Annotated in this window: 134 protein-coding genes and 4 pseudogenes; 70 read left to right on the forward strand and 68 right to left on the reverse strand. The window is 47.1% G+C overall.

Going from position 1 to position 166,623, the window contains the following annotated elements; all coding sequences use genetic code 11:
• Positions 1 to 268: hypothetical protein (locus ACQY6I_RS06275; RefSeq protein ID WP_428240619.1), on the forward strand; the 268-nt coding region annotated here is incomplete at its 5' end.
• Between the two features lie 25 nt (positions 269 to 293).
• On the opposite strand, the pseudogene ACQY6I_RS06280 reads toward ACQY6I_RS06275, so the two are convergent.
• A pseudogene (locus ACQY6I_RS06280) lies at positions 294 to 479 on the reverse strand (transposase); the annotation flags it as partial.
• 101 nt (positions 480 to 580) lie between these two features.
• Between ACQY6I_RS06280 and ACQY6I_RS06285 the strand changes: the two are divergent.
• Positions 581 to 1,267 carry a hypothetical protein gene (locus tag ACQY6I_RS06285; RefSeq protein WP_428240620.1) on the forward strand — a complete coding sequence of 229 codons (687 nt, stop codon included), beginning with the start codon at positions 581 to 583 and terminating at the stop codon, positions 1,265 to 1,267.
• 106 nt (positions 1,268 to 1,373) lie between these two features.
• Here the strand turns inward: ACQY6I_RS06285 and ACQY6I_RS06290 are convergent.
• A pseudogene (locus ACQY6I_RS06290) lies at positions 1,374 to 1,814 on the reverse strand (transposase); the annotation flags it as partial.
• Complete coding sequence (locus tag ACQY6I_RS06295) at positions 1,757 to 1,894, reverse strand: hypothetical protein (protein WP_428240621.1); 138 nt, start codon at positions 1,892 to 1,894, stop codon at positions 1,757 to 1,759. The pseudogene ACQY6I_RS06290 and the gene ACQY6I_RS06295, both read right to left, overlap by 58 nt.
• A 509-nt stretch (positions 1,895 to 2,403) precedes the next feature.
• On the opposite strand from ACQY6I_RS06295, the gene ACQY6I_RS06300 reads away from it, so the two are divergent.
• From ACQY6I_RS06300 to ACQY6I_RS06350, 11 genes and pseudogenes are all read left to right on the forward strand, one after another.
• Positions 2,404 to 2,703 carry a hypothetical protein gene (locus ACQY6I_RS06300; protein WP_428240622.1) on the forward strand — a complete coding sequence of 100 codons (300 nt, stop codon included), beginning with the start codon at positions 2,404 to 2,406 and terminating at the stop codon, positions 2,701 to 2,703.
• Complete coding sequence (locus ACQY6I_RS06305; RefSeq protein WP_428240623.1) at positions 2,700 to 3,209, forward strand: hypothetical protein; 510 nt, start codon at positions 2,700 to 2,702, stop codon at positions 3,207 to 3,209. The genes ACQY6I_RS06300 and ACQY6I_RS06305 overlap by 4 nt, the downstream gene beginning before the upstream one ends.
• A 336-nt stretch (positions 3,210 to 3,545) precedes the next feature.
• Positions 3,546 to 4,702, forward strand: a pseudogene (locus ACQY6I_RS06310) (IS3 family transposase).
• A 102-nt stretch (positions 4,703 to 4,804) separates the two neighbouring features.
• Complete coding sequence (locus ACQY6I_RS06315) at positions 4,805 to 5,059, forward strand: hypothetical protein (RefSeq protein ID WP_428240624.1); 255 nt, start codon at positions 4,805 to 4,807, stop codon at positions 5,057 to 5,059.
• A gap of 96 nt (positions 5,060 to 5,155) precedes the next feature.
• Positions 5,156 to 6,379, forward strand: coding sequence for an MFS transporter (locus ACQY6I_RS06320; RefSeq protein WP_428240625.1), 1,224 nt, complete (start codon positions 5,156 to 5,158; stop codon positions 6,377 to 6,379).
• Positions 6,376 to 6,630 carry a hypothetical protein gene (locus ACQY6I_RS06325; RefSeq protein WP_428240626.1) on the forward strand — a complete coding sequence of 85 codons (255 nt, stop codon included), beginning with the start codon at positions 6,376 to 6,378 and terminating at the stop codon, positions 6,628 to 6,630. The genes ACQY6I_RS06320 and ACQY6I_RS06325 overlap by 4 nt, the downstream gene beginning before the upstream one ends.
• Positions 6,599 to 6,958 carry a hypothetical protein gene (locus tag ACQY6I_RS06330; RefSeq protein WP_428240627.1) on the forward strand — a complete coding sequence of 120 codons (360 nt, stop codon included), beginning with the start codon at positions 6,599 to 6,601 and terminating at the stop codon, positions 6,956 to 6,958. Before ACQY6I_RS06325 ends, ACQY6I_RS06330 begins: the two co-directional genes overlap by 32 nt.
• Positions 6,959 to 7,153: 195 nt before the next feature.
• The gene (locus ACQY6I_RS06335; protein WP_428240628.1) at positions 7,154 to 7,555 is read left to right on the forward strand and encodes a hypothetical protein; all 402 of its coding nucleotides are present in this window, start codon (positions 7,154 to 7,156) and stop codon (positions 7,553 to 7,555) included.
• 28 nt (positions 7,556 to 7,583) lie between these two features.
• Positions 7,584 to 9,086, forward strand: a complete 1,503-nt coding sequence (locus tag ACQY6I_RS06340; protein WP_428240629.1) for an NAD(P)-binding domain-containing protein — start codon at positions 7,584 to 7,586, stop codon at positions 9,084 to 9,086.
• Positions 9,087 to 9,629: 543 nt separating this feature from the next.
• Positions 9,630 to 10,097 (forward strand): hypothetical protein, encoded by a 468-nt coding sequence (locus ACQY6I_RS06345; protein ID WP_428240630.1) that lies wholly within the window; start codon positions 9,630 to 9,632, stop codon positions 10,095 to 10,097.
• 787 nt (positions 10,098 to 10,884) lie between these two features.
• Positions 10,885 to 11,754: a hypothetical protein gene (locus ACQY6I_RS06350; RefSeq protein ID WP_428240631.1), complete on the forward strand. Its 870-nt coding sequence runs from the start codon at positions 10,885 to 10,887 to the stop codon at positions 11,752 to 11,754.
• A gap of 243 nt (positions 11,755 to 11,997) precedes the next feature.
• On the opposite strand, the gene ACQY6I_RS06355 is transcribed toward ACQY6I_RS06350, so the two are convergent.
• The 4 genes from ACQY6I_RS06355 to ACQY6I_RS06370 all read right to left on the reverse strand — a co-directional run bounded on the left by ACQY6I_RS06355 (position 11,998) and on the right by ACQY6I_RS06370 (position 16,423).
• Entirely contained in the window at positions 11,998 to 12,645 is a 648-nt protein-coding gene (locus tag ACQY6I_RS06355) for a DUF4291 domain-containing protein (protein ID WP_428240632.1), read from the reverse strand.
• A 90-nt stretch (positions 12,646 to 12,735) separates the two neighbouring features.
• Positions 12,736 to 13,473 carry a helix-turn-helix domain-containing protein gene (locus ACQY6I_RS06360; RefSeq protein WP_428240633.1) on the reverse strand — a complete coding sequence of 246 codons (738 nt, stop codon included), beginning with the start codon at positions 13,471 to 13,473 and terminating at the stop codon, positions 12,736 to 12,738.
• Position 13,474: 1 nt separating this feature from the next.
• Entirely contained in the window at positions 13,475 to 13,984 is a 510-nt protein-coding gene (locus ACQY6I_RS06365) for a DUF6622 family protein (RefSeq protein ID WP_428240634.1), read from the reverse strand.
• 501 nt (positions 13,985 to 14,485) lie between these two features.
• Positions 14,486 to 16,423 (reverse strand): acyltransferase family protein, encoded by a 1,938-nt coding sequence (locus ACQY6I_RS06370; RefSeq protein ID WP_428240635.1) that lies wholly within the window; start codon positions 16,421 to 16,423, stop codon positions 14,486 to 14,488.
• An 890-nt stretch (positions 16,424 to 17,313) separates the two neighbouring features.
• Between ACQY6I_RS06370 and ACQY6I_RS06375 the strand changes: the two genes are divergently transcribed.
• From ACQY6I_RS06375 to ACQY6I_RS06395, 5 genes and pseudogenes are all read left to right on the forward strand, one after another.
• The gene (locus tag ACQY6I_RS06375) at positions 17,314 to 18,213 is read left to right on the forward strand and encodes a LysR family transcriptional regulator (protein ID WP_428240636.1); all 900 of its coding nucleotides are present in this window, start codon (positions 17,314 to 17,316) and stop codon (positions 18,211 to 18,213) included.
• Between the two features lie 343 nt (positions 18,214 to 18,556).
• Positions 18,557 to 19,888, forward strand: a complete 1,332-nt coding sequence (locus ACQY6I_RS06380) for an aspartate aminotransferase family protein (protein WP_428240637.1) — start codon at positions 18,557 to 18,559, stop codon at positions 19,886 to 19,888.
• A 68-nt stretch (positions 19,889 to 19,956) separates the two neighbouring features.
• Entirely contained in the window at positions 19,957 to 21,447 is a 1,491-nt protein-coding gene (locus ACQY6I_RS06385; protein WP_428240638.1) for a CoA-acylating methylmalonate-semialdehyde dehydrogenase, read from the forward strand.
• A gap of 228 nt (positions 21,448 to 21,675) precedes the next feature.
• Positions 21,676 to 23,388: pseudogene (locus tag ACQY6I_RS06390) on the forward strand (Hsp70 family protein).
• A 4-nt stretch (positions 23,389 to 23,392) separates the two neighbouring features.
• Positions 23,393 to 25,276 (forward strand): hypothetical protein, encoded by a 1,884-nt coding sequence (locus ACQY6I_RS06395; RefSeq protein ID WP_428240639.1) that lies wholly within the window; start codon positions 23,393 to 23,395, stop codon positions 25,274 to 25,276.
• 7 nt (positions 25,277 to 25,283) lie between these two features.
• Here ACQY6I_RS06395 and ACQY6I_RS06400 read toward each other — a convergent pair whose 3' ends face one another.
• From ACQY6I_RS06400 to def, 20 genes are all read right to left on the reverse strand, one after another.
• Positions 25,284 to 26,276 carry a LacI family DNA-binding transcriptional regulator gene (locus tag ACQY6I_RS06400; protein ID WP_428240640.1) on the reverse strand — a complete coding sequence of 331 codons (993 nt, stop codon included), beginning with the start codon at positions 26,274 to 26,276 and terminating at the stop codon, positions 25,284 to 25,286.
• Complete coding sequence (locus ACQY6I_RS06405) at positions 26,273 to 27,751, reverse strand: glycerophosphodiester phosphodiesterase (RefSeq protein ID WP_428240641.1); 1,479 nt, start codon at positions 27,749 to 27,751, stop codon at positions 26,273 to 26,275. The genes ACQY6I_RS06400 and ACQY6I_RS06405 overlap by 4 nt, the downstream gene beginning before the upstream one ends.
• Positions 27,741 to 28,802, reverse strand: coding sequence for an ABC transporter ATP-binding protein (locus ACQY6I_RS06410; RefSeq protein ID WP_428240642.1), 1,062 nt, complete (start codon positions 28,800 to 28,802; stop codon positions 27,741 to 27,743). The genes ACQY6I_RS06405 and ACQY6I_RS06410 overlap by 11 nt, the downstream gene beginning before the upstream one ends.
• On the reverse strand, positions 28,802 to 29,617 hold the full coding sequence (locus ACQY6I_RS06415) for a carbohydrate ABC transporter permease (protein WP_428240643.1): 816 nt from the start codon (positions 29,615 to 29,617) through the stop codon (positions 28,802 to 28,804). The genes ACQY6I_RS06410 and ACQY6I_RS06415 overlap by 1 nt, the downstream gene beginning before the upstream one ends.
• 14 nt (positions 29,618 to 29,631) lie before the next feature.
• A complete protein-coding gene (locus ACQY6I_RS06420; RefSeq protein ID WP_428240644.1) occupies positions 29,632 to 30,942 on the reverse strand; it encodes a carbohydrate ABC transporter permease in 1,311 nt (436 codons plus the stop codon).
• Positions 30,943 to 30,981: 39 nt separating this feature from the next.
• Positions 30,982 to 32,322, reverse strand: a complete 1,341-nt coding sequence (locus tag ACQY6I_RS06425) for an extracellular solute-binding protein (protein ID WP_428240749.1) — start codon at positions 32,320 to 32,322, stop codon at positions 30,982 to 30,984.
• A 158-nt stretch (positions 32,323 to 32,480) separates the two neighbouring features.
• Positions 32,481 to 34,619, reverse strand: a complete 2,139-nt coding sequence (locus ACQY6I_RS06430; protein ID WP_428240645.1) for a sensor domain-containing diguanylate cyclase — start codon at positions 34,617 to 34,619, stop codon at positions 32,481 to 32,483.
• 673 nt (positions 34,620 to 35,292) lie between these two features.
• Positions 35,293 to 36,600 carry an ATP-binding protein gene (locus ACQY6I_RS06435; RefSeq protein ID WP_428240646.1) on the reverse strand — a complete coding sequence of 436 codons (1,308 nt, stop codon included), beginning with the start codon at positions 36,598 to 36,600 and terminating at the stop codon, positions 35,293 to 35,295.
• Positions 36,591 to 37,271 carry a response regulator transcription factor gene (locus tag ACQY6I_RS06440; protein WP_428240647.1) on the reverse strand — a complete coding sequence of 227 codons (681 nt, stop codon included), beginning with the start codon at positions 37,269 to 37,271 and terminating at the stop codon, positions 36,591 to 36,593. Before ACQY6I_RS06440 ends, ACQY6I_RS06435 begins: the two co-directional genes overlap by 10 nt.
• 366 nt (positions 37,272 to 37,637) lie before the next feature.
• Entirely contained in the window at positions 37,638 to 38,159 is a 522-nt protein-coding gene (locus ACQY6I_RS06445; protein ID WP_428240648.1) for a glycine zipper 2TM domain-containing protein, read from the reverse strand.
• Between the two features lie 88 nt (positions 38,160 to 38,247).
• Positions 38,248 to 38,670 (reverse strand): helix-turn-helix domain-containing protein, encoded by a 423-nt coding sequence (locus ACQY6I_RS06450; protein ID WP_428240649.1) that lies wholly within the window; start codon positions 38,668 to 38,670, stop codon positions 38,248 to 38,250.
• Entirely contained in the window at positions 38,667 to 39,401 is a 735-nt protein-coding gene (locus ACQY6I_RS06455) for a lysophospholipid acyltransferase family protein (protein WP_428240650.1), read from the reverse strand. Before ACQY6I_RS06455 ends, ACQY6I_RS06450 begins: the two co-directional genes overlap by 4 nt.
• Before the next feature lie 277 nt (positions 39,402 to 39,678).
• Positions 39,679 to 41,751 (reverse strand): glycine--tRNA ligase subunit beta, encoded by a 2,073-nt coding sequence (glyS, locus tag ACQY6I_RS06460; protein ID WP_428240651.1) that lies wholly within the window; start codon positions 41,749 to 41,751, stop codon positions 39,679 to 39,681.
• Positions 41,748 to 42,680, reverse strand: coding sequence for a glycine--tRNA ligase subunit alpha (gene glyQ, locus ACQY6I_RS06465; protein ID WP_428240750.1), 933 nt, complete (start codon positions 42,678 to 42,680; stop codon positions 41,748 to 41,750). The genes glyS and glyQ overlap by 4 nt, the downstream gene beginning before the upstream one ends.
• Before the next feature lie 70 nt (positions 42,681 to 42,750).
• The gene (locus ACQY6I_RS06470; RefSeq protein ID WP_428240652.1) at positions 42,751 to 43,980 is read right to left on the reverse strand and encodes an LPS O-antigen chain length determinant protein WzzB; all 1,230 of its coding nucleotides are present in this window, start codon (positions 43,978 to 43,980) and stop codon (positions 42,751 to 42,753) included.
• Between the two features lie 51 nt (positions 43,981 to 44,031).
• A complete protein-coding gene (locus tag ACQY6I_RS06475; RefSeq protein ID WP_428240653.1) occupies positions 44,032 to 45,480 on the reverse strand; it encodes a TrkH family potassium uptake protein in 1,449 nt (482 codons plus the stop codon).
• Between the two features lie 10 nt (positions 45,481 to 45,490).
• On the reverse strand, positions 45,491 to 46,867 hold the full coding sequence (gene trkA / locus ACQY6I_RS06480; protein ID WP_428240654.1) for a Trk system potassium transporter TrkA: 1,377 nt from the start codon (positions 46,865 to 46,867) through the stop codon (positions 45,491 to 45,493).
• Positions 46,864 to 48,156, reverse strand: a complete 1,293-nt coding sequence (gene rsmB, locus ACQY6I_RS06485) for a 16S rRNA (cytosine(967)-C(5))-methyltransferase RsmB (protein ID WP_428240655.1) — start codon at positions 48,154 to 48,156, stop codon at positions 46,864 to 46,866. Before rsmB ends, trkA begins: the two co-directional genes overlap by 4 nt.
• A complete protein-coding gene (fmt, locus tag ACQY6I_RS06490; RefSeq protein ID WP_428240656.1) occupies positions 48,153 to 49,091 on the reverse strand; it encodes a methionyl-tRNA formyltransferase in 939 nt (312 codons plus the stop codon). Before fmt ends, rsmB begins: the two co-directional genes overlap by 4 nt.
• Positions 49,092 to 49,113: 22 nt before the next feature.
• On the reverse strand, positions 49,114 to 49,635 hold the full coding sequence (gene def, locus ACQY6I_RS06495; protein ID WP_428240657.1) for a peptide deformylase: 522 nt from the start codon (positions 49,633 to 49,635) through the stop codon (positions 49,114 to 49,116).
• Positions 49,636 to 49,841: 206 nt separating this feature from the next.
• Between def and ACQY6I_RS06500 the strand changes: the two genes are divergently transcribed.
• From ACQY6I_RS06500 to aroE, 4 genes are read left to right on the forward strand one after another with little or no spacing between them, the layout of a single operon-like run.
• A complete protein-coding gene (locus ACQY6I_RS06500; protein WP_428240658.1) occupies positions 49,842 to 50,921 on the forward strand; it encodes a LysM peptidoglycan-binding domain-containing protein in 1,080 nt (359 codons plus the stop codon).
• Between the two features lie 60 nt (positions 50,922 to 50,981).
• The gene (gene dprA, locus ACQY6I_RS06505) at positions 50,982 to 52,070 is read left to right on the forward strand and encodes a DNA-processing protein DprA (RefSeq protein WP_428240659.1); all 1,089 of its coding nucleotides are present in this window, start codon (positions 50,982 to 50,984) and stop codon (positions 52,068 to 52,070) included.
• 33 nt (positions 52,071 to 52,103) lie between these two features.
• The gene (locus ACQY6I_RS06510; RefSeq protein ID WP_428240660.1) at positions 52,104 to 52,652 is read left to right on the forward strand and encodes an L-threonylcarbamoyladenylate synthase; all 549 of its coding nucleotides are present in this window, start codon (positions 52,104 to 52,106) and stop codon (positions 52,650 to 52,652) included.
• A 46-nt stretch (positions 52,653 to 52,698) separates the two neighbouring features.
• Positions 52,699 to 53,520, forward strand: coding sequence for a shikimate dehydrogenase (gene aroE / locus ACQY6I_RS06515; RefSeq protein ID WP_428240661.1), 822 nt, complete (start codon positions 52,699 to 52,701; stop codon positions 53,518 to 53,520).
• On the opposite strand, the gene ACQY6I_RS06520 is transcribed toward aroE, so the two are convergent.
• Entirely contained in the window at positions 53,517 to 53,996 is a 480-nt protein-coding gene (locus ACQY6I_RS06520; protein ID WP_428240662.1) for a peroxiredoxin, read from the reverse strand. The genes aroE and ACQY6I_RS06520 overlap by 4 nt on opposite strands.
• 122 nt (positions 53,997 to 54,118) lie before the next feature.
• Between ACQY6I_RS06520 and ACQY6I_RS06525 the strand changes: the two genes are divergently transcribed.
• A complete protein-coding gene (locus ACQY6I_RS06525) occupies positions 54,119 to 54,715 on the forward strand; it encodes an HAD family hydrolase (protein ID WP_428240663.1) in 597 nt (198 codons plus the stop codon).
• A 95-nt stretch (positions 54,716 to 54,810) separates the two neighbouring features.
• Here ACQY6I_RS06525 and ACQY6I_RS06530 read toward each other — a convergent pair whose 3' ends face one another.
• The 5 genes from ACQY6I_RS06530 to dnaA form a co-directional block, all read right to left on the reverse strand.
• Positions 54,811 to 56,613 carry a sulfatase-like hydrolase/transferase gene (locus ACQY6I_RS06530; RefSeq protein ID WP_428240664.1) on the reverse strand — a complete coding sequence of 601 codons (1,803 nt, stop codon included), beginning with the start codon at positions 56,611 to 56,613 and terminating at the stop codon, positions 54,811 to 54,813.
• Positions 56,614 to 56,834: 221 nt separating this feature from the next.
• On the reverse strand, positions 56,835 to 59,249 hold the full coding sequence (gene gyrB, locus ACQY6I_RS06535; RefSeq protein WP_428240665.1) for a DNA topoisomerase (ATP-hydrolyzing) subunit B: 2,415 nt from the start codon (positions 59,247 to 59,249) through the stop codon (positions 56,835 to 56,837).
• A complete protein-coding gene (gene recF, locus ACQY6I_RS06540) occupies positions 59,242 to 60,342 on the reverse strand; it encodes a DNA replication/repair protein RecF (protein ID WP_428240666.1) in 1,101 nt (366 codons plus the stop codon). The genes gyrB and recF overlap by 8 nt, the downstream gene beginning before the upstream one ends.
• Before the next feature lie 16 nt (positions 60,343 to 60,358).
• Positions 60,359 to 61,462 carry a DNA polymerase III subunit beta gene (dnaN, locus tag ACQY6I_RS06545; protein ID WP_428240751.1) on the reverse strand — a complete coding sequence of 368 codons (1,104 nt, stop codon included), beginning with the start codon at positions 61,460 to 61,462 and terminating at the stop codon, positions 60,359 to 60,361.
• Positions 61,463 to 61,532: 70 nt separating this feature from the next.
• Positions 61,533 to 62,999: a chromosomal replication initiator protein DnaA gene (gene dnaA, locus ACQY6I_RS06550; RefSeq protein WP_428240667.1), complete on the reverse strand. Its 1,467-nt coding sequence runs from the start codon at positions 62,997 to 62,999 to the stop codon at positions 61,533 to 61,535.
• 636 nt (positions 63,000 to 63,635) lie between these two features.
• Between dnaA and rpmH the strand changes: the two genes are divergently transcribed.
• The 10 genes from rpmH to sigJ all read left to right on the forward strand — a co-directional run bounded on the left by rpmH (position 63,636) and on the right by sigJ (position 72,990).
• Complete coding sequence (rpmH, locus tag ACQY6I_RS06555; protein WP_428240668.1) at positions 63,636 to 63,770, forward strand: 50S ribosomal protein L34; 135 nt, start codon at positions 63,636 to 63,638, stop codon at positions 63,768 to 63,770.
• 21 nt (positions 63,771 to 63,791) lie between these two features.
• Complete coding sequence (gene rnpA / locus ACQY6I_RS06560; RefSeq protein WP_428240669.1) at positions 63,792 to 64,160, forward strand: ribonuclease P protein component; 369 nt, start codon at positions 63,792 to 63,794, stop codon at positions 64,158 to 64,160.
• Positions 64,161 to 64,246: 86 nt separating this feature from the next.
• Positions 64,247 to 65,926: a membrane protein insertase YidC gene (gene yidC / locus ACQY6I_RS06565; protein WP_428240670.1), complete on the forward strand. Its 1,680-nt coding sequence runs from the start codon at positions 64,247 to 64,249 to the stop codon at positions 65,924 to 65,926.
• 62 nt (positions 65,927 to 65,988) lie between these two features.
• The gene (gene mnmE / locus ACQY6I_RS06570; RefSeq protein WP_428240671.1) at positions 65,989 to 67,350 is read left to right on the forward strand and encodes a tRNA uridine-5-carboxymethylaminomethyl(34) synthesis GTPase MnmE; all 1,362 of its coding nucleotides are present in this window, start codon (positions 65,989 to 65,991) and stop codon (positions 67,348 to 67,350) included.
• 547 nt (positions 67,351 to 67,897) lie between these two features.
• Entirely contained in the window at positions 67,898 to 68,530 is a 633-nt protein-coding gene (locus ACQY6I_RS06575; protein WP_428240672.1) for an NAD(P)H-dependent oxidoreductase, read from the forward strand.
• 296 nt (positions 68,531 to 68,826) lie between these two features.
• Complete coding sequence (locus ACQY6I_RS06580; RefSeq protein ID WP_428240673.1) at positions 68,827 to 70,281, forward strand: ATP-binding protein; 1,455 nt, start codon at positions 68,827 to 68,829, stop codon at positions 70,279 to 70,281.
• On the forward strand, positions 70,278 to 70,952 hold the full coding sequence (locus tag ACQY6I_RS06585; RefSeq protein WP_428240674.1) for a response regulator: 675 nt from the start codon (positions 70,278 to 70,280) through the stop codon (positions 70,950 to 70,952). Before ACQY6I_RS06580 ends, ACQY6I_RS06585 begins: the two co-directional genes overlap by 4 nt.
• Before the next feature lie 78 nt (positions 70,953 to 71,030).
• Positions 71,031 to 71,543, forward strand: a complete 513-nt coding sequence (locus ACQY6I_RS06590) for a rhomboid family intramembrane serine protease (RefSeq protein WP_428240675.1) — start codon at positions 71,031 to 71,033, stop codon at positions 71,541 to 71,543.
• Positions 71,544 to 71,660: 117 nt separating this feature from the next.
• Positions 71,661 to 72,104 carry a carboxymuconolactone decarboxylase family protein gene (locus ACQY6I_RS06595; protein ID WP_428240676.1) on the forward strand — a complete coding sequence of 148 codons (444 nt, stop codon included), beginning with the start codon at positions 71,661 to 71,663 and terminating at the stop codon, positions 72,102 to 72,104.
• A 1-nt stretch (position 72,105) separates the two neighbouring features.
• The gene (sigJ, locus tag ACQY6I_RS06600; protein WP_428240677.1) at positions 72,106 to 72,990 is read left to right on the forward strand and encodes an RNA polymerase sigma factor SigJ; all 885 of its coding nucleotides are present in this window, start codon (positions 72,106 to 72,108) and stop codon (positions 72,988 to 72,990) included.
• An 82-nt stretch (positions 72,991 to 73,072) separates the two neighbouring features.
• Here sigJ and map read toward each other — a convergent pair whose 3' ends face one another.
• Together map and ACQY6I_RS06610 are read right to left on the reverse strand one after the other, a co-directional pair.
• Positions 73,073 to 73,873: a type I methionyl aminopeptidase gene (gene map / locus ACQY6I_RS06605; protein ID WP_428240678.1), complete on the reverse strand. Its 801-nt coding sequence runs from the start codon at positions 73,871 to 73,873 to the stop codon at positions 73,073 to 73,075.
• Positions 73,870 to 74,088, reverse strand: a complete 219-nt coding sequence (locus ACQY6I_RS06610) for a ParD-like family protein (RefSeq protein WP_428240679.1) — start codon at positions 74,086 to 74,088, stop codon at positions 73,870 to 73,872. Before ACQY6I_RS06610 ends, map begins: the two co-directional genes overlap by 4 nt.
• A gap of 186 nt (positions 74,089 to 74,274) precedes the next feature.
• Here ACQY6I_RS06610 and ACQY6I_RS06615 point away from each other — a divergent pair, with 186 nt between their 5' ends.
• Entirely contained in the window at positions 74,275 to 74,484 is a 210-nt protein-coding gene (locus tag ACQY6I_RS06615; RefSeq protein WP_428240680.1) for a DUF2061 domain-containing protein, read from the forward strand.
• A gap of 15 nt (positions 74,485 to 74,499) precedes the next feature.
• Positions 74,500 to 74,700 carry a DUF4250 domain-containing protein gene (locus tag ACQY6I_RS06620; RefSeq protein WP_428240681.1) on the forward strand — a complete coding sequence of 67 codons (201 nt, stop codon included), beginning with the start codon at positions 74,500 to 74,502 and terminating at the stop codon, positions 74,698 to 74,700.
• Positions 74,701 to 74,710: 10 nt separating this feature from the next.
• Here the strand turns inward: ACQY6I_RS06620 and ACQY6I_RS06625 are convergent, their stop codons facing one another.
• Entirely contained in the window at positions 74,711 to 75,817 is a 1,107-nt protein-coding gene (locus ACQY6I_RS06625; RefSeq protein ID WP_428240682.1) for a GGDEF domain-containing protein, read from the reverse strand.
• A 216-nt stretch (positions 75,818 to 76,033) separates the two neighbouring features.
• On the opposite strand from ACQY6I_RS06625, the gene ACQY6I_RS06630 reads away from it, so the two are divergent.
• Entirely contained in the window at positions 76,034 to 76,522 is a 489-nt protein-coding gene (locus ACQY6I_RS06630; protein WP_428240683.1) for a hypothetical protein, read from the forward strand.
• A gap of 193 nt (positions 76,523 to 76,715) precedes the next feature.
• Here the strand turns inward: ACQY6I_RS06630 and ACQY6I_RS06635 are convergent, their stop codons facing one another.
• Entirely contained in the window at positions 76,716 to 79,757 is a 3,042-nt protein-coding gene (locus ACQY6I_RS06635) for a hypothetical protein (protein WP_428240684.1), read from the reverse strand.
• Between the two features lie 687 nt (positions 79,758 to 80,444).
• Here ACQY6I_RS06635 and ACQY6I_RS06640 point away from each other — a divergent pair.
• A complete protein-coding gene (locus ACQY6I_RS06640; RefSeq protein WP_428240685.1) occupies positions 80,445 to 82,868 on the forward strand; it encodes an ATP-binding protein in 2,424 nt (807 codons plus the stop codon).
• A complete protein-coding gene (locus tag ACQY6I_RS06645; protein ID WP_428240686.1) occupies positions 82,865 to 83,470 on the forward strand; it encodes a response regulator transcription factor in 606 nt (201 codons plus the stop codon). The genes ACQY6I_RS06640 and ACQY6I_RS06645 overlap by 4 nt, the downstream gene beginning before the upstream one ends.
• A gap of 10 nt (positions 83,471 to 83,480) precedes the next feature.
• On the opposite strand, the gene ACQY6I_RS06650 is transcribed toward ACQY6I_RS06645, so the two are convergent.
• From ACQY6I_RS06650 to ACQY6I_RS06665, 4 genes are all read right to left on the reverse strand, one after another.
• On the reverse strand, positions 83,481 to 83,894 hold the full coding sequence (locus tag ACQY6I_RS06650; RefSeq protein ID WP_428240687.1) for a GNAT family N-acetyltransferase: 414 nt from the start codon (positions 83,892 to 83,894) through the stop codon (positions 83,481 to 83,483).
• Between the two features lie 61 nt (positions 83,895 to 83,955).
• Positions 83,956 to 84,297 (reverse strand): DUF2007 domain-containing protein, encoded by a 342-nt coding sequence (locus tag ACQY6I_RS06655; RefSeq protein WP_428240688.1) that lies wholly within the window; start codon positions 84,295 to 84,297, stop codon positions 83,956 to 83,958.
• A gap of 68 nt (positions 84,298 to 84,365) precedes the next feature.
• Complete coding sequence (locus ACQY6I_RS06660) at positions 84,366 to 86,558, reverse strand: PepSY-associated TM helix domain-containing protein (RefSeq protein ID WP_428240689.1); 2,193 nt, start codon at positions 86,556 to 86,558, stop codon at positions 84,366 to 84,368.
• Between the two features lie 16 nt (positions 86,559 to 86,574).
• The gene (locus ACQY6I_RS06665) at positions 86,575 to 87,048 is read right to left on the reverse strand and encodes a DUF2271 domain-containing protein (protein WP_428240690.1); all 474 of its coding nucleotides are present in this window, start codon (positions 87,046 to 87,048) and stop codon (positions 86,575 to 86,577) included.
• 325 nt (positions 87,049 to 87,373) lie between these two features.
• Between ACQY6I_RS06665 and ACQY6I_RS06670 the strand changes: the two genes are divergently transcribed.
• The 3 genes from ACQY6I_RS06670 to ACQY6I_RS06680 all read left to right on the forward strand — a co-directional run bounded on the left by ACQY6I_RS06670 (position 87,374) and on the right by ACQY6I_RS06680 (position 90,826).
• Entirely contained in the window at positions 87,374 to 88,327 is a 954-nt protein-coding gene (locus tag ACQY6I_RS06670; protein WP_428240691.1) for a carbohydrate kinase family protein, read from the forward strand.
• A 139-nt stretch (positions 88,328 to 88,466) separates the two neighbouring features.
• Positions 88,467 to 89,699, forward strand: coding sequence for an AGE family epimerase/isomerase (locus ACQY6I_RS06675; protein ID WP_428240692.1), 1,233 nt, complete (start codon positions 88,467 to 88,469; stop codon positions 89,697 to 89,699).
• A 128-nt stretch (positions 89,700 to 89,827) separates the two neighbouring features.
• The gene (locus tag ACQY6I_RS06680; protein WP_428240693.1) at positions 89,828 to 90,826 is read left to right on the forward strand and encodes an NADP-dependent oxidoreductase; all 999 of its coding nucleotides are present in this window, start codon (positions 89,828 to 89,830) and stop codon (positions 90,824 to 90,826) included.
• A 352-nt stretch (positions 90,827 to 91,178) separates the two neighbouring features.
• Here the strand turns inward: ACQY6I_RS06680 and ACQY6I_RS06685 are convergent, their stop codons facing one another.
• A complete protein-coding gene (locus ACQY6I_RS06685; RefSeq protein ID WP_428240694.1) occupies positions 91,179 to 91,649 on the reverse strand; it encodes a GNAT family N-acetyltransferase in 471 nt (156 codons plus the stop codon).
• Between the two features lie 129 nt (positions 91,650 to 91,778).
• Positions 91,779 to 93,770, reverse strand: coding sequence for a glycosyl hydrolase 53 family protein (locus tag ACQY6I_RS06690; protein ID WP_428240695.1), 1,992 nt, complete (start codon positions 93,768 to 93,770; stop codon positions 91,779 to 91,781).
• A gap of 227 nt (positions 93,771 to 93,997) precedes the next feature.
• Between ACQY6I_RS06690 and ACQY6I_RS06695 the strand changes: the two genes are divergently transcribed.
• From ACQY6I_RS06695 to ACQY6I_RS06705, 3 genes are all read left to right on the forward strand, one after another.
• Positions 93,998 to 95,023 (forward strand): LacI family DNA-binding transcriptional regulator, encoded by a 1,026-nt coding sequence (locus ACQY6I_RS06695; protein WP_428240696.1) that lies wholly within the window; start codon positions 93,998 to 94,000, stop codon positions 95,021 to 95,023.
• A gap of 117 nt (positions 95,024 to 95,140) precedes the next feature.
• Positions 95,141 to 95,764: a class I SAM-dependent methyltransferase gene (locus tag ACQY6I_RS06700; protein WP_428240697.1), complete on the forward strand. Its 624-nt coding sequence runs from the start codon at positions 95,141 to 95,143 to the stop codon at positions 95,762 to 95,764.
• A gap of 254 nt (positions 95,765 to 96,018) precedes the next feature.
• Positions 96,019 to 96,945, forward strand: coding sequence for a hypothetical protein (locus ACQY6I_RS06705; RefSeq protein WP_428240698.1), 927 nt, complete (start codon positions 96,019 to 96,021; stop codon positions 96,943 to 96,945).
• A 98-nt stretch (positions 96,946 to 97,043) separates the two neighbouring features.
• Here the strand turns inward: ACQY6I_RS06705 and pspF are convergent, their stop codons facing one another.
• The gene (gene pspF, locus ACQY6I_RS06710; protein ID WP_428240699.1) at positions 97,044 to 98,030 is read right to left on the reverse strand and encodes a phage shock protein operon transcriptional activator; all 987 of its coding nucleotides are present in this window, start codon (positions 98,028 to 98,030) and stop codon (positions 97,044 to 97,046) included.
• Positions 98,031 to 98,201: 171 nt separating this feature from the next.
• On the opposite strand from pspF, the gene ACQY6I_RS06715 reads away from it, so the two are divergent.
• The 5 genes from ACQY6I_RS06715 (at position 98,202) to ACQY6I_RS06735 (ending at position 100,646) form a co-directional block, all read left to right on the forward strand.
• Positions 98,202 to 98,360, forward strand: a complete 159-nt coding sequence (locus ACQY6I_RS06715) for a hypothetical protein (protein ID WP_169748918.1) — start codon at positions 98,202 to 98,204, stop codon at positions 98,358 to 98,360.
• Positions 98,361 to 98,408: 48 nt separating this feature from the next.
• Positions 98,409 to 99,095: a phage shock protein PspA gene (gene pspA / locus ACQY6I_RS06720; RefSeq protein ID WP_428240700.1), complete on the forward strand. Its 687-nt coding sequence runs from the start codon at positions 98,409 to 98,411 to the stop codon at positions 99,093 to 99,095.
• Positions 99,096 to 99,130: 35 nt separating this feature from the next.
• The gene (gene pspB, locus ACQY6I_RS06725; RefSeq protein ID WP_428240701.1) at positions 99,131 to 99,379 is read left to right on the forward strand and encodes an envelope stress response membrane protein PspB; all 249 of its coding nucleotides are present in this window, start codon (positions 99,131 to 99,133) and stop codon (positions 99,377 to 99,379) included.
• Between the two features lie 34 nt (positions 99,380 to 99,413).
• A complete protein-coding gene (locus tag ACQY6I_RS06730) occupies positions 99,414 to 99,857 on the forward strand; it encodes a PspC domain-containing protein (protein WP_428240702.1) in 444 nt (147 codons plus the stop codon).
• 126 nt (positions 99,858 to 99,983) lie between these two features.
• Positions 99,984 to 100,646: a hypothetical protein gene (locus ACQY6I_RS06735; RefSeq protein WP_428240703.1), complete on the forward strand. Its 663-nt coding sequence runs from the start codon at positions 99,984 to 99,986 to the stop codon at positions 100,644 to 100,646.
• 37 nt (positions 100,647 to 100,683) lie between these two features.
• On the opposite strand, the gene trxC is transcribed toward ACQY6I_RS06735, so the two are convergent.
• Entirely contained in the window at positions 100,684 to 101,109 is a 426-nt protein-coding gene (trxC, locus tag ACQY6I_RS06740) for a thioredoxin TrxC (RefSeq protein WP_428240704.1), read from the reverse strand.
• Between the two features lie 177 nt (positions 101,110 to 101,286).
• Here trxC and ACQY6I_RS06745 point away from each other — a divergent pair, with 177 nt between their 5' ends.
• A complete protein-coding gene (locus ACQY6I_RS06745) occupies positions 101,287 to 103,035 on the forward strand; it encodes a protein-disulfide reductase DsbD family protein (RefSeq protein WP_428240705.1) in 1,749 nt (582 codons plus the stop codon).
• 35 nt (positions 103,036 to 103,070) lie between these two features.
• On the opposite strand, the gene ACQY6I_RS06750 is transcribed toward ACQY6I_RS06745, so the two are convergent.
• Together ACQY6I_RS06750 and ACQY6I_RS06755 are read right to left on the reverse strand one after the other, a co-directional pair.
• Positions 103,071 to 103,532, reverse strand: a complete 462-nt coding sequence (locus ACQY6I_RS06750) for an N-acetyltransferase family protein (RefSeq protein ID WP_428240706.1) — start codon at positions 103,530 to 103,532, stop codon at positions 103,071 to 103,073.
• The gene (locus tag ACQY6I_RS06755) at positions 103,529 to 104,089 is read right to left on the reverse strand and encodes a phosphoribosyltransferase (protein ID WP_428240707.1); all 561 of its coding nucleotides are present in this window, start codon (positions 104,087 to 104,089) and stop codon (positions 103,529 to 103,531) included. The genes ACQY6I_RS06750 and ACQY6I_RS06755 overlap by 4 nt, the downstream gene beginning before the upstream one ends.
• Positions 104,090 to 104,159: 70 nt before the next feature.
• Here ACQY6I_RS06755 and ACQY6I_RS06760 point away from each other — a divergent pair, with 70 nt between their 5' ends.
• Entirely contained in the window at positions 104,160 to 104,732 is a 573-nt protein-coding gene (locus tag ACQY6I_RS06760; protein ID WP_428240708.1) for a phosphoribosyltransferase, read from the forward strand.
• Here ACQY6I_RS06760 and ACQY6I_RS06765 read toward each other — a convergent pair.
• Positions 104,680 to 107,439, reverse strand: coding sequence for an EAL domain-containing protein (locus ACQY6I_RS06765; RefSeq protein WP_428240709.1), 2,760 nt, complete (start codon positions 107,437 to 107,439; stop codon positions 104,680 to 104,682). The genes ACQY6I_RS06760 and ACQY6I_RS06765 overlap by 53 nt on opposite strands.
• Before the next feature lie 7 nt (positions 107,440 to 107,446).
• On the reverse strand, positions 107,447 to 107,941 hold the full coding sequence (locus tag ACQY6I_RS06770) for a prepilin-type N-terminal cleavage/methylation domain-containing protein (RefSeq protein ID WP_428240710.1): 495 nt from the start codon (positions 107,939 to 107,941) through the stop codon (positions 107,447 to 107,449).
• A 150-nt stretch (positions 107,942 to 108,091) separates the two neighbouring features.
• Between ACQY6I_RS06770 and aguB the strand changes: the two genes are divergently transcribed.
• Entirely contained in the window at positions 108,092 to 108,964 is an 873-nt protein-coding gene (aguB, locus tag ACQY6I_RS06775) for an N-carbamoylputrescine amidase (protein WP_428240711.1), read from the forward strand.
• A gap of 174 nt (positions 108,965 to 109,138) precedes the next feature.
• Complete coding sequence (locus ACQY6I_RS06780) at positions 109,139 to 109,798, forward strand: YitT family protein (RefSeq protein ID WP_428240712.1); 660 nt, start codon at positions 109,139 to 109,141, stop codon at positions 109,796 to 109,798.
• Between the two features lie 818 nt (positions 109,799 to 110,616).
• Here the strand turns inward: ACQY6I_RS06780 and ACQY6I_RS06785 are convergent.
• From ACQY6I_RS06785 to ACQY6I_RS06795, 3 genes are all read right to left on the reverse strand, one after another.
• The gene (locus ACQY6I_RS06785; protein ID WP_428240713.1) at positions 110,617 to 118,842 is read right to left on the reverse strand and encodes a calcium-binding protein; all 8,226 of its coding nucleotides are present in this window, start codon (positions 118,840 to 118,842) and stop codon (positions 110,617 to 110,619) included.
• Positions 118,843 to 119,208: 366 nt separating this feature from the next.
• The gene (locus ACQY6I_RS06790; protein WP_428240714.1) at positions 119,209 to 120,621 is read right to left on the reverse strand and encodes an HlyD family type I secretion periplasmic adaptor subunit; all 1,413 of its coding nucleotides are present in this window, start codon (positions 120,619 to 120,621) and stop codon (positions 119,209 to 119,211) included.
• A complete protein-coding gene (locus tag ACQY6I_RS06795; protein ID WP_428240715.1) occupies positions 120,618 to 122,852 on the reverse strand; it encodes a type I secretion system permease/ATPase in 2,235 nt (744 codons plus the stop codon). The genes ACQY6I_RS06790 and ACQY6I_RS06795 overlap by 4 nt, the downstream gene beginning before the upstream one ends.
• A gap of 563 nt (positions 122,853 to 123,415) precedes the next feature.
• Here ACQY6I_RS06795 and ACQY6I_RS06800 point away from each other — a divergent pair.
• The gene (locus ACQY6I_RS06800) at positions 123,416 to 125,002 is read left to right on the forward strand and encodes a hypothetical protein (RefSeq protein ID WP_428240716.1); all 1,587 of its coding nucleotides are present in this window, start codon (positions 123,416 to 123,418) and stop codon (positions 125,000 to 125,002) included.
• A 10-nt stretch (positions 125,003 to 125,012) separates the two neighbouring features.
• Positions 125,013 to 125,663 (forward strand): VWA domain-containing protein, encoded by a 651-nt coding sequence (locus tag ACQY6I_RS06805; protein WP_428240717.1) that lies wholly within the window; start codon positions 125,013 to 125,015, stop codon positions 125,661 to 125,663.
• A 108-nt stretch (positions 125,664 to 125,771) separates the two neighbouring features.
• Here ACQY6I_RS06805 and ACQY6I_RS06810 read toward each other — a convergent pair whose 3' ends face one another.
• Positions 125,772 to 126,650 carry an outer membrane beta-barrel protein gene (locus ACQY6I_RS06810; protein WP_428240718.1) on the reverse strand — a complete coding sequence of 293 codons (879 nt, stop codon included), beginning with the start codon at positions 126,648 to 126,650 and terminating at the stop codon, positions 125,772 to 125,774.
• Positions 126,651 to 126,922: 272 nt separating this feature from the next.
• Between ACQY6I_RS06810 and ACQY6I_RS06815 the strand changes: the two genes are divergently transcribed.
• Positions 126,923 to 127,402: an acyl-CoA thioesterase gene (locus ACQY6I_RS06815; protein WP_428240719.1), complete on the forward strand. Its 480-nt coding sequence runs from the start codon at positions 126,923 to 126,925 to the stop codon at positions 127,400 to 127,402.
• Positions 127,403 to 127,451: 49 nt separating this feature from the next.
• On the opposite strand, the gene ACQY6I_RS06820 is transcribed toward ACQY6I_RS06815, so the two are convergent.
• Together ACQY6I_RS06820 and ACQY6I_RS06825 are read right to left on the reverse strand one after the other, a co-directional pair.
• On the reverse strand, positions 127,452 to 129,446 hold the full coding sequence (locus ACQY6I_RS06820) for a methyl-accepting chemotaxis protein (RefSeq protein ID WP_428240720.1): 1,995 nt from the start codon (positions 129,444 to 129,446) through the stop codon (positions 127,452 to 127,454).
• Between the two features lie 360 nt (positions 129,447 to 129,806).
• The gene (locus ACQY6I_RS06825; protein ID WP_428240721.1) at positions 129,807 to 131,648 is read right to left on the reverse strand and encodes a methyl-accepting chemotaxis protein; all 1,842 of its coding nucleotides are present in this window, start codon (positions 131,646 to 131,648) and stop codon (positions 129,807 to 129,809) included.
• A 671-nt stretch (positions 131,649 to 132,319) separates the two neighbouring features.
• Between ACQY6I_RS06825 and ACQY6I_RS06830 the strand changes: the two genes are divergently transcribed.
• The gene (locus tag ACQY6I_RS06830) at positions 132,320 to 133,999 is read left to right on the forward strand and encodes a rhamnogalacturonan lyase B N-terminal domain-containing protein (protein WP_428240722.1); all 1,680 of its coding nucleotides are present in this window, start codon (positions 132,320 to 132,322) and stop codon (positions 133,997 to 133,999) included.
• A gap of 92 nt (positions 134,000 to 134,091) precedes the next feature.
• On the opposite strand, the gene ACQY6I_RS06835 is transcribed toward ACQY6I_RS06830, so the two are convergent.
• The 5 genes from ACQY6I_RS06835 to ACQY6I_RS06855 all read right to left on the reverse strand — a co-directional run bounded on the left by ACQY6I_RS06835 (position 134,092) and on the right by ACQY6I_RS06855 (position 138,869).
• On the reverse strand, positions 134,092 to 134,604 hold the full coding sequence (locus ACQY6I_RS06835) for a GFA family protein (RefSeq protein WP_428240723.1): 513 nt from the start codon (positions 134,602 to 134,604) through the stop codon (positions 134,092 to 134,094).
• A 48-nt stretch (positions 134,605 to 134,652) separates the two neighbouring features.
• A complete protein-coding gene (locus ACQY6I_RS06840; RefSeq protein WP_428240724.1) occupies positions 134,653 to 134,901 on the reverse strand; it encodes a GFA family protein in 249 nt (82 codons plus the stop codon).
• 160 nt (positions 134,902 to 135,061) lie between these two features.
• The gene (locus tag ACQY6I_RS06845; protein ID WP_428240725.1) at positions 135,062 to 135,517 is read right to left on the reverse strand and encodes a hypothetical protein; all 456 of its coding nucleotides are present in this window, start codon (positions 135,515 to 135,517) and stop codon (positions 135,062 to 135,064) included.
• A 165-nt stretch (positions 135,518 to 135,682) separates the two neighbouring features.
• Positions 135,683 to 137,374 carry a jacalin-like lectin gene (locus tag ACQY6I_RS06850; RefSeq protein ID WP_428240726.1) on the reverse strand — a complete coding sequence of 564 codons (1,692 nt, stop codon included), beginning with the start codon at positions 137,372 to 137,374 and terminating at the stop codon, positions 135,683 to 135,685.
• Between the two features lie 313 nt (positions 137,375 to 137,687).
• Positions 137,688 to 138,869 carry an aminotransferase class V-fold PLP-dependent enzyme gene (locus ACQY6I_RS06855; protein ID WP_428240727.1) on the reverse strand — a complete coding sequence of 394 codons (1,182 nt, stop codon included), beginning with the start codon at positions 138,867 to 138,869 and terminating at the stop codon, positions 137,688 to 137,690.
• A 210-nt stretch (positions 138,870 to 139,079) separates the two neighbouring features.
• Between ACQY6I_RS06855 and ACQY6I_RS06860 the strand changes: the two genes are divergently transcribed.
• The 7 genes from ACQY6I_RS06860 to ACQY6I_RS06890 all read left to right on the forward strand — a co-directional run bounded on the left by ACQY6I_RS06860 (position 139,080) and on the right by ACQY6I_RS06890 (position 145,307).
• Positions 139,080 to 139,367: a DUF2218 domain-containing protein gene (locus ACQY6I_RS06860; RefSeq protein ID WP_428240728.1), complete on the forward strand. Its 288-nt coding sequence runs from the start codon at positions 139,080 to 139,082 to the stop codon at positions 139,365 to 139,367.
• A gap of 283 nt (positions 139,368 to 139,650) precedes the next feature.
• Complete coding sequence (locus tag ACQY6I_RS06865; protein WP_428240729.1) at positions 139,651 to 140,532, forward strand: BadF/BadG/BcrA/BcrD ATPase family protein; 882 nt, start codon at positions 139,651 to 139,653, stop codon at positions 140,530 to 140,532.
• The gene (locus ACQY6I_RS06870) at positions 140,529 to 141,302 is read left to right on the forward strand and encodes a GntR family transcriptional regulator (RefSeq protein ID WP_428240730.1); all 774 of its coding nucleotides are present in this window, start codon (positions 140,529 to 140,531) and stop codon (positions 141,300 to 141,302) included. The genes ACQY6I_RS06865 and ACQY6I_RS06870 overlap by 4 nt, the downstream gene beginning before the upstream one ends.
• Before the next feature lie 3 nt (positions 141,303 to 141,305).
• Positions 141,306 to 142,466 (forward strand): N-acetylglucosamine-6-phosphate deacetylase, encoded by a 1,161-nt coding sequence (gene nagA, locus ACQY6I_RS06875; RefSeq protein WP_428240731.1) that lies wholly within the window; start codon positions 141,306 to 141,308, stop codon positions 142,464 to 142,466.
• On the forward strand, positions 142,457 to 143,239 hold the full coding sequence (gene nagB / locus ACQY6I_RS06880; RefSeq protein WP_428240732.1) for a glucosamine-6-phosphate deaminase: 783 nt from the start codon (positions 142,457 to 142,459) through the stop codon (positions 143,237 to 143,239). Before nagA ends, nagB begins: the two co-directional genes overlap by 10 nt.
• A 214-nt stretch (positions 143,240 to 143,453) precedes the next feature.
• Entirely contained in the window at positions 143,454 to 144,479 is a 1,026-nt protein-coding gene (gene ilvA / locus ACQY6I_RS06885) for a threonine ammonia-lyase IlvA (protein WP_428240733.1), read from the forward strand.
• Between the two features lie 75 nt (positions 144,480 to 144,554).
• Positions 144,555 to 145,307 carry a hypothetical protein gene (locus ACQY6I_RS06890; RefSeq protein ID WP_428240734.1) on the forward strand — a complete coding sequence of 251 codons (753 nt, stop codon included), beginning with the start codon at positions 144,555 to 144,557 and terminating at the stop codon, positions 145,305 to 145,307.
• Positions 145,308 to 145,470: 163 nt separating this feature from the next.
• Here the strand turns inward: ACQY6I_RS06890 and metF are convergent, their stop codons facing one another.
• The 4 genes from metF to ACQY6I_RS06910 are packed head-to-tail and all read right to left on the reverse strand — an operon-like array spanning position 145,471 to position 149,951.
• Positions 145,471 to 146,304 carry a methylenetetrahydrofolate reductase [NAD(P)H] gene (gene metF, locus ACQY6I_RS06895; RefSeq protein ID WP_428240735.1) on the reverse strand — a complete coding sequence of 278 codons (834 nt, stop codon included), beginning with the start codon at positions 146,302 to 146,304 and terminating at the stop codon, positions 145,471 to 145,473.
• A 49-nt stretch (positions 146,305 to 146,353) separates the two neighbouring features.
• Positions 146,354 to 147,751 carry an adenosylhomocysteinase gene (gene ahcY / locus ACQY6I_RS06900; RefSeq protein WP_428240736.1) on the reverse strand — a complete coding sequence of 466 codons (1,398 nt, stop codon included), beginning with the start codon at positions 147,749 to 147,751 and terminating at the stop codon, positions 146,354 to 146,356.
• Positions 147,752 to 147,803: 52 nt separating this feature from the next.
• Entirely contained in the window at positions 147,804 to 148,964 is a 1,161-nt protein-coding gene (gene metK / locus ACQY6I_RS06905) for a methionine adenosyltransferase (RefSeq protein ID WP_428240737.1), read from the reverse strand.
• Between the two features lie 24 nt (positions 148,965 to 148,988).
• Positions 148,989 to 149,951, reverse strand: coding sequence for a metalloregulator ArsR/SmtB family transcription factor (locus ACQY6I_RS06910; RefSeq protein WP_428240738.1), 963 nt, complete (start codon positions 149,949 to 149,951; stop codon positions 148,989 to 148,991).
• A 240-nt stretch (positions 149,952 to 150,191) separates the two neighbouring features.
• Between ACQY6I_RS06910 and tkt the strand changes: the two genes are divergently transcribed.
• Positions 150,192 to 152,186: a transketolase gene (gene tkt / locus ACQY6I_RS06915; protein WP_428240739.1), complete on the forward strand. Its 1,995-nt coding sequence runs from the start codon at positions 150,192 to 150,194 to the stop codon at positions 152,184 to 152,186.
• A 152-nt stretch (positions 152,187 to 152,338) separates the two neighbouring features.
• Complete coding sequence (locus ACQY6I_RS06920; RefSeq protein WP_428240740.1) at positions 152,339 to 152,719, forward strand: gamma-butyrobetaine hydroxylase-like domain-containing protein; 381 nt, start codon at positions 152,339 to 152,341, stop codon at positions 152,717 to 152,719.
• Positions 152,720 to 153,039: 320 nt separating this feature from the next.
• Here ACQY6I_RS06920 and ACQY6I_RS06925 read toward each other — a convergent pair whose 3' ends face one another.
• The 4 genes from ACQY6I_RS06925 to ACQY6I_RS06940 form a co-directional block, all read right to left on the reverse strand.
• Positions 153,040 to 153,831 (reverse strand): ABC transporter permease, encoded by a 792-nt coding sequence (locus ACQY6I_RS06925; RefSeq protein ID WP_428240741.1) that lies wholly within the window; start codon positions 153,829 to 153,831, stop codon positions 153,040 to 153,042.
• The gene (locus tag ACQY6I_RS06930) at positions 153,828 to 154,715 is read right to left on the reverse strand and encodes an ABC transporter permease (RefSeq protein WP_428240742.1); all 888 of its coding nucleotides are present in this window, start codon (positions 154,713 to 154,715) and stop codon (positions 153,828 to 153,830) included. Before ACQY6I_RS06930 ends, ACQY6I_RS06925 begins: the two co-directional genes overlap by 4 nt.
• Positions 154,708 to 155,790, reverse strand: a complete 1,083-nt coding sequence (locus ACQY6I_RS06935) for an ABC transporter ATP-binding protein (protein WP_428240743.1) — start codon at positions 155,788 to 155,790, stop codon at positions 154,708 to 154,710. Before ACQY6I_RS06935 ends, ACQY6I_RS06930 begins: the two co-directional genes overlap by 8 nt.
• Before the next feature lie 83 nt (positions 155,791 to 155,873).
• Positions 155,874 to 156,986 (reverse strand): substrate-binding domain-containing protein, encoded by a 1,113-nt coding sequence (locus ACQY6I_RS06940; RefSeq protein ID WP_428240744.1) that lies wholly within the window; start codon positions 156,984 to 156,986, stop codon positions 155,874 to 155,876.
• A gap of 617 nt (positions 156,987 to 157,603) precedes the next feature.
• On the opposite strand from ACQY6I_RS06940, the gene ACQY6I_RS06945 reads away from it, so the two are divergent.
• From ACQY6I_RS06945 to ACQY6I_RS06960, 4 genes are all read left to right on the forward strand, one after another.
• Positions 157,604 to 158,707, forward strand: a complete 1,104-nt coding sequence (locus ACQY6I_RS06945; RefSeq protein WP_428240745.1) for a hypothetical protein — start codon at positions 157,604 to 157,606, stop codon at positions 158,705 to 158,707.
• Positions 158,708 to 158,713: 6 nt separating this feature from the next.
• Positions 158,714 to 160,321: a tetrathionate reductase family octaheme c-type cytochrome gene (locus ACQY6I_RS06950; RefSeq protein ID WP_428240746.1), complete on the forward strand. Its 1,608-nt coding sequence runs from the start codon at positions 158,714 to 158,716 to the stop codon at positions 160,319 to 160,321.
• On the forward strand, positions 160,305 to 160,955 hold the full coding sequence (locus ACQY6I_RS06955; protein ID WP_428240747.1) for a cytochrome b/b6 domain-containing protein: 651 nt from the start codon (positions 160,305 to 160,307) through the stop codon (positions 160,953 to 160,955). The genes ACQY6I_RS06950 and ACQY6I_RS06955 overlap by 17 nt, the downstream gene beginning before the upstream one ends.
• 380 nt (positions 160,956 to 161,335) lie before the next feature.
• Positions 161,336 to 166,623, forward strand: a 5,288-nt coding sequence (locus ACQY6I_RS06960) for an FG-GAP-like repeat-containing protein (RefSeq protein ID WP_428240748.1), incomplete at its 3' end; no start/stop codon positions are given.

Genomic DNA, 166,623 nt, shown 5'->3' on the forward strand with positions numbered 1-166,623 from the left:
CCCGATTGAGCGGCCATCGCACTACAACAGCCAGATTCAACTGGCGCTGGACAGCCTGCTGACCAGTGACATGGATGCTACCGGACTACAGCTTTACTGGCGCGAAGCCGGCAGCGGCCTGAGCTTTGAGCATCAGATCGCACTGACCGCTGATGCCGACGGCAACTATCAATACAGCCTCGATGAACTGCCGTATCTAAATACTAAGCCCCCTTTAAAAGAGAGGGTTCAAAATTCTATACCAGCTCAACATCCCAGAACTATGTGATTATTCAGCCGCTCTAAAGACTATGGGCGGTGACCCGATAAACGCACATGGCGATCCAGATCTGAGTAAGCACCGCATTTTTACTCGTACCAACAAACGATTTGATTTTCAGATTCTGCTTGATCCATTTAAAGAACAGCTCCACCTGCCATCAAGACTTATAAATATCGGCTATCGTTTTGGCTGACAACTTCCTGTTGTTGGTTAGAAAGTTAGCGTTCATTCCAAACCGTCATTGCCAAGCTAAAGCAATTGGTTGATTCTAGCGTTTATCCATCGCCGTTTGGCTATTTTGATTAATCAGGAACACAAATGGGTTATATAGAATTTTTATCTAAATATAGCTATTCACAAGAATTGGTAAATATTGCTAAAGGGTTAGTTGAGGTGCCGGACTACACAGTTCAAGCGCCACCGGATCCAAGCTTTGGATTTCCTCCGGTACTAATACCTTTGTGGAGTAGTGCGAGTTGGCCTGGTTATATTGGTATCGCTAAACATTGGTTTGGCCGTCGGCAAGATACCTTTATTCAATTTTATGCAGATGAATTTTCTTTTGTTGAAATAGCACGGAATTTGGAGCAGTTAAAAGCATGGATGGTTTTTGACTTTTTATGTAATGTTCCTACACCTGAAGAGGTTTGTCATTTTGCTGAATCAATTGGTTTTTGTGCTGTTGATGAAGTGGAAAGTATTTTTGCTGACTGTGAAGATGTATCGGATTTGGCCAATCTAAGTATTTTTAAAAATGACTTGCCTTCAGTTATTGGAAAGGGAAGCGAATCTGGTGATCCAGAGTGGTTGAAGAAAACCGAAGGAGTAAACGAAGTTAAAGGATTAATGTCTGCTGACCGATATGAAGATGCATGGTATCAATTAAACAGCACTGTAATTAGTAAGCCTGAGGTAGTGGATATACTAAATGCTTTATCTCTTCGCGTAACTAACAAGGAGGCATTCAAGGATTTGATTAGTTGTTGGTTGGCTAGCAATCTGTAATTAAGCTAAGAACTAATAGAACAGCCCCCTCTCTTTGTCCCGTCCAGAACAAATAAAAAGGACATCCATAAACTGAGGGCGTTCAAAATTCTGTGTCAACTAAAAATCACAATGCCATGTGATCATCCAGTCGACCTTCAAAGTGGATCGCCAGTTGTGACAGCGTGAGGTTCCAGTTTTGGACCGGATGCGTCCATCGCTCGGATGCTTTCAGTATTCCGGCATACAGTAATTTTAGCAAGCTGTTCTCGTTGGCGAAGCCACCTTTCGTCTTGGTCAGTTTTCGAAACTGGCGATGTACTGCCTCAACCGCATTCGTTGTGTAAATGGCTTTGCGGACATACTCCGGGTATTGGAAGTAAGTCGATAATATCGACCATTTCGTTCGTCAGGATTTGATCACCATCGGATATTTGTCGCCCCATTTCGCTTCCAGTTCATCCAGAGCGATCTCCGCTGCATTCAAGGTCGCCACCTTATAAACACACTTCAGATCTGCCATGAATGCCTTCTGGTTTTTCGAGGCAAGATGAAAGGCGTCATGACGCCGTCTTTACCGGTGAGACAGTTACCCTCTTTAAGGGCTTTCAGGGCCGCTTCAAAATCAAATTCAATCTTGTTTTTCATGCATCATCTATCTAATACAAACATTTTAAAGAAATGACACAGTTTTCTGAACACTTCCTCTTGATCCTAAAATAATAGCTTCTGTAATTAACGCAGAGGCCGCTAAAATTCGGGTTACTGACTCTGAGGCCACAAAAATTGCAGATAAAATGTTGTATGAAGCGCATCCAGAACTAAATGGACGACAATTAACAAAAAGTGATGTTGAATTAATTGATGAATGAAAAAACTATAGAACGGATGCGCAGGTTAATAATGGAGTTTGGGATGTCAATTCAAAAAACGGAAAGACATCGGCAGCGGGATTGACTCAGTTTTTAAGTGGCACATGGAAAGGTCAAGCTCGAAAAGCAGGAACATATTTGAATGAGTATGCGAAAGATCAAGGCTTAGTTAATGAGCACAATAAAATCATTGATGGTAAAAAAGCGAGTTGCTGAATCTTAGATATAATAGTCGGCTTGCAATAACTGCTGCTGCAGCAGTATGACGCAAGTATTTTTAAAACGTTGCAAAGTGAAAACCGTGTTGAGAGCGATTTAACACTGAAAGATACTGCAAAATATTTATATTTTGGACATCATGAAGGATTAGCAGGAGCTAAGGCTATTTTGCCCACAGCAACAGAAAAAAACCCTAGCTTAACTGATGATAGAGCAAAAACATTATTTTCTTGGAATGCTAGTGCGACAACACAGAAGAGTTATTTGACGAATAATAACAATGATTACTCTACGGCATATATTAGTTGGTTAAATGATTATACTGATAAGCATGTTGATCCGAGTAAATTTGAGGTTAAAAAATGAGAATAATGAATGTTGCCCTTATGGGGATGACATTGACTTTGTATAGCTGCAACGCTGGCGCTGAGGATTGGTATACAGATACAGATGTTGAAACCTTGAATGGGCCTTTGCTCCTTCAAACAGATGATACAAGTCCCTTATACAATACGAGGTTGTTATATGGTAAAAATTTAATTCGAGAGTATGGAGAAGTGAATGCAGAAGTTGCAAAGGCTTTTCCTGAACATAAGGCTCTGGTTGCACTAATAATGCTCCCTTCTGGCGGTTCAGGCTGTCCTGCTATGTTCGAGTTGATTGATATGACATTAACCCCTGTGTATGTTTCTCCTCAATTTGGTTCATGTAGTGATATTCCGATATTTGAATACACAAAGAAGCGATTGAGGATGAGTTTTCCTACATTTACTAATGAGGAAAGAATTTATATCTATAACGTAGGTTCAAAAAAATTATTGGATAATTCATCCGGTCCAGAAAAAACTCTGGGCGATGACGCCAAAGAATGATTTTTTAAAATGATCGTTTAAAAAACCCGCCGGTTTTTGAGCAATGTCACTTATGGAAAAGGTCACTCAGGAAAGAGCGGTAAGTTGTTGTTTATTTTATCAATCGAGGCTTTCCTCTTTCAGCCGCTCATCAATCAGTGGCGTTCGCCTCCACCACTGTAATCACCAAAAACCCCTTCGTCATCCGGATTTTAAATGCGTGTTAGAATTATCAGGACTCCAACTCTAAGAAGTACTCAAAATTGCCCATTGTTCCCATCCCACTAAATACTGTAGTGGTCTAATAGCACCGGACACTTAATTGAGAGACAATCGTCAATTAGTTAAGGTGTCAGTATGAGTCAGAAACGCACTCACAAACAATATACCAAAGCGTTTAAAGAAGAAACTGTGGCTTTGGTTGGAACAAGGGTATTCGGTAGCGCAGGCAGCGAAATTACTGGGTATTGGTAGCAGCTTGCTCTATAAGTGGAAAGAAAAAATTGAAGTTCAACGAGAAGGTGTAGCCTTGGTCGAAGACGAACGCGATGAGCTTAAACGTCTGCGCAAAGAAGTGAAAGCATTGCGCATGGAGAAGGAGATTTTAAAAAAGGCCAGCGCCTTCTTTGCGAAAGAAGTGAAGTAAAGTTTGAATTCATCAAGGCTGAGTCTGAGCAGTATTCAGTTGTGATGCTTTGCCGGGTCATGCAAGTGAGCAAGTCTGCTTACTATGACTGGAAGAAGCGTCCAGGCGAAATAATCAGTGCGGAAACACAGGCGCGATACCGCCGCATGAAACAGCTCTTTGCAGACAGCAGAGAGAGCTTAGGCAGTCGGGAAATGATGAAGCAGCTACGCAAAGAAGGCTATCAAATTGGTCGCTATAAAGTTCGAAGGTTGATGAAAAAACTCAAGCTGATTATTCAGCAGAGAGTGGCATATAAGGTTACCACGAAGCGCAAACATACAGATGCTGTTGCCGACAACCGACTGAATCAAACCTTTAATCCAGTGGCTCCGAACGAAGTTTGGCAGGTGACGTTACCTATTTGAAAACCGGCGAAGGCTGGATGTACTTGGCGATTGTGATGGACCTTTACTCAAGACGTATCGTTGGCTGGCATATTGATAAGCGTATGACCAGCGACCTGGTAGAGAAAGCGTTGATTAAGGCCGATAATCTTCGTCAACCACCCAAAGGGCTGGTCTTTCATAGCGACTGGGGTTCGCAATATACAAGCCGACGCTATCGAAAATTACTGAACAGCTATGGTATGCGAGCGAGCATGGGTGATGTAGGTGCTTGTTGGGACAATGCGGTCGTCGAACGATTCTTTGGCAGCCTCAAGCATGACTGGTTGTTCAAGGTGCATCAGCCAACGCGAGAGCATATGAAACAGGATGTGGCGGCTTACATGAAATATTACAACATAGAAAGGCTGCATACGGCGAATAGAGATATGTCGCCGATTGAATATGAAAATCAGTTTAGAAAAGTGTCCGGTTGGGCTTGACCAATACACAATCACGATGCCATCGATACCGTCGAGATTCATAGCCGGTTTGGTGGCGACAGCATTCCACTGTTGCTGGAAAAATCCCTCGGCATCCAGCCCATGGAAATATTCGTCAATTATTTATTCAGCAAAAGCCTGGATCGGATTGAAAGCACCTGTGAACGTCAAAGCCGTATTTATTTCTTTAAAACAACAGACGAACTCAATAGTCTGCTTGAGCATAACAAACGCGCAGACAGTTACACGGATATCCAATTATACAACGGTCATGAAGCCGCAGTTCCGCTCAATATTCAACATGAATTTAGCAGATGCGGACAAATTATTTTTCTGGAACCGCACAAGGAACGCTGACTTTTGGGGCTGTTGGCAGCTACGATATTACGATCTAAATACAGTCCATGCTACATCAATGTAACTATCACAATTTATATACAGTTAAGGTTTCTTATGTCTGAATTGCTAAAATCCAAGGGTGTTAAAGCACTGCTAAGCGGATACCTGATCAGTAATATCGGTTCCTGGTTTCGAATGCTCGCTGTCATGGGGTTGCTATATGATATCACCGGAACCACGGCTTCCCTTGGCTTCAGCATCATAATACGGTATTTGCCTAAATTTCTGGTTAATATTTTCTTTATTCACCATATCAGCGCCATCAATAAGCAGACCCTTTTGCTGTCAGGCAGCCTGCTATCCTGTCTTTCTGTCTTGACTCTGGCCGTCACCAGTCCGCTACACAGCGTGGCGATTATTTACCCATTGCTGGTTCTGATCAGTATCGGTGATTCCCTAATCGATCCGGCAAGAATGTCTTCTGTCAGGCAGCTCTCCAACAAACAGAATATGGGCAAAAACACTGCTTCTTTCACAATTGCGCGGGAACTGACAATGCTGTTCAGTGCTTCCACCGGAGGCATACTGATCAGCTTGATCGGTACCACATATACCTTGATGCTCGATGGCATATCCTATTTCATGGCCATTCTTTTATTCGCCTTCCTGCCCCGAGGCTTCTTATCTGGCAAGATAAACCAGAGCGAAGCGAATCCATTGCTGCTGGCATTCAGGATGTTTACAAAAAAGACAAAAGTCAGCCTGTTACTGAGAGTCTGCTTTGTGCGTCAGCTTGGATATGGCATTGCCATGGTTGGCTTCAGCGCCCTGGTGTTTCGTGATCTTCAATTAGATGCCTCCTGGCTTGGCTGGGCCTATAGTGCCGGCGGGGCGGCCGCTATTTTGGCGGGCATGTCTTTCAGGCGAAAACTGAAGCGCTCTCCCTTAAACCCCGGCAGCGCCTTAAATACGCTGACCCTGGCCTACATCGTGTCAGTGGTTTTTATGGCGACCATGTTGAGCGCCCCCAGCATCATGGTGTTTTTTATCTTCGTAGCACTCTACGACGCCAGCTCCATTGTGACAGACATATCGCTGGAAACAGCTTTGATGCTTCACTCCGATGAAGACGGTGCGGCCTTTCCGGTTTTCTTCGCTCTGGAAGGTGTCGGCATTTTATTGGGTGCTATGCTCTATTCCACTTTTTTGCACGAACAGTCGCAGTTCACGGTGAGCATCATCGTCACACTGATCATGGCCATTTCCGCGATCATGTTAGGTCTTTCTAGATACTCCGAGAAAGTTAAATTATCGTGCTCAGGAACTGGCAGCCCATGATTTCCACTATCACCCATCATCAGATAAGTCCTGAGACATTTGCAAAATATCACAGCGATTATCTGAGCATTCGCCCTGGAGCATTGCTGTTTCGCGCAAGCACAGCGGTTTATGATGAATTGTTGTTAACATGTCAGGCAGTACGTACCGCGTTGACCGAATGCTTACTGGAGCTAATCAGAGTCAAAACGACTGACGCCCTCTTTGAAGATCTGGGTTTTGAAGCCTCTGATTCAACCTTTCTTAAATGAAGCCGATATACTGCTGGCCTCACAATTTATGCGGATCGATGTCCTGAAACCTGCAGATGGCTTCAAAGTCATCGAAGCCAATATCAGCCCCTCTCTCGGGGGCATCGGTATGGTGGATCGTTATTGTCAGGTGCTTGCCGGGCAAGATGAACAGTATCGGGCAATTGTAACACCAACCCAATGTCTTTCATCCTTACTGGAAGACATGCTAAAAAATCACACATACGCTTCAGGCGCAAAACTTTATCTAGCCTGCATAGAATCCGACATGGATGTGTTGCACCCTTACGAAGCCTGCCATTTTTTGAATCAGCAAAAAACCGTCTAGTCTGAAGTATGCGCTTTAAACGCGATTCGCTTCCACAATGATGGCGTATATGTTCAAGGTAAAAAGGCAGATATTATTTATCTATGCATCACTCAGGATCAGTTTTTAGAGGCCAATCAGCAAAATGTTCTTGGACAGCTGATTGATTATCACAGACGTCAAAAAGTGATCCTGATCTCACCTTTAGTGTTCTCAATGCTGGGTAGCAAGCGTTTGCTGGCGTATTTATATAGCTACGGACATCCTGACTGTAAATTTTTATCGGAGTCCCGTCTCCCCGAGCAATTGGACTGCAGAAAGCTGTTGGCCGAAAGACAAGAGTATGTGATCAAGGAAGCCGTTGGTTTAGGAGGAAATGGGGTTCATATTGGATTAAATACAGATATCAAGACGTGGGAGCAATTAGTCAACAAAGTTGCTGCCAGGCCGAAGTCCTATGTACTTCAACGCTACTGCAACCCGGTTGTTACCGGTACTTCATCGAATATCGTATTTGGCCAGTTGCTTTTTTCAGGTCGCAATGGCGGCGTATTGATGCGCTACAACGACAGCTCTGAATCGAAAGTTGTTAATTCGAAAGGTGGGGCTTTTTTCTAGACATTAATCAAATGGAACAGGTATTAATATGTTAGATTTTGCAATTATTGGTGCTGGTCCGGCCGGACTTCAAATGGCTTATTGTCTGAACAATAAATGCTCGTACGAAGTGTTTGAAAAGTCCGATGCCATAGCTTCAAGTTTCTCTATGTATCCGCGTCACAGAAAGCTGATTTCGATTAACAAGCGTTTCACCGGCAGTTCAGACCCGGATTATAATTTGAGACATGACTGGAATAGCCTACTTGCCAAAGATGGTCCCAAATTTACGGATTATGACAAAGAGCTTTTTCCAAATGCTGATTCGATGTGCAGGTATCTGGAAGATTTCAAGCAGCATCATGGCCTGAATGTCTCATTGAATTGCGGCATATCCAAGATCGAGAAGTCTGGCGCCAAATTCCGGCTGACTTTAGAAAATGGACGAGTCAAGGAAGCAGCCTGTGTCATCGTTGCAACGGGCCTGCATACTGTAAATGTGCCTGACATCCCCGGTATTGAGCATGCCGAGCAGTATGCGAATGTGTCCATTGACTCAGAAAAGTTTGAAAACAAACGGGTCTTAATTATTGGTAAGGGAAATTCAGCCTTCGAGAGTGCTGATCATATTGCCGGCTCCGCCGCACTGATTCATCTCTGCAGCCCGGAACCGCTGCAATTTGCCTGGAAAACCCATTATGTTGGTCACCTGAGAGCCGTTAACAATAATATTCTGGACATGTATCAGCTGAAGTCCCAGCACGCGCTACTGGATGCCAGAATCAGTGCGATCTCCCCTACAGCCAACCATCAACTGGAAGTCACGCTGGAATATTGCCATGCTGAAAACGAAATCGAGAGAATAGTCTACGATAGCGTGATTTGCTGTGCAGGCTTTAAGCTGGATACCTCAATTTTTGCCAGGAACTGCATGCCTGACACCCAATATAACGGCAAATATCCGTCTTTGACTCACTCATTTGAGTCAAGCAATATCAGCAACTTGTACTTTGCAGGGACATTAATGCATGGTCTGGACTATCAAAAATCCACATCAGGTTTTATCCATGGCTTCCGCTATAACGTGAAAGCAATGGCGCAGATACTACTGGAAAAATTTCAGGATGTTGCACCCCCCGAAAGTGAGAACCTGCTGAGCAAGAGCGAGGTGCTCGCCACCTTATTCAAGCGTATAAATTCTAACAGTGGCCTGTGGCAACAACCTGCATTTCTGGCCGATTTTTTTGTATTTAAGGAGCAACAACTGATTCATCATCAGGATATGCCCAAGCAATACGGTCTGCAAAAATTTAATCAGTATCAGATGATTGCATTAACGTTTGAGTATGGAATAAGGTGTTCTATGCGAAGAACAATCCAACTGAAAACAACCTGGTCGTCTTTCTCATCGTACTGGATGAAGGTAGCTTTCGTACTGCTGCCTAACAAGCTCCAAGACTCTATTTTCCAAGCCGTCTTACAGCGAATTCGCTACGCGATCCAACACGCCGCAACCGAACCGGGCACCTTTTCGCAGTTACCGAACCAGTAAATTCGATCACTTGATCAGAGGAAATTTCTTTAGATATGATCGTTTTATGACGTTCAACAACACGATAAGAGGCGTTACTTTTCAGACATGTTACAAAGAAAATACCTTTATTTTCCAATTGGTTATACCATTCATAATCTATGATGGCCCATGGCCTGTTTCACTCTTGTTTTATGATGTTTTGTGGTGAAACGATTATAAATCATTGAATGAATACAGGCCTCCCTTTGTGTAAGTTAACGGGACAACAGTGATCCAAGGCGTTTTCTTAATTTTCTGCAAGTACAAAAATAGCCCCCGAAAATAAGTCGATTTTTTGCGCAGGATGTTATCAGTCGTCATGACCAACGACGAGTATGCAACACTATTGAAAGCTTTTTATTTGAGCTGGTCAGATTTGCTTGACCACATTAGTATATTTTGTTGATATAACTAAAAAACTCTAAACAACCAAGTAACTCTCATGCAGTGAAAAACCATAGCAGTTTGGTTTTTCGAGATTATAAAATTAGAACTATTTAAATTCAGTGAGATTTTATATTTATGAAGTATGCTTTATTTCTGTTTACCGCATTAATATTAAATGCCTGCGCGATGCAATCCGTCAAACACGCTTACGAAGGTGAATTAGAAAGTACGGATAGATTAGCCATTATATGGACGGCTGGTGAAAATTTCACCTCTATTCAAAAAGTGAATGATGAAAAAGTAAATGCTTTTGTTAAAGCAGTTTATATTAAGCCGGGTTCTAATACGGTGCATATACAAAGGTCAGAAGAAATTGTCTTGGGTGTCAAGTCTAATTGGAATTGGGTGTTTAAGTTTAATGCCGAAGCAGGTCATACTTATTATTTTGCTCCCGTTCCAGCTGGTATAAATCAATATTCTCTAGTGGGCTATGATGGCGGAACCGATTTTCCAGATGTCACTCAAGATCTCAGTTCCAAAGAACATAAGCACCTTAGAAACCTTATAAAGCATCGTCAAACGATCATGCTTTATAAGCCATAATGTTAGTGAATATTATCTATGACTAAAAACGCTGGAATTCGCCATTTAATGGCGAACAGTTCAGTGAGAGTCCGTTTGGAATAATAGACAACAAAAATAGTTTCCGGTATGTGGAACTCGTCCGGTCCTTAAGAGATTTTAAATTGATCAAGGTGGACCTAGCGGGATCGTTTTTAAAGTTTGGACAATTTACCCATGTTGAGGCTCTCGAGTCGATTTTAGATGATGTAAAATTTACAGGCACCATATTTGGTGACATGTTTACTCGTTGTGAATTTAATAAATCGATACTTCATATTACCTTCTGCGACGTAATTTTTGATCAATGTATCTTTAGTTACGTGAATTTCAAAAAAGCAGCACAACAGCGGCAAGATCGACTCCGAGACCCACAAACTCTACAACAAGAGTGAGATCATCGACTCCACCATGCAGAATGTACGACAATGTTAGAGAACGGCAAAAAAAAGTCGTACTTTCCTTGCAAAAAGTGATACCAGTTCAATGCTTTAAATGTTCAGATGGTATTTGCTTATGTTATTTTCTTGAACCTGAAATAGGTAAAATGTTGTGTATAAAACTTGAGAACGGTGAATGCGCCTGGACGACTGACTTGTTTATTAGATGGGGAAGAAAATACATGGCAGAATATAGCAGTAAATTTTCAGTATTCACCTGGAATAGGCGTATATGGAATTGCGGAGTACGAAAAAGAGGTTTTGCTTATCTCTCAGTCCGATTTGGATTTTATAACTGTTCATGACTTCGCTGAATCGGTATCCACAACATGAAAGAAACATCACTTGAGCAAATAACTCGTTTATACGATGAATACTCTACGAAACTTAACCATCATCTATCCTTAGAAAAAAACAAAATAAAAAATAAAAATGGGGTTCATACATTTTCAACCGCAACATTCATGTATACAGGTGCTGTTAGTGCGTGGGTTGCTAAGAAAGATATCAGACAATTTTCTGAAAGAAGCAACTCATCCATTGCCCGTTTAGCTGGTTTGTTCGAATGTTCTCAGCAAGGAAAAAATATTTATAATTTAAATCGCTGGGAATACTACCATGAGTTTTTTTCACTCGCTCTGAGTTTTAATAGTGTCTCTCTTGCAAAAGAAATGGCGGAATACTGTAGCACTGAGAAGCTAAAAGGTAGCTTTGAACCTCCACCTTATAGCGTTGAATGGACACTTTCTTTAAAGTATTTAATTCTGGATATCGAGAAGGAAGGAAAAAAGTGGCTGGCTGAATTTCATAAGCGAAGTGGTAATAAATCAAATTTAAAATATTTGGGCTATGCTAATGCAATGCAAGCTATCTGGGATCGAAACGAATCAGCCTTTATCAAAGCATTGGATCATATCAACGAGCATTATCCAAAGCAGATAAATTCAAACGCGATGTTTTGGCGTATTGATCAACATTTTTTCAGCCAGTATGGAATCGCCCTGGTTTATCTCGCTCACTCAAAAGGTATGAACATAGTCTATGAAAACACCTATTTTCCTGCAGATATGATGAACCTACCGGAGCATCATGTAACACCATATATTCCAACACCACGAGGCCTGTTGAGACAGCTGATAAAAGATGCTGTTGACCAACATAAACAGCAACAAGATCATATAAAGAAAAATAAAGGCTAGGCTTACCTGGTAATTCTGTAATATTGGAATAAGCTGTTCTATGTGAAGAACAATCCAACTGAAAACAACCTGGTCGTCTTTCTCACCGTACTGGATGAAGGCAGCTTTCGTACTGCTGCCTAACAAGCTCCAAGACTCTATTTTTTAAGCCGTCTTACACCGAACCCGCTACGCGCGTTTATCGATTTCTTCCGCCAAAAACAATATGCGGAAAAAAATTAATCGCAAGCTGTCGATAACCGGTCACTCGATCGCCGCACAGTCATGGTTAAAATTCTGCTCTCCCTCTGTTTCTGAGTCATGTAGATGCCTGAATATCGGTTCTGTAACGTTAAAAGGCATCTCAACAGGCAACCGCCGTTCAGCGGCGGCTAACTCTCCTTGCTCAACCAATTCGTGTATCTCTGCTGCCAAATCGGAGACATCCGCAATCTTTTGTGTCCACTCATTAATATAGAGCGGCACCGCTTCATTGGTTAGACCAATTTGAATGGTACGATGTTTCTGAGGCTGCAACTGTAAGTCACGTTCCGGGTCCCATTGAATACGAACCGGTGTGGCTTTTTTTATTCTTAACCACTCGTCTTTGTCTGCGTAATGCTTGGCTTTATGGCTCAACAGACTATGTTCAAGCGCCCATTCAAAACCTTCCCGGGTAATGTCGATGGCCAGAATTCTTTGCTGAGCACTCTCTTTTTTGCCCCACCCAGAGCGATACATCATCCACAGAAAAGAAGGCTTAATCCAGGTCATGCGCTCCATCTTGAACGGCGGTGATTTGAAGGTTCCGTATTCAAGAGCTGAATCGGCAATTGCAGCACTGTAAGCCTGATAGACCCGAATAGTTTTATCGTCATAAACGGCTCTAATCTGTTTATTGGGTATGCTCATAAATTCTGTTATCCATAAAAATAACTTTCACATCGTCTGAGTCATGACTAAGAGGTAGCCGGTTTGTCTGCAATGTTTCGCAATTAGCAATCAGAGCACTCCAATTTCCCGTGCTTTTAGAGCCGCTTCGGTACGATTGCGTACTCCGGTTTTTTCCAGAATCATGCTGACCCGGTTTTTGACAGTGCCTTCGGCAAGAAACAAACGTTCAGCGATTTCTTTGTTGCTGAAGCCTTTGGCAATGAGTGCGAGTACTTCTTTGTCTCGTTTGGAGAAAACCACAGCTTCAGCCGATGGTTTATGTTCTGGGTGTAGTTCTCGCTGGGCTTCAACCAACTCATCAATGAGCTTGCGGTTTTCTTCGATGATTCTGCGGGATTGCCAGAATATTTCAGAAAAGGCAATGAAGACCAATTGACCAGGCAACAGGTCGAATATGAAATCCACATTTGCCTGGCCATTTGAGACCAGGACAAAAGGAAGGTGGTTCATCAGCAGTAACAACAGGTACGATAAAATCGATAATGGTCTTGGAAGCTGCGCTGACAACGTCAAAAGGATAAAAAACGCAAACTGCAACACACCGGGTACCGGGGTCAGAAGCATTCCAATCATGGCGAAGATTCCTTCAACAATCAGAACAGCCATGATCATGTACGGAGACCAGCGTTTTTTCCATTGTCCGATCGGCAGTAACAGAGCAAAGACTATCGCGCCTATACTCCAGGCCCATATGACGGTCACGCCTGCTGTATACATGCGTAGGAGAGCCTGTATCAAGGTCGCGTAGATAAATATTCGCAGGGTCCACAAAAGCGCTGGATTCATATTAACTTCCTGGATTCAGTTCCACGTAATGTCTGAGGTAACAAGTGGTCCTGCCCACCAGAATTCCTGTAGACAGACCAGTAATTGTAAAAAATACAACTTCAAAGCCGATATTCAACAACATATCAGGGGCTATGGCGACCATTACCCCATAGGTAAATTTAGCCATAAATATGATTGGGAAGATGATCAGAGATGTGACACTGCCTTGAACCATAAGCCCACGACGATCTGACAGCTCGGCTATTGGCGGCGGAGTTAAGAAGCAGTAGCTGATCGTCGCACCAATTGCCGCTGCGATCAGCCACACAATGCCTATCGAGGGAAACTGTCGGGAAGCATGAATGAGTGAAGAGACGCTCAAATACAGAAAAAAACCGGTGAGCAGCACATTCTTGCTCATGCTGATCTTACGGGGTTGAAGCCCCCTGATTCCAACCGTCAGACCATAGGCCAGTACCAGCCAGGCCCAAAAAGGGGCACCGCTGAGAATATCTATCATTGAGATCATAATAAAACCTTTGGGTGTTTGTGATTGACGATCCCAGGTTATGTCGAAATAGGGAGAATCAGCAGGTGCCAAAAGTCACGGTGGGGTCACTGTTTAGTCACTGTGGCCGTGAATGTGACTGCCTGAGAGCCGAATTGGGCGTTTTTTAGTGACCTTGGGTTAGGTTTGCAGGAAGAGTTAAAAACATTTGTAAGTAACGGATATAAGGTGGACTCAGTTCGATTGAATCGTACAACTTTTCAGGATGGTCTGTTCACAGTCAGAGGGAAAATTCGGCAGGTTATTAGCTTCAGTTACAATGATGCACTATTCAGAATCTTCCGCTTTCATGCATCCACGTAGATCAGCCATAGCCGAAGGGGATTATTCTCCCCCTGACGGTCACATTTCGATAGTTCCTTCCCGGATATTCAGGGACGTGCAACAGTGATTTGGAGATACACTCATCACGCAACCATTTGGAAAACCAAAAGAATGCGCAATAATTGAGCTAAAACCAGCTCACAACGAAGCACTTCTGGTAAAAATCTTTTCGCTGAGTCGGCGAAGTAGATATCTTGCACCATAGATACTTGGATGATTTGTATCATAGTACAAAGGGTATCCATCATTAGAAGCAATACAACGGCTGGCATCACATAGCACATTTTCTGAATGCAATATGGTTACATTTGGAATCGACTGGATCCGATTATAGAAGCTATCCAGACTCGCAACCCTTTGCTCATATACGGCACGGCTCGTTGAAACTACATCAGAGCCACTTCTCATCAGTTCAGGAACATGCCAGCCAACTTCTGGAATACTGGTCAGAATATAAATATGAGTACCTAATTGACTGAGCTGGTTTACATAAGAAACCAGCTCGTTTTCAATGGCCTGGTGTCGAAGGGAGTCCGCTCTCAGATGATCCATGAAGTCCATATGATCGTATAACACTTTGGGGGACTGGCCTTTTTCTTTTCCACCTTCCTGATTATCAAATCTGCTGGAATTCAAATAAAGTGCGTAACGGGCAGCCATCAATACATTGCTGATATTGTTATCTTTTATAACATTGAGTACTGCTTTGTAGTTGTCATGACACTTACTTCCGTAGTTCATATCATGTCGCCATAGGTTCATCGCAGGAGGGCAGCCCGTTTCTGTACCAATTAATGCTGCTTGATCATTCAGTTTGAGTATTTCAGAAAATCCATCCTGCAATGCGTCAGCATGACTGTCTCCAAGCAAAATCCAGTTCGGTTTAATCTCATCATTACCTAACACCTGGTTTCTGGAACTACGTAAAAACAGCCTGTCATTGAGCGCTAAAAAATGCTTGTCATATCGTTGCTCAGCAAAACCGATTGTTTGTATACCTATAACGCCAAAAAACACAAAACCTGTGATACCAACAAGGGACATGCTGAAAATTTTCTGTCGATTGAACTGTTCTTTTTTTCTGAAGGGCTGCTCCACAAACCTCCAGGTTAGTACAGCAAGCACTAAGGATAATGCTGACAATGCCCCCATTAGAGCCATACCCGGCTCATCAATCAGCTTTATACGAGCAAATGCCAGCAAAGGCTGATGCCACAAATATGCGGAATAACTGATTAAACCTATACCAACACATAATCGTGTGCTCAGTATCTTTGCTGCCCAGGTTCCCTTTCCAGCAAACAAAACCAAAAGAACCACTCCAACAACGGGAACCAGGGAATAAACGCTTGGAAAGGGTATCTGTTTGTCGTAAAAAAAGATGGAGAAAACGATTGCAGCCAACCCGACAAACGACAGAATATTATTTTCTTGTACGCCCTGTTTTTGAACGACAAAGGCAGCGAGGGAACCGGCAAATAGCTCCCACGCACGTGTTGGTGCCAGATAAAAATTCGCAGTTGACTGATTACGCCATCCCCACTCGCTGATTGCCAAACTAATAGCAGCAAGCCCCGCAATCATCCAAAAAACCCGGTGTTTACCAAAGCGCCAGGCTAAAAACAGGAAAATTGGAAACAGAACATAATACTGCTCCTCAACTGCCAGACTCCAAGTATGCAGTAAGGGTTTCTCTTCTGCCGCCGCATCAAAGTATCCACTCTGGCGCCAAAATAAAATATTCGATACAAACAGGCTGACGGCCACAAAGCTCTTAGAAAAATCTATCATTTGACTTGGCAACATCCATGCCCAGGCAAATGGAATACAAACCAGCATGACAAAGAACAAGGCGGGCAATATTCTTCGTGCACGTCTCTCGTAAAAATTGATAATGCTAAAGCGCTTTTTCTCGATATCATCAACCAGTATGGTGGTAATTAAATACCCGCTGATCACGAAAAACACATCAACACCGACAAACCCTCCGCCGAACAACTCAAAACCGGCGTGGAATAGAATAACCGGAACAACAGCAAGAGCTCGCAAACCATCAATTTCAGCACGATATTTCATAGCAACAATCCTTGGCATTTAAATGATTTAATGAATCACTCCCTCATAATTGGCAGCTTTCATTTACTTTTTTAAATTATTTAGCCTGTCAGAACTCGTAAAATCCCTGGATTTAAAAAACTAGCATGGGTTTAGTTCCCATGATGATGCATCCGTGCATCATACGATTGCTCTGGCACATTTCATTACCAGCCCAACATCTGTGCTATTAAATATCCGCATAATTTCTTAAATACTTTACACAATGAACATATCTGCTCAACATTTTTTTGTTTTTATTTTTTATTTATATCATCTCACGCCAGTAGTCTTAGCTTTATGTTTGTCTATGTAATGTTTTTATAGTGCCTGCAGAGTCGTGTTCAGAAAATACCAGTGTACTTTTTTGACTCCATCTGCCACTAAACGAAACATCTCAAATCAGGTCTGATGCTGGCGCATATTTGCCCACAACCTCGATATAACCACATGATATAAGGTTTAAAATTAAATATCAGATGTGTTGTTTCCAACCCATTCACAGTCCTATTCCAATGATATATCAGATGCAGACGACAACTTCATCGATGTGTGTGACAGTGTCAGTATTGTACGAATCAGAGATTGTCACAGAAATCTTTTAAACCGGTATCACTGAAAAAGGTCAACTCTATTGCATGCCAAAACAACCGAAAATGGGAATAGTTTTCGAACAAAACTTAACCTATCTGGTTAACCATTTTTTCATCACTTATCACACCAACAAGATACCCGTCGCAACCATCAGTGATTTGCCCACAGACCTTGACCAGACACCAGCGAGTCCAACCAAGGATTTCCCCTTCCATCTCCACCAGAATCAGATAAGCTTCTACATAACTAAATGATGTTGGTTTTCCAGATACTCACCCATGAAACCGAAAAATCCACTCAGTCAGGTCAGTGACTATGATCTGCGTTTACTGCGTTTATTTAAGACCGTTGTGGAGTGCGGCAGTTTCTCTGCGGCGGAAAGTGTTCTGGGAATTACCCGTTCGGCAGTCAGTCTGCAAATGGCGGATCTTGAGAAACGCCTGGGAATGCGCCTGTGTCAGCGGGGTCGCGCCGGCTTTGCCCTGACAGATGAAGGTCGCGAGGTGCTCAGAGCCTGTGAGGTGTTATTGACAGCGGTGGAAAACTTCCGCAGTGACGTCAATCAGATCAATCGGCAGCTAAGAGGCGAACTCAATATTGGCATCGTCAATAATCTGGTAACACTGCCACATATGCATATCACGAACGCACTCAAAAAACTGCGGGAGCAGAGCGATGAAGTACGTATCAACATCAGCATGAGTACGCCGGGAGAAATCGAACGACGGTTGTTCGATGGTCGGCTGCACATTGGCGTGATACCGCTGGACCTGCCGTTATCGGGACTGGAATACAATGTCTTGTACACGGAGCGTTCGAGCCTCTATTGCAGCCATGAACATTATTTTTTCGGGCTCGCGGAGGACCTTGATGTGGCGCAATTGAAGTCTGTTGATGCGGTGGCTCCGAGTGATCGCATGAACAGCGATGTAATCAATCTGCATCAACTGCTTAATTGCAACGCCACGGCATCTGACCGAGAAGGTATCGCTTTTATGATCCTGACTGGCAGTTATATCGGTTTTTTACCTGATCACTATGCCGCCAACTGGGTCGATAAAAACCAAATGAAGGCACTGATGCCGGAACAACTGTTTTTTGAATCACGACTGGCAACAGCTACCCGTAAGGGGCAACGGACTAACTTGATCGTGGAAACTCTACAGCGGTTTTTATAAATCCCATAGATAAGCAAATACTTACCTGAAGTTTATAAAGTTTGTATTTAAATCACCTAAAGACCCGTTCAATCTAACAGAGCTCTGAATAATGTAGACGAGGACACCAGAACAACGCAAAACGGCTCTGGCCACACGGATCATTATTCAGTTGTCCTCATACCTGGTACTGGAATATACCCGGTTACAGGTGAAGCATGGACGTATCACCATGGACTTCAGGTCCATGTGAACCCGTTAATATCTTTGAGATGTTGTCGGGTGACATCCAAATGGATCACGAAGATCTGTTTGCATGCCAGGTTAACAGTGTCCAAATATTTATCTAATAGCGGGTAAAATCATGTCTAATTCTTTTGCCGGGCTGACCCAAAAACAGCTCGATGCCTACTGGATGCCCTACTCCTCAAACCGGCAGTTCAAAGCCGATCCCAGAATCATTGTCAGCGCTGCCGGCAGTTATCTCACCGATGCCGACGGTCGTCGTGTGTTTGATGCGCTGTCAGGACTGTGGACCTGTGGTGCGGGTCATTGCCGCCCGGAAATATCTGAAGCTGTCGCCAATCAGATCAAGCAGCTGGATTATTCACCGGCTTTTCAATATGGCCATCCCAAGGCCTTTGAACTGGCAGCCCGTATTACTGAACTAACGCCACCTGGACTGGATCATGTTTTCTATACCGGTTCCGGGTCTGAAAGTGCCGAAACCTCACTCAAAATTGCCCGGGCCTACTGGCGCAAGAAAGGCAAACCCACCAAAACCAAACTGATTGGCCGGGCCAAGGGATATCATGGGGTCAATTTCGGGGGCATGAGCGTCGGGGGCATCGGCGGTAACCGTACCATCTTCGGCAGTGGTGTTGAGGCAGACCATCTGCCACACACATTATTAAGAGAAAATGCATTTACCCGTGGCATGCCGGAAACCGGGGCCGAAAAAGCCGAAGAACTGCTGGAACTGATCGCGCTTCACGACGCTTCCAATATTGCCGCAGTAATCGTGGAGCCACTGGCTGGCTCTGCCGGTGTTATTCCACCACCAAAAGGGTATCTGCAACGACTCAGGGAAATTTGTGATCAACATGACATCCTGCTGATTTTTGATGAAGTCATCACTGGGTTTGGCCGGATGGGATCTTATACCGGTGCAGAGGAATTCGGTGTCGTGCCGGATATCATGAACGTTGCCAAGCAGCTTACCAATGGCGCGGTACCGATGGGAGCGGTTATTGTCAAATCCGATATTTATCAGACCTTTATGGATCAAGGTGGCGCAGATTACATGATCGAAATGCCGCACGGTTACACATACTCCGGTCATCCGGTAGCCTGTGCCGCAGCGCTGGCATCACTCGATATACTTAAAAACGACAGCCTGATCGAACGGGTCCGGGAAATGAGTCCGGTGTTCGAAAACGCGCTGCACAGCCTTAAAGGCAAGCGCTATATCACCGATATCCGCAATTACGGTCTGGCTGGGGCCCTGCAAATTGAACCTTACCCAGGCGAACCCGTGCTACGGCCTTATGAAATCGCCATGAAATGCTGGCAAAAAGGGTTTTATGTTCGCTACGGCGGCGACACTCTGCAGTTTGGACTGCCTTTTATTGTCGAAGCTGAAGAAATTGATCGCCTGATCAATGCGGTTGGCGAAGCCATCAACGAAGTGGGTTGATTAACCCGTTGTCTTGTTTATCCGGTCACCACGACCGGATTATTTTTGTTTTGCTGAAGAGGTTTAATATGCAAACCATCGGTCATCTCATCGGCGGCTCAATCGTGACTGCCGGTGATCGCCATCAGGAAGTTTTCAATCCATCCACTGGCACCCCCTCAAAACAGGTATTACTCGCCAATAAGGCCACCGTCGAACAGGCCATCGCCGCGGCTCAGGCAGCCTATCCGGCCTGGCGGAACACACCGCCGGCCAAACGTGCGCGGGTAATGTACCGTTTTCGTGCCCTGCTGGAACAACACGCAGATGAAATTTGCCGTCTGATCGGCGAAGAACACGGCAAAATCATTCATGATGCCATGGGTGAACTGCAACGTGGCATTGAGAATGTTGAATACGCCTGTGGGGTACCGGAGCTACTGAAAGGCGAACACAGTAAAAATGTCGGCCCGGCTATCGACTCCTGGAGTGAATTCCAGCCATTGGGGGTTGTGGCAGGCATCACGCCGTTCAATTTCCCGGCTATGGTGCCGCTGTGGATGTACCCGATAGCCATTGCCTGTGGCAATACCTTTGTGCTCAAACCCTCTGAGCGCGATCCAAGCGCAACGCTGTTTATTGCCCAATTGCTACAGGATGCCGGTCTGCCGGAAGGTGTGCTGAACGTCGTCAATGGTGACAAGGAGGCAGTGGATACCCTGCTGGACGATCCACGTGTCCAGGCTGTCAGCTTTGTTGGCTCGACTCCCATTGCGGAATACATTTATGGCCGTGCCAGTGCCAATGGCAAACGGTGCCAGGCACTGGGTGGTGCCAAAAACCACGCCATCATCATGCCGGATGCGGATCTGGATAATGCCGTTAATGCCTTGACCGGTGCCGCGTTCGGTTCTTCCGGCGAGCGCTGTATGGCGTTATCTGTTGCTGTTGCCGTGGGAGATGACGTTGCCGATGCCCTGGTCAGCAAAATGAAAGCCCAGATGACAGCCTTGAAAGTCGGCGCTTTCAGTGACAAGGACAACGATTTTGGCCCGGTCATTACCAAAATCCACCAACAGAAAGTGGTCGGTTATATCGACAGTGCCGAACAGCAGGGCGCAGACGTCGTGGTCGATGGTCGTGAACCCGTGGTTGCAGGTTATGAGCAGGGCTTTTTTGTGGGCGGTACCCTGATTGATCGCGTAACAGCGGAGATGGTCTGCTACAAAGAGGAAATCTTCGGCCCGGTACTGCTGGTGGTTCGAGTCAACAGCATGCAGGAAGCCATGGACCTGATCAACACCCACGAATATGGCAATGGAACCTGTATTTTTACCCGGGATGGAGAAGCCGCGCGCTATTTCAGTGACAATATTCTGGTTGGGATGGTGGGCATTAACGTACCCCTGCCAGTACCCGTCTCCTATCACAGCTTTGGCGGCTGGAAGCGTTCCTTGTTTGGTGACCTGAGCGCCTATGGCCCAGATGGCGTACGGTTTTATACCCGCCGGAAAACCATCACCCAGCGCTGGCCATCTGCCGGTGTGCGTGAGGGGACCCAGTTTTCGTTTCCTTCGTAACCGCAACACAGACGGGAGGGCTCTGTCTTCCCGTCCGTCCACGTTAGCATCACATATTCCCCCTCCCCTTTTTGCTTGCCCATTATGGCGGATTCGAGCCTCTGGATTTATCATCTGCCTCCTCAATCAACGAGAGCAACTCGCACTTAACGGCCGTAACACATTCGCCGTCAGGACAGAACACTTAAGCAGGCTTCTGAGCTTTTTGTATGGGACAGTCGTATGACAATGGAAAACGTAATCTGTGGAATAGACCTTGGCACCACCAATAGCCTCATCACGGTATGGCAAAACGGTAAAGCCCACATCGTTGCCAACAGTTTGGGAAGTCACCTGACGCCTTCTGCGGTCAGTCTGGACGACAACAATACAATCATCGTCGGGCAGGCAGCAAAGGAACGGTTGACGATTCACCCCGACCGAACTGCTGTGAATTTCAAGCGTTTAATGGGGACCAATAAAGAGATAAAGCTCGGAAAGCGTGCTTTTCGGGCCGAGGAACTCTCCGCACTTGTCATTCGCTCACTGCTGCAGGATGCAGAAAGTTATCTTGGCCACAAAGTAACCGAAGCGATCATCACGGTACCGGCCTACTTTAACGATGCGCAACGCAAAGCCACTAAAACCGCTGGAGAACTGGCCGGCATTCGAGTGGAACGACTGCTCAACGAGCCGACGGCTGCGGCGATGGCATATGGATTACACCAGCAGAAAAACGAAAGCCAGTATCTGATATTCGATCTCGGTGGCGGCACGTTTGATGTGTCCATTCTGGAAATGTTCGATGATGTTATGGAAGTGCACGCCAGCGCTGGTGATAACCAGCTCGGCGGGACTGATTTCACATCAGCTTTGGTCCAGTAAGTGCTGCAGCAAATTGATCTGAATGAACTCAAACTCAACCAGAACAAATTGCCTGCTGAGTTCTTGCAGTACCTTCACATACAGGTAGAGAAAGCCAAGCGTGAAATTTGTCAATCGGGCAGCTGCGAGCTGAACATTGTCTGGCAGGACCGGTCAACTCATTTGCAGGTCACCGGCGAGACATTCGAAACAGTGGTCGAACCGCTGCTGGATCGGCTGGTTCATCCAATCAAAACAGCCCTGCGGGACGCCAAGTTACGAGTATCCGATATAGACGAGATTGTTCTGGTGGGTGGTGCGACCAGGATGCCCTGTATCAAAAAACTGGCGACCCGGCTGTTCCAGCGCTTTCCTGCCTCGGGTGTCGATCCCGACGAAGTGGTGGCAATGGGTGCCGGTATACAGGCGGGATTAAAACTGCGTGATGCCATGCTGGACGATCTGGTACTTACAGATGTTTGCCCCTATACCCTGGGCATCGAAGTCGCTTACGGCGATAGTCAGCAGGGGGGATACTTTTCGCCCATCATTGAACGAAACAATTATATTCCCGTCAGCCGGGTGGACCGTTTTTCCACCATCAGCAATTTTCAGAAAGTCATCGAAATTAACATTTATCAGGGAGAAAGCCCGTCGGTCAGCGATAACATTTTCCTGGGCAAAATGAACATCAAAGTGCCCAAAGCTGAAGCCGGTCAGGAGCAGGTCGACGTTCGTTTCACCTACGACATTAATGGAATACTTGAGGTGATCGTAACGGTTCTGAGTACCCAGGAGAGCCATCAGCGAGTCATTGAAGGAAACCCTGGCGTACTGACCAAAGCAGAAATTGCCGAACGGCTGAAGGCACTGGAAGCGATAAAAATTCATCCACGCGAATTACAGGAGAACCTTGTTCTGATCAACCGTGCAGAACGACTTTACCGAGAACTTCTGGGCCATGCCAGACAACAGGTTAGTGCGCTGCTGGCAAACTTCAATGCGGTTCTGGACGACCAGGATCCCAAAACCATTGCAGCCGCACGCAAGCAGATGACGGAAATTCTGGACCAGTTTGAGGGCGACTTTAAGTTTTAATGCGATGAACTGCTGGCAAAAACTGGGTATTGATCCCACCGATAATAAACGCGATATCAAAAGAGCCTATTCCCGGCTGTTAAAAGACAACCATCCGGAAGACAATCCGGAAGCCTTTCAGCAGTTGCGGGACGCTTACGATCAGGCACTGGACATGGCCGAGTTCATCGTCGCGAATACCAATGAAGAGGCTACTCCGCATCCGGATGATACGGATCAACCATCCCCACTTCCAATATCCCCCCTGGACCAGGACAAACCGGATCCTGCAGCGGAGACATCTATCGGGCAACCCGTCATCGATACGCAGTCAGCTCACATCGGGAACGTGGTTTTGGAAGTCATCAAACGGCTGGAAGTAAACAGTCAGCAGGCCATTGAGTTTCTCAGTCAAACACTCAAAGAAGACTACTTTAAAGGGCTGGATGTTCGTTATGAACTGGAAGGCCAGCTATTGGAGCGGTTAGTTCAACAATTACAATACGATTTTGAGTTTACCCGGTTCCTAGAAAAAGCCTTTCACTGGCGCATGGACCTGAGCAATCCCCATGACATTCTGGTCAATCATTTCCATGAAGACAGTGACTATCACTGGAGCTACCAGCGGTACGCGAAAATTTACCTCAATGACGTAATCCGCCGGCAGGTGACCGATCATTTTGGCAAGAAGCTGTCTGCAGCAGCGTTCAATCAGTACCGCCAACTGGAAGAGTTATTGTTTAATCCGGGCCGGTTTGAGCAACTGAAACAGTTTTGTCTTCAGGACGATCACCGAAAACTGGCGAAAAAAGTCCACCAATATCTCCATAAGCAAGGTCTTCGCGAGTATCAGATTGCCGATCTTCCGGTTAACAACATCAACAAGCTGATGCAACAAGAGGCGGTAAAGCCAGATAAAAAATACCCGAGTATAAACAGTTCCCTGGTATTCTGGCTGTTCGTCATGGTGGTATCGCCGATTGTTCTTCACTCGTTTAAATCAATGCCGGAGCAACCGACTACGGTCACTGAAAAGCTGAAGACAATCACATCTATCGATAATTCGCGGCTCTCCCAATTTCTCCAACCGCAGGAACTTCTCGAGCTTAGGCAGCTTGCTGAAAATGGCGATGCTCAATCCTTGTTTACCCTAGCCCTGTATGACCTCTACAGCCCTGACAGCACTGAAAAGGACAATGCCAAAAGCATGACTATGCTGGAACAAGCCGCCGCCCAGCATCATGCTGATGCACTGCGGGTATTGGGAATCCTGTATCTGTACGGTGACAAGGTTGAACGGAACGTCGAAAAAGGCCACCAGTATCTGCAACAGGCAGTCGATCTGGAAAATGTCGTCGCCAGCCGGCAGCTTGCGCTTGAATATCTCGATGGCAGCAATCTGAACCCTGATTATGAAATGGCCGCAGAATTGCTGGCGTGGATACCCGATCCCCAAAAAAGCGCGGTAGACGCATACTGGCTTGAAGAGTTGTTCCGTCATGGTTACGGTCTGAAATGGCAACAACAGTATCCGCAGGAAGTGCTGAACCGTTTGCAAGCGTCTGCCAGCGATAATGACATCAACCAGTTTGCCTGGGAGTTGTCGGTGCTTTCCACCGCAGGAATGAGCAACGGAACCCTGGCAATTAAATTGATGAACGGGATACTGTCGAAAGGTCCAAACCGTACCTGGGCATATTTCGATACCCTGGCAGCCGCCTATGCACGTACTGGTCAGTTTGTAGATGCGGTGCGGAATCAACAGAAGGCGATCAAGTTACTTCCCAAAGACGCTCCACCGGCTCAATGGGCTCACATACAAGTACGTCTCATGCACTATCAGAACAATCAATCTTATCAGGAACGCCTTAATTCCGTTTCTATTCGTGATATGCCCGTATTGCGCTGAACTGCGTTTAATGGCCACCATCCCGTTCCACCAGCGTCACGTCAATCACCTCGGCCACTTCGGTGGCCTGAGGATGGCTGATACGGCGCTGCAGCAACTTGACCGCAGCACCGGCCAGGTTTTCACAGGACTGGTGAATCGTGGTCAGTTGATAGTTCAGCCAACCGGCCTGAGCCATATCATCAAAGCCGGTAATTTTTATGTTAGCAAGTACTTGCTTACTCAATGAGGATTTTAGAATGTCGATCACGCCGATGGCCAGGTAATCGTTTAAACACAGGATGCCATCCGGTAGCGCATCCAATTCGAGTATTTTTCGTCCGGCATCCACTCCACCCTGATAGTCATGCTTTGTCACCCGAATCACGTCATACGGCAACGACGCCAAACGGGTAAACAAATGTTCCCGCTCGCGAATGCTGTAGGAGTCGCCCGCAGTAGTGACCAGTACCAATCGCCGACAATGACGACGCTGGTAGTAATCCAGCAGTAATTCCATACCTTTGGCGTTATCACACAGAACCCGATCCACTTTCGGATGTTGATCGGCCTTGTTGATCAGGATGACCGGTACCTCGTGCTCAATGCAGTTGGTGTATATTTCCGCCGGTGGCGTATCCGAGGTAATGATGACCCCCGAGACACTGTAATGCATGAGCATGTCGATGACTTGCGAGCAGTCCCGCTTCTCTCCTGTCGATATGAGCAACGGCCGATAATTATATTGCAGCAGGGTTTCGGTCAGATGTCGTATCTGGCAGGCACGAAATGAACTGTCGATATCAGCCACCACAACACCAACGATATCCGAACGCTGCTGATTCAACCCCCGGGCCAGATAATTGACCCGATATCCGAGTTTATCCGCAGCGGCCTGAACTTTGGCTCTTACCGCCGGAGAGACGTAGCCGTTATTGGACAACGTACGGGATACGGCTGCGCGCGACACCCCGGCAGCTTCCGCCACATCCTGAGCGGTAATGCGTTTGATCCGGCTCATTGACGGCTCAACCATTGCTGATAGGCCCGCTGAAACAGAAACGGATCATCCAGATTGACCAGGTCCGGTCTGAGTTCGATGACTGGCAAGGCATCTTCAATGCGGTCAGCAAAGAAACGGATCATGACCTGAGCCCCACAGGCACGGCAATAATCCATTTCGGTCAAATCATCAATACGGTAGTCGTACTCAATTACTGCGGGAGTCCCACCAGCCAGTAAAGTCTCCAGATCCGGAAAATCCTGACGCCGGCGCATCACTCTGGCCTGAGGGTAACGGTGTTGAATCTGATCCAGATATTCACTGTTGAAACTCCAGAAAAAACAGCTCTTCAAAAGTGAGTGAGTAATTACTTCGGAAATAACCTGATCAACATCCACATGTTTGAGTTCCACAAACAATTGTCGCTGATAGCGTTGAATCAGATGCAGGTAATCACTGAACAACGGTACGCCCACAGACTGATACCCCTGATGAAACCAGCTTCCGGCATCACACTCTGCCAACTGCCGGGCGGTATAGTCAGATATCGGCCCCTCCAGATTGGTGGTACGTTCCAGGGTCGAGTCATGAATGACCATCAGCTGTCCGTCCAGACTGGTATGCAGATCCAGTTCAATGACCTGTGCGCCCATACGCAATCCGAGTTCAGCTGCAGGCAAAGTATTTTCCGGCGCAATCCGATGCGCACCACGATGACAGCAGATTGCAATTGCATTGGCGGAATTCGGTTGGTAAGTGTTCATTAACTCCGGATTATTGGTACAGATGGCGAGCACCGGCAGCGTCAACAAATGCGCCAGTTCCGCTGGCCGTTCCTCATGCCATAACACCACTGCCAGGTGCTGCTCCTGAACCTGCCGAAGTAATGTATCCGTCACCCGACGATGGGGATGCCGATCTGCGTTTTCCCAACACAAATGCACGATATCTGCTTGAGCGGTGGCAGCTTTGGTCAATGGATCTTCATTGACCGCCACCATGACCGCCAGCGGATAGGGACAGGCCTGATCTGCCAGCATGGCGATGGCATCAGCATCAAAGCCAGCAATGATGGCCTTCTCGAAATGTGCGGTTTGTAATAACCGGACCACTTCCGACCCACTGTCCGGATCTTTCAACTCAATATACAGACCACTATCGCTACCTATCGCGAGCTCGATAACAGCGGCCAGGCTGGGAAGTTGTTCACCGTTGCACAATGGGTAAGTCTGCAACTGCTGATAATCCTGGGTGTCGATGAAGATATCCTGGCCGGTTACACGCATAAGGTGGTTGTCATGACTGACCACACAGATACCATCCGCTGTCCGCCAGACATCAATCTCCCAAAAATCAGCATTCATGTCTGCCGCCAACTGAAATGCCTCAAAGGTGTTTTCCAGACGGTGCCCACTGGCGCCACGATGGGCAATACACAATGGCTGGTGACGGGTCTGTTGCTGCAGTTGCAGGAGTAAGGGTTTAACCGGCATGAATAAGATCTCCGCGTTCATCGAATACCAGAATATGCTGCGGATCGACGCTCCAGTGCACACTCTGGCCAACGTGATTAGGCAGATTGACCGGCTGGATCGTACGGATGATGCTACCGTCAGCCAGCGTCAGGTCATACAGCAGTTCCCGTCCCTGATTCTCGATAAAACTGACCGTGGCGGTATTGGCACTCTGTGGTTCAAGGCGCACGTGCTCGGGTCGCAGACCCAGCCTGACCATCTGATCACCGCTGGTTTGCAAGACCGGTAACGGTAATTGAACACCGCTATCATGGCTACGAAACATCCCCCCTTCCAACTGGCCGGACAGAAATGAAGTCGGCGGATTACCCATAAACCCAGCCACATAATCATTGGCCGGAACCTGATACATCTGCTCCGGCGTGTCATATTGCAGCACTTTGCCATCACGCATGATGGCAATACGGTCACACATGCTCATGGCTTCCACCTGATCGTGGGTTACCAGCACGGCCGTGATGCCGGTTTCCTGCTGAATTCGCCGGATTTCCGCCCGCATGGTGATGCGCAGTCTGGCATCGAGATTGGCCAGCGGCTCGTCCAGTAGCAGTACTTCCGGACGACGGATCATTGCTCGTGCCAGAGATACCCGTTGCTGCTGGCCACCTGAAAGCTCTGATGGTTTACGTCCAAGCAATCCTTTCAAACCGACCAGCTCGGTCATTTCCTGAACCTTCCGTTTAATGTCAGCCTTGGTTTCCTTACGGATCATCAGCGGAAAGCCGATGTTTTCTTCCACCGTCATATGGGGATAAAGCGCATAAGACTGAAAAATCACTCCGACATTGCGCTGCTGAGCTGGCTTACCGGTAACATCCTCTCCCGCCAACAGCAGCTGGCCCTGATCGATTTTATGGATCCCGCTAATGGCAAACAGAGTTGTGGATTTGCCACATCCGGATGGCCCGAGCAGTGCAATCATCTCCCCGCTCTCAATGTCCAGATTCATATCGTCGATGACGGTGGTTTGTCCAAACTTCTTGGTAAAGTTACGTATTTGTATACCCATCAGCCCTTGGTACCTCCGCCGTACATATTCATCAGTTGTTTTTGGAAAATCAGGAACAGTGCAAAGACCGGCAGCACGTAAAACAGTCCGACGGATTTGAATAGCGCCATATCAAAATGACTGTCATCAGCGATCAACCCGGCCAGATATACCGATAACACTTGAGCATGATTACCGGGCGCCAGTACCTGAGGCAGGATGTATTCGCTCCAGCTGGCCAGAAATGAAAAGATTGCCAGCGCTGCGAGTGCCGGTTTAATTTGCGGCAACACGATTTTGCGCCAGGTATAGAAACGACTGGCACCATCCTGAATGGCGGCCATTTCGATCTCCCAGGGCACCGTGTCGTAAAAGCCTTTCAAAATCCAGATCCCCAGCGGCAGTTCCAGAGAGGCTTTGATAATGACCACACCGGCAATGGTGTCGTAGAGGCCGGCGTATTGCAGAATCAGGAAAATGGCGATCAACAGCGTCACACTGGGAAAAGCGTGTAATACCATTGCCCCGCCCAGTAATATGCGACGACCGGGGATATTTAATCGTGACAGCGCATAGGCGGCGCTGGACGATAACAACAGCACCAGTGCCGTGGTGATGGTGGCAAATATGATGGTGTTCAGGGTTACCCACCAGATATTGGCGCGCCCAGGCAGGTCCTGCCAGAGAAAACGCCAATGCTCCAGGGTGAATCCGCTGGGTATCAGCGATCCCGGCTCACTGACGGTAAACGTATCGATCAGTAAATACAGATACATCAGTGCCAACGGCACACTGAGTACACTCAGAATAACAAACGGTAGTTTGGCAGAGCGCATGAAAAGACCTCCGGTCAAATCTCAATACGTGGTTTGCTGACCAGTCGGTCGAACTTGAAGACCCGCAGATACAACAATGACAACACCAGTCCGATGGCCACCAGCACCATCGCCAGTGCCGCACCATATCCATATTGCAGATTGCCGGCATAATTATTCAGCGCCGTGTGATAGGCCTTGAGAGACCAGACTTCCGTCGTTCCTCCCGGGCCGCCATCAGTAGCCAGCAGGATCAGGTCGAACGAAGCCAGTAACGACAACGTCTGATAACAGGTAATAAACAGGATCGGCCAGCGCAGCTGCGGCAATATGATGTAACGAATCTGCTGCCAGCGACTGGCGCCATCCACATCACTGGCCCAGAACTGGGTTTGGGGAATGGCTTTAATGGCCGATGAAAAGATCAGCATGCCCATAGACGCACCGACAAAGCCGTTGATCAGAATAATAAAGACCCAGGCACTGGTGGCGGAGTTTAACATCCAGTTTCTTGGTGCAATGTCGAAATTGGCCAGCAGAGTAGAGAGAAAACCGGTATCCCAGGCCACCCACTTCCATAACAGCACATACAAAACTGGAGGGGAAATGCGCGGCAGTAACCAAAGGCCCCGAAAAAATGCGCCGCTGCGTGGCGGTAGATAATGGGTCGTCAGTGCCAGACATAACGCAAATCCCAGATTAAACAGCATCAGCGTGAACAACACGTAGATCAATGTATTGAACAGGGTGGTCGCGGTATCGGGTAAAGACACCATGCGACGGTAGTTTTCAACACTCCAGTGCCAGCCGGTATAACTACTTTTGATCACCGCCTGTTGTTCTGACTCCGTCAGTGTCACTCCACTGTCCTGAATGGCTTTCAGCAATGCGTCCGGGCTGTCAAAAGACTCCGCGCCAACCGTATGCTGAAAAGCTCTGGCAATGTCTTTGATTTTTCGAACATTGTGTGGACGGTGATTCAACTGTCGTAACGCCCGCTCAATATCGCGCCGTTGAGTGAAAGTCTGGCCCGACAGTTTTTGTTGGATCTCTTCAATCAACTCAGTTTTTTCGTGCCGCGCTTGCAGGATGTTCAGGCCGAACTCATCGATATGATAACGCTGCTGACCCAGCTGCCTGGCCAATTCAGGCAGCTGATAATCTCCCGCCAGCACTCTGAGTGACGCCGGGCTGATCTGATAACGCCCACCGGAAATCCCAGTGGCAGTACTCATCGTGGTAAATGAAAATATCGCCGTCATAATCACCGGCAGCAGAAAAAATAATGCGACAAACAGCAGGGCCGGCAACAACATGAAGGGCCCCAGAGATGTGGATTTATTCATACTCAGAAACCTGATAACGCACATCCCTGTGCGACGCCATCAACGAATGACGACACTGTTGGCCATCGTGGCATGCAGTTCTGAGACTGCTTCATTTACGGCCTGCTCTGCGGTTTTCTGACCGGTCCATGCCGCTTCAAGGCCCTTCCAGTAGATATTCCAGAAATTACCGAAATCGGTGTCATTGGGCATCGCACTGGCATAAGGCAGCAGGCGTTCAGTGGCTTCCATCGCCCATCGGTTATTGGCATAGATTGGAATATTGAGCTGTTCTTTGGTGATGCCCAGATGCGAGGACTTGATCGCATGCAGGGTGTTAATCCGTGGCTCGGAGGCAATCTGAATCAGTTTGGCAGCAATTTCCTGTACGTTGTCATCTTTCTGATCTGTGAGCAGATACACCAATGGATGAGTCAGAGTATTGGCTTTACCGGAACGGTCACCGGAAGGAATCAGGCTGAACTGAATATTACCGAAGAAATCCGTCAGTCCTTCTTTGCCAGTGTAGCGGGCATAATGCCAGGTACCGCCATGCCAGAACATGGCCTTGCCATGGGCAACTTCGGAATACCATTGATCCCATGGCGTGCCGATGTGGTTTTTACGGGTTACCCCCATTTTGACGGCGTCAATGAAGAACTGATAGGTTTTTCGCGCCGCTTCCTGATCGAATACCAGACGATGACTCTGAGAATCCTGTAGTTGCCCACCAAAACTGGTGTAGAACTGCCAGTAGTCAGGACCGTTGGATACCCGGGGGTAGAATCCATATCCGGGTTCCACCAGCCCCATGTCCTGGGCTTTTTTGGCATCTTTCAACATGTCGTAGAGGGTATATTCGCCGGCGGAGATTTTGTCCGGAAAGGCTTCGATATCAGCGGCACTATAACCTAATTTGGCCAGGTGATCTTTCCAGGCAAAAAATGGTCTTGCTTCAGCATCCTGTGGCAAGCCGTATACCATGTTGTTATAGGATGCGATGTTCATCAGGTTGGGATAAATATTGTTGACCGGCCACGAATCAAGACTAATGTAGTCTTCTATCGGCACGATCAATCCGGATTGTGCCCAGGCAGCTATGTCCTCATGCCCGGTGACAACAATGTTCGGTGCTTTACCGGATTCAGCCGCCAGCGTCACGGCCTGTTTGAAATCATCCCAGTTGGTATAACTGCGCTTTTCCACTGTAATAGTGAGCGACTCACCCGCCACAGCGGCTTCCCGCATCAGGATATCGGAAGCCATGTCTATCGCCTCGGTGCGATAGCTGTCTGCGTCGCTGGAGCCCCCGGCCACGACCGAGATTGTGTAATCTGTCGCAAGTGTCAATCCGCTTGTCAGCAATGCTGAGCACAACAGACCTGATGCCAACCATTTCATTTTCTTCACAGCCTTTACCCCCGTAAAACCAACAACTTCGAATGTGAACAGGTGTTCATAGGTGGTTGCAGTCTGCTTGGAACAGATGACAGGGAGGTGATAGCCAGATGGCAGTTTTATGAAATTGACCTGTCAGAATCTACGAGATTAGATGTCGGTTAAATTCCGGGTTTATCGTCCAGATCAACAGCTACGGCAAACGGGGGCTCTTTAGTATCACGGTATTTGACCCGATACATTGCTTCATCGGAGGCCTTCAACATGGCTTTCAGGCTGTGACCGTGTTCCGGGTAGAAGGCAATACCAAAACTGGCTTCCAGCTTTAGAATCAGGTCCCGGACCGAAATTGGCGAACTCATTTTTTCCTGCAGTTGCATGACAATCTGCTGAGCTTCCGACTCCGTATTGACGCCATTGAGAATGATCACAAACTCATCACCGCCAATACGCGCGGCAATGTCCGAACGGCGAGTGGCTCTGCGCATCCTTTCAGCCAGAATCTGCAATACTTCATCCCCAATTTCATGACCATATTGATCATTGACTGGTTTGAATTTATCGAGGTCGATATACACCACCGCAAACTGAACCCCTTCCTGGGAACTCAATTGATCGAAGTGGCTTTCCAGACCGATCCGGTTGTTTAGTTTGGTCAGTCGGTCATGACTGGCCAGATGGGCAATTTCATTTTTCTCTTTGACGATTTCCCGAGTCAGGGTTTGGATATGCTGATGGGTCAGAGCATTCAGAATAGCGATGGATAGAAACAGTGAAACCGATCTGACCAACTCAATATGAGCCACCTTAAATGCCTGAATCTTATTACTCTGCAACGTAAACAGAGCATACACTGCATCGTCCTTATACAACGGCACATAAATGAAAGAGCCCTGAACAATATTGTCCTGCACATTGCCAAAATACTCATAAGCGTCTTCGCGGGCGTTGTTACTGAATACCAATTCACCGGTATTAACCGCATAGGTGGCATAGCTCGCGTGCGTATCCAGAGGAATACTGAATGGCTCAAGCATCATGCCTTTTTCGATGAAATACTTGAAATCCAGTGCCTGTGTTTGGTCATTGATCAGCGCAACACCTAATATCTGCACACCCATCAACTCTGCAAAATGTTTGTGCAAGGTCTGAATAATACGATGGATATCCAGCGAGGAAGCCACTTCCCGACCAATCAGGTTGATGATTTCCAGTTGCTGATTGCGGGCATTAAGTTCTTTGTTACGAATTCGGGCCAGTTGGGTTTCACGAATCCGTTTTTCTGCCTGTAATTGAATTTGAAGTGCTTCGATCTGAGCCTTTGACTCGGTATGAAATATGTTTTTTTCCAGCTGACTACCGCTGTGATAGTGCTCCAGGGCCTGCTGGAAATCACCCATGTGCTTATAGAGAGAAGACAATAAACGATGCGCGTCCAGAGCTACTTTGTTATCGCGCTGGTCGACAAAATACAGGCACTTGGAAAGATTTTCGATGGCTTCAGTGACATTGTTACGGGCATTGAGCACCTGAGCCCGACGTAAGTAGACAATACTGACCAAATCGGTATTGGCCAGACTCAAGGCCAGTTTCATGGCTTCGGAAATGAAAACCATCGCCTCTTCTTCCTGGCCACGTTCACTGAAAATCATCGCTAAAGTTATCAATCCATCAAATTCCAGAGTTTTATAATCAAGGTCTCTGGCGAAATTGATGACTTTACGAAGATTGATTTCTCCCTGGCTAACATCATTAACCGCGATTTGCGCTTTGCAACGGTTCAACCGGATATCCGCAAGCAGATGATCAGGCACGTCCTGCTTCATTCGCTTGTCCGCTTCAGCGATCAGCTGCAGGGCAATCTGATATTCACCCTTTTCGATCTCCAGCGATGCCAAATTATTGGTAGTGGTGAAAATTTCGGCGGTGTTACTGGCATTGATAGCATGCTCACGAGCTTTCCAATAGGCTTCCAAAGCCTCACCAAAACGTGATAACCGCTGTTGAGTGTACCCAATGGCATTATACATCTTGGACAACCAGTAGCTGTCGCCATAGTCGTCATACCACGGCAACAGATCAAGCAACAATTCAAGTGCCTGATGGTATTTTCCAGTGTAAAGCAGGCACCAGGAACGATTAAAACGGGATTGCTGTGCCAGAAAGATGTCATCAATTTCCAGAGCGAGATTTTCGGCCTGGTGTGCTTCTGCAATGGCATCCACTGGAGAGGCTTTGGCCATGTTCCAGCTTCGGTCGAGCAGTGACTTAATATGTTCCCTTACCAGTTCTATTTCCATTGCTCGTTCTAATCGGCTCTGTTCAACTTAATCATGACTATCACAGCTATTCTATTGGGGTTATTCGGTCAGTGTAGATTCAGCTTTTGTTCAGTGCCACAGCCGCACACTCTGGCCATAAGCAGGTTTTATAATGGGATCTGGCATGAACCGAATTGGTCTGGTCCCAGTGGTTTTGAAAATTTTCAGATAAACTATACACCTGCCAACGTTCACAACTCAGGCATGGCCCAAAATGACTCGCGAGAAACCTGTGCCATGCTATCACCAACCACTCGTTAGAGGAATCTCCATAACTGTCGGCTTGAGAATGACATCACGGAAGGTTTTAAGGTGGTATATGGTTTTCATACATTCACGACTGATTGGAAAAAATACAAAGTTGCCTTAACAATTGATGCTGCAAAGGAATGGTGTGATAACAAGGGTTTAGCCCAGCACACATATAAAGGGAACGACATATCGGTTAATGGTAAAGATGCAAATACGTTATTTGCATCGACGGTGTGGTACAGATAGATGTTTCCGAAACTAACAGGGCATCTATCAACTTGCTGCTACGATAATGAGAGCGCTTACGCTCCAAGTATCGCACCGGTTTGGCGCGAGGGGATGGACAGGTCGAGCAAGCGCCGGTTCGACTGCCACGGAAGGCAATTATTTATTGGTTACATCAATATCGGACGATAAAACTGGCTCCGCCCAATTCGCTGTCATCTATGATCAATTCATAATCATAACTACTGATAATATCGGCTACGACAGCCATTCCTATGCCCTGACCCCGTTGAAGAGAATCGAGTCGCACGCCGCGCTGTAATACCTGTAAACGTTCATTTTCAGAAATACCCGGACCATTGTCCTCAATTCGAAACTCATTTTCAGCAGCAACCAAACGCACTTCGCCATGACCGTATTTGCAGGCGTTTTCCATTAGGTTACCCAGAATCTCCAGTAAATCTTTTTCATCCATCCGCATCTGATAATCCGGTCTTACTGCTGAAGTATCGATGTGAACATCTGGATATACCCGACTCAGGGCTTTGGTAAGTCGCTCTGCATTTTCGAGCAGTAAACAGGGCTTACCAACAAAGCCGGTTTTTTTACTCACCACTGCTCGATTAAGCTGATAACCAATGATCTGGTCCATTCTCTCGACCTGCTCCACCAAATCCTCATGAGTGGGAGCCGCCTTCATGACCGCCAGCGGAGTCTTCAGACTGTGAGCCAGATCCGCCAGAGTTTTCTGATAACGTTCCCGCTGATCCTGTTCTGCCTCAAGCACTCGGTTCAGATTGTAGGTGATCGGTTGTATTTCATCGGGATAATCACCCGATAATTGCTGCTGTTTGCCAGCCTCAACTCGGCGCAATTCAACAGCCAGTCTTCGCATTGGCTGTAATCCCCAACGAAGAATGGCAATCCAGGCGAGGATCAGTCCAAACACCAGTGCAAGTAACCAGATCCGCAACAACTTGGTAAAAGTTTTCAACTGGGCCTGAAACGGCACCTGCGTTTGCATGACGGTAAACTGAATCGGAATTTCCTGCTGTTCTGAATCTTCCCAAACCACCTGGAAGCGTCGATAGAAGTATTTTTCTTTTCCCAGCCGCCATTCACCGCTTTCTGATGCCCCAGACTCCAACGATGGCAGCTCCAGAAATGTTTCAAGTTCCTTGCCCCAACGGGTGGAACCTGATTTCCATTGTAATTTGCGCTGCGTACTGGCAAACGCAAACAAACCACTTTGGGGATTGTTAAGACGCTCGTCCCGTAGCGAGAATGGAATTTCCAGACGATTATCCTTTAGAACGGCTTCAGCCAGCAGGTTATAGATCTGTAATTGCAGTTGTTCGCTGACACCGGCCTCAAGGCTGGAGCGAAAGGCTTTATGCAAAGCAAAGCCGGTCAACGGAGTAAACGTAACGGTCACTGCCAGTGTTGCCACCAGCAGCCGGCTACGAAGGGAGTTTAGACGCATAGATCGTCGTTGATTCGGTAACCTTGCCCACGGACAGTCAGTATAGGTTTAATATCGTTATCAGGATCAATTTTCTTGCGCAAACGACCGATAAACACTTCAATCACATTACTGTCGCGATCAAAGTCCTGATCATACAAGTGCTCCGTCAACTTCAACTTGGAGATCACCTTATCACGGTTCAATACCAAGTATTCAAGGCAGTTGTATTCATAAGAGGTCAATTCTGCCACCTGACCATGTACTTTGACCTCTTTTCTGGCCGTGTTGAGTTGAATAGGACCAATGGAAATTTCCGGAGAGGACATTCCTGCGGAACGTCGCAGTAAAGCATTCAAACGGGCCAACAGTTCTTCGTTAACAAACGGTTTCACCAAATAATCATCGGCTCCGGCTTCAAGGCCAACAACTTTATCCTGCCAATTGCCACGTGCAGTTAAAATCAGAATGGGATAGGTTTTTCCCTGACTGCGCAGTTGTTTAATGACTTCAACACCATCAATTTTTGGCAGACCCAGGTCGATCACCGCGACGTCATAATCGTATTCCTGACCATGAAACAGACCCGCTTCACCATCACTGACCCAATCCACTGCATATCCTTTGTCGGTCAGCACTTCTTTAAGTGTCGTACCCAAACGCTCGTGATCTTCGATAATGAGTACCCGCATATCACTCTCCTATTGTTCGATATGGTTCAATGGTTCCAGTTTCAGTGTCCACAATAACAGTACTGACCCGACCGTTTAGCAGTAACAATGCTTCAAAGTTACCAGCCTGATCGGTCATTTGGCTGAGCCGCAGGACCTTTCCCCCCAACTCACACGTTATCATAGTAATTATTTGATCTTCAGTTTTCAGTGGTAGCGCCTTTCCCGGGCATGTTGTGTTATCAGCGTACACTGGTAAAGACATGACAGTTGTCACTATCAAAACTGTCGACACCAAAACTCTATTCATTTTCATATACTTCCCGGCTGCGATTACACAGCATCTCGTGTCGCCGGCTACTAATCCGGCTGATATTTTGGGCCCGGTTAATAGTCATCCAACAAGGATACTTCAACCCTGAGACGAACAAAACGACCAGGGCGTTTTTGCATACGGGTCTGATATTCTTTTCCCTGGTAAAAGTAGGTCACCCGATAACCAACCAACTCTTCACGATAATCGACATCATATTCCGTATGACATTGCCGGTGTGGTCGGTGCTGAGGCTTCACCCCCGCCTGACTGCCAATCGCCGCACCAACGGCACCACCAAAGATAGTGCCAGCAACCTTATCATCATGATGAGAACTGATAACCTGGCTGCCAATTGCAGCTCCTATCACGCTGCCAACGACTGCACCCGTCACACTGCTTTGGCGGTGATGGTGATAACCCTCGTCATTGTAGTGACAGACTTCTATGGGTTTACGATGCCTGATGGACTCATAAATAGGAGTGCTATCAACAACCCTGGCTTTCGTAATATAGCTGTCGGCACTTGCAATCGTTGGCGTTGCTGCCAACATCAGAGCGACACAGACTGGTCCGGTTATTCTAATAAACGTCATATCGCTAACCTCGATACTGTAAAACAGCGAATACCGACATTTTAGAAGGAAGGACTGAATACGGTCTGAATAGTCGTTCTGGCCGATATCAAAGATTTTCCTCGTTAGCCATACGGCGCGCCATCACCGCAGCTTTACGGAGATCAATGAAGCCATCACTCTGACGACGAATATAGAGATTCTGATAGAGAACAAAAACAAGTTTTATCAGTTTGGGGTTGTCCATAGGCACCTCACGATTACGGGCAACCTCCTGGACAATCGACAATGCGCTTTGCAATACCTTGTCATCCACCTGATCAATTGTATCTGCCTGGCTGCCCAGTCCGGTTGCCAGCCAATATAACGAGGAATTGGTTTTATCAGCGATTTGCGCAGCTTTACTGATTGATGGCTCGGAACCAGACAGGTATTTTCGAATCAGGCTTTCATTCATTCCCACTTGCCTGGCAAATGCACTGACCGTACGTTCACCGATCAATTTTTTCAGACGCTGGGCAAACGAATTCATCTGGGAACCGGAGCCCGTTCCAGTGCCGACTGGATTTGAGCGTGAGCAAGATTGGTAGCCTGTTCGGAGGTCATATTCGACATATCAATCGGAGGCAAAATTTCCACCGTAACCAATCCGGGAAATTTGACATATCGTTTGTTGATCCAACAGTAGCCGGCATTTTGTGCTACCGGAATAAAAGGAACGCCCGCAGCCTTCGCCAATACCGCACCACCTCTGGTAAATTTTCCCAGTTTTTGAACATCGTAGCGGGTGCCTTCTGGAAAAATCAGCACGTATGTATTGTCTTCCTGAAAATGGCGGGTCCCTTGTTCAATGACCTGCTGCATGGCGCTACGCCGATCAGAACGGTTTATGGCAATAGGATTAAGTAGCGCAAATGCCCATCCAAAAAATGGAATCTTAAGCAAAGACTTTTTTATCACCTGTGTTTGCGGATAAAACAGAGTCTGCAGAAAATAAGTTTCCCACGTACTCTGATGGTTACAGGCAATCACGCCTTTAGCAGGGATATTTTCTCTACCAACTATTCGATAACGAATACCAACCACCCAGCGCATAAAGAACACCATAACGCTGGTCCAGACATAAATAACAAAATAGTAACGAAACCGTTTGGGAATCATCCAGGCAACCAGAACAGACAGGGTCGCCCAAAATATGGTGAACGGGGCATACAGAAAAAAAATGAAAATGGTCGTTCTGATAGCTGCAAGCAACCAGGCCATTGAAGATCCTTAATACTAGTCAGTCTTGGTTTATACGGCTAGGAAACCTCTGAAAAGTGGCCTATTTTCGCGCAGGACATTGTCAGCACCCTTCTCACATCCTCATTTACGCCTGTAAATTGCGGTGTTGCGAGTAGTGCTTCCTCGCCTGCATCAAAACTATTCCTATTTTTCAGGGGCCCCTAGATTAACTGGATTCCGCCCCAAAGATCCAACGGCGCTGATTCACTACACTCTTTCCTGCAGGGCTAAGAATAAGTGAATCAGCCGAATGACCTTATAGAACAGAGATATCAGCCACTTCCAGGAACAAAGCCCGCAGCTGCGCCAATAGCGCCAGACGGTTATTTCGCACAGCCATGTCGTCTGCCATAACCATTACCTGGTCAAAAAAGGCATCTACCGTCTCCCGAAGGCCAGCAAGCTCAGCCAGCACTTCAGTATATAGACCTTTGACGAACAAGGGCTCCACTACTTTGCGAATCCCAATAATTTTTTCATACAAGGCCACTTCTGCACTTTCTGACAACAGTGATTGATCGACCTGTTGTGATACCGCGCCTTCGGCAGACTTGCTCAGTAGATTACTAACCCGCTTATTGGCAGCCACCAACGCCTCAGCAGCTTCATTTTGACTGAAATGGGCGACAGCTTTAACACGGCGATCAAAATCAACCGGGGTGCTGATATTGTTAAACCGAACAGCCTGAACAATGACATTATTGATACCTTGATCACCGTACCATGCTGTGAACCGGTCAAGCAGGTAATCCAACACCTGTTGGCGGGTGGACTGTTTTTGATCTTCACTGAAGCTATGCTGCTGTAAGGCAATGTTTAACAATACCACCAGATCGAGATCCAGATCTTTTTCCACCAATATCCGTAAAACCCCCAAAGCCGCACGACGCAATGCAAAAGGATCTTTTGTGCCGCTCGGCGGTTGACCAATACCAAACAATCCACTCAGGTTATCCAGTCTATCAGCCAACGCCAGTGCTGTTCCGGTGGCAGTCACAGGTAGTTGGTCCCCCGCCCCTGCAGGCAGATACTGCTCTTTCATCGCTGCCGCAACTTCTTCATGCTCACCATCATGGAGCGCATAGTAGCTGCCGGCGATACCCTGCAGTTCAGTGAATTCGAACACCATATCTGTGACCAGATCGGCTTTGGCCAACTGTGCCGCTCGCACTGCCAGACTCTGATCACTGCCCAACAACTCAGCAATCATGACCGTACTTTTCTGCAATCGACGGCACTTATCACCTATAGAACCCAGTTCTTTTTGAAACAGTACGGTATCCAGTCTGGTAATCCGTTCTGCCAGTGGTGTTTTTTTATCCGTTTCCCAAAAGAACGCTGCATCTGATAATCGGGGGCGAATGACTTTTTCATTCCCTGCAATGACCTGAGCGGAATCTTTTGACTCCAAATTGGCAATGAATACAAAGTACGGTTGTATCTCGCCCTGGCTGTCTGTGGTGTAAAAATACTTCTGATGTTCGGCCATAGAACTGATCAGTGCTTCAGCGGGAACGTCCAGAAAACGCTCTTCAAAACGTCCCAACAGGGCTACTGGCCATTCATTGAGCGCGGTGACCTCATCCAACAGGTCATCCTCTATCATCACCTGCAAATTCTGCTTTTGAGCCACCAGCTGAGCCTGCTCAGCAATGATTCGACGGCGACGGTCAAAGTCTGCGATAACCTTGCCCTGTTTCTCCAAAATATCAGCGTATTGCCGGGGTGAGGTTATTTCCAGAGGGTCAGGAGCATGAAAACGGTGACCTCGGGAGGTATTACCAGAACTGACACCGAGAAGCTCACACTGAACCACTTTTTTGCCAAGCAACATGACCAACCACTGCACCGGGCGCACAAACTCTACCCGGCTGGCTCCCCAACGCATACGTCTGGGAATCGGTAATTTGTCGACGGTCGTTGCCAGAATATCAGGCAGCAAGGTCTCAGCGGTTACACCTTTTTTTATTCCCTTGAAGACAAGCCAGCTGCCTTTATCGGTTTTCAGTTGTTCGAGTTGATCGACCGTTACACCACAGCTTGCCGCAAACCCCTGCGCCGCTTTGGTTGGTTTGCCATTGGCATCAAATGCGGCCTGAATGGCGGGGCCCCGACGTTCAAAGGTTTCGTCAGCCTGAGCCTGCTGCAAAGATTCAATCCAGATGGCAAGACGTCGGGGAGCAGCATAACCGTGCACTTCGCCATGTTTGAGGTTGGCCGACGCCAGCTGCTCAGTAAAAATGTCCACAAAAGCATCTGCCAGACCTTTGAGAGCCTTCGGTGGCAGCTCTTCTGTACCCAGTTCAATCAGAAAATCGGTATGGCTCATTCTTTGTTCTCCTTTACCGCAGCAGCAATCACTTCCTGACGAATACTTTCTTCTGCCATGGGAAATCCAAGTGCCAGACGGGAATCAAAATATCCTTTGGCAACGGCCCGGGATAACGTTCTGATGCGAAGGATGTAGCGTTGGCGCTCAGTGACGGATATGGCTTTTCGGGCATCCAGTAAATTAAAACTATGACCGGCTTTCAGGATTTGTTCGTATGCTGGTAATGGCAGGTTGTCTGCAATCAGTTTTTGCGCCATCGCTTCGTAGGCTTCAAAATTGGCAAACAACATTTCGACATCAGCATATTCAAAGTTGTAGGTCGACTGTTCAACTTCATTCTGATGGTATACATCACCGTAGGTCACCGGTTTTCCATCCGGCCCGACAGTCCAGATCAGATCATATACCGAGTCAACATTCTGTACATACATGGCCAATCGTTCGAGACCATAGGTGATTTCACCGGTGACGGGATAACATTCAATGCCGCCGACCTGTTGGAAATAGGTAAACTGCGTGACCTCCATACCGTTCAGCCAAATCTCCCAACCCAGTCCCCAGGCACCAAGCGTTGGGTTTTCCCAGTTATCCTCAACAAAACGAATATCGTGCACTTCCGGATCAATACCGATGGCTTTCAGGCTACCCAGGTACAACTCCTGAATATTGGATGGACTTGGTTTTAAGATGACCTGATATTGGTAATAGTGTTGCAGACGATTGGGGTTTTCACCGTAACGACCATCTGTCGGACGCCGGCTGGGTTGCACATATGCACAGTTCCAGGTCTCCGGCCCCAGTGCTCTGAGAAAGGTCGCCGGATGTGATGTACCAGCACCCACTTCCATATCCAGAGGTTGAAGAATCACGCAGCCCTGGTCGGACCAATACTGTTGCAGAGTCAGAATTAAACTCTGAAAAGTCATCGTCTTTTGCTCACTCACGATATTTGCCTGTTATGTTGAGTTCTGACCATCGGAATATTCCGACGATTGATTAATGGTGGTGAATGTTTTTGTCACGTTGAACCGCGGTCACAATCAGCGCCACAAACAACGCAATCATGAAACTGCCAAACACTCCAATGGCAATAATCAGCTTGCGTCTGGGCTTGACCGGGTTTTGCGGAGGAAATGCTTCCAGTTCTGTATGTTTTACTTCGGCACCGCTGAAGTCCAGCGAATAACTGTTCAACAAAGCCAGTTCACTTTGCAGTCGGGCAATCTCAGGAATGTATAAGCTGTCATCCTTCCGCTTAACCAGACGATCCAGTTCCGCCTGGAGCAGCTTTTCGCCTTTTAAGTACAGAAAATCAGACTTTTGCGTCTGCCGCTCTTCCTGGGTATGAAGACCATTCACATTCAAAGTAATCTGTCTTTCGGTGGAGGCTGTTGCCAAAGCGGTTTGTGCAGCTATATATGCTTGTTCTGCCAAAGTGTTATCTACTTTCTCAGTTAAGTAGTTTTCGCTGGCAACCATGGCTTCTGACAATGATACAGGATCCTTGATACCCACGGTTCTAGCAATGTCTAACGCTTCTTTTAGTTGCGCAATTCGAACCTGTCGGGTTCGCGCGGCATCACTTACCAATTGTTCTATCCGTCGGTTGATTTCACTTTGACGCTGCTGAATATAACCGGAGCTGTCACTCTTAAGGTTTTCGAGAGTTTGCTGTTCTGCAAAAGTAAGGTATTTATTCAGAAATGCAGCAATCTGCTCCGGGGAGGTTGTTTCTACTTTAATTGAAATCAAATCCTCTGGCATATCAGCATCATTAGGTAAATTCAAATAGTCAGGTTTTACGAGTTCAGCCTTGAAGTCAGACTGAAGCCGATAAAACTCACTATCAGGATTATTACTATCAAGCTTTTCACCTAACCCTTCCTGATCAAACAAGGCTTTGAGATTCCGGTCTGAGTTGAGATTGCGCAGATATTCCAGAAAAATATCCTGGGTCGTCGATGGGACATTTTCAGGAAAATAGGCATTTTGAACGATTGGAGCAATTTGCAGTCCAGTTGGCACAGAGACCATTGCCCTTAGCTGGTAAATTTTCGGCATTGACATGGCAACAATTACTGCCAAAACTGCCCCTACCAGCGTAATGACAGTAATCAGAGCTTTCTGCTGCAATAAGCTCCTGACTAATTCACCAATGTAAATATCATCATCCTGCTGGTAGCCGTGGGAATTGTCATCCCGATATTGCACTGGTTCTTTGCTCATTGACCCGCCTTGTCTGCTGTAAAAATGACGCGCATTATAACCAGCGGATTGTTATCGACGCCAGAACATCGGCGTGAAGAGCACCAGCAGGGTGAATACTTCCAGACGCCCCAGTAACATGGCGAAACACAATATCCATTTAGCCGGCTCATTGATATTTTCGTAGTGCTGAGCAATCTCGTTCAGCCCCGGCCCAAGATTGTTCATACAAGCCCCCACTGCCGACCAGGAGGTGGTGAAATCCAGCCCGGTTGCGAGCAATAGCATGAAAATCAGTCCGTACATCAGAATATAAACACTGAAGAATCCCCAAGCTGACTGAATCACATTGTCACTCATGGTCCGCTTACCAACTTTTAACAGAAAAACCCCTTGTGGATGCATCAGCCGTTGGACTTCACGAAGACCCTGTTTGACGATCAGCATGACGCGGATAACCTTCATTCCTCCGGCCGTAGAACCCGCACAACCGCCAATAAAAGACGATAAAAACAGCATGAATGGAACAAATAAAGGCCAGGAGGAAAAGTCGGCCGCACCAAAGCCGGTTGTGGTCAGGATCGAGGTCACCTCAAACAATCCGTAACGTACCGCCGATAAAACCGGATATGTTCCCGTGACCCACAGGGTAAACACAACAATGAGCAGCAATACTGCAAAAATGTAGAGAAATGTCCGATATTCCGGCTCCTGAAAATATATTTTTATGGAGCGGTGACGGAATGCCACAAAATGAAGACTGAAATTGGCGGCGGCAATTAGCATAAAAATGACAGCAACGGCTTCAATCGCGACGCTGTCGAAATAAGCAATACTGGCATCATGTGTGGAATACCCGCCAATTGCAATGGTCGAAAATGCATGCGTAATTGCATCAAACACATCCATGCCAGCGATGAAATAAGCCAACGCACAAGCGAGGGTCAGCGTGACATAGATATACCAGAGCGCCTTAGCGGTTTCTTTGATTCTGGGTGTGAGTTTATTGTCTTTGACCGGTCCTGGTGTCTCGGTACGATAGAGCTGCATTCCACCCACCCCCAGCAATGGCAGAATAGCGACCGCCAACACAATGATTCCCATACCACCGAGCCACTGCAATTGCTGACGATAAAACAGAATGGACTGTGGTAAATCATCAAGCCCGGTGATCACAGTGGCACCGGTTGTGGTTAAACCGGAAAAGCTTTCAAAAAATGCATTGGTGAAGTCCAGTTTGACACTGGGGGCGAAATAGAAAGGAAGGCTGCCAGCAAGGCCCAGTACTAACCAAAAAACAACCGTAATGACAAAACCATCCCGGGTCCGAAGATCACCCTGGTGGTTCATTACCGGTAACCAGATCAGAAAACCACTGACCAGAACCACACCAAACGCAATGATGAAGGTTTCATAGGCACCATCCTGGTATAACAGGGATACCATTGCCGAAGGTAACATGGTCAGGCTAAACAGCATTAAGAGCAGCCCGGTAATACGAATAATAATCCTGCTTTGCATGATGCCCCGATCAGAAGAAGGTCAGTCCAACCTGGAACAGCCGCTCAACATCTGGTGTCCGGCGCTTGTCAGTCAAAAACAGCATGACATGATCGTCAGGTTCTATCACCAGATCATCATGAGCAATAAATACCTGCTCTCCACGGGCTATAGCACCTATCGTACAACCCTCTGGCAGATCAATATCCTCAATCATTCGGCCCACCACTTTCGATGACTGTGCATCTCCATGAGCAATTGCTTCAATGGCTTCGGCAGCCCCCCGACGCAGTTTGTGGACGTTGACGATATCACCTCGGCGAACATGACTTAATAAGCCGCCAATCGTGGCTTGTGAAGGTGAAATCGCAACATCAATATCACCACCCTGCACCAGATCAACATATGCTGAATTATTAATCAGTGTCATGACTTTGCGGGCTCCAAGTCGCTTGGCCAACATTGATGCCATAATATTGGCTTCATCGTCATTGGTCAGAGCAATGAATACATCGGTGTCTTCGATATTTTCCTCCAACAAAAGCTCTTGATTGGAGGCATCACCCTGCAATACCAAAGCATAATCAAGATGTTCAGACAGCCACTGACAGCGCTCCTGACCACGATCAAAAATCTTTACGGCGTAGCGTTTTTCAATGGACTTGGCCAATCGATAGCCAATGTTGCCACCACCTGCAATCATAATGCGTGAATAGGCTTTTTCCTGGCGGCGCAGTTCACTCATGACTGCTCGGATATCATTGCGTGCGGCAATGAAGAATACTTCATCGTCTTCTTCAATAATGGTAGAGGCAACGGGAATAATGCTGCGATCTTTCCGGAAAATGGCAGCAACACGGGTGTCAACGGATGGCATGTGCTGACGCAGATAACGCAACTCCTGACCCACCAGTAAACCACCTTTAATCGCTTTCACCCCGACCAGCTGAATTTTACCTTCGACAAAATCCAGTACCTGCAAAGCGCCGGGGGTTTCGATCAGGCGGCGAATATAGTCACAAACGACCTGTTCAGGGCTAATCAAGACATCGACGGGAATCGCATCATTTTTAAATAGCTTTTCGCTGTTCTGCAGATAATCATTACTGCGAATACGGGCAATACGGGTAGGAGTACGATACAAAGAATATGAGACCTGACAGGCAATCATGTTGACCTCATCACTGCTGGTCACTGCAATCAGCATATCTGCGTCATCCGCACCGGCTTTTTCCAGTATTGAAGGCATAGATCCCATGCCGGTGACTGTCTGAATATCCAACCGGTCACTCAAGTCCCTGAGTTTGCTTTCCTTGTTATCCACCACTGTAATATCGTTGTCTTCGCTGGCAAGGTTCTCTGCCAGGGTGCTGCCAACTTGGCCAGCTCCCAATATAATTATTTTCATTCCAGCTCACTCTTCTTAAGCTTGGCATAGTAAAAGCCATCGTGGCCCTGAACTGCTGGCAATAACTGTCCTTGATATTCCATTAACAAATCGGGCAATGGCATAAGCGATGCGTCGCTCGTCTGTTCCAGAAACCATTCGACATTGTGCTGATTTTCTGCCTTCAGAATGGAACAGGTCGAGTACAACAGAATGCCGCCGGGTTTCAATAACTGCCAGAGTTTTTGCAGCATTCTGCGCTGAATTTGAACCAGTTCCTGGATATCAGACGCTGCTCGCAGCAGACGAATGTCTGGATGGCGACGGATCACTCCGGTGGCGGAACAAGGAACATCCAGTAATATTCGATCAAATGCCTGTTTATCCCACCACTGTTCAGTCTCACTCACATCAGCACAGACCAATTGTGCTGACATCTGCATACGCTGCAGATTTTCTTTGACTCGTTCGATCCGGGTTTCATCACTGTCGACAGCCACCAGATCAGTTACACCATGTTCGAGAATGTGAGTGGTTTTTCCACCCGGAGCACAACAGGCATCCAACACTCTATGGTCAGGGATTAACTCCAAAAGTCCTGCCGCCAATTGCGCTGCCTCATCCTGTACACTACAGGTACCGGCGGAAAAGCCTGGTAATGCCTGAACGGATACGGCTCCGATTAGCTTTATCCCCGTTTCAACTACAGAGCTTAGCTGGCCATCAATGCCTTCCTGTTGCAGTTTGTGGAGATAATCTTCTCGACTCCCCTGACTTAAGTTCACCCGGAGACTCATCGGCGCTCGTTGATTGGCAGCAACCATAATGGCTTCAGCCTGAACGGGCCAATCTTTTTGGAGACGTTTGGCAAGCCATCCGGGGTGAGCACTTACATACCTGATATCATTTGCCAGATCGGCCAATAAATCTTCGGGCTTGCTCTGCCACTGACGCAGAACGGCATTCACCAAACCTCGTGCCCAGGGCTTGCCAAGTCCAACTGTGCAGTTGACTGATTCCGAAATGGCGGCGTAATCAGGTGTGGATGGGTCATCAAGCTGAATTAGACCCAGCACCATCAGACACACAATATCTTCGTCTTTGCTTTTGATTTTCTTTTTCAGTAATCGATCCAGCACCGCCTGATATTTCAAATACCAGCGACAGCTTTCATAACACCAATGCCGGAGCGCGGACAGCTGATCTTCCTCACAAGCCTGCTCGGCCCGATTCAAGGCATCAGTAAGACTCCTGCCATCAACAGTTACGGTCGCAACCGTGCTCGCTATTATCTCTCGCAGACTGCTCATAATTGGAATGTCCGATGCTGCTCAAACCATTCACGTTTACCGTTGAGAATCTGAGCGACCGGCATGGCTTTTGATCCGGGTAATTGCATGATATTCAGCACCAGTTGCCCTTGACCGCATTGCACTTTGATAAAGTCCTTACCTATTTCCGTGATGTGACCAGGTGCCTGACCCGAATCCCCTTGTTCATAACCTGCCTGCCAGATACGAATAACCTGATCATCCAGTTTCGTGTGTGCCACCGGCCAGGGATTAAAACCTCTGATCAGCCGATCCAGTTGCGCGGCGGGCAGATGCCAATCGATTTTTCCTTCGTCCTTGCTTAATTTTTCGGCATAACAGGCCAGCGTATCATCCTGATGAACAGGGTTGATACGATTACTTGCTATATCGTTCAAAGCCTGCTGTAAACAAGGCTGGCCAATGGAGATTAATTTGTCGTGAAGAGATTCTCCGGTATCCACGGGTTCAATTACGCATTCTGCTTTTAACAGCATGTCGCCCGTATCGAGTCCAACGTCCATTTGCATAATCGTGACTCCGGTTCTGCTATCTCCGGCAATAATTGCACGCTGAATCGGCGCCGCGCCGCGCCAGCGAGGCAAAAGCGATGCATGCACGTTGATACAGCCATGCTTTGGGATGTCGAGTACCGCTTTTGGCAATATCAGCCCGTATGCCACAACTACCATCAGGTCCGCATTTAATCCAGCTAACTGCTGATGCTCGGATTCTGGTTTCAGGGAAGTTGGCTGAAAAACCGGAATATCATGTTCCATTGCCAGTTGTTTTACCGGACTGGCAGCCAGTTTTCTTCCGCGCCCGGCAGGTCGGTCTGGTTGTGTGTATACGGCAACCACTTCATGTTCAGTAGCTAAGACAGCTCGTAAGTGTTCTGCTGCAAAGCCCGGAGTACCCGCAAAAATAATACGCAAAAAAAATCTCCCAGTTCGATGATCAGCCCGAAGCTTTCGCTTTGGCCTCTTCACGATGTTTTTTCTCCAGCTTGGATTTAATCCGACTACGCTTGAGATTGGTTAGGTAGTCAACAAACAACTTTCCAGCCAGATGATCACATTCATGTTGTATGCAGATAGCCAATAGGTCATGGGCTTCAAATTCGAACGGTTCACCGTTTTTATCCAGTGCCTTGACTTTGATATGGTCATTGCGGGTGACTTTTTCATAGTACCCGGGCACGGACAAACAACCTTCCTGGTAGTCAATCGGTTCACCGATACATTCATACTCGGGATTTATCAACGCGTAGGGCTGATCCTGATCTTCCGAGACATCGACCACTATAATCCGCTCGTGAAAATCAATCTGTGTGGCCGCCAGCCCTATGCCCGGGGCGTCATACATGGTTTCAAACATATCTTCGATCAATTGCCGATGCGTATCGGTTACCTCGGTTACCGGTTTGGCCACCGTTCGCAATCGTGGATCGGGGAATTCTAAAATTTCTAATTTAGCCATAACAATTCAGTTTAAAATGTGCGGTTAGAGCATTGACTGCTAAGATAAAAGTTGAACTCCATTCCATTCTAGTAAGAGAATGGGCATAGAGTTATGCCGAAAGCCTATTATTTGCTGTAAGCTACTATATGGGTCCCGGGCGATTATTTCTAACCTCCCGGGGCAAACAGCCAAGCTAACCATGAATGATACAAGGGATTCCTGCCATGAGGAAATTGTGGATCGCTGTCATCGGACTATTATTCGCATCTGCTGTCTTTGCAGATGTCGTGAAATTGCGGCCAGATGTCCCGGAGCGATATGTAGTTAAAAAAGGGGATACCCTCTGGGGAATTTCTAATATGTTTTTAGAAGATCCTTGGTTGTGGCCCGAAATCTGGTATATCAATCCCCAAATTGAAAATCCTCACCTGATTTATCCGGGTGACGAGATCGGTTTTATCACTGTTGGTGGAGAGCGTAAGTTGACCATCGGACGACGCGGTGGAGCAGCTTCATCCGTGGTGGTGCAATCGGATAACACACCTAACGGAGTGGTTAAACTAAGACCTTCGGTCCGCGTAGAACCAATCGAGAGTGCCATTCCCGCTATTCCAAGAGAGTTCATCGACAGCTTCCTTTCAAGCAACCGTATTTTTGATCGTGAAGAACTAGCCGCCGCACCCTATATTCTGGGAGGTTTTGAGGGCCGCATAGTGCTGGGTGCCGGTGATATCATTTACGGTAGAGGTGATTTTGGTGAAGCACCCGCTCCAAGCTACCAGATTTATCGCCCGAACCCGACGCCCTATGTAGATCCCGAAACCTCAGAGATTCTGGGTTATGAAGGTCAGAGCATGGGCAATGCCACGTTTGAACGCAGTAATGACAACGATATTTCCACGTTGCAGATCCAGCGCTCTAATGAAAATGTTCGTATTGGTGATCGTCTTATGGTGGCCAGTAATGATTTGCTTGAAAGCACGTTTTACCCAAGCGCTCCCAAAGAATATGTCAGCGGTTCGATTCTGGCAGTTCTGCGAGGTGTCAGAGGTATTGGTCAGTACGACATTGTTGTCTTGAATCTTGGCGACCGGGAAGGTGTGAAAGCTGGCAATATCCTGCACGTTTGGCATCAGGGCGGCATGGTCAAGGACCCGATAACCAACAAACCAGCCAAGCTGCCAACCGAAAATGCTGGCATGTTGATGATATTCCGAACGTTTGAAAAATTGTCCTACGGCATCATACTTGAGGCCACCAGACCTTTGAGTATCGGTGACGAAACTAAAACTCCTGGATATTAATAAATAGAAAATAAAAGGCTCTCACTTCATGAGGGCCTTTTTTGTTTAAGGAACAAATACATGGATGTTATTCGCCTGAAAGCCTGGTTGGGCTTTAATCGTCTGGGCCTGTCCCCGATCAAACAGACTGCCGTTCTTAATTTTTACCCCTCCCCCTCAGAATTCCTGACTGAGAAATCAGACCGTCTACGTCAGGCCGGTTTTTCAGAACGAGTCATTGATAGCTGTCGACAATATCAGCAGCACGAAGCCGGCAGTTGGATCATGAACGGTATTGCCAATGATCTGAATTGGCTGGAGCTCAACTCAAATCATCACATACTGACACTCGAAAGTGATGATTATCCAGAACTGTTAAAACAAATCCCTGATCCTCCTCCGGTATTGTTTATCAAGGGTCACCCGGAACATCTACATCGTAATCAGATCGGTATCGTGGGCAGCCGCCATGCATCTGCTATCGGTTTGAAAAATGCAGATACCTTCGCTCGGGAATTATCCCGTTCAAACTGGCTTATCTGTAGTGGTCTGGCTATTGGAATCGACGGGGCTGCTCATAGCGGCTGTGCTGAATCCGGCTACCCGAGCATAGGAGTGTTAGGTTGTAGCGTGGATCAGGTTTACCCCAAGCGACATCGCATTTTATTTCAACAGATGAGTCAATGTGGCGCTATCGTATCCGAGTTTCCAATCGGTACTGCTGCCCTGGCCCGAAACTTTCCCAGACGAAACCGTATTATTTCTGGTCTAAGCAGAGGCATTTTGGTCATTGAGGCAGCTCCGGGCAGCGGCTCTCTAATTACCGCCGATCAGGCTATGGAACAAGGCCGGGAGGTCTTTGCTATCCCAGGTAATATTCATAATCCCCAAAGCCAGGGATGCAACCAGCTGATACAACAGGGAGCTAAACTTGTGTCTTCGGTAGAGGATATTCTGGTTGAATTCGGGCAAACCATCCAGGCAGCTAAAGCAGAAAAACCGGCGATATCTGATGATCCCATTCTGAATGCTGTTGATTATGAAATAACCTCTTTAGATCTCATTATCGCGAGGACGCAGCTTTCAGTTGCAGAACTCAGTGAAAAACTGCTCACTTTAGAGTTGGAAGGACTTATTCTGCAGTCACCCGGGGGATATTTAAGGCTTTGATTTTACGTTGCGCTTGCTTATAGTTCCGGGCTTATGAACGTACATATATCCAAAGCCATTCGGCATTTATCTCAAGGTCATGTTATTGCCTACCCAACCGAAGGTGTCTGGGGTTTGGGCTGTAATCCTTTCAATCGCCATGCTGTGCAACGGGTGCTGGATATTAAACATCGTCCAGAACACAAAGGATTAATACTGATCACGTCCAAAGTGGAGTACGTTAATCTCTGGTTGAATAATCTTCCGGAAGAAAACCGCCAGATTGTTCTGGCAAGTTGGCCAGGCCCTCACACTTGGGTATTCCCGGAAACTGGATTATTACCCAAATGGATCACCGGAAAACATACGTCGGTTGCCATTCGTGTTTCGGCACACCCATTAGTCAGAGCACTGTGCGATGCCTGGGGCGGGTTACTCGTATCCACATCCGCGAATGTTGCCACCAGACCGGCTGCAACCCGTCGAATCCAGGTTCAAAAAGCACTGGCCAAACAGATTGATTACATATTACCTGGAGAGACTTCTGGCCTAAACAAACCCAGCCAGATTCGCAATGCCCTGACGGGTGCCCAAATACGCTAACCCAAACCATGGGCCTTAATCCGTTATTAACGAAGAGAAATTTACAGTGAGTGATCGTTATTTAGTCATTGGCAATCCCGTGCATCAGAGCAAGTCGCCATTTATTCATGCTGAATTTGCGCAAATGTGCGGGCAGGATATCGTTTATGACCGCTATCTGGTCGAAGCGGATCAATTTGATCGGACCCTCATCGAGCTGTTTTCTCAAGACCTGAAAGGTGCCAATATTACAGTTCCATTTAAAGAAAATGCTTATCATCTGGCAGATGAACACAGCTTACGGGCAGCTACGGCCGGCGCAGCCAATACGTTAAAAAAACTGAGCAATGGTAAGTTGTATGCAGATAACACCGATGGTGCCGGATTGGTCAGAGATCTGACCACCAACCATCAAATTTCACTGAATGGTAAACGGATTCTGGTACTGGGAGCCGGTGGAGCAGTCAGAGGCGTGTTACATCCCGTGTTACAACAAGACCCTGAGCAAATTGTTATCTGCAATCGCACTGTTGAGAAAGCCACTCTGCTGGCTGATTTGTTTTCTGAGTATGGCAACATTGACAGCAGCCCTTATGAAGCCCTGAGCGGGCACTTTGACCTTATTATCAATGGAACATCAGCAAGTCTGCATGACAATGTTCCGCCCGTTCCAGAGACATTGATCCACCAAGACATCGTCTGCTATGACATGATGTATGGTTCCGGCAATACCCGATTTAATGCCTGGGCCATGTCTCTTGGCGCAGCGCAGTGTATCGACGGGCTCGGCATGCTGGTAGAACAAGCCGCCGAGTCGTTCCAGTTATGGCGTGAAGTAACGGTCACCGGCACCAACAGTGTTATTGATAAACTAAGAGCCAGCCTTTAAAGCTGGTTCAACAGAGTTTCAGCATCGCTGATTTCATACTGACCGGGGTCATCGATATTCAATTGCGTCACTACCCCATCTTTCACCAGCATTGAATAACGTTGCGAACGCATCCCCATACCACGGCTAGTCAAGTCGAGTTCCAGGCCTATTGCTTTGGTAAAAGATGCCGAACCATCCGCAAGCATCAACAATTTTTCGGCGTTCTGAGTTTCTTTCCAGTGTTTCATAACAAATGCATCATTCACTGACACACAAGCAACAGTATCGACACCTTTTTCTTTTAAACGGTCAAAGTTAACGACATAGCTCGGAACATGGGCTGCACTGCAAGTTGGGGTATAAGCACCGGGTACAGCAAATAGTGCAACTGTTTTACCGGAAAACACATCCTGAGTGGTATATTCTTTCATCCCCTCATTTTCAAGGACGTGAAAAGTAGCTTCTGGTAGTTGGTCACCTATGTTGATAGCCATGACTGGTTTCCTTTTTGATTAGAGAAAAGAAGTATGCGGTTCAAGCCTTGAGGCTTAAACAACACGATCTTTCTGGATAAATTTATAAACGCGAATAACCAAGTCTAGTTATAAGGTATATTATGAAAATCACAACTCTGTTAATAGATTTAGGCGGTGTTCTCGTCGACCTCCGCTGGCGAGAAAACGTGTCAGCGTTGTTACAACGTGACGTACCTTTTGAACAACTTCATCAAGCATGGATCAGTTCAAAAGCAGCTAAGGCCTTCGAGACCGGTCAGTCGGATTTCAATCAGTTTATCAGTCATTTTCAACAAGAGTTTAGCATCACCAAAAACGAACAAGAGATACAGAAAGACTTTATGCAAATGCTGGCCGGTCCAAAGGCCGGTGCCAAAGAAATTCTCACCGAATTAAAAAAACACTATCGTTTGGCGGTGTTGTCCAATACCAATCCACCACATATTTCAGAAGTCCGGGAAAATTACGGGTTATTGGAACATTTTGATGACATATTTTTGTCTTTTGAAATGGGGTGCATGAAGCCAGACCCGGAGATCTATCTGCGGGCCTTGGAGCACATGGCAGTAGAGCCTGGTGAGGTATGTTTTTTCGATGATGGTCTCATTAATGTCGAAGCAGCAAAGTCTCTTGGCATGCACAGTTTTCAGGTTTTCAGTCCCGAGGAAATTCAACAAAGTCTGCAAACTTTCAAATGACCAAAAACTGTTTTTACTAATCTAGTCTCCGTGGTTAAAAACCAAGCCAGTCGAATGACCGGAGTTTCATCCCGGTCATTGGAGTGATCAATCTGTCAATTCTGAATACGAAAGTGTGACTTTATTTCCTGCGTTGCCTGCAGCAATCCTTCAGGGGATTTTGCATGCTTATTAATATCATTTAAGTCGTAGACTTTGATATAACCGGGATAAAGTTCATTAACGGTACTATTTTCGATAATTGCAGTATTCACATAACTCTGTGCAATCAATGTCCTTTTATCAGGACTGAATAAACTGGCTCCCGTTGATATATCGGCATATGTGTTTTGACAACCAACTGTTTCTATTGCCAGTGTAGGGGAAATATCCTCATGAGTAGTTCGATGTTCAATTACTCCCTGTTTCCCTGGCCAATGAACGACCAGTGGAACCTGTAACTGGTAACGACTGAAATTACTGCCATGTCCCCAATAGTTTTTTCCAGATTCGTTGAATTCTTCACCATGATCTCCCGTGATAACCATAATGGTTTTATCCCACAGATCACGCTGTTCCAGTCCGTTTCGGATTTGTCCGACAAGCTGGTCAATAAAGTGACCGGCATTAAAGTATTGATTCAAATACGGTGTTGGATCTGTCGTATTGTCCACTTCTGAAACGTCAATCATCTCTGCTGGAAGAAACGGCTTTTCAAACCCTTCAGGAGTGAGATATCGGTAGTGAGTACTATTAAAGAATATGAAACTAAAAAATGGCTGCTTGGGATGACTGTCTATTGCCGACAACAGCTTAGGACCCAACCCCTGATCTCCTTCTGTTGAACTGCCTTCCTGATGATTCTGTATTGCTTTTATACCCTTAAAAAACAGATCCTGGGCTTTGGTGCGTACAATATTCTGGTTGGCCAGAATATAAAACTGATAATCCTTTTGCTTCAACGCACTGACCAACGCAGGTTCCGAGCCAGCTCCTAAAGCATCCTCCCAGTAAATTGCCGATGTGCCATACATCAAACTAAATAGGCCTTTATCAGTCACGTTTCCACCACTCAGGTGATGGGTAAACATCAAAGATTCTTTACCTATCTGATAGATATTAGGAACAATTTCCGGCTTTAATTGATCAAAGCGCCAGCTTTCTATAACGATATATACAATATTGTAGTCTTCGCTATGTTCTTGGCATTGAAGACGTGTTTTTGGGTAGTGGAATATCCCAGAGGACTTAACAGAAATATTCAAATTATCCTGACGCAGGGATTCATCAAGTAACCCCCATTTTTGAATGTCATCATTAGCAATTAACGGTTGATACCACGGAATAACCTGAGAAAAGGAAACAACCTCTCTCATGCTATGAGCATAGGCCCAGGCATGAATACATTGTCCTATCAAGGTACTGACAAACAATAGGCTCCAGAACGCTGCCGTCTTACCATTTGAAATAAACCTGGGGGCATACTGAGCTAAAGCAGTAAACAGTAGCAGGGTCACTAACAACGCGCCCACTCCGAGACCGACTGTTCCATATGAAACACCCAATCCGTCCATATCAATGAAGAACATCTTGATAAAGAACATGTCGAGATGAAAGCGGTATAACTGAAACACCTGACTATCAAGCAACAAGGTGAAATTCAGAGAGGTTAATATGATAACCAAAAGACCTTTGAACAACCGCGTGGGCAACCATGAAATTACAGTAAATATGATGAGCAGCACCAGGTGTAGCATATATGCCTGACCGGTGACCGCCAGAGGATAGTAGATCTGGCCGAGGTGAGTATCGGGGGTTGTTGCCATCATCGCATTGCGGGTGATTATCAACGAAACAAAGACGATACTGAATACACTGATCTTCAGAAAGAAAGCCAGATTACTCTTTACTATTTTCACCACAAATAAAGTCCTTCAAGAATATAAAAAGAACAATGGAATACTGACATCACAAGCAAACAGAAAAGCAATATAGGATAGGCTAAAGTCGTTTCGCTCAACAATATGAGTAGTTTGCTCGAAGCCATACAAATCGCCATTCAGCTTCTTATTTACATAGAAAAAAGCAGCCATAAGGCCGCTTTCTTTTTCTTCTGGGGAAACTTTCAAACTTAAACAGTTTAAAAATCCAGGTTCTCGACATCCAGAGCATTGGCTTCAATAAACGCTCTACGAGGCTCAACGTCATCCCCCATCAGAGTGTTAAATATCTGATCAGCGGCAATGGCATCTTTGATATTAACCTGCATCATCCTGCGAGTCTGCGGATCCATGGTTGTCTCCCATAGTTGATCCGGATTCATTTCTCCAAGACCTTTGTAGCGCTGGATCGTATAACCTCTCTTGGCTTCTTTCATTAACCATTCAAGAAGCTGTTTAAATGATTCTACCTGTTGGGTCTTTTCGCCTCGTTTAATATAGGCACCAGGCTCTATCAGTTTGTTAATCGCATTACCTAATTTGCAGATTTCTTCATAATCATGACCGGTCAGGAATCCGCGAGACATTGGATGGTCTGAACTCAGCCCATGAGCATGAACGCTGACAACGGGTAGGAATATGTGGCGTTCTGTATCTTCTTTCACACCACATTTGAAATGCATGGAATTTGTTGCCGCTTCTTCTTCCAACCAACTCTGTAGTTCTGACGTCCAGCTCTCAACAGCCTGACGATCGGTCAGATGCTCTTCTTTCAGCTGGGATATATATATAGTGCCTTCCAGTACCTCTGATGGATAAAGTCGCGACAATCGGTTAATAATATTCATCACCAGATTGTACTGATTGACCAAATTTTCCAGCGCAGTTTCCCGGATTGGCGGCGCATCCGGATTAACATAAAACTCTGCGTCAGTTATCGCCTGATTGATCATGTAAGTATCCAGAGCATGATCATCTTTCATGTAATGCTCGGTTTTCCCTTTCTTAATTTTATATAGCGGTGGTAACGCAATATAAACGTGACCATTTTCTATGATTTCCGGTAACTGACGGAAGAAGAAAGTAAGTAATAATGTTCTGATGTGCGAACCGTCAACATCAGCATCCGTCATAATGATGATTTGATGATATCTGAGTTTACTTATGTCATATTCATCTCGACCAATACCACAGCCTAATGCGGTAATCAGTGTCCCTACTTCTGCCGACTGAAGCATTTTATCAAAACGGGCTTTTTCCACGTTTAGAATTTTACCTTTGAGCGGCAGAATAGCCTGAGTCTTACGGTCACGGCCCTGTTTCGCCGAACCACCAGCGGAATCACCCTCCACAAGATATAATTCGGAAAGAGCGGGATCTTTTTCCTGACAGTCTGCAAGTTTTCCCGGTAAACCGGCGATATCCAACGCACCTTTACGACGGGTCATGTCCCTGGCTTTTCTCGCTGCCTCCCTTGCTCTGGCAGCATCAATCATTTTACCAACGATGATTTTTGAATCATTCGGGTTTTCCAGGAGATATTCGTTAAACCTTTCGCCCATTTCCTGTTCTACAGCTGCTTTTACTTCAGATGAAACCAGTTTGTCCTTGGTCTGCGAACTGAATTTAGGATCAGGAACCTTCACCGATACAATCGCAGCCAACCCTTCACGGGCATCATCACCAGATGTCACAACTTTTTGTTTTTTAAGGATATTTTCCTGCTGAATATAGCTGTTCAGTGTTCGCGTTAAAGCAGAGCGAAAGCCGGCAAGGTGCGTGCCGCCATCTCGTTGGGGAATATTATTGGTATAACAAAGAATGTTTTCCTGATAGCTGTCATTCCATTGCAGTGATACTTCAACTGTGATGCCATCTTCTCGCTCATTGGTAAAGTGAAATACTTTATTCAGAGTTTGTTTGTTTTGATTCAAATAGCCAACAAATGCTTCCAGACCACCTTCATATTTGAATTGTTCTTCTTTTCCAGTTCGTTCATCTCTCAGAATAATAGAGACACCGGAATTTAGAAATGATAGTTCCCGCAGTCTTTTGGCAAGAATATCCCAGTTAAACCCAATATTATTAAATGTCTGTTCAGAAGGTTTGAAGTGGATTGTTGTGCCAGTACTAGAGCTTTCCCCCACTATCTTTAAAGGCTCTTGAGGAACGCCATGTATATAAGTTTGCTCATGGACCTTACCATTTTTGCGAACAGTCAGTACCAACTCTTTAGAAAGAGCATTTACAACAGATACCCCTACTCCATGAAGTCCACCAGAAACTTTATAGGTATTGTCATCAAACTTACCACCGGCATGAAGTACGGTCATGATGACTTCTGCAGCAGAACGCCCCTCTTCAGCGTGGATATCAACGGGAATACCACGACCATCATCGACAACCGTAATAGACTCATCTGGATGAATGGTGACAATAATATCCTTACAATAACCAGCCAAAGCTTCATCAATAGAGTTGTCTACCACTTCAAAAACCATATGATGCAAGCCGGTACCATCATCAGTATCACCGATGTACATACCCGGTCTTTTCCTGACCGCATCCAACCCTTTTAGTACTTTGATGCTCGAGGAATCATATTCTTTATTCATCTAATTCTCCTGAGACCTGGCCGTGTTTCACGTGAAACATTTTAATTTGGTCTTTATTGTTCCAAAATTCCAGTAGTTCACCCGGTTCAACGCACGTTAAAAAAACCTGGGCATCCATCTGCTCTAAAATCTTACACACCCTGTGGGTGTGGTTGCTGTCCAGTTCCGCGGGTAGATCGTCCAACAGAAAAATACAGCGCTTATGTTCTTTAAATATTTGCAAATGCGCTCCCTGCGCAAGCTTCATAGCAATAACAACCAGTTTTTGCTGGCCTCGCGAAAGAATATCCGCAGCGTTGTGTTTACCTAATCTAATACGAATATCGGCTCTCTGGGGTCCGCTATGGGTAAAGCCTGTTTTTATATCTACATCCTCTGATGCAGTAAGGACATCCAAAAGGCTTCGGCTTTTATCCCATCCCCTATGATAAGAAAGGGAAAAATTGTCCAGATCAGTTAACTTCGCCAATATTTCTACAAACTGCTGTTTGAATCTTTCCAGATACTGTTGTCTATACTCATCCAATGTTTCAGCTGCGGATGCAAATTCTCTGGTCCAGGCGGACATCTGAATCGGGTCGGCTATTTTACCAGAACGCAGCAAACTATTCCGATTTTTAAGCGCTTTCTGCACACGTTGCCACACATTCAAAAACCCGTGTTCCACGTGAAACACACCCCAATCGAGAAACTGTCTTCTGACGGCGGGAGAACCTGTCAATAAGTCAAATGCCTGTGCATCAATGACTTGTACTGGAGATAGCTTGGCAAGTTCTGAAACGGCGGTTACTTTCTCACCGGCTATCTTTATTTGGTTTACACCGTCTATGGCCTTGGACACGCCGACATGGCTGTGAATTTCACCGATTTCACCGTATACGGTTAAGGCGTGCTGGCCTTGCTGAATAAGAGTACTGTTTTTTGAGGAGGTAGATCGAAAGGAGCGCCCATGAGTCAGTATATGGATGGATTCCAATACTGATGTCTTTCCGGAGCCGTTATCGCCGAAAACAACGTTTACAAAATAGGCAGGCTCCAATCTGGCATCGGATATATTACGAACTCCCTGAATATGAAGCCTGTGTATAGTCACTATCTAATTATGTTCATCAGAGCCGCATGGGCATCACAACGTAAAGGGAGCCTTTGTTCTCTGCATCATGAATCAATGTACTACTATTAGGATCAGACATAATCATTTGAACCTGATCACCATTGATAACATTGAAAACATCCAACAAATAATTCACGTTAAACCCTAGTTCCAGTCTTTCGCCGTCGTAGTCCACTGCCATATTTTCTTCGGCTTCTTCCTGCTCCGGATTATTGGCCAGAACCTGAAGGTTACCATCGTGTAAAATGATCCTGACACCACGATATTTCTCGTTAGATAAAATAGCAGCCCGTCCAAATATGGATTTGCACTCTGCCCGTTCTGCAACAATAACTTTATCACCACCTTTTGGTAACACCCGCTCATAGTCAGGAAACTTCCCGTCGACCAACTTTGAGGTGAAGGTAAAGCCTGGCGTTTTTACCCGAACATGATTGCTGCCAATAGAAACCTGTACTTCACCAGTTCCCTCGCCCAATAGTCGGGCTAATTCCAGTATCCCTTTGCGAGGAATAATGACCTGCCGGCGACCTTCCGTAACCACATCCATTTCCACAGAGCTCATCGCCAGCCGGTGGCCATCGGTAGCGACAGTTCGCATATGGCCCTGATATATCTCAAGCAGCATACCGTTTAAATAGTAACGAACGTCCTGCTGAGCCATCGCGAACGACGTTGCATCGATAAGCCCTTTCAATACCTGCTGATCAACGCCAAAGGTCAGATTGTCTTGTTCATCTTCAACATTCGGAAATTCTGAAGCCGGTAGTGTGGACAAAGTAAAACGACTTCTACCACTGGTAACGATGACCCGACTTTCATCGGTTGAAAACGTAATCATTGCGTCATCTGGTAGTGACTTAACAATATCCATCAATTTTTTGGCTGGAATTGTCACTTCACCATCAGAAGCCGGCCCATCGATAGATAACCTGCCAATAAGTTCGACTTCTAAATCTGTTCCGGTTAATGAAATCTGATTATTTTCCAAAACCACCAACAAATTCGATAAAACAGGTAAAGTTTGCCGACGCTCAACGACACCGGAAACAAGTTGCAAAGGTCTGATCAAAGCATCCCTTGGCACCGAAAATTTAATCATCCTATTTCTCACTTATTGGGTAAAAATCTTATTAATTGAAAAGGGCCGCCGAATATGCTGAATTTTATCAGGTTGTCAGAGTCCTTAGAAGGTTGTCGTAGTCCTCTCTGATATCCAAATCTTTCTCACGCAAGTCCTTTATTTTACGGCACGCATGCAACACGGTTGTATGGTCCCGACCGCCAAAAGCATCACCAATTTCGGGCAAACTATGGTTCGTCAGTTCCTTTGCCAGAGCCATCGCTATCTGCCGGGGTCTTGCCACACTTCTGGATCGACGCTTGGAATTCAAATCACCAACTTTGATTTTAAAATACTCAGATACCGTGCGCTGAATGTTTTCTATGCTGACTTGTTTCTTTTGCAGATCCAGCAAGTCACGTAGGGAATCTTTGACTAATTGGACAGAAATTTGAGCACCCGTGAAATGGGCATTGGCAACGACTCGTTTTAACGCCCCTTCAAGCTCCCTGACATTTGAACGGACCAATTGAGCGATAAAAAATCCCGCATCCTGTGGCAAATGAATACCGGTTTCATCTGCTTTTTTCATCAGGATGGCAACTCGCGTCTCCAAATCAGGCGGCTCGACCTGAACGGTCAATCCCCAGCTGAAGCGACTTTTTAGTCTGTCTTCCACTCCAGTAATTTCTTTATGGAAGCGATCGCAAGTTAAAATAACCTGCTGATTCCCCTCAAGCAACGCATTAAATGTATGGAAAAATTCCTCCTGAGAACGATCCTTACCAGCAAAAAACTGTATGTCGTCAATCAAAAGTGCATCCAAACTGCGATAAAAACGCTTAAATTCATTAATCGCATTTCTCTGTAGTGCCTTAACCATATCCTGAACAAAGGTCTCAGAAGGCAAATACATCACCCTCGCATTAGGGTTTTTTCTTAAAATACTATGCCCAACAGCCTGCATAAGGTGAGTCTTTCCAAGTCCCACCCCGCCATATATAAACAGTGGGTTGTATGCACCACCAGCATTCTCAGCTACCTGTTGTGCTGCGGCCAACGCCAACTGATTGGACTTACCCTCAACGAAATACTCAAAGGTGTAGTGAGGACTCAGATAGTTCTCCAGCGGTGCAGCACTATCTTCCAGTGAATGAGAAGCAGGAGAATACTCCCTGGAGGCAGAGGTTTCATTGTTACCAATATCGATAACACGGGTAGACTGAGAGGCTGATGATTCAGGGTAATACTGAGCTTTACTATTATCAGTCGAAACAGGGGCTCCTGATCGCATATAACCACTGGCCGGTGAGTTAAAACTGGTCATGGCCGCTTCTTTTCTCTGACCAATAACCACCTTTATATCTGATCTTCCCAATCCACTAAGGATGGCCATGATCTGATCAAGATACTTTTCTTTCACCCAATCCATCACAAACCGATTGGGAGCACTCAGAATAACTTCCTGATCATTCTCAACGACCTGTAATGGTCTAATCCAGGTATTAAACTGCTGACTGGGTATTTCTATCTCCAGCTCATTTAAACATTGTTGCCAAACAGTCTCAGACACTATCAGTCCTGCTACAAAACCATAAATGGATGCTTAAAAACCGAACAAAAAGGAATATTTTGAAACACTTCAGAAGCAAGAACATCTATTTTAGTGTTCAGCGCAATAATTATCCACATCGAAAGCCAAAAGATATCCACAATTTCAAAAAATATTTTTTCCCTTATTTTTTAATGGTTTAAAAAATTTATTTAATAGTTTTCCTCAATGTTATCCAATGAATACCAAAAAAAAACAATACCATGTGGATAAATACAGGTACAAAACGCTGGAAAACCTGAGTGCAAACATCTGGATAACTTTTCTGTGGATAAATACCCATTTTATACCCACCTTATTCAAGGTTTTCAGCAAGATACCCAACTGTAATCAACAGACTTTAATTTTATATAAATCATTGTTTTTATTGGATTTTTTTAACTTATCAACACAAACGGCGGTTGCTAATTACTATAACAATCATAAAAAACAAAAAAAAATATAAACAATATATCTAAATACTTTTTTAGATTTCTCATACGCGAACTACCTAAAAACCATCCTCAAATGGACGTTGTAACCCACCGGAAAACTCTATAGAATCCGCCGTCCTAATTCAGGGCTACAGTCCTACATCTAAGTACTCGGTGGATAGTGATGAAAAGAACATTTCAACCTAGCAATCTGAAGCGTAAGCGTACTCACGGTTTCCGTGCTCGTATGGCTACTGCCAATGGTCGTCAAATCTTGGCCCGTCGTCGTGCCAAGGGTCGTAAGGTTTTATCTGCCTGATTCATTCAGCTGATAGCCGATATGGGATCCTACGAATTTACCCGACAGCAACGTCTTCTGACAGCCAAGGATTTTCGTAGGGTCTTCGATCTCACCCAATCTCGAGCAGCCTGCCCAGAACTCCTTTTTCTAGCCAGAACAAATGACCTTCCTGCCAATCGTCTGGGTTTTATTATTGCCAAAAAGAATGTCAAACGCGCTGTTAACCGAAATTTAATCAAACGCATTATTCGCGAAGAATTCCGATTAAAACCTCACTCTCCTAAATCAATCGATATTGTAGTACTGGCCCGTAAAGGCGCTGATAAACTCGATCGAAAAGCAATTCATAATATCACCCGTAAGATGTTCAAGAAGCTCGATCGACGGCTTCAGGAATCGGCTGCTTAACCCTGTCTCAACAGTGGTAAAAATAAGCCCCAGAAGGTAGGATTACGCCCACTTTTTTGCCCACCGAAAATAGGTTTTTAAATCGAATGGAAAATGTCAGACGTTATGCTCTGTATGTTGCTCTCGCTGTAGTTTCTTATTTGTTGCTACAGGCCTGGAATACAGACTACGGCCAAACGATCAATACAGCTCCTCAGCAACAGTCTCAGCTGCCCTCATCAGTCCCTGATGCACCCGGCAGTACCATGAACTCGACCACCGATGCTGATGAAGTACCTCCTGTCGGGCAAAGTACGTCTGTGCAGCCAACCGCAACGGAAAGTACTGGTTCAAATCGCTATGTTCACGTTAAGACAGATGTTCTGGAGCTTAATATTGATCTCAATGGTGGCGATATTGAATATCTGGCGTTGCCTAAATATCCACAATCGCTGGAAACTCCGGATGTTCCATTTATTTTGCTCGAAGATGATTCAACCCGGAAATTTGTGGTTAAAAGTGGCTTGTTCTTAGGAACACACTCTGAAGGTCGTGGTGAATTTACGTCATCTTCCAGCAATTACACCATGACAGGGGAATCCCTCGATGTTGTATTGTCGTATACCGCCAATGACATCACCTACGATAAAATCTTCCACTTTCGCAAGGGTGACTACCTGTTTGATGTTTCCTATCGCCTGACCAACAATTCCGATAAACCATGGGAAGGTTCTTTTTACGGTGAGATTAACCGCGATAAAAGCGCTGATCCAAGTGCTTCCAAAGGAATGAGCTTCTCTTCGGTGCTGGCGTTTGCATGGACAACCCCGGATACCCGTTATGAAAAAGTGAAGTTCGGTGATATTGATGATGGTGTTGCACATTTGAAAAATGAGGGTGGTTGGGTTGCCTTCCTGCAGCATTATTTTCTGACAGCATGGATTCCCGGCAAGCAGGATTCCAATACTTACTACTTTAACAAGACTTCCGATAATCGTTACCGTGGTGGTTTTACCGGCCCAACCGTGTCTGTGGCACCGGGAGCAACAGGTGAACTGACTGCCAGCATCTATTCAGGTCCAAAGATTCAGCAGCACCTTCGTCAGGTTGCAGATCATCTTGAGCTCAGCGTGGATTACAGTTGGTTGTGGTGGGCAGCTCAGCCAATTTTCTGGTTGTTGACAAAAATTCAGTCCGTGGTCATTAACTGGGGCTGGTCGATCATTCTGCTGACAATCTGTATTAAAGGTCTGTTTTATCCTTTGACCGCTTCCAGCTATCGCAGCATGGCAAAGATGAAGAAATTTGCTCCAAAGATGCAGGAACTGCGTGAGCAGTATGGCGAAGACCGCCAGAAAATGAGTCAGGAACTCATGAAGCTGTATCAGAAAGAGAAAATCAATCCATTAGGTGGGTGTTTGCCCATGGTGGTTCAGATGCCGGTGTTCATGGCTCTGTACTGGGTACTTCAGGAAGCCGTTGAATTAAGACAGTCGCCGTGGATTTTCTGGATCCATGACCTGTCACTCAAAGACCCCTACTTCATTCTGCCAATTTTGATGGCTGGTTCCATGTTCCTGCAAATGCAGATGACCACTCAGGCTAACATGGACCCTATGCAGGCTAAAATGATGAAAATGATGCCATTGGTGTTCGGTGTCATGTTCCTGTGGTTCCCATCTGGTCTGGTACTGTATTGGTTGGTGAATAACCTGATTACCATTGCCCAGCAGTGGTACATTAACCATCAGATAGCCAAAGCAGACAGTAAGAAGGCTACCAGTTAATCACTAAATGCACGAAAATCTAAAGGCCCGTTAAGGGCCTTTGTTGTTTCTGGAGTACGGTTATGAGTCAAGGTGACACTATCGTTGCCATCGCAACGGCCACAGGTCGTGCAGGTGTTGGAATCATTCGCGTTTCCGGGCCTCACGCAGCGTCTATCAGTCGACAGTTGACTGGTCGTGAGCTAACCCCTCGCTATGCCCACTATGGCCCTGTACGGGATCATCAGCAGGGATTGCTGGATGAAGGAATCTCCCTACTGTTTCCGGGTCCCAACTCATTTACCGGTGAAGACGTTTACGAATTTCAGGGGCACGGTGGACCGGTGATTCTGGATTTGGTAATGCAACAGATACTGGCGTTGGGTGCCAGACTGGCACGTCCTGGTGAGTTCTCCGAGCGGGCTTTTCTGAATGACAAACTCGATCTGGCTCAGGCAGAAGCCATTGCGGATCTGATTGATTCGGTTTCCGAACAGGCTGCTCGCAGTGCTCTTCGTTCCCTGCAGGGAGAGTTTTCAAATCGCATTAATGTGTTGGTTGAAGCACTGATTCAGTTACGCATCTATGTTGAAGCGGCGATTGACTTTCCGGAAGAAGAAATAGATTTCTTAGCGGATGGCAAAGTAACGGGTGATCTCGATGACATCATCAACCGTCTCAATGAAGTGTTTACGGAAGCCAATCGCGGCGCGTTGATGCGCGATGGCATGAAAGTGGTCATTGCCGGGCGACCAAATGCCGGAAAATCGAGCCTGCTGAATGCTCTGGCCGGTCAGGAACGGGCTATCGTTACCGATATTGCCGGCACCACTCGCGACGTACTCAAAGAACACATCCACATTGACGGGATGCCACTACATATTATCGACACTGCTGGGTTACGTGATGCACCTGATGAAGTCGAAAAAATAGGTATTGAAAGAGCCTGGCGGGAAATTACCGAAGCTGATCTGGTGTTGTTGATGGTTGATTCCACCGAAACCCCGGAAACAGAGCCTATGAAAATCTGGCCGGACTTCATTGATCGATTGCCCAAAAACGAACGGGTAACAGTGGTCCGCAATAAATGCGATCTGAGCAACGAAATTCCGGGACTGGAAAGTAACGGTAATACTGCTGTGATTCGTATTTCCGCCAAAACCCAGTCTGGTATTGAAGCCTTAAGAACTCATCTTAAGACTATCATGGGCTATGATGCTGGTAATGAAGGTTCATTTATGGCCCGTCGTCGTCATCTTGATGCACTCGAACGTGCCCGTACAAGTCTTGCAAATGGGCGCTACCAACTGTTGGATTCCGGTGCTGGAGAACTACTTGCTGAGGACCTTCGTGATGCCCAAAATGCCTTGGGTGAAATTACCGGTGCATTCAGCAGCGATGATTTGCTTGGCAGGATTTTTTCGAGTTTTTGTATTGGTAAATAGAAAAGTCAATTAAACCCATTAACCAGAATGATACGTTCTATGAGCTTATCAGTACAAAACGTCTACAGACTTTAAGCCAGGGCCCCTGGTGGTTTTTATGAATAGTTCTATTTTGTTTTCATGATAAATTTATTGGTTTTAAATATATTGATCAGAAAGTATTCCAAAAATAAAAATGTATCATTTTTGCCTTTTAGTAAATTAATTATTCTATTTATAAATAAAGTTCAACCAAGTTCATATCTTTAAATTGGCTATCGCATATATCATGTTGTTAGCCGTAGCCTTTTCCATTAGCGTTTTCTTTGGTTTTATATCCGTGTGTTTTGGATTGTTATTTATTCTGCCAACTACTAAATCCCCATCATTTGTCATGTTAAGTTCCGTGCACAATTGTTGTGTATTGGTTGGGCAGAGAAATTCTGTCTCTATTGGCTTGAAAACTGACAAAATCCACCAATATAGTCGCACCGGTAGTCACGGTAATAAGCGCTGACCACGCATATACGGTGAACAATGTTCTTTCATTTCCACAGGAGTAGAATCCATGCTGTTTGAGAAGCTCAATTGGCGCTATGCCACCAAAAAAATGGACCCGAGCAAACCGGTTCCACAGGAAAAGGTTGATAACATACTGGAAGCAGTACGCCTTGCCCCAACTTCCAGCGGCTTGCAGCCATTTGAAGTCATTGTAATCAAGAACAAAGAGATCAAAGAAAAAATCAGAGCAATTGCCTGGGATCAGAGCCAGGTAACGGATTGTTCTCACCTGGTGGTATTTGCGGCCTGGGATAATTACACCGAAGAACGCATCAACATGATGTTTGATCTGGTTAATGAAGAACGTGGTTTCACGAACGAAGGATGGGAGGCTTACCGCCAGAAACTATTAGCTGGTTATCCTCCAAGGGATCCAGAAGAGAACTTTGAACATGCCGCGCGTCAGGCTTATATTGGTCTTGGTCTAGCGTTGACAGCTGCTGCATTTGAAGGTGTCGATTCTACACCGATGGAAGGTTTCGATCCTGCCATGCTCGATGAAATTCTAAACCTTAAAGAACGTCACCTGAGATCTGTCGCGATTATGCCGTTGGGATATCGAGACTCCGATAATGATTGGTTGGTTAATCTGAAAAAGGTTCGGCGGCCAAAAGAAAGTTTTATCTCCGAAATTGATTGATGTAATGTCAAAATTTATTTTCTGATTTGCAAACAGGCTATTGATTTGACATCAGTAGCCTTCCCCACCTAACTGTTTGATTGCCTGAACCTTTTAACCTGTCGTTGTTTTGATCCATTCGTAATGTGTCTGGTTGCCTGACTTCTGAATAATACTCAGCATTCTTCCAAACTCCCTATGATTTTAGGCTGTTCGGTCAGTTATTATGATACTTTGGTGGCAAAATCCTTATTTTGTGCACCAAACAGCCTTAAAAATGCCATATGCTAACAAAATAAAACTGAGTTTTTCCTCTGATGATGAGCGTTGGTATTCGCAAGAAAGTCTTTTTAACCATTCTGGCAGCTAATCTGGTATTGGCTGGTGCTTTCCTGTTGGCAAACTGGTGGTCTTTGAATCATAGCTTTCTGAGCTACTTAAATCGTATTGAGAACAGGCATCTGGCTCCAGTTATCACAAACTTGAGGGAACATTTTCTAAGGGATGGAGATTGGCATGAATTGATCGCATCCGACGAAGCCTGGAAAAATTTTGTACGTTCTGCCCTCGTTTTTGATAACTATGAACGAAATGTTCTACCTGGGAATGAAACGCCACGGGGACCAAGGCACTGGGACATTGAACGCCCGTTTAATCCAGGATCGATGCCTGGTAACCTCAAACCGCCGCAGGATTTGTCCCGGCGCCTGATACTGACCGATTCTGACAAACACACACTGCACGGACTGCAACCCAATGATGGTAGCAAGATCGTATGGTTGCCAATTAGAAATGATGACAAAGTTTTAGGCTATCTTGGGGCCATCCAACACAACGCCATCAGCGATGACTTGGATTTGTTGTTCATTAAACAACGAAATGCTCAGACACTCTGGATTCTACTGGCTGCCGGGTTGGTTTCCCTCCTGTTTGCGGTGCCGTTTGCAAATCGATTACTAAAGCCGATTGAGGATGTTCAAAAGGCAATAAGGACGCTGGCAGACGGTCACTTCGATATATCCCTGAATACGAATCGTAGTGATGAACTGGGGCAGCTGGCGAGGGATTTTAACCGGCTTGCAAAAACGCTCAGTCAGAATCTCAGTGCCAGACAAAAATGGGTGGCTGATATTTCTCATGAATTGCGAACACCGGTTGCCTTATTACAAGCTGAACTCGAAGCGATGATGGACGGCGTGCGTGATGTCGATGAAGCATCTTTGGTTTCCCTGAGAGAAGAAGTCATACGGCTGTCGTTTTTAATTAATGATCTTCATGAACTGTCGATGTCCGACGCTGGAGCGCTTGCCTATAACATGCAGCGCTGCAATATAGTGGAAGTTCTGGAGGAAAATCTGGAAGCCGTGGCGGAGGACATTAGTGTTTCCCTTGAACTTCAAGCTCAAGCTGACCAGTATGAGATTAATGGTGATGAGAGAAGACTGTCACAGTTGGTTCGCAATTTGATCAGCAATACCAATAAATATACCGATTACCCTGGCACTCTGTTGGTCAGAATCAGTAAGTTGAATCATATCGTGGTAATTGACTGGATGGATTCGAAGCCCGGTGTGCCAGAAGCTGCTCTACAACATATTTTTGATCGTTTATACCGTGTCGATTCCTCACGAAACCGGGCAACGGGAGGCAGTGGGCTGGGGTTATCCTTAGTTAAGAATATTGTTGCAGCCCACAATGGTATTATTACGGCCAGACGCTCGGAGTATGGTGGTTTATGGGTACAGATCCAGTTTCCGGAGTACGGATTATGAATATTCTCATTGTTGAAGATGAAGTTAAGCTGGCGGAAATCGAACGGGATTATCTGATTCAGTCCGGTTATAACGTGGCGCTGTTGCATCGCGGGGATGAAGTAGCAGAATGGTTGCAGACCAATACAGTCGATCTAGTTGTATTGGATATTATGCTGCCAGGACTCGATGGTATGGAAATATGCCGTGAAATAAGAAAAAAAGATGACAATATGGCAATTATCATGGCAACAGCAAGAGTTGATGAAATAGACCGTCTGCTGGGGCTAGAGCTTGGTGCCGACGATTATCTGTGTAAACCATTTAGTCCGAGAGAGTTGGTTGCCAGAGTTAAAGCAGTATTAAGGCGTTATCGACTTAACCAGGGAAATCAGGGAGTGGATAATGCCGTTGATCTCATTCTGCTGGATCAGACCAATTGCGTAAAATATAAAGAGCAGGTGATTGAACTGACATCGGTGGAGTTTCAATTGTTGAATGCATTAAAGCAGAAAGCAGGAAAAATCCTCTCCCGAGATCAGTTAATGAATTTAATGTATCAGGATAACCGTATCGTCAATGATCGTACCATTGACAGCCACATTAAGAAGTTAAGAAAAAAAATTCAGGTGCTCGATGAAAGTCGTGAATTTGTCCGGTCTGTTTATGGTGCTGGTTATAAATACGAATAATTCAAAAAATATAGGAACAGAATGGGTGTGAAAAATTTCTGGCTTTGTTTCAAGATAATTTTGTGGCCTGTTGTTATCATGACGGTTATGTATTTTGCCAATGCTTCCACCGGGTATCGGTTATTAAAATATGGCGTTGTGCCTCGCGTGCTCGACAGTCTTCCAAATATTTATCTCATGCCGTTTTTACATGGCAGTTTTCAACATCTCAGTAACAATCTGATCGGTTTCATCATTTTCAGTGCATTATGCATATTGCGAGGTGTCAAACTGTATCTGTGGAGCAGTTTTTTTATTATTACCGTCAGTGGTTTACTGGTCTGGTTGTTTGGTCGTCCTGCTGTTCACATTGGTGCCAGTGGCTGGATATTCGGCCTTTGGAGTCTGAGTATTATGCTGGCGCTATTTAACCGTAGCTTCGTCAATATCGTCATAGCCCTGATCGTGGTGTTTTTATATGGAGGTATGATCTACGGAGTATTACCAAACAATCCTTCGGTATCGTTTGAGGCACATCTTTTTGGCGCATTGGCTGGAGCCATCGCGGCTTGGTTGAGCGTCGCTATTGGCAAGTCCAGACGCAGAAAGTGAAGTCTGTTACTTAAAAAAAATTCTGTGATGTCACAATCAGACATTCTATTTCGTCATGTTCGGGTAACACTAACCCATCACATCAAATGATGTGTCTTTCACAGGAAATATTCGAATATGAACGATCTATCAAACACTTCCCGCCCTTTGCATTATCATACTGAAATTGCCGACATTGTTGCCCGCATGGTCGAGCTACAACAGGCCATTGATAACCATATTCAGGATACGCCGTTGCGGCATCTGGCGGTACTTAGAGCATCGCAAATCAATCGCTGTGGTTTTTGCGTCGACATGCACACCCGTGAAGCGAGAAAAGACGGCGAGAGCAATCAACGTCTCGATCATTTGATTGTCTGGAACCAGACTGGTGACTTCAGCGAGGCGGAAAAAGCCATATTGGCGTGGGTGGAAGCCCTGACAACCGTACGGGATGACACGGATTACTCTGCTTTGCGTGAAACCTTGAGACATTATTACTCTGATCAGGAAATCTGTGCTTACAGTGCCGTGATCGGCATGATTAACTTCTGGAACCGCATGCAGATATCGGGACACTGATATGGATAAAGGGCAATTGTTTGAGGAGCATCGCAGTCGCCTGAAAGGGCTGGCGTATCGGATGTTGGGTTCTTATGCTGACTCGGAAGATGCAGTGCAGGATACCTTTATACGCTGGTGTCGTGAGGATATCGACCATATTGAAAACCCTATCGCCTGGCTAACCACGGTATGCAGTCGAATCTGTATGGATATGCTAAAGGCGCCTCATAACAGCAGAGTCGACTATGTCGGACCCTGGTTACCTGAACCCATTTATACGGCCGAAGAACATACTGTCGAGGAGGAAGTTATGTTGGCTTCCTCATTATCCATGGCATTTCTGTTGCTGCTGGAACGATTGACTCCAAAACAACGCGCCGCATATTTGTTAAAGGAAGTGTTTAATCATTCCTACACCGATGTTGCTGCCATTCTGGCAACCAGTGAAAGTACCTGTCGAAAGCTGGTTTCCAGAGCCAATGCGGCTATCGGTCAGGACAACAACCGTTATCAAATGCCTCCTGAACGGCAGCAAATACTGCTGGAAGCATTTCAACAGGCAATGAATGGTCAGCAGCTGGAGCACTTTACCCGGTTATTGGCAGAAGATGTGCAGTTGACATCAGATGGTGGTGGCAAAGTTTTGGCCGTATTACGGATATTGTCCGGGCGTCAAAGGGTGCTGGATTTTTTCAGTACAATACAGCGTCAAGGCTGGTGGCAACAGCTGCAGTGGCAACACGTGCCAATAAATGGCGTCAAAGGGATTTTAATGAAGCATCAGGGAAAAATTATTAATACAGTAACTTTTGGGTTTAATGAGCAGGGTCAGATCAGCCGGATATTCATTGTTCGTAACCCCGACAAGCTGTCAGCTGTAAAAAAGATGGCATCACTTCATTAGGTAGATGAAAAACGGAATCTTAACAGGTTATCAGTCCGGCGTGTTTAATTGCCGGACTGATAGAGGCAGATTGGTGTGGGCGTTATGACATAAAGGCATTATCTGCATCGCGGCGTTCTTCATCCCGAAGGGTCAGAACTTCAAAACCATCATGGGTTACTGCAATGGTATGTTCCCATTGGGCTGATAATTTCTGATCGCGGGTTACAACGACTGTCCAGCCATTTTTCTGAGCCAACGAACGGGTTTTATGTGTACCCTGGTTGATCATGGGCTCTATCGTAAAGGTCATACCCTCACGTAATTCAACATCGACACTGGCTTCAAAATAATGGAATACGTGCGGATCTTCATGCATTTCACGGCCAATACCATGACCAGTGTAGTCGCGTACAATGCTATAACCGCGAGGCTTGATGAATTTTTGAATGGCGCGACCGACCTCACACAATTTGACACCAGGGCGGACAACTTTAATACCTTCCCATAAAGCCTGATACGTCACATCAATTAATTCTTTAGCTTCAGTGCTGACCGTTCCCACGCAGTACATTTTGCTGGAATCAGCGATAAAACCATTCTTTTCAAGTGTGATATCGCAGTTGATAATATCGCCATCTTTGAGGATATCGTGAGCATCCGGCATTCCGTGACAAATCACTTCATTAATGGAGGTATTCAAAGTAAACGGAAAACCATATTGACCTTTGCTGGCAGGTCTGGCGTGCAGAGTATTAACGATGAAGTCCTCTACTTTGGCATCGATATCCAGTGTTGAGATACCAGGACGAATAAAATCATTCAGCATTTCAAAGACTTGTGCCAGTAGTCGACCGGATTCCCGCATCAATTGCATTTCTGAGTCATCTTTTAAATGAATCATGCTGACACCGCCTTTTGACTCAGGCTGTATACGGAGATGTCTGGATTTTCCATCAACATGGCCACCAGTTCGGTATATCCCAGAGTTGGATTAAACTCGGCCAGCATGCCGATTTTGATCCAATGCTCGGCTTGAGCGTTGATGGAGCGTGACATGACTTTACTGCTCAGTCGCAACTCGCCATGCAATTCCTCAGATATTTTTAAAATTCCCATTCAGTTCTCTCCTCCGTTTCTGGGTTTGATAAGCATATTGTATATGAATCATATATAAAACATATATTTTAAATGATAATTAATATCATTTTCCTATGGCGAAGATAAATACTGTCAATTGGCGCGTGATGCTTTCAGGTTTTAGGATGGACATACAAAATAAAGAACTGATTAGCGAGGAACGATATGAAAACTCTGACATTTGCAATGACGCATTTTACGGTGGCTTTTACGGTGGCGTACATACTGTCCGGTAGCTTGTTGGTCGGAGGTGTCATCGCTCTGGTAGAACCGGCAGTCAATACTGTGGCGTATACTATTCATGAGCGAATCTGGGAAAACCTGCGGCTGAAAAGGCAGCAGCAGGCCGGTCATAATGAAGTAATTACAGCCTGAAGATGAGGAATGGAGATGTTCAGTGACAACAGCTTGAGAAAAATGGATCCAGCTATGAGCCTGAGTCTGATTAATATGAAACTACGGGACCAGTTTTCATCGCTGACAGAATTTATGAACTACTACGATTTATCTGCAGCGCTTATGGATGAGCTACAACAGACCCATGGCTGGCACTACGATGCTGACAACAATCAGCTCAAAGAAAATGGCTGATCAGAACCGTTTATTTATCCGACGGGATCGTTGAATAGGAGAAGGCTACTTGGTTTCTGCCAGATTCCTTGGCTTTATAAAGCGATTGATCAGCTTTTAAAATAACACCTTTCAAAGTATTGGCTTCTTCAGAACTCGCGATACCAATACTCGCAGTGACTTTTCCAACGTGTCCCAGATCAAGCGTCTCGATCACCTTGCGCAGTCTTTCAGCAAATCCAACAGCATTTTTTAGGTCGAGTCGTGTGGTAATTACCATAAATTCTTCGCCTCCCCAGCGACCCAGTACATCATCCGGGCGGGTGCACTTGTTTATAGCAGCCGCTATTTTAGCGAGTACCTCATCCCCGACCAAGTGACCAAACTGATCGTTAATACGTTTGAAGTGATCAATATCGATCATAAAAATCGCATAAGGCAACGGATTTTTTCGCCAGGTAGTGCGTAGTTTATCTAGATTGAGTTCAAGACCACGCCGGTTGAAAATACCGGTCAATTCATCAGTCAGGGCAAATTTTTCCATAGTTTTGGCCCGTATTTGTGCCTCATGCGTGGTTGCTCGAAGTTTAATAATGGACCACAGTATCATGATGTAACTGAAATGGGCGGTCGCAATATTGGTGACCAAAGGCCAGGTTTGTTCAAATTTCAGGTGGTGACTCAAAGCCAGATATTCACCGATTAACAAAGAAAAATAAGAAATTGCAGAGGCAATCAATGCTTCCCTAATGCGCAAAAACAAAAATGCAATCACGTATATCAGTGGTAACCACTGCATTGCTGTAGTCGCAGAATAATAATTTTCGAAATTGATTTTCTGAAAACTTTCCCAGATATTTATCAGAATCAAATAGATAGAGGCCACTGCAAATGCGCCGGTCCTTACCACAATGTCCATGCGATCACTGACATAACTCAAACCAATTAGAAACAGCAGAGCGGCGATGCAGAGTGGGTAAGCAATGGCATCAAATTTGTTTATCAAGTCTGCATTGGTTTCGCCAATCCAGACTCCGACAAATACCAGACAACCAGTGCCGATGATACGCCGGGTTAAGGAGATATCGAGAGTTGAATCCAAATCCAGTATAGAAAACTTTGGGGTATCTTCTTCCATTAGATTATTTCTCAAAGCAATGTGAGATGTCATAAACAGACTACGACTGAATCTTATGACTATCCTTGTCATGAACTTCACAATTTGAAATGGTTTTCAGGAAATTGTGATTTCCTTTGTTATCAGCCCGATTCCTTGGTTTTTCCATAATTACTGCAAATTTAAAAACCATACTAATAACCATAACTCAAGCAAAGATTAAAAAAGGATCAAGTTATGAACTCAATAGTTAAAACAGTAATTGTGACTGCTCTGTCTGTTAGTATGGGCACGAGCATTGCTTCCCTTTCGGCTGCTAAAACCAATTTCCATAATTGTGGTTCAGGGAATATGCGCCCACCACCAGCTATGATAAGTCAGAATTTCGAGTATATTTTCGGGCAACTGAATATCACTGAAGATCAGGGTAAACAAGTTCTGGATATTCTGAAACAACAGCGCGACACCATGCGTAAAACTATGCAGACAGCACGGCAGCAGGTTCAGGCCGGTCCGCCAACAGAAGACGAACGTAAGGCAATACAGGCAGCCATGAGAGAACAGTTGAGGGTGTCGCTTACGCCGATTTTGAGTAATGAACAGATCGAGGAATTTCTGGATTATTTTGAGGCGCATATGCCAGCAGGTAGACCTCATGGTCAGAAACCAGATATTACCGATATGAGTACTGACAGTGATACCGATGCTGACTTGAATAATTTGTAGAATAAAACCATCAACTGGCCTTTTAGATTGTTTTCGCCACTAATAACCCGACCTGTATACTTGCCAGATTAATAGTATGCAGTTAAGAAAATGCCAGCATCTATACGTGGAAAAGACTTGCTCGAAAAACGAATTGTTTTCAAAACTATAAAACAGCCCGCTCGGTTCAGTGGGCTGTTTTTGTCAGAAGCGGCTAAAACAAATACACTGCTCCGGATTTACTAAGTGAATCGTCACTTTGATCGCTGTTAATACCTTTTGCTCCACCATTTTCCCCTCTGGAACCAATGGCCAACACGGTAGCATCACTGTTCAGACTGATTGAGGAGCCGAATTTTTGCGCATTTTCTATATTGCTGGCTCGCATAACTGCCTGTTGATTCCATTGCCCCCCAATATCGCGGATAAAAGTATAAACTGCACCTGAATCATTATAGCCATTGGCTGAAACATCTCCGTTTACGCCAGGAGCCCCTGCTTTGTTCAGGACTGCGCCAATTGCCAGGACATTCCCTTCACTATTCATGCTGAGGGAGGAACCGAAGTTGCTTTTGAATCGTGCATTTTGAGCCTTGAGGTAGGCCTCCTGGCTCCACTGATCAGTGCTGTCACGAATGAAAATATAGGTTGCACCGGAATTTGCAGCTGAATTATCTGTCTCGTCGCCATTGATGCCGCTGCTGCTATCTTCATTTTGAGCACCCACGGCAAGAATTGATCCGTCATCATTCAGAGTAACGGCAGAGCCAAAATAGTCACCAGTCTCTGATGTACTGGCTTTGATATAAGCCTGTTGGCTCCAGCGATCTGTATCATCCCGGACGAATACGTAAACCGCGCCGGAGTCTTGCGCACTATTATCGGATTGATCACCATTAATACCAGAGGCACTACTGTCTTCCCGAGTAGCACCCACCACCAGAGTGGAGCCATCCTGATTCAAGCTGACGGAGGAACCAAAAAGATCATTTTCGCCGGTATTACTTGCTTTCACGTAAGCCTGTTGATTCCAGGTATCTGTGTTTCGGGTGAAGATGTATACCGCCCCGGAGGTCGACGCTGAGGTATTTGTTTCGTCGCCGTCGATACCGGTGGCATTACTGGACTCAAGCATTGCGCCAGCCGCGAGTGTGTTGCCATCAGCGCTTAAGGTGAGAGTACGAGCAAACTGGGCATTCTTAGTTGGGTGGGTGGCTTTAATATAAGCCTGCTGACTCCAGTTTCCACTGATGTCCCGAACAAAAATATAAACAGCCCCCGAGTTTTGCTTATTATTATTGCTCTGATCACCATTGACTCCGGTTGAATCACTGGATTCGAAGGGTGCACCGACAGCGAGTGTGTTACCGTCTCTACTCAGATGCAGGGCGAAGCCAAACCGGTCATTACTGCCTGTATTACTGGCTTTCAGGTACGCTTGCTGGCTCCACTGTCCCGCTGCCGTTTTGTTAAATACATAGACTGCCCCCGACCGACCGGCTGCATTATTATTCTGATCACCATCAACACCAACGGCATCGCTGCTTTCTGTGGGTGTGCCGACAACCAGGGTAGAGCCATCTGAACTCAGGCTCACAACGGTGCCAAAATTATCATTTGCATCGGGATTACTGGCTTTCACATACCCTATGGCTTCAACCATGGTGCTCTCGACAAACAGGGTCGCTGAATCGGTACAACTGATGTCATTACAAGCCTGCAGGATATATTCGCCATTTGGACGAGCATAGAGAGGCACCTCTAAGGTCATGCTTTCAACACCTGCGGCAATGTTTTGGCCGACCTGGGTGAAACCGGACAAGCCGTCAGGATTCTCCAGTAGACGGTAATAAGTTGCAGCCTCCACATCGGTCCAGTCAAAGCGGAAAAGCTTGGTGGCATGGAATGTCAGAGTCATTTCCGGAGCATCCAGGTTTGAGCGCGTTGGGTCTGTTGGAAATACATCATCAACGTTGGCTATGCCGTCGCCGTCGATGTCACTGGGTACACTGGCATTGTTAGCCGGATCACTGCCGGCAGCGGTTTCATCGTCATTGCTGAAGCCATCGCCGTCGATGTCACTGGGTACACTGGCACTGTTAGCCGGATCACTGCCGGCAGCGGTTTCATCGTCATTGCTGAAGCCGTCGGCGTCTATGTCACTGGGTATACTGGAACGGTTAGCCGGATCACTGCCGGCAGCGGTTTCATCGTCATTGCTGAAGCCATCGCCGTCTATGTCACTGGGTACACTGGCACGGTTAGCCGGATCACTGCCGGCGGCAGTTTCATCGTCATTGCTGAAGCCATCGCCGTCGATGTCACTGGGTACACTGGAACGGTTAGCCGGATCACTGCCGGCGGCAGTTTCATCGTCATTGCTGAAGCCGTCGCCGTCGATGTCACTGGGTACACTGGCATTGTTAGCCGGATCACTGCCGGCAGCGGTTTCATCGTCATTGCTGAAGCCATCGGCGTCGATGTCACTGGGTACACTGGCACGGTTAGCTGGATCACTGCCTGCAGCAGTTTCATCGTCATTGCTGAAGCCGTCGGCGTCTATGTCACTGGGTATACTGGAACGGTTAGCTGGATCACTGCCTGCAGCGGTTTCATCGTCATTGCTGAAGCCATCGCCGTCGATGTCACTGGGTACACTGGCACGGTTAGCCGGATCACTGCCGGCGGCGGTTTCATCGTCATTGCTGAAGCCATCGCCGTCGATGTCACTGGGTACACTGGCACGGTCAGCTGGATCACTACCTGCAGCAGTTTCATCGTCATTGCTGAAGCCATCGGCGTCGATATCGTTGGGTACACTGGCACGGTTAGCTGGATCACTACCTGCAGCAGTTTCATCGTCATTGCTGAAGCCATCGCCGTCGATGTCGCTGGGTACACTGGCACGGTTAGCCGGATCACTACCTGCAGCAGTTTCATCGTCATTGCTGAAGCCATCGGCGTCGATATCGTTGGGTACACTGGCACGGTTAGCCGGATCACTACCGGCAGCAGTTTCATCGTCATTGCTGAAGCCATCGCCGTCGATATCATTGGGTACACTGATGCTGTCGGCCGGGTTGCTGCCAGCCGCTACTTCCTGTGCATCACTGAAACCATCATTATCTGAATCAATTGATGTTTCAGAACCTGCACCCGTGGGGCTGGTGGAGTCACTGGAACCTGATCCACAAGCTGATAGTAATAGCGCAAATACAACCGGTAAGATCCATCCGATTTGTGCCGAAAGATTCATGGGTTCTCCTCATGTTTTAGCGTTGTTTGATCTATTCTGACCGGCTGGTAAGTTATGGTTAGTAAGGAAACCGAACAACCCGACAGATGTCGGGTTGTTCGGTTAAAGCCTTCAACAGAATGACTAATACTGTTCATACAGACCTTGGTGGACTCCATCGGCTGTCAGAACAAAAAAGTGTCAAGACAGATATGCCGTTCCAGTGCATGAATGTTTTTATAGAAACGAAATGTATTCGTGAGTTGGATGCATGAAGGTCGGTTTTATCAAATCTATCGGATCCTGGCTGATCTCATTCGTACCACTATCGGCAACAACTGCCACTGTTTTTCAGAGTCTCCAGGCATTTCCGCGCAGGTAAGGAGCAAACCTGCTGAGTATCAGCAGACAAATGGAGGGGGGTGGCTTTTACTATGCACCATGACGTTACTGTTAAATGAGAATCTTCGATAAAGAGAAACCAGACAACCCTACAAATGTCGGGTTAAGATGATAGAGTTGGAGAATCTTTGGAGAGGGGCTGTTTTCGAGCTGTACATTAGCGTTTCTATTCAAAGTCAGTTACTTCTTAATCCGAGCGGTGTCTCTAAAAGCAACTGTTATTGTTCAGCGGTTGTTTGGATATATCACCGTTTGCTCCGCTTGGAACACGCAGTATTCACATTGTTTTTGTTATTGAGGCTATAGATGTATCGCCGCTACAGATACCGGCAATTGTTTCGAGGTCAGTATATTTTCAGATTTTGTATCGCGCTGGTCTGTTGTTTAGGAGTACTGACACCGGATTTGGTCCAGGCAGGCCCCGTCGGGCTACCTGACCAAGGTTATAGCCCGTTGCAACTCACCCAGGCGGATGTGCGTTACCCACTGGCATCCCTAGCCCATTCTTCCGGATTTGTGCCCGTATTGACAGATTGGCGTCTGGAAAACGCTATGACGTATGTTGCAGCTCAGAAAACCTATAGTCTGGAACCGGATTTCAAACGACATCGCAGTTACTGGCTGTATACCCAAGTTAAGAATGATACTGAAAACCGGAATTGGGTGGTGCATGTCAGCAATTTTGCTTTTCTGCGTCCCAGAGTGCTTATCAATGGTCCTGACGGGCAGCGCATAAAGACTTTCCAACAGGATGATTCCGCGGATATCAACACGATAGGCAGAGCTGTTGAGCTCACCCTTGAACCGGGAGAATCCTATTCTATGGTGATTGAGCTGACGGCAAAGGATTATGGCTGGTATCCGTACATTGCACTCATGAGTGAATCCCGTTACCAGGTCTGGAAAACCCAGATGGATGTTGTCTACAAGCCTGCAATCGGCATTATTGTCGGGATGGCTCTGCTGGGTTTTTTGTGTTGGTTGTTAATGGCGGACAGCACTTTTTTCTGGGGGGCTTTTTCGTCGCTTTTCATGCTTTTTTATTACCTCGAACACAGCAGCCTGCCGGAACTGTTCTTGTGGCAGTATGACTATCAAAAGAACGCTTTGTTCTGGTTGTTGGTGTCGGTGAACATATTGTCATTGCTGGCGTTCGCCGCCAGTTTTTTGCAGATAAACCGACGTTCAGGATGGTGGTATCATGTATTCGCCAGTGTGGCTGTCATCAGTGTTGTGGTGTTGGTTGCGGGTTATTTTACCTCGTTTTCCACCAAAAGTTTCCTGTATGCATTTAACTACATACTGTTATGGATGGTCATCCTGAGTTCCGGAGTGGCTAAAGTCTGTTCCGAAGGGCGTTACTATTTTATTTATATTATTGGCTGGCTACCGATGGTGTTGTCCACCACACAGGTTATTCTATTTGTCCTGCTACCCGCCCGACCCGTTCAGGAAGTGATGCCATCTTATAAATTGATCTACGTTCTATATGTGCAGATTCTGCATATGATGATTCATGCCATTGCTTTGATCATGCGGGTAAAGGTGATGAGGCAGAAGAAAATCGAGGCCGAATTCATCAGTCAGGCAAAATCCCGTTTTATCGCTCAGAGCAGCCATGATCTGCGTCAGCCATTGCATACCATGCGTCTCTTTCTGCAATCATTGCAGCCATACGTTCGAAGTCCGGAGGCTCAGCCCATTTTAGCCGGGTTGAATAAAACCCATCAGCAAATGAACGATTCCTTCAGTGCTATTATGGATTTAAGCAAGCTTGAAGCAGGGGTTGTGAAAGCGGAAATCAAAGCAGTTTCACTGATGGATGTTTTTTCCCGATTGCAGAATGACTTTCAATGGTTGGCAAAGGAAAAGAATCTGCGTTTTACCATTCATCCGAGTTCTGTGGCTGTGTTGACTGATCCATTGCTGCTGGAACGTATGCTGAGAAATCTACTCTCCAATGCGATCAAATATACGAATTCGGGTCGTGTGGTGTTGGGTTGTCGGCGCCGCGTTCAGAGTATCGCAATCCATGTCCTGGATACTGGCTCAGGTATTTCTCATGAAGATCAGGCACACATTTTTGATATTTATCAACGTTCAGCTGTAGAGCAGGAAAGTGTGGATGGTGCCGGCGTTGGTCTTTCGGTGGTGAAACATCTTTCTGTGCTTATGGATCATCCGCTGGAGATGAATTCGGTTGCCGGCAGGGGAAGCACATTTACGGTTTTGGTGCCGCAAACCATGCACAGTGTGTTAGACCAATCTCAGCCATCATGCAAACGCATGCCCAGTGTGGCGCGATTGACGCAGTCGGCTGACGGAGATGAAAGTATCAGTGGTTGGTTGAGAAAACGAAATTGTAACGTGCGGGTTTTTGCTTCGCTGACAGAGTTTCATCAATCAGGCATGAACGTTGATGTGCTGATTGGTGATGACCAGTTGATGATCGGTGAGCCACTGCCGACAGAGATAAAAAACAAACTGGCCGACCAATACGTGGTGGCTTGTGTGTGTGATTCAGGTGTGCAGCTACCGGAGCGCTGGGTCGGGTTATCACCGCCTGTGCTTCCGTCCCAGTTACGGGCCCTGCTGAACTACGTTGAACGTTGTTATCAGTCTCAATTGAACAATGAGGTATCGCCAGCCCAGAAATATGTTGCCGGTCAATCGTCCAGACATGGCATACAATCCGGGGTGCAGACGACCTTGAGTGAATCAGAAACATGAGCATTAAAGTACTGATTGCCGAAGATCATGAGCTTTATCGCGATGGCTTGCGGTTGTTATTGCAACAGCTTTTCGCTGATATTGAGATTATTGAAGCAGGTGATTTTGCCAGTACGAAATCGGCGCTGAGCAGTCATCGGGACATCGCTCTGGTACTGCTGGATATTCAGATGCCAGGTACCAGTGGATTGAATGGACTCAAAGAAATTAAAGCCTGTTACCCGGTACTGCCGGTGGTGGTGGTATCGACCGTTGACTACCAGGCGTCTATCCAGCAGATGCTACAACTGGGTGCCGATGGTTTCATTGCCAAAACCAGTTCCAAAGACACGATGCTCAGGGCACTGAAGGATGTTCTGGCCGGAGAGCAGGTCATCATCAGAGATCGCGATGATCATCCGGCAATCGTTCTTTCTCCACGTCAAGTCGATATTCTGGCATTGCTGGCTCAGGGGCTGCCGAATAAAAAAATTGCCAACGCGCTGAACATTTCCCCCACCACCGTTAGAGAGTATGTATCGGATCTGCTGAAAATATTTGACTGTGATAATCGTACTCAGGTGGTTTTGCAGGCGCGGCAGATGGGTTTTATTCTAGATTAATGACAGGGCTTTATGTCAGCTTGCCATAATCCAGCATCCACGCCCGTGGATTGTGCTCGAAACCCAGTGGCTGGTAGTACTCGTTAGCGGCCGGCGCAGCAAGCAGAATGAGTTTGCAGCTCGGTTTTAATTGTTCCTGGGTCAGTCGGATCAGCGCTTTACCTATGCCCCGTTTTTGATAGTTCCGATGTACGGCCAAGTCAGATAAATAGCAGGCGAAATGAAAATCTGTCATCGAACGGGCCACGCCGACCAGGGTATCGTCATGCCAGGCGGTGATGATCAGGTTGGTATTATTCACCATACCCTCCATGCATTCTCGATCATTGATTGGACGCCGTTCACCGAGGGATGTTTCCGCTAACAGAGTGATAAATTGATCAGCTGATATGGGATGGTTACTACGATATTGAATGTCACTCATGTAATTCCGCTAATGTTACTGTCAGGTTTGGTCGATTAACCCGGTTTGTGCATGTGCCGGATTAGTTACTATTGTGTAAGCCCATTGAATTCTGCAGTTCCCGGTCTGCACCACATTGCCAGCAGATGTCGAAGCTGCCGGCATTATGTTCCTGACAGCTGTGACATACCCACTCACTCGGTTTAACCTTTGGTGGCTCAAGTTCCGCCAGAATTTTACGGGCCCGTGGATACCATTCGTCATCACTGATCCAGAGTTCCGGCCAGGTATCCAGAAAGGATAATTCTCCAACAGCGCCGGCTGAATATTCATTGTGAATATTGCAGGGAATCCGGGCTGCCTCCAACAATTCCCTGGCCCTCTGTACCAGGAACAGGTCCCGGCTGGAAAAGACTTTTTTCATAATCAACACTCTTAACCAACATCCATCGTGACTCAGCATAGCATGTTGATTCAGAGTGCCAACAGTCCCTAATAGATATCTTCACGGTAGCGACCCTCGGCCTTGAGGGTGGCAATACTGATACCGATGGGGCCGAGCGCCTGATCCAGTGTGCTGGCCACGGAATGTGCCATCTCCCTGCCTCCACACACCAGAATCTGTGCCCCTTTCTGTACCAGATCCTGCAACTTGTGCCGATCCACCATCAGCTTGTCCTGAACATAATGAGAGGGCTCAATACGGGAAAAAGCAGTACTCAGGTTGGTCAGCCTTTGATCTGCAAGATAAGTGTGCAAATCCTTTTGATACAAAAAATCGGATTCCGGATGGCGGCCTCCCCAATACAAATACATGGGCTGATGATTGCGGTTACCCCGAATAAATCCGCTTAGAGGTCCAATACCGGTACCTGCGCCGATCAAAATGACCGGTTTCCTGGATGCCGGTCGAAAATGTGGATTTTTCTGAATAAACAGTTCAATCGGGTCACCTGGTTTCAGGCCATGCAGGTATCCAGAACACAACCCCTGTTTATGGCGGCGTACACAGATTTCCAGATAGCCGTCTTTACGTGAGCTGGCCAGCGAATAATAACGGACAGCAGTATGACCGGGCACCAATACACCGAGCAGGTCACCAGCCTCAAAATCGGGCAGCCTGACAGCCTGTTCCTGAATGGGTGGAATGAACTGCAGCACGGCGGTTGAATGATCCTGCTCACCGTAGCTGGTGCGCTTACTCAGGATCATTGTGAGAGTCTTCGGGCATTTGGGCTTATGCTCCAAATTCAAAGGTCGGCCGATGGCATGGCTCAGCTCCCTACCCCAACCATTAAAGACCTGGCTGGACTGTTGATTGATAGTGCACAGCGGCAGCATTTCCACCGCACCGTGGGCCAGCAATGCATCCCGGGTATCCCAGGCAAACTGACAAAAGCGCGGAAACTGACGATCGCCAAAACCCACGACGGCAAACTGGAAATTATCTGGTGAACGAAAGCGCCCCAGACGTTGCCGAAATAACCGGCCTGATGCCGGAGCACCGCCTTCACCATAAGTTGAGGTGAGTACTAACATTTGCTTGAGGTTCGGATATTCAGGAGCAAGCTCATTCATGGTGCAGCTATGTACCTGGGCACCTGCAGTCACCATGGCCTGGTGTAGCGTGTTGGCAAACTCCCAGGTGCTGTTGCCTTCAGTGCCAATCAGAATTACCGTATCTGCCTGTGAAATACGGCTATTATTGGTGAACCTGGGACGTAACTGGAATCTTCGCCACCAGAGTCTTATTCCGGTGATGGCCATCAGAGGTACTGCCAGTGAAGATAACCCCAGAAGGATGCCCCAGGCCCACATACCTTCACCAGTATGCAACCGGTAGATCCAGTCATAGATACGACCAGCCAGTGAACGCGGTTGAAACGACAGCCATACTCCGGTGGATTGATCCACATAACCTTCTCCCTGTGCGGTGCGCAGACTAAAAACATCGCCAGGATCATCTGGATACGGGAATGTCATTTCCCGCAGATCTTTGACCAGAATGCTCTGCAGTGCTTTCAGCTGGCCGACTGAGGTGGGGGTGGTGCCGGAGACTGACTCCGGAAAAGCAGCCTGTTGATCGCTGCCATCGCTGATCAACTCAAACTGGGCTGCTGTCAGGTACAGTGCGGTCACTGAAGAGCACAGTAAGCCGATGATAATAAGCCTGCCAACTTCATTGTGTAGACGCTGTGAAGAGGAACCTTTGACCGGCAACAACCATTGTTTCCAGCCTCCCAGGCGGCGATGCAGTAGCAACATTCCGGAAAGGGTCAGGAGCAACATGGCAAGGGCGCCAATCGCGGCGATGATTCGGCCGGGATCACTCATCAGCAATGACCGGTGCAGGTCGGTCATCCAGGTGATCCAAGAGGATGGGGTATAAGCTGCGATACGCCGACCACTGCCGGCATCGACCACATCACGACCGGTTGCCCCATCTGCATGACGAAAATCGACGATGATCACTCCAGAAGCCTTGCGATGAATCTGTTCAACCTCGGGATACTGCTGTTGCACAGTTGCGGCAAGCTGGGCGACGGTCATCGATTGGTGGGTCATAGATGTTGATGAAAGCTGTGCGATTACGGGTGAGATCGACAACGCTGCGCCGGTGACTGATAAACACAAAATCAGCAAAGCTGCGATCAGGCCAGGCCAGGAATGCAAGGGGCGTAACATGGAAGTCTTCACTGCCTTAAAGCGAAAATGAGTAAGTCAATGACTGAATGTAGCCGTTACCGGAGACGGATTTTTCTGATCCGCCATGACTCAGCGGCACAACGACTTCTGCCCGATTACTGCGTTGGTCCTCAACCGCGGTATCCACTCTGATCTGATAGCCGGCGTCGATAAACCGATCAGGGATATCCGCGTTTACCTTGATCACCTCTCCGCCCAAAACGCTGGCACCGGTACGACCGTCATATTCACTGCTTTGCAGGCGACTGCCCCGGGACCATCCTGGCAGATGGCGATAATATTTGGAACGATAGCCGGCGACCCACAGAGTCTGCTGATAGTGACCACTGCTGTCTGTCAGATAGATGGCCACATAGGCTTCCGGACCACGGTAATTCTTTAATTGAGTGGTAATCTGAACATTTTGTGCCAGTGCCATACCCGGTAATCCGAGTAGCAGGACGACGCTCATAATGACAAAATTTTTCATGGTGATTTATCCATATTGAAAGATTGGCACTACTGTATGGCTGTCAGCTGAAATAAATCTTAAGTGACGGGTGATAACGTCAATGTCGAATAAATTCTCGGAAGATCCTGTGTAATTTCATGAGAGTGCAGAAAAAAGATCGATTTTTTGGTTAAATCACAATACTTCGATGGTGAGTAGATAAGTGATAAACCAGCATTCTGGTGACTGTGTAGAAAGACAGCCAAACCCAGGCTCATCTGATATGGCTCAGTTAATGATGGTTGTCTTGGTTATACTTTGTTGCATTCAATGCTATGTCTATAAACAAAAATGAGAGAGCCGCATGAAGCCTATTTTATGTTTTGGTGAACTACTGATCGATTTTCTGAATTTTCACACAGCTGAAGAAGGTGGATTCACCCTGCCGGAGTTTCGGCAGTATCCTGGGGGAGCGCCCGCAAATGTGGCGGCAGCGGTCGGGCGGTTGAGTGGCCCGGCGCGATTTCTGGGACAGGTCGGTGATGACCGGTTTGGGCATTTTCTGATTGCGGCGATGCAGCAGATGGATGTGGATATGCAGTTTATTCATATTCACCCGCAGGCTCATACCCCTCTGGCCTACGTCTTTCTGGATGACAGTGGTGATCGTAGCTTTGAATTCCTGCGTAAACATTCTGCCGACGTTCTAATGACGGAGGCACAGTTGACTGAGGAGGCTTTTGATCAGATTGGCATCTTTCATTTCTGCTCCAACACCCTGACGGATCCGAATATCGCGGCCACCACACTGGCGGCAGTTAAAAAGGCGCGTCAGCAGCAGGCAATTATCAGTTTTGATGTGAACCTGCGCCATAACCTCTGGCCTGATACGACAGTAAATGCGGAAGTTATCATCGACATGTTGAAATGGGCGGATGTGATCAAGGTATCCAAAGAAGAGGCTGATTGGATTGTTGCGCAGGGATTTCCTCTGGAGCAGTGGCTGCAGACGGCCACTGCTGTCTGGGTAACAGATGGAGGTGGTGATATTGAAGTCATCACCCAGTCTTTGCAGACAAAAATCACCCCTCCTGCAGTCAAGGTCGTGGATACAACAGCGGGTGGTGATGCCTTCAGCGGTGGCCTGCTAATGGCGTTGAACCAGCTGGGTCTTGACCAACTGGATGAACAAAGTATCAGCCAGGTGACCCGTTTTGCGGCTGCCTGTGGTGGCGTTGCCGTCAGTCGGGCAGGAGCGTTGCCTTCGTTGCCACAGATGGAAGATGTAAAGGATTTCTGGCAGTTTGGAGACCGTTAATCTGACCGGCTCCTCTGGCAGGTCGATAACTTGTTTTTAACAGCAGGGCCGCGTAGTTTCACGCAGGCTCTGGGGTGTTGGGCGACAAAGACCAAATGACTGGTTTCTGGCAGTCAATTTGCCGCTTGGGTAGTTTCTGATGATGGAGAAATTACCTGCCTTATTTGATAAATCCAATAACAAAGGCTCTATCATGAATTTCTATAGCAAAGAATTTTTAGAACAACATATCAAATCAATCCTGGATTTTTATGAGCCCATCATCATTGATGAAAAAGGCGGTTACTTTCAAAATTTCTATGACAGTGGTGAGCGTTTTAACGAAGGGTTCAAGCAATTGGTCAGCAGTACCCGCATCATTGTGAATTATGCTCTGGCCGGACAGCTGTTTGCTGATCGAGATTACCGGGAACGGGCTAAACACGGTTTGCATTTTCTGGAAAACCATCACTGGCTGGAAGATGAAAAAAAATACGTTTGGACGTTCAATAACGGTGAGCCGGAAGATCTGACTCAACAAGCCTATGGTTATGCGTTTGTATTACTGGCTTACGCAGCATTGAAAAAAGTCACCGTTATCCAGGATAAAGGGCCTTTGGATTTCATTTATGAGCAGCTGGAAGAAAGATTCTGGCAGCCAGAATATGGCCTTTATGCTGATGAAATCAGTGCCGCTGGCGAACTCAGCGATTATCGTGGCCAGAATTCCAATATGCACATGTGTGAGGCAATGATTGCCGCATTCGAAGCTACCGGCGATCATAAATTCCTCAACCGTGCCAAAACCCTGGCCAGTAATATCGCCCAAAGACAGGCGGCACTGTCTGATGGCCTGATCTGGGAACACTTTGATACCTGTTTCAACCTTGATTGGGAATATAATAAAGATGATCCGAAAAACCTTTACCGGCCATGGGGATTCCAACCCGGTCATCAGACCGAATGGGCAAAACTGCTACTTCAATTGCATCGTCTGGCCCCCGAAGACTGGCTGTTAGAGAAAGCTCAGGAACTGTTTGATCGAGCCTGGCAGGCAGCCTGGGATACGCAATATGGCGGTCTGATTTACGGTTTTGATCCGCAGGGCAACTGGTGTGATGACGACAAGTATTTCTGGGTTCAGGCAGAGAGTTTTGCTGCTGCTGCTATGTTGTATTCCGCCACTGGCAACGAAAAATACAAGCAACATTATGACCGTCTCTGGGAATATTGCTGGGATCATTTTGTTGATCACGAACATGGGGCGTGGTTCCGCATTCTGAGACGCGATAACCGCAAATATTCCAATGAGAAAAGTTCGGCCGGTGCCAAGTGTGATTACCATACTATTGGTGCATGTCTGGAAGTACTGAAGGTATTGTCAGGGCAGTAATGGGTACCGCCGTTACATTTTAATGACACAGCTTAACTGGGCAAAAATGCTCCAGCAAATGTATAGTTCAGGCCACTGTTAATCCGACATAAGTATTGGCCGGATTAATCAAATAACAGGAGGATTTTATGCAACAGTACAAAGCAATCCATCTGATTTCCCGCCCGGATACAACGATCCAGTCGGATAACTTTGAAATCAGACAACATTCCCGTGAGCCTTTAAAAGCTGGAGAGTTCAGGGTGAAACAAACCTGTCTGTCCCTTGATCCGGCCATGCGAGGCTGGATGAGTCCCGATACCAACAGCTACATTCCGCCAGTGGAGCTTGGGGCAATTATGCGATCCAACGGTCTGGGCGAAGTTATTGAAAGTCAGCATGATAAGTTTGCGGTTGGTACCCGGGTTATGGGTATGTTCGGCTGGACAGAAGAAGCGGTCAGTAATGGCCAGGGGGTGAATGCCGTATCACTGGATTTGCCCGATGAAGCGATTCTTTCCACTATAGCACTGCCAGGTTTGACTGCTGCGCAGGGGTTTCTGCGATTGTCGGATTTCAAAGCGGGTGAAACCATTCTGATCAGCGGTGGTGCAGGCTCTGTCGGCAGTATTGTTGGGCAGATGGCCAAGGCTGAAGGACTTCGGGTTATCGGTATTTCCGGATCTGAGGAAAAATGCCGCTGGATGACCGAAGAGTTGGGCTTTGATGTTGCTCTGAACTATCGTAGCGATAATCTAAAAGATGAAGTGCGTGCTGCGGCACCCGATGGCATCGATATATACTTTGAAAATACCGGTGGGCCGATTCAGTCCATCGCCCTGCATAGCATGAATACTTTTGGCCGGGTGATCGTCTGTGGTCTGATTTCCCAGTACAACAAGGCTGAACCGGATCCAGGACCGGATTGGGTGCCAGTCATCAAACAACGGCTACGGATTCAGGGCTTTACGATGCCTGACCATATGCATGAAGCACCCGAACTCGCGCAGCTGGTGGCAGGTTATCTCATGAAGGGCCAACTGAAGTACCGGGCACATGTATTGGAAGGCCTGGAAAGTGCGGTATCCGGAATCAATCTGCTGTTTAGCGGTGAGAATCAGGGCAAACTGGTCGTTAAACTATCGTAATTGCGTTAAACAAAAAAATGCTTCGCTCAGAGTCCCCCGACTGACCTGAGCGAAGCGCACTGACTACCTTCCAGTTTTGCAGTCCTTTCGTCCTTCGTTGACCGCATCGAGCCTCCTGCTCTTCACTACTTTCCTGATATCAGAGGAGATCTGACTGGCACTTCCCTAATGCCTGATACATTCCGTTAAGGACAGGTCTTAGTTGTGGTTACTGATCTAATTGAGAGAAAGAGGAGTGAGTGTGATAACTCAGAGAGCCTTAGATCAGCAACAAGTTCATGGTACCTGAACCCATTTTAATTTCAAATGATAATTATTCTCATTTAATAATAAATGTGATTTGTGTCACAAATCAATCGGATAACACACTGACACTCTGAGTTAATAACACCATATCGAGACAGCGGATTCCGTTTTCGAAGATAGGTGGATCATCGTGAATAAAGAAATCCGGGATAATGCTGGAAATGCGAAAACCGCACTTCTGATAAAAGCCCAGTTGATCCAGGCTGGAATTTCCCGTCCCTACCTGTAGCGTTGCATAGCCATGTTGTCTGGCAAACTCAATGATGAAAGCGACCATCTGTTTGCCATATCCCCTGCCCTGCAGCGAAGGATCGGTTGCAATGTTGGTGATTTCCAGGATTGATTCCGATGCATTTACGATGGCCGCCGCCACAGCTTGAGCATCTGGATGCTGATAACCCAGAAACATCCTGCCGTTGGCCAGATGCCGATCGATCCGGCGGATATCAGGATCTGCCAACATCAGTAATGAATAAGGGATGTCATCGGTTTCTGGTTGATAAGGTTGGATAATCATCGGATAGCTCCGGTATCAGGTTTAGCGAGCTTATATAACCCATGAAGGATCCGGTTAGCCAGTCAGGAAGGGAGTGCCAGCATGCTCCGGGGGCAGCCTCGGGATGAGACTGCCCGGACAGATTAACGGTTATGAACAGTTGGCGACTGCAGTGGCTTTGATATCATCAAACTCCCCCCAGGAACCGCCGGCTTCGGTCAGCTGAACCGTCACTGTCAGTTCGTTGTTTTCCACCGCCACACAAGCAAAAGACTGATTCCAGTTACCAAAGCCGGTAAAGGAAACTGAGGCTTTGCCACGGTTATTACCACTGCTGGCTGACAGGCTGGAGCTACTGTCACCATTGCTGGCACCCATAGTCCAGACACTGACTTGATAGTGACCATTGGGGATGCCAGTGATTGTTTGCACTGCTGAATCATTCATGGCGTCGTTGCTCCAGAAATGCAGGGCATAGCTGCTGCCATTGTGGGGATTGTCGCCGGTAATGGAAAATGCTGAATCGTTGGACAGTTCCCACGGAGTTGCTGTTCCGGTTTCAAAATCCCCGTTTTCCAGCACATTGGCAATCACGATCAATTGTGCAGTAACAACCTGACTGCCAACAGTGCCCGTCAGTGCGAACACGCCGGCTTGGTCAGTGTTGTAAGCTTCGGGATTGTCCCAGGAGACCGTGGTCTGACGATAAGCATCGTCATTGTAAAGCGCTTTGATCTGCTCAGGCAGGGCCAGTTCATCGCCCACCCTGCGTTCAAAGCTAGGTTGCGGAATCCCCGTGACAGTGGGAGCCGGTGTGGATTGAGGATCCCGGTTAACGGCCCAGAAGACATCCAGAGAGTCCAGAGCTTTGCCGTCATAGTCAAACATCGCCTGATTATCCCAGGAACTGGGCTGGTTATAAATCCAGCCGGCACCATCCAGAATGCCATCATGATCAATATCTTTATTGGTCAGCCAGGCGGGTTCCCAATAGAACACTCCCAGACCCTTGTGTTCGGGAACCTGGGCGACCACATTCATGACCTCTCTTATGGCGGTGGCCTGTCCTTGTACTGTGGCCAGAAATCCACCGGCGTCGGCACTGGAGGCATTAAATACATCGCCACCATCGGGACTGTACTCCGTGGTGAAGCCGTAGGCGGTTTCGGCCACAACGACCGGTTTGTGGTATTTGGCGCTGACGGCATCGAGATTTTCCTGCAAGGCCTCCAGCGAACCGTGCCAATAGGGATAATAGGACGCACCGATAATGTCGTAATCCAGGCCGGCCCGGGTAAATGCACCAAACACCCGGTCGAATACTTCCTTATCACCGCCTTCAGCCAGATGTAGCATGATACGGGTATCTGCGGAAGCATACTGTTCTGCGGCGTGAATAGCGGCAATGCCTTGCTTCAGATAACCCATACCCACATCATAGGTACTGTCGTCGGAGTCTTTATATTTGTTCCACTTCCCGTTGTTATCCCACATCAGTCCGTTATTAATTTCGTTGCCGACCTGTACCATATCCGGAAACAGCCCGGCATCGGCCAATTTTGTAAGACTGTCATACGTGAACTGATAGAGTGCCTGGGCGGCATCGTCGTTGCCCAGGTTTTTCCAGGCTTCAGGGGAATACTGTTTACCGGGGTCAGCCCAGAAATCGCTGTAGTGAAAATCCAACAGTACTTTCATCCCGGCCTGTTTTGCCCGTTGTGCCAGCGCAATGGTGGCGTTGAGGTCATTGGTGCCGGCACCGACAGAGCCATCCACAGGATTGATTGGGTAGTATGGGTTGTTATCTCCATCCACCCACTCGCTGTGGGTCTCTTGCCAGCTGACATAATAAGGATCATTCCATAACCGCAGGCGCACCCAGTTCACACCTTTTTGGGCCAGAAATGCTAGCAGCTCCACTGGTTTTCCGGTTTCGTCGTAAAACTGACCATTACCCTTTTCAACCTCCAGCAGTGTGGAAATATCCACGCCCTTGATGAAGTCATCGCTGATGTTTTGAATTGGCTGCACGTAGATGTTCAGAGGTCTCGGTGATTCCGTGAGTGGTATATCTTCCGAGGAATTGCAGCCAACCAGTATCAGTGTTGTCAGCAACGGCCATAAAGCGTGTCTGTAAAGCATATGAACTCTCCATCTTTATCGTTATTGTGAGAGATTCCGGAATGATTTCCGGTGGATTTCCCCAGGTAAAAATTTACTTAAAAATGCTATTTAATTAACTTTTAGCAGGCAAGCACTTTAGTGGTGAAATGGGACATATGCGGTCTGTCATCACAATAAAGTTGATAGAATACCCACCAATGCCCCGGCAGAATCGTGTTATGGATGAGTAATCGATAGGAGTTACATTGGCAACGATCAAAGATATTGCAGCTGCAGCAGGTGTTTCAACGGCCACTGTGTCCAGGGTGCTGAATTATGACAATACCTTATCGATCTCGGAGGCTAAGCGAAAACGCATTTTTGAAGTCGCAGAGCAGCTTGATTACGCCTCGCCCAGAAAGCGTGCTGCGCGTCGAACTAATCAGAGTCTGAGTCTGAATGTTGCCATGGTGCATTTTCTCTCTCCGTCCCAGGAACTTGATGATCCCTATTACATTGCTATCCGCATGGGCATGGAACAACGTTGCCGGGAACTGGGAATTACTCTGCAGACCGTTTATTCCACGGATGAAAAAGAAGCCGGCCCGGCATTGCGCGGAATGAATGGCATTATTGCGGTGGGCAAGTTTTCCCTGCAATTCTGTGACTGGCTGAAACAGCAGTGCCCTTATCTGGTTTTTGTGGATTCTTCGCCGACTGAGTCCATTTACGATAGTGTCGTGATTGATGTTGTCACCGCAGTTCACCAGACATTATCTCAGCTGTGGCAATTGGGTTATCGAAATATTGCTTATTTGGGGGGGCATGAGCCGGTCGCCGACTTTGATACGTTGCTGGGAGAGCAGCGGCGTAAGGCATTTATCGAATTTATGCGTGACCATGGTGGTTGTCATGAGGATTGGGTGATCACTGATGGTTTTTCACCATGCTCCGGTTATCGCATGTCTCAGCGATTACTGGCGCTGACAGGAGAACTGCCGGAGCTGGTGTTTTGTGGCAATGACAGTATTGCCATTGGTGCCATTCGCGGATTCCAGGAAGCGGGTATCCGAATCCCCGAACAGCTGGCTCTGGTGGGAATCAATGATATTCCAACTGCACAGTACACATTTCCGTCCCTGACCACCGTGAAGGTATATTCAGAAATGATGGGCGAATCAGCCATTGACCTGCTGATCGAGCAAATTGGTGGTCGCATCGTGCCTAAAAAAGTGGTGCTACCGACACAGGTCGTCTGGCGTGATTCCTGTCGCTCAGAAGGCATTCGTTAAGTCAGTTTTTTACCGCCAGTATGAGAACAAGAAAAATCCGGCTGTGTCATATTTCGTCGTAAACAGTGTGATAAGGTAGACGCCTGTTAATTTTTCTTTCTAGCCACAGGAGTATGCATGCCGCAGTACATAGAAGCCCCCGAAAAACATATTTATCGAGCTTATGACATCTGGTTGCTGCAAAACAAACACCGGTTTGTGAAGCAATTGCAAAAGTTTGCGCAGCCCGATACTCATGGAGATAAAACCTGGGATTCCAGCTTTTTAATTATGGACTACGTTATGCATCACCGCCCCAAAAAAGGCCGTGTGTTGGATATCGGCTGTGGCTGGGGGCCGACTGCGATATATATGGCAAAACAGGGTCATAAGGTCACGGGATTGGATCTGGATGAGAATGTGTTTCCCTATCTTCGAGTTCAGGCGGAACTGAATGATGTCAGTATCAAAGAGCATCTTGGGGCCATGAATGACATCGACGACAAAAAGCTATCGCGCTTTGACATCATTACCGGCGCAGATATCTGTTTCTGGGAATCGTTGCGTGATGAATGGTGGAAGTTTATTAACCGTGCTGCTAAAGCCGGCGTCAAACAGGTTATTCTGGCGGATCCGGGCCGCTCGCCGTTTCTTGAACTGGTGGAAAAGTGCGAGAAAAAATTTAACACGGATTATTACCACTGGTATGCCACAGAACCAAAACACTTTGATGGTTTTCTGATGATTGTGAATTTGGCTTAAACACCGCAGCAACATAACCGGCCACAGTTGAGCTGAATGTATTTGGTTCAGTGTGGCTTCCGGCTTTCTTTCTTCTGTTTTGCATTTCTTTTTATGACAAAAAGTTATCTGGTTAATAAAATATTTTATCAAAACGTTAGCCTGTTCATTTTTGAGTCACGCCATCTAACTATAATGATTGTGGACAATTGATCTGGAAGAATTTGTTTTTTCCCGGTTGAGACTATGGCTTTTTAACGCACAAAGGAATAATTATGACTCACCAGAAATTGCTGTTGACCGCAGCATGTTTTTCTATTGTGACGCTGACTGCGTGTAACTCCAGTGACAGCAGCAACAGTGATAACTTTAAGCGTAACCTGCAAATGAACCTGTCCGATTCCACCGCTCAGGCGTTATTGGACGACACTCTGGCGACCAATGCCGGTACAACCACTTCACTATCAATTGCTCAGGGCGATTTGTCAGCAGATAAAATCTCCATTCGTTCGCTGAATAACTCCTCTCAAATGCTGGCCAGAAAAATGGCTCGCACGGCCTTTAATCAGAATGATAAATCGGCCTGTGACTCGGGTTCGGTATCTGTTTCTTTCAGTGGTGATGTTGCAGAAGACCAAAGCAGTGGCAATGTGAATGCCTCTCTGGTGGCCAGTGATTGTCGAAGCAATGAAAGTTCTGATGGTATCAGTGTCGAGGGTATGATTAACGGCAGTTTATCTGACTCGGTGTCATGGCAGTCCTCTGGCAATGCGTTCACTGCGTTGTCATCCACCTCGACCGGCAATCTCGAGATAACCTATGTCGGTGATGGCAGCAATGAAGGCCATGATTATTCATTTGGTTTCCTTTACGACCTGTCTGATCTGAATAATTCCATGTCTCTGAATACGGTAAATAACACACTGGAAGTGGATGCAAACTATTCTGTTTATATAGAGGTTTACTACGAGGCAGATAATGATAAAGAGCGTGTCGGCGGCTCGATGAAAGTTGAAACCCTGGATTCAGTCATTTATGACGCACCAACTACTACCAGTAGTCTGAGTCATCCGGTGGATGGTACCATTCGAATCACAGCAGGTGGGCAAACTGCCACGGTTGATTTTGATCAGACAGACTACACTGTTACCACTGGCAACGTTGCCAACACCTATAATTACGAAGACGATACGGTTTTCTGATCATTTCTGCAGAGACGGTCGGTTTAAGATCGTCTCGCAATACTATTTGATTCAAATATAAAAACCACGATTCAAACATAAAAACCACAACTGTTCCGTCATTGATTCAGTTTGAATTTGCGAATGAGCCCGCGCATTTGGTCATAACTGAGCTGTAGTTCTTCAGCTGCTTTGGCTTGATGATATTGGTGACGTTTGAGTGCATTCATCAACAATTGTTTCTGGAAGTTTTCAACTTGCTGTTTAAATGGTTGATGGGTTTCTTCCATGTCCACTGGCACCATCGGCACCGATATAACGGGTTTGCTTTGATCGCTTTGGAAAGGGTCAATAATCACGGTGTCGATTTTTTCTTCTGTTTGACCGGTACGGAATACCGAGCGTTCTACGACATTACGAAATTCGCGAATATTGCCAGGCCAATGGTATTGAAGCAGACTGTTCATTGCTTCCTGGGTAAAGCCCGGAAAGTAATCCCAGCCTAGTTCTGAGGAGAGTCTCAAGGCAAAATATTCTGCCAATTCCGGTATGTCCTCTAGTCGCTGCCGTAATGGCGGGACATGGATGACATCGAATGCCAGGCGGTCCAGAAGATCATCTCTAAACTCTCCCTGTGCTGCCATATCACGAAGGTTGGCATTCGTTGCAGCGATGATTCTGACATCAACTCGAAGGGTTTTCTGACTGCCGAGCCGCTCAAATTCACCATATTCAATCAACCTGAGCAGTTTTTCCTGTAATTTTGCCGACATGGTGCCCAATTCATCCAGAAATAAAGTCCCTCCGTCGGCACGTTCAAACCGGCCATGATGTATACGGGTGGCACCGGTGAAGGCTCCAGGCTCATGACCAAATAACTCGCTTTCCATCAACTCGTCACTAATTGCGGCGCAATTCAGAGTGATAAAAGGTTGTTCCCAGCGTTCGGATAAAAAATGCAGCCGTTCCGCAATCAGCTCCTTACCACTACCCCGCTCTCCCATAATCAGAATGGGTCGGTTGACGGCCGCCAATCTGGAAGTTTGATCAAGGGTGGCAGCCAATATCGATGAGCTGCCGATAACTCTCTGGATATCTCTTTCCATGGTCAATAACACCAAATATGTGTGGTTATTTTTGCCATTTATAGGTTTTTTAAACCATAAAAACAAACCCAATATTGGTCAAAAAATAAAAAACTCTTATAAATCAAATAGTTATAAAAATGGCATGGTTTCTGATATAGCACAGATATAACTAACAAAGGAGCCGCAGCCATGAGGATCAACTGGCCGATCTTTCTCATTATGTTTGTCGTGACGTTGCTATTGAGCCTGGTTATCGGGTGGTTAATCGCGTTGACAACAAGCTTATGGATTTTGGGTTTGATCGTACTACTGACCCATCTGGCGATGAAGTTCCGCACCGACCAATGAGACATCAAGTTACTTTTTCTAATGGCCGAATAATTTAAGGAGACTGCCATGGGCATCTTTTCAAGAATGACAGATATTATTAACAGCAACATCAGTGCTCTGTTGGATAAAGCCGAAGATCCACAGAAAATGATCCGTATGATCATTCAGGAAATGGAGGAAACCCTGGTTGAAGTGCGTTCCAGTTCAGCACGGGTGATTGCTGATCGTAAAACTGCCGGTCGTCGCCTGGAGCGTTTGAGTGAGGAAGCCCGTGAATGGGAATCCAAGGCAGAAATGGCGATTAACAAGGGTCGTGAGGATCTTGCCCGTGCAGCACTTGCTGAGAAGCGTGAAGTTGAGCAGGAAGTAAATCTGGTTGAGTCTGAACTGAAAGAACTGGATGGACATCTCAATCATCTCAGTGAGGAAATATCTCAGTTACAGAGTAAGCTGAATGATGCCAAAGCCAAACAAAAGGCTGTAATGATGCGAAAAGCCAGCGTTGAACACCGGATGAAAGTTAAGCGTCAGACTCACCGGGCAGCTTTGGATGATGCTTTTTCCAAGTTTGAACATTTTGAACGTCGCATGGATAACCTTGAAGGACAGGTGGAAGCCATGGATCTGGGCATGGATGTGAAGTCCGATTTGAAATCTGAAATTGATGCATTGGCCAACGATGATGCTGTGAATGACGAATTGGAACGTTTGAAAGCAAAGCTGAAGACCAAAGTGTCAGAGAAGGATCAGTAAGCTTTGTTAATCAATGATGGTAAAGGAAATTGCTTATGAGTATGCCAGTGTTTTTCTTCGTTCCTACCATTCTGTTTATGACTTTGGTGGCACCGATCTGGATCGTTATGCACTACCGGAGCAAGAACAGGGCAGTGAAGGGACTCAATGAAGATGAGAGGCAGAGTTTGGAAGATCTGTTACAGATTGCTGACCGCCTGACAGACCGCATTGATGCTCTTGAACGAATATTAGATGTTGACGCCCCGGATTGGCGTCAACATAAAAATCAGACGAACAAATAGCCTGAATATCATCAGGTTGAGCAAGGAGTGAATTATGAAACATCATCGTAAATATAGTTTGGCTCAGCGCAAAATAGACGGTTGGGACAAGAATCTTTATCGTAATACCAAAGAACGTCTGCTGGGAGGCGTGTGTGCCGGACTTGCAGACAACTTCGAAGTTGATAACTGGGTTGTCAGGCTCGTATTTATCGCCGGATTTATTTTCCTGGGTGGCTTCACGGTTATTGCCTACATTGCTTTGTGGGTTTTCCTTGGTAAGCGTTCATCCGGTCATCGTGTCGAGTACGAATATGATGAACGCTGCCGTCGTTATCGCCCCAAAAAAGTATTTAAGAATAGTGATAGCGCCAACGTGCGGTTGCAACGGGTGTCCGACCGGTTGAAACGGGCTGTGCGTCGGGTAGAGGACATGGAAAGCTATGTAACTTCCCGTAAGTTCGAACTGGATAAAGAGTTTGCCAAGATCAGGGATTAGTCTGGCGATCCATGTAATTGGGCTGGATTTGGGATGGTGAAAACCGCCAAAAATGACAGCCCTGTCACCAAAAGGATAACCGCCGCAGACGCCGGTGATTGACCTGAATATTTATGGATAATGATTATGAACCATACAATTAAACAGATGTTGGCCCATCTGGCCGTATTGCTTTGTTTGATACTCCCACCCTATTTGTTTTCTTCAGGTTGGCAGGCGGAACGGGCATATTTCGAATTTGTGGGTCAGCCGGCCTGGTTACAGCTCACTCTGTATTTGTGTCTGACCGTGTTTTTGTTTTCGGCCAGCCGAAATCAGTTTGTTATCTGGTGCTCGCAGATACTGGAAACCACTGCCATTGCCATGATGTTATACATGGCCTGGATACATCCGAGTACCCTGTTGGCCATGTGTTACGCGACATTCGCGTTGGTTTGGATGATCGCCCTGTTGACGGATCTACTGCTCAGTCAGAATCATAGCCGGGCGATTATGATGATGTTTTCTCTGACCTGGATTATGTCTATTACCTTTGCCGGCGTTGGTTTGCTGATGCGTCTTCCATTCCCCCTTGACTGGTGGCTTGTGGTTGCCAAAGCCGGCACGGCTATTGGGCTACTGGTGACATATTTGGCCGTGCGATTGGTAATGATGATCTTGTGTACAATTGAGTTCGGTCAAACCATATCTGTTAGCCCGGTAACACATCATCAAAGCTGCGAGCGCGGGTGGTCCAACTGGCTGACCCGGCCGGCAATGTGTGTACTTCAGCTTCGAAAAGATCGTTAGGTGATTGGTTTCACTCTGCTTGTGTGTAAGGCCGCAGCTACCCTTGGAATGTTTGGGTTAACCATTGCTTGAGCTGGTTTTCCGGAAGTGCACCATTCAATCGGTTGATCTCGTGGCCATTCTGAAATGCAATAATTGTTGGAATACTGCGGATATTAAATCGTTGGCTCATGAGAGGATTGGCGTCGGTGTCGACTTTGGCAAACAGTCGTTCGGTTTGCTCAGAGGCCAGTTTACCAAAAATGGGGGCCATCATTTTACAGGGGCCGCACCACTCTGCCCAGAAATCCACAATCACAGGCAGGCTGTTTTTCGCTAAATATGATTCCAGATTCTGATCGTTGAGAGTAACTGGATGACCAGTGTGAAGAGTCTGATGGCACTTGCCACATTTACCAGAGGCATATGATTTATCAATGGGAATGCGGTTGAGGGTAAAGCAATGAGGACATATGAGATTCATGCCGCCTCCTAAGTGTGCGCCAGTTAAAAGTTAGCTTTAAAACTTTATTTATTGTAACCAGATAATGTGAAACCTCACCACCTTTTACGATTTATCGGCTGACGGCAGGTATGATTTAAGCTTTAATTTAAGCCACTTGGTTATTATTGATTACTTTAAACGGTGGATTGAATTTTCATGCGCTCGCTGGCTTCTATTATTTGTCTTTTCTCTGCCCTGCTATTCATGCCCAAAGCCTGGGCGGAAGGAGATTCTTTTCTGGATGTGGATGATGCATTTCAAATGCTGACTTATCTGGATCAGGATGCTCTGGTGATTGACTGGCAGATCGCTCCTCATTATTACCTTTACAAAGATCGTTTCCTGCTGAAACAGAGCAGTAGCAAGGCAGGTGACATTGTGTACGCCGACAATTGGGAAGAAAAGTACGATCCCAATTTCGATGAAACCATGGTGGTTTATCACAATGCCATGTCTGTTCGTATTCCACTGTCCGCTCTGCAATTTCCATATTCGGCCAGTATTTCCTATCAGGGCTGTGCGGATGATGGCCTCTGTTATCCTCCACAGAAAAAGACCATTACCATTAACAGCGCTGCTGATGAGGCAGTTATCAGCGATACTCTTAAAGTCGCCGCCAATACTGCAACTACGAGCAGCAGTGATGTTCTGATGCTGGATACAGGATCTGCGGGTACGGTTGCGGCAGCGGATACCAGTACGGATTTGTCGGGTGTGAGCTTTATCAGTGCATTGTTTGCGGCACTGATCGGAGGTTTGATTCTGAACCTCATGCCTTGTGTATTTCCGGTTCTGTCTCTAAAGGCTATTCAAATTGCCCAGTTCGGGGCCGACATTGGTGAAGTCCGTCGACACAGTTGGGTTTATACCGTGGGTGTCGTTGTCAGTTTTATCGGTGTAGCCGCAGTGCTGATGATCATCCGTCAGTTCGGCACCTGGGTTGGTTGGGGATTCCAGTTGCAGTCACCGGCATTTATTGTGTTTTTGATTCTGTTGTTCATGTTGCTGGGTCTGTCGTTGCTGGGAGTGTTTGAGATTGGTCAGAGCTTCATGGGCGCTGGTCAGTCTTTGACGCAGAAACAAGGGCTTTCCGGATCCTTTTTCACCGGAGTACTGGCTACTGTGGTGGCCACGCCGTGTACCGCTCCATTTATGGGGACGGCCATTGCCTTTGCTTTGGCACAGCCGGTTTATTTTTCCTTATCGGTGTTTGCAGTGATGGGGCTGGGGCTGGCGTTACCGATCCTGTTGCTGTCCTATGTGCCTGGTTTAGCCAATAAAATGCCTAAGCCCGGTGCCTGGATGGATGTATTCAAGCAGGTCATGGCGTTTCCTTTGTTTGCCACAGCAGTTTGGTTGTTGTGGGTACTCACTGAACTAAGAGGTTCTGACGCCCAGTTTAAAGTACTGATGGGAATAGTACTGGTCGCGTTTGCCACCTGGCCGATGCTAAACGCCGTCTATAAAGAAGGGAATGGCAAAAAATGGTTTAAAAAGACGCTGCGCTGGAGCTCTGCTGTAGCCGGATTGTTTTTAATGTTTAACCTGTCCAGCCCTCCAACTCAGTGGCAAAGCTATTCTGCCAGTCTGCTGCAACAGCACCTGGCCGATGGTAAACCGGTGTTTGTAGATGTTACGGCAGCCTGGTGTATCACCTGTAAGGTCAACGAGCGGGTTGCACTGTCGGGCGATAATTTTGAAGAGATGGTGCGCGACAATGATGTACAGTTGTTAAGAGCCGACTGGACCAATCCCAGTCCGGAAATCGATCAGCTGATCGCCGAATATGAGCGTAACGGTGTACCGTTGTATTTGATGTTCAAAGCCGGAGAACAGCGTGCTGCAGTCTTACCACAGATACTGACTGCAGACATGGTGCGCGATTACTTTACCAACCAGGGGTAGTTGCACATCGACCGCATCAGTTCTGCTGATGCGGTTTATTCTCTTTCCGGGCCATAGCGCAGAATATGCTGTGGTCCGGCTGGCCCGCCAAGATAAAGCTCTCCATCATCCCTGAAACCAGCCCGCATATAGGTCTTATAGGCTCCAATATTCCGGCAGTTAACGGTTAATATCATTGTCTGCTCCGGATTAAGCTCGACCATCTTTTGCATTGCCTGGCTGCCCAGTCCCCTGCCCTGATAACGGTGATCTATGACCACCGCCCGAACTCCAACTTCAGGTACGTGAGCGAATTCATAACGATTGGGGTAGTCATCGTCCAACACAAAAAAACCGATGACAACTTGCTCCATTAGGATAACGAAGGGTCGTTGGTCCGGTGTGAGCGTCGGCAGCAGGTCGGCCATATTGCCGACAAAATCCCGCTGTTCTGCGGTGGTTTCGAGTGCCGCTACTGCCGCCTGATGGGCTGCCTGCATTGGAACGATCCGAATCATAAATGGGACTCCATAATTTGGTAAAGCTCGGGTCGGTGCTGCCGGATTTCCTCCTTGCTGAGACCCTCAAGGGAGTGAGGATATTTGAGCCAGGCTTCTGTTTCGTGCAGATAATAATCAGGCACCCGTCCGGTTTCATTGCGGCTGGGCTTGTAGTACGGCACGGCCACCCGAATATCTTTCGGAGTGTTCAGACGAGCCCGCCGTTGCAGTTCATCGATAATGGCTTCGATGGAACGGCCGGTATCGAAAACATCATCAACGATCAGCAGACGATCATCGTGTTCGACGTTTTTAACCAGATAATTGAGCCCGAAAACCTGTACTTCACGGGCCTGTTGATCAATGCCACTGTAAGAGGCCGTGCGAATGGCAATGTGATCACTCTGAATACCCCGATATTCAAGATATTCCTGTAAAGCAATGCCAATAGGAACACCACCGCGCCATACGGCGATGATGAATGAAGGGTTAAATCCACTTTTGACTACTTTGGCGCCCAGCCGGATAGAGTCTTCCAGCAACCCCTGCGCGGTTAAATAAACTTTTTCTGCCATAATTCCGACGGTTCAACGAAATGAAAATGTACTCTATCATTAATGGTCTATTTTTCGGAACAACAACTCCATGAAGCGATTTATCGACGAACAGGCTCTGATCGAGGACTCCTTTCGGTTGGGTGTACAAATATTTGAAAGTGGTTTTCGGCCCAGTTTCATTACCGGCATCTGGCGTGGTGGTAGTGCTGTTGGTATTTACGTACAGGAATGTTTGCAGACTCTGGGGGTGAAGACTGACCATATTTCCCTGCGGACTTCCTATGACCCCAACAGTGCCACTCCAAGAGTCCGGGTGCATGGCACGCAATATCTGCTGGAAAGTCTGAATGCTGATGATGGTCTGTTGATCGTTGATGATGTTTTTAATACGGGTCGCTCTGTGGCGGCGGTTATCGATCGGTTGCAACAGCATCTGAAGCGGAATATGCCCCAGGATGTCCGGGTAGCAACTTTGTGGGAACATCCATCGCGTAATCAGACTCAACTGACTCCCTATTACAGCCTGCATAAATCAGAAGACTGGCTGGTATTTCCTTATGAACTGGTAGGATTGGCAGCTGAAGAGATCGATGAACAGAAAGGGTTTGTCAGAGAGATTGAGCGGGAGATTTTTTCAGATACAGAGCTTCCACCTCGCTAACCGGCAAGGCTTTGCTGAATAAATACCCCTGTAACTGTTCTACCCGGCAGAATTTTAGAAAATCTGCCTGCTGCTGGGTCTCAACCCCTTCGGCGACGATCTCATAACCCAGGCTGTGACCGAGGTTGATCACTGTTCCAAGCAGGGAAGCGGGCTTTTCCTCACTGGCAACTTTGGTGACGAAACTTCGGTCGATCTTCAGTATGTCTGCGGGAATATCGATCAGGTAGGACAGTGATGAGTAGCCGGTGCCAAAGTCATCAATGGCAATTCTGATGCCCAGTTTACGAATATCCGCTAGGGTTTTCAGCACCTGACTGACATTGTGCATCATGACGCCTTCTGTGATTTCCAGCTGCAGGTTTTTGGTTGAAACTGATGGATTCTGACGCAGAATATCCGCCAGTACATTGATGAATTCTTTCGACAGAAGCTGTAAAGGAGAAACATTGACAGCTAGAGAACCTGGTTGATAACCCTGTGCGATCCAATGCTGCCATTGCGTTAGTGCCCGTTCCAGAATCAGATTCCCGAGATCAGTGATCAGTCCGATTTCCTCAGCCAGCGTGACGATCTCAAAAGGAGAAACGGGTCCGTAAATGGGATCATTCCAACGCAGCAGGGCTTCAAAACCAGATACCGCATAATTGGATGACAGCACTTTGGGTTGGTAGTGCAAGGTGATGTTTTTTTCATCGATTGCACTTCTCAAGTTGCGCTCCAGAACGGTCCTTTTGATATGGTATTCACTCATTTCGGGTGTATACAAGGTAAAGCAATTTCCGCCTTTCTTCTTTGACGCATACATTGCGGTATCGGCACATCGCAAAGCTTCCGGAAAATCACTCGCATGTTGCGGCACCAGCGTAACGCCAATACTGGCGCCAACGTGAAAAGCGTGCGTATCAATATGAAATGGAGTGGTAATCGCATTGACTATGCTGTTGCATAAATCCTTGACCCGTTGCTCGATATCCTGTTCCGTTGATCCGGCGATGAGCACAGCAAACTCATCCCCACTGAGCCTGGCCACCGTCTCCCGCTTGTTCAGCAAGCCGGTAATCCGGTTGGCAACCTTACTCAGCAGTGAGTCGCCAAGTAGATGGCCGTAAGTGTCATTGATGTTTTTGAAACGGTCCAGATCAATGAATAGAAATGCGCCAAACGTATCCGGTGTGTTTAACAGCGTGCTAAAGAGATGCTCCAGAGTGACCCGGTTGGGGATATCAGTCAGAGCGTCGTATTTGGCCTGGTGCCTAAAAACGGCTTCCCGTTCCAGCGCGTAAAGGGCGACAGCGGTTCGTTGTGAGAAGTTCAACACCTGAGCTGTAATGGTAGTTTCCAGTGGTTGTGCCGTCGTCAGTGTTGCAAAAATAAATGCCAGTGGGCGATCCTGCCGGGTCACTGGTATCGCGCAAATGGTTTTTGAGGTTGGTTGCCACAGTGAAATCAATGGCTCCAGGTCATGGCTTATTTCCGAATAGTAACTCAGCTGGTTATGTGGCAGTTGGTCCAGCGCCGATGTTAATTCCAGCTCTTCTGTTGCAGTGAGAATCGGATGGGTTGAGCCTTTTTGGTAATAAAGTCTGTTCAGCTCACTGTTTTGTCTGGTCAGGTTGACCATCATAAGCTCATGAAACGGTGCAATCTGGTAAAGACTGTTAAAAATGGCGGCGATAATATGATCGCCGGAAACGGATTCCAGAATACTGCGGTCTATATTGGCGAAGGCGGTGTATTCCCGGGTAGAACGATACAGATTGTCTGACATGCTGTTAAAGGCATCGGCCAACTGGGAAAACTCGTCATTGCCCGGGACCTCGATCTGATGACCGAAGTCTCGTTGTTTAATTCTTTGAGTTCCCTGAATAAGCTGGGTGATGACATCAAGGTTCTTGCGAATCAGGATCGAACCCAGCAGGATTACCATTAAGATCGCCAGTGCGATCACTGAAAAAGAAATGTTGCGAAACTGATTGATCACAGTGAGTCTTTCAGAGACTGGTTTCTCGGCAATGACAATCCAGTTGTTGACCTTAAACTCATGCCCCATAAACAATGTCCAGTAGTATGACATCGTAGTACTGTCGTTCTCATGCCAGAAAAAGATATCATGTTTTTGGCGAATGGCCTGTTGTAGCTTCTCCTGCCATGGTTTCATCTTGGTATGTTGAGGACAGTGTATCGGCAGGTAATTATGAGTGAGAATACAGGGTTGGCTGTTCAGAACCGTTGCTGTCTCATTCCACAGATAAGCTGGATTCACCTTGGCGACCATTCCGGACGGCATAATCAAATAGATATCGCTGTGATCAGTATCGTGGCCCAGCAGTAATTGTTTATCGGAAACCTGTAGTACCTGATCCAGTAAACGATCATCTACGTGTCCCCAGAATAACTGGCGTTTCTTCGGCTGTACCTCTGCCAGTGCGGAAAAATACAGTTTTAAGTAACTCTGCTGAAACTCCAGATGTTCAGTGGGTTGGAGTTGCGCGAGTAATTGCCGTGAAAACGATAATTTCTCGTATATCAACAGAGCGTTTTCTTTGGCGACGTTTTTTAACTGGTCATGATCATGCTGTTCAATCATCAGTGTGAACTGGCTGTAAGTGATCAGAATAATCACAACCAGAGGGGCGAAAGCCGCCAATATTAAAAACAAAAAAGTTTTTTTAGCCAGTTTGCTGCTGAAAAATGTGATGTTCATGCAATTACTAATACGAAGATGCCAAGCCTATAAATTTGCCGTCATTGGCGCGAATAATGTCATCCTGGCTTTTTTTGGCGGTCAAAGGCCCAACACTTTCGCCGTCTTTCCCCATGCTGTAAAGGTCATAGTCTGAGTTGATCGGAACCAGATTATGATCCTTACGGTTATGTCCGTTGCCACGTTTGTTGGCAATATTGAGGTACTGATAGGGATGGCCCCATGGATCAAGATAGTCATCCGCATTTACATCTGCCAAAGAGTCTGGAAACTCTCCGCCACTGTCCATGGCGTAGGCGGTAATTAAGGTTGATATGATTTTAATGTCGCTGATGGCTTTGTTTCTGTCCACTCTGTCAAAGTAAGCGTTATACGACTGTTGTGCAATGGAGGCGAGTATGCCAATAAGAGCAATGGAAACGATAATTTCCAGTAAGGTATAACCTCTATACTCGGTATTGAGAGATGGGAATGCTGGGCGAGTGTGATTGGGTTTCGACATTATTACTTTAATGATTCCACTGGGGATAAGGCCATTCGATAGTATGGTATCCAGTGTAGTGGGGATTTGGTGATTTTGTCGAATTTAAGTTGTAATTACCCTTCTGCCTACCATAATGCCCGTTTCACCAGATCTGTTGAGAATAGTGATATGCGTAAAGTGACTGTTGCTGCCACCCAGATGAGTTGCACCTGGGATGTTCAAGAGAATATCCGTAATGCTGAGAAACTGGTGCGCGAAGCGGCTGCCAAAGGTGCACAGATTATACTGTTGCAAGAGCTGTTTGAGCGTGTGTATTTTTGCCAGCAGCAACATGAAGAGTATTTCTCGTTCGCCCGGACGGCCGCCGAAAACGACGCTATTCGTCATTTCCAGAATATTGCCAAAGAGCTGTCTGTCGTATTACCCATTTCATTTTATGAGCAAGCTGGACAATGCCTGTTTAACTCAGTCGTTGTAATCGATACTGATGGCAGTGTGTCCGATGTCTATCGTAAATCCCATATTCCCGATGGCCCCGGATATTCCGAGAAATTTTATTTCTCTCCGGGAGACAGTGGCTTCAAAGTGTTTAATACCCGATACGGTACGATCGGTATCGGCATTTGCTGGGATCAGTGGTTCCCGGAAACCGCAAGAGCACTTGCTTTGATGGGCGCAGAAATCATTTTTTACCCCACAGCGATTGGTAGTGAACCGCATGATTCAAGCATTAACAGTAAAGATCACTGGCAACGTACTCAGCAGGGTCATTCGGCCGCCAATGTGACGCCGATTGTCGTGAGCAACCGAATAGGCCGGGAGCAGGTGGGAGATTCAGAGATCACCTTTTATGGGGGATCATTCATCACCGATGAGTTTGGAGCCAAAGTCTGTGAGGCGGATGAAGTCACAGAGTCCGTGCTGGTACATACCCTGGATTTGGATGCTTGTGCCGAGAGTCGTCGAGGTTGGGGGGTTTTTCGGGACCGGCGTCCGGAACTGTATCGGCCATTGCTGAGCAAAGACGGCAAGCACTGGTAAATAAAGGTGCTGACAGATCTGATACTGTCGGTCCTCATCATATTGAGTGAGTACATCTCAGCAAAATATCTCTGGTGTATTACTCATCCGCTTCTTTACAATCATCACTGTCCAAAAGACAAATGATAAATATCCCCGGCGGCCAAAAGCCCAAGTGGATTAGAGGAGCGGAACATGCGAATATTTCATCGTTGGCTTTCCATTGTGGAAGGCTGTTTTCTGGTTGCCCTGGGCATTCATCTACTCAGTGTCGGAGGGTTGCTGATCAGCGGGACAGCCGGCCTGAGTCTGATTCTGATCCAAATTACCCCCTTTTCCTTCGGTCTACTGTTTTTTACCATCAACCTTCCCTTCTATATATTTTCTTACCTGCAAATGGGATTGGGTTTTACCCTTAGAACCTTTATCAGCGTGTCATTGCTGACGCTACTAAGCGAACTGATGCGGCGATTTGTTCATATTGAGATCGATCAGGTTGCCATCGTGGCAATTTTGGGAGGGCTGCTGATTGGTTTTGGGTTGATTCTGTTGTTTCGCCACCAGTCGTCACTGGGAGGATTCAACGTCATGGTGCTGTATATTGAAAAATGCTTTGGCGTTCATGCCGGTAAGACCACATTGGCGTTGGATATTCTGGTAATGATACTGGCGTTGGTTTTAATTGATGTGGATAAAGTAGCTTGGTCATTACTGGCATTTTTCACTATGGCATCAGTAGTGGGTCGTTATCACCGCCCTCCTACCTGGGCTAAGCCGTATCCAGCGCAAATCAGTGACCAACTGGAGCAGGCAGAAGTTATGGTGACAAAAGCAAAGAGCCATCAGACCGGCTGACCTTCTCGTTTTTTTAAGGTCCGAACGTCAGCAAGCTGCCGGCATTGCTGGTAGTGGTCATCATCAGTAAGAGCCAGATAATCGATAGGCTGACAAAACTGATATTGAGCCATGTTTTTCGAGTGGACTTAGACATTGCGCTTATTCATCCGATTTTCAGTTATTTTTCAGTATTGTGATCAATTTATCATTTTGATCAGTTCTGATTGCCGTTATTAAAATGTTAGTAACTCTGGCTATTAGCGCCAACAGGAAAAAAGTATGACTGACAGGATAATAACTATTTTTTGTGTGTCAGTTCTCAATTCAATCGGGTCTGATTGGCATTTAATAAATATTATCTTGATAACTATATGATGAATGTAAAGTCATAAATAAGAATGGGTATTGGGTTGCTACGTATATCTGGTTTAAAAAAGCTTTCTTTGATACTTCAATAGCCGGAGTGAGAAAAAATTTCTGACTTGATCTATCGCAATATTGATTATTACAAAAATGTTACAGATAAATTTTATGACTTTCAGCTGATCCGCTGAAAATGGATCTGATGTATTACTACTCCTTCATTCATATAGTGCTGGGAAAGAAATAGTGAATACGGCCTTTTTCAGAGGCCTCTTAAATCTCAGTATTAGTGCGATTTTGTTTTTAGAAAAATTTATCAACGAAATAACAGAACATTTTTCAATAGGTTCTCTTTTGCCTTGTTTTGTTAGAGAAAATAATTATTTGGGAATTCTGTTACCATCTGGAAAAAGCTGTTTGAATTTTAGGTTCACAAATTGAGGCTGCCAGGGCAGCCTCTCAATGAAAGAAAACTATTGCGAACTGACCGCCAGCAGTGGCTTCAGTGCCTCTTGTTCATCCTGTTGCATCACGTTACCTGCGCCTTCGGCAACATTGAAAGTGGCCATGGCGTTAATGAGCTGATCCAACTGGCGGGTTGCCAGGGTGCTGGTGTCCATTTCCTCCGCAGTTGTTTCTTGTGCGCTGGCCAGCGTTGTGGGCCCCAGTCGATCAAGTGTCGCTGCATTCCAGTTGGTACCATCGTCGAAACGGATGTTATCAAGGCGATAACGGCGAGTGCTCCATTTGCCACTGGTATACTTGAAATGATTCTGGATTGTAATGGTCTCACCTGTAGTTGTAATCATGGCAATCAGATTGTTCCCGGAGCGACTGAGACTGATGTCATCGGGCGAGATACCTTCCATAAATTGCAGAGTATCGGAATACTGGCTACTGCTGGCGATATAGTCGTAAGTGTAAATGGTGGTATCGCCATCGCCCTGTCCGAAGAGGTAGGTATCATTTCCGTTGCCGCCATTGAGATGATCCCCATTACCGCTGCCCCCACGTAAGATGTCATTGCCATCACCACCATAGAGTACATCCTTGCCAGAGCCTCCATAGAGAACATCATTGCCCTTATCGCCGTACAGAGTGTCACGGCCGCTGTCACCATAGATAGTGTCATTGCCAGCATTGCCGTGGAGCGTGTCATTACCATTGTTACCGTTGACTGTGTCGTTACCATTGCCGGCGTTGATGATATCGTTGCCATCGAGACCGGCAATAGTGTCGTGGGTGTTGAAACCGTTAATCGTATCTGCGAGATCGGTACCTTGTAATGACAACACCTGAACCTTGTTAAGGTCCCAACTGGTACCATCGGCAAACACAATGTTCTGCAACGTATAGCTACCGTAGGCAAAGTAATTACTGACGGTTATTATTTCACCGGTGCTGCCGACAGTCAGAGTAAGATTATTGCCGTTTCTGTTAACGGTAACGTCATCGGCAGTGACGCCATCAAGGAATTGCAAGGTGTCATTGTTGTTACTGGAAGTGTCGTAGTTGTTGATGGTGGTATTTCCATCACCGATATCAAACTGATAAATATCGTCGCCACCATCTCCCTGAAGATAATCATCGTGTCCGGACCCGCCACGTAAAGTATCACTACCTCCTCCTCCATAGAGTTTGTCCTGGCCTCCATCACCGAACAGGGTGTCGTTACCGTTACCCCCATAAAGGGTATCCTGGTCACCTCCTCCATGAAGAGTATCATTACCATCTTGACCATAAATAGTGTCGTTGCCGGCATCGCCGCTCAGGGAGTCATTACCGCTTCCCCCTTGAATATTGTCATTTCCACCCAGACCAACGATGATATCGTCGGAATCAAATCCCAGCAGAGTATCTGCGTCTTCGGTAGCCTGTTCTAGTGACATCTGCTGAATAGTTTCGACACTCCAGCGGGTCCCATCAGCAAACTCAATTGCACTCAGAACGTAGTAGTTATTGGTCGCAAAATAATTGGAAATCGTAATGATTTCTCCAGTACCTGAGATCGTGAGATACAAATTGTTGCCGTCGCGTTTGACACTGACATCTTCCGGGTTTATCCCTTCCAGGAATTCCAGTACGTCATTGTGGCCAACACCAGTATCATAGTTGTTAATGGTCGTGTTGCCGTCCCCTGTCATGAACTGATAGGTATCATCGCCGGAGCCGCCATCCAGGTAATCATTATGTCCGGTACCGCCACGGATAACGTCATTGCCAGCACCACCATAAAGTTTGTCCTGACCACTACCTCCGTTCAGAATATCGTTTCCGTTGCCGCCAGTCAGAATATCTTGATCGTTACCGCCATTAACAATATCGTTACCGTCACCACCATCGATGGTATCGTTACCGTCATCGCCAGACAGGGTGTCGTTACCGGCCCCGCCGTTGATGACATCATTGCCTCCCAGACCTGAGATCACATCGTCAGTATCGAAGCCAAGAATATGATCAGCTGCTTCCGTGGTCTGCATGGACATTCTTTGAATAGCCCCAACATCCCAGCCGCTACCATCGGCAAATTCTATGCTCAAGACATGGCGGTTATTGGTGACGAAATAATTATTGACCGTAATCACTTCCCCAGTGCTGACAATGGTTAACTGTAAATCATTGCCTTCGCGGTTGACGGTTACATCACTGGCGTCGATTCCAGTCTCGAACTTGAGCACATCGTTGTGACCGACAGCGGTATCGTAGTTATTAATAGTGGTGTTACCGTCACCAAGGCCGAAAATATAGGTGTCATCTCCCAGACCACCTTCAAGATAGTCGCCGTGGCCGGTTCCGCCATCGAGCACATCGTTGCCTGCATCGCCGTAGAGTTTATCCTGACCATCGCCGCCGCTCAGAATGTCATTGCCGTCACCGCCACTTAGCCAATCCTGGTCATTGCCACCATCCAGAGTATCATTACCCTGTTCGCCATAAAGCGTATCGTTGCCATCATTACCAGAAATCGTATCGTTGCCACCGCGTCCGTAGATAGTATCGTTACCGCCGAGACCGGATATTACATCATCAGTATCGAATCCGATGATCGTGTCGGCGTGCTCGGTACCTTTCATGGACAATGATTTAATAATGGCTGCATCCCATGAATTACCATCAGCAAATTCGATACTCAGAGTATATCGATCGTTGTTATCAAAAAAATTCGATATGGTAATCACTTCGCCACTGCTGGCGATCGTCAAATACAGATGGTTATCAATACGAGTAACAGTAATGTCTTCCTGATGAATACCTTCGAGGAATTGCAGTACATCATTGTGACCATTGGTGGTATCGTAGTTGTTAATCGTAGTGTCACCGTCGCCCAGTGCAAACTGGTAGATATCGTCGCCCAGACCACCTTCGAGATAATCGTCGTGACCGGTACCGCCGTGTAGAATATCGTTACCTGCTCCACCGTAGAGCTGGTCCTGGCCATCACCTCCGTGAAGGGTGTCGTTACCGGCCTCGCCATAAATGACATCCTGGTCTGCACCACCTTCGAGCTGGTCATTGCCATCCTGACCGTGGAGCGTATCGTTGCCATCGCCACCGGTAATGGTATCGTTGCCTGCCCCAGCCTGGACGTTGTCGTCACCACCCAGGCCATTGATGGTATCATCCATGTCAAAACCGAGAATAGTATCAGCCCCTTCGGTACCCGCCAGGGACATTTGTTTTATGGTATCGACATCCCAGACCGTTCCGTCAGCGAACTCAATACTGCTTAATACGTAGTAGTTATTCGTTTGGAAATAATTGCTGACCGTAATAACTGCACCGGTACTGGCAATGGTTAGATACAGATGATCACCTTCACGTCTGATGGTTACATCCGTTGGGTTTATACCTTCCAGGAATGTCAGAATATCTGTGTGACCAACGGCAGTATCATAGTTGTTGATGGTGGTGTCTCCATCATTGATACCATATAGATAGGTATCGTTACCCTGTCCACCTTCCAGGTAGTCATCATGACCTTCCCCACCTCTTAAAATATCGTTGCCATCATCACCATAAAGTCTATCCTGACCACTGCCACCGCTGATGATGTCGTTACCTGTACCGCCATGCAGTTCGTCCTGATCACTTCCGCCATCAATGGTGTCGTTACCGTTTTCACCGTAGATGGTGTCATTACCTTGTCCACCGGAGAGCGTGTCGTTTCCACCGCCACCATAAATAACATCATTGCCACCGAGACCATCGATACTGTCGTCGGTCTCAAAACCAGTCAGGTTATCGCTGCCACTGGTTCCCTGGAGTGAGAGCAGCTTGATATGGTCCAAATTCCACACTGTACCATCAGCAAATGTGATACTGGTTAGTACATAGGCATTGTTGGTGTTGAAATAGTTGTTGATGGTGATAACTTCACCAGTACTGATAACGGTCAGATAAAGATTATCGTCTTCGCGTAGAACCACTATGTCATCCGGACCGATACCCTCAAGGAATTGCAAAGTATCTGTATGGCCGGTAGTGGTATCGTAGTTGTTGATCGTGGTGTGGCCATCACCCAAACCATATTGGTATGTATCATTACCCAATCCACCTACCAGCACGTCTCCATTACCGCCCTCGCCGCGCAAAATGTCATTGCCGTCACCGCCGTAGAGCTCATCCTGGCCTTCACCACCGATAAGGGTATCATTGCCAGCCTCACCGTAGAGAATATCCTGACCATCGCCACCATTGAGGGTATCTGCACCGTCTCCCCCATAGATGATGTCGTCTCCATCGTTACCTTCAATGGTATCGTCTCCAGCATTACCATAAATGGTATCGTCGCCTCCCAGGCCGGAAATGCTGTCATCCGTCTCAAAGCCCAGAATCGTATCATTATCTTCGGTACCTTCCATCGACATTAAGCGGACATCATTGATACTCCATTCAGTGCCATCTGAAAATTCAATATGATGTATGACATAAGCATTACTGGTGTCAAAATAGTTGTTGACGGTAATCACTGCTCCGGTGCTGATGATCGTGAGATAAAGATTATTACCGTCACGATGTACATCAACGTCATTCGGGCTTATGCCATCCAGGAACTGGATAATATCGGTATGATTGATATTGGTATCGTAGTTATTGATGATGACATCGCCATCACCGATCGTAAACTGGTAGGTATCGTTACCCAGACCACCTTCCAGAATATCGCCGTCACCGGCACCACCACGCAAGACATCGTTGCCTGCGCCGCCGTAAAGATGATCAAGTCCTTCACCGCCATCGAGGAAATCATTACCGTCATCACCGTAAAGAAAATCATCGCCGCTGTTGCCATAGAGAGAATCATCTCCGGCACCACCGTGAATCGTATCGTTTCCACCCAGGCCAGAGATCTCATCATTGGAATCGAAACCCACCAGATTATCGTCACCATTGGTGCCCCGCATGGACAGGATTTGAATCTGTTCGATATCCCAGACGGTACCGTCGGCGAATTCAATACTGTTAATCACGTAATTATTATCGGTATTGAAATGATTGTTAATGGTGATAACAGCCCCGGTGCTGATGATCGTCAGATAGAGGTTATCGCCTTCTCGATATACCGTAACGTCGTCGGGGTTGACACCTTCCATGAACTGAATGATATCGACGTGGTTAATGGTCGTGTCATAGTTATTAATGATGACATCGCCATCGTTGATGGAAATCTGGTAAGTATCATTACCCAGGCCGCCCTCAAGGTATGAACCACCATTGAGAGTATCGTCACCAGCACCACCATACAACCTGTCGTTACCTGCACCACCGATCAGAATGTCGTTGCCGGCATCGCCGTAGAGAATATCATCACCGTCATTACCGGAAATGGTATCATTACCGTCATAACCATGAATGGTATCGTTTCCGCCTTGTCCGGAAATAGCATCGTCGGTTTCAAAACCCTGAAGATTGTCATCACCATCCGTTCCCTGCATGGAAAGAATGCGAATGGTATCGATGTCCCAAACGGTGCCATCAGTAAATTCAATGCTGTTGATAACGTAAGCATTGTTGGTATTGAAGTAGTTATTGATAGTGATAACAGCGCCAGTACTGACGATGGTCAGATACAGGTTGTCACCTTCCCGGTAAACAGTTACGTTGTCGGGAGAAATGCCATCCAGGAACTGAATGATATCGACATGTTCAACGTCAGTATCGTAGTTGTTGATGATGACATTACCGTCATCCAGCGAGATGCGGTAGGTATCATTACCAAGGCCGCCTTCGAGATATTCCCCACCGATCAGAATATCGTTGCCGATACCACCATATAAACTATCGTGACCGGCACCGCCATCGAGAATGTCATTGCCTTCATCACCATATAGGACATCGTTACCATTGTTACCATAAATGGTATCGTTTCCGCCGCCACCATGGATCACGTCATCGCTTTCGAAGCCGAGTAGAATATCGTCGTCAGGTGTGGCCTGCATCGACATTAGCTGAATCGTTGTGATATCCCACACGGTCCCATTGTCAAACACAATACTATTGATAACGTAAGTATTGTTGGTATCAAAATAATTATTGATAGTAATCACTGAACCGGTACTGACAATGGTCAGATAGAGGTTATTACCCTCACGGTGTACCTCAACATCATCAGGTGATACACCGGACAGAAACTGCAAAGTATCCGAGTGGTCTTCACCCGCATCCTCGTTATTGATGGTAATATTGCCGTCACCGATATCGTATTGGTAGGTGTCGTTGCCCAGGCCACCGGTCAGGATGTCGCCATCACCCGCACCACCGCGCAGGATATCGTCTCCGGTTCCACCATCCAGAATATCCTGGCCGGCACCACCGATCAGAACATCGTTACCGGCGCCGCCGGTGAGCGTATCGTCACCGCCGTTACCGTAGAGGGTGTCGTTGCCATCAAGGCCATCCAGGATATCATTGCCATCATAACCGATAAGAATGTCGTCGCCGCTGGTGCCCAGAATGACGAGTTGTTTGACTGTTGAAATGTCCCAGGTCGTTCCATCGGCAAAGATGATTTCGTCAAGCACGTATTCCTGGCTGGCGTCAAAGTAGCTGGTTACAGTAATGACTTCCCCAGTACTGATAATGGTCAGAACTAGATTGTCACCATCACGACGGGCAAGCACGTTATCGGCTTCAACACCTTCCAGAAACTGCAGAATGTCGTGATGACCAATTGTGTTGTCCTGGTTATCTATGGTGGTGTTGCCGTCGCCGATGGCAAACTGGTAAACATCGTTACCCTGGCCGCCCACCAGGATATCACCGTCACCGGCTCCACCGCGCAGAATATCGTTACCTTCATCACCACTGAGGTAATCCTGTCCATCACCACCCTGCAGTACGTCATCGTTCCTACCACCGTAAAGGGTATCGTCTCCTTCACCGCCTTCCAGAGTATCGCGACCGCTATTACCGTATAAGGTGTCGTCGCCTTCATTACCGTACAGATGGTCATGGCCAAAACCACCAAAAATGATATCGTCACCCGCCTGACCGGAAATACTGTCACTGTGAAAAGAACCGATCAGTATGTCGTCGCCGTCGGTACCCAACATGGACATTTGTTGAATGGTATCGAAATCCCAGACGGTATTGTCTGCAAATTCGACATTGAGTACATAGGCAGCACTGTCATCGAAATAATGGCTGATGGTAATGACTTCACCATTTTTCAATATCAGCAGCAAATGATCGTCCTCACGTTTGACGGTGACATCCTCGGGATTGATCCCTGCGAGCATTTGCAATACGTCAGTATGGTCAGTGGTTGTGTCATAATTGTTGATAGTGGTGTTGCCGTCACCAAGGCCAAATTGATAAGTATCGTTACCCTGACCGCCTTCCAGATAGTCGCCATCACCGCCACCACCACGCAGTGTGTCATAGCCGTCGCCACCATACAGTTCATCCTGACCCGCTCCACCGGTCAAGTTATCGTCACCGCTGTCGCCATGCAGAATATCGTTACCATCACCACCATCCAGGGTGTCATTACCATAGCCGCCAAAAACCGTGTCGTTACCATCGTTGCCAGACAACTGGTCGTGACCGTTATTACCGTAAATGATGTCGTTGCCGGACTGACCGGAAATCACATTGCCGGAATTATCACCGTACAGAGTGTCGTCAGCCTCGCTGCCCTGCATGGACATCGACAAGATGGCATCACGATCCCATTCCGTGCCATTCGCAAAACGAAATGCACTGATCAGGTATTCATCGCTGCTATCAAAATAGTGGCTGATGGTAATAACCTCTCCGGTGCTGATCATGGTTAGCAGCAGATTGTCTTCATCGCGCCTGACGGCAACATCATCAACATTGACTCCTTCCAGAAACTGCAGCACATCGTAGTGATCTATATCGGTGTCATAGTTATTGATCGTGGTACTGCCATCCCCCAGGTTGAACTGGTAAGTATCGTTGCCCTGGCCGCCTTCGAGGATGTCCCCGTCACCAGTACCGCCGTTCAGAATATCGTTGCCAGTGCCACCTTTCAGGGTATCCTGGCCGGCTCCGCCATTGAGGATGTCGTCACCGCTGCCACCATCCAAGAGGTCATCACCCTCCCCACCGTCAATAAAGTCGTTTCCATATTTTCCATTCAGGCTATCGTCACCATCGGTACCGCTAAGCTGATCGGCACCATTGGTACCATCTATCGTGCTGAGGATTTGTTGATCGAGTGAATTGTCTCGCATGTTTGTCTCTCCTTACTATATGAGGTACGTCTACCTGCCGAATGCCGTATTTTTGTTGTTTTGGCCTGTACGAACATATGTACGAAAACAGCAGGCGCGTTTATGGCCTGTCAGCATCATAGACAGCTATCATGGTTTATGACCCATAATCGGGTTCATTGGGTGATGCAGGGATGCATCTGCATTGACGGGAGGCCAATGCGGTTTCGGGTACCAGGAATCACTGCAGTTTTTCCAGGGTACCTGTCAACAGACAAATGGCACTGACACATCCATTTACCCGCTGAATTCACAAATAACCGCAACAACCTGTCTGGCTATGATCAGTACGGTGAGCTATCAGTAATATTTATTTTTCCGAAGCGACTATCTTTCTCTTAAAGATTCCTGACGATGTTTCAGTAGAGGAGTCAGAAAAAATTCAATGACCCGGCGATATCCGGTTTGAACCTCTGCGGTTATCGCCATTCCTGGTATCAGGTTGACATCTTTTCCTTCCACCCGAATATGGTTACTTTCCATTTTGAGTAACATACTGAAAATCAAGCCACGTTGTTCATCAATAATGGCATCGTCAGACACGTTGATGACCTCGGCATTAATAACACCATATTTTGTAAACGGGAAAGTATGTATTTTTATTTCCGCAGGCATACCTTCACGGACAAAACCGATATCCTGATTACCCAGAAATACTTCTGCTTCCAATATTTGTTCATCGGGTACGATCAGCATCAGTTGCTGTGCTTCAGTGACCACGCCACCAACGGTATTGATAGTGAGCTCCTGTACCTGTCCGGATACCGGGGCATAGAGGATGCGTTTGCTGTTGAGGTCGAGCGCTTTATTCAACTCTTCGCGAGTGCTGGTCTGTTGCTGATGCAGGGTGGAAATTTCTGATAAAAGAGAGGTGCTGATCTGGGCGTAATAGAGGTTGATCTGCTCGCGTACTTCGGCCGCAGCGGCCTGTAACTGAGTCATGTTCTGTTGCTCTGCGGCGAGATCCTGGAATTGTTCAATACGCTCCTGTTCCACTTGCAGATAGTTGATCTCAGAGATCAGATCTTTCTCCATCAGCGTTTTCATGTTTTCTGCCTGTTTGGTGACAATTGGCAGGGTTTGCTGCAGTTTGCTGACCACCTCTCGTGTAGCCGCCTGTTGAGCCTGCACTTTGGCCAGAGAGCTCGATAACACGTTCATTTGTGCGCGATACTGCTGCCATTGTTGTTGTAATAACTGACTCTGTAGGGTCTGTTCCTCAGTGGTGACATTCATGGCCGGATCAAACGTAAGCGGCGGTACAATAATGAGTTTTTGCTCTGCTTCCGGTTGTTGCAATAACTGTAGTAACGTTTGGTCAGACACTCGCCGTATTTGTAGATTATGCAGTTCCGCCTGCAGCCTTTGAGCATCGGCGAGCGTCAGGGCAGGATCGAGTTCAACCAGTGCCTGCCCCTGCTCAACGTGATCCCCTTCGCTGACCAGAATGGCCTTAACTACACCTTTTTCCAGTGGTTGTATTTTTTTGACCCGAGCACTGGGAATAATTTTACCTTCGGCGCTGGCAACAATATTTACCCGACCGAAAAATGCCCAGATCACCGCCAGAATAAACAGCACCAACAATACCCGGGCCAACCACCGGGCTTTGGGGTGAGGTGGCATTTCCTGAATTTCCAGGGCAGCTGGCAGAAATGCTGCAATAGTGCTTTGATGGTCATCGTTACTGGAATGGCCATCGCGGCGCCACGCCTCACGTAGCTGAGTCAACTGATTCATCCAATGCGTCCTTTATGGCTGGCTGTTCGGCGTTCCACTCGGAAAGAGGCATTTCCAGGGTGGGATGTACGCAGTTCAGTGGTACCGTGAATGGCAGCGGGTGTTGCTGCTGGTTCATTCTGATAGCTGTACAAACGGGCGTAATAACCTTGCTGACGAATCAGTGTCTGATGATTTCCCTGTTCGACAATGCGGCCTTTCTCCATCACGATAATGCGGTTGCACTGACGCACGGTGCTGAGACGGTGGGCGATTATGAACACGGTGCGACCCTGGCAAATACGTGTCATGTTGTCCTGAATCAGTCGTTCGGATTCATAATCGAGAGCGCTGGTGGCTTCGTCAAAAATTAGAATCCGAGGGTTGTGCAGCAGTGCCCGGGCAATGGACAGGCGCTGACGCTGACCACCTGAGAGATTACTGCCCTGCTCGCCGACCAGAGTGTCATACCCTTCAGGCAGTTCGACAATAAATTCATGAGCACCGGACATTTTTGCAACTTCAATGATTTGCTCCATTGGTACTGATGGATCTGCCAAAGCAATATTTTCCCGGATGCTGCGGTTAAACAGAAAATTTTCCTGCAATACCACGCCAATCTGGCGTCGCAGCCAGGTCGTATCGACGGTGGAAAGATCAACACCGTCAATCAGAATTCGTCCTGTTTCGGGAATGTATAAACGTTGTATTAACTTGGTGATGGTACTTTTTCCGGATCCGGACCGGCCGACGATACCAACCACTTCCCCGGCACCGATTTGCAAGCGGATATCCTGAAGTATCAATGGCGTGTCCACCCGGTAGCGAAAACGTACCTGATCAAACACCACTTCACCCTGTACCTGAGGCAGACGTGAGCGGTTGGGGTTAAAACCCGGTTCGCGGGGGGTGTTGAGAATATCGCCCAGGCGTTCGATAGAGATCCCCGCCTGTTGGAAGTCCTGCCATAACTGCACCAGTTTCAGTACCGGAGAACTGACGCGTCCGGCCAGCATATTGAAAGCGATTAACTGGCCAATGCTGATTTCACCATCGATGACCAGATGCGCACCCAGCCAGATGATCCCGAGAGTGGTGAGTTTATTGACCAGTCCGGCCACCTGATTACTGATATTGCTAAGATTCTGACTGCGAAATGATGCATGCACATAACTGGATAAATGATCTTCCAGCTTGCGCCGCATTTGTGGCTCCACAGCCATGGCCTTGACGGTGCCGATACCGGTAATGGACTCCGTCAGAAATGCAGTATTGGCAGCACCGTGTTTGAATTTCTGATTAAGACGATGACGCAGAATCGGTGCAACGATGATGGATAGCAGCACATAAAATGGAATAGCACCGAGCACAATGTAAGTCAGGGCCGGACTGTAGTACCACATGACGGCCAGGAACACACAAACGAAAAACAGATCGATCACCAACGTCAGTGCGGTACCGGTAATAAAATTACGTATGGTGTCGAGTTCACGTACCCGGGCGACATTCTGTCCAACCTGTCTGGATTCGAAATAAGCCAATGGCAGGTTCAAAAGATGGTTATACAGACGCGAGCCTAATTCAACATCGACCCGGTTGGTGGTGTGGCTAAACAGATAATTACGAAAACCGCCGATAAATGCTTCAAAGACGACGATGATAAAAAAACCGATTGCCAGAACATCAAGCGTCATGAAGCCGCGGTGCACAACCACTTTATCCATGACCACTTGAAAAAACAGAGGAATGACCAATGCAAACAACTGTAAGAAAAATGAAGCCAGTACAACTTCAGTAAACAATTTACGATATTTAATCAGGGAGGGAATAAACCAGGAGATGTCGAAAGTGCTCTGAGCGGATTCTCCAATGACCGATCGGCGGGTCAGCATGATCAGCTCGCCTGAACAGCATTGTTCGAATGCTTCCTGTGACAGCGATTCAGGTGTTGCTTTTGCTGGATTCTGGATCAACAAACTACGCTTTCCGTAATCATCCGTGGATACGGTGGCAACAACAAAATAACTGCCATCATGATGTTTGGCGATGGCCGGAAGAATACGATTTTCCAGCTTAGACAAAGGGAGTTTTATTTTTTTTGCTTTTAGGGTGAGAGATTTTGCCGCTAACAGAATTTCTGTGTCAGTAAAATTCAGCCCTGGTACCCCAAACTGATGTCTCAGTTGTTCAGGTTCAGCCGGCAATTGATGAAATCTTGCAACGGTAATCAGTGCTGCTAATCCGGTATCCATAAGCGGTTACATCACTCCATCAATACAAAAATAAAGGTATGGGATATTTGATAGAGATTTTTCAAGAATTGATAATTAACATGGTTATTTATCATTTTATTAAAAATCTTCATCAGACTAACAATTATGCCGACAACATGGATAATTCCCTTTTTTACCGGTTTTTAAGCACAATCAGCAATAGGTAATTGTGATGAGAATAGAAATATCTAATTTTGTTTTTATTTTTTAATATAAATTTCAAAGGCATTTTCGACACCATGAAATTTGTTTTTCGGGAAATAAAAAATACAAACTGAGCTGTATTGTCATTGAGTTTTTAAAAATAAAAAAACAATGACTATTTGTCGGACAAATATGACTGCTTTTTGACGATACAGAAATTGAGTCCGATACCGTATGCCACGATGTGAGTCTGAACGATGGCTGAATCGGTTTCTCCCTCTTTCATCCGTGAAAATAAAACTCACAAAAACTCACCGATTATTCACCGCCATTCGGAAAAATGCGTTTCCAAGGGCTGATTTACATGCCCATTCACTGAATCTCAAGAGGAAACGCTTATGTTCTCTGACATGTTGATGATCTGGTCCGATCAGCCTGGCACTTCGCTGGCGATCTGGCTGGTCGTAATGATTACGGTTCTGTATCTGGCCCGGGTACCGGCACACCAAATGATTAAAACCACGGGTCGCACCATCTACCGCTTTATGCGTACTTCTGCACGGGCCATCGCCCATGTGGAACAACAGGCGATCAAACGCAATAAAGAAGTCACCCTGGCGTTAGGTCAGGAAGCGACTGAGAAAACCATTGAACGGGAATTTTCCAGGGTCAATGACATCGTTGCCAAAGACTTGAGTCACTACCCGGCTCTGCATCGTCAAATCATGGACGCCATTGAGACGCTGGAGAAGGATTATCAGGCTGCGACGGATGCCGCACCAATGCCGCCGGAATGGCTGAGCGTGGTGGAAACCATCTCGGCGTTACCCAAACAAAGTGACCCGATGGTTTCCAATATTCTGGAAAACATCAAAGAAGAAGTGATTTCGGCACACGAGGAAACGCTGAAGGCCTACCAGAAGTCCAGTTCAGAGCGCCATCGTCTGCTCAGTGCTATGCAGCCTCAATGGCGAGGGCTTACTGGTTTGATGGAAAAAGCCAAAGGTGCGGTGGAAATTTCCCACGAGCGGGCAGAGTCCATTGATCAACAAATGGCTACTTATGAAGCCATTCGGGATCAGGATGACAAGGTTGCCAGGGCGTTGACCGTGTCTTCTATGACTCAGTTTTTTATCGCCGGTATGGTGCTGTGTGTTGCTGTTATGGGTGGTCTGATCAACTTTCAACTGATTGCGGTACCCATGTCTGAAATGGTCGGCGGTACGAGTTATGTCGGCTCTTTGAAAACCTCAGATATCGCCGCACTGGTGATCATTCTGGTGGAAATTGCGATGGGTCTGTTCTTGTTGGAATCACTGCGGATTACTCGTCTGTTTCCGGTGATTGGCCATATGGACGACAAAATGCGCCGTCGCATGATGGTCGTGACATTCTCGATCCTGTTTATCCTGGCCAGCATTGAAGCATCACTGGCGTATATGCGTGATCTGCTGGCGCTGGACCGTGAAGCGTTGCAACAGTCTCTGACAGGTGTGGGTACGGGTGTCGTGGAAGCTCAATTCCGCTGGATTCCGTCCATAGGTCAGATGGTTATGGGATTTATCCTGCCATTTGCGCTGGCCTTCGTGGCGATTCCTTTGGAGTCCTTCATCCATGCGGTCAGAACGGTTGTTGGTGTGGCGATGGTTGCAGTACTGCGGACTTTGATCATCAGTTTGAGACTGGTCGGTGGATTTGCCAATCACTCCAGCAAAATGCTCGTACACCTCTACGACATGCTGATCATGGTGCCGTTGACTATCGAAAACTGGGTTCGTGACGGCTTGGCAGCCCGCACCCGTAGTACAGAAACAGAGGTATATGACGAGGTGGAAGAACCGGTGTTGATGACGGAAAAGATGGACGAAACCGTTGAGGAAGCTGCCGTACCAAAGGTTGCCAGCCGCCGTAAAAAGACTACGACCACTCGCAAAAAACGCACCGAACCAGTGATCGATGATGACTTGGCGGCGCAGGAAATATAGGAGCATAGCAATGAAAAAATTAATGATATCACTCGGTATCTCTCTGGCGCTGATGAGTTGCAGCCAGCCAATGCCGACCAATAAAGCGGTGTACCTGCTGATCGATACTTCAGGGACCTATACCGAAGAACTGAATAAAGCCCAGGCGATCCTGAATTATCTCCTGGCCACACTGGACAGCGGCGACTCAGTCGCTGTTGCCCGGATAGACAGCGGCAGCTTCAGTGAAAAAGATATGATTGCCAAGGTAACACTGGATGAACGTCCCAGTGTTGCCAATGATCAAAAGCGCTCATTTAAGGACAAGATGGATGATTATGTTGCCACAGTGAAAAAAGGCAGTGCCCATACAGATATTACTGGAGGGATGTTACAGGCGACTGAATATTTGAATGAGACCGGGGCCGGTGAAAAATATGTGCTGGTGTTTTCGGATCTGGAAGAGGACTTGGAAAAAGGTCATATACGGGACTTTCCCATTACCCTTCAGGGAATTCATGTGGTCGCTCTGAACGTTACTAAGCTGCGCAGCGACAATATAGACCCGCGTGAATATATGAGTCGATTGGAAAACTGGCAGACCCGAGTGGTAAATGGCGGGGGTGATTGGCGGGTCATCAATGACTTTGAGCATCTGCATACGCTGATTGCCGCACGATGAGCAGTGCCATTTGTGGTCATCAGATTCTGTTGCCGGATCAGGCTGTCGGACGATGGTTGTATCAGTATTCTACAATCGCCCGGCAGATCAATGATCCGGCTTTTTTAGTTAGGGATATACCTGATCAGGGACGATCTCTGTGGCATTTTTCCATTTTTTACGCTCCTCTTTTTTATCTGCAGCCGTTTCGGTATCCGCTGTATCTTTGGCTTCCGTTTCTTTCGGAGTCACCGTGTCTTCAGACGGCTGCGTTGCCGATGGCTGTTCTGTCACTGAGTCAGTGGTTGTAGGTTGGGCGGTGACTTCCTCTGAGGTGTTCTGTGGAGCGGTTGCTTCAGTTTCAGGCGCCACCTGAACAGATTCTGTTGCCTTTGGCTTGCTGCCAGGCAGTAAGAAAGAGGTTTTTTTGAAGACGACTTTGAAACCGATGCTCATGACGGTTGAGCCATTTTCAAATGGTGCCCGGTAAGTGGCGGCGAGCCCCAGGTCCACCGGCCAGCTGTCTGGCAGATGATATACACCATCGGCCTGTAACTGATAACCAAAGTCGCCAATACCTGTGTTGTCTTTGAAGGTATCGTCAACATTTCCAAGAGGTGTTTCGGTAAAGCGGTCTGTGAAATCAGAAATGCCATAGGCCAGACCTCCACCGAGCCAGAGGTCGAACCATTGAATCTTTGGAATTCGAGCCTGTGCCAGAGCTGCAAAGTCGAAACTGCTGACGTCTTCATGAATCACGTCGTCATCACCGACAAATTGGTCATTGAAATAACTGAGATTCAGCCCTGCACGATAGTTTTCCTGGAACCGATAATAGCCTCCCAGGGTGTAGCGCAGGCTGGTCTGGGTGTCGGTATCTTCAGTGGATGAATGAGAATAAGAAAATATGCCGGGGTTGATTGAGGCATCAAAACTGAGAGGCTCGTAGCAGAATGCAGAGCTGCTGGCAAAAAGACTTACGGCGGATAATAAAATCAGCTTTTTCACGAAAAATTTCTCCTTAATACTTAACGCTGTTTTCCTTTCTAACAAAGTAATTGCTTCACGGAAGGAAAAAAATGACAGACAGTCTTGAGGTGTGAAGCTCGGTTACCAGGGGACTCAAACATAGTCGTGTCTCCAGGCTGCTTGAATTCTAGCTGTTTTTCAGACAATTTCAGCGAAAGAAGAGAAAAAAATTGAGATTTTGTCGTAATTTTGCGACATGGCCGACAATCAATGTGTCCGCCCTGAACCCCCTTAACAGAAGAGAAGACCTTATGGCAGGCAAAGACAGACAAATCACTCTTAGATTCCTGGCAGAACCGTCAGATCAGAACTTTGGTGGCAAAGTCCATGGTGGAGCGGTTATGAAGTGGATTGATCTCGCGGCATATGCCTGTGCAGCAGGCTGGAGCGGTCACTATTGCATTACCGCCTACGCTGGCGGTATTCGCTTCGTCAAACCTATCCTGGTGGGGAGTATCGTCGAGGTTTCAGCTAAAGTGATCTATACCGGCCGAACCTCCATGCATATTGGTCTGGATGTTCGGGCCGGTGATCCGAAGGAATCAGAACGTTATCTGACCACTCATTGCATCGTTATCATGGTGGCGGTGGACGAGGACGGTAAGCCCACGGATGTGCCGGAATGGGTCCCCACCACTAAAAAAGATATGCGATTGCGGGAGTCAGCTATCCGGTTGATGGAAATGCGCAAGAAAATCGGTGCCGAAATGGAGGCCCACGTCAAAACCTGAAGTGTCTGTGGTGGCAGGGTGGTTGGATATCCAGACACCCTGCCAGGTGTTATTGCTGTGTTCGGTACTGTTGGATCTCTCCGACGACCTCAGAAAAGCGCCGGTTGGCTTCGGTTGAACTGTTGACGGTAGTGGTGACGGCATCCAGAACGTTACGGGACTGCTCATTGATGATCTGAATGTTGCCGTTAACATCGTCCGCGACCTGAGACTGCTGTTCTGATGCAGTGGCAACGCGCTCGATAGTCTGGTTCAAGGTGTCAATAGAGTTGAATAGAGCGCTCACCATTTTGACGTTTTCGGAAACCTTGGCTTCTGTATCAGATGCAACTTCCGAACATTTTTGCATCGATGTCAGTGCCGAACGACCCGAATCGACCAGTGATTCAATCATTGAGCGGATCTCCTCGGTTGATCCCTGGGTTCGTTGTGCCAGGTTGCGAACCTCATCGGCTACCACGGCAAATCCCCGGCCCTGCTCTCCTGCCCTGGCAGCCTCGATGGCGGCATTAAGGGCCAGGAGATTGGTTTGTTCCGCAATCGATTCAATGGTTAACAGAATGCTGCTGATCTCTTCAGTATGGCTGGTGACCCGTTGTACGGCTGAGTGGCCCTCTTCCACTCCATTGTGCAGAGATTGAATGGAACCCAGAATAACCTGCATCCGTTCACCGCCTTGAGTGCTCTGGGTTTTGATTTCATCGGTTTCCCGAGCGGCTACCTGCATATCTTCAGAAATTACACCGCTGGTTTGGGACATTTCATGAACGGCAGATGCGACCTGATCGATGCGGGAAAACTGGTCCTGATTTTCCTGCAGGGCCCGTTGCGAAAATGACATCATCTCATCCATGCTTGAACGGGATTCAACTGATTTGTCGAGTAACATCCTGAAAGAAAAAGTCAGGTGGTCCAGGTGATTGTTCAAAGCATCAATGATGTCACCAAACTCATCTGTGGACTGTGAATTGACACGTACCGAGAGATCTCGCTGTTCTGATACTGCCTGCAATACCTGATGGATATTTTGTACTTTGTTTCGGGTAAGTTTTATAAACAGACGCAGCAGCAGCACTAGAGGAATCAACGTGGCTGTGGTTAGGACAAGCAGGAGATTGCGGGACCAGAATTTATTCCGGGTAATGGTTGTCGCTGTATCATGGATTTCAGCAGAAATGTGATCTGCCAGTTGTTTGACCTGAGTGATCCGTTGAGTGGCCAGATTGAACCAGTTGGATGGACCTGATATACCGTTGTTTTCCGGGTTGTTGCTGAAACGGCTGGTAATGGCATCCACTTCTTTCCAGGCAGGCTGGTTCATGAGGTCATTCAGCATGGCTTTATCCGTTGCATTGGCATATGTCTGAAAATTGGCCAGCCAGAATTGTTCATCACTGATGTAATCGGACACCTCCGACTTGAGTTTATCGCTGGCTGTACCGCTGGCAAAGATACCATTGAGTGCCCCCCTATACTGGCCAATGCGTTCTTTCATCCATAACAGCGTCAAACGAACCTCCAGCAGTTGGGTGAGTTTTGGTTCGCCAAGTTCACTGAGTAACCCCTGAATAGAGTTCAGGGCTCGGCGGTTGAGTGTTGAATAGTAATTAAATGCGCCGTTTTTAGGGTCCAGGCGATCCACTTTCTGGCGAACAGCAGGTTTGTTGGATAAAAACGAGATGACTGGTTTCAACAATTCACGAAGATATTGTTCAGGGATACTCTGAAAGTCCTCGACTGACAGAGATTTCAATACACTGCCGGTCTCATCCGCTACCTTTCGTTGAGCGAGCAGAGCATCGCGGCCTTTACTGCCACCCGAACCAAGGAACCCGGCGGTCAGTCCCCGTTCCACTGCATGGGCGTGTGCGACAGCATCCAGGTATTGAGACAGCCTGATCAGGTCTTCGGCCAGCTTTGCCTCCTTAATATTCTGGTTGAAAATATTAGTTAGCAGTATCACCAGGACCACGGCAAAAGCCGATGGCAGCAAACAGGCAGTGACAATAATGTGTGATAGCTTCAGGTTGGAAAGAAAATTCATTCGGTTTTCCCCATAGACTTATTCCGTTCACGCTTCATCCAAACAGATGAAGGATAAAAAATGACAAATAGATGTAAGGGAACCTCTGAAACAAGGCCTATTTTCGCACAGGACGTTGTCAGCCCCGTCTCATATCCTCATTTACACCGTAAATTGCAGCGTTGCGAGTAGTGCTTTCTCGCCTGCATCAAAACTATTCCTATTTTTCAGAAGTCCCATTACAGTCGTTATCGGCAGGTGTGATGAAAAAAGAACCATAATGGGCGAAAACGAAACTTTTCTGGGACATACAATGGGCTCCTGGCTACCCTGCAGTGTGGTAACTTCCGTCGACCGTTTATTTCTTCAATAACATCTCGACTAGAATTCGTCCCAATCATCGTGAGCTTCTTTGACTGCTTGGGGTTTTCTGGGCGTAGCGACATTTGTTTTGACAGGTTTGCTGTGCGCCGGTTGCTGACTTTCAGATTGAATTACTTTTGTCACTACACCGGTGTTAAAGCGTCCTACCGCTTTGGCCAGTGCGCGGGCCTGTTCCTCGAGAGACTGGGCGGCGGCGGCGGCTTCTTCAACCAGTGCGGCATTTTGTTGAGTGACACTGTCCATTTGCCCAATGGCCTGGTTGACCTGCTGAATCCCGGAACTTTGTTCTTCGGACGCATTCGCTACTTCGCGCATGATATCGGTAATACGTTTGACCGCTGACATTATGTTTTCCATGGTTTCCCCGGCCTGTTGTACCAGGCGGGTGCCACTTTCAACTTTCTCAACAGAGTTGGCGATTAACTGTTTGATTTCAGTGGCAGCGTCAGCTGAACGTTGAGCCAGACTGCGTACTTCACCCGCAACAACTGAGAACCCCCTGCCTTGCTCACCGGCGCGGGCAGCTTCAACTGCGGCATTTAAGGCAAGAATATTGGTTTGAAAGGCAATACCATCTATGACCGTTATGATGTCTGCAACCCGTCGGGAAGCATCATTGATACTGCTCATATTGTGCACTACTTCATTGATCACCTCGTTGCCTTTGGCGGCAATACCCGATGCATCAGCAATGAATTGATCCGCCTGGCGGGTGTTTTCAGCATTCTGTTTAACCGTGGTGGCCAGCTCTTCCATGCTTGCGGCGGTTTCTTCCAGCGATGAGGCCTGTTCTTCAGTTCGTGAGGAGAGATCGGTATTACCGGCCGCAATTTCACCGGCAGCACTGTTGATGCGTTCGCCTGAATCCGTTATCTGGATAATTATATCACTGAGATTTTTGATGGAGCTGTTGACCGCATCACGCAAGATAGCAAATTCACCTTCAAAATTTCCGGCCATTGTGTGGGTCAGGTCACCATCGGCCAAAGACGACATCACAGAACGTGTTTCTGTCAGGACTTTTTCCACCATCAGTTGGTAGCGCTTCTGGTCGGTGACATCGGAGGCATATTTAACAACTTTGTATACTTTCCCGCTGGCATCGCTTATCGGATTATAAGAAGCCTGAATCCAGATATCCTCGCCGTTTTTATCCTTTCTCTGGTACTCTCCAGCATTAAACTGCCCTTTCCCAAGCTGTTCCCAAAATTGCCGATATTGATCACTGGCTGCATATTCCGCATCCACAAAATTACGATGGTGTATGCCTTTTGCTTCTTCGCGTCGATATTTGATCAGGTTTAAGAAGATATCGTTGGCATCAATGACTGTACCATCCAGATTAAACTCAATCACACCCATGGATTTATTGATGGCATCAATCTGGCCGCGATAATTGGCATTGCGTAACTTTTCCTCAGTGATATCTGTGGCATATTTGACGACTTTGTAGACCTGATCATTCTGATCCCGGATCGGATTGTAGGACGCCTGGATCCAAACTTCCCTGCCTCCTTTGCCAATACGTTTGTATTCACTGGCGTCATATTCCCCCCGTCTGAGTTTTTCCCAAAAAGACTGATATTCCGGGCTGGCTGCATAAGCCGGGTCTACAAATATCCGGTGGTGCTGGCCTTTAATCTCGTCCAGCTCATAACCGAGCAGGCGTAGAAAATTGGGGTTGGCATGGATCACCGTACCATCCAGATTAAACTCGATCACCCCCATAGATTTATTGATGGCATCCACTTGGCCCTGCAGCTCGTTGAGTTCGGGATAGTCATTGAGAACTGCCTTGCGAATACGGCTAAACAAGCCGTCTTTTTTCTGTAGTCGCATATGAACCTCATATCCATAATATTGAATGCCTTTTCAAGGCTGCTATGTTGGCTATTGCTATGTGAAGATAGTGATCTAGTTAATTTAAATTTCTATTTACTTAGGTATAGCAGTAAATGTGGGTGACGGTACCGACTCATCCAAAAGTACTATCGTAGTGGCGAACATTTTCCGATAATGCAATGTCACGGACGGATGTATGCGTTTATGGCACCTTCTTTGTAACGGGAATCCCGTGAAAATGTGCCGCCGGTAGTGCTCTTCTTTGCTGAGTTGTAGCTGGATGATCCTGTCAGCCATGCTCATACTGGCGTTTATCAGTTCATCCATTGGTTTGAGTGCGAAAGGTGGGTTTGATGAATGGTCATCGGAATATCCGATAGATATTAGTTTTGGTTATTTTCATTTGTGTGCTGATGCCGGCAAATCAAACCACGGATGTGAGACCGGTCTCATTATCAATAATATTCGATGGTATCGCAGATTTGCGTGCTTGTGTGACACCTAAAATAACGCGATGATCAATAGGCTTCATGAAGTCAGCTGTCGTTACGTTTTTACCCATGCAGTTAATGGCATAACAAAAAGTAAATTTGGGTTACGACATATTATCGATTTTAGTTCTTCCAACCAACCTAGTTAAGTTGTCAAAAACAAAAATGGTTCCAATCATGAAAAATGTTATAAAAACGGTCATGAAAAGAGCGCGTGTGTTAGGTGTCACCGTTGCCTTTCTACCAACACTTGCATTAGCAGATTTTGGTTTGAGCAGCAGTAGAGATTTCTATACTGTAGATACGGGTGCCGGGCTTACCTTTAAGGTACGGCGAACGGACAACGGTGTCAGTACTCAGTCTGCCGGAGATATTGCCTCGTTAAAATATTACGGTGTGGAATATCAGAATCAGTCGCGTGGTTCACAGGTTAATTCAGGATTTGACTGGTTGTATTCGAATACTTCCTCAGTTTCAGTGAACGCCACGACTGTCAACAATCAGTTTATCAAGGTGACGGTTAATGCCGGTAACCTGACGCATTACTATATGGCCCGCAGAGGTTATCCTCATATCTATATGGGCACTTACTTTAGCACTGAACCGAATATACATGGACACGTTCGCTACATTATGCGGTTAAGCTCCAGCTTACTGCCTAATGGTCCGGAGCATTCTGACTTGCGCGGTACGGTTTCCACTGTCGAAGCATCTGATATTTTTGCCATGGGCAATGGCGAGACCCGCTCCAAGCACTATTCCAATATGCGCCTGAAAGATTGGCAGTACATTGGTGCAACCGGTGGCAATGTGGGCATGTGGGTGGTCCGTGGTAATCAGGAAGGGGGTTCCGGCGGCCCGTTTTATCGTAGTCTGTTGACTCAGACGACGGATCGCGATCAGGAGCTGACCTATATCGTTAATTACGCAGAAGCCCAAACGGAAGCATTCCGTACTGGCATTTTGAATAACTACACCTTTGTGGTGACCAATGGCTCCCAGCCAAATACCAATATCGACACCTCTTGGTTTTCCCAGATGGGGCTGAATGGTTATGTGCCATCCTTCTCACGAGGTGTGGTTGCTGCTGTGGGTATTAACGGTCGTGACAGTCGTTATGAATATACGGTGGGATTTGCCAACAGCAGAGCTCAATACTGGGCAGATACCAATGAAAGTACCGGTTTTTTCAAGAGTACAGACATGCTCCCTGGTACGTACACTATGACCATCTACAAAAATGAGTTGGCGGTTTACAGTCAGAATGTGAATGTTTCAGCAGGTGGTTCGACGCTGTTGCATACCATTAATATTACCAATGATCCAAGTTATGCGTCAGCCATCTGGAGAATTGGTGACTGGGATGGTTCTCCGCAGGAGTTCTACAATGGTGATAAACTCACCATCATGCACCCCTCAGATACTCGTATTTATAATTGGGATCCAGGTAACTTTATCGTTGGGACTCATGACGACTCGCATTTCCCTGCTTATTTCTGGAAGGACGTCAACAATAACCACATCATCTATTTCAAACTGAGTCCGGCAGAGTTGTCCAGAGCGCATACCATCCGGATTGGCTTGACCTGTGCGTTTTCTGGTGGCCGGCCACGGCTATATGTTAACAACTGGACCTCACCAATCATGAGCCCGTCAACTCAGCCCAAAACCCGGACGCTGACTGTGGGTACCTATCGCTGTAACAATGTGACTTACTCCTATGATGTGCCAGCAAGTGCTTGGCAGCAGAGTTCCGGAGACTGGAACCGACTGGTTATGGAAGTGATCAGTGGGTCGGGTGGATCAGGATATCTGTCTCCAGCCATCAGTGTGGATGCAGTCGAACTGCTCGATTGATATTCAGTGCCTGCCGGTCTCTTCCGGCAGGTATTCAGTAGTACTTACAGGCCGTTTACCGGCCTGTTTTTATATCTGCAGCGTATAGAAAATTACTGCCGTGACGCCCGGTACGCCGCTATCTCAGGTATCAGCTGCTGAAAGCGTCGCAGGCTCTCGGGTGGCCAGAACTGTTCCCGTTTGTAATACTGCTCCACGATCGGCGTATCACCGCTCAATGAGAGCCATGGCTGCCTGGATTCGGTGAATATATGGATATCCGGAGGCAATTGGTCCGGATCATCGAGAGTGCCTACACGGACGAACGAAATCAGCTTCCCGGCGCCACCATAATGGCTCCACACGGCGATATGGCAATGTGGACAGCGGGCAATTTGTTGGCCTAGACCACTCTCAGTCGGGGTATCGACCAAATCCGGATGGCCGGATAGCAAACTGACCTGCCGGCTTTCTATCATGGCATTCAAAGCAAATGCACTGCCGGTTTCCCGTTGGCACCAGCGACAATGACAGCAGTGTACAAATAACGGCCGGGCTTCGATGCGATAGCGGATGTGTTGACAATCGCAACCACCTTCCATGGGTGTCCATTGGGTATTGCTCATCATCATCTCCTTATGCATTCGTTTGATTGGATGCTGTCGGCCGTAATGTCAGTTTCGGTCTGCAGGATGGTTGACCCCGTCACCCATCGGTACCTCCCCCAGCGCATATGGATCAACGCCTTCCAGGCAGCCAACGTTATAACCGTATTCCTGAGGGTTGGAGCGCCGCTGGTGGTGCGTATAGATGCCACATATCGAGCAAAAATAATGTTTGGCGGTAAGGGTGTTGAATTGATAAAGCTTCAGCGCCTCATGGCCTTTGGTGATGTGAATATCGGCTTCGGTGGTGGTAGCCATAATGGCTCCTTTTCGCCGGCAAATGGAACAATTGCAGCGCCGTGGATTAACGATACCATTGGGTAAAGTGATTTCCATTTCTATTGCGCCACAATGGCAGCTGGCCCGGTGAACAGGTTTTATGTCGGTATTGCCTACTTTTCGAATCATGCAGTGGTACCTATAACGTATGTTGTTTGAAATATCGCGTCAGTAACGTTTTCCACTCGTCAATAAATTCATCATAAACTTCTTGGGTGAATTCGGCGATAAATGTCTCTCCAGACTCACCAAGCGCGATATATTCATAGCCCACTTCAACCCGGGTATGGTTCAGTGGCAGTTCGGTGCAATCCACGGTCACAATACCTACTTTGTCTCCAGGCTCAATCTTATAAAACTGAACATGGTGCTTTCGGAGATCGTAGCGTTTGACGATCCAGATGGCATCGTTTGCTTTATGGTCGTGATGACCGGTGATAAATACGTAGTCTTCGCTGAGCTTTGTGGTTCCCATCACATTGGTATATTCCCATCCTGGCACCCATTTGGTTTCACCTTCCGGGCTGAACAGTGGAAACAGTTGGTCGATAGACTGTGATATGTCGAAACTGGCGCTATGGCGGATGGTTTTCATGGATATTTTGCCTCGGGGTGGGAGCGTCGGATATGGGGATATAAGAATACTGCTGCCATGAGTGACATGCCCGCGGTTTTCTAAAATATCGACAAACAGGAGGCGGCATGAAAGCAGGCCTGGAAAGCGACATCCAGGCCCGTCTGAATGATATTCAGAACAACATTATTGCCAGTACTGCTGGTTACTGCTGGTCAATGTTTTCAGGGTGGCCTGGCTGCCATTTGCTTCGATGACCAGTTTGGGCATGGTACGCATGGCAATTGCGCCTGTGCTGCTGATATTGAAACGCTGATTGGCATTGCCCCGGCATTTGGCAATGATCAGGTTAGCTCCATCGCTAAATGATCCCGAGTTATCAAGACAATATTCAGCATCCTGGAGATTGCGGATCAGGCCGCTGTGGGGGTCATAATTCCACTGTTGCCAGGCTTCCCCGGAGCAATACCACAACCCCACATTGTTGCCTTCCGCCATGTTGCCATTGGTGACATCAAGACACTGACCGGATGCTGCGTTGACCAGGGGCTGAAAACCGGCCTGCACTGATGAAGATTTGAGTGGAGCGTAGATGACACCGAGCTTGTCAATTTCATCACCGCTGCGGCCATGAAACCCGACAATATTCCAACCTTCAGGAGCCGTGAACGTGGTGCAGTCATCAGTATGGGAACCGGCGCTGAGCGTGCGGTTTTGGTTGCTGGTCAGGCTGGCATAAAAAATACGGCTATGGTTACTGTACTGGCCGACACAGAACGTAGCCGACTGTAGATACTCGCCATCTGTAAACGTCAGATCGTATGCTGTGCCACCCTCGCCACCGTGGGTCATAACGTAACCGGATGCCAGACTGGTTTGAATCTGGTCGAGCCGGCGCCCGGCCCGTAGGCCGATTTTCCGAACTACGGGGTGTTGTGGTAACAAGGCATAATCGTTGAACTCCAGTCCATATGCACCACCTATGCGTTCACTGAAGCGCCATAGGTCGTTGGTTTCGTATGTCCACCCAGATTCAATCGGGCGGTGGTCAGATAATTCCAGACCGTCATTGGTCAGGGCATCTTCCCGCACCCCGTAGGCATAGGGCTGTAGCTGCAGATAGCCATTATCCCGATAGAGAACCTTATCAACGATTTCACAATTGGCATCTGTCACTGCAGGACTGCAAACCAGGGCATCAGCACCTGATGCGGGAATATCGTCGGTATGCACCAGTTGTAGCCAGGCATCACTGAACCCTCGGTCCAGAAATTCACGGATGTTGTCGCCACTGCGGGTGTAACGGGTGTTGGTATCGCCCATGATAATGACCGCATTACCGGCCGAATGCAGTTCGATATAACTCGCCAGTTGCAACAGGTTGGCGCGACGGGCGGCAAGATCATTAGGCTCGGTCTGGGCTTGAGTATGCAGGTTATAGATGTCCACAAACACGCCATCCTGAAGCTGCGTTCTGGCCAGCGTAAATCCTTTCGGTGTCAGGCAGTCTACCCCCGAGCAGTCGTTCCATCTGACCCGCGCCCAGTCTTCATAGGAAAACCGGCTCATGGTGTTCAGTCCACTGCCGATAGCCGCACCGCCAGAGGTGGGTGACCGGTAAGGGTGATCATTACAGGTATCGTATAAGGTCGCATGGTAATTGAAATCTTCCTGCACATTCACGATATCGAATGCATTGACATAACAGCTGATTTGCTCGGTCGCTTCCTGGCGGTTTGATTCCGCGCTGGAGATAATTTCCGGCAAGCCTGCGACATTGTAAGTCAGAGTCGAGAATTCTCCGCTGGCGGCCTGGCTGTGACCCATACTGAGAGCACATAACAGAGATACAGAATAACGATTAAAAAACGGGTTCATAAACACTCACTGTTGTTGTTATGGGAACGCGAGTCTAACGGGGCAATATTTCAGTGGGATAACAGATGGCACCGAACGCAGATATTCAGGACGCATCAAAAACAAACAGAGGTACGCGTCGGTTCGAGGTTATTGCAAACTCCCTGGGACTACATACTCAACGATCCACTCGAACCAACTAAACTAATGAAAGTGAAATTTCAATTCAATCTGCTTTGGAGTTTTTATTTCATTCTTTAGTACAGGCAAACGTTGTGATGAATATGACCAACTGCAGGTATTAAGTTTCTGATCATCGCCAGAGTGGCTGCTTTCAGCCCTTGAGCAGATTGGACAGGGCCAGGATGAATCGCTCCAATTCCTCGTCACTGTTGTAATAGTGTACGGAGGCTCGTAACAAATTGGGCAATTGCCGCCGGGTGGCATCAATAAGGGTACTGGAGGGATGGCTCACACTGAGATGAATCGCTTGGGCGCGTAACTGGTCTCGAATTTCCAGGGCATCACGGCCTGTTACAGAAAAACTGACGATGCCACACTGTTGACGACCAATATCCCGAAGCTCTACTGCCGGTAGATCTGCGAGTAGTGCCCGTAACCTGCTCGCCAGTCGGGTGATTTCCCGTGCAATGGCATCGATTCCAAGTTGCAGAGCATAGTCGACAGCCCTACCCAAACCCAACTTGGCAGCGTAATTGTTTTCCCAGTTTTCGAAGCGACGGGCATCCGGGCGCAGGGTGTATTGATCGGCGCTGCTCCATTGGGCGCCAAACAGATCAATCATTGGAGGATGTAACCGGGCGATTTGTTCTGAGCGTACATATAGAAACCCTGTTCCGCGAGGGCCGCGCAGATATTTGCGACCGGTGGCCGTGAGAATGTCACATTGGATGTCTGTAACATCCAGGGGTAAATGCCCGGCAGACTGGCACGCATCCACCAAAAACAGAATATTATGACGACGGGCAATAGCGCCGATGGCGGCAACCGGATTGACCAGTCCGCTATTGGTTGGTACGTGGGTAATTGAAATCAGTTTAACGCGCTCATCCAGCATCTCTTCGAGTGCCTGCAGACAGACCTCTCCATATTCATTGGAAGGAATAACGTCAATCTGCACGCCTTTTATCCGTGCCATGTGCAGGTAGGCTACGTAATTAGAGGCGTACTCTGCTTCAGCTGTCAGGATTCGGTCTCCAGCCGCAAACGGGATGGCATAAAATGCCATCATCCATCCTACAGATGCGTTTTCGACAATGGCGATTTCTTCTGGCTGACCATGAATCAGATCAGCCACTGATTGATATACGCGTTCTAGGTCATTTGCTCTGAGTGCGGCGGCTTCGTAGCCACCGATTTCGGCTTCCAACCGAAGATAATCAAGCTGGGTTTTGAGTACCGGTTCTGTCATGAGTGAGGAACCGGCGTTATTGAGGTGCAGGACTGATCGGGTTCCAGGAGTCTCTGCTCTGATTTTATGTTTATCAATACCCATATGACCTCCCGCCTGCTGAAGACAGGATTACAGCATGTAGATGAACTTTTCATCAAATGATTTATGGGCATTGTGAGCCAGCAATGATGGCTGCGACAGAAATGACAATCTCATTATTTTATAAATGTAAATGATATGAATTATCGTTTAATAAAAAGACCCGTGAACCCAATATTGTTGCTGTCTTGATGATTGATAAGGAAAACGACTATGTTCATTACCACCGCAACGGTTCCCACTCCATCTGCCAGCCTGTATATCAAAAAACTGTGCAAGCATTTTGCGCATCGTATTGAAGTCTCTTTTGATGATGAGCGCGGCGAATGCAAACTGCCGATCGGACCCGTCAAACTGCTGGCAAAACCGGATGCGCTGCATGTACAGATTCAGGTGCAACAGCAGAGTGATCTGGAAAAAGCCAAAGATATCATCGAAAGTCATTTTGTCCGTTTTGCCCACAAGGAAAACATTCAGACCATGGATTGGGTGGATCAGTAAGTGGATGGCCGCCTGATTCGCCTGAATCAGGCATAAGGATTAAACTGGCATGTGAAAGGTATACATCTAAAGACCAGTGTAGAGATATGGTTTTGAGCATATAACACCCTGTTGATCAGGTCATTGATTCGCTATTTATCCTAATTTTCTGGCTTCAATCCACATATTTGAGATTTTGCCTGATACTCATTTTATAAAAGTTATCCCCCATTTTGGCTTCAATTGGTATTGTATTGGTCTTTAAATAAGCCATAGCAAATCAATTTCAGTGGTGTATGCACCCATGACGGCAACTCATGAACCTCTGTTTCTAGGCATTGATGGCGGCGGCACCCATTGCCGTGTGCGCCTGACGGATCACTCCGGAACCATTATTGGCAACGGGCTATCTGGTAGTGCCAATGTGTATTCCAACCCTTATGGAACCCTTGAATCCATCATGCAGGCGGTCGATCAGGCACTGGAACAGGCTGGTCTGGACGGTCAGGCAATGCAGCGGATCTATGCTGGTATCGGATTGGCGGGGGGTGCCATGCCGACGGCTGTCGATTTCCTGCAGCAGTGGCAGCATCCGTTCGCCAGAGCCCGGTGTGTCAGCGACTCCCACGTTGCCTGCCTGGGTGCCCATGCAGGTGCTGATGGCAGTATTCTGATTATCGGGACTGGCATCAGTGGCTGGTCTATTGCCGGGAACCAAACCCGGTCCTGGAGCGGTTGGGGATTTCCATTTGCGGATACCGGCAGCGGTGCCTGGCTGGGGTTACGACTGTATCAGCTGACCATCGATGCGCTGGACGGCATTATTCCTCATACAGAGATGACTCATGCCATGGCTGTGGACTATCGGTATCGGGCAGAACATATGGTACAGGCTTTTCAACAGGTGTCTCCGGCGCACATGGCTGAATTGGCGGTCCGGGTGGTGGAATACGCAGCACAGGATGACCGACATGCACTGACAATCGTTACCGAGCAACAGAATATCATTCGCTCGTTATTAACCTCCATGCATGCGTTTAATCACCAACCCATCGCGTTATTGGGAGGGTTATCGGAGTTTGTCCGCCGTTATTTAACCGAGGAATTCCAGCAATATTTGGTTGAACCAGTGGGTGATCCATTAAGTGGCGCACTATTGCTGGCCAGTGAGGGGGTGTCTGCATGACGGTGACATCTAAAGAGCAGCAAAAGCTGATTGAATTCTTAAAGCCTAATCCAAATCACTCCGGTTCTTTGTACGTGCAGCTGACCCGAACATTGACGCTGGCCATTGCTGAAGGATTGTTAAAAGAAGGCGACTTTCTGATGCCGCAGCGTGATCTTGCGGCCGCGTTGGGTGTTTCCAGAGTGACTCTGCGCAAAGCCATCGACAACCTCGAACATCAGGGGTTGCTGGAGCAGCATCAGGGGGCGGGTACCATCATCAAGGCCAATAAAACGCCTCCGATTCAGAAAAATCTGGCCGTCCTGAACAGTTTTACCGATGACATGCATGCCCGGGGAATGAAACCCAGTTCTCTGTGGGTAAACCGTGAACATGTTGCGCCATCGCCCAAAGAAGCACTGGCACTTAATCTGTCTTTTGGAGAAAAAATATTCCGGTTGACCCGGGTACGAAACGCTAACGATGTTCCCATTGCGTTTGAGCTGGCTGCCACGCCGGCACGGTTGCTGGAAAGTCTCGACAGTATCGATGAATCCTTATACGAGGCGCTCGAAAGATTTCAGGCCCGGCCGGTTCGGGCGCTGCAAAGTATTGCTGCCCAGAACTGCGATTCCCAGGTAGCGAGCTTTCTCCAAATATCACCTGGCGATGCTGTTCTCTACCTCGAACGAAAGGCCTTTGACCACAATAACCGACCAGTCGAATTTACCCGCTGCTATTTTCGCGGTGATTTATACGACCTGGTCACTGAATTAAAACTGGAAGTCTGACTTATGCATGCTGTCTCTGCGCCGCGTATTTTTACCGGTGAAACATTCCTGACGGACCAGGCGGTGATCATTGAATCGGGTAACATCCAACAGCTTTGCCCTGTAAACCAGGTACCCGCTGGTATTCCTCACCACATACTTCGTGACGGTTTCATTTGTGCGGGTCTGATTGATCTGCAGGTGAATGGTGGAGGAGGTCTGCTGTTTAACGAGCATACACAAAGTGAGGCGCTATTTCAGATTGCCGATGCTCACCGGCAGTTTGGTACAACCTCAATTTTGGCGACATTGATCAGTGATACCCCTCAGGTTGTGGAAAGTGGTATCCGGGCAGTGAAGAAGGCACACCAGCAGAACCCTGGTCAGATCTTGGGTATTCATATCGAAGGGCCTTTTTTTAACCCCGCCCGTAGAGGCATTCATGATACCCGTTTTGTTCGCAGTCCCAGTGTCGAAGACCTGGAAATACTGGCCACCGCCGGGCCGGCTGTTCATCTCATGACACTGGCACCTGAGCAGGTTGATCGTGAATTTATTCATAGTCTCCGGCAAATGGGATACCACGTTTGGGGAGGACACAGTGAAGCCAGTTATCAACAGGTTCGAGCTGCCATAAAAGCCGGTCTGACTGGATTTACACATTTGTACAATGCTATGTCCCAGCAAAGTGCGCGAGAGCCGGGCATGCTTGGCACAGCCCTGGCTGCTGATCAATGCTGGGCGGGAATTATTGCGGATGGTTTCCATGTTCATAAAAACAGTATTGAAGTAGCCCTGCGGTGTAAGCCAAAAGGAAAACTGCTGCTGGTATCAGACGCCATGAGCACAATCGGAACTGATAAAAAACAGTTCATGCTGAACGGACAGGTAATACGAGAAAAACAAGGCATGCTGGTCAATCAGCAAGGTACGCTGGCTGGCTCTGCCATAACTTTAATGGATGCCGTTCATTACCTCGTTGAGAATCTGAATATGGAGCTGGAGGAAGCTCTGCGAATGGCATCCGTATATCCCGCAGAAGCGATATCCCTGGGTCACGTATTAGGCCGGATCAAGCCTGGCTATATCGCAAATTTGATACATATCGAAAAGCAATCGGTACTCCATTCCTGGATAGACGGAAAATTGCTGGAGCACCGCATCGGAGAAGCAGTATGCGTATAGTAATATTAAACAATAGTGATGATGTCGCCGCTTATGGTGCCCAACTGATCATTCGTCAGATCCAGAACAAGCCTGATTCTGTGCTGGGCCTGGCTACCGGATCATCTCCCATGAAATTGTATGACAAGTTGGTGGAAGCTGTGGCTGCGGGGGATGTTTCATTAGCCCAATGCGTTAGCTTTAACCTTGATGAATATGTTGGACTGGCGCCTGATCACGATCAGAGCTATCGCAGTTTCATGCAAAAACATCTATTTGAGCGAGTGGATATTCGTATAGAAAACACACATGTTCCCGATGGCCTGGCGTCAGATCCGGAACACATGTGCGCTCAATATGAGCAGGCTATTCGTGATCATCAAGGTGTCGATCTTCAACTGCTGGGTATTGGAGCCAATGGTCATATTGGTTTCAATGAACCCAGTTCCAGTCTGCGCTCCAGAACCCGTATCAAAACACTTACCATGCAAACGGTAAAAGATAATGCACGGTTCTTCAGTGCCGATGAATTTCAGCCGGAACTGGCGATTACTATGGGCATCGAAACAATCATGGAATCGCGCCAGGTTTTGTTATTGGCTACCGGTGAGAATAAAGCGGCTGCGGTAAAGGCAATGGTCGAAGGACCTGTGAGTGCATCCTGTCCGGCATCCGTATTACAGTTTCATCCAAAAGCGACTATTGTGCTCGACAATGCTGCGGCTGAACAGTTGGAAAACACGCAGTTTTATCTACGGGTGGAACAGGAAGCGCAAAAACTTGAATCAAAATGAGCGCTTGACATTATTACTGAGTTGCTCAATGATTTCGGCAAATTCGTGATATTTTATTTTCAGCCAACCAATATGACCTCATTAAAAGCAGCACAGATTATTATGATTATGTCCATCACTGAGAGGCTTTCGGTGGGCTAGCCTGTTTTTAACGAAAAAAAAGAACCCGCCAAATGGCGGGTTTTTTTTTGGTCTTTTTTTGTGAGATCGACTTATGAGCATAACAACGTCAGAACCTTTATCGGAGAGTGAAACCCTCTTACCTACATTGACTGATGTCCTCCAGGCCACAGACCGGATTCATCATGTGGTTAAGCATACCCCGCTACAGCGCAGTGAATACCTGAGCCAAAAGTATCAGGCGAACATCCTTCTGAAGCGTGAGGATCAACAGCTTATCCGATCATTCAAATTGCGTGGTGCGCTCAATAAAATGATTCAACTGAGCAGCGAACAACGGGCCAACGGAGTGGTTTGTGCCAGTGCCGGGAACCATTCTCAGGGCGTGGCCTATAGTTGTTCTCACCTTAAGATTCCAGCAACGATATATATGCCACGGAACACTCCAGCGCAAAAAGTTTCCCAAGTTAGAAAACATGGTGGAGACTGGGTTCGAGTGGTATTGGTTGGCGAAAATTTTGACGAGTCTTATCAACAGGCGATTCGTTTTCAACAACAAAACCACGCTACATTTATACATCCCTTTGATGATTTTGATGTGATCAGTGGTCAGGGAACAATGGCGTTGGAAATATTGGAAGACAGCCAAAGTTCCATTGATTATCTGTTTTCGCCGATTGGTGGAGGTGGGCTTGTTTCCGGTTTGTTGACAGTGTTTAAAGCCTCTTCCCCTCATACCAGAGTCGTGGGTGTGGAACCGGAAAATGCTGCTGCCATGAGTGCCTCGCTGAAGACCGGTCGTAATATTCAGTTGAACGATATCGACCCGTTTGTCGATGGAGCGGCAACTCTGAAGGCTGGCGAGTTGGGGTTTAAAATCTGCCAACAGAATATTGATCACATCATGACGGTTCATGAAAGTGAAGCCTGTAAAGCGTTGATTGAACTTTATCAGGAGCAGGCGATTGTTGCAGAGCTGGCCGGATCACTGAGTATAGCAGCACTGGAAAAACTCAAAGATGAAATCCGTGGTAAAACCGTAGTTTGCATTCTGAGCGGCAGTAATAATGATTTCTATCGTTTTGTGGAAATTAAGGAACGTGCTCATAGACTTGAATAATCGGTTTTCACTGCTGCTCTAAGTTTTTTGGTCACAGCGTGAAAGCAAGTGTTAAAAAAACTCAGGGAATACAGCATGTTAACAATTGTTAGAAGCCTGTTGATTGTTGTGGTCGTGTTGTTTGGTTTGCAGGGTTGTTATATCGAAATCGTTGACGACCATGAAGGTGATTCCATACATAGTGCCACGTATCTTGACATCTCACATGGTAACGTCCGTTATTCAGGTTCATTTGAAGACGAATGGGATAAAGATATTTTCAGGCTGGTGATTGCCAGTCAAGGTTACTATCACTTCTGGTCGAGTAGTCATCTCAATATTACCGGCCAATTGCTGTCTTCCAATGGTGACGTGATTGCGTCAGATTCCGGACACTATGATAACGGCTACAATTTCAGTTTTATCCGTTATCTTAGTGCGGGTACCTATTATCTTTCACTGAGTGGTGAACATGGAAATTATACTATTAATGTAGACAGCGACGAAGATACTTTCTGGGATGATATCGGTAATTCAATTGATGACGCTACTCTACTTCCCTTTTCCCATGCAATCGCTGCTGAAATTGATTACCCGACTGACGTGGATATATTTCAGATCAGGATTGATAACAGCGGGTATTATCGGTTTTACACCGATGGTGATCTTGATACGTATGGATATTTGATGGCCAGTGATGGCGATATCATTAACTCGGCAGATGACAATGGTCGAGATCAGAATTTTGCGATCGTCGAATATTTGTATGCCGGTACGTACTATCTCGCGGTAGAGTCCTTTAATTCATCTGATACTGGTATATATGTTGTGTACGCTGGTTATGATTAGTTCAACAGCATTTCTATTTTTCAGAGGTCACTTAGCCGCTTTTTTCTGTTTATTGAGTTGATAGACAACAGAATTTGGATCTACACAGGATCGAGTGGAATGTGGTTCGGTTGCGGGCAGAACGCATCTGACCGCAACTTATTGTCAGTGAAAAATGGTGACGTCAGGATAAGCGATTGAGAATTTTTAAAGTAGGTTCACTCTGATTCATTGAATAAAAATGCAGTGCCGGTGCGCCTCTTTCGATTAGATGACGACACAAATCGGCAACCACATCCGCACCAAATTCCTGCAATCCTTTGACATCATCCCGATAAGCTTCCAGTTTGCGTTTGACCCAACGTGGAATCTCGGCGCCACAACCATCGCTGAAGCGTACCAGATTGGTGTAATTGGTGATTGGCATGATGCCAGGGACAATGCCGATATCGCTACCCGCCCCGCGTACCTGATCCACAAAGAAAGAATAGGCATCAGGGTTGTAGAAATACTGGGTAATTGCGCTGCTGGCACCCGCGTTGACTTTGGTCATAAAATTACGCAGGTCGGTATTGAAGTCGGTTGCCTGGGGATGCATTTCCGGATACGCCGCCACTTCGATATGAAACTGATCCTGATACCGCTCACGAATGAACGCCACCAGATCGGACGCATAATGGAAATCACCATTGGTAGCACCCATGCCCGATGGCAGGTCGCCGCGTAGTGCCACGAGGCGTTTGATGCCGTTGGCTTTGTACAGATCCAGCAGTTCGGTGATTTTTTCCTGACTGGCGCCAATGCACGAAATATGAGGGGCTGTACAGATGCCTTTGTTATTGAGTTCAATCACCGTATTAATAGTGCGTTCCTGAGTGGAACCACCAGCACCGTAGGTAACGGAAAAGAACTCTGGTGTCTGTTCTGACAGGGTTGCGTGCGTGGTCAACAGTTTTTCCCTACCCTCTTCTGTCTTGGGAGGAAAAAACTCAAAACTCACTGGGGTTGAGATGGACATCGTATGCGGACTCCGTGTTAACGGGTCCGCAGGCGGACCCGGTCAAATATCAGTATTTGTATTCTTCCGGCTTGAATGGACCTTCTTTGGCAACGCCAATATAGTCAGCCTGTTCAGCGGTCAGCTGGGTGATGACCCCACCGAAACCTTTTACCATCTCAGCGGCAACTTCTTCATCCAGCTTTTTAGGCAGTACTTTCACGTACAAAGATTCTGCTTTTTTATCAGCTGGAAGATCGGCAAATTTACGCTCGAATAAATACATCTGTGCCAGCACCTGGTTGGCGAAAGAACCATCCATAATCCGGCTCGGGTGGCCTGTGGCATTACCCAGATTCACCAGGCGACCTTCACTGAGCAGAATCAGGAAGTCATCTTTAGTCTCACTGCGATAAATCTGGTGAACCTGAGGTTTTACTTCTTCCCATTTCCAGTTTTTCCGCATAAAGGCAGTGTCGATTTCGTTGTCGAAATGACCGATGTTACAGACAACCGCACCTTTCTTAAGTGCCTTAAGCATTGGTGCGTCACAGACATTAGTATTGCCGGTGGTGGTCACAATCAGATCGGTGTTTTCTAACAATCCTGCATTGACGCAATTGTCTTCACCGGTATTGACGCCATTGACATATGGAGAGACAACTTCGAAACCATCCATACACGCCTGCATCGCACAGATCGGATCAACTTCGCTGACCTTAACGATCATACCTTCCTGACGCAGAGACGCTGCTGAGCCTTTACCCACGTCACCATAACCAACAACCAATGCTTTTTTACCTGCCAGTAAATGATCCACACCGCGCTTAATGGCGTCATTGAGAGAATGACGGCAGCCGTATTTGTTGTCATTTTTGGATTTGGTTACGGAGTCGTTGACGTTAATAGACGGAACTTTCAGTTCGCCTTTGGCAAGCATTTCCAGCAAGCGGTGCACACCGGTGGTGGTCTCTTCGGAAATACCGTGGATCTGATCCAGCAGCTGAGGATATTTCTGGTGCAATACCAGAGTCAGGTCACCACCGTCGTCGAGTACCATGTTGGCATCCCACAGTTGATCGCTGTCTTTCTGAGCTTTGATGGTCTGCTCGATACACCACCAGAATTCTTCTTCCGTTTCACCTTTCCAGGCGAAGACCGGAATACCGGCTGCTGCGATGGCGGCCGCAGCGTGATCCTGAGTGGAGAAAATATTACAGGATGACCAGCGAACCTCCGCGCCCAGTGCCACCAGAGTTTCAATCAAAACGGCAGTCTGGATAGTCATGTGGATGCAGCCCATAATTTTGGCACCTGCCAGGGGCTGTTCTTTGCTGTATTTGGTCCGTAATGCCATCAATGCCGGCATTTCGCTTTCGGCGATTTCTATTTCCTTACGACCCCATTCGGCCAGGGAAATATCGCTAACTTTGTAGTCCGTAAAATCGGTGTTTGCTTGTACTGACATGGTTCCTCGCTAGGCCGGTCATTAACCGGCCGGATAATCAGTGAATAACGGGTTAAAGAGTGGCAGCGGCCTTCAATGCTTCCGCTTTATCTGTCTGTTCCCAGGTGAAGTCTTCGCCGGTCCGGCCAAAGTGACCATAAGATGCTGTGGGGCGATAAATGGGGCGACGCAGGTTCAACATGTCGATGATGCCCTGTGGGCGCAGATCGAAATGTTCGCGTACCAACTCAGCGATTCTGGCTTCTTCAATGGTATTGGTACCGAAAGTATTGATGGAAATAGAGGTTGGTTCAGCAACACCAATCGCATAGGAGACCTGAATTTCGCAACGATCTGCCAGACCAGCGGCGACAATGTTTTTGGCCACATAGCGACCGGCATATGCCGCAGAGCGATCCACTTTGGAAGGATCTTTACCTGAGAATGCACCACCACCGTGACGGGCCATGCCACCGTAAGTATCAACAATGATCTTACGTCCGGTCAGACCGCAGTCACCGACTGGTCCACCGATGATGAACTGGCCGGTTGGGTTAATATGGTAACGGGTATCTTTATGTAGCCATTCTGCCGGTAATACGTGTTTGATCACCTCTTCCATAATAGCTTCCTGAATATCGGCTTGTGATACTTCAGGAGAATGCTGAGTGGACAATACCACGGCGTCTACAGCGACTGGTTTGTTGCCTTCATAACGCAATGTTACCTGGGATTTTGCATCCGGACGCAGCCAGGGCAATACCTTGCTTTTACGCAATTGCGCCTGCCGCTCAACCAGACGGTGAGAGAAATAAATTGGAGCTGGCATCAATACATCGGTTTCGTTGCTGGCATAGCCGAACATCAAACCCTGGTCACCGGCACCCAGATCTTTACTTTCTGCTTCATCCACACCCATGGCGATGTCGCCGGACTGCTTGCCAATAGCGTTCAGTACTGCACAGCTGGCACCATCGAAACCAACATCAGAGCTATCGTAGCCGATATCCAGAATCACGCGACGTACAATGTCTTCCAGATCGACATAAGTATTGGTACGAACTTCACCGGCAATCACGGCCATACCGGTTTTTACCAGTGTCTCAACGGCAACACGGGAATTGGGATCGTCTTTGATGATGGCATCCAGGATGGCATCGGAAATCTGATCCGCCATCTTGTCAGGATGGCCTTCAGAAACGGATTCGGAGGTAAACAGGGAATATTCACTCATTGGCTTTTTCCTTCATTAAACTGTTTACGCGGCTTCTGGTTTTTGAAACAGCAGACACTGTATCTGAAAGCCATTTCGAAGACCCACGTAGATGGTTTGTCTATGTACCAGGTGACTGGATCGGGCCCAGTGCACCAGTTCGTTTTCTTCAAATCCGAGCCAGAGATCACCACAATTTTCTTTAGCCCAGGTCTGATCGTGTTGACACAATTCGGTAATCAGCAGACATCCCGATGGCGCCAGACTTTCAGCACTCAGCCGTAGTTCTCTGGCCGGATCAGGCACATGGTGCAATACCATGTTGTAGATGATCGTATCCGCCAATGGCGTATTTTGATCCAGTCCACTGATTTCGCCCTGTATCAGAGTGACATTGTCCAGCCGTTGCTGCTCACAACGCTGTTGTGCCTTGGACAGCATGTCGGCGGAAATATCAATCGCCAGTACCTGATCAAAACTGCGACTCAGGGTACTCAAAAACTCACCGGCACCTGGTCCGATTTCAATGGCCAGGCGTCGATGCTGGTACTGTGCAGACTGCAATAACTGCCGCACCGTCGCATCGTAACTCTCGAATTCAGCGATCAGATCCTGATGCTTTTTAAACTGATGCGCATGTTTATTGAAAAATTCCCTGGCGGCTTCAATCCGCCCCTGATGTACTTTTTCCGCTCTTTGCCGGACTTCCAGTGGCAGCTCCAGCTGCTCCAGGGCCAACCAGGTTTGCGCCAGCAGTGCCTGATGTGTACCGGTCAGCAGTGAGCGTCGATAAAAGATACTGTTACCTTCCTTGCGGGTCTCCAGCCATCCGGCACTGGCCAGAACCTTTAGGTGATGACTCATGCCAGACTGCTTCATCCCGCATATCTCACTGAGTTCCAGAACCCCATAACTACTGTCCTGAAGGACTTTCAGGGTTATCAACCGGATCGGATCAGCCGCCGCTTTCAGCAGCGTGGCGAGTTGTTCAAAGCTGGCGTTCATCATGGACGGAACTCTAGCAGTCGTTCCGGGCAGTTTCAACGTCTATATCAAAATATTTTGATATAGATTATGTCTTTTTAATGCAGGTATTTTTTCTTGAATTTATGAGGGAAATCAGCTGTTTTGCAGTGAGTTGCTTTACCCTTAGGTAATCATAAGTAAGAATATGCTTCCCAATTTTTCGTGGATGGCCGGAAATCCCTTCGTTCGTTCACTTCAAATGCAAATACCGAGGACCTTTCAATGCCTTCTCGCTCAGTCTTGGCGAATGCTATTCGCGCTCTTAGTATGGACGCTGTACAAAAGGCCAAATCCGGCCACCCTGGAGCTCCCATGGGAATGGCGGATATCGCTGAAGTACTCTGGAATGATTATCTAATTCACAATCCAAAGAATCCTCATTGGGCTAACCGTGATCGGTTTGTGTTATCCAATGGGCATGGCTCTATGCTGTTGTATTCGCTGTTACATCTGACAGGCTATGAGCTTCCTATCGAAGAGTTGAAAAATTTCCGGCAACTGCACTCCAAGACTCCGGGTCACCCGGAATATGGTTACGCCCCCGGTGTTGAAACCACGACTGGCCCTCTGGGTCAGGGTGTTGCCAATGCGGTGGGTATGGCGCTGGCTGAAAAGACTCTGGCGGCACAGTTCAACAAACCCGGACATGAAATTGTGGATCATCATACCTACGCTTTTATGGGCGATGGTTGCATGATGGAAGGTATTTCCCACGAAGTCTGTTCGCTGGCCGGCACTTTGGGTTTAGGTAAACTGATTGCATTTTATGACGACAATGGCATTTCCATTGACGGTGAAGTGGATGGTTGGTTTACCGACGATACGCAAAAGCGTTTCGAAGCCTATGGCTGGCAGGTCATTCCACGTGTAAACGGTCATGACCCTGAAGAAATCAAACAGGCCCTGACGACTGCCCGCAATGAGACTGAGCGTCCGACTCTGATCATGTGTAAAACATTGATTGGTTATGGCTCTCCCAACAAACAAGGCAAAGAAGAATCTCACGGTGCACCACTGGGCGACGGTGAAATCAAACTAACCCGTGAAAACCTGGGATGGCAGCATGAACCGTTTGTGATTCCAGAAGACATCAAGAGTGCCTGGGATGCCACTGAAAAAGGTGCCACAGCCGAGGCTGCCTGGAATGATACGTTTGCTGCATACGAAACTGCCTTCCCGGCCGAAGCAGCAGAATTCAAACGCCGTATGGCGGGTGAATTACCGGCAGATTTTAACGCGCAGGCCGATGCCATCATTGCTGAAATTGCTCAGAAAGGTGAAACCATTGCCAGCCGTAAAGCTTCTCAGAACAGCCTGGAAGCATTTGGCAAAGTGTTACCGGAACTGCTGGGTGGTTCTGCTGACCTTGCACCTTCCAACCTGACCATGTGGAGCGGTTCCGTATCGGTCACAGATGATGCGGCGGGCAACTATGTACACTACGGTGTGCGTGAATTCGGTATGAGCGCAATCATGAACGGTGTTGCTTTGCATGGTGGTCTGGTGCCTTACGGCGCGACCTTCCTGATGTTCATGGAATATGCCCGTAATGCGGTACGTATGGCTGCGATCATGAAGCTGCGCTCCATCTTCGTTTACACCCATGACTCTATCGGTCTGGGAGAAGACGGGCCGACTCACCAGCCGGTTGAACAGATGGCTAACCTGCGTACCACACCGCGGATGCAGAGCTGGCGTCCATGCGACGCGGTTGAATCTGCTGTTGCCTGGAAGATGGCTGTGATGCGTAAAGATGGACCAAGCGCACTGATATTCTCCCGTCAGAATCTGCCACACCAGGCGCGTACTGATGAACAGATTGCTGCGATTGCCCGTGGTGCCTACATCCTGAAAGACTGTGACGGTACTCCGGAGGTTATCCTGCTGGCCACCGGTTCAGAAGTTGGCCTGATCGTTGATGCGGCTGCGGAACTGGCCGAACAAGGTAAGAAAGTTCGGGTGGTATCCATGCCAAGCCCCGAAGTCTTCGAAGCCCAGGACGCTGCTTACAAAGAAGCTGTATTACCGTCAGCTGTTCGTGCCCGTGTGGTTGTGGAAGCTGGTATCAAGGATTACTGGTACAAGTTTGCCGGCCTTGATGGCGTGATCATTGGCATGACAACATTTGGTGAGTCGGCACCGGCTGGAGAACTGTACCAGTACTTTGGTATTACCAAAGAAGCGGTTGTCGAAGCGGCTGTCGGATTGTTGAAGTAACTTATTAATCTGGCTTATAACAGGTTAATAATACGCTGAGAAAAGAGCCGTAAGGCTCTTTTTTTATGGGCTGACATTGGTGATCAAGACGTTCTGGATTGATCACTACTCAAAGACTAAACTATCCGCTTTCAAATGGAGTGGTACTTACAATGATTCTCCCCACCCAGGTACATTTTCATAAAAAATCCCAGATGCTGGAATTGGCCTTTGACGATGGTACTCACAATTCTCTGAGTGCAGAGTTCTTGCGGGTGCACTCACCTTCTGCTGAGGTTCGTGGTCATGGTATCGGTCAGGAAAAATTGCAGGTGGGCAAGAGCCAGGTACAGATTCTGGATATTCAACCTTCCGGTAACTACGCGCTTAAAATTGTGTTCAGTGATGGCCACGACAGTGGCTTGTATGACTGGAAATATCTGGCGCATTTATGTCGCGATCAGGCATCACTCTGGCAGCAGTATCTGGTGAAGTTGGAAAGTATCGGAGCCAGTCGTGAGCCGCAGTTTATATCTGCCACTCAGCTCAAGTAACCAGCAACTGCGATACTTTTGCATGGGGCTGAATGTCAGCTTAATCAGTTGATCAGAGTTGCTTGTATATCGTGACCAGCATGTAAGAATCCGGGCCGCTGAATAATAACGAAGTTTGGGAATCAGCAGGATGGCGCAGAAAGGCACTTGCGCCCAAAACGCAAAAATGCCTGTTAGCCTGGCAATCAAACCGATCGAAATGATCTGATTGACGATCTCATCGGGAATCAGGTTTGTATTGATTTTCAACCAGAGCCAACTCACCATCTGATATAAAAAGCGCCTTTCCCTGTGGGTCAGGCGCTTTTCATTTGCCCTTGTCAGATACTCTTCTCGTACCGCCGTTTCAACTCATATACAACCGCAAACAAAACGGTTATGACGATCAATGTCAGGCCTAGAGCATTCACTGCAGGCGTCAGGCCTGTTCGTACTTTTGAGGCAATATAGACTGTTAGCGTGGTGTCATATCCTTTAACAAACAACGTCGTATTGTAGTTTTCGAATGACTGTAGAAAGGTCAACACGGCAGAGGAAAACATGGTGGGTCGTAAATAAGGCAACAGAATGCGTCGGAAGGTCTGCCACTGTGTGGCTCCCAGGCTTAATGCTGCCTGTTCCAGTGTTCGATCAAATCGTTGTAACCGTGCCAGCATCATCAACATGACATAGGCACTGATAAAGCTCGTTTGCGCCACGACAGTTAAAAACATCCCGCCATTAACAGACAGACTGCGCCAGAAGATTAACGTCGATATGCCAATAATGACACCCGGTGTCAGTAATGGCGACATCATCAGGGAATACAGAAACGTCTTGGCACGACCGTTGACGCTGGAAAGAAACAGGGCACAGCTGATACCAATTGGTAAGGCCAGTAACAGTACTCCTAGAGCCACGAGCAGACTGGTCAGCAATGCCTGCCACATAGCACCATCCTGAGCGAGTGCCTGAAACCATTTCAAGGTGAAACCTTTCCATGGGGAAATTGTTGGAAAGCGACTATCGTTAAACGTTGCCAACCCCATAATGATTAGCGGCATAAACAAATAGAGAAAGAAAAAACCAATATAAAACCGTACGCTCCAGCGCAGTATGGATTGACTGCTCATCGGGCGATATCCCCCAACCCTACCCTGAAAATCCGCATGATCAGAGCGATAAAACCGATGCAAATCAGCAACAGCAGAAATGCATATGCAGCACCCTGATTCCAGTTGCCACCTTCAAAGAACCAGTTATAGATGATTTGGGTAAACCAGCGGCTGCCGGGAGATCCGAGCAGAGCCGGTACTGCGTAGCTGCCGGCCGCCAGCATAAATGTCATGATGCAGCCGGTGGCGATACCGGGTTTGGCGTGGGGAATGACAACCCGAAAGTGAGTGCGAAGCCAACCCGCACCCAGATTTCTGGCGGCTTTGATCTGATTGTTATCGAGACTTTCGATACCGTTATAAATCGGGAAAACCATAAACAGAATATAAGCGTAGACCATGCCGATCATGACTCCGCCGTTGCCACTTAAAAAGCGGATCGGTCGTTCGGTCAAACCCATTGCCTGTAGCAGCGCATTCAATGGCCCTTTATAGGCCAGAATAATGTACCAGGAAAATGTTCGTAAAATTTCATTTATCCAGAACGGAATAATCAGCAGCAACATGCAAATCGCAGCCTGTCCAGGCGTCGCGACTTTGGCCAGATAAAACGCCAGTGGATAACAGAGTAGTAATGTTAGTAAGGTAACGGATACGCTTGACCAAATGGTTTTAAAAAAAATGGATAAATGAATTTTGTTATTGAACAGGGTTTGATAGTTGATCAGCGAATAATGGTCTTTAGGGCCTCCAAGTTCTGCCGGTAACAGGTTCGGGCGAAAAGAATAATCAATCATCAGAACCTGCGGCAGAATCACCATGCCGATCAGCCAGATGACAATCATCAGAATAATGCCGATCGCCAGAGCACTGCCGAAACGGCTTCTCAGTTGACTAAACATCATTACCTCCCGAGATCACAATAGCTTCGGCTGAATTAAACGATAACCTAATTTCACTGTGGGGTACCATCGAGGCCAGATACTGATCAGAGCTGATCTGCACTGTGAGTTTGATGTGATCGTTTGCCATGGCTACCAATGTCAGATATGAACCTTCGAAGTTGACTTCTTCAATACTGGCTCGGAATTGATTGGCATGCCGCTCATAATCGAGAGATATATGTTCCGGACGAATAAACAATGTTGCGTTATCACCGCGATTCAGATTGCCGGGATTACGTCCCTGTAACAAGCCAAGCTCACGACAGTCGAGGGTGACGAACTGAGCATTCATATCTGTCACCTGCCCCTGAATGGCATTATTTTCACCAACGAATCCAGCGGTAAAAATGGTTTGTGGTTGACGATACAGCGTAATTGGATCCGCTACCTGTTGCAATTTTCCTGCGGACATCACTGCAACCCTGTCAGACATGGTGAGTGCTTCGCCCTGATCGTGAGTGATATAAATAAAGGTGATGCCGGTTTTGCGCTGTAACTCTTTTAGTTCGTTGCGCATGTGTTGGCGTAGCTTGAGATCGAGAGCGGAAAGTGGTTCATCGAGCAGCAATACCTGAGGTTCCACTGCCAGGGCACGGGCAATCGCGATACGCTGTTTTTGTCCGCCGGATAGCTCGGATATTTTCTTATTATCACTACCAGCCAGGTCCACCAATTCCAACAGTCGGTTTGACGTTTTTCTTCGTTCAGCCTTTTTGATCCCTCTGACTTCAAGTCCGAATTCGATATTTTCGGCAACACTCATCAAAGGAAACAGTGCCAGGTTCTGAAAAATCATGGAGGTCGGCCGTTTGTTGGCCGGAACGCCCTGCATGTTCCTGTCGCCAATATAAACATTTCCCTGAGTGGGCTGAAGAAAACCGCTGATCATATTTAAAATCGTGGTTTTGCCACACCCCGACGGCCCGAGAAAACTAAAAAACTCTCCGGATTCAATTTTCAAATCCAATTGTTGTACGGCGGTGAATTCGCCAAACTGCATGACAATGTTGTCAAGATGAATACTGCTATCCATTAGACGTTATAACCTATAATTGACGGAATATTGCATTCCATGAAAAGCCCCCTGAGGAGTATCCCAGGGGTTCGGGACAGGGTTCAGGCAGACAGAAAACGGTCCTGATATTCATTACGCAGAGCAACGTACCAAGGCTCCTGAATCGGCCACCACCACAGACTGGCGAGATCTTTTTCGGAATAAGAGCTGCTGAAGAATTTTTTCGTGGCTTCCGGTAACAGTGCTTCGGCACCTTTGGAGGTGGAGTTGTATCCGGTGGATTTTACGAACATGGCACCGGCTTCGGGTGTGTAATACCAGTTTATAAACTCATAGACTGCATCAACATTGTTCGCATTCTTGGGAATCACAAAACCTTCCATCCATGCCAGTGCGCCCTCTTTAGGAGCGCCGTAGGCGATGGGTTCGCCTTCAGATTGCAATTTAAAGGCAGTGCTGTCCCAGGTTTGACCAATGATGGCACCATTGGTGCGAAACGCGCCCTGGGCTTCATTTTCCGTTGACCAGAATTGCGCGATCATGCCCTTGTGCTCTGCTGCAACTTTCAGGATGACGTCAAAGTTGGCACGCATGGCTTTCTCGTTTTTATAAGAATCCAGCAATGGATACGGTAACTTGCCCTGCTGTTCCAACCAAAGGCCGATCCCTACGAGCGCAGAATGGCCGCGAACTGCGACACCGCCGTTGTGTTCAGGTTTCCACAAGTCACCATAACTCAGGTTTTTGGGGTCGACCGTGGCTTCTTCTGTGTTGTAGCAAATGGCCTCGGTACCCCAATCCGACGGTGCAAAATAGCGCTTGCCATTAATGACACCACCAACTTCTGAACCGCTCATTGCACTGTCCAGACAACCGTTCCAGTTAATTCGGGTGGTATCCAATGGTTGAATCAGATTGAAGTCCAGATAACCGGGAACCCGGTCAACGGTTGGCATAATAATGTCGAAACCAGTGCCATCGGTGGCACGTAGAGAATTCATCAATTCATCATTCGTGCCATAAGGTGTGAACGTTGCATGGATGCCAGTCTTGGTTTTAAAGTCTTTGAGCATTTCATCAGTGATATAACCGGCCCAGGCATAAATGCGTAGCTCTTTGGATGCAGCCATGGCACGGTTTATATAAAACGGAGAAGTTGCGGCGATACCGGCCGCAAGAGAACCTTTCACAAATTGGCGTCGAGATACTTTCATGGTGACTCCTCTTATTATGAGTATCATCAGGACCAGATAAGGTGTTCTGTTCCAAATACGGAATATCCAGGAAGATTATCTTGCAGAAATATGACAGGATAGTAACAGCGATGTCGTTGTAAAGTGAAACCCCCACTAAAATGCTAGCAGTAAATGTCGTTACTGGTGTCATATAAGTCATAAACAGGCAATTGGATCAGACAGAGAAAATCAAGGCTGAAACAGCTATAAACTGACTTTTTCTCCGATCAGGTGTGTTATCAAGTCTGTTATTCAGACTCAATATGTAAATATGGTAACGACTGTTTTTTAGATGATCATCAGGTGACCGATAGGCATATGGCTAAAGTCAGACTACGTTTTTATGGTTATCGACCATTTTGACCGTCTGAGTTGCTTCTGCTGAAACAGAAGACGGTTTCAAAGAGACTGATACATTTTTATACTGGCCAAGACAATGACAGCGTTTTATTTTCAAACACATTGACCTGCCACAGAAAACGATATATTTCCAGGGTGGTATTGTCTTTATAAATAGACTAAATATAAGCAGTACCCGGTTTCCCTGATCGAGTAGTCGCCGGAGATTATTACAATTACCAAATGAGGACTGTTGTATGATGCATACTAAACGTTCCTTATGCCTGACTGCCGTATTCACTGTTCTGGTTGCTGTATCCTTTTTTGCCCGAACTGCAGAGCATAAGCTGCCTGAGATTCCTTTTCTGGAAGACTGGCAGAGTTCCCCCCATGCCGATTTTGAAGCTGAGCCTTTCAGCCATTGGAATGATGAAGGTGTCGTCTCCAAAGACTGCGCCGGATGCCATTCCACCACAGGACACCTTGATTTTCTGGGAGTGGATGGCAGTGCCGTAGGAACGGTTGAAAAAGATGCACCGATAGAAGAAGGTGTTGCCTGTGTCGCTTGCCACAATACCGCGACGTTGCACAAAGAAGCGGTTTTGTTTCCATCTGGAATTGAAGTGGAACGTTTTGAACCAGACGCTCGATGCATGGACTGCCATCAGGGCCGTTCTTCCGGTATCGCTGTTGATAAAATGGTTCAGGAAGCGGCGGTGACCGACGATACTACCTCCGATAAACTGAAATTTCTGAATATCCACTACAGCGCCGCAGGAGCGACTCGTTTTGGTGCTGAAGTCCACGGTGGTTATCAGTATTCCGGACAGAAGTATGCTGGCTTCTATTTTCATGATGAAATGTCCACTCAGTGTAACGATTGTCACAATAACCATACGCTGAAAATCGATCCTCTGGGTTGTCAGGATTGCCATGAATCGGTCGTCACCAAGGATGACTTTGCTAATATTCGCGATCTGAAAGGTGACTTCGATGGCGATGGTAATACTGAAGAGGGCATCAAGTACGAAGTGCAGGGACTGGAAGAGTTGCTGCTCAGTGCCATGACACGTTATGCGACAGATGTGGTTGGCAGCGAAATTGCGTATGACGTACACACCTACCCCTACTTTTTCAATGACCTGAATGCCAACGGTAAAGTTGATGAAGATGAGGCCAATCGCAAGAATGGTTACAGCCACTGGACGCCAAGACTCGCTAAAGCGGCTTATAACTATCAGTTTGCACTGAAAGATCATGGCGCTTATATGCACAACGCGTCATACGTTCTGCAATTGATGCATGATTCCGTCATGGATCTCGGTCAGAAAGTGACAGTTCCAAAACTTGATCGGCCTTAACTCACCATGCCTGTATTGAATAAGCCGCTGCGATGGATGATGCAGTGGCTGTTTTTATTGCTGGTCAGTCCTTTGTTGATCGCCGGAGGAACGGCAGATCACCAGAAATTCGAAGTTTTGCAACAGAAGTTTGATAGTCTGCAACAGCTGAATGACGCGTGTATGTCCTGTCATACGGAAGCCCCTTCTCAACTACACGATACCATTCACTGGCGCTGGCAGTTTGAAGATGCGAGTGGCCACTTGCAGGGTAAACTGAGAGTCATGAATGGTTATCATCCTTCTGTGGCCTCGAATATGGATTCTTGCGATAACTGTCATATCGGTTACGGTTTGGAGGAACAGGAGCTGAGCGGTATTCGCCCGGAAGGTGCGGTAGATTGCATGATGTGCCATGACACCACCGGTGAATATTTTTACAGCAAATTTCACCAGGATGGAGCCAAGTGCCTGAATTGCCATGATGACGGCGCTGAGGCGTTAAAGAAGGAAATGGAAAACCAGGAATCACGGTTTACCGCGACGTTAACGACCATGGCGCAACAGGTCGGCATGACCACCAGTAGCGCCTGTGGCGCATGTCATTTTCATGATGGTGGTGCAGATGGCGCCAAACATGGTGATCTTGACAGTTCTCTTTTGAGTGCAAGTCATGAGTTGGATGTACACCTCAGTGCAGATGGTGCGAATTTGACCTGTAGCAGTTGCCACCAGGGAGATGATCATCAACTGTATGGGAGTCGTTATCAGGCAAATAGTCCGGCTGACCATAAAGGTGTGGATGCGTTAAATGGAGCCAGAGCCACCTGTGTCTCCTGTCATGGAGACAGACCGATGCAGGATGAGCGTTTGAATAATCATACAGATCGTGTTGCCTGCCAGACATGTCATATACCGGCATATGCGCGTGGAGGTGTTGCTACCAAAACCTTCTGGGACTGGTCCAAAGCCGGTGAGAGAAATCGTCGTCGCAAACCGATTGTTGAATATGACGAAGCCGGCAGAGTCACTTATGCATCACAAAAAGGTGCAATGCAGTATGGCGAAACACTGCGTCCGGACTATCGTTGGTTTGACGGCCAGATAACATTTGCCAAACCCGGGGATTCGGTCAACCCGGCGGCAGAAGTCATGATGACAACCATAGGAGGCGGTGCTGAACAAAAGAACAGTAAGATATTCCCCTTCCATGTATTCCGTTCAATACTTCCCTACGATTCCGGAGAACAAAAACTAGTGCCCATGCATCTGGCGGGTCGTGGGCGTGATGCATACTGGAATGGTTACAACTGGAAAAAATCACTACAGGCCGGCGCCGAAGCTGCAGGCATGACATTTTCTGGTGACGTTGGATTTATTGAGACAACCATGCTCTGGCCGTTGAATCACGGCGTCGCGCCAAAAGAGCAGGCGTTGACTTGCCAGCAATGTCATAGCGGAAAAAGTCTCCTGGCAGGAGTTCCTGATTTGTACATACCAGGGCAAAGTCAATCCTTTCTATTGGACCAATTGGGGAGGATGTTAATCATTCTTACGATTGTCGCAGTTGTAACACACGGAACCTTGCGAATTATATTTGCCTGGAGGAGAAAGCGAAATGAAGCAGACGACTGAGCGGATCCTGCTATTTAAGGCCTATGAACGATTCTGGCACTGGGCTCAAGCGGTATTGATCGTATTTATGGCTCTGACAGGATTTGAGATTCACGGTAACTACACACTGTTTGGATTTGACCAGGCGACCGAATTTCATGAAGTATCAGCCTGGTCGCTGGTGGTATTGTGGGTGTTCACCATCTTCTGGCATCTGACCACAGGAGAATACAAACACTACTTACCTACCCGTAAAGGATTATGGGAGCAACTGATGTACTATTCCAGAGGCATTTTCACCGGCGAACCGCATCCGTTTCATCCCAGTGCGGCGGCCAAACATAACCCGTTGCAACGACTTACTTATCTGCTGTTGAAGATATTGATATTTCCGACAATATGGATCAGTGGTCTGCTGTACCTGTTTTATAATGAATGGTCACGACTCGAATTGATCAGCGCCGAACTAAGCCTCAAAAGCGTTGCCCTGATTCATACGGCGGCCGCATTTCTGATACTGACCTTCCTCGTCGCTCACCTGTATTTGATTACCACGGGAGAAACCATTGGGCAATTTATGAAAGCCATGATCAGTGGTTGGGAGGAGGTGCCTGTGAGGCAAAAGAGACCTAATAAGACGGAAAAAAGCAGTTAAATATAAAAAATTGTCACTGTCATTGACTGGTTAATGCATAAACGCGGAGGTGACGTGCTTGTTGGTTATCGCTTGAAACCAAAAAATAACTTGTCTTGTTTACATCTTTCTTGCACAATTTTGTGAATTATTTTTGGGTTGTCCATCTATTGCCAGTGATGCTTGGTATCTTACCACTCAGATTACGTAGGAGATTCTGGATAGAAGTATTTATAAGGATGTGTTAAAGGATTTTCTGATTCTTCATGGCACCTTTCATTTTAGTAAAAATTCTTCATTTATCCATTGCTATATATCTGACTGATTCAGTGTGTCATTCCTTCAGGCAATAAGCCCTTTTCGAAATCTATCATGATGAGAATTTAAGTCTTGGAGAGCGTATGAAGCATTTGGTTGTATCTTTGGCTTTCGCGTTGATCGCTGGTTTTAGTACCAGTGCGATTGCGAGTACCAACCTTCAAACAGATTCGTTTAACATCTATAAGTTTGATACCAATAAAGATGGTAAAGACGATCTGGTCTTCATTGCCAAACCAAGATATGTCCTGATTGCATCAGGTGTATTGATTCCGATCAAGACCTACGATTCCAAAAATTTCACCCTACTCAATGATGGCAAGGGTGGGTATACATATTCCGCAGCTGTACCCGGTGTATCCGGTAAAAACCCTGTAGCATTGACATTATGGGACGGTGATTTCAATGGCGATGGCCTGAATGATGTTGCCATTGTCAGTAGCGGAGGAGCCAGCCTCTTAAATGGTTCTAATGGAAACACGCCTTCTGTATCCAATAACGCAAGTATTGGTGGTATTCACATCAGTACGAATCACACCTATCAGGAATACTCCGGCGAGGGGGGTTCAGGATTTAAGATTACTCATAAATCTACAGGTGCCTCCTGGATTGTAGACGCTCAGGGCAATCCATTAAATCCTACCCGAGATTATGCGCCAACAACTCTGGTGGGCAATTTAAAAGGTGATTTCACGGTTAGTGAAGGCGGAAGTGCCACGTATTATCTACCGCTGGATCTGCCAGCAGGGCCAGGTGGAATCAAGCCGAATATTTCTCTGAATTATGATTCTCAAAACGGTAATGGCCAGCTGGGGAAAGGCTGGGCAATTGGTGGGCTCGAAACGATCGCGCGCTGCCCTCAGAAGAAACCTAATAGTTCCCGAGGGACCCTTCAATACAATAATACGGATCGTTTTTGCCTGAATGGTCAGAGATTGGTCGCAGTGAGTGGTAACTACGGAGCCAACGGTACCAGCTATAGAACTGAAATTGATTCCCAGGTGCTGGTCGTTAGCCGGAACACAATCAGCGGTGGGCCTCTATATTTTGATGCGTATCTCGAAAACGGTGTTCATAAACAATTTGGCAACTCTGCCAGTTCGCGATTGTCCAGGAATCAGGGGGTCGGGGTTAAAGCCTGGGCGCTATCCTCTGTGAATCTTCCGGGTACCAATGCCTACACCCTTAACTACTTAACCAATTCCCAGACAGGTGAACAATTAATCTCTTCAATCAATTACGGGCAATATTCCGTTCAATTTCATTTTGAAGAGCGTCCTGATCGATCATTTGGTTGGAGCAGCGGCAGTAAATACCTGTATACAAAAAGGCTTAGAGATATACAGCTGACGCATAAAAACAATGTAGCACAGAACTACACTTTGTTTTATGGATACAGTCGTAATCATCAGCAGTCTATGCTTCAAGGGGTGCAGTTATGCTCATACGGCAAGTGCCTGGAGCCACTAAAGTTCTCCTGGCATGATGATCAGGGAGAGCTGTTATCCAGAAGTGGTGTTTATACCGATACTCAAGATAGTCAGCACTTTAATTACCGTTTCATCGCGGATATGGATGGTGATGGTCGGGCAGATTTTGTGGCCGATAGAGACAGCGGAAATGATAAAAGCAAAATTGTCATGCAGAGAGGTCAGTCAGATGGGAAATTTGGCGCTCCTTCTTATCCTGTTCGACGTGGAAGAAGCAGTTATGTCCAGAGCAGTGTTGTCGATATTAATGGTGATGGCAGTAATGACTATTGTCAGCATAAAGAAGACCGACTGTACTGTAATCTGTTCGGTACTTCGCTGAATAGAGATGTGGCAAGAGAACGCGTCATAGATAAAATTATGAAAAACGGCAGTATTCTCTATGCTGATATAGATGGTGATGGTTATACAGAAGCGGTGCATTGGCGCGATGGTTCTGAAAATATCCGGGTGTATTCATTTAATTTGCATGGCCGTGAAGACTCAGCGGTTGTCCATTCCGTGACAGAGCAAAAGCAGGTTCAGAAGGAAATAGTCAAGAAAGTCTATGCCGGTGATTTTGATGGCAATGGCCGCATGGATCTGTTAATTCGAACAGATAAATCCGCTTATATACGATATGGAAAATCTGATCGAACTCTGTCAGATCACAAATACAACTTCCTTGACGAAGGAGAAACTATTTCCACAAAATGGGTTGCCGATATGAATGGCGACGGTATGGATGATATCGTCTATACAAAGAGTCTTAATGGAAAGCTTTACGTTCGTTTGTCAAATGGGTTAGAAGATGGTTTCAGTAGTCCTATTTTATGGTCATCTGAAAGTTGCGTAAAAAATGAGACATTAGACAGTTTTGCCGATGTTAACGGCGATGGTCGTGCTGATGCGATTTGTTTGAGAAGTAGTAGTGGTAGTGATAGTACCAATACCAAATTGGGTCGTTACGATGACTTGACCTATCGGGTTCAGTTTACAGATGCATCCGGTACAGGTTTTTATAAAGAAACAAGCAGTAATGGCAATATTATTGATGATATTACTGGTACAGAGGTTCACGGCTTCCCCCTGGCATCGACAGTAGCAGACATTGATGGCGATGGTGACTCAGATCTGGTGATTTACGAAACCAGTCAACAGGACAACCGCGCATGGACTTATAAAAGTGACAATGAGTATCTTGCCATTACGGGCATAACCGATTCCAACGGTAACACCTCAGCAATCAGTTACGCTTCCATGACGGATGGTTCTGTTTACTACAATCCTCCGGCAACTCAGGCCGTTGCGGATCGCAACGAAAAAGAAGTCATGAGTAGTCGGACTTACCTGGTTAAACAGGTTAGCCACAGTAGCAATAGCAATCAGAAACTCAATACTTATTACAAATACGGTGGCGCATACAGCCACAATGTTGAAGGATATCTTGGCTTCAGTACGATTGTTTCGACCAGTGATAGGGCTTCGTGGAATGTTGCAACAGGCAAATACGATACTTATGGAATCGTTGCGACAACCTATAAGCGCCAAAGTGCTCCATTTATTGGCAAAACGGTTCAGGTCGTCAAGCGCACTTACGCTAAGCAGACGGCTCAGTCGCTCATCAGTAAAATAACGCTTAGTAATGAACATGGATTTGTCTTTGCCTACTCTACCGCCGGAGGTAGCAAAGAACGTTTATTTGAACATACAGAAGCTGGTCTTCAACCGATTATCGATTTACGCGATGGTACTGAGTTGAAAACCTATGATTCTCGCACCCGATCAATCGATTCACCTTCTGGCGGAGCGGACTCAGAAGGGCCCAAAACCCTTACCAATGTCTGGGCTTCGATTGCCCTGAATGGTGGCGTTAAAAAAACCTATCTTCAGAAATCGGCGGTTACTTATTTCGATTATCAAAACCTGACACTGAAACGAAATCGACAAATACAAACCAACACTTATACAAAAGTGTCAGGCTGTTTTGCACGTCTGACTAAAACAGAACAAACGTCAGGCCTGGGTGATTATCAGGTGAAGGCTACCAGCGAAAACCTAAGCTTCCGTTCAAATAGTGGGTGTGGTGGGTATGCAAACTTTCAGCCCACCCGGACCCGGGTGACGAGATCAGCCATTGGTTCTGCCTGGCAATCAGGGTTGGCCAGTGCAGCTACGGCAACGTCAGAAGTAAAGGTTAGTCAATATAGCTACACCTCTGATGGTCAATTACAAACGGTCACGGCCGCCAACAATTCAAGCCTGGATACCCGGGTTAGTTACACTTATGACAGCAGTGGCAACATGGCATCGACTGTGATCAGTCCTGTCAACAATGCCACTGGCAGAACGACAAAATCGGTTTATTACAATGGAACCGCCTGGCTGTCAGACACATATGATGCCGTGGGGCATCGGACACAAATGAGTAACTACACGGCATTCGGTCAGCCACAAACTATTCGGACGCAGGTTGATGCCAGGAACTGGCTGACGACCACGGTCAGTTATGATGAACTTGGGCGTGAAATATCGCGGCATCTGCCAAGCGGTGTCACCATCAACACGCATTATGGTTTCTGTCGTGATGGTGGCAGTACTGTAGGCTGTACTAATAACAACCTGTATTACAGTTATCAAAAAATCACTACCAGTGGCCAGCCGACCGTCTATAACTACTACGATAAACTGGGCCAGCTGACTAAAACGGCCACCCAGTCATTTAATTCCTCTCAGTATATTCTGGTGATGAACCAGTACGATCAATTTGGTCGTCAGATCAGGGTGTCGACTCCGGTGTTGGCGTCGTTGTCAGCAAACCCAACAGTTGCCTGGAATGATTCCCGGTTTGACCTTTATGATCGTCAGGTTCAGGTTAACCGGGCAGATGGCGGTATTACCAAATACAGTTATCAGGCAAATGGTCAGGGATATATCCGTACGATTACCAATCGGGTGAATGGCACTGCCAACCGTGTGACGGTAGAAACCTACAATCACAATGATCAGCTGCTTCAGGTGAAAGCCCCGAATGGAGCTATCACAACCTACGTTTATGATGTCAACGGTAAACTGGTCAGTCAGAAGTACTCCAAAGCAGATCATAGAAATATTGCAGCAGACCCGGAGAAGATCGGTTCAGGTCTGTTCGAAATTCGCAAAACCTATGATCTCTATGGCAACCTGACCTCGGAAACGGACCCGGACAAAGGCAAAACCCAATATAGCTACGATGCTTATGGTCAGGTGACTAAAGTGGTCACCGCCAAAAATCAGACCACTCAATATAGCTATGATGATCTGGGTCGAACAACTCGTCAGTACGCACCCGAGGGAACCGTCTGTTGGTATTACGACGAAGGTGATTACAGCTATGGTCAGCTGAGCGAAGTCCGTCAGTGGAGCGGTAATAAAGGGTGTGGTTCAGGCTCCAGCAAACCCGCTGGTTTCCAATACAGCAAGGGCATCAGCTATAACGCCAAAGGTCTGAGCTGGGTGGTGGAAGAAACACTGCCAGGCTTGAGCGGTACCTATGCCACGACCTATGACTACGACAGTTATGGGCGCCTGCTCAAAATATTCTATCCCGGTTCAGATCTGGATGTTGGCTATCGCTATAGCGGCTCCGGCTATCTCAGTCAGACGTACAACCTCAACACCAAAGCGGTTTATGAAACGGTTTCCGCCATGGATGCCTGGAACAATGTCACCGGCCAAAAACTGGGCAGCGCCTTAACCGTCAACAAGTCCTACCAGTTTAGCAATGGGCGCTTGAATACGATTGTGGCGAAACGAGGCAGTACCACACTGCTGAACCAGAAATACAGCTTTGACTACAGTGGTAATCTGACGGCTCTGCAGGATTATCAGGCCGCACCGGTCAACCCCGCTAACTGGATGGC

The sequence above is a fragment of the Gynuella sp. genome (assembly GCF_050297175.1).
Lineage (GTDB): Bacteria > Pseudomonadota > Gammaproteobacteria > Pseudomonadales > Natronospirillaceae > Gynuella.

What these genes read in the sequence shown, in the direction of transcription:
- ACQY6I_RS06525 (WP_428240663.1), top strand. Translation starts at nt 54,119, where the DNA reads ATGAAAATCACAACTCTGTTAATAGATTTAGGCGGTGTTCTCGTCGAC.
- ACQY6I_RS06340 (WP_428240629.1), top strand. Translation starts at nt 7,584, where the DNA reads ATGTTAGATTTTGCAATTATTGGTGCTGGTCCGGCCGGACTTCAAATG.
- metF (WP_428240735.1), bottom strand. Translation starts at nt 146,304, where the DNA reads ATGTCCATCTCAACCCCAGTGAGTTTTGAGTTTTTTCCTCCCAAGACA.
- ACQY6I_RS06790 (WP_428240714.1), bottom strand. Translation starts at nt 120,621, where the DNA reads ATGAATCAGTTGACTCAGCTACGTGAGGCGTGGCGCCGCGATGGCCAT.
- ACQY6I_RS06715 (WP_169748918.1), top strand. Translation starts at nt 98,202, where the DNA reads ATGAGGATCAACTGGCCGATCTTTCTCATTATGTTTGTCGTGACGTTG.
- ACQY6I_RS06575 (WP_428240672.1), top strand. Translation starts at nt 67,898, where the DNA reads ATGCTGTTTGAGAAGCTCAATTGGCGCTATGCCACCAAAAAAATGGAC.
- nagA (WP_428240731.1), top strand. Translation starts at nt 141,306, where the DNA reads ATGCATGCTGTCTCTGCGCCGCGTATTTTTACCGGTGAAACATTCCTG.
- ACQY6I_RS06510 (WP_428240660.1), top strand. Translation starts at nt 52,104, where the DNA reads ATGAACGTACATATATCCAAAGCCATTCGGCATTTATCTCAAGGTCAT.
- ACQY6I_RS06690 (WP_428240695.1), bottom strand. Translation starts at nt 93,770, where the DNA reads ATGCTTTACAGACACGCTTTATGGCCGTTGCTGACAACACTGATACTG.
- ACQY6I_RS06800 (WP_428240716.1), top strand. Translation starts at nt 123,416, where the DNA reads ATGTTCTCTGACATGTTGATGATCTGGTCCGATCAGCCTGGCACTTCG.
- ACQY6I_RS06580 (WP_428240673.1), top strand. Translation starts at nt 68,827, where the DNA reads ATGATGAGCGTTGGTATTCGCAAGAAAGTCTTTTTAACCATTCTGGCA.
- rsmB (WP_428240655.1), bottom strand. Translation starts at nt 48,156, where the DNA reads ATGAGCAGTCTGCGAGAGATAATAGCGAGCACGGTTGCGACCGTAACT.
- ACQY6I_RS06655 (WP_428240688.1), bottom strand. Translation starts at nt 84,297, where the DNA reads ATGAAAAAAGTCTTTTCCAGCCGGGACCTGTTCCTGGTACAGAGGGCC.
- ACQY6I_RS06285 (WP_428240620.1), top strand. Translation starts at nt 581, where the DNA reads ATGGGTTATATAGAATTTTTATCTAAATATAGCTATTCACAAGAATTG.
- rnpA (WP_428240669.1), top strand. Translation starts at nt 63,792, where the DNA reads ATGGGATCCTACGAATTTACCCGACAGCAACGTCTTCTGACAGCCAAG.
- ACQY6I_RS06840 (WP_428240724.1), bottom strand. Translation starts at nt 134,901, where the DNA reads ATGGCTACCACCACCGAAGCCGATATTCACATCACCAAAGGCCATGAG.
- sigJ (WP_428240677.1), top strand. Translation starts at nt 72,106, where the DNA reads ATGGATAAAGGGCAATTGTTTGAGGAGCATCGCAGTCGCCTGAAAGGG.
- ACQY6I_RS06765 (WP_428240709.1), bottom strand. Translation starts at nt 107,439, where the DNA reads ATGAACATCACATTTTTCAGCAGCAAACTGGCTAAAAAAACTTTTTTG.
- ACQY6I_RS06680 (WP_428240693.1), top strand. Translation starts at nt 89,828, where the DNA reads ATGCAACAGTACAAAGCAATCCATCTGATTTCCCGCCCGGATACAACG.
- ACQY6I_RS06865 (WP_428240729.1), top strand. Translation starts at nt 139,651, where the DNA reads ATGACGGCAACTCATGAACCTCTGTTTCTAGGCATTGATGGCGGCGGC.
- rpmH (WP_428240668.1), top strand. Translation starts at nt 63,636, where the DNA reads ATGAAAAGAACATTTCAACCTAGCAATCTGAAGCGTAAGCGTACTCAC.
- ACQY6I_RS06445 (WP_428240648.1), bottom strand. Translation starts at nt 38,159, where the DNA reads ATGACGTTTATTAGAATAACCGGACCAGTCTGTGTCGCTCTGATGTTG.
- ACQY6I_RS06835 (WP_428240723.1), bottom strand. Translation starts at nt 134,604, where the DNA reads ATGAGCAATACCCAATGGACACCCATGGAAGGTGGTTGCGATTGTCAA.
- def (WP_428240657.1), bottom strand. Translation starts at nt 49,635, where the DNA reads ATGGCTAAATTAGAAATTTTAGAATTCCCCGATCCACGATTGCGAACG.
- ACQY6I_RS06435 (WP_428240646.1), bottom strand. Translation starts at nt 36,600, where the DNA reads ATGCGTCTAAACTCCCTTCGTAGCCGGCTGCTGGTGGCAACACTGGCA.
- ACQY6I_RS06685 (WP_428240694.1), bottom strand. Translation starts at nt 91,649, where the DNA reads ATGATTATCCAACCTTATCAACCAGAAACCGATGACATCCCTTATTCA.
- ACQY6I_RS06315 (WP_428240624.1), top strand. Translation starts at nt 4,805, where the DNA reads ATGGAAATATTCGTCAATTATTTATTCAGCAAAAGCCTGGATCGGATT.
- ACQY6I_RS06860 (WP_428240728.1), top strand. Translation starts at nt 139,080, where the DNA reads ATGTTCATTACCACCGCAACGGTTCCCACTCCATCTGCCAGCCTGTAT.
- ACQY6I_RS06675 (WP_428240692.1), top strand. Translation starts at nt 88,467, where the DNA reads ATGATGGAGAAATTACCTGCCTTATTTGATAAATCCAATAACAAAGGC.
- trxC (WP_428240704.1), bottom strand. Translation starts at nt 101,109, where the DNA reads ATGAATCTCATATGTCCTCATTGCTTTACCCTCAACCGCATTCCCATT.
- ACQY6I_RS06610 (WP_428240679.1), bottom strand. Translation starts at nt 74,088, where the DNA reads ATGGGAATTTTAAAAATATCTGAGGAATTGCATGGCGAGTTGCGACTG.
- ACQY6I_RS06645 (WP_428240686.1), top strand. Translation starts at nt 82,865, where the DNA reads ATGAGCATTAAAGTACTGATTGCCGAAGATCATGAGCTTTATCGCGAT.
- ACQY6I_RS06855 (WP_428240727.1), bottom strand. Translation starts at nt 138,869, where the DNA reads ATGGGTATTGATAAACATAAAATCAGAGCAGAGACTCCTGGAACCCGA.
- ACQY6I_RS06910 (WP_428240738.1), bottom strand. Translation starts at nt 149,951, where the DNA reads ATGATGAACGCCAGCTTTGAACAACTCGCCACGCTGCTGAAAGCGGCG.
- mnmE (WP_428240671.1), top strand. Translation starts at nt 65,989, where the DNA reads ATGAGTCAAGGTGACACTATCGTTGCCATCGCAACGGCCACAGGTCGT.
- ACQY6I_RS06615 (WP_428240680.1), top strand. Translation starts at nt 74,275, where the DNA reads ATGAAAACTCTGACATTTGCAATGACGCATTTTACGGTGGCTTTTACG.
- ACQY6I_RS06620 (WP_428240681.1), top strand. Translation starts at nt 74,500, where the DNA reads ATGTTCAGTGACAACAGCTTGAGAAAAATGGATCCAGCTATGAGCCTG.
- ACQY6I_RS06830 (WP_428240722.1), top strand. Translation starts at nt 132,320, where the DNA reads ATGAAAAATGTTATAAAAACGGTCATGAAAAGAGCGCGTGTGTTAGGT.
- ACQY6I_RS06660 (WP_428240689.1), bottom strand. Translation starts at nt 86,558, where the DNA reads ATGTTACGCCCCTTGCATTCCTGGCCTGGCCTGATCGCAGCTTTGCTG.
- nagB (WP_428240732.1), top strand. Translation starts at nt 142,457, where the DNA reads ATGCGTATAGTAATATTAAACAATAGTGATGATGTCGCCGCTTATGGT.
- ACQY6I_RS06665 (WP_428240690.1), bottom strand. Translation starts at nt 87,048, where the DNA reads ATGAAAAATTTTGTCATTATGAGCGTCGTCCTGCTACTCGGATTACCG.
- metK (WP_428240737.1), bottom strand. Translation starts at nt 148,964, where the DNA reads ATGAGTGAATATTCCCTGTTTACCTCCGAATCCGTTTCTGAAGGCCAT.
- ACQY6I_RS06785 (WP_428240713.1), bottom strand. Translation starts at nt 118,842, where the DNA reads ATGCGAGACAATTCACTCGATCAACAAATCCTCAGCACGATAGATGGT.
- ACQY6I_RS06760 (WP_428240708.1), top strand. Translation starts at nt 104,160, where the DNA reads ATGAAGCGATTTATCGACGAACAGGCTCTGATCGAGGACTCCTTTCGG.
- ACQY6I_RS06850 (WP_428240726.1), bottom strand. Translation starts at nt 137,374, where the DNA reads ATGAACCCGTTTTTTAATCGTTATTCTGTATCTCTGTTATGTGCTCTC.
- ACQY6I_RS06350 (WP_428240631.1), top strand. Translation starts at nt 10,885, where the DNA reads ATGAAAGAAACATCACTTGAGCAAATAACTCGTTTATACGATGAATAC.
- ACQY6I_RS06520 (WP_428240662.1), bottom strand. Translation starts at nt 53,996, where the DNA reads ATGGCTATCAACATAGGTGACCAACTACCAGAAGCTACTTTTCACGTC.
- ACQY6I_RS06450 (WP_428240649.1), bottom strand. Translation starts at nt 38,670, where the DNA reads ATGAATTCGTTTGCCCAGCGTCTGAAAAAATTGATCGGTGAACGTACG.
- ACQY6I_RS06630 (WP_428240683.1), top strand. Translation starts at nt 76,034, where the DNA reads ATGAACTCAATAGTTAAAACAGTAATTGTGACTGCTCTGTCTGTTAGT.
- ACQY6I_RS06795 (WP_428240715.1), bottom strand. Translation starts at nt 122,852, where the DNA reads ATGGATACCGGATTAGCAGCACTGATTACCGTTGCAAGATTTCATCAA.
- ACQY6I_RS06700 (WP_428240697.1), top strand. Translation starts at nt 95,141, where the DNA reads ATGCCGCAGTACATAGAAGCCCCCGAAAAACATATTTATCGAGCTTAT.
- glyS (WP_428240651.1), bottom strand. Translation starts at nt 41,751, where the DNA reads ATGAGCCATACCGATTTTCTGATTGAACTGGGTACAGAAGAGCTGCCA.
- ACQY6I_RS06750 (WP_428240706.1), bottom strand. Translation starts at nt 103,532, where the DNA reads ATGATTCGGATCGTTCCAATGCAGGCAGCCCATCAGGCGGCAGTAGCG.
- ACQY6I_RS06805 (WP_428240717.1), top strand. Translation starts at nt 125,013, where the DNA reads ATGAAAAAATTAATGATATCACTCGGTATCTCTCTGGCGCTGATGAGT.
- dprA (WP_428240659.1), top strand. Translation starts at nt 50,982, where the DNA reads ATGGATGTTATTCGCCTGAAAGCCTGGTTGGGCTTTAATCGTCTGGGC.
- ACQY6I_RS06770 (WP_428240710.1), bottom strand. Translation starts at nt 107,941, where the DNA reads ATGTCGAAACCCAATCACACTCGCCCAGCATTCCCATCTCTCAATACC.
- ACQY6I_RS06345 (WP_428240630.1), top strand. Translation starts at nt 9,630, where the DNA reads ATGAAGTATGCTTTATTTCTGTTTACCGCATTAATATTAAATGCCTGC.
- ACQY6I_RS06500 (WP_428240658.1), top strand. Translation starts at nt 49,842, where the DNA reads ATGAGGAAATTGTGGATCGCTGTCATCGGACTATTATTCGCATCTGCT.
- ACQY6I_RS06320 (WP_428240625.1), top strand. Translation starts at nt 5,156, where the DNA reads ATGTCTGAATTGCTAAAATCCAAGGGTGTTAAAGCACTGCTAAGCGGA.
- ACQY6I_RS06295 (WP_428240621.1), bottom strand. Translation starts at nt 1,894, where the DNA reads ATGAAAAACAAGATTGAATTTGATTTTGAAGCGGCCCTGAAAGCCCTT.
- ACQY6I_RS06935 (WP_428240743.1), bottom strand. Translation starts at nt 155,790, where the DNA reads ATGGATAGCAGTATTCATCTTGACAACATTGTCATGCAGTTTGGCGAA.
- aguB (WP_428240711.1), top strand. Translation starts at nt 108,092, where the DNA reads ATGCGTAAAGTGACTGTTGCTGCCACCCAGATGAGTTGCACCTGGGAT.
- ACQY6I_RS06730 (WP_428240702.1), top strand. Translation starts at nt 99,414, where the DNA reads ATGAAACATCATCGTAAATATAGTTTGGCTCAGCGCAAAATAGACGGT.
- ahcY (WP_428240736.1), bottom strand. Translation starts at nt 147,751, where the DNA reads ATGTCAGTACAAGCAAACACCGATTTTACGGACTACAAAGTTAGCGAT.
- glyQ (WP_428240750.1), bottom strand. Translation starts at nt 42,680, where the DNA reads ATGACTTTTCAGAGTTTAATTCTGACTCTGCAACAGTATTGGTCCGAC.
- ACQY6I_RS06825 (WP_428240721.1), bottom strand. Translation starts at nt 131,648, where the DNA reads ATGCGACTACAGAAAAAAGACGGCTTGTTTAGCCGTATTCGCAAGGCA.
- ACQY6I_RS06380 (WP_428240637.1), top strand. Translation starts at nt 18,557, where the DNA reads ATGTCTAATTCTTTTGCCGGGCTGACCCAAAAACAGCTCGATGCCTAC.
- ACQY6I_RS06405 (WP_428240641.1), bottom strand. Translation starts at nt 27,751, where the DNA reads ATGCCGGTTAAACCCTTACTCCTGCAACTGCAGCAACAGACCCGTCAC.
- ACQY6I_RS06640 (WP_428240685.1), top strand. Translation starts at nt 80,445, where the DNA reads ATGTATCGCCGCTACAGATACCGGCAATTGTTTCGAGGTCAGTATATT.
- map (WP_428240678.1), bottom strand. Translation starts at nt 73,873, where the DNA reads ATGATTCATTTAAAAGATGACTCAGAAATGCAATTGATGCGGGAATCC.
- ACQY6I_RS06670 (WP_428240691.1), top strand. Translation starts at nt 87,374, where the DNA reads ATGAAGCCTATTTTATGTTTTGGTGAACTACTGATCGATTTTCTGAAT.
- ACQY6I_RS06955 (WP_428240747.1), top strand. Translation starts at nt 160,305, where the DNA reads ATGAAGCAGACGACTGAGCGGATCCTGCTATTTAAGGCCTATGAACGA.
- ACQY6I_RS06420 (WP_428240644.1), bottom strand. Translation starts at nt 30,942, where the DNA reads ATGAATAAATCCACATCTCTGGGGCCCTTCATGTTGTTGCCGGCCCTG.
- ACQY6I_RS06930 (WP_428240742.1), bottom strand. Translation starts at nt 154,715, where the DNA reads ATGTTTAGTCAACTGAGAAGCCGTTTCGGCAGTGCTCTGGCGATCGGC.
- yidC (WP_428240670.1), top strand. Translation starts at nt 64,247, where the DNA reads ATGGAAAATGTCAGACGTTATGCTCTGTATGTTGCTCTCGCTGTAGTT.
- ACQY6I_RS06585 (WP_428240674.1), top strand. Translation starts at nt 70,278, where the DNA reads ATGAATATTCTCATTGTTGAAGATGAAGTTAAGCTGGCGGAAATCGAA.
- ACQY6I_RS06920 (WP_428240740.1), top strand. Translation starts at nt 152,339, where the DNA reads ATGATTCTCCCCACCCAGGTACATTTTCATAAAAAATCCCAGATGCTG.
- ACQY6I_RS06305 (WP_428240623.1), top strand. Translation starts at nt 2,700, where the DNA reads ATGAGAATAATGAATGTTGCCCTTATGGGGATGACATTGACTTTGTAT.
- ACQY6I_RS06375 (WP_428240636.1), top strand. Translation starts at nt 17,314, where the DNA reads ATGAAACCGAAAAATCCACTCAGTCAGGTCAGTGACTATGATCTGCGT.
- ACQY6I_RS06925 (WP_428240741.1), bottom strand. Translation starts at nt 153,831, where the DNA reads ATGAGCAGTCAATCCATACTGCGCTGGAGCGTACGGTTTTATATTGGT.
- ACQY6I_RS06400 (WP_428240640.1), bottom strand. Translation starts at nt 26,276, where the DNA reads ATGAGCCGGATCAAACGCATTACCGCTCAGGATGTGGCGGAAGCTGCC.
- ACQY6I_RS06625 (WP_428240682.1), bottom strand. Translation starts at nt 75,817, where the DNA reads ATGGAAGAAGATACCCCAAAGTTTTCTATACTGGATTTGGATTCAACT.
- pspF (WP_428240699.1), bottom strand. Translation starts at nt 98,030, where the DNA reads ATGGAAAGAGATATCCAGAGAGTTATCGGCAGCTCATCGATATTGGCT.
- ACQY6I_RS06870 (WP_428240730.1), top strand. Translation starts at nt 140,529, where the DNA reads ATGACGGTGACATCTAAAGAGCAGCAAAAGCTGATTGAATTCTTAAAG.
- ACQY6I_RS06430 (WP_428240645.1), bottom strand. Translation starts at nt 34,619, where the DNA reads ATGGAAATAGAACTGGTAAGGGAACATATTAAGTCACTGCTCGACCGA.
- ACQY6I_RS06355 (WP_428240632.1), bottom strand. Translation starts at nt 12,645, where the DNA reads ATGAGCATACCCAATAAACAGATTAGAGCCGTTTATGACGATAAAACT.
- ACQY6I_RS06470 (WP_428240652.1), bottom strand. Translation starts at nt 43,980, where the DNA reads ATGAGCAAAGAACCAGTGCAATATCGGGATGACAATTCCCACGGCTAC.
- ACQY6I_RS06365 (WP_428240634.1), bottom strand. Translation starts at nt 13,984, where the DNA reads ATGATCTCAATGATAGATATTCTCAGCGGTGCCCCTTTTTGGGCCTGG.
- ACQY6I_RS06745 (WP_428240705.1), top strand. Translation starts at nt 101,287, where the DNA reads ATGCGCTCGCTGGCTTCTATTATTTGTCTTTTCTCTGCCCTGCTATTC.
- ACQY6I_RS06595 (WP_428240676.1), top strand. Translation starts at nt 71,661, where the DNA reads ATGAACGATCTATCAAACACTTCCCGCCCTTTGCATTATCATACTGAA.
- ACQY6I_RS06425 (WP_428240749.1), bottom strand. Translation starts at nt 32,322, where the DNA reads ATGAAATGGTTGGCATCAGGTCTGTTGTGCTCAGCATTGCTGACAAGC.
- ACQY6I_RS06735 (WP_428240703.1), top strand. Translation starts at nt 99,984, where the DNA reads ATGAACCATACAATTAAACAGATGTTGGCCCATCTGGCCGTATTGCTT.
- ACQY6I_RS06440 (WP_428240647.1), bottom strand. Translation starts at nt 37,271, where the DNA reads ATGCGGGTACTCATTATCGAAGATCACGAGCGTTTGGGTACGACACTT.
- ACQY6I_RS06780 (WP_428240712.1), top strand. Translation starts at nt 109,139, where the DNA reads ATGCGAATATTTCATCGTTGGCTTTCCATTGTGGAAGGCTGTTTTCTG.
- pspA (WP_428240700.1), top strand. Translation starts at nt 98,409, where the DNA reads ATGGGCATCTTTTCAAGAATGACAGATATTATTAACAGCAACATCAGT.
- ACQY6I_RS06385 (WP_428240638.1), top strand. Translation starts at nt 19,957, where the DNA reads ATGCAAACCATCGGTCATCTCATCGGCGGCTCAATCGTGACTGCCGGT.
- ACQY6I_RS06650 (WP_428240687.1), bottom strand. Translation starts at nt 83,894, where the DNA reads ATGAGTGACATTCAATATCGTAGTAACCATCCCATATCAGCTGATCAA.
- ilvA (WP_428240733.1), top strand. Translation starts at nt 143,454, where the DNA reads ATGAGCATAACAACGTCAGAACCTTTATCGGAGAGTGAAACCCTCTTA.
- ACQY6I_RS06635 (WP_428240684.1), bottom strand. Translation starts at nt 79,757, where the DNA reads ATGAATCTTTCGGCACAAATCGGATGGATCTTACCGGTTGTATTTGCG.
- ACQY6I_RS06590 (WP_428240675.1), top strand. Translation starts at nt 71,031, where the DNA reads ATGACGGTTATGTATTTTGCCAATGCTTCCACCGGGTATCGGTTATTA.
- ACQY6I_RS06845 (WP_428240725.1), bottom strand. Translation starts at nt 135,517, where the DNA reads ATGAAAACCATCCGCCATAGCGCCAGTTTCGACATATCACAGTCTATC.
- ACQY6I_RS06415 (WP_428240643.1), bottom strand. Translation starts at nt 29,617, where the DNA reads ATGCGCTCTGCCAAACTACCGTTTGTTATTCTGAGTGTACTCAGTGTG.
- ACQY6I_RS06475 (WP_428240653.1), bottom strand. Translation starts at nt 45,480, where the DNA reads ATGCAAAGCAGGATTATTATTCGTATTACCGGGCTGCTCTTAATGCTG.
- ACQY6I_RS06890 (WP_428240734.1), top strand. Translation starts at nt 144,555, where the DNA reads ATGTTAACAATTGTTAGAAGCCTGTTGATTGTTGTGGTCGTGTTGTTT.
- pspB (WP_428240701.1), top strand. Translation starts at nt 99,131, where the DNA reads ATGAGTATGCCAGTGTTTTTCTTCGTTCCTACCATTCTGTTTATGACT.
- gyrB (WP_428240665.1), bottom strand. Translation starts at nt 59,249, where the DNA reads ATGAATAAAGAATATGATTCCTCGAGCATCAAAGTACTAAAAGGGTTG.
- ACQY6I_RS06945 (WP_428240745.1), top strand. Translation starts at nt 157,604, where the DNA reads ATGATGCATACTAAACGTTCCTTATGCCTGACTGCCGTATTCACTGTT.
- ACQY6I_RS06360 (WP_428240633.1), bottom strand. Translation starts at nt 13,473, where the DNA reads ATGAATCCAGCGCTTTTGTGGACCCTGCGAATATTTATCTACGCGACC.
- ACQY6I_RS06950 (WP_428240746.1), top strand. Translation starts at nt 158,714, where the DNA reads ATGCCTGTATTGAATAAGCCGCTGCGATGGATGATGCAGTGGCTGTTT.
- ACQY6I_RS06820 (WP_428240720.1), bottom strand. Translation starts at nt 129,446, where the DNA reads ATGAATTTTCTTTCCAACCTGAAGCTATCACACATTATTGTCACTGCC.
- tkt (WP_428240739.1), top strand. Translation starts at nt 150,192, where the DNA reads ATGCCTTCTCGCTCAGTCTTGGCGAATGCTATTCGCGCTCTTAGTATG.
- ACQY6I_RS06335 (WP_428240628.1), top strand. Translation starts at nt 7,154, where the DNA reads ATGCTGGGTAGCAAGCGTTTGCTGGCGTATTTATATAGCTACGGACAT.
- ACQY6I_RS06815 (WP_428240719.1), top strand. Translation starts at nt 126,923, where the DNA reads ATGGCAGGCAAAGACAGACAAATCACTCTTAGATTCCTGGCAGAACCG.
- ACQY6I_RS06705 (WP_428240698.1), top strand. Translation starts at nt 96,019, where the DNA reads ATGACTCACCAGAAATTGCTGTTGACCGCAGCATGTTTTTCTATTGTG.
- ACQY6I_RS06455 (WP_428240650.1), bottom strand. Translation starts at nt 39,401, where the DNA reads ATGGCCTGGTTGCTTGCAGCTATCAGAACGACCATTTTCATTTTTTTT.
- ACQY6I_RS06395 (WP_428240639.1), top strand. Translation starts at nt 23,393, where the DNA reads ATGAACTGCTGGCAAAAACTGGGTATTGATCCCACCGATAATAAACGC.
- ACQY6I_RS06325 (WP_428240626.1), top strand. Translation starts at nt 6,376, where the DNA reads ATGATTTCCACTATCACCCATCATCAGATAAGTCCTGAGACATTTGCA.
- ACQY6I_RS06940 (WP_428240744.1), bottom strand. Translation starts at nt 156,986, where the DNA reads ATGAAAGTATCTCGACGCCAATTTGTGAAAGGTTCTCTTGCGGCCGGT.
- ACQY6I_RS06370 (WP_428240635.1), bottom strand. Translation starts at nt 16,423, where the DNA reads ATGAAATATCGTGCTGAAATTGATGGTTTGCGAGCTCTTGCTGTTGTT.
- ACQY6I_RS06410 (WP_428240642.1), bottom strand. Translation starts at nt 28,802, where the DNA reads ATGGGTATACAAATACGTAACTTTACCAAGAAGTTTGGACAAACCACC.
- trkA (WP_428240654.1), bottom strand. Translation starts at nt 46,867, where the DNA reads ATGAAAATAATTATATTGGGAGCTGGCCAAGTTGGCAGCACCCTGGCA.
- ACQY6I_RS06755 (WP_428240707.1), bottom strand. Translation starts at nt 104,089, where the DNA reads ATGGCAGAAAAAGTTTATTTAACCGCGCAGGGGTTGCTGGAAGACTCT.